This window comes from Actinoplanes subtropicus (assembly GCF_000721705.1).
GTDB classification, from domain to species: Bacteria; Actinomycetota; Actinomycetes; order Mycobacteriales; family Micromonosporaceae; genus Actinoplanes; species Actinoplanes subtropicus.
Genome location: NZ_JOJL01000021.1, coordinates 55,156 through 285,178, shown reverse-complemented (window position 1 = coordinate 285,178; position 230,023 = coordinate 55,156). Strand labels below are relative to the sequence as shown.

At 72.0% G+C, this 230,023-nt stretch carries 203 protein-coding genes and 6 pseudogenes (2 of these 209 running past the window's edge); 106 read left to right on the top strand and 103 right to left on the bottom strand.

The window, feature by feature from the left end:
- A protein-coding gene (locus IH26_RS0128600; protein WP_030439342.1) for a histidine phosphatase family protein crosses the window boundary here: on the bottom strand, positions 1–193 show its start. 503 nt of this gene lie to the left of the window's left edge; only the first 193 of its 696 coding nucleotides appear in the window; it begins with the start codon at positions 191–193; its stop codon lies beyond the left edge, outside the window.
- Positions 190–5,238: a sensor histidine kinase gene (locus IH26_RS0128595; RefSeq protein ID WP_051808609.1), complete on the bottom strand. Its 5,049-nt coding sequence runs from the start codon at positions 5,236–5,238 to the stop codon at positions 190–192. Before IH26_RS0128595 ends, IH26_RS0128600 begins: the two co-directional genes overlap by 4 nt.
- Before the next feature lie 86 nt (positions 5,239–5,324).
- Between IH26_RS0128595 and IH26_RS0128590 the strand changes: the two genes are divergently transcribed.
- Complete coding sequence (locus tag IH26_RS0128590) at positions 5,325–8,801, top strand: NACHT domain-containing protein (RefSeq protein ID WP_157437441.1); 3,477 nt, start codon at positions 5,325–5,327, stop codon at positions 8,799–8,801.
- Positions 8,802–8,945: 144 nt separating this feature from the next.
- On the top strand, positions 8,946–9,539 hold the full coding sequence (locus IH26_RS0128580) for a LysE/ArgO family amino acid transporter (RefSeq protein ID WP_030439339.1): 594 nt from the start codon (positions 8,946–8,948) through the stop codon (positions 9,537–9,539).
- Here the strand turns inward: IH26_RS0128580 and IH26_RS0128575 are convergent.
- The gene (locus tag IH26_RS0128575; protein ID WP_030439338.1) at positions 9,536–10,213 is read right to left on the bottom strand and encodes a DNA alkylation repair protein; all 678 of its coding nucleotides are present in this window, start codon (positions 10,211–10,213) and stop codon (positions 9,536–9,538) included. The two genes, IH26_RS0128580 and IH26_RS0128575, sit on opposite strands and share 4 nt — an antisense overlap.
- Before the next feature lie 32 nt (positions 10,214–10,245).
- Here IH26_RS0128575 and IH26_RS0128570 point away from each other — a divergent pair, with 32 nt between their 5' ends.
- Complete coding sequence (locus tag IH26_RS0128570; protein WP_030439337.1) at positions 10,246–10,878, top strand: acVLRF1 family peptidyl-tRNA hydrolase; 633 nt, start codon at positions 10,246–10,248, stop codon at positions 10,876–10,878.
- Here the strand turns inward: IH26_RS0128570 and ypfJ are convergent.
- Positions 10,875–11,813: a KPN_02809 family neutral zinc metallopeptidase gene (gene ypfJ, locus IH26_RS0128565; RefSeq protein ID WP_030439336.1), complete on the bottom strand. Its 939-nt coding sequence runs from the start codon at positions 11,811–11,813 to the stop codon at positions 10,875–10,877. The two genes, IH26_RS0128570 and ypfJ, sit on opposite strands and share 4 nt — an antisense overlap.
- A 194-nt stretch (positions 11,814–12,007) precedes the next feature.
- Here ypfJ and IH26_RS0128560 point away from each other — a divergent pair, with 194 nt between their 5' ends.
- The 4 genes from IH26_RS0128560 (at position 12,008) to IH26_RS0128550 (ending at position 17,048) form a co-directional block, all read left to right on the top strand.
- Positions 12,008–13,612, top strand: a complete 1,605-nt coding sequence (locus IH26_RS0128560; RefSeq protein WP_030439335.1) for an ABC-F family ATP-binding cassette domain-containing protein — start codon at positions 12,008–12,010, stop codon at positions 13,610–13,612.
- Between the two features lie 393 nt (positions 13,613–14,005).
- Positions 14,006–14,233: a helix-turn-helix domain-containing protein gene (locus tag IH26_RS58420; protein WP_014441759.1), complete on the top strand. Its 228-nt coding sequence runs from the start codon at positions 14,006–14,008 to the stop codon at positions 14,231–14,233.
- Entirely contained in the window at positions 14,230–15,030 is an 801-nt protein-coding gene (locus IH26_RS0128555) for an enoyl-CoA hydratase/isomerase family protein (RefSeq protein WP_030439334.1), read from the top strand. Before IH26_RS58420 ends, IH26_RS0128555 begins: the two co-directional genes overlap by 4 nt.
- Before the next feature lie 98 nt (positions 15,031–15,128).
- Positions 15,129–17,048, top strand: coding sequence for an ABC transporter ATP-binding protein (locus tag IH26_RS0128550; protein WP_030439333.1), 1,920 nt, complete (start codon positions 15,129–15,131; stop codon positions 17,046–17,048).
- Between the two features lie 4 nt (positions 17,049–17,052).
- Here IH26_RS0128550 and IH26_RS0128545 read toward each other — a convergent pair whose 3' ends face one another.
- Genes IH26_RS0128545 through IH26_RS0128530 form a run of 4 tightly spaced genes read right to left on the bottom strand, consistent with a single transcriptional unit; the run spans position 17,053 to position 19,668 of the window.
- Positions 17,053–17,610 carry a TIGR03086 family metal-binding protein gene (locus IH26_RS0128545; RefSeq protein WP_030439332.1) on the bottom strand — a complete coding sequence of 186 codons (558 nt, stop codon included), beginning with the start codon at positions 17,608–17,610 and terminating at the stop codon, positions 17,053–17,055.
- Complete coding sequence (mug, locus tag IH26_RS0128540) at positions 17,607–18,158, bottom strand: G/U mismatch-specific DNA glycosylase (protein WP_211268766.1); 552 nt, start codon at positions 18,156–18,158, stop codon at positions 17,607–17,609. The genes IH26_RS0128545 and mug overlap by 4 nt, the downstream gene beginning before the upstream one ends.
- Positions 18,148–18,903 carry an SDR family oxidoreductase gene (locus IH26_RS0128535; protein ID WP_030439330.1) on the bottom strand — a complete coding sequence of 252 codons (756 nt, stop codon included), beginning with the start codon at positions 18,901–18,903 and terminating at the stop codon, positions 18,148–18,150. Before IH26_RS0128535 ends, mug begins: the two co-directional genes overlap by 11 nt.
- Before the next feature lie 3 nt (positions 18,904–18,906).
- On the bottom strand, positions 18,907–19,668 hold the full coding sequence (locus tag IH26_RS0128530) for a helix-turn-helix domain-containing protein (RefSeq protein WP_030439329.1): 762 nt from the start codon (positions 19,666–19,668) through the stop codon (positions 18,907–18,909).
- A gap of 115 nt (positions 19,669–19,783) precedes the next feature.
- On the opposite strand from IH26_RS0128530, the gene IH26_RS0128525 reads away from it, so the two are divergent.
- Positions 19,784–20,146 (top strand): nuclear transport factor 2 family protein, encoded by a 363-nt coding sequence (locus IH26_RS0128525; RefSeq protein WP_030439328.1) that lies wholly within the window; start codon positions 19,784–19,786, stop codon positions 20,144–20,146.
- Here the strand turns inward: IH26_RS0128525 and IH26_RS0128520 are convergent.
- The 4 genes from IH26_RS0128520 to IH26_RS0128505 form a co-directional block, all read right to left on the bottom strand.
- Positions 20,110–20,571 (bottom strand): SCO6045 C-terminal-like domain-containing protein, encoded by a 462-nt coding sequence (locus tag IH26_RS0128520; RefSeq protein WP_051808683.1) that lies wholly within the window; start codon positions 20,569–20,571, stop codon positions 20,110–20,112. The two genes, IH26_RS0128525 and IH26_RS0128520, sit on opposite strands and share 37 nt — an antisense overlap.
- A gap of 140 nt (positions 20,572–20,711) precedes the next feature.
- Complete coding sequence (locus tag IH26_RS0128515) at positions 20,712–21,536, bottom strand: MbnB/TglH/ChrH family RiPP precursor modification enzyme (protein ID WP_030439326.1); 825 nt, start codon at positions 21,534–21,536, stop codon at positions 20,712–20,714.
- On the bottom strand, positions 21,529–22,431 hold the full coding sequence (locus IH26_RS0128510) for a TIGR04222 domain-containing membrane protein (protein ID WP_030439325.1): 903 nt from the start codon (positions 22,429–22,431) through the stop codon (positions 21,529–21,531). Before IH26_RS0128510 ends, IH26_RS0128515 begins: the two co-directional genes overlap by 8 nt.
- A 32-nt stretch (positions 22,432–22,463) precedes the next feature.
- Positions 22,464–23,042 carry a TetR/AcrR family transcriptional regulator gene (locus IH26_RS0128505; protein WP_030439324.1) on the bottom strand — a complete coding sequence of 193 codons (579 nt, stop codon included), beginning with the start codon at positions 23,040–23,042 and terminating at the stop codon, positions 22,464–22,466.
- 165 nt (positions 23,043–23,207) lie between these two features.
- Here IH26_RS0128505 and IH26_RS0128500 point away from each other — a divergent pair, with 165 nt between their 5' ends.
- Both IH26_RS0128500 and IH26_RS0128495 read left to right on the top strand, forming a co-directional pair.
- The gene (locus IH26_RS0128500; RefSeq protein ID WP_030439323.1) at positions 23,208–23,855 is read left to right on the top strand and encodes an HAD family hydrolase; all 648 of its coding nucleotides are present in this window, start codon (positions 23,208–23,210) and stop codon (positions 23,853–23,855) included.
- 139 nt (positions 23,856–23,994) lie between these two features.
- Entirely contained in the window at positions 23,995–24,879 is an 885-nt protein-coding gene (locus tag IH26_RS0128495; protein ID WP_030439322.1) for a serine protein kinase RIO, read from the top strand.
- Between the two features lie 60 nt (positions 24,880–24,939).
- Here the strand turns inward: IH26_RS0128495 and IH26_RS0128490 are convergent, their stop codons facing one another.
- Together IH26_RS0128490 and acnA are read right to left on the bottom strand one after the other, a co-directional pair.
- The gene (locus IH26_RS0128490) at positions 24,940–25,185 is read right to left on the bottom strand and encodes a DUF2630 family protein (RefSeq protein ID WP_030439321.1); all 246 of its coding nucleotides are present in this window, start codon (positions 25,183–25,185) and stop codon (positions 24,940–24,942) included.
- A gap of 117 nt (positions 25,186–25,302) precedes the next feature.
- Complete coding sequence (gene acnA, locus IH26_RS0128485; RefSeq protein ID WP_030439320.1) at positions 25,303–28,077, bottom strand: aconitate hydratase AcnA; 2,775 nt, start codon at positions 28,075–28,077, stop codon at positions 25,303–25,305.
- Positions 28,078–28,271: 194 nt separating this feature from the next.
- Here acnA and IH26_RS0128480 point away from each other — a divergent pair, with 194 nt between their 5' ends.
- Both IH26_RS0128480 and pulA read left to right on the top strand, forming a co-directional pair.
- Positions 28,272–28,661 (top strand): hypothetical protein, encoded by a 390-nt coding sequence (locus IH26_RS0128480; protein WP_030439319.1) that lies wholly within the window; start codon positions 28,272–28,274, stop codon positions 28,659–28,661.
- Positions 28,662–28,692: 31 nt separating this feature from the next.
- Positions 28,693–31,944: a pullulanase-type alpha-1,6-glucosidase gene (gene pulA / locus IH26_RS0128475; RefSeq protein ID WP_030439318.1), complete on the top strand. Its 3,252-nt coding sequence runs from the start codon at positions 28,693–28,695 to the stop codon at positions 31,942–31,944.
- 18 nt (positions 31,945–31,962) lie between these two features.
- On the opposite strand, the gene IH26_RS0128470 is transcribed toward pulA, so the two are convergent.
- Positions 31,963–32,733 carry a LamG domain-containing protein gene (locus IH26_RS0128470; RefSeq protein ID WP_030439317.1) on the bottom strand — a complete coding sequence of 257 codons (771 nt, stop codon included), beginning with the start codon at positions 32,731–32,733 and terminating at the stop codon, positions 31,963–31,965.
- An 83-nt stretch (positions 32,734–32,816) separates the two neighbouring features.
- On the opposite strand from IH26_RS0128470, the gene IH26_RS0128465 reads away from it, so the two are divergent.
- The gene (locus IH26_RS0128465; RefSeq protein WP_245665583.1) at positions 32,817–33,314 is read left to right on the top strand and encodes a hypothetical protein; all 498 of its coding nucleotides are present in this window, start codon (positions 32,817–32,819) and stop codon (positions 33,312–33,314) included.
- On the opposite strand, the gene IH26_RS0128460 is transcribed toward IH26_RS0128465, so the two are convergent.
- Positions 33,311–34,780, bottom strand: coding sequence for an aminopeptidase P family protein (locus IH26_RS0128460; RefSeq protein WP_030439315.1), 1,470 nt, complete (start codon positions 34,778–34,780; stop codon positions 33,311–33,313). The two genes, IH26_RS0128465 and IH26_RS0128460, sit on opposite strands and share 4 nt — an antisense overlap.
- Positions 34,781–35,164: 384 nt before the next feature.
- Between IH26_RS0128460 and IH26_RS58410 the strand changes: the two are divergent.
- Positions 35,165–36,097: pseudogene (locus IH26_RS58410) on the top strand (carbohydrate kinase family protein); the annotation flags it as partial.
- A gap of 141 nt (positions 36,098–36,238) precedes the next feature.
- Here IH26_RS58410 and IH26_RS0128445 read toward each other — a convergent pair.
- Genes IH26_RS0128445 through IH26_RS0128435 form a run of 3 tightly spaced genes read right to left on the bottom strand, consistent with a single transcriptional unit; the run spans position 36,239 to position 38,526 of the window.
- Complete coding sequence (locus IH26_RS0128445) at positions 36,239–36,628, bottom strand: thioesterase family protein (protein WP_030439313.1); 390 nt, start codon at positions 36,626–36,628, stop codon at positions 36,239–36,241.
- A 9-nt stretch (positions 36,629–36,637) separates the two neighbouring features.
- Positions 36,638–38,023, bottom strand: a complete 1,386-nt coding sequence (locus IH26_RS0128440) for a PH domain-containing protein (protein WP_051808602.1) — start codon at positions 38,021–38,023, stop codon at positions 36,638–36,640.
- The gene (locus IH26_RS0128435) at positions 38,020–38,526 is read right to left on the bottom strand and encodes a PH domain-containing protein (protein ID WP_030439311.1); all 507 of its coding nucleotides are present in this window, start codon (positions 38,524–38,526) and stop codon (positions 38,020–38,022) included. Before IH26_RS0128435 ends, IH26_RS0128440 begins: the two co-directional genes overlap by 4 nt.
- A gap of 586 nt (positions 38,527–39,112) precedes the next feature.
- Here IH26_RS0128435 and IH26_RS0128430 point away from each other — a divergent pair.
- The 3 genes from IH26_RS0128430 to IH26_RS0128420 are packed head-to-tail and all read left to right on the top strand — an operon-like array spanning position 39,113 to position 42,242.
- A complete protein-coding gene (locus IH26_RS0128430; RefSeq protein ID WP_030439310.1) occupies positions 39,113–40,213 on the top strand; it encodes an AAA family ATPase in 1,101 nt (366 codons plus the stop codon).
- Entirely contained in the window at positions 40,195–41,295 is a 1,101-nt protein-coding gene (locus tag IH26_RS0128425; RefSeq protein WP_245665582.1) for a DUF58 domain-containing protein, read from the top strand. The genes IH26_RS0128430 and IH26_RS0128425 overlap by 19 nt, the downstream gene beginning before the upstream one ends.
- Positions 41,292–42,242, top strand: coding sequence for a VWA domain-containing protein (locus IH26_RS0128420; RefSeq protein ID WP_030439308.1), 951 nt, complete (start codon positions 41,292–41,294; stop codon positions 42,240–42,242). Before IH26_RS0128425 ends, IH26_RS0128420 begins: the two co-directional genes overlap by 4 nt.
- Positions 42,243–42,709: 467 nt before the next feature.
- Here IH26_RS0128420 and IH26_RS0128410 read toward each other — a convergent pair whose 3' ends face one another.
- The 3 genes from IH26_RS0128410 to IH26_RS0128400 all read right to left on the bottom strand — a co-directional run bounded on the left by IH26_RS0128410 (position 42,710) and on the right by IH26_RS0128400 (position 45,525).
- The gene (locus IH26_RS0128410; RefSeq protein ID WP_030439307.1) at positions 42,710–43,612 is read right to left on the bottom strand and encodes an alpha/beta hydrolase; all 903 of its coding nucleotides are present in this window, start codon (positions 43,610–43,612) and stop codon (positions 42,710–42,712) included.
- A 63-nt stretch (positions 43,613–43,675) separates the two neighbouring features.
- The gene (locus IH26_RS0128405; RefSeq protein ID WP_030439306.1) at positions 43,676–44,320 is read right to left on the bottom strand and encodes a response regulator; all 645 of its coding nucleotides are present in this window, start codon (positions 44,318–44,320) and stop codon (positions 43,676–43,678) included.
- Positions 44,317–45,525, bottom strand: coding sequence for a sensor histidine kinase (locus IH26_RS0128400; RefSeq protein WP_245665580.1), 1,209 nt, complete (start codon positions 45,523–45,525; stop codon positions 44,317–44,319). Before IH26_RS0128400 ends, IH26_RS0128405 begins: the two co-directional genes overlap by 4 nt.
- Positions 45,526–45,613: 88 nt before the next feature.
- Here IH26_RS0128400 and IH26_RS0128395 point away from each other — a divergent pair, with 88 nt between their 5' ends.
- From IH26_RS0128395 to IH26_RS0128380, 4 genes are all read left to right on the top strand, one after another.
- Entirely contained in the window at positions 45,614–46,318 is a 705-nt protein-coding gene (locus IH26_RS0128395; protein WP_030439304.1) for a beta-ketoacyl-ACP reductase, read from the top strand.
- A gap of 27 nt (positions 46,319–46,345) precedes the next feature.
- Positions 46,346–47,113 carry an enoyl-ACP reductase FabI gene (gene fabI, locus IH26_RS0128390; protein WP_030439303.1) on the top strand — a complete coding sequence of 256 codons (768 nt, stop codon included), beginning with the start codon at positions 46,346–46,348 and terminating at the stop codon, positions 47,111–47,113.
- A 64-nt stretch (positions 47,114–47,177) separates the two neighbouring features.
- Entirely contained in the window at positions 47,178–48,206 is a 1,029-nt protein-coding gene (locus IH26_RS0128385; RefSeq protein WP_030439302.1) for a ferrochelatase, read from the top strand.
- Complete coding sequence (locus tag IH26_RS0128380) at positions 48,149–48,982, top strand: HAD-IIA family hydrolase (RefSeq protein ID WP_425394406.1); 834 nt, start codon at positions 48,149–48,151, stop codon at positions 48,980–48,982. Before IH26_RS0128385 ends, IH26_RS0128380 begins: the two co-directional genes overlap by 58 nt.
- Here IH26_RS0128380 and IH26_RS62285 read toward each other — a convergent pair.
- Positions 48,922–49,200 (bottom strand): ankyrin repeat domain-containing protein, encoded by a 279-nt coding sequence (locus IH26_RS62285; protein WP_211268765.1) that lies wholly within the window; start codon positions 49,198–49,200, stop codon positions 48,922–48,924. The genes IH26_RS0128380 and IH26_RS62285 overlap by 61 nt on opposite strands.
- Before the next feature lie 371 nt (positions 49,201–49,571).
- Here IH26_RS62285 and IH26_RS0128370 point away from each other — a divergent pair, with 371 nt between their 5' ends.
- Together IH26_RS0128370 and IH26_RS0128365 are read left to right on the top strand one after the other, a co-directional pair.
- On the top strand, positions 49,572–50,561 hold the full coding sequence (locus IH26_RS0128370; RefSeq protein ID WP_030439299.1) for an alpha/beta fold hydrolase: 990 nt from the start codon (positions 49,572–49,574) through the stop codon (positions 50,559–50,561).
- 50 nt (positions 50,562–50,611) lie between these two features.
- Positions 50,612–51,451 (top strand): L,D-transpeptidase, encoded by an 840-nt coding sequence (locus IH26_RS0128365; RefSeq protein ID WP_245665578.1) that lies wholly within the window; start codon positions 50,612–50,614, stop codon positions 51,449–51,451.
- Here the strand turns inward: IH26_RS0128365 and IH26_RS0128360 are convergent.
- The gene (locus IH26_RS0128360) at positions 51,448–51,885 is read right to left on the bottom strand and encodes a MarR family winged helix-turn-helix transcriptional regulator (protein WP_030439297.1); all 438 of its coding nucleotides are present in this window, start codon (positions 51,883–51,885) and stop codon (positions 51,448–51,450) included. The two genes, IH26_RS0128365 and IH26_RS0128360, sit on opposite strands and share 4 nt — an antisense overlap.
- A 109-nt stretch (positions 51,886–51,994) precedes the next feature.
- Between IH26_RS0128360 and IH26_RS0128355 the strand changes: the two genes are divergently transcribed.
- On the top strand, positions 51,995–52,483 hold the full coding sequence (locus tag IH26_RS0128355; RefSeq protein ID WP_030439296.1) for a MarR family winged helix-turn-helix transcriptional regulator: 489 nt from the start codon (positions 51,995–51,997) through the stop codon (positions 52,481–52,483).
- Here IH26_RS0128355 and IH26_RS0128350 read toward each other — a convergent pair.
- Entirely contained in the window at positions 52,480–56,415 is a 3,936-nt protein-coding gene (locus IH26_RS0128350) for a trypsin-like peptidase domain-containing protein (protein ID WP_030439295.1), read from the bottom strand. The two genes, IH26_RS0128355 and IH26_RS0128350, sit on opposite strands and share 4 nt — an antisense overlap.
- Positions 56,416–56,468: 53 nt before the next feature.
- Here IH26_RS0128350 and IH26_RS0128345 point away from each other — a divergent pair, with 53 nt between their 5' ends.
- Together IH26_RS0128345 and IH26_RS0128340 are read left to right on the top strand one after the other, a co-directional pair.
- Entirely contained in the window at positions 56,469–56,870 is a 402-nt protein-coding gene (locus tag IH26_RS0128345) for an NUDIX hydrolase (protein ID WP_034216073.1), read from the top strand.
- A 5-nt stretch (positions 56,871–56,875) separates the two neighbouring features.
- A complete protein-coding gene (locus IH26_RS0128340) occupies positions 56,876–57,688 on the top strand; it encodes a class I SAM-dependent methyltransferase (RefSeq protein ID WP_342668311.1) in 813 nt (270 codons plus the stop codon).
- Between the two features lie 60 nt (positions 57,689–57,748).
- Here the strand turns inward: IH26_RS0128340 and IH26_RS0128335 are convergent, their stop codons facing one another.
- Positions 57,749–58,120 carry a DUF4267 domain-containing protein gene (locus IH26_RS0128335; protein ID WP_030439292.1) on the bottom strand — a complete coding sequence of 124 codons (372 nt, stop codon included), beginning with the start codon at positions 58,118–58,120 and terminating at the stop codon, positions 57,749–57,751.
- An 88-nt stretch (positions 58,121–58,208) separates the two neighbouring features.
- On the opposite strand from IH26_RS0128335, the gene IH26_RS0128330 reads away from it, so the two are divergent.
- Positions 58,209–58,781, top strand: coding sequence for a TetR/AcrR family transcriptional regulator (locus tag IH26_RS0128330; protein ID WP_030439291.1), 573 nt, complete (start codon positions 58,209–58,211; stop codon positions 58,779–58,781).
- A gap of 100 nt (positions 58,782–58,881) precedes the next feature.
- Entirely contained in the window at positions 58,882–59,310 is a 429-nt protein-coding gene (locus tag IH26_RS0128325) for a BTAD domain-containing putative transcriptional regulator (RefSeq protein ID WP_030439290.1), read from the top strand.
- On the opposite strand, the gene IH26_RS0128320 is transcribed toward IH26_RS0128325, so the two are convergent.
- Positions 59,301–60,968, bottom strand: a complete 1,668-nt coding sequence (locus IH26_RS0128320; protein WP_084599132.1) for a PQQ-dependent sugar dehydrogenase — start codon at positions 60,966–60,968, stop codon at positions 59,301–59,303. The genes IH26_RS0128325 and IH26_RS0128320 overlap by 10 nt on opposite strands.
- 120 nt (positions 60,969–61,088) lie before the next feature.
- Between IH26_RS0128320 and IH26_RS0128315 the strand changes: the two genes are divergently transcribed.
- Positions 61,089–61,394 carry a DUF1905 domain-containing protein gene (locus tag IH26_RS0128315; protein WP_030439288.1) on the top strand — a complete coding sequence of 102 codons (306 nt, stop codon included), beginning with the start codon at positions 61,089–61,091 and terminating at the stop codon, positions 61,392–61,394.
- On the opposite strand, the gene IH26_RS0128310 is transcribed toward IH26_RS0128315, so the two are convergent.
- Positions 61,369–61,872, bottom strand: coding sequence for an NUDIX domain-containing protein (locus IH26_RS0128310; RefSeq protein WP_030439287.1), 504 nt, complete (start codon positions 61,870–61,872; stop codon positions 61,369–61,371). The genes IH26_RS0128315 and IH26_RS0128310 overlap by 26 nt on opposite strands.
- Positions 61,873–62,655 carry a hypothetical protein gene (locus tag IH26_RS0128305; protein ID WP_030439286.1) on the bottom strand — a complete coding sequence of 261 codons (783 nt, stop codon included), beginning with the start codon at positions 62,653–62,655 and terminating at the stop codon, positions 61,873–61,875. It abuts the gene before it with no gap.
- An 89-nt stretch (positions 62,656–62,744) separates the two neighbouring features.
- Here IH26_RS0128305 and IH26_RS0128300 point away from each other — a divergent pair, with 89 nt between their 5' ends.
- Positions 62,745–63,542 (top strand): DUF3097 domain-containing protein, encoded by a 798-nt coding sequence (locus tag IH26_RS0128300; protein WP_030439285.1) that lies wholly within the window; start codon positions 62,745–62,747, stop codon positions 63,540–63,542.
- On the opposite strand, the gene pdxR is transcribed toward IH26_RS0128300, so the two are convergent.
- Positions 63,499–64,956 carry a MocR-like pyridoxine biosynthesis transcription factor PdxR gene (pdxR, locus tag IH26_RS0128295; protein WP_245665576.1) on the bottom strand — a complete coding sequence of 486 codons (1,458 nt, stop codon included), beginning with the start codon at positions 64,954–64,956 and terminating at the stop codon, positions 63,499–63,501. The two genes, IH26_RS0128300 and pdxR, sit on opposite strands and share 44 nt — an antisense overlap.
- Positions 64,957–64,988: 32 nt before the next feature.
- Between pdxR and IH26_RS0128290 the strand changes: the two genes are divergently transcribed.
- Positions 64,989–65,933 carry a DMT family transporter gene (locus IH26_RS0128290; protein ID WP_063763760.1) on the top strand — a complete coding sequence of 315 codons (945 nt, stop codon included), beginning with the start codon at positions 64,989–64,991 and terminating at the stop codon, positions 65,931–65,933.
- Here IH26_RS0128290 and IH26_RS0128285 read toward each other — a convergent pair.
- On the bottom strand, positions 65,905–67,197 hold the full coding sequence (locus IH26_RS0128285; protein WP_030439282.1) for a serine hydrolase domain-containing protein: 1,293 nt from the start codon (positions 67,195–67,197) through the stop codon (positions 65,905–65,907). The genes IH26_RS0128290 and IH26_RS0128285 overlap by 29 nt on opposite strands.
- A 107-nt stretch (positions 67,198–67,304) precedes the next feature.
- Between IH26_RS0128285 and IH26_RS0128280 the strand changes: the two genes are divergently transcribed.
- Positions 67,305–67,754 (top strand): NfeD family protein, encoded by a 450-nt coding sequence (locus tag IH26_RS0128280; protein ID WP_030439281.1) that lies wholly within the window; start codon positions 67,305–67,307, stop codon positions 67,752–67,754.
- Positions 67,755–67,763: 9 nt separating this feature from the next.
- Entirely contained in the window at positions 67,764–68,885 is a 1,122-nt protein-coding gene (locus IH26_RS0128275) for an SPFH domain-containing protein (RefSeq protein ID WP_030439280.1), read from the top strand.
- A gap of 58 nt (positions 68,886–68,943) precedes the next feature.
- Here IH26_RS0128275 and IH26_RS0128270 read toward each other — a convergent pair whose 3' ends face one another.
- Entirely contained in the window at positions 68,944–69,750 is an 807-nt protein-coding gene (locus IH26_RS0128270; RefSeq protein WP_051808675.1) for a hypothetical protein, read from the bottom strand.
- 290 nt (positions 69,751–70,040) lie between these two features.
- Between IH26_RS0128270 and IH26_RS0128265 the strand changes: the two genes are divergently transcribed.
- Together IH26_RS0128265 and IH26_RS0128260 are read left to right on the top strand one after the other, a co-directional pair.
- On the top strand, positions 70,041–70,718 hold the full coding sequence (locus tag IH26_RS0128265; RefSeq protein WP_030439278.1) for a hypothetical protein: 678 nt from the start codon (positions 70,041–70,043) through the stop codon (positions 70,716–70,718).
- A 762-nt stretch (positions 70,719–71,480) separates the two neighbouring features.
- Positions 71,481–72,068, top strand: a complete 588-nt coding sequence (locus IH26_RS0128260; protein WP_030439277.1) for a dihydrofolate reductase family protein — start codon at positions 71,481–71,483, stop codon at positions 72,066–72,068.
- Here IH26_RS0128260 and IH26_RS0128255 read toward each other — a convergent pair.
- Positions 72,053–72,931, bottom strand: coding sequence for a LysR family transcriptional regulator (locus tag IH26_RS0128255; RefSeq protein WP_030439276.1), 879 nt, complete (start codon positions 72,929–72,931; stop codon positions 72,053–72,055). The genes IH26_RS0128260 and IH26_RS0128255 overlap by 16 nt on opposite strands.
- Before the next feature lie 78 nt (positions 72,932–73,009).
- On the opposite strand from IH26_RS0128255, the gene IH26_RS0128250 reads away from it, so the two are divergent.
- Positions 73,010–73,912 carry an EamA family transporter gene (locus tag IH26_RS0128250; RefSeq protein WP_051808598.1) on the top strand — a complete coding sequence of 301 codons (903 nt, stop codon included), beginning with the start codon at positions 73,010–73,012 and terminating at the stop codon, positions 73,910–73,912.
- A gap of 22 nt (positions 73,913–73,934) precedes the next feature.
- Here the strand turns inward: IH26_RS0128250 and IH26_RS0128245 are convergent, their stop codons facing one another.
- From IH26_RS0128245 to IH26_RS0128235, 3 genes are all read right to left on the bottom strand, one after another.
- Complete coding sequence (locus tag IH26_RS0128245) at positions 73,935–74,981, bottom strand: FAD-dependent oxidoreductase (RefSeq protein WP_034216070.1); 1,047 nt, start codon at positions 74,979–74,981, stop codon at positions 73,935–73,937.
- Positions 74,982–75,008: 27 nt separating this feature from the next.
- Positions 75,009–75,365 (bottom strand): hypothetical protein, encoded by a 357-nt coding sequence (locus IH26_RS0128240; protein WP_030439273.1) that lies wholly within the window; start codon positions 75,363–75,365, stop codon positions 75,009–75,011.
- A 189-nt stretch (positions 75,366–75,554) separates the two neighbouring features.
- Positions 75,555–76,565: a LacI family DNA-binding transcriptional regulator gene (locus tag IH26_RS0128235; protein ID WP_030439272.1), complete on the bottom strand. Its 1,011-nt coding sequence runs from the start codon at positions 76,563–76,565 to the stop codon at positions 75,555–75,557.
- 70 nt (positions 76,566–76,635) lie between these two features.
- Here IH26_RS0128235 and IH26_RS0128230 point away from each other — a divergent pair, with 70 nt between their 5' ends.
- The 4 genes from IH26_RS0128230 to IH26_RS0128215 are packed head-to-tail and all read left to right on the top strand — an operon-like array spanning position 76,636 to position 81,681.
- Positions 76,636–78,633, top strand: coding sequence for a beta-galactosidase (locus tag IH26_RS0128230; protein ID WP_051808596.1), 1,998 nt, complete (start codon positions 76,636–76,638; stop codon positions 78,631–78,633).
- Positions 78,630–79,511, top strand: coding sequence for a carbohydrate ABC transporter permease (locus IH26_RS0128225; RefSeq protein ID WP_030439270.1), 882 nt, complete (start codon positions 78,630–78,632; stop codon positions 79,509–79,511). Before IH26_RS0128230 ends, IH26_RS0128225 begins: the two co-directional genes overlap by 4 nt.
- Positions 79,508–80,335 (top strand): carbohydrate ABC transporter permease, encoded by an 828-nt coding sequence (locus tag IH26_RS0128220; protein WP_030439269.1) that lies wholly within the window; start codon positions 79,508–79,510, stop codon positions 80,333–80,335. The genes IH26_RS0128225 and IH26_RS0128220 overlap by 4 nt, the downstream gene beginning before the upstream one ends.
- A 14-nt stretch (positions 80,336–80,349) precedes the next feature.
- Positions 80,350–81,681: an ABC transporter substrate-binding protein gene (locus IH26_RS0128215; RefSeq protein ID WP_030439268.1), complete on the top strand. Its 1,332-nt coding sequence runs from the start codon at positions 80,350–80,352 to the stop codon at positions 81,679–81,681.
- 44 nt (positions 81,682–81,725) lie between these two features.
- On the opposite strand, the gene IH26_RS0128210 is transcribed toward IH26_RS0128215, so the two are convergent.
- The 3 genes from IH26_RS0128210 to IH26_RS0128200 form a co-directional block, all read right to left on the bottom strand.
- On the bottom strand, positions 81,726–82,406 hold the full coding sequence (locus IH26_RS0128210; protein ID WP_030439267.1) for a cellulose binding domain-containing protein: 681 nt from the start codon (positions 82,404–82,406) through the stop codon (positions 81,726–81,728).
- 124 nt (positions 82,407–82,530) lie between these two features.
- Positions 82,531–83,340 (bottom strand): TrmH family RNA methyltransferase, encoded by an 810-nt coding sequence (locus IH26_RS0128205; RefSeq protein ID WP_030439266.1) that lies wholly within the window; start codon positions 83,338–83,340, stop codon positions 82,531–82,533.
- 220 nt (positions 83,341–83,560) lie between these two features.
- On the bottom strand, positions 83,561–83,749 hold the full coding sequence (locus tag IH26_RS0128200) for a hypothetical protein (RefSeq protein WP_030439265.1): 189 nt from the start codon (positions 83,747–83,749) through the stop codon (positions 83,561–83,563).
- On the opposite strand from IH26_RS0128200, the gene IH26_RS0128195 reads away from it, so the two are divergent.
- Complete coding sequence (locus IH26_RS0128195) at positions 83,748–84,569, top strand: GNAT family N-acetyltransferase (RefSeq protein WP_245665574.1); 822 nt, start codon at positions 83,748–83,750, stop codon at positions 84,567–84,569. The two genes, IH26_RS0128200 and IH26_RS0128195, sit on opposite strands and share 2 nt — an antisense overlap.
- On the opposite strand, the gene IH26_RS0128190 is transcribed toward IH26_RS0128195, so the two are convergent.
- Positions 84,551–85,303, bottom strand: coding sequence for a GNAT family N-acetyltransferase (locus IH26_RS0128190; protein WP_030439263.1), 753 nt, complete (start codon positions 85,301–85,303; stop codon positions 84,551–84,553). The genes IH26_RS0128195 and IH26_RS0128190 overlap by 19 nt on opposite strands.
- Before the next feature lie 97 nt (positions 85,304–85,400).
- Between IH26_RS0128190 and IH26_RS0128185 the strand changes: the two genes are divergently transcribed.
- On the top strand, positions 85,401–86,294 hold the full coding sequence (locus tag IH26_RS0128185) for an LLM class flavin-dependent oxidoreductase (RefSeq protein WP_245665572.1): 894 nt from the start codon (positions 85,401–85,403) through the stop codon (positions 86,292–86,294).
- Positions 86,295–86,894: 600 nt separating this feature from the next.
- Here the strand turns inward: IH26_RS0128185 and IH26_RS63185 are convergent.
- A complete protein-coding gene (locus IH26_RS63185; protein WP_245665570.1) occupies positions 86,895–87,164 on the bottom strand; it encodes a hypothetical protein in 270 nt (89 codons plus the stop codon).
- A gap of 24 nt (positions 87,165–87,188) precedes the next feature.
- Here IH26_RS63185 and IH26_RS63180 point away from each other — a divergent pair, with 24 nt between their 5' ends.
- Positions 87,189–88,352 carry a globin gene (locus IH26_RS63180; RefSeq protein ID WP_063763758.1) on the top strand — a complete coding sequence of 388 codons (1,164 nt, stop codon included), beginning with the start codon at positions 87,189–87,191 and terminating at the stop codon, positions 88,350–88,352.
- Between the two features lie 20 nt (positions 88,353–88,372).
- On the opposite strand, the gene IH26_RS0128175 is transcribed toward IH26_RS63180, so the two are convergent.
- Both IH26_RS0128175 and IH26_RS0128170 read right to left on the bottom strand, forming a co-directional pair.
- Positions 88,373–88,741 carry a cupin domain-containing protein gene (locus IH26_RS0128175; RefSeq protein ID WP_030439260.1) on the bottom strand — a complete coding sequence of 123 codons (369 nt, stop codon included), beginning with the start codon at positions 88,739–88,741 and terminating at the stop codon, positions 88,373–88,375.
- Entirely contained in the window at positions 88,738–90,027 is a 1,290-nt protein-coding gene (locus IH26_RS0128170) for a MurL-like N-terminal domain-containing (protein WP_051808673.1), read from the bottom strand. The genes IH26_RS0128175 and IH26_RS0128170 overlap by 4 nt, the downstream gene beginning before the upstream one ends.
- A gap of 78 nt (positions 90,028–90,105) precedes the next feature.
- Between IH26_RS0128170 and murD the strand changes: the two genes are divergently transcribed.
- The 8 genes from murD to IH26_RS0128130 all read left to right on the top strand — a co-directional run bounded on the left by murD (position 90,106) and on the right by IH26_RS0128130 (position 99,459).
- Positions 90,106–91,455: a UDP-N-acetylmuramoyl-L-alanine--D-glutamate ligase gene (murD, locus tag IH26_RS0128165; RefSeq protein WP_030439258.1), complete on the top strand. Its 1,350-nt coding sequence runs from the start codon at positions 90,106–90,108 to the stop codon at positions 91,453–91,455.
- A gap of 420 nt (positions 91,456–91,875) precedes the next feature.
- On the top strand, positions 91,876–92,832 hold the full coding sequence (locus tag IH26_RS0128160; RefSeq protein ID WP_030439257.1) for a MurR/RpiR family transcriptional regulator: 957 nt from the start codon (positions 91,876–91,878) through the stop codon (positions 92,830–92,832).
- A gap of 44 nt (positions 92,833–92,876) precedes the next feature.
- Positions 92,877–94,190 carry an extracellular solute-binding protein gene (locus IH26_RS0128155; protein ID WP_030439256.1) on the top strand — a complete coding sequence of 438 codons (1,314 nt, stop codon included), beginning with the start codon at positions 92,877–92,879 and terminating at the stop codon, positions 94,188–94,190.
- A gap of 57 nt (positions 94,191–94,247) precedes the next feature.
- Entirely contained in the window at positions 94,248–95,228 is a 981-nt protein-coding gene (locus tag IH26_RS0128150; RefSeq protein ID WP_030439255.1) for a carbohydrate ABC transporter permease, read from the top strand.
- Positions 95,228–96,124 carry a carbohydrate ABC transporter permease gene (locus tag IH26_RS0128145; protein ID WP_030439254.1) on the top strand — a complete coding sequence of 299 codons (897 nt, stop codon included), beginning with the start codon at positions 95,228–95,230 and terminating at the stop codon, positions 96,122–96,124. The genes IH26_RS0128150 and IH26_RS0128145 overlap by 1 nt, the downstream gene beginning before the upstream one ends.
- A gap of 42 nt (positions 96,125–96,166) precedes the next feature.
- Positions 96,167–97,600, top strand: coding sequence for an N-acetylglucosamine/diacetylchitobiose ABC transporter substrate-binding protein (gene ngcE / locus IH26_RS0128140; protein WP_030439253.1), 1,434 nt, complete (start codon positions 96,167–96,169; stop codon positions 97,598–97,600).
- Between the two features lie 20 nt (positions 97,601–97,620).
- Positions 97,621–98,526: a carbohydrate ABC transporter permease gene (locus IH26_RS0128135; RefSeq protein WP_030439252.1), complete on the top strand. Its 906-nt coding sequence runs from the start codon at positions 97,621–97,623 to the stop codon at positions 98,524–98,526.
- Positions 98,527–98,535: 9 nt separating this feature from the next.
- Positions 98,536–99,459, top strand: coding sequence for a carbohydrate ABC transporter permease (locus IH26_RS0128130; protein WP_030439251.1), 924 nt, complete (start codon positions 98,536–98,538; stop codon positions 99,457–99,459).
- Between the two features lie 8 nt (positions 99,460–99,467).
- On the opposite strand, the gene IH26_RS0128125 is transcribed toward IH26_RS0128130, so the two are convergent.
- Positions 99,468–100,334, bottom strand: coding sequence for an NAD(P)-dependent oxidoreductase (locus IH26_RS0128125; protein WP_030439250.1), 867 nt, complete (start codon positions 100,332–100,334; stop codon positions 99,468–99,470).
- An 80-nt stretch (positions 100,335–100,414) separates the two neighbouring features.
- Between IH26_RS0128125 and IH26_RS0128120 the strand changes: the two genes are divergently transcribed.
- Genes IH26_RS0128120 through IH26_RS0128110 form a run of 3 tightly spaced genes read left to right on the top strand, consistent with a single transcriptional unit; the run spans position 100,415 to position 102,842 of the window.
- Positions 100,415–101,260, top strand: a complete 846-nt coding sequence (locus IH26_RS0128120) for an aldo/keto reductase (RefSeq protein ID WP_030439249.1) — start codon at positions 100,415–100,417, stop codon at positions 101,258–101,260.
- Positions 101,261–101,269: 9 nt separating this feature from the next.
- Entirely contained in the window at positions 101,270–102,292 is a 1,023-nt protein-coding gene (gene mgrA, locus IH26_RS0128115) for an L-glyceraldehyde 3-phosphate reductase (protein ID WP_030439248.1), read from the top strand.
- Between the two features lie 19 nt (positions 102,293–102,311).
- The gene (locus tag IH26_RS0128110) at positions 102,312–102,842 is read left to right on the top strand and encodes an alpha/beta hydrolase (RefSeq protein ID WP_030439247.1); all 531 of its coding nucleotides are present in this window, start codon (positions 102,312–102,314) and stop codon (positions 102,840–102,842) included.
- Positions 102,843–102,861: 19 nt separating this feature from the next.
- Here IH26_RS0128110 and metH read toward each other — a convergent pair whose 3' ends face one another.
- The gene (gene metH, locus IH26_RS0128105; RefSeq protein ID WP_084599157.1) at positions 102,862–106,473 is read right to left on the bottom strand and encodes a methionine synthase; all 3,612 of its coding nucleotides are present in this window, start codon (positions 106,471–106,473) and stop codon (positions 102,862–102,864) included.
- A gap of 150 nt (positions 106,474–106,623) precedes the next feature.
- Positions 106,624–108,312 carry a bifunctional 3'-5' exonuclease/DNA polymerase gene (locus IH26_RS0128100; protein ID WP_030439245.1) on the bottom strand — a complete coding sequence of 563 codons (1,689 nt, stop codon included), beginning with the start codon at positions 108,310–108,312 and terminating at the stop codon, positions 106,624–106,626.
- An 89-nt stretch (positions 108,313–108,401) separates the two neighbouring features.
- On the opposite strand from IH26_RS0128100, the gene IH26_RS0128095 reads away from it, so the two are divergent.
- From IH26_RS0128095 to IH26_RS0128080, 4 genes are read left to right on the top strand one after another with little or no spacing between them, the layout of a single operon-like run.
- The gene (locus IH26_RS0128095; RefSeq protein ID WP_030439244.1) at positions 108,402–109,070 is read left to right on the top strand and encodes a response regulator transcription factor; all 669 of its coding nucleotides are present in this window, start codon (positions 108,402–108,404) and stop codon (positions 109,068–109,070) included.
- Complete coding sequence (locus IH26_RS0128090; protein ID WP_030439243.1) at positions 109,067–110,440, top strand: sensor histidine kinase; 1,374 nt, start codon at positions 109,067–109,069, stop codon at positions 110,438–110,440. Before IH26_RS0128095 ends, IH26_RS0128090 begins: the two co-directional genes overlap by 4 nt.
- Before the next feature lie 34 nt (positions 110,441–110,474).
- Entirely contained in the window at positions 110,475–111,380 is a 906-nt protein-coding gene (locus IH26_RS0128085; protein ID WP_030439242.1) for an ABC transporter ATP-binding protein, read from the top strand.
- The gene (locus tag IH26_RS0128080) at positions 111,377–112,147 is read left to right on the top strand and encodes an ABC transporter permease (RefSeq protein WP_030439241.1); all 771 of its coding nucleotides are present in this window, start codon (positions 111,377–111,379) and stop codon (positions 112,145–112,147) included. Before IH26_RS0128085 ends, IH26_RS0128080 begins: the two co-directional genes overlap by 4 nt.
- A gap of 103 nt (positions 112,148–112,250) precedes the next feature.
- Here the strand turns inward: IH26_RS0128080 and IH26_RS0128075 are convergent, their stop codons facing one another.
- Both IH26_RS0128075 and IH26_RS0128070 read right to left on the bottom strand, forming a co-directional pair.
- A complete protein-coding gene (locus IH26_RS0128075; RefSeq protein ID WP_030439240.1) occupies positions 112,251–113,078 on the bottom strand; it encodes a metal-dependent hydrolase in 828 nt (275 codons plus the stop codon).
- A 95-nt stretch (positions 113,079–113,173) separates the two neighbouring features.
- Entirely contained in the window at positions 113,174–113,617 is a 444-nt protein-coding gene (locus IH26_RS0128070) for a DUF1707 domain-containing protein (protein WP_030439239.1), read from the bottom strand.
- A gap of 196 nt (positions 113,618–113,813) precedes the next feature.
- On the opposite strand from IH26_RS0128070, the gene IH26_RS0128065 reads away from it, so the two are divergent.
- The 4 genes from IH26_RS0128065 (at position 113,814) to IH26_RS56205 (ending at position 119,500) form a co-directional block, all read left to right on the top strand.
- Positions 113,814–115,079 (top strand): sensor histidine kinase, encoded by a 1,266-nt coding sequence (locus IH26_RS0128065; RefSeq protein ID WP_051808590.1) that lies wholly within the window; start codon positions 113,814–113,816, stop codon positions 115,077–115,079.
- Positions 115,054–115,728 (top strand): response regulator, encoded by a 675-nt coding sequence (locus tag IH26_RS0128060; RefSeq protein WP_030439237.1) that lies wholly within the window; start codon positions 115,054–115,056, stop codon positions 115,726–115,728. Before IH26_RS0128065 ends, IH26_RS0128060 begins: the two co-directional genes overlap by 26 nt.
- 69 nt (positions 115,729–115,797) lie before the next feature.
- Positions 115,798–117,003 carry an FAD-dependent oxidoreductase gene (locus IH26_RS0128055; RefSeq protein WP_245665569.1) on the top strand — a complete coding sequence of 402 codons (1,206 nt, stop codon included), beginning with the start codon at positions 115,798–115,800 and terminating at the stop codon, positions 117,001–117,003.
- Between the two features lie 40 nt (positions 117,004–117,043).
- Complete coding sequence (locus tag IH26_RS56205) at positions 117,044–119,500, top strand: hsp70 family protein (RefSeq protein ID WP_051808588.1); 2,457 nt, start codon at positions 117,044–117,046, stop codon at positions 119,498–119,500.
- Here the strand turns inward: IH26_RS56205 and IH26_RS0128045 are convergent.
- Complete coding sequence (locus IH26_RS0128045; RefSeq protein ID WP_034216177.1) at positions 119,497–121,401, bottom strand: amylo-alpha-1,6-glucosidase; 1,905 nt, start codon at positions 121,399–121,401, stop codon at positions 119,497–119,499. The genes IH26_RS56205 and IH26_RS0128045 overlap by 4 nt on opposite strands.
- 83 nt (positions 121,402–121,484) lie before the next feature.
- Between IH26_RS0128045 and IH26_RS0128040 the strand changes: the two genes are divergently transcribed.
- The gene (locus IH26_RS0128040; RefSeq protein WP_245665567.1) at positions 121,485–124,091 is read left to right on the top strand and encodes an MGH1-like glycoside hydrolase domain-containing protein; all 2,607 of its coding nucleotides are present in this window, start codon (positions 121,485–121,487) and stop codon (positions 124,089–124,091) included.
- 17 nt (positions 124,092–124,108) lie between these two features.
- On the opposite strand, the gene IH26_RS0128035 is transcribed toward IH26_RS0128040, so the two are convergent.
- From IH26_RS0128035 to IH26_RS0128025, 3 genes are read right to left on the bottom strand one after another with little or no spacing between them, the layout of a single operon-like run.
- Complete coding sequence (locus tag IH26_RS0128035; protein WP_030439232.1) at positions 124,109–125,374, bottom strand: serpin family protein; 1,266 nt, start codon at positions 125,372–125,374, stop codon at positions 124,109–124,111.
- A gap of 4 nt (positions 125,375–125,378) precedes the next feature.
- Positions 125,379–126,677, bottom strand: coding sequence for a vanadium-dependent haloperoxidase (locus IH26_RS0128030; protein WP_030439231.1), 1,299 nt, complete (start codon positions 126,675–126,677; stop codon positions 125,379–125,381).
- 45 nt (positions 126,678–126,722) lie between these two features.
- Positions 126,723–127,364, bottom strand: a complete 642-nt coding sequence (locus IH26_RS0128025; protein WP_051808584.1) for a VC0807 family protein — start codon at positions 127,362–127,364, stop codon at positions 126,723–126,725.
- A 94-nt stretch (positions 127,365–127,458) separates the two neighbouring features.
- Here IH26_RS0128025 and IH26_RS0128020 point away from each other — a divergent pair, with 94 nt between their 5' ends.
- From IH26_RS0128020 to IH26_RS0128000, 5 genes are all read left to right on the top strand, one after another.
- Positions 127,459–127,845 (top strand): VOC family protein, encoded by a 387-nt coding sequence (locus IH26_RS0128020; protein WP_030439229.1) that lies wholly within the window; start codon positions 127,459–127,461, stop codon positions 127,843–127,845.
- A 221-nt stretch (positions 127,846–128,066) separates the two neighbouring features.
- Positions 128,067–128,312: a FitA-like ribbon-helix-helix domain-containing protein gene (locus IH26_RS0128015; protein WP_030439228.1), complete on the top strand. Its 246-nt coding sequence runs from the start codon at positions 128,067–128,069 to the stop codon at positions 128,310–128,312.
- Complete coding sequence (locus IH26_RS0128010) at positions 128,309–128,731, top strand: type II toxin-antitoxin system VapC family toxin (RefSeq protein ID WP_030439227.1); 423 nt, start codon at positions 128,309–128,311, stop codon at positions 128,729–128,731. Before IH26_RS0128015 ends, IH26_RS0128010 begins: the two co-directional genes overlap by 4 nt.
- A 919-nt stretch (positions 128,732–129,650) precedes the next feature.
- Positions 129,651–130,724, top strand: a complete 1,074-nt coding sequence (locus IH26_RS0128005) for a hypothetical protein (protein ID WP_030439226.1) — start codon at positions 129,651–129,653, stop codon at positions 130,722–130,724.
- Positions 130,715–131,926: a hypothetical protein gene (locus IH26_RS0128000; protein ID WP_051808582.1), complete on the top strand. Its 1,212-nt coding sequence runs from the start codon at positions 130,715–130,717 to the stop codon at positions 131,924–131,926. The genes IH26_RS0128005 and IH26_RS0128000 overlap by 10 nt, the downstream gene beginning before the upstream one ends.
- Here the strand turns inward: IH26_RS0128000 and IH26_RS0127995 are convergent.
- Both IH26_RS0127995 and IH26_RS0127990 read right to left on the bottom strand, forming a co-directional pair.
- The gene (locus IH26_RS0127995) at positions 131,836–132,942 is read right to left on the bottom strand and encodes an MFS transporter (protein WP_030439224.1); all 1,107 of its coding nucleotides are present in this window, start codon (positions 132,940–132,942) and stop codon (positions 131,836–131,838) included. The two genes, IH26_RS0128000 and IH26_RS0127995, sit on opposite strands and share 91 nt — an antisense overlap.
- Positions 132,943–133,004: 62 nt before the next feature.
- Positions 133,005–135,392 (bottom strand): ATP-binding cassette domain-containing protein, encoded by a 2,388-nt coding sequence (locus tag IH26_RS0127990; RefSeq protein ID WP_034216066.1) that lies wholly within the window; start codon positions 135,390–135,392, stop codon positions 133,005–133,007.
- A 91-nt stretch (positions 135,393–135,483) separates the two neighbouring features.
- Between IH26_RS0127990 and IH26_RS0127985 the strand changes: the two genes are divergently transcribed.
- Together IH26_RS0127985 and IH26_RS0127980 are read left to right on the top strand one after the other, a co-directional pair.
- Complete coding sequence (locus tag IH26_RS0127985) at positions 135,484–136,329, top strand: hypothetical protein (RefSeq protein WP_030439222.1); 846 nt, start codon at positions 135,484–135,486, stop codon at positions 136,327–136,329.
- A 35-nt stretch (positions 136,330–136,364) separates the two neighbouring features.
- On the top strand, positions 136,365–137,012 hold the full coding sequence (locus tag IH26_RS0127980; RefSeq protein WP_030439221.1) for a DUF4232 domain-containing protein: 648 nt from the start codon (positions 136,365–136,367) through the stop codon (positions 137,010–137,012).
- Between the two features lie 77 nt (positions 137,013–137,089).
- Here the strand turns inward: IH26_RS0127980 and IH26_RS0127975 are convergent, their stop codons facing one another.
- Entirely contained in the window at positions 137,090–138,232 is a 1,143-nt protein-coding gene (locus IH26_RS0127975) for an NAD(P)/FAD-dependent oxidoreductase (protein ID WP_030439220.1), read from the bottom strand.
- A 165-nt stretch (positions 138,233–138,397) separates the two neighbouring features.
- Between IH26_RS0127975 and IH26_RS0127970 the strand changes: the two genes are divergently transcribed.
- The 3 genes from IH26_RS0127970 to IH26_RS0127960 all read left to right on the top strand — a co-directional run bounded on the left by IH26_RS0127970 (position 138,398) and on the right by IH26_RS0127960 (position 141,575).
- Entirely contained in the window at positions 138,398–139,480 is a 1,083-nt protein-coding gene (locus tag IH26_RS0127970; RefSeq protein ID WP_245665565.1) for an efflux RND transporter periplasmic adaptor subunit, read from the top strand.
- 167 nt (positions 139,481–139,647) lie between these two features.
- Entirely contained in the window at positions 139,648–140,301 is a 654-nt protein-coding gene (locus tag IH26_RS0127965; protein ID WP_245665563.1) for an ABC transporter ATP-binding protein, read from the top strand.
- Complete coding sequence (locus IH26_RS0127960; protein ID WP_030439217.1) at positions 140,298–141,575, top strand: ABC transporter permease; 1,278 nt, start codon at positions 140,298–140,300, stop codon at positions 141,573–141,575. Before IH26_RS0127965 ends, IH26_RS0127960 begins: the two co-directional genes overlap by 4 nt.
- Positions 141,576–141,854: 279 nt before the next feature.
- Here the strand turns inward: IH26_RS0127960 and IH26_RS58390 are convergent.
- Positions 141,855–142,826: pseudogene (locus IH26_RS58390) on the bottom strand (S-adenosylmethionine:tRNA ribosyltransferase-isomerase); the annotation flags it as partial.
- Positions 142,823–143,515, bottom strand: a complete 693-nt coding sequence (locus IH26_RS0127950; RefSeq protein WP_030439215.1) for an SDR family NAD(P)-dependent oxidoreductase — start codon at positions 143,513–143,515, stop codon at positions 142,823–142,825. The gene IH26_RS0127950 and the pseudogene IH26_RS58390, both read right to left, overlap by 4 nt.
- A 122-nt stretch (positions 143,516–143,637) precedes the next feature.
- On the opposite strand from IH26_RS0127950, the gene IH26_RS0127945 reads away from it, so the two are divergent.
- Both IH26_RS0127945 and IH26_RS0127940 read left to right on the top strand, forming a co-directional pair.
- Positions 143,638–144,786 (top strand): GAF domain-containing sensor histidine kinase, encoded by a 1,149-nt coding sequence (locus IH26_RS0127945; protein ID WP_030439214.1) that lies wholly within the window; start codon positions 143,638–143,640, stop codon positions 144,784–144,786.
- Entirely contained in the window at positions 144,773–145,402 is a 630-nt protein-coding gene (locus IH26_RS0127940) for a response regulator (RefSeq protein WP_034216064.1), read from the top strand. The genes IH26_RS0127945 and IH26_RS0127940 overlap by 14 nt, the downstream gene beginning before the upstream one ends.
- A 463-nt stretch (positions 145,403–145,865) precedes the next feature.
- Here the strand turns inward: IH26_RS0127940 and IH26_RS0127935 are convergent, their stop codons facing one another.
- Entirely contained in the window at positions 145,866–148,628 is a 2,763-nt protein-coding gene (locus IH26_RS0127935) for a galactose oxidase family protein (protein ID WP_084599126.1), read from the bottom strand.
- A gap of 280 nt (positions 148,629–148,908) precedes the next feature.
- Here IH26_RS0127935 and IH26_RS0127930 point away from each other — a divergent pair, with 280 nt between their 5' ends.
- The 7 genes from IH26_RS0127930 to IH26_RS0127900 all read left to right on the top strand — a co-directional run bounded on the left by IH26_RS0127930 (position 148,909) and on the right by IH26_RS0127900 (position 158,952).
- Positions 148,909–149,739, top strand: coding sequence for an LLM class F420-dependent oxidoreductase (locus IH26_RS0127930; RefSeq protein WP_030439211.1), 831 nt, complete (start codon positions 148,909–148,911; stop codon positions 149,737–149,739).
- A 17-nt stretch (positions 149,740–149,756) separates the two neighbouring features.
- Positions 149,757–150,158, top strand: a complete 402-nt coding sequence (locus tag IH26_RS0127925) for a TIGR03668 family PPOX class F420-dependent oxidoreductase (protein ID WP_030439210.1) — start codon at positions 149,757–149,759, stop codon at positions 150,156–150,158.
- Between the two features lie 57 nt (positions 150,159–150,215).
- The gene (locus tag IH26_RS0127920; protein ID WP_030439209.1) at positions 150,216–152,426 is read left to right on the top strand and encodes an SCO7613 C-terminal domain-containing membrane protein; all 2,211 of its coding nucleotides are present in this window, start codon (positions 150,216–150,218) and stop codon (positions 152,424–152,426) included.
- Positions 152,427–152,580: 154 nt separating this feature from the next.
- Positions 152,581–155,622 (top strand): putative bifunctional diguanylate cyclase/phosphodiesterase, encoded by a 3,042-nt coding sequence (locus tag IH26_RS0127915; protein WP_030439208.1) that lies wholly within the window; start codon positions 152,581–152,583, stop codon positions 155,620–155,622.
- A 14-nt stretch (positions 155,623–155,636) separates the two neighbouring features.
- The gene (locus IH26_RS0127910; protein ID WP_030439207.1) at positions 155,637–156,878 is read left to right on the top strand and encodes an aminotransferase class I/II-fold pyridoxal phosphate-dependent enzyme; all 1,242 of its coding nucleotides are present in this window, start codon (positions 155,637–155,639) and stop codon (positions 156,876–156,878) included.
- Positions 156,878–158,503: an MFS transporter gene (locus tag IH26_RS0127905; protein ID WP_051808580.1), complete on the top strand. Its 1,626-nt coding sequence runs from the start codon at positions 156,878–156,880 to the stop codon at positions 158,501–158,503. The genes IH26_RS0127910 and IH26_RS0127905 overlap by 1 nt, the downstream gene beginning before the upstream one ends.
- Positions 158,500–158,952 (top strand): nuclear transport factor 2 family protein, encoded by a 453-nt coding sequence (locus tag IH26_RS0127900; RefSeq protein ID WP_030439205.1) that lies wholly within the window; start codon positions 158,500–158,502, stop codon positions 158,950–158,952. Before IH26_RS0127905 ends, IH26_RS0127900 begins: the two co-directional genes overlap by 4 nt.
- Here IH26_RS0127900 and IH26_RS0127895 read toward each other — a convergent pair.
- Positions 158,904–159,758, bottom strand: coding sequence for a hypothetical protein (locus IH26_RS0127895; RefSeq protein ID WP_342668310.1), 855 nt, complete (start codon positions 159,756–159,758; stop codon positions 158,904–158,906). The two genes, IH26_RS0127900 and IH26_RS0127895, sit on opposite strands and share 49 nt — an antisense overlap.
- Positions 159,759–160,438: 680 nt before the next feature.
- Between IH26_RS0127895 and IH26_RS60115 the strand changes: the two genes are divergently transcribed.
- From IH26_RS60115 to IH26_RS0127880, 4 genes are all read left to right on the top strand, one after another.
- A complete protein-coding gene (locus IH26_RS60115) occupies positions 160,439–161,089 on the top strand; it encodes a hypothetical protein (protein ID WP_157437439.1) in 651 nt (216 codons plus the stop codon).
- A gap of 615 nt (positions 161,090–161,704) precedes the next feature.
- The gene (locus tag IH26_RS0127890; RefSeq protein ID WP_030439203.1) at positions 161,705–162,286 is read left to right on the top strand and encodes a TetR/AcrR family transcriptional regulator; all 582 of its coding nucleotides are present in this window, start codon (positions 161,705–161,707) and stop codon (positions 162,284–162,286) included.
- An 86-nt stretch (positions 162,287–162,372) separates the two neighbouring features.
- Positions 162,373–163,539 carry a maleylpyruvate isomerase N-terminal domain-containing protein gene (locus IH26_RS0127885; RefSeq protein ID WP_030439202.1) on the top strand — a complete coding sequence of 389 codons (1,167 nt, stop codon included), beginning with the start codon at positions 162,373–162,375 and terminating at the stop codon, positions 163,537–163,539.
- Between the two features lies 1 nt (position 163,540).
- The gene (locus tag IH26_RS0127880; protein ID WP_051808578.1) at positions 163,541–164,107 is read left to right on the top strand and encodes an RNA polymerase sigma factor; all 567 of its coding nucleotides are present in this window, start codon (positions 163,541–163,543) and stop codon (positions 164,105–164,107) included.
- Between the two features lie 10 nt (positions 164,108–164,117).
- On the opposite strand, the gene IH26_RS0127875 is transcribed toward IH26_RS0127880, so the two are convergent.
- The 7 genes from IH26_RS0127875 to IH26_RS0127845 all read right to left on the bottom strand — a co-directional run bounded on the left by IH26_RS0127875 (position 164,118) and on the right by IH26_RS0127845 (position 168,669).
- Positions 164,118–164,558 (bottom strand): nitroreductase family deazaflavin-dependent oxidoreductase, encoded by a 441-nt coding sequence (locus tag IH26_RS0127875; RefSeq protein WP_030439200.1) that lies wholly within the window; start codon positions 164,556–164,558, stop codon positions 164,118–164,120.
- Positions 164,559–164,657: 99 nt separating this feature from the next.
- Entirely contained in the window at positions 164,658–164,795 is a 138-nt protein-coding gene (locus IH26_RS60110; RefSeq protein ID WP_157437438.1) for a hypothetical protein, read from the bottom strand.
- Between the two features lie 154 nt (positions 164,796–164,949).
- A complete protein-coding gene (locus tag IH26_RS0127865) occupies positions 164,950–165,534 on the bottom strand; it encodes a 3'-5' exonuclease family protein (RefSeq protein WP_051808576.1) in 585 nt (194 codons plus the stop codon).
- A gap of 20 nt (positions 165,535–165,554) precedes the next feature.
- Entirely contained in the window at positions 165,555–167,102 is a 1,548-nt protein-coding gene (locus IH26_RS0127860) for a PH domain-containing protein (RefSeq protein ID WP_051808574.1), read from the bottom strand.
- A complete protein-coding gene (locus IH26_RS0127855; protein ID WP_030439197.1) occupies positions 167,099–167,599 on the bottom strand; it encodes a PH domain-containing protein in 501 nt (166 codons plus the stop codon). Before IH26_RS0127855 ends, IH26_RS0127860 begins: the two co-directional genes overlap by 4 nt.
- A gap of 75 nt (positions 167,600–167,674) precedes the next feature.
- Entirely contained in the window at positions 167,675–168,232 is a 558-nt protein-coding gene (locus tag IH26_RS0127850; protein WP_030439196.1) for a DUF4291 domain-containing protein, read from the bottom strand.
- 47 nt (positions 168,233–168,279) lie between these two features.
- Positions 168,280–168,669: a hypothetical protein gene (locus IH26_RS0127845; RefSeq protein WP_030439195.1), complete on the bottom strand. Its 390-nt coding sequence runs from the start codon at positions 168,667–168,669 to the stop codon at positions 168,280–168,282.
- Positions 168,670–168,775: 106 nt separating this feature from the next.
- Between IH26_RS0127845 and IH26_RS0127840 the strand changes: the two genes are divergently transcribed.
- Entirely contained in the window at positions 168,776–170,320 is a 1,545-nt protein-coding gene (locus IH26_RS0127840) for a peptide-N4-asparagine amidase (RefSeq protein WP_030439194.1), read from the top strand.
- Here the strand turns inward: IH26_RS0127840 and IH26_RS0127835 are convergent.
- On the bottom strand, positions 170,304–170,765 hold the full coding sequence (locus IH26_RS0127835) for a hypothetical protein (protein ID WP_030439193.1): 462 nt from the start codon (positions 170,763–170,765) through the stop codon (positions 170,304–170,306). The genes IH26_RS0127840 and IH26_RS0127835 overlap by 17 nt on opposite strands.
- Before the next feature lie 160 nt (positions 170,766–170,925).
- Here IH26_RS0127835 and IH26_RS0127830 point away from each other — a divergent pair, with 160 nt between their 5' ends.
- The 3 genes from IH26_RS0127830 to IH26_RS0127820 are packed head-to-tail and all read left to right on the top strand — an operon-like array spanning position 170,926 to position 173,068.
- Positions 170,926–171,834, top strand: a complete 909-nt coding sequence (locus IH26_RS0127830; RefSeq protein ID WP_084599122.1) for a heavy metal-binding domain-containing protein — start codon at positions 170,926–170,928, stop codon at positions 171,832–171,834.
- A complete protein-coding gene (locus IH26_RS0127825) occupies positions 171,831–172,664 on the top strand; it encodes a heavy metal-binding domain-containing protein (protein ID WP_030439191.1) in 834 nt (277 codons plus the stop codon). The genes IH26_RS0127830 and IH26_RS0127825 overlap by 4 nt, the downstream gene beginning before the upstream one ends.
- Positions 172,661–173,068, top strand: coding sequence for a hypothetical protein (locus tag IH26_RS0127820; protein WP_157437437.1), 408 nt, complete (start codon positions 172,661–172,663; stop codon positions 173,066–173,068). Before IH26_RS0127825 ends, IH26_RS0127820 begins: the two co-directional genes overlap by 4 nt.
- Positions 173,069–173,242: 174 nt before the next feature.
- Here IH26_RS0127820 and IH26_RS0127815 read toward each other — a convergent pair whose 3' ends face one another.
- Together IH26_RS0127815 and IH26_RS0127810 are read right to left on the bottom strand one after the other, a co-directional pair.
- Positions 173,243–175,060: an anthranilate synthase family protein gene (locus tag IH26_RS0127815; RefSeq protein WP_030439189.1), complete on the bottom strand. Its 1,818-nt coding sequence runs from the start codon at positions 175,058–175,060 to the stop codon at positions 173,243–173,245.
- Positions 175,061–175,222: 162 nt separating this feature from the next.
- On the bottom strand, positions 175,223–175,456 hold the full coding sequence (locus IH26_RS0127810; RefSeq protein WP_030439188.1) for a hypothetical protein: 234 nt from the start codon (positions 175,454–175,456) through the stop codon (positions 175,223–175,225).
- Between the two features lie 172 nt (positions 175,457–175,628).
- On the opposite strand from IH26_RS0127810, the gene IH26_RS0127805 reads away from it, so the two are divergent.
- The gene (locus tag IH26_RS0127805) at positions 175,629–176,003 is read left to right on the top strand and encodes a response regulator transcription factor (protein WP_030439187.1); all 375 of its coding nucleotides are present in this window, start codon (positions 175,629–175,631) and stop codon (positions 176,001–176,003) included.
- 4 nt (positions 176,004–176,007) lie between these two features.
- Positions 176,008–176,874: a sensor histidine kinase gene (locus tag IH26_RS0127800; RefSeq protein ID WP_051808572.1), complete on the top strand. Its 867-nt coding sequence runs from the start codon at positions 176,008–176,010 to the stop codon at positions 176,872–176,874.
- Here the strand turns inward: IH26_RS0127800 and IH26_RS0127795 are convergent.
- Positions 176,846–178,396, bottom strand: coding sequence for a sensor histidine kinase (locus IH26_RS0127795; RefSeq protein WP_030439185.1), 1,551 nt, complete (start codon positions 178,394–178,396; stop codon positions 176,846–176,848). The two genes, IH26_RS0127800 and IH26_RS0127795, sit on opposite strands and share 29 nt — an antisense overlap.
- Before the next feature lie 116 nt (positions 178,397–178,512).
- On the opposite strand from IH26_RS0127795, the gene IH26_RS0127790 reads away from it, so the two are divergent.
- Positions 178,513–178,893: a response regulator transcription factor gene (locus IH26_RS0127790; protein WP_030439184.1), complete on the top strand. Its 381-nt coding sequence runs from the start codon at positions 178,513–178,515 to the stop codon at positions 178,891–178,893.
- On the opposite strand, the gene IH26_RS0127785 is transcribed toward IH26_RS0127790, so the two are convergent.
- Positions 178,894–179,466, bottom strand: a complete 573-nt coding sequence (locus tag IH26_RS0127785; protein ID WP_030439183.1) for a hypothetical protein — start codon at positions 179,464–179,466, stop codon at positions 178,894–178,896.
- 157 nt (positions 179,467–179,623) lie between these two features.
- Between IH26_RS0127785 and IH26_RS0127780 the strand changes: the two genes are divergently transcribed.
- Positions 179,624–179,956: a hypothetical protein gene (locus IH26_RS0127780; protein ID WP_030439182.1), complete on the top strand. Its 333-nt coding sequence runs from the start codon at positions 179,624–179,626 to the stop codon at positions 179,954–179,956.
- 250 nt (positions 179,957–180,206) lie between these two features.
- Here the strand turns inward: IH26_RS0127780 and IH26_RS58385 are convergent, their stop codons facing one another.
- The 3 genes and pseudogenes from IH26_RS58385 to IH26_RS64650 form a co-directional block, all read right to left on the bottom strand.
- Positions 180,207–180,956, bottom strand: coding sequence for a hypothetical protein (locus tag IH26_RS58385; RefSeq protein WP_084599121.1), 750 nt, complete (start codon positions 180,954–180,956; stop codon positions 180,207–180,209).
- A 46-nt stretch (positions 180,957–181,002) separates the two neighbouring features.
- Complete coding sequence (locus tag IH26_RS56200; protein ID WP_051808570.1) at positions 181,003–181,740, bottom strand: alpha/beta fold hydrolase; 738 nt, start codon at positions 181,738–181,740, stop codon at positions 181,003–181,005.
- A gap of 64 nt (positions 181,741–181,804) precedes the next feature.
- A pseudogene (locus tag IH26_RS64650) lies at positions 181,805–182,011 on the bottom strand (alpha/beta fold hydrolase); the annotation flags it as partial.
- Positions 182,012–182,246: 235 nt separating this feature from the next.
- Between IH26_RS64650 and IH26_RS0127765 the strand changes: the two are divergent.
- Positions 182,247–187,532 carry a diguanylate cyclase gene (locus IH26_RS0127765; protein WP_030439180.1) on the top strand — a complete coding sequence of 1,762 codons (5,286 nt, stop codon included), beginning with the start codon at positions 182,247–182,249 and terminating at the stop codon, positions 187,530–187,532.
- Positions 187,533–187,642: 110 nt separating this feature from the next.
- Here IH26_RS0127765 and IH26_RS60105 read toward each other — a convergent pair whose 3' ends face one another.
- From IH26_RS60105 to IH26_RS0127755, 3 genes are all read right to left on the bottom strand, one after another.
- On the bottom strand, positions 187,643–188,029 hold the full coding sequence (locus tag IH26_RS60105; RefSeq protein ID WP_157437436.1) for a hypothetical protein: 387 nt from the start codon (positions 188,027–188,029) through the stop codon (positions 187,643–187,645).
- 253 nt (positions 188,030–188,282) lie between these two features.
- Positions 188,283–189,968, bottom strand: a complete 1,686-nt coding sequence (locus IH26_RS0127760) for an acyl-CoA dehydrogenase family protein (protein ID WP_030439179.1) — start codon at positions 189,966–189,968, stop codon at positions 188,283–188,285.
- A 53-nt stretch (positions 189,969–190,021) separates the two neighbouring features.
- On the bottom strand, positions 190,022–190,768 hold the full coding sequence (locus IH26_RS0127755; RefSeq protein ID WP_051808569.1) for a TetR/AcrR family transcriptional regulator: 747 nt from the start codon (positions 190,766–190,768) through the stop codon (positions 190,022–190,024).
- 117 nt (positions 190,769–190,885) lie between these two features.
- On the opposite strand from IH26_RS0127755, the gene IH26_RS62280 reads away from it, so the two are divergent.
- From IH26_RS62280 to IH26_RS0127735, 4 genes are all read left to right on the top strand, one after another.
- Positions 190,886–191,194, top strand: coding sequence for a putative quinol monooxygenase (locus IH26_RS62280; protein ID WP_030439177.1), 309 nt, complete (start codon positions 190,886–190,888; stop codon positions 191,192–191,194).
- A 111-nt stretch (positions 191,195–191,305) separates the two neighbouring features.
- Positions 191,306–191,809 carry a cupredoxin domain-containing protein gene (locus IH26_RS62275; RefSeq protein ID WP_211268762.1) on the top strand — a complete coding sequence of 168 codons (504 nt, stop codon included), beginning with the start codon at positions 191,306–191,308 and terminating at the stop codon, positions 191,807–191,809.
- The gene (locus IH26_RS0127740; protein ID WP_030439175.1) at positions 191,806–192,738 is read left to right on the top strand and encodes a metallophosphoesterase family protein; all 933 of its coding nucleotides are present in this window, start codon (positions 191,806–191,808) and stop codon (positions 192,736–192,738) included. Before IH26_RS62275 ends, IH26_RS0127740 begins: the two co-directional genes overlap by 4 nt.
- Entirely contained in the window at positions 192,735–193,127 is a 393-nt protein-coding gene (locus IH26_RS0127735; protein WP_030439174.1) for a hypothetical protein, read from the top strand. The genes IH26_RS0127740 and IH26_RS0127735 overlap by 4 nt, the downstream gene beginning before the upstream one ends.
- A gap of 701 nt (positions 193,128–193,828) precedes the next feature.
- Here the strand turns inward: IH26_RS0127735 and IH26_RS63170 are convergent.
- The 11 genes and pseudogenes from IH26_RS63170 to IH26_RS0127685 form a co-directional block, all read right to left on the bottom strand.
- Positions 193,829–194,362 (bottom strand): annotated as a pseudogene (locus tag IH26_RS63170) (GNAT family N-acetyltransferase); the annotation flags it as partial.
- 136 nt (positions 194,363–194,498) lie between these two features.
- Positions 194,499–194,564 (bottom strand): annotated as a pseudogene (locus IH26_RS63165) (hypothetical protein); the annotation flags it as partial.
- The gene (locus IH26_RS0127725) at positions 194,561–196,759 is read right to left on the bottom strand and encodes a GNAT family N-acetyltransferase (RefSeq protein ID WP_030439172.1); all 2,199 of its coding nucleotides are present in this window, start codon (positions 196,757–196,759) and stop codon (positions 194,561–194,563) included. The gene IH26_RS0127725 and the pseudogene IH26_RS63165, both read right to left, overlap by 4 nt.
- Positions 196,756–198,036 carry a lysine N(6)-hydroxylase/L-ornithine N(5)-oxygenase family protein gene (locus IH26_RS0127720; RefSeq protein WP_030439171.1) on the bottom strand — a complete coding sequence of 427 codons (1,281 nt, stop codon included), beginning with the start codon at positions 198,034–198,036 and terminating at the stop codon, positions 196,756–196,758. The genes IH26_RS0127725 and IH26_RS0127720 overlap by 4 nt, the downstream gene beginning before the upstream one ends.
- Positions 198,036–199,469, bottom strand: a complete 1,434-nt coding sequence (locus IH26_RS0127715) for a pyridoxal phosphate-dependent decarboxylase family protein (RefSeq protein ID WP_051808568.1) — start codon at positions 199,467–199,469, stop codon at positions 198,036–198,038. The genes IH26_RS0127720 and IH26_RS0127715 overlap by 1 nt, the downstream gene beginning before the upstream one ends.
- Before the next feature lie 168 nt (positions 199,470–199,637).
- On the bottom strand, positions 199,638–200,090 hold the full coding sequence (locus tag IH26_RS0127710) for a hypothetical protein (RefSeq protein WP_245665561.1): 453 nt from the start codon (positions 200,088–200,090) through the stop codon (positions 199,638–199,640).
- A 331-nt stretch (positions 200,091–200,421) separates the two neighbouring features.
- A complete protein-coding gene (locus tag IH26_RS0127705; protein ID WP_051808567.1) occupies positions 200,422–201,120 on the bottom strand; it encodes a TetR/AcrR family transcriptional regulator C-terminal domain-containing protein in 699 nt (232 codons plus the stop codon).
- Between the two features lie 5 nt (positions 201,121–201,125).
- Positions 201,126–204,074 carry an aminotransferase gene (locus IH26_RS0127700; RefSeq protein ID WP_030439167.1) on the bottom strand — a complete coding sequence of 983 codons (2,949 nt, stop codon included), beginning with the start codon at positions 204,072–204,074 and terminating at the stop codon, positions 201,126–201,128.
- Positions 204,071–205,693 (bottom strand): amidohydrolase, encoded by a 1,623-nt coding sequence (locus IH26_RS0127695; RefSeq protein WP_030439166.1) that lies wholly within the window; start codon positions 205,691–205,693, stop codon positions 204,071–204,073. The genes IH26_RS0127700 and IH26_RS0127695 overlap by 4 nt, the downstream gene beginning before the upstream one ends.
- The gene (locus IH26_RS0127690) at positions 205,690–207,150 is read right to left on the bottom strand and encodes an APC family permease (protein ID WP_030439165.1); all 1,461 of its coding nucleotides are present in this window, start codon (positions 207,148–207,150) and stop codon (positions 205,690–205,692) included. The genes IH26_RS0127695 and IH26_RS0127690 overlap by 4 nt, the downstream gene beginning before the upstream one ends.
- Before the next feature lie 279 nt (positions 207,151–207,429).
- Positions 207,430–207,873: a sigma factor-like helix-turn-helix DNA-binding protein gene (locus tag IH26_RS0127685; RefSeq protein ID WP_030439164.1), complete on the bottom strand. Its 444-nt coding sequence runs from the start codon at positions 207,871–207,873 to the stop codon at positions 207,430–207,432.
- 406 nt (positions 207,874–208,279) lie between these two features.
- Here IH26_RS0127685 and IH26_RS0127675 point away from each other — a divergent pair, with 406 nt between their 5' ends.
- On the top strand, positions 208,280–210,610 hold the full coding sequence (locus IH26_RS0127675) for an ATP-binding protein (protein ID WP_030439163.1): 2,331 nt from the start codon (positions 208,280–208,282) through the stop codon (positions 210,608–210,610).
- On the opposite strand, the gene IH26_RS63160 is transcribed toward IH26_RS0127675, so the two are convergent.
- Complete coding sequence (locus IH26_RS63160; RefSeq protein ID WP_030439162.1) at positions 210,558–211,382, bottom strand: HD domain-containing protein; 825 nt, start codon at positions 211,380–211,382, stop codon at positions 210,558–210,560. The genes IH26_RS0127675 and IH26_RS63160 overlap by 53 nt on opposite strands.
- A complete protein-coding gene (locus IH26_RS64280; protein ID WP_342668315.1) occupies positions 211,367–211,528 on the bottom strand; it encodes a GNAT family N-acetyltransferase in 162 nt (53 codons plus the stop codon). Before IH26_RS64280 ends, IH26_RS63160 begins: the two co-directional genes overlap by 16 nt.
- Between IH26_RS64280 and IH26_RS63155 the strand changes: the two genes are divergently transcribed.
- A complete protein-coding gene (locus IH26_RS63155; RefSeq protein WP_245665559.1) occupies positions 211,451–211,618 on the top strand; it encodes a hypothetical protein in 168 nt (55 codons plus the stop codon). The genes IH26_RS64280 and IH26_RS63155 overlap by 78 nt on opposite strands.
- 28 nt (positions 211,619–211,646) lie before the next feature.
- Here IH26_RS63155 and IH26_RS64645 read toward each other — a convergent pair.
- From IH26_RS64645 to trhA, 5 genes and pseudogenes are all read right to left on the bottom strand, one after another.
- Positions 211,647–212,033 (bottom strand): annotated as a pseudogene (locus IH26_RS64645) (outer membrane protein assembly factor BamB family protein); the annotation flags it as partial.
- A gap of 46 nt (positions 212,034–212,079) precedes the next feature.
- Positions 212,080–212,211 (bottom strand): hypothetical protein, encoded by a 132-nt coding sequence (locus IH26_RS63995; protein WP_281179791.1) that lies wholly within the window; start codon positions 212,209–212,211, stop codon positions 212,080–212,082.
- Positions 212,208–212,669, bottom strand: a complete 462-nt coding sequence (locus IH26_RS54095) for a cupin domain-containing protein (protein WP_030439532.1) — start codon at positions 212,667–212,669, stop codon at positions 212,208–212,210. The genes IH26_RS63995 and IH26_RS54095 overlap by 4 nt, the downstream gene beginning before the upstream one ends.
- The gene (locus tag IH26_RS0127650) at positions 212,638–213,636 is read right to left on the bottom strand and encodes a helix-turn-helix domain-containing protein (RefSeq protein WP_245665557.1); all 999 of its coding nucleotides are present in this window, start codon (positions 213,634–213,636) and stop codon (positions 212,638–212,640) included. The genes IH26_RS54095 and IH26_RS0127650 overlap by 32 nt, the downstream gene beginning before the upstream one ends.
- 57 nt (positions 213,637–213,693) lie before the next feature.
- Entirely contained in the window at positions 213,694–214,509 is an 816-nt protein-coding gene (trhA, locus tag IH26_RS58360; RefSeq protein ID WP_051808566.1) for a PAQR family membrane homeostasis protein TrhA, read from the bottom strand.
- A gap of 13 nt (positions 214,510–214,522) precedes the next feature.
- On the opposite strand from trhA, the gene IH26_RS56190 reads away from it, so the two are divergent.
- Positions 214,523–216,997 carry a putative bifunctional diguanylate cyclase/phosphodiesterase gene (locus IH26_RS56190; protein ID WP_169789834.1) on the top strand — a complete coding sequence of 825 codons (2,475 nt, stop codon included), beginning with the start codon at positions 214,523–214,525 and terminating at the stop codon, positions 216,995–216,997.
- Between the two features lie 25 nt (positions 216,998–217,022).
- Here IH26_RS56190 and IH26_RS0127635 read toward each other — a convergent pair whose 3' ends face one another.
- From IH26_RS0127635 to IH26_RS0127625, 3 genes are read right to left on the bottom strand one after another with little or no spacing between them, the layout of a single operon-like run.
- Positions 217,023–217,571 carry a dihydrofolate reductase family protein gene (locus IH26_RS0127635; protein ID WP_030439158.1) on the bottom strand — a complete coding sequence of 183 codons (549 nt, stop codon included), beginning with the start codon at positions 217,569–217,571 and terminating at the stop codon, positions 217,023–217,025.
- 56 nt (positions 217,572–217,627) lie between these two features.
- Positions 217,628–218,554 (bottom strand): RNA polymerase subunit sigma-70, encoded by a 927-nt coding sequence (locus IH26_RS0127630; RefSeq protein WP_030439157.1) that lies wholly within the window; start codon positions 218,552–218,554, stop codon positions 217,628–217,630.
- A 29-nt stretch (positions 218,555–218,583) separates the two neighbouring features.
- A complete protein-coding gene (locus IH26_RS0127625; RefSeq protein WP_034216054.1) occupies positions 218,584–220,038 on the bottom strand; it encodes an NAD(P)/FAD-dependent oxidoreductase in 1,455 nt (484 codons plus the stop codon).
- A gap of 81 nt (positions 220,039–220,119) precedes the next feature.
- On the opposite strand from IH26_RS0127625, the gene IH26_RS0127620 reads away from it, so the two are divergent.
- Entirely contained in the window at positions 220,120–220,827 is a 708-nt protein-coding gene (locus IH26_RS0127620) for a TetR/AcrR family transcriptional regulator (protein ID WP_030439155.1), read from the top strand.
- Positions 220,828–221,095: 268 nt separating this feature from the next.
- Here IH26_RS0127620 and IH26_RS0127615 read toward each other — a convergent pair whose 3' ends face one another.
- Together IH26_RS0127615 and IH26_RS0127610 are read right to left on the bottom strand one after the other, a co-directional pair.
- Positions 221,096–221,560, bottom strand: a complete 465-nt coding sequence (locus IH26_RS0127615) for an alpha/beta fold hydrolase (protein WP_245665556.1) — start codon at positions 221,558–221,560, stop codon at positions 221,096–221,098.
- Between the two features lie 29 nt (positions 221,561–221,589).
- A complete protein-coding gene (locus IH26_RS0127610) occupies positions 221,590–222,069 on the bottom strand; it encodes a MarR family winged helix-turn-helix transcriptional regulator (protein ID WP_051808564.1) in 480 nt (159 codons plus the stop codon).
- Positions 222,070–222,116: 47 nt separating this feature from the next.
- Between IH26_RS0127610 and IH26_RS0127605 the strand changes: the two genes are divergently transcribed.
- Positions 222,117–222,569: a nitroreductase/quinone reductase family protein gene (locus IH26_RS0127605; RefSeq protein ID WP_030439152.1), complete on the top strand. Its 453-nt coding sequence runs from the start codon at positions 222,117–222,119 to the stop codon at positions 222,567–222,569.
- A 247-nt stretch (positions 222,570–222,816) separates the two neighbouring features.
- Here IH26_RS0127605 and IH26_RS0127600 read toward each other — a convergent pair whose 3' ends face one another.
- The 3 genes from IH26_RS0127600 to IH26_RS0127585 are packed head-to-tail and all read right to left on the bottom strand — an operon-like array spanning position 222,817 to position 228,912.
- The gene (locus IH26_RS0127600) at positions 222,817–223,482 is read right to left on the bottom strand and encodes a VC0807 family protein (RefSeq protein ID WP_030439151.1); all 666 of its coding nucleotides are present in this window, start codon (positions 223,480–223,482) and stop codon (positions 222,817–222,819) included.
- Entirely contained in the window at positions 223,479–225,965 is a 2,487-nt protein-coding gene (locus IH26_RS54090; RefSeq protein ID WP_051808563.1) for a PEP/pyruvate-binding domain-containing protein, read from the bottom strand. The genes IH26_RS0127600 and IH26_RS54090 overlap by 4 nt, the downstream gene beginning before the upstream one ends.
- 58 nt (positions 225,966–226,023) lie before the next feature.
- The gene (locus IH26_RS0127585; protein ID WP_051808562.1) at positions 226,024–228,912 is read right to left on the bottom strand and encodes an AfsR/SARP family transcriptional regulator; all 2,889 of its coding nucleotides are present in this window, start codon (positions 228,910–228,912) and stop codon (positions 226,024–226,026) included.
- 138 nt (positions 228,913–229,050) lie between these two features.
- On the opposite strand from IH26_RS0127585, the gene IH26_RS0127580 reads away from it, so the two are divergent.
- Together IH26_RS0127580 and IH26_RS0127575 are read left to right on the top strand one after the other, a co-directional pair.
- Entirely contained in the window at positions 229,051–229,977 is a 927-nt protein-coding gene (locus tag IH26_RS0127580; protein ID WP_030439149.1) for an ABC transporter ATP-binding protein, read from the top strand.
- A protein-coding gene (locus IH26_RS0127575) for an ABC transporter permease (RefSeq protein WP_030439148.1) crosses the window boundary here: on the top strand, positions 229,974–230,023 show its 5' portion. 799 nt of this gene lie beyond the right edge of the window; 50 of the gene's 849 nt are visible here — the first part of the coding sequence; its start codon is at positions 229,974–229,976; the stop codon falls past the right edge of the window. The genes IH26_RS0127580 and IH26_RS0127575 overlap by 4 nt, the downstream gene beginning before the upstream one ends.

Genomic DNA, 230,023 nt, shown 5'->3' with positions numbered 1-230,023 from the left:
GCTCGGCGGGGAGCGAGGCCAGCCAGCCGCCGACCGCCGCCGCCTGCGCCTCGCCGAGCTCGGTCAGCGGCACCTCGGCGTCCCGGCCGCTCACCTCCGCCTCCAGCAGGCCCCGCGCGTCGGCCGCCGGGAAGGCCACGTTGGCGAGGCTCTGCCCGTGCCGTACCAGAATCAGTTCGCTGACGACGTTCACCGGCCCACGGTATCCGGGGCGCCCGCCATGGTCATTTCGGGAGTCTCGCCGTGCGGCCGGGGCAGGGTCAGCACGAAGACCGAGCCCCGGGAGCGGGCCGGCCGGTAGTCGACGTCGCCGCCGTTGGCCCGGGCCAGCTCGCGCACGATGTAGAGGCCCAGCCCCGTCCCGCTGACCGTGCCGGCGGTCCGGGCGGCCCGGGCGAACCGGTCGAACAGGTGCCCGCGGAAGTCCGGCGGCACCCCCGGCCCCTCGTCGCGGACCTCCACCGTGACCGACGCGTCGCCGGTCGGCGCGGCCACGATCGCGGTGGCTCCGCCCGCGTACTTGGCGGCGTTGCTGATCAGGTTGGTCAGGATGTGGTCGAAGTGCCCCGGCTGCATCGCCGCGACCAGCTCGCGCGGGCAGGTGACCGCCACCCCCTGGGTGCCCGTCGCCGCGAGCGCCGCGTCGATGTGGTCGGCCACCCGGATCGGGCGGGGCAGCGCGGTCAGCCGCCCGGCGTCGATGCTGACCAGGGCCAGCACCTCGTGCACGATGGTGTCCAGGCGTTTCGCGCCGCGGTGGATGTTGCCGAGCAGCTCGCCGACCGGGGCCGGCACGTCCTCCTCGGTCAGCGCCAGGTCCACGTACCCGAGGATCATCGCGAGCGGGTTGTTGATCTCGTGGCCGAGCATGCCGATCAGGTCGGACTTCAGCTGGTTCGCCGCCTCCAGCTCCTGATTGCGCTCGCCCAGCTCGAGGTGGGCCTCGGCGAGGCGGCGGTTGCTGGCGGCCAGGTCCGCGGTCCGGGCCTTGACCGCGCTCTCCAGCGAGTCGTGCAGCACCGCGTTGTCCAGCGTCACCGCCAGCTGGCCGGCGATCAGCCGGACGGTCTCCAGCCGGTCGGTGGAGAAGACGTCGCGCTGCCGGCGGTTCTCCAGCACCAGCACCGCCCGCGACACGTTGTGGCTGGGCACCGGCACCACCAGCAGCGCGCACGCGTCCAGCCCGGCCAGGTACGGGTCGCGGGCGAACCGGTCGTCCCGGGTGGCGTCGCCGACCAGCAGCGGCTCGCCGGTGCGCAGCACGTACCGGATGGCGGAGACCGGCAGGTCGCCGGGCGGGTCCGCGGCCTCCGGGCCGGCCTCCGGGTCGGCGACCGGGGCGGTGTGGCCGCCGCGGGCCGCGTACCAGTGCGAGGTTTCCTGGTTCTGCAGCACCAGATGCACGTCGGTGGCCCCGGTCATCGCGCTGAGCAGGTCGCCGACCCGGGCCTGCAGGCCCGCCACGGTGGTCTCCGAGCTGAGCGCCTGGGAGGCCCGCAGGATCGCCATCAGGTCGATCCGGTGCCCGCCCGGGTCGCCGGCCGGCGCCGCCGCGACGGTCGCCCGCAGGAACGGGTGCTCCGCCTCCAGCGCGGTGACCTTGCCGTCCGCGCCCCACGCCCGGTAGGCGTCCCGTGCCTCGGCGAGCAGCCGCCGCCCGGCGTGCTCCAGGCCCTCGGCCAGGTGGAACAGCCCGGCCCGCTCGGCGAGCAGCGCGTGGTGCCAGGGCCGGCCGGCGACCTCGTCCAGGCCGGCGTCGAACTGCCGGGCCGCGGCCGCGGCGTCGCCGAGCGCCCAGGCTCGCTCGGCGTCGACCAGCCGCAGCAGCGGGCGGAGGTTGCGCGGCGCCTCGGCGGCGCGGCGGGCCAGCCAGTCCCGGATGTCGGCCAACTCGCCGGCCACCGCGGGACCGCCGGTCAACTCGCCGGCCGCCGCCGGACCTCCGGCCCATTCGCCGGCCATCGCCGGGCCGCCGGCTCGCGGGCGGCGGGCGAGGCACAGGGCCCGGCAGAGCCGGGCCACCGCCGAGACCGGGAAGCCGCGGATCGACCGGACGCCGTCCATCGCCGCGGCCGAGTGCTCGTCGAGCGCCCGGTCGTCGCCGAGGATCAGCGCGGCGAGCGCCCGGTTGGCGTGATGGGTGGCCAGGCCGGTGGGGGTCGGCCCGATCGCCGCCCGCAGTTCGTCCTCCTCGATCCGCGGCGGGCGGCCGCGCAGCACGTCGATCAGCTGCCGGTAGCTGATCAGCATGACCGTCGAGTACCGGCTCCCGGTGCGTTCGGCGAAGGCGAGATACCCGTCCAGTTCGTCGGCCACCGCCTCCAGCGAGTCCAGGCAGTCCAGCAGCATCCCCACCAACCGCATCGAGAGCAGGCCGACGACCTGCACGTCGCCGGCCGACACCAGGTCGTCGCGGACCTGCTGGGTGGCCTCGGCCACCTCCTCGAGCGGCTCGAACCAGTGCGCACCCAGGCACAGGTGCATGAATTGGGCGACCGCCGTCTCGGCCAGGTAGCCGCGCTCCCGGCCGGCCTCGACCACGCGCCGGGTGAGCAGGTAGCCGGTGCGGTAGTCGTCGCGCTGGTCGATCGTGACGGCCACCGCGCCGGCGACCGTGCCGACGAACGGGGCACAGACGCCGTGGCGCATCCAGAGTTCGCGCGCCTCCAGCACCAGCCAGGCGTGCAGCAGCGCGTCGCGCTGGAACGCGGGCGGCAGCAGCCGGTAGATCAGCCGGCCGGCCGCGACGATCCGCGGATCGGTGACCTCGGCCTCCTCACCGGCCGGAGCGAGGACCCAGCGGTAGAGGCCGTCGAGCCGGGTCGCCACGAACCGGGCCAGGTCGCGCGGCGGGACGAGGCCCAGCCGGCGCAGCACGCCCAGCCCCAGGTCGATGGCGACGGCGTTCGCGCCCCGCTGGGCCAGGCTGTTGATCTGCACGGCGGTCGCGCCGGCCAGCGTGAGCACGTCGGGGGAGCGGCCGATCAGCTCGCGGTACACGTCGTCCGCGTCGGCGAGCCGGCCGAGGCAGTAGAGCGTGGCGTGCCGGTCGACGGCGATCGCGTTGCGGGCCGCGGTGTCCGCGACGCCGGCCGCGGCGAGCCTGTCGGCGCAGCTCATCAGCTCCTCGGCGACCGGGTGGTTGGTCAGCTCGGCGGCCCGGCGGCCGGCCTCGTGCAGCAGCAGCGCGGCGACCCGCTGCTCCCGGGGCTCCTCGAGCTTGTCGGCGACCGCCAGATACTGCTCGGCGGCCTCTTGGCGGCTGTCGTCCCGGGCGGCGAGCCGGCGGGCCAGGTCGAGCTGGAGCCGGTCCCGCTCGTCGGCGGCGCTGTCGCGGGCCGCGCGGAGGATCAGGTCGTGCCGGAAACGTACGGTCCCGGCCGGGTCCATAATGATCATCCGGGCCGCGGCGGCCGGCGCCAGATGTTCGACGACGCTCTGCTCGGGCAGGTGCAGGCCGGTCGCGAGCACGGCGGGCCGGGTGTCGCCGCCGAGGCAGGCCAGCGCGGTCAGGGCCAGCCGGGCCGGCTCGGGCAGCCGGTCGATCCGGGCCGCGAGCAGCTCGGGGACGCCGTGCCGGGCGACGAAGTCGCGGACCGCCTCGTCGTCCCACCGCCAGCCGTCCTCGGCCAGTTCCAGCCGGCCCTCGGCGCGCAGGGCGTTCAACAATTCCATCGACGCGTACGGGTTCCCCGCGCTCGCCGCGCCGATGAACCCGGCCAGCCCGGCGGCCGCCGCCGGCTCGATCCGCAGCACGGTGCCCAGCAGCTCGGCCAACCCGTCCTCGGCGAGGCCGCCGAGCCGGATCGGCGCCTCGATCTCGCCGTCGCGCTCCCAGCGGGCGGCCAGCGGCGCGAGCGGATGACCGGCGTCCACCTCCTGATCCCGATAGATGCCGACGATCAGCAGCCCGGGGGCCGGCCCGGCGGACAGCACCCCGTCCAGGATCCGCAGCGACGCGCTGCTCGCCCACTGCAGGTCGTCCAGGACGACCACCAGCGGGTACCGGGCGGCGACGGCCCGCACCATCGCGGCGATCGCGGCGATGAGCCGGCCGGTCGCCGTGCCCGGGTCGTCCGAGACCGACTCGTCGCGGGGCCCGAGCAGCGTCGCCATCTCCGGGATCGCCGCGGCGATGGTGGCCGCGTTGGGGCCGAGCGCGGCCTCCAGCCGTTGCCGGTGGGCGGCCATCTCCGGCGCGGGCTCGGCGAGCAGTTGACCGGCCAGGTGGGTCAGCGCGCGCCGGATGCCGCCGCTGCCGGTTCCGGTGCGGAACTGGTCGTACTTGCCGGTGACGAACCACCCGCCGCGGGCCGTCACCTCCGCGCGCAGGGCCGTGGCCAGCGCGCTCTTGCCCACGCCGGGCGGCCCCGAGATCAGCACGGCCGGCCCGCCGCCGTCCCGGGCCCGGTCCAGCGCGGCGGTGAGCCGGCGCGTCTCGGCGCCCCGGCCGACCAGTTCGGACGGGCCGGTGAGCACCGCCGGGAAGTCCCGCTCGCCGAGCCGCCACCCCGCCGCGTCCTCGAAGTGGTCCAGGTCGTGCGCGACGGCCTCGGCGCTCTGGTACCGGTGGTCGGGGTCCTTCTCCAGCAGCCGCATGACGATCGCGGCCAGCCCCGGTGGGAGGTCGCCCGGCGCCGGCGGTATCCGCACCAGGGTGTCCCGGATCAGCTCCAGCGGGTCGTCGCCGGGGAACGGTGGATGCCCGGTGGCCAGGGCGTACAGGGTGGCGCCGAGCCCGTACAGGTCGGCCCGGCGGTCGATCGGGAGCCGTAGCCGGCCGGTCTGCTCGGGCGGCAGGTAGCCGAGCGTGCCGATCGGCTCGGCCTCCGGCTGGGCGGCCGGGACGCGCAGCGCCAGGTCGTAGTCGATCAGCAGCGGCGTGCCGTCCGCGGTCAGCAGCACGTTGTCCGGGGTGATGTCGCGGTGCAGGACGCCGGCCCGGTGCACGGCGGCGAGTGTCGTGGTCAGCGCGCGGGCGATGTCGATCAGACGGCGGAGCGGCAGCGGGAAGCCGGTGCTCGGGCGGCCGCCGTCGTCGCGGGTAGTCAGCACCTGGCGCGGCTGCTGGGCGGTGAGAACCGGCACGCCCGGGATGCCGGCCAGGTGGCGCAGGATCGACCGTTCGTGCTCGAGGCGGCGGATCGCGCCCGGGCCGAAGGCGCGCTTGCCGACGACCGCGCCCGGCTGGCGGGAGACCTGTGTCCGCTCGCTGCGGTACAGCAACTCCTCACCCATAAAACGGATAATGCCACTTATACAATGATCATTCCGTGCATGCCGGACATCGGCCACGGTGAATGACGGATGCGACAATCGGTGGCGTGGCTAGGACGATCAGTTACGCGGACGCGGTGCGCATCCTCGGCGGCGGCCCCGAGTCGGCCGTCTACCAGCGGGTCAACACGATGACCGGCGGCCTGCTGGCCGGCGCCGCGATCGCCGCGCCGCAGCTGCTCGCCCTGCTCGACCTGCGCACCGAGCTGGCCCGGGTCTCCGGCGAGCTGGTCACCACGACTGCCCGGGCGATGGCCGGCTCCGGCCGCCGGGACCGCACCGACCGGCTGGCCGCCGCGCACACGATCATCGTGATCGCCGCGTACTTCGACGCCCTCACCGACGTCGACCTGTCCTGGGCTGTGCCTCTACCCAAGCCTGGACTATCAGTCGGCGGAGCCCACCTTCGCCGCGCCGATCAGCTCCGGCTCGCCGGCCAGGGCGCGGAGGGCGCCCGCGACCTCACCTCGGCGGCGCTGCGGGCCGGCGTGCCGACGCCCGAGCCGCACATCCCGAACGAGAGATACCTGGCCGCGCTGGAGATCTTCTACGACCGGCTGACCGCCGACCTCGCCCGCTTCCTCAGCGGGCTGGCCCCGTTCGACGAGCTCAGCGAGGGGGAGCGGACCATCCTGCTGCGCGACCTCGAGGCGGGCGGGCGGCGGGCCCGCAGGCGGTACGAGGAGATGCTGCTCAACCTCATGGCGGACTGCCCCGACATGGCCCTCTGGATCGACCACCGGCACCGCAACGCGATCGAGGGCCGGCTCGACTCGCTCGAGCCCTCGCTGCGCGAGCTGGAGCGGCTGCTGCGCGAGGTCGCCGCCGAGAACACCGCCGAGGGCGTCGCCAAGGCCCTGCAACGGGCGCACGCCGCCCTGCTCGAGCACAAGGTCGTCGAGTCGGTCGACCTGCCGGACGGCATCCGGCTGCCCACCCTGGAGCAGGGGTACATCCCGCCGGCGTTCCAGGTCGCCGAGCGGGTCGAGGGCGTCTCCCCGGCCGACGAGGGGTTCTGGCAGGAGCTCGGCATCCGCCAGGACATCGACCGGTTCCTGGCCGGCTACCTGGGCACGCCGCGGGCCCTCCGGGCGCCGATGCTGGTGCTCGGCCAGGCCGGGGCCGGCAAGTCGGTGCTCACCCGGATCCTCGCCGCCCGCCTCTCCACCACCCGCTTCCTGCCGATCCGGGTGCCGCTGCGCGACGTCGACACCTCGCTGCGGCTGCAGCAGCAGATCGAGCAGGCCGTGCTCGCCGCCACCACCGAGGAGACGACCTGGCCGTCGCTGGCCCGCTCGATCGACGCGGTTCCGGTGATCATCTTCGACGGCTTCGACGAGCTGCTGCCGGCCACCGGGGTCAGCCAGAACGACTTCCTGCAGGTGGCGGCCGAGTTCCAGCAGCGCGAGCGGGAGCAGGGCCGGGCCGCCGCGGTGATCGTGACCAGCCGGACCAGCGTCGCCGACCGGGCCACGCTGCCGCCGGAGACGCTGCTGCTGCGCCTGCAGCCGTTCGACGAGCCGCGCATCCGGGGCTGGGTGGACACCTGGAACCAGGTGAACGAGACCCATCTGTCCGCCGAGGACGTCCTGGCCCATCGCGAGCTGGCCGGTCAGCCGCTGTTGCTGCTGATGCTCGCCCTCCACGACAGCGACGGGAACGCGCTGCGCCGCGGACCGGCCGGCCGGCTCACCACCGCTGAACTCTACGAGCAACTGCTGGTCGGCTTCGCCCGGCGGGAGGTCGGCAAGGCGTACAGCAACATCCCGGCGCGGACCGTGGACGCGCTCGCCGAGCAGGAGCTGAGCCGGCTCGCGGTGGTCGCGTTCGCGATGCTCAACCGCTCCACCCAGTGGGTCACCGAGGAGGCGGTGAGTGCCGATCTGCGCGCCACGCTGGGTGAGCCGCCGGCGGGCCGGTCGCCGTCGGTGAGCGCCGACGCGCTCACCGAGTCCGAGCTGATCTTCGGCCGGTTCTTCTTCGTGCATCGGTCGCAGGCCATCCGGGGCGGAAACACCAGGCGGACGTACGAGTTCCTGCACGCCACCTTCGGGGAGTACCTGGTGGCCCGGTTCACCTGGCAGTTGCTGGCCGAGGCGGTCGCGCGGGACGCGGTGACCCTCGCGGCGCGCCCGATGACCGGCCACGACCTGATCACCGACCTGCTCTCCGAGGCGCCGCTCACCGGCCGGGCGCCGGTGGTGCAGTTCCTCGCCGAGATGGCCGCCCGGCTGCCGGCGGACGGGCGCGCCCGGTACACCGACGTGCTGATCCGGATGTTCCGCCAGGGCTCGCGCAGCGGGGACTGGCCGGCCTCGGCCTACCGCCCCAACCCGGGCCGCAACGTGGCGGCACGCTTCGCGGCGTACACGGCGAATTTGATGCTTCTCGCGGTCGTGACGTCGGGTGGATTGCGCTTCGGCGAGCTGGCCGAACCGGGCCGCTACGAACCGTTCCGGCAGTGGCACGACCACGCGCTCCTCTGGCACGCGCAGCTGGACAGCGAGGGCTGGGGCACGCTCGTGGAGACGTTCGCGGTCGAGCGGTGCGTCGGATCGCGCGGCCGCGACGTGCGGCTTACCCTCGACGACGGCACGTTCATCACGCCCCCGCCCGACCCGCGCTGGCTCTTCCGCCGGCCCGAGGCGGACACCGGCCATGGGCTGACCGACGGCATCGAGGCGGAGGGGCGCCGCCGCCGGATCTTCTTCCAGGGCTGCACGAACCAGGAGCAGTTCTGGCACGCCGTCGCGCCGCTGCTCGACTCGCGGCTCGGGCCGACCGCCACGATGTACGCGTCCTGGTGGGAGAACGCCCCGTCGGCGGCGCAGGCGCTGCTCGCGGTCTGGCTGCTGCCGGCCTCCGGCGAGGACCCGGGCGACGCCTACCGGCGCTGCGTCCGGATCGCCGCCGAGTTCCCGGACTGGGAGCCCGAGCTGCAGGTCGCGTACGCGGATCAGCTGTTGCGCACGCTGACCGGGCACCACGACTGCCCGACCGACGCGGCGGTCGACGTGCTCGGCGGCCTGACCGTGGCCTCGCCGGACGAGTGGCTGCGCGCGGCCACCGCGGTGCTGCGCCGGGCCGAACGCGACGACGCGAACGCCGCCTGGCTGGCCGAGAGCGTGCTCAAGGTGGTCTCCGACGGCTGGCCGTCGCTGACCGACCGGCGCGGCGCGATCACCGCCGCGGCCCGGGCCGTCGCCGTCCTCCAACGCCGGCGCCGGCTGCCGGACGCGGTCGAGAAGCTCGGCCGCACCCGGGCGATGGCCGGCGGCGACGAGATGCGCGGGGAACTGGAGGCCTTCCGGGTACGCCTGGCCAGTCTCCGGACCACCAACGAGCGCTGGCTCGCCGACCTGAACGCGCTCTTCGACGAGTACAGCTGGCTGGCCGCCGGCTCGGACCAGCTGCACTCGTCGCTGGTGGCGCTGGCCCGGATGCCGGACACGGTCGGCGACATCGAGACGGTGCTGGCGTACGTCGACGAGCGGATCACCAACTGGCTGATCGGCAACCCGTAATTCGGTGGCGCGGCCGGCTCGCCGCCCGCATTCTTTCCGCATGACCTCGCTGCTGAAGCCGTATCCCGTCGATGTCGCCGTGGCCGGACGGGCCGCCCGACAGCAGACGGCCGTCGTCGAAGGGTCGGTTCATCAGCAGCTGTCATGAGCGCGCCGTTCCTGGCCGGCGTGGTCGCCGGCTACGGCGTAGCCATGCCCGTCGGCGCCATCGGCGTGCTGATCGCTGGCCTGAGCGCACGCACGTCGCTGCGGGTGGGCGCGGCCGCCGGGATGGGAGCGGCCACCGCCGACGGCATCTACGCGCTGATCGCCGTCGTGGGCGGCGCGGCCGTGGCGAGCCTGGTGGCGCCGGTCGCGACGCCGCTGCGCTGGGCGGCCGCCGTCGTCCTGCTCGGCTTGGCGGTGATGACCGCGCGCAGTGCCTTCCGCCGGCCGGGTGACGCCCGAGCGGAGCGGCCGGCCACGCCGCTGCGCGCCTACACCGGCATCCTGGCCCTGACCCTGCTCAACCCGGCCACGGTCATCTACTTCGCCGCGCTGGTGCTGGGCCGCTCCGGCGAGGGCGGCGGCGTCTGGTTCGTGGCCGGCGCCTTCCTGGCCTCGGCCAGCTGGCAACTGCTGATCGCCGGCGGCGGCTCGGTGATCGGCCGCTTCCTGACCGGCGACCGCGGCCGCATGATCACGGCCCTGGTCTCCAGCGCCGTCATCGCCGTCCTGGCCGTCAAGCTGCTCACCTAGAGGTGTTTCATCGCCTCCTTCCGCGAGAGCGGCGACAACGAAGGGGTCGCCGTCACATACGCCCGCACCGACGATGGGTCGGTGCGGGCGTAGTGGCGTAGGGCCCAGCCGATCGCCTTGCGGACGAAGAAGTCGGGATGGCCCGCCTGGCGGGTGCAGTAGCCGAACAGCCGGTCGGTATCCGTCGCCGTGCCGTAGTGCAGCTGGAACAGCAGCGCGGTGCGGACCAGCCACATGTTTTCGTCGGCCGACCAGGCGTCCATGGTCTCGACCAGCTCGGGGTGGGCCCGGGCCAGGTCGCCGACGAAGCGGGTGGCCAGCGGGTCGACCGTGTCCCACCAGGACTTCGTGGTGAGCAGCGTGCGGGCGATCGGCAGGAAATCGGGGCCCGCGGCGGCGACGTGCCGTCGCAGGTAGTCGCAGGCAACATACTGATACTCGCGCTCGGGCTGCTCCCAGCAGGAGAGGGCGACGACGGTCAGATCCTCGTCGGTGGGCCGCGGTAGCCCGGCGAACGCCGCCCGCTCCATAGCCCGCACCTCGGGCGCCGGCACGCCGAAATAGGGGAACTGATCGCGCATGTACGCCGCCATGGCGACGGCCCGTGCAGGGTCGCGGCGCGCGGCGAAGCTCGCCGAGAGGCGGCTCATCAGGGCGCCTGCCAGGTCTGTCACGACCCGCAGTCTGCCACCGTAGGGTGACAAGAATGGCTGAGCGGGAGGCCGCGGGCGGCGGGAAGTGGGTGGCGGTCGCTCCCGAGCGGCTGCCGCGATGGCTGGAGAACTTCGTGACCCGGCACGGTGCGTACACGGAAAAGGGTCTGCTCTTGATCGCGGAGGACGGGGCCACGGCGGAGTGGCAGCCACCCCCGGGAGCGCCGGCGGTCGCCACGATGACCGATTTGATCCGCGAGGCGCAGGCGCCACGGACGCTCGGGCTGCTGCTGGCGCGCAAGGGCGCCGTCGCGGTGGGGATCGCCGAGGGGCCGGAACTGGTCACGTCCAAGGTGGAGACGCACTACGTGCAGGGGCGCACGGCGGCGGGCGGCTGGTCCCAGCAGCGGTTCGCCCGACGGCGGGACAACCAGGCAAAGGCGGCGGCCGCCGGCGGCGCCGACATCGTGGGGCGTCTGCTTCTTCCGCGCGTACGGGCGATGACCGCGCTCGTGACCGGGGGAGACCGAGCGGCGGTCGACGCCGTCCTCGCCGCGCCGACCCTGGCCCCGGTCGCGGCGCTGCGGTCCGCTCGCTTCCTGGACGTGCCCGAGCCCCGGCACGCGGTGCTGGTCTCCGCGATCGCCGGGGCCCGAGCCGTGTCCGTCCTGGTCAGAGAGCCCTAGTCGCCCTCGTTGACGGCGCCTGCGGCGAAGGTGTCGCAGGCCTGGACCGGGTCGCCGGAGTCGAAGCCGCGCTTGAACCATTTCTGGCGGTCGGCGGAGGTGCCGTGGGTGAACTCGGCCGGGTTGATCTGCTGGCCGGAGCGCTGCTGGAGGGTGTCGTCGCCGATCTGCTTGGCGGTGTCCAGGCCCTGCTGGATGTCCTGGTCGGTGAGGCTCTTGAAGATCGGCTGCCCGCTCGAGGTCTTGGTCTCGGTCGCGTGGTTGGCCCAGACCCCGGCGTAGCAGTCGGCCTGCAGCTCCAGCCTGACCGAGAGCAGGTTCTTCTGGCTGCTCGAGGCGCCGTTCTGCGCGGCCCGCATCTTCGCCTCGGTGCCGACCAGGTCCTGGATGTGGTGGCCGTACTCGTGTGCGAGCACGTACGGCTGGGCGAACTCGCCCGGCGCGCCGAGCTGCTTGGCCAGCAGCTGGTAGAAGGTGAGGTCGATGTACACCCGGTCGTCGGCGGGGCAGTAGAACGGGCCGGTGCCCGAGTCGGCGGCGCCGCAGCCGGTGTTCACCCGGTTGGAGAAGAGCACCGTCTTGGCCGGCTGGTACTGCTTGCCGAAGTACTTGGGCTCGGCCTCCTTCCAGAACGCCTGGATGGAGTTGATGTAGAGGACGTTGCGGCAGTCGAGGCTCTTCAGGCGGGTGCTCTTGTCGGCGCATTCCTTGGTGATGTTGGTGTTGTCGCCGGTCGAGCTCTTGCTGCCGCCGCCGAGCTGGTTGACGCCGAAGTAGCCGCCGGCCACGACCAGGATGATGGTGATGATGATGCCGACGATGCCGCCACCGCCGATCGGGATCGGCAGGCCGCCGAAGCCGCCTCCGCCACCGCCCCCTCCGCGCTGGTCGTCGACCTGACTGGTGTCGATATCAGCGTTCTCGTTGAGTTCCATCTCATCCTCACTGACGGGTTGCGCCACGGATACCCGTTGATCTTGGTCGGTAATCGGGTGGGAGGTGCCACCGGACGCCCGGTAGTATGGCGGAGTGCTGCTCTGCGAAGGCTGACCTGCCCCGCGCCGACCACTAGTGGGCCGGCGCTTTCGTGTGCCCGGAGTCAGCCTTCCTCTCGAGAGCGAGTTTCCACATGATCACCGCCACCGGACTGGAACTTCGTGCCGGCGCCCGGATCCTGCTGTCCCCGACCACGCTACGGGTTCAGCCCGGCGACCGGATCGGCCTGGTCGGCCGGAACGGCGCCGGCAAGACCACCACGCTGAAGGTGCTGGCCGGCGAGGGCAGCCCGTACACCGGCAGTGTCGAGCGCACCAGCGAGGTCGGCTACCTCCCGCAGGACCCGCGGACCGGCGACCTGAATGTCACCGGTCGCGACCGGGTGCTCTCCGCCCGCGGGCTCGACGCGATCCTCGCCGAGATGCAGAAACTCGAGGTCGAGCTGGAGGAGTCGGCCGACGACAAGCTGGTCCGGCGGTATGGCCAGCTGGAAGACCAGTTCTCCGGCCTGGGCGGGTACGCCGCCGAGGCCGAGGCCGCCCGGATCTGCGCGAATCTCGGCCTGCCCGACCGCGCCCTGGCGCAGACCATCGGCACCCTCTCCGGCGGCCAGCGGCGCCGGATCGAGCTGGCCCGCATCCTGTTCGCCGACTCGGGGCAGAACGGCAAGGGCATCCTGCTGCTCGACGAGCCCACCAACCACCTCGATCAGGACTCGATCTCCTGGCTGCGCGGCTACATGGCGCAGCACAAGGGCGGCCTCGTGGTGATCAGCCACGACGTGGAGCTGCTCGACGCCGCGGTCAACAAGGTCTGGTATCTGGATGCCAACCGATCGGTCGTCGACATCTACAACGTCGGCTGGAAGAAGTACCTCGAGCAGCGCGAGACCGACGAGCGGCGGCGCCGCCGGGAGCGGGCGAACGCGGAGAAGAAGGCGGGCGCCCTGATGGCGCAGGCCGACAAGATGCGCGCCAAGGCCACCAAGACGGTCGCCGCGCAGAACATGGCCCGCCGCGCGGAGAAGCTGCTCAGCGGCCTGGAGGAGAACCGGGTCTCGGACAAGGTGGCCAAGGTGCGGTTCCCGCAGCCGGCCCCGTGCGGCAAGACGCCGCTCACCGCGGTCGGGCTGTCGAAGTCGTACGGCAGCCTGGAGATCTTCGCGGATGTGGACGTGGCGGTCGACCGGGGCTCCCGGGTGGCCATCCTCGGCCTCAACGGCGCCGGCAAGACCACCCTGCTGCGTATCCTCGGCGGCCTGCTCGACTCGGACACCGGCGAGGTGCGGCCGGGCCACGGCCTGCGGCTGGGCTACTACGCGCAGGAGCACGAGACGCTCGACGTCGACCGGACGATCCTCGAGCACATGCGCAGCGCCGCCCCCGACCAGACGGACACCGACCTGCGCAAGATCCTCGGGGCGTTCCTGTTCTCCGGCGACGACGTGGACAAGCCGGCCGGCGTGCTCTCCGGCGGGGAGAAGACCCGGCTCGCCCTGGCCACGCTGGTCTGCTCGGGCGCGAACGTGCTGCTGCTGGACGAGCCCACGAACAACCTCGACCCGATCAGCCGGGAGCAGGTGCTGGACGCCATCGCCAACTACCCGGGCGCGATCGTGCTGGTCACCCACGACGCCGGCGCCGTGCAGGCGCTGAAGCCGGACCGCGCCATCCTGCTCCCGGACGGCGACGAGGACGCCTGGAGCGACGATCTCCTGGAGCTCGTGGAGTTGGCCTGAGAGTCGTCAGTTGTCAACTGGTGCCCACACAGACAGTGCGACGTTCGGGTGTCTCTGGCCGCGCCGAAGTTGGCACGCTCGGCGTGGGAGCGGTGCGTGTTCGCGGCATCGACGGTGCGTCATGTCCTCGCGCTGAGTCTCCTCGATCGAGTGTTTCCGCAGGTGATCGATGGTCTTGGGAGCCCTCGCCCGGGTACCTACCGGTCGGTCGGAAAGACACTCCGCCTAACGTCAGTTAACTGTCTGACATTGATGCCGGTGGTAAGCGTCAAGTTCCTGACAGTGCTAAATGGGCACGTTGGCTAAGCCAGGATGGCTGGCGCATGATCGTTGGAGGCGGTCTAATAGGTGGGACCGTATCGAACCGCACAGTCTGGGACGTGAGGATTCAACATGGCAGCCACGGGCACAGCCACCAGCACTGAGAAGGGTCGCCGAATCGTCGGCAGCGAGCGCCAGTCACTAGCGAAGGATCTGGTCAAGCGTTACACCTCTGGCGAGAGCATTCGCGCGCTCGCGGCTTCGACCGGACGTTCCTACGGATTCGTGCACCGCGTGCTCACCGAGTCTGGCGTGCAGCTGCGCCAGCGGGGCGGCGCTCGCCGGCGCAAGAAGGCGTGACGACGGAGAACGCCGAGCCCGGTAACGCCGTTCCTGCCGACGAGGCAGGTGTTCGCTACGACCTGGACGGGCCGGTCGCAACGGTGACGTTGTGCCGGCCCGAGGTGCTCAATGCACAGACTCCCGCGATGTGGGCGGAGCTGGCGAACATTTCACGGAAATTACCGGGTGGCGTACGAGTTGTCATTGTCCGAGGCGAGGGCCGCGCGTTTTCCGCAGGCCTCGATGTGACCGCCGCGCGCGGCGACAGCGATTCTTCTCTGGCCCGACTGGCGCAGTTGTCGCCATCCGAGTGCGCCGATCGGATTGCCGGCTTCCAGTCGGCGTTCACGTGGTTGCGTAACCCGTCGATCGTGACGATCGCGGCCGTACAGGGACATGCCATCGGCGCCGGATTCCAGCTCGCGCTGAACTGCGACATGCGCGTTCTGGCCGAGGACGCACGGTTCTCGATGGCCGAGGTGACGCTGGGCCTGGTACCGGATCTCGGTGGCACCAAACGGCTCAGCGAACTGGTCGGGCCGTCCCGCGCGCTGGAGATCTGCGTGACCGGCCGCCGCATCCCCGCGGACGAGGCCGACCGGATCGGGCTGGCCACCGCGGTGGTCCCGAATTCCGCTCTCGGCGAAGCCGTCAATGATCTCGCGGCGGCCATTCTGGCCGCGCCGGAGGGCGCCGTTCCCGAGATCAAGGGCCTGTTCAGCGGGATCGGCCAGCGATCTTATGCGGATCAGGACCGGACCGAGCGGGAGGCACAGACCCGCCGCATTCGCGACCTGGCCGGCATCGGGGAGTAAATCGCGCTCGTCCCGGGTTGTCGTACCCGCGGTGCAGACTGTCATCTGCCCCCCCCCACGACAGCCCGGGAGGTGAACCGGTGGGCCCGTCCTCGAGCATGTCCAGCTGGATGATGCTTCGCTCGATCCAGAATTCCGATCGGGTCACGCAACACCACCTCACGCGCGGCACCACCCGGCGGATCCTGCGGTTCGCCCGGCCGTACCGTCGCGACATCGTCGTCTTCCTGCTCACCGTCGTGCTCGACGCGGGCATCGGCGTGGCCACCCCGCTGCTGGCCGGCCACGTGGTCAACGCGATCACCGGCGGCGGTTCCGGCGCGGCCGGGGTGGTGATCCGGCTCGCGCTGGCCATCGCCGTGCTGGCCGTCGTCGACGCGTTCCTGTCGCTCGCCCAGCGGTGGTATTCGGCCCGCATCGGCGAGGGCATCATCCTCGACCTGCGCACCCGGGTGTACGACCACGTCCAGCGGATGCCGCTGCAGTTCTTCACGCGTACCCAGACCGGCGCCCTGGTCAGCCGGCTCAACAACGACGTGATGGGCGCCCAGCGGGCGTTCACCTCGACGCTCTCCGGCGTGGTCAGCAACGTCATCCAGCTGGTGCTGACCGCCGCGGTGATGTTCAGCCTGTCCTGGCAGATCACCGTGCTGTCGCTGGCCCTGCTGCCGCTGTTCATCATTCCGGCCCGCCGGGTCGGCAAGCGGCTCGCCGAGATCACCCGCGAGTCGTACAACCTCGACGCGAAGATGAACGCGACGATGACCGAGCGGTTCAACGTCTCCGGCGCGCTGCTGGTCAAGCTGTTCGGCCGGCCCGACGACGAGGCCGCGCGCTTCGGTTCGCGGGCCGCGCGCGTCCGCGACATCGGCGTGCAGCAGGCGATGTTCTCGCGCACCTTCTTCGTGGCGATGCTCCTGGTCGCGTCGCTGGCGCAGGCGCTCACCTACGGCCTCGGCGGCTGGCTGGCGGTCACCGGCGAGGTCACCGCCGGCACGGTGGTCACGCTCGCCCTGCTGCTCACCCGGCTCTACGGGCCCCTCACCGCGCTCAGCAACGTCCGGGTCGACGTGATGAGTGCCCTGGTCTCGTTCGATCGGGTCTTCGAGGTGCTCGACCTCAAACCCGGCATTTCCGAGAAGCCGGATGCGGTCGATATTCCGGCCGGCGCGGGCCGGGTCGAGTTCCGCGACGTGCGGTTCCGGTATCCGAGCGCGAGCGAGGTGTCGCTGGCGACCCTGGAGGACGTGGCGACCCTCGACCGCACCGAGTCCGCGCCGGTGCTCAAGGGCGTCGACTTCGTGGTCGAGCCGGGGCAGATGGTCGCGCTGGTCGGCCCGTCCGGCGCCGGCAAGTCGACCACCTCGATGCTGGTCTCCCGGGTGTATGACGTGACCGAGGGCGCGGTGCTGGTCGGCGGGGTCGACGTGCGCGACGCCACGCTCGACTCGCTGCGCGACACCATCGGCGTGGTCACCCAGGATTCGCACCTGTTCCACGAGACGATCGCCGAGAACCTGAGGTATGCCCATCCGGGCGCGACCGAGGAGGAGATGTGGGCGGCGCTCGACGGCGCACAGGTCGCCGACCTGGTGCGGTCCCTGCCCGAGGGGCTGGAGACGGTGGTCGGCGAGCGCGGCTACCGCTTCTCCGGCGGCGAGAAACAGCGGATCGCGATCGCCCGGCTGCTGCTCAAACACCCGTCGATCGTCATCCTCGACGAGGCCACGGCCCATCTGGACAGCGAGTCGGAGGCGGCCGTCCAGCGGGCGCTCGCCACGGCGCTGCGGGGGCGGACGGCGCTGGTCATCGCCCACCGGCTCTCCACCGTGCGCGATGCCGACCTGATCCTGGTGCTCGACGAGGGCCGGATCGTGGAGCGCGGCCGGCACGAGGAGCTGGTCGCGGCGGGCGGCTTGTACGCCGAGCTGTACCGCACCCAGTTCGCGGTGACCTCGCCCTACCGGCAGGACGACGTGGAGATCATCACAGTTCCGGCCGGGTCGGTCGAGCCCTGACCGGTCAGGTGGCTTGCCGGCCGGTGAGCGCGAGCAGCCGGGCGAAGTCGTCGGCGTCCGGCGGGAAGTCGGTCATCTCGGCGAAGGCGCCCCGCTCGCGGCCCAGCGGCGCCATCTGCTCGGTGAACGGGATGACCGCGGCGACGACCTCCGGACTCGGGGCGTAGGCCTGGCCGGTGCCCTGGGCGAGATCCCACCCGTGCACGGTCAGGTCGACCAGCACCAGGTTGGAGACGGCGGCCTGGGGGAGCCCGAACCGGGGCGAAGTGCCCTCCAGCGCCGCCGGGTCCGACCACGCGTCGACCAGCTTGCGCGCCTCGTCGTCGAACCGGCCGCGCCAGTCGCCGTCGAGGAAGTCGGGCTTCGCGTCGAAGTCGGCCTCCCGCTTGGTCGCGAGCGCCTGGAAGTTCACCACGACCTGGAACAGGTGGTTCATCAGGTCGCGCACCTGGAACCGGGCGCACGGAGTTGGGTCGGAGAGCTGCCCGTCATCGATGCCCCGCACCACCGGAACGGTCCGCGCGGCGGCGGCCGCCATCAACTCGCTGATCCTGGTAGTCACGACCCGACACGGTAGCGGAGCCGGCCGAACTCCTCGGCCAGCCCGTCCAGCTGGAAGTGCGCGTTGAGGCCGCTCGGGTTGGGCAGCACCCAGACCGGTACCCCGCCGACCGTCTCCGCCTGCGGCCCGATCGCCGCCGTGCGCCGCCCGAAGGCCGTCCGGTACGCGGTCACCCCGAGCACGGCCAGGCAGCGGGGACGCCACGTCGCGGCGAGGTCGGCCAGGATCGCGCCGCCCTCGACCAGCTCGGCCGGGGACAGCTCGTCGGCCCGCGCCGTGGCCCGGGCAACCACATTGGTGATGCCCAGGCCCATCGCCGGCAGCTCGAACTGCTCGGACGGGTGCAGCAGCCGCGGCGTGAAGCCGGAGCGGAACAGCGCCGGCCAGAAGCGGTTGCCCGGCCGGGCGAAGTGGTGCCCGGTGGCGGCCGAGTAGAGGCTCGGGTTGATCCCGGAGAACAGCACCCGCAGGTCCGGCCCGATCAGGTCGGGGATGGTGCGCCCGGCGGCCGCGGCCACCTCGGCGGGAGTCGGCTTGTCAAAGGGCACGCAGGTATCCGCCGTCGATCGGGATGGACACGCCGGTCACGTAACCGGCGGCGGGGGAGAGCAGGAACGCCGCGACCTTTCCGAACTCCTCGGGCTCGCCGATCCGGCGCAGCGGGATCTCCGCGGCCGCCTCGGCGGCGGCCGCCGCCGGGTCGCCGCCGGCCGCGAACAGCTCCCGGTTGCGGTCGGTCATCACCCGGCCGGGCAGCAGGCCGACGATCCGGACGCCGCGCGGACCGTACTCGTCGGCCATGTCCTTGGCCGCCATGGCGAGCCCCGGCCGCAGCCCGTTCGACAGGCCCAGCCCGGTCAGCGGGCTCTTCGCCGTCGTGGACAGGACCACGCCGATCGCGCCGCCCTCGGTCAGCGCCGCCGCGATCGCCCGCATGGCCCGTACGGTCCCGAGGAACACCGTCTCGAAGGCCGACCGCCACTGCTCGTCGGTCATCGCGGCGGCGGTGCCCGGCGCCGGGCCGCCGACCGAGATCAACGCGCCGTCCAGCCGGCCGAATCGGCTGGTTGCCGCCTGGATCAGCCGGTCGGGGGTGGCCTGGTCGGCGAGGTCGGCGGCCACCCCGACCGCGAGCGGCCCGAGTGCCGCGGCCGCCGTGGCGACCTGCTGCGGATCGCGCGACGACACCACCACCCGCGCACCGTCGGCGACCAGCGCCTGCGCGGTGGCGTAGCCCAGGCCGCGCGAGCCCCCGGTGATGACGTACACGCGACCGTCGAGCCCGAGATCCATGACCTAGATCCTGCCATCCCGGCGTCGGTGCAGGGCCGCGGCGGTTGCGGCGTCGGCGGGCAGGAACGACTCGATGGCGAGCTCGGCCAGCGTGACGTCGAGCGGCGTGCCCAGCACCGAGGTGATGCTGAAGAACGAGAGGTCGTCGTAGCGCAGCGGCACCACCAGGCCGGTGGGCGTGCCGGCGACCGAACCGCCCGGGTAGCCGGCCAGCTCGGCGTGCAGGTCGCGCAGCACCGGGTCGGCGGTGTGCGCGGCCTGCTGGTCGAGCCGGTGCAGCACGTGCGTGCGCCACTCGGCGAGATTCCGGATCCGTGGCGCCATGCCCTCCGGGTGCAGCGACAGCCGCAGTACGTTCACCGGGGGCTCCAGCAGCCACGCCGCGCAGCCCTCGAGAAGCCGGGCGACCGCGTCGTTCGCGTCGACCATGGTCCAGTGCCGGTCGACCAGCACCGCGGGGTACGGATCGTGGCCGGTCAGGACGTCCCGCAGCGACGACAGTACGTCCGCGAGCGGCGCCTCCCGCAGCCCGGTCTCCGCCCACGCCGGCGCGTACCCGCCCGCCAGCAGCAGCTCGTTCTGCCCGCGCAGCGGCACGTCGAGCCGGGACGCCAGCCGCAGGATCATCTCCCGGGTCGGCCGCGACCGCCCGGTCTCCACGAACGACAGGTGCCGCGCGGACACGCCGGCGGTCGAGGAGAGCTCCAGCTGACTCATCCGCCGGGTGGTCCGCCACTCGCGCAGCAGCGTGCCGACATCGCTCATGCCGGCAGCCTAGGGACCGGGCGGGAGCCGTCGCCATTACCTCCGGGGTAATCGACCGCATGACCCAACCTCGGCGAGGGTTGACCCCGTCATAGTCACGAGGAAGGAACACATGATGAGCGACTTCGACAGTGTGGTCTCGCGCTACCTCGCCGTCTGGAACGAGACCGACGCGGCCGCCCGCCGCAAGCGGATCGACGACCTGTTCGCCGCCGACGTCCGCTATGTGGACCCGATGGCCGCGGTCTCCGGGCGGGCGGAGCTCGACGGCCTGATCGGCGCCGTCCAGCAGCAGTTCCCGGGCCTGACCTTCAGCCTCGGCAAGCCGGTCGACGCCCACCACGACCAGGCCCGCTTCACTTGGCACCTGGGCGCCGTCCCGGGGGAGCCGCTGGTGGAGGGCTTCGACGTGGCCGAGGTGGATGCGGAGGGCCGCATCTATCAGGTGCTCGGCTTCCTCGACCGGGTCCCGGCGTAGGAAAGGCGCACTATCCGCACATGGCCCGCCACCTGCACGGCGAAAGTGCCGGCGGCGGATCGCACGGCCGGGCCACGGCGAGTTCGGGGTGCGGCGGAGCCGTCATAGCTCCACCGCGCCTCGCGCTCGGCGAGTTCCGCGCCGGCGATCGCGGGCAGCTCACCCCGGCCGTCGAGGTCGCGCGCAAAGTCCCAGCCGTCCCGCAACGAGCCCTGTGTCGGCTGCGTGGCCGCCCACGACGAGAAGGAGGCCTTCCATCGATCGCCGAAGCCGGCCGCCAGCATCGGCCACTGCCGCGCGACCTCACCGGCACGCTTACGCAGCAGGGCGACCCGCGCTGCGGCCACTTTGACGGCATCAAAACCTTCGGGTACGGGTTTGGCACGGGTCAACGCTTCGACGAGCTCAGCTTGGCGGGTGGCCAAGCTCCGCGGTGCGCCGCCGGGCTGTCCCGGGTGGTCACCCTCCCGGCCGCGCCCGGCGCCGCCACGCTCGCCGGCGCGACCGTGCTTGCCGGTCGCGTCGGGGCCGCCGCCCGCGCGGGGGTTGCCGCTCGTGGGGGTGGTCATGTGGTGATCGCTGGGTAGCCGGCGGCCGCCGCGATGGCGTCCAGTTCGGCGGTCAGCTCGGGGGCTGGTGGGTAGTCGCCGTCGCGTTCCAGGATCAGGGCCGGCGGGCGGTGGCGGGCGCACAGCTCGGTGACCAGGTCGAGCACCTCCTGGGGGACCGCGTCGGTGTGGGTGTCGTGGTAGAGGCCCTGGTGTTCGGCGCCGCCGGCCACGTGGACGTAGGCGACCCGGTCCAGCGGCAGCTTGTTCAGCAGGTCGAGCGGGTCCTCGCCGCGGTTGCGGGCGTTGGCGTAGACGTTGGCGACGTCGAGGAGGAGCAGGGCGCCGGTCCGGTCGAGGATCTCGGTCAGGAAGTCGGCCTCGGAGAGCTCGTCGTCCGGCCAGTCGAAGAGGGCGGCGATCGGCTCCAGGGCCAGCGGCACCGGCAGCTCGGCGGTGGTGCGGGCCACGTTGGCCACCACCGCGTCGACCGCCTCGAAGCTGCGGGGGATCGGCAGCAGGTGGCCGGCCTCGACGCCGGCCGCCCGGACGAAGGCGATGTGCTCGCTGACCAGCGGGGCCCGCAGCCGAGCGGCCACCGTGGCCAGGTGGGTCACCCGGGCCGGGTCGACCGGCTCGGCGCCGCCCAGGGACAGGCGCACCCCGTGCGGGACCACCGCCACGCCGCGGTCGAGCAGCGCCGGCAGGCCGTCCGGGAGGTCGCCGTGCGCGTGCACCGACTCGGCGACCACCTCGGCGAAGCGCAGGCCGGGCAGCCCGGCCACGAAACCGGAGATCTCGGGGCGCCAGCCGATGCCCACCCCGTACGCCGTCTCAGCCACCGCAACCGCCGCCCCCACCGCAACCGCCGCCCCCGCCGCAGGAGCTTCCGCCCCCGCAGGAGCTGCTGCTCCCGCACGAGCTGCTACTGCCGGAGGAACCGGTGGTGTAACCGTTGGCGACGGCCCGCTGGATCTCCGCCTCGGCGGCGAACCCCGGGTCCATGTCGTAGAGCGCGGCCGCCCCGAAGAGCGCCACCCCGAGCGCCGCACCGGCCGCGCCGTACGTCGCGTAGGCCGGCGACTGGGCCGGTGACAGGTAGCCGTGCTGTTGACGCAGCTCCCGCATCCGGGCGGTGGCCGTGGCGGTGGCGAGCCGCCGGGTACGGGCCAGGCGCCAGGTCACGAACGCGACGACCACGACGGCGGGGACGAGGAAGCCGACCGGCTTGTTGTTCTGGATCCCGGCGACCAGGCGGAAGACGCCGATCGCGGCCAGCGCGCCGACCGCCCACGCCCACAGGCGGGCCTGCTCGAGCGCCTCGGCGCTGACCGCGAGGCCACGCCGTTCCAGGCCGGCCCGCAGGTCGTCGAGGGCGGAGCGGACCCACTGGTCGCCGGTGAGGTCGCGGGTGCGGATCTGTCCGCTCGCCGCGTGGTGGATCGCGGAGTCGAGCGGGGTGACGCCGGCCGGGATCGGGCCGGTCTGCACGAGGGCGCTCCCGGAGGTGCCGAGGGCGCCGGCCGCGCGGAGGCCGCCGATCGAGGAGTAGACGGCGAGCCGGTCGCCGCCGTTGAGGAAGGCGACCTGCTGCGGGCCGAGGTCGTCCACCCGGGCGTTCTTGTCGCCCCGGAAGAGGACCTTGCGGTGAACGGCGGCGAGGATCGCGATGGCGATCAGCGCGACGAGGTACCCGACGATGAAGGTCGGGCCCGGAATCCCCCAGGTGTCCTGCATGGCCTCATTGTGCAGAGGCCCGCAACGGCCTCCTACCTGCGTCTTACCGCTTCCTCCACCACGTCGAGCACCCGGCTCAGCTCGCCGGGCGGGCGGCCGGTGGCGAGATGGAGGACCAATCCGTCGTACGCGAGCTCGAGGAACTGGGTGAGCACCTCGACCGGGACGTCGGCCCGCAGCACGCCCGCCTCGCGCTGGCGCTGCAGGCGGTCGCGGGTGGCGTCGGCGATGGCGGCCGAGCGCTCGGCCCAGCGCTTCGCGAACGCCGGGTCGGTGCGCAGCCGGCGGGACACCTCGAGCTGGGTGCCGAGCCAGCCGGCCGTGTCGCCGTCGCTGTTCCCGGCCCGCGCCAGCAGGTCGCGCATCACCTGGACGAGGCCGTTGCGGGCCACCGTCTCGACCATGGCGGCCGCGTCGTCCTCGGCCACGGCCAGGAACAGCGACTCCTTGTCGCGAAAATGATGGAAAATCGCCCCGCGGGACAGGCCGGTGGCGTCCTCGAGGCGGCGGACCGTGGCGCCCTCGTAGCCGAACCGCGCGAAGCAGTCGCGGGCCGCCGCGAGGATCTCGTGGCGTCTCGCCTCCAGCTGGTCCTGGCTTACTCTGGGCACGCCTTGGATCGTGTCACGCTGGTGGTTCGTTCTGCAATCCGTACGTACGTCTTGTCAACGCCGACGGGTGACCCGGCCGGATGGCGCGAAATCCACCATCCGGTCCAGAAGTTGTTAACAGTCCTGGACTGTTCGCTTCCGCCCCACCTCACGTAAAGTGCGCGGGTGCCACTTGTCCTCATCGCGCTCGACGACACCCTGCTTGACCGCAGCGGTGCCTTCCGGCTGTGGGCCAAGGGTTTTCTCGACGAGATCGGGGCACCACAGGCCGATCTCGAGTGGCTACTCTCCGTCGATGCCGATGGCCTTACTCCCCGTTGGGACCTGGCCGATCTGATTCGCGACCGCTACCGGCTCAACGTTCCCTCGATCGATATCCTCGAGGAGCTGCGCGAGGGGCCGCTGACCTTCGAGCGGCTCGACCCGCTGGTCGGCTGCGCGCTGCGGATCGCCGGCGACGCCGGGCTGGTGCCGGTGGTGGTGACCAACGGGCCGACCGAGATCCAGGACACCCGGATCCGGCGGACCGGCCTCGACCAGTACATCGCCGACTGGGTGATCTCCGAGCGGGCCGGGGTGAGCAAGCCGAACCCGCGGATCTTCGCGCTGGCCGCGCAGCGGGTGCGGATGCGGCTCGGCGGCGCCTGGGTGGTCGGCGACAGCCCCGAGGCGGACATCGGCGGGGCGGCGGCGATGGGCCTGCCCAGCGTGTGGCTGCACCGCGGGCGGGAGTGGGTGGACAACCGGTTCGCGCCGACCCGGGTGGTGGGCAACGTGATCCAGGGCATCTCCGCGATCATGGCCGCCCAATAAATAGGTTGCGGCTGACTCGGCGCCCACGGGAGAGTGGGCGCGTTCCTGCGAGAGAGAAGGAGGTGGGACAGATGGCCGTCGTTGTGATGCCCGCTGCCCGTGTTTACTTCCTTCCTTCTTTCTCCAAGGAGACCCTCCCGTGCGTTCGCACCGGCAAAAGTTCGACGACGACGAATCAACCTTTCTGAAGCGGGGCCGCCTCGAGCCGCGACTGGCCGAGGAGCCCGACCTGCCCGAGACCGGCGACAACTGGTCCAGCTGGGACGGCGCCTTCCACGGCCCCGACCCGCGCCCCGGCTGGGTCCGCACCGAGCACGCCGCGGTCGACGACGAGCTGGGCATGCTCAAGACCGGCAAGGAAGCCGACGTCTACCTGGTCCGCCGGCACATCCCGGAGACCGACAAGGTGAGCATGCTGGCCGCCAAGCGGTACCGCGACGGCGACCACCGGCTGTTCCACCGCGACGCCGGCTATCTCGAGGGCCGGCGGGTCCGCCGCTCCCGGGAGAACCGGGCGATGGCCGGCCGTACCTCGTTCGGCAAGGAGATGATCGCCGGGCAGTGGGCGGTCGCCGAGTTCGGCGCGCTCTCCCGGCTCTGGCAGATCGGGCAGGCCAGCGGCCTGGTCCGGGTGCCCTACCCGGTGCAGTTGATCGGCACCGAGTTGATGATGGAGTTCATCGGTGACTGGGAGACCGGCGAGGCGGCGCCCCGGCTCGCGCAGGTCCGCGCCGGGCAGGACGAGCTGGCCGGCCTCTGGGAGCAGATGACCGACGCGCTGTCCGTGCTGGCCCGCGCGCAGGTGGCGCACGGCGACCTGTCGCCGTACAACACGCTGGTGCACGACGGCAAGCTCGTGCTGATCGACCTGCCGCAGATCGTCGACGTGGTGGCCAACCCGCAGGGCGCCGACTTCATCGCCCGCGACGTGCGCAACGTGGCCGGCTGGTTCACCCAGCGGGGGCTGCGGGTGGACCCGGACGACCTGCTGGACCGCCTGCTGCACGAGGCGGGGCTGCGATGACCCGCCGCATACGTCCCGGCCCGCGGCCGCCCAGCCCGAGGCGGCCGCGGCCGGGTCGCATCACTGCAGGTAGCCCTCGACCTCGGTGACCGCGTGGGCCTGCTCGGCGTTCGGGTCGTTGCCCACCTCGCGGGCGGCCCGGCGCCGGCGCAACAGGTCCCAGCACTGGTCCAGGGCCTCTTCCAGCTCCTTGAGCCGGGCGTGCTCCTCGCTCGCGGAGAGCTTGCCCTGGGCCAGTTGCTGGCGGAGCTCGTGCTCCTCGTCGACCAGACCGTGGATCCGGTCCAGCACATTCTTGTCATCCATGTGCGAAGCCTATTCACCGGCGGCTTCGGGACCAGCCCCGGAGTCTCCTCCGGCGTCGATCGTGTCGAGCGCCACGGTGGAAACCGCCCCGCCGGTGGGCCGGCGGGGCGACCCGGGTCAGCTGTGCAGCATCTTGCGCAGCACGAACTGGAGGATGCCGCCGTGGCGGTAGTAATCCGCCTCGCCGGGGGTGTCGATGCGGACGTCGGCGTCGAACTCGATGCCGGTGTCCGTGCGGACCTTGACGGTGGCCGGGATCTCGCCGTCGTTGAGCGCCGTGACGCCGGTGACGGTGAAGGTCTCGGTGCCGGTCAGGCCCAGCGACTCGGCGTTGGTCTTGGGCGGGAACTGCAGCGGCAGCACGCCCATGCCGATCAGGTTGGAGCGGTGGATCCGCTCGTAGCTCTCGGCGATGACCGCGCGGACGCCGAGCAGCATGGTGCCCTTCGCCGCCCAGTCCCGGGACGAGCCGGAGCCGTACTCCTTGCCGGCCAGGATCACCAGCGGGACGCCGGCCTCCTGATAGGCCACCGAGGCGTCGTAGATCGTGGTCTGGTCGCCGGTCAGGTGGTTGACCGTGAAGCCGCCTTCGATGCCCGGGACCAGCTGGTTGCGCAGCCGGATGTTGGCGAACGTGCCCCGGATCATGACCTCGTGGTTGCCCCGGCGCGAGCCGTAGCTGTTGAACTCGTGCCGCGGCACGCCATGCTCGGCGAGGTACTTGCCGGCCGGGGAGTCCGGCTTGATCGAGCTGGCCGGCGAGATGTGGTCGGTGGTGACCGAGTCGCCGAGCTTCGCGAGGACGCGGGCGCCCGAAATGTCCGACACCGGGGCCGGCGAGGCGGCCATGCCCTCGAAGTACGGGGGCTTCCGGACGTACGTCGACTCGTCCGCCCATTCGAAGGTCTGGCCCTCCGGCGTCGGCAGCGACCGCCACCGCTCGTCGCCGGCGAAGACGTCCGAGTACGCCGAGCTGAAGCCGGACGCGCCGATCGCCGAGGCGATGACGTCGTCGATCTCCTTGGCGCTCGGCCAGATGTCGCTGAGGTAGACCGGCTGGCCGTCCGACCCGGTGCCCAGCGGCTCCGAGGTGATGTCCAGGTCCATCGTGCCGGCCAGCGCGTACGCCACCACCAGCGGCGGCGAGGCCAGGTAGTTCATCTTGACGTCCGGGTTGATCCGGCCCTCGAAGTTCCGGTTGCCGGAGAGCACGCTGACCGCGGTCAGGTCCTCGGCGTTGACCGCCGCGGAGATCGCCTCGGGCAGCGGGCCGGAGTTGCCGATGCACGTCGTGCACCCGTAGCCGACCAGATTGAAACCGAGCTTGTCCAGGTACGGCGTGAGGCCGGCCCGGTCGTAGTAGTCCATGACGACCTTGGAGCCCGGCGCGAGCGTTGTCTTCACCCACGGCTTGCGGCTCAGGCCGCGGTCCACCGCGTTCTTCGCCAGCAGCGCGGCGCCGATCATGACCTGCGGGTTCGAGGTGTTCGTGCAGGAGGTGATCGCCGCGATCACCACGGCGCCGTGGTCGAGCTCGAACTCGACGCCGTTCTCGTCCGTGACCCGGACCGGCTTCGAGGGCCGGCCGTCGGCGCCGGTGGCCGCACTCTCGAACCTGTGCGGTTTATCCGAATCATCGGAAATGCCGTTCGCGGGCGCGTCGGACGCCGGGAACGATTCCTTGCTGGCCTCGTCGGCGTGGCCCTCGGCCTGCACGTAGTTGGCGAGCGCGTCGCGGAACATCGGCTTGGCGCTGTTCAGCGGGACGCGGTCCTGCGGGCGCTTCGGGCCGGCCAGCGACGGTACGATCGTGGAGAGGTCGAGCTCGAGCTTCTCCGAGTAGTCCGGCTCGGCGTTCGGGTCGAGCCACAGGCCCTGCCGCTTCGCGTACGCCTCGACCAGCGCCACCTGCTGCTCGCTGCGGCCGGTCAACTTGAGGTACTTGATGGTCTCGTCGTCGATCGGGAAGATCGCCACGGTCGAGCCGTACTCCGGCGACATGTTGCCGATCGTCGCCCGGTTGGCCAGCGGCACCGCGCTCACGCCAGGCCCGTAGAACTCGACGAACTTCGAGACCACGCCGTGCTCGCGGAGCATCTCGGTGATCGTGAGGACCAGGTCGGTCGCGGTGGTGCCGGCCGGCATCTCGCCGGAGAGCTTGAAGCCGACGACCCGCGGGATCAGCATGCTGACCGGCTGGCCGAGCATCGCGGCCTCGGCCTCGATGCCGCCGACGCCCCAGCCCAGCACGCCCAGGCCGTTGACCATGGTGGTGTGCGAGTCGGTGCCGACCACGGTGTCCGGGTACGCCTGGCCGTTGCGCTCCATGATCGTGCGCGCCAGGTACTCGATGTTGACCTGGTGCACGATGCCGGTGCCGGGCGGGACGACCTTGAACTCGTTGAAGGCGGTCTGGCCCCAGCGCAGGAACTGGTAGCGCTCCCTGTTCCGCTGGTACTCCAGCTCAACATTCCGGGCGAAGGCGTCCTCGCGGCCGAACAGGTCGGCGATGACCGAGTGGTCGATGACCAGCTCGGCCGGGGCGAGCGGGTTGACCTTGGTGGGGTCGCCGCCCAGTTCCTTCACCGCCTCGCGCATGGTGGCCAGGTCGACCACGCAGGGCACGCCGGTGAAGTCCTGCATCAGGACCCGCGCCGGGGTGAACTGGATCTCCACGCTCGGGTCGGCGGTCTGGTCCCACCCGCCCAGCGCCCGGATGTGCTCGGCGGTGATGTTGGCGCCGTCCTCCGTCCGGAGCAGGTTCTCCAGGAGGATCTTCAAGGAGTAGGGCAGGCGGTCGTGCCCCTCGACCTTGTCGATCGTGAAAATCTCGTAGCTCGCGTCTCCGACGCGCAGCTCGCTCTTCGCACCAAAGGTGTCGAGGCTGGCCACGTCATCTCCTTCACCCAGCGACTGGAAGTCAAGTCAGTCTTTCGCACCGGCTCGGGTGCTTCCGGAGTCAGGCGAACCTAACTCTCGGCTCACGTTTCACGTAAACCGTACGTCCGTCTTGTAAGCCCGCGCAAGGCGGGGTCATGCCGACCCTAAGGTTTGCGCCGGTGTCGTCGTTGGGTATCCGGCCCGGCGTGCAGGCACCAGCCGAGATCGCCCTTCTCGCCGACTTCTTCGACCGCTACGGCGCCGCCCTCACCTCGGGCGACGTCGCCGCGGTGGCCGGCTGCTACGCGCTGCCCGGCATGGTGGTCGCGGACTCCTACAGCTTCACCTTCACCTCCCCGGCCGCGGTCGCCCTGTCCTTCCTCGGCGCCGCCCCCGCCTACCGGGAACTGCGGGTCGTCGCGGCCAACGCCCAGTTCCTCGACGTCCGGCGGCTCTCCGAGGCGCTGGTCCTGGTCGAGGTCGAGTGGGAGTACCTGGACGGCGACGGGCAGGCGCTCAGCGGCGACCGCTTCCACTACCTGCTGCGTACGGACTCGGGCGGGCCCCGGATCACCACGGTCGTCGCGACCCACTGAAACTGTCGTACGCCGGTGCGAGGATGATCCGGTGAGCACGATCGAGATCGCCCCTGCCGAGCCCGTCACCCGGAGCCGTCCGCGCTGGCTCGTCGTGCATTACGCGCGCCCCGACGGGGAGTATGCGTCGTGGTGGCTGCACGCCTGGGGCGACATCGCCGCCGGTCAGAGCGATGGCTATCCGGGCGGCGCCCCTTTTGCCGGTGAGGATTCCTACGGCCGGTTCGCCTGGGTGCGGCTCGCGCCCGAGGCGCGAGACGTCGGCTTCCTCCTGGTGGACCATGCGGGCGTCAAGGACGTCGACGAGGACCGGCACGTCGACCCGTCCCTCTCGCCGGAGATCTGGCTCCGCCCCGGCGACCCGGAGATTTACACCGTCCCGCCTTATTTATCCGATACGGATGAGGGCGTCGCGGTGCTGCACTACCGGCGACCCGGCGGCGATTACGCCGGCTGGGGCCTGCACGCCTGGGAGGGGACGCCGAAGAAGCCCGTCTGGGACAGCCCGGTCTACCCCGATTCCTACGACGCCTTCGGCGCCGTTTTTCGTGTCCCGGTCCGGCCCGACGCGGCCGGCCTGCGCTTCGTGCTGCACCGCGGCGACGTCAAGGACCTCCCCGACGACCAGCGGCTCGACCTCACCGTGGCCCGCGAGGCCTGGCTGCTCGCCGAGACCCCGGAACCGCTGAGCCCCGACGTCGGCACCCTCGGCCCCGAGCTCGACCCGGCCCGCCAGCTGGCCGTCTTCCTCGACCGCACGACGATCGCGCTGCCCGAGCAGTTCGCCGCGCGGGCGGCCGGGTTCGCCCTGGTCGCCTCGGCGGGCGGCAGCGCCCGGCGGGTCGGCGACGAGCTGACCGGGGAGTTCACCACGCTGCCGCTCACCCCGCGGCCCGGCGGCCTGTTCCAGGCGCAGAGCCGCCGCTTCCCGCATTTACGGGCGTACCGCGCTTTCTCCGTCCGCGAGCTCGGCGACGCCGAGCTGGGCCATCTGCTGCGCGGCCAGCTGCTGGTGGCCGGGCGGGATGCCGCCGGCCGGGTCACCGCGGTCACCGGCGTGCAGCTGCCCGGCGTGCTCGACGACCTGTATGCCGAGGCCGCCGGCGCCGAGCTCGGCCTGACCAGCACCGACGACCGGCCGCAGCTCGCGGTGTGGGCGCCGACCGCGCGCACGGTCGAGCTGGAGCTCTTCCGCACGCTGCGCGACGAGCCGAGGGTCCTGCCGATGGACCGGGAGGCGACCACCGGGGTCTGGTCGATCGCCGGCAAGCGCAAGTGGATGGGCCGCTATTACCGGTTCCGGGTCGAGGTGTGGCACCCGGCCGCCCAGCGGGTCGTCACCACCAGCGTCACCGACCCGTATTCGCTGGCCCTCGCCGTCGACTCCACGCACAGCCTGCTGGTCGACCTGGCCGACCCGGCGCTCCAGCCGCCCGGCTGGGCGGAACTGGTCAAGCCCCCGGCGATCGCGCCGGCCCGGGCGCAGATCGCCGAGGTGTCGATCCGCGAGTTCTCCATCGCCGACGCGTCGCTGCCGCCGGCCGAGCGGGGGACGTATGCCGCCTTCACCCGCCCCGAGGCGGCCTGCATGCGGCACCTGCGCTCGCTGGCCGACGCCGGGCTGACCCATCTGCACCTGCTGCCCGCGTTCGACTTCGCGACCGTGCCCGACCGCCGCTCCGACCAGGCGCTGCCCGCCTGCGACCTGGCCGCCTTCCCGCCCGACTCGCCCCGCCAGCAGGAGGAGGTGGCGGCGGTCGCCGACCGGGACGGGTTCAACTGGGGGTACGACCCGTGGCACTACACCGCGCCCGAGGGCAGCTTCGCCGTCGAGCCGGCCGGGCCGTATCGGGTGCTCGAGTTCCGCAAGATGGTGGCCGCGCTGAACCAGGCGGGCCTGCGCGTGGTCATGGATGTCGTCTACAACCACGCGATGGAGGACGGGCTGCACAAGTTCGCCGTCCTCGACCGGGTCGTGCCGGGCTACTACCACCGGCAGCTCTTCGACGGCTCGACCGCCGAGTCCACCTGCTGCCCGAATACGGCGACCGAGCACCTGATGATGGGCCGGCTCGTGGTGGATTCGATCGTGACCTGGGCCCAGGCGTACAAAATCGATGGTTTTCGGTTTGATCTGATGGGCCATCACCCGCGGGCCAACATCCTCGCGGTACGGGCCGCGCTCGACCGCCTGCCGACCGGGCCGGAGGTCTACCTGTACGGCGAGGGCTGGAATTTCGGCGAGGTGGCGTATGACGCCCGGTTCGTCCAGGCCACCCAGGTCAACATGGCCGGCACCGGGATCGGCACGTTCAACGACCGGCTGCGCGACGCGGCCCGCGGCGGCGGCTCGTCCGGCGACGACCCGTCGGTGCAAGGCTTCGTGTCGGGGCTCGGCTCGCGCACGCCGCTGTGGCTGCACGACCGGATCAAGGTGGGGCTCGCCGGCGCGCTGTCGACCTACCGGTTCGTCACCCACTCCGGGGCCGAGCAGAGCGGCGCCCAGATCGACTACAACGGCGCGCCCAGCGGCTACGCGCTGGCCCCGGCCGAGACGATCAACTACGTCGACGCCCACGACAACGAGATCCTGTACGACGCGCTCGCCTTCAAGCTGCCCCGCGACATCGCGCCGGTCGACCGCGCCCGCATGCAGGTCCTCGCCCTGTCCCTGGTCGTCCTCGGCCAGGGCGTCGGCTTCATGGCGCTGGGCAGCGAGCGGCTCCGGTCGAAATCGCTGGACCGCAATTCCTTCGACTCCGGCGACTGGTTCAACCAGATCCGCTGGAAACCGGGCCAGGGCAACGGCTTCGGGCTGGGCCTGCCGCCGGCCCGCGACAACGAGGACAAGTGGCCGTGGGCCGGCCCGCTGCTGGCCGACCCGGCGCTGGTCCCGTCGCCCGAGCTGATCGCGATGACCGCCGAGCGCTACCGGGAGCTGCTGCGGGTGCGCCGCTCGTCCCCGGTCTTCGGCCTGCCGACGGCCGAGGAGGTGCAGCGGCGCCTGTCCTTCCCGCTCGGCGGCCCGGGGGAGACGCCCGGCGTGATCGTGATGTGCCTGGACGGGACGGGGCTGGACCAGCGGTGGCGCCGGGTGGTGGTGGTCTTCAACGCCACCGAGGAGGCGACCACCCAGACGGTGCCCGAGCTGGCGCCGTTCGCCCTGCGGCCCCACCCCGACCTGACCGCCTCGGCCGACCCGCAGCTGCGCACGGCCGCGGCCGAGGGCGGCGCGCTGACCGTCCCGGCCCGCTCGGTGGCGGTCTTCGTGGCCGATCTCTGAGGTCAGCCCGCGACGACCTCAGCTCGCGACCACTGAGTGGATCATGGCGGTCTTCGGATAGGCGGCGGCGTCGTCCGCGGGCCCGATCTCGAAGAGGTCCACCATCAGCTGCATCGGGTAGTCCAGGACCTGCGGCGAGGCGAACACCACCTCGCCCCCGCAGGCCACGACCACGCCGCCGGCGTCCCAGCGCGCCGACCATTGCGCCCGGCCGGCGCCGACCGGCACCACGACCTCCGTCATGTCGTCCACCAGGCGCGGATCGTGGTGCGCCTTGATCCCCACCCGAGCCCGCGTGGCCGACGCCGACACCGCGTCCGCGTCGATCTCGAACACGCACACCTCGCCGCACTCGTCCTCGGCCCGATGCTCGGTGCCGACCAGCCAGACCGCGAGCATGCACCCGCGGTCGGTGCCCGCGGTGACGGTGACGTCGACCTGCCCGGAGCGCGGCGCCCACAGCAGCCGGCGTGGCGTCTCGGTGCGCACCTCGAGACCGTCGGGACGGTGACGGTGCGTTCCCCGGCGGGACCCCAGCGGGCCGCCGAACACCGCGGTCTGCAGGTTGGACACCCGCAGCGGCGCGTCCTCGGGCCGCCAGTCGAGCTGGTCGGCGTCGATCCGCAGCCGCAGCCCGCCGCCGGGCGGCCGGTCGTAGCGGGCGCGGGACCGGTCGGGCGTGGTCCACTGCGGCAGGTAGTGGTCCACCCACCGCCCGGCGTCGAGGCCGGGGCCCGCGAAATCCTCGACGAACCCCGCGGCGGTGCGATCCAGCGGTTCCAGTCGCATCCCCGGATGATCGCAGAAGGAGCCCGGGCGCACGTGAGCTACATTCGCGGCCGAGACTTTTTCGGCTTGGGTGGAGGTAACTGGTGCGGCTCGGTGTGGCCCTGGGTGGCGTCGCTCTCCTGGCGATGGCGGGGGGTTGCACGGACCATTCCGGCAGCCCGACCTTCCACGCCGCGGAGTCGCCGTCGCCCGCCACTTCGGCGCCGCCGTTCACCGAGCCGGCCTCGTACACCTTCACGCTGACCCACGGCTGCGACGCCGCCGCCCCGCTCGGCAAGTACAAGGTCTCGGTGCGGCAGGGGGCGGTCACCAACTCGCAGCGCATCGGCGGTTCGGCGGCGCCGTCGGCGACCGCGTCCTCGGATGCCGATCTGGGCCCGGTCAACGGCCAGAACGGCGAGGAGATCGACGTGCCGACCCTCGGCGAGCTGCGCGAGATGGCGCAGACCGCGACGGACGACGGCGGCCAGGTGACCACCACCGCCGACGGCGCGGACGGTCACCCCGTGAAGATCGTCATCAACGTCGGCAGCGGCGACGACTGCTGGGCCGTCGCCGACTACGCGCCGGACAGACCCTAAGCGGGCAGGCGGGGCCCCGCCTCCCGCTGGGACGCCAGCCACGCCTCGACATCCGCCGAGGAGCGGGGCAGGCCGGCCGACAGGTTCCGGCAGCCGTCCGCGGTGACCAGCACGTCGTCCTCGATCCGGACGCCCACGCCGCGCAGCTCGGCCGGCACCAGCTCGTCCTCCGGCTGGAAGTACAGGCCGGGCTCGACGGTCAGCACATAGCCCTCGGCCAGCGCGCCGTCCCGGTAGTTCTTGTTCCGGGCGTTCGCGCAGTCGTGCACGTCGATGCCGAGCATGTGGCCGAAGCCGTGCAGCGTCCAGCGGCGGTAGACCGTGCTCTCCTCGCTCATCGCCTCGTCCACGCTCACCGGCAGCAGGCCCAGGTCGTGCAGGCCCTCGGCCAGCACCCGCATGCAGGTCCGGTGCACGTCGCGGAACTGCACGCCCGGCCGGATCGCCGCCATCCCGGCCTGCTGGGACGCGTGCACGATGTCGTACACCTGGCGTTGCAGCGGGGTGAACGACCCGCTGACCGGCACCGTCCGGGTCACGTCGGCGGTGTAGAAGTTGTCGCCCTCCACGCCCATGTCCATCAGCAGCAGCTCGCCGGGCCTGGTCTCGCCGCTGTTGCGCACCCAGTGCAGGATCGTCGCGTGCGCGCCCGCGCCGACGATCGAGCTGTAGCCCACGTCGTTGCCGTCGTGCCGGGCCCGCAGCCCGAAGACGCCTTCGAGCAGCCGCTCCTTGACCCCGCGGTCGGCCGGCAGCACCCGCGCGACGTCCTCGAAGCCTCGTACGGTCGCATCGATCGCGGCCTGCAGCTGCGCGATCTCCCACTCGTCCTTGACCAGCTTCAGCTCGCTGAGCACCCAGGCCAGCTCGCGGTCGCGCGGTTTCTCCCGATCCGGCTCGTAGGCGAGGATCGCCCGGTCCACGTTCGCGTCGAGGCCGCGCAGCACCCGGGTGCGCCCCGGCGCCGAGCCCGCCAGCACCTCGCCCAGCGCCCCCAGCGGCGCCGTCGACAGCCCCAGCTCGGTCGACTTCTCGGCGAGCGTGTGCGTGCGCCCGATCCACAACTCGCCGTTGCGGCTGCGGAAGAACGCGTCGGTGTCCTTCGAGTTCCGCTGCCGGGTGAACAGGACCGCGTCGTGCCCCGAGCCGCTCGGCCGCAGCACCAGCACGCTGTCCGGGTCGCGGTCGCCGGTCAAGTAGAAGAAGTCGCTCCCCGGCCGGAACGGATAGTCGGTGTCGTTGGCGCGCACCTTCTCGTTCCCGCTCGGGATGATCAGCGTCTCCCCGGGGAACGCCTCGGAGAGCGCGGCCCGCCGCTTCTCGAAGTTCGGCGCCTCCGGCAGCGTCGCGACCTCGAGCGGATCCTCCCGCCACCCACTGCGCATGAACTGCAGAAACGCCTCCGGAAAGTCCGGGTCGTGCGACTCCGTCTTCGGCGCTGCCTGCGTGCCGCCCTGCTCAGCCATGGTGCCTCCGCTCGTAGTTCCGCCACCGACGTTACGCACCCCCAAGATCAAAATCCAACCGAAGCGGACGTACGCCCGACCCCGTCCCCAACCGCATCACCCCCGCCCCCGGTGCGCACCGCGACCTGAGTGCATGGCGAGGCCGCTGCGCGACCGCCGGGCTGATCTGCAACTCGATCTCCCGGCCGCCCCGCCGTGTGAGGCCGCCCCGCCGTGTGAGGCTGCCCCGCCGTGTGAGGCTGCCCCGCCGTGTGAGGCTGCCCCGCCGTGTGAGGCCGCCCCGCCGTGCGAGCATGCTCAAAAAGAGATCTGCACGGCAGCCACTGGCGTGCGAGGCCCGCGGGCGGAAGGCTGAGAATCCGGGACGTGGACGAAGGGAACGGCATGGGATACGCGGTGGTGCTCGGCGAGGCGCTGGTCGACCTGCTGGAGGCGGAGGTCGACGGCGAGCTGATCTACCGGCAGGCGATCGGCGGCGCGCCGCTGAACGTCAGCGTGGCGGTCAGCCGGCTGGGCGGCGACGTGCGGTACGCCGGCTCGCTGAGCAACGACATCCTCGGCGATCGGCTGGCCGCGTTCCTCCGCGACGCCCGGGTCGGCCTCGACGGCGTCCAGCGGGTCTCGGTGCCGACGACCCTGGCCGTGACCACGTTCGAGGGCGCCGAGCCGACCTTCACGTTCTACGGCGAGCCCCCGTCGTACGCCCTGCTCACCCCGGCCGACCTCGACCGCGACGCGATCGCCGGCGCGGACGTGCTCTACGCGGGCTCGATCGCGCTGCTCCGCGAGCCGTTCCGGGCGGCGGCCCGCGAGGCCTGGCAGATCCCCGGCCCGCTGAAGGTCTTCGACCCGAACGCCCGCCCGACCCTGCTGCCCGACGCGCGGGCGGTGGCCGACCTGCGCGACCTGGTCGAGGAGTTCTTCGCCACCGCCGACCTGGTCAAGCTCAGCTCCGCCGACGCGGTCGTCCTCTACGACGGCGCCGAGCCGGCGGCCGCCGCCGAACACATCCGCAAGCTGGGCGCCAAGGCGGTGGTGGTCACCTGCGGCTCGAAGGGCGCCTACATCGCCGCGGCCGACGGCGCCGAGATGCTGCCGGCCCCGGCCGTGGCCGCGATCGACGCGACCGGCGCCGGCGACTCGGTGATGGGCGCGCTGATCCGCCGCCTGCTCGCCGACGGCTTCCCGGCCGACCTGGCCGGCTGGCACCGCAACGTGCGCTTCGCCCTGGCCGTCGCGGGCCTGGTCTGCGAACGCCCGGGCGGCGCCACCGCGATGCCCACCGACGACGAACTGGTCGCCCGCTGGGGCGCCCTGATCGGAACGGCCCGCGATCGCCCCGCTGATGAGGAGAGGCCGGTTTTCGGCACCGCGGGGTTTGCGGTACCGAAAACCGGCCTCTCCTCATCAGCCCCAAAGGGGCGATCGCCCGCGGCGCCGAAGGCGACGCCAGCAAGCTCAGCTCACCGCTTTTTGGATGAAGCGCTGGCGGTCGAGCACGACGCGCTCGACGCGTACCTCGGCGACCAGGGTGTCGCCGTCCTTCACGGCCACGTCGAAGATCAGCTTGCGGCCGTCCACTTTGGCGAGCGTCGCCTGCGCGGTCACGTGCCGGCCGACCGGGGTGGCCGCGCGGTGCTCGACCTCGGCCCGGGTGCCGACCGTGGTCACGCCGCCGGGCAGCTGCCGGGCCGTGCAGGCGACGGTGGCGGCCTCGGCGATCGCGAGCACCCGCGGCGTGGCCAGCACCGGCACGTCGCCCGAGCCGATGGCCTGCGCGGTGTCGGCATCGGTGACGGTCAACTCGACCCGGGCGGTCTGCCCGGGCGCGAACTCCGGAAGCTCCATGGAAGCAGCTTAGGGTCTGTGAGGCCGCTGCCACGTGACCGGCGTGAGCGGCGGTACCGATGCCACGGGCGGCGGGGCTGGCCGCCGAGCGTGCCGGGCCCGGACGGCGAGCTGCTCGGCCAGCGCCCACGCCTCGGCGAGGTCCCGATCGCGGGCCTCGCCGGAGCGGCCGCCGGCCGTGTCGGCGTGCACCGTGGCCAGCCCGAGCAGCCGCTGCACCGGCCCCTGCACCACCCGTACGCTCTGCAGCCGGGCGTAGGGCACCAGGGTCATCTCCCGGGTCAGCAGCCCCCACCGGGAGACGAACACCTCCGGGGTGAGCCCCACGCCCATGTAGCGCAGCGCGAACGGGTGCAGCCAGCGGGCCCGGGCCGGCGGCGGCGAGGTGGCCAGCGTGGTCAGGTCGACGCCCGGCAGCACGTCCCAGACCAGCGCCCGGGCGGTGCCGAAGTCGCCCACCGGCAGCAGCCGGTCCGACTGCTTGCTGTCCGAGCCGTGTTCCCCGGCGTACCCGGCGATGTCCAGCCGCAGGTGCAGCCACTTCTGCGCGCGCCAGAGCAGCGGCCAGGTCAGCCCGATCGACTGCACCCGGTGCGGCGGCACGACCTGGCTGCGGGTCTCCAGCAGCCCGAAGCGCACCACCAGCCGCCCGCCCGGGTCGCGGGCCAGCCGGAAGTCCCAGTCCTGCAGGATCCGCCGGGCCGGGTGCAGCAGCACGCCGGCCATCGCGGTGAACGTGCTGGCGATCCCGATGAAGGTCCACTCGGCCTCCACCACGAACTGGATCACCACGAACGCGACGCCGACCGGCAGGAAGAACGCCTGCGGGGTGAGCAGCTGGCTGGTCACCAGGTCGCGGTTCGAGACGCGGACCAGGGGTTGTTCCAGGGTGGGCGGGGCGACCCGCGGCCCGGCGTCCGGTTGCGCCGTCCCGGTCGTACGCCCGGCCAGCGCCAGCAGGCGCTCCCGGAGGGCGGCCGCGTCCCGGACCGTCAGATACGCCAGCGGCGCCTCGGTCTTGTGCCCGCCGACCACCTCGAGGCGCAGCTCGGCGAGCCCGGTGAGCTGGGCGAGCAGGGGCCGGCGCAGCTCGACGGCCTGCAGGCGTTCCAGCGGGATGGCCCGGTTGCGCCGCCAGAGCAGCCCGTCGGAGATGCGCAGCTCGCGGCCGACCACGTGGTAGCCGGTGGTCAGCCAGTTGACCACCGAGAGGACCACGACGCCGAGCGCCAGCACGGTCACGACCAGCGCGAACCGGCCGAGCCCGACCTCCTGCAGGGTGTTCCAGGACAGTGCTGCGACGACCACCGCGATGCTCTTGGCGCCGTGCAGCAGCGGGCTGAGCGGATGCAGCCGCCGTCTCGGCTCGCCGATGTCCCCGGGGGTGGTGGTCACAGGCCCTCGGCCCGGTCCTCGCCGAGGGCGGTGAGCCGGTCGCGCAGCCGGGCCGCCTCCTCGGGCGGCAGGCCGGGCACCTTGGCGTCGCTGGCCGCCGCGGCGGTGTGCAGCTGCACGGTGGCCAGGCCGAACGCGCGTTCGAGCGGGCCCGCGGTGACGTCGACGAACTGCATCCGCGCGTACGGGACGATGGACAGCCGCCGGATCAGCAGGCCGTGCTTGACCAGCAGGTCCTGGTCGCGCTCGGCGTAGCCCCAGGCGCGCACGGCCCGGAACGTGACGATCGACCGCCAGATCGCGTACACGACGACCAGCGCCATCCCGGCCGGCCACAGCCAGTACGGCGCGAGCGCCCAGCCCACCCCGAGGCCGGCGAGCAGCACCAGCACCACGATGCTCCGGGCGATCAGCTCCACTGTGATCAGCTTCGGCGACACCGGCCGCCAGGCGACCGTCGCGGGCCAGGGCGTGAGAGCGTCGACATGCGGCGGCGGAGTCACAGGTGAAGCCTAAGAGATCCCGGGGAAAGCCGTCACTTCGCGCAGGAAACCCCGCAGCTCGAGAAAACTCCCGAGGGATTCCCGGTGCTCATCGCACGCGAGCCACGTCTTGCGATAGTCGGGAGTGTGCAGCTTCGGGTTGTTCCACCGCAGCGCCCACACAGCGCCCGCACGACACCCCTTGGCGGAACACCGGGGTTCAAGCTCCTCAACCACCCAGCAACGATAGTTCCCCGCTCAGCCCAGCCCGCGCTCGTGGGGTTTCCGGGGGCTCGGCCCCCGGAGCAGATATGCAAAGCGCCCCCTGTCCGCGCTTTTCGCGGACAGGGGGCGCCTGAAGCGTCGCCGCCGGGCGACCACGGGGGAAGTCGCCCGGCGACGGGGACGATGTTACACGGTCTGGCTGAACGCGCATCCTCCCGCCTTGGGTGCCCGTTCCGGCGTATCGCGCAGAAAGATCGACACGACTGGACCATGGCGGTGGCCACCGGCAGCGCGTTAATGCGGGGACACCGAGCGCGCTTTCAGGTGGGTCGTGTAAGTCTTGTTCGTCATAGCCCTGCATGCCGACCGCTGTGGAGGACCGGTGGCCCAGCCGCTCACGCCCGAGAACGAGCCGAGTTCCGGGGGCGCCCCGGTGCCTCCCGCACACGACGCGACCCAGCTCGAGCGGGCCATGTTCGAGGTGAAGCGCGTCATCGTCGGCCAGGACAGGATGGTCGAGCGGATGTTCGTGGCGCTGCTCGCCCGCGGCCACTGCCTGCTTGAGGGCGTCCCCGGCGTCGCGAAGACCTTGGCCGTCGAGACCCTGGCCAAGGTCGTCGGGGGCACGTTCTCGCGCGTCCAGTTCACCCCCGACCTGGTGCCGGCCGACATCGTCGGCACCCGCATCTACCGGCAGACGTCGGAGAAGTTCGACGTCGAGCTCGGCCCGGTGTTCGTCAACTTCCTGCTGGCCGACGAGATCAACCGGGCCCCGGCCAAGGTGCAGTCCGCCCTGCTCGAGGTGATGGCCGAGCACCAGGTGTCGATCGGCGGGCAGACCCACGAGGTGCCCGACCCGTTCCTGGTGATGGCGACGCAGAACCCGATCGAGCAGGAGGGGGTCTACCCGCTCCCCGAGGCCCAGCGCGACCGGTTCCTCATGAAGATCCTCGTCGGGTATCCGACCGACGCCGAGGAACGTGAGATCGTCTACCGGATGGGAGTCAGCGCGCCCGAGCCCAAGCAGGTCTTCACCCCGGAGGACCTGCTCGGCCTGCAGCGCCGGGCCGACCAGGTGTTCGTGCACAACGCGCTGGTCGACTACACGGTCCGGCTGGTGCTGGCCACCCGCGCCCCGGCCCAGCACGGCATGCCCGACGTGGCCCAGCTGATCCAGTACGGCGCCAGCCCTCGCGCCTCGCTCGGCATCGTCCGGGCCACCCGGGCCCTGGCCCTGCTCCGCGGCCGCGACTACGCGCTCCCGCAGGACCTGCAGGACATCGCGCCCGACATCCTGCGCCACCGGCTGGTGCTCAGCTACGACGCGCTGGCCGACGACATCCCGGCCGACCACATCGTCGCCCGGATCATGCAGAGCGTCCCGATGCCGTCGGTGGCGTCCCGCCAGGGCGCCTCGCCGAACGGCGCCCAGCCGGTCGGCGCGGGCCCGCAGACAGGTGCCGCATGGCCGGGCCAGCACTAGAGCCGACCCGCGGGTTCTCCGTGCCGTCCCTGGGGCCGGGCGTGGCCGGGCCGGGGGTGGCCGGGCCGGGGGTGGCCGGGCCGGGGGTGGCCGGGCCGGGGGTGGCCGGGCTGGAGGCCGGGGGCGGCGCGATCGAGGGGGCGGCCCGGGCCGAGGCCGTGCTCGGGCGCCTGCAGTTGCTCGTGACCCGCAAGCTCGACGGCCTGCTCCAGGGTGACTACGTGGGCCTGCTGCCGGGGCCGGGCAGCGAGGCGGGGGAGTCGCGGGAGTACCGCCCCGGCGACGACGTGCGCCGGATGGACTGGCCGGTCACGGCGCGTACCACGCTGCCGCACGTCCGGCAGACCGTCGCCGACCGGGAGCTGGAGACCTGGCTCGCCGTCGACCTGTCGGCCAGCCTCGACTTCGGCACCGCGAACTGGCTCAAACGCGATCTGGTGATCGCCGCCGCCACCGCGATGGCGCACCTGACCGTGCGCGGCGGCAACCGGATCGGCGCCGTGGTCGGCACCGGCTCCGGCGTACCGGCAAGGGGGCGCAAGCGAAACGCCGAACCCGCCACCCCGCCGATGGTCCGGCTGCCGGCCCGCCCGGGCCGGAAGGAGGCGCAGGGACTGCTCCGGTCGATCGCCCGGACCGAGGTCCGGCCCGGCCGCGCCGACCTCGGCGAGCTGATCGACATGCTCAACCGGCCGCCGCGCCGGCGAGGGGTGGCCGCGGTCATCTCCGACTTCCTGGCGCCGGTCGACGGCTGGGCCCGCCCGCTGCGCAAGCTCGGCGTGCGGCACGACGTGCTCGCCATCGAGGTCGTCGACCCCCGGGAGCTGGAGCTTCCGGATGTGGGCGTGCTCGCCCTCGCCGACCCGGAGACCGGCGAGCTGCACGAGGTGCAGACCTCCGACGCCAAGCTGCGCAGCCGCTACGCCGAGGCGGCGGCCGAGCAGCGCGGCGAGATCGCCCGTACCCTGCGCGCGGCCGGCGCCGCGCACCTGCGCCTGCGCACCGACACCGACTGGCTGCTGGACATGGTCCGATTCGTGGCCGCCCAGCGACACGCACGCACCCGGGGGACCACCCGATGATCCGCTTCCTGCAACCGGCCTGGCTGCTTTCCCTGCTGCCGGTCATCGCGCTGGCCGGCGTCTACGTGTGGCGGCAGTTCCGCCGCCGTACGTACGCGATGCGCTTCACCAACGTCAATCTGCTGCGCGCGATCGCGCCGAAGGGGCTGGGCTGGCGCCGGCACGTGTCGGCGACCGCGCTGCTGCTGGCGCTGCTGATCCTGGGCGCGGCGATGGCCCGGCCGTCGGTCGACAAGAAGGAGCCGCTCGAGCGGGCCACCGTCATGCTGGCGATCGACGTGTCGCTGTCGATGGAGGCCGACGATGTGCAGCCGACCCGGATCGAGGCGGCGCAGGAGGCGGCCAAGGCGTTCGTGAACGAGCTGCCCCCGACGTACAACCTGGGTCTGGTCTCGTTCGCGAAATCGGCGAACGTGCTGGTCTCGCCGACCAAGGACCGCAACGCGGTGATCGCCGGCATCGACGGGCTGACGCTGGCCGAGGCGACCGCGACGGGCGAGGCGGTGTTCACGTCGCTGGACGCGATCCGCTCGGTCCCGGCCGACGGCGCGAACGGCGCGCCCCCGGCCCGGATAGTGCTGCTCTCCGACGGCTACCGCACCTCGGGCCGCTCGATCGAGGACGCGGCGACCGCGGCGTCGCAGGCCAACGTGCCGGTGTCGACGATCGCGTTCGGCACCGACACCGGCGTGGTGGACATCCGCGGCAACCTGCAGCGGGTGCCGGTCGACCGGCTGTCGCTGCAGCAGCTCGCCGAGAACACCAAGGGCTACTTCTACGAGGCGGCCTCGGTCAGCGAGCTCAAGAAGGTGTACGAGGACATGGGCAGCTCGATCGGGCACCGGGTCGAGCCGCGCGAGGTGACGCAGTGGTACGCCGGGGCGGCGCTGCTGTTCGGTCTGATGGCGGCGGGCCTCAGTCTGATCTGGACGTCCCGCCTGCCGTGACAGCAGGCCTTAGGTTAGGGCCGTGCGCCCGCGGGCGCACGGTCACGCGTTGCTGTGCACCAACACGAACAGGATGACCACCCAGGCGGCGGCGATCGTGAAGGTCATGGGCGCGACGAAGTTCTTCATTGCGGACTCCGCTCAGGTGAACTGGCCAGGAAAGGCGCTCAGGTTCACGTCGCGGCCGGCGCCGTCGCATCCCGTGGTCGCGGCGCACACGACTCGAGCCGGCCACGCCGACTGCGGCGGCGGGCCGGGGGATGCGAGGCGGGAAGGACGTCAGCGGTCAGGCGCGCTGACGAGGGCCCGGCCACGACTAGGAGGATCGCTATCTCGCACAGCGATCACCTCCGTAGGTCAAAGCCGACATCTCGTCGGCGGCCGATGCCCGGGGGCCCGAATTTCCTTGGCCGACAACGTCATCGGTGGATTTCGAGCCGTCCGAAACTGTACCTCTTAAGCGCCGGTTAAGAAACGCGGGTGGCCGCCTCGTGGCGAGTACCACCCGAGAGGACGACGTCGGTGACCGCGCGGAGGGTGGCGCTGCCCTCGACGAGGTAGTAGTCGTGACCGGCGACACCGTCGGTGGGCAGCGCCGTGGCCCCGAATCCGGCGGAGGAGGGCCGGCGGCCCAGCCCCAGCCCCAGCACCCGCACCTGCGGCAGCCGGCGGATCCAGTCGTGCGGGGCGAGCGCCGACCAGATGTGCGCCCCGCCCAGGTCGGCGGCGTGGCTGACGCCCATGCCGGGGGAGCCGAGTGCGATCACGTCGGGCACCTCGGGCAGGTCGCGGGCGGCCAGCCCGACCACCAGCGAGCCGTAGCTGTGCCCGATCAGCGTGACCGTGGCGTCCGGCCGCTGCCGCAGCACGTCCCGGACGAAGGTGACCAGCCGCCTGGCCCCGGCCTGGGCCCGGCCCTCGGTGGCGGCGGCCAGCCCGAGGCCCTCCGGCGGGTCGTAGCCGAGCCAGGAGATCACCGCCACGTCCCGGTCCCGCTTGCTGAGCTGCTGGTAGAGCGTGCGGCCCTGGACGCCGGGGGCGCGCCGGGCCACCCCGCCCAGCCCGCGGTCGAAGTCGACCAGCGTGGTGGCGACGCCGGGCACCAGGATCGCGATCCGGGAGGCCGTGTTGAGGTCGCCGAACACCTCGGCGGTCTCCCCGTCGCCGTGCGGGTCGAAGAACAGGAAGTGCCGGCCCTGCGCGGCCCACGTCGCGTACGGGCAGCCGATGGCCAGCATCCGCACCGCCGTCTCGCGGTACGCCTCGGTGAACGCGGCGAGATGGGTCACCTTCTCCGGCGCGGAGACCACCGGCGTGGTCGGGACGGGCAGGAGCAGGGCCAGGGCGACGAAGATCGGGAGGATTCGCATGGCCCGAACGCTCCAGCCACGAAATCCCACGGAGCGACACCCTACAGAGCTCAATCCGAGCCCCTACCCCGGTATGACAAGCCCCGTCTCGTACGCGAAAACCACGGCCTGGGCGCGGTCGCGGAGGTCGAACTTGGTGAGGATCCGGCCGACGTGGCTCTTCACCGTCTGCTCGGCCACCACCAGCTCGGCCGCGATCTCCTGATTGGACAGTCCGCGGGCGATCAGCCGCAGCACGTCGGTCTCCCGCGGGGTCAGCGCGTTCAGCGCGGCCGGGCGGGGCCGGTCGCCATGCGTCCGGGTGGCGAACTCGGCGATCAGCCGGCGGGTCACCGAGGGGGCGAGCAGGGCCTCGCCGGCCGCCACCACCCGGACCGCGTTGATCAGGTCGGCGGCCGGGGCGTCCTTGAGCAGGAAGCCGCTCGCCCCGGCCCGCAGCGCCTCGTACACGTAGTCGTCGAGGTCGAAGGTGGTGAGGATGAGGATCTTCGGGCCGCCGGCCAGCCGCCGGGTCGCCTCGAGGCCGTCCATCACCGGCATCCGGATGTCCATCAGCACGATGTCCGGGCCGAGCGAGCGGGACCGGGCCACCGCGGTCGCACCGTCCGGCGCGTCGCCCACCACCAGCATGTCGGGCTGAGCGGCCAGCAGCGCGCCGAACCCCTCGCGGACCATCGCCTGGTCGTCCGCGATCAACACCTTGATCATTCCTTGTCGGCCCCTCCGAACGGCAACGTCGCCCGCACCACGAAGTCGAACCGGTCCGGCCCGGCGGTCAGCGTCCCGCCGAGCAGCGCCGCCCGTTCGCGCATCCCGATCAGACCATGCCCGCCGCCGGGCGTCTCCGCCCCGGTGCGCCGATTGCGTACCTCCAGCTCCAGGCGGTCGGAAAGGCCGCGAGCGTCGATGGTGACCGAGCCGCCGGGCGCGTGCCGCGCGGCGTTGGCGAGGGCTTCCTGCAGGATCCGGTACGCCGCGAGCCCGACCGTCTCCGGTACGGCCCCCAGCCCGCCGGCGGTCAGCGTGACGTCGACGCCCGCGGTCTGCGCGGTCGCCACCAGCCCGTCCAGGTCGGCCAGGCCGGGCTGCGGGGCGGTGGGCGCCTCGCCGTTCTCGGCCCGCAGCACCCCGAGCAGCCGGCGCATGTCGGTCAGCGCGTCGCGGGCCGCCGTCGCGATGCCGGCCAGCTCCTCCCGGGCCGACTCGGGCAGGTCGGTCACCCGGAAGGGTGCGGTCTCCGCGCGTACGGCGATCATCGACATGTGGTGGGCCACCACGTCGTGCATCTCCCGGGCGATCTGCGCCCGTTCCTCCAGGACGGCGCGCTTGGCCCGTTCCAGCTCGGTGAGCTCCTCCTGCTCGGCGACCAGCTCACGGGTGTGCCGGCGGCGGTAGAAGATGTTGCCAAGCGCGGCGATCGCCACCAGCAGCACCGCCGCGCCGCCCGCGTTCGCGCCCTTGGCGAACAGGAAGACCGGCGCCAGGCTGAGAAGGGTCGCCCAGGTGGTGACCGCCGAGTCCTGCGTCACCGCGAACCGGCCCAGGATGACGAGGAAGCCGAAGATCTGCACCGCGTTCCACGGCCAGGCCTCCTTGGGGCCAACGTTGATCACGCCGAGGAACTGCATCAGGAACCCGAGCCGCCAGGCCAGCACCGGCCAGCGGACGCACACCGCGACCGGGAGCACCGAGCCGACCGCGAGGATCCAGATCACGATCAACGGCAGGACGCGGTTGTCCATCAGGTACTCGCCGGCCGCCACACCGAGGCCGACCAACGCCAGCAGCGCGACCGGCGCCGCGTACACCCAGATCCGTCGCCTCGGCGCGGGGCGCGGCCACTCCGCCGTCAGCAGGAGCCGGCGCAGCGGCCCCGTCGCATTGCGCCTAGTCGCGGGGCGGATAGTCTCCACCCGGGCAGGTTACGGCGGTATTGCCGTGCCGTCGTGACCCCACGGTGCCAATTGGCACCCCCTACCTGGGTATGAGGAGCGTTTCGTCGTGGCTCGCACGGTATTGGTGACTGGCGGCAACCGGGGGATCGGCCTGGCGATCGCCCAGGCGTTCGCGAAGAACGGGGACCGGGTCGCGGTGACGCACCGCGGCAGCGGCGCGCCCGAGGGCCTGTACGGCGTCCAGTGCGACATCACCGACCCGGCCGCCGTCGACGCCGCCTTCACGCAGATCGAGCAGGAGCTGGGCCCGGTCGAGGTGCTGGTGGCGAACGCCGGGATCACCGACGACACGCTGCTGCTGCGGATGAGCGAGGAGCAGTTCGAGCGGGTCGTCGACACGAACCTCAAGGGCTCGTTCCGGGTCGCCAAGCGGGCCAGCTCGAAGATGCTGCGCGCGAAGTGGGGCCGCATCATCTTCATCTCGTCCGTCGTCGGCCTGTACGGCGGACCCGGTCAGGTGAACTATGCCGCGAGCAAGGCCGGCCTGGTCGGGATGGCCCGCAGCATTACTCGTGAGCTGGGCAGCCGCAACATCACCGCGAACGTGGTGGCGCCCGGATTCATCGACACGGAGATGACCGCGGTCTTGTCCGACGACCGCCGGGCGGAGATCATCAAGGCCGTCCCCGCCGGCCGGCTGGCCAGCCCGGACGAGGTGGCGGCCACGGTGACGTTCCTGGCGTCCGACGCCGCCGCGTACATCAACGGCGCGGTGATCCCGGTCGACGGCGGCCTCGGCATGGGGCATTGAGCTTTATTTCCATAGGAGCGTAGGTCCGTGTCTGGATTATTGGCCGGTAAGCGGCTGCTGGTCACCGGCGTCATCACCGACGCCTCGATCGCCTTCTCGGTGGCCAAGGTGGCCCAGGAGAACGGCGCCGAGGTCGTGCTGACCGGCTTCGGCCGGATGTCCCTGGTCGAGCGGATCGCCAAGCGGCTGCCGGAGAAGGCGCCGGTGATCGAGCTCGACGTCACCGACGAGGCGCACCTGGCGTCGCTGCCGGACCGGGTCCGCGAGCACGTGGACGGCCTCGAGGGCGTGGTGCACTCGATCGCGTTCGGCCCGCAGGCGGTGCTCGGCGGCGAGTTCCTCAACGCCGGCTGGGCCGACGTGTCCAAGGCGCTGCAGGTCTCCACCTACTCGTACAAGTCGCTGGCCGCCGCCTGCCTGCCGCTGATGCCGAGGGGAGGCAGCATCGTCGGGCTGACCTTCGACGCCACCCTGGCCTGGCCGGTGTACGACTGGATGGGCGTGGCCAAGGCCGGCCTCGAGTCGGCGTCCCGCTATCTGGCGCTGCACCTCGGTCCCAAGGGCATCCGCAGCAACCTGGTCTCGGCCGGCCCGCTGCGCACGATGGCGGCCAAGTCGATCCCCGGCTTCGAGCAGTTCGAGAAGGCGTGGGTCGAGCGGTCCCCGCTGGGCTGGGACCTGGACGACGCCGAGCCGGCCGCGCGGGCCGTGTGTGCTCTGCTCTCCGACTGGTTCCCGGCCACCTCCGGTGAGGTGGTCCACGTCGACGGGGGCTTCCACGCGGTCGGCACGTGAGGGGATGGCCTTCAGCCCGGCCTCGGGTGGCGGGCGGGGTGGTTGGATGGGGAAAGATGGGCGGGTGGTCTACGACGCGTTCGTCCTGCTGTCCTTCGGTGGCCCCGAGAAACCCGACGATGTGATGCCGTTCCTGCGCAACGTGGTGCGCGGGCGCGGCGTCCCCGAGGAGCGGCTGGCCGCGGTCGCCGAGCACTACCTGCACTTCGGGGGCGTGTCGCCGATCAACCAGCAGTGCCGCGACCTGCTGGCCGCGGTGGACGCCGACTTCGCGTCGAACGGCATCGACCTGCCGACGTACTGGGGCAACCGGAACTGGTACCCGATGCTCGAGGACACCGTGGCGCAAATGCGGGACGACGGGGTCACCCGCGCCCTGGGCTTCGCCACCAGCGCGTACGGCGGCTATTCGTCCTGCAGGCAGTACTGGGAGGACATCGCGCGCGCCCGGGCGAAGGTCGGCCCCGGCGCTCCGGTGATCGACAAGCTGCGGCAGTTCCACGACCATCCCGGGTTCGTCGAACCGCATGTCACCGCCGTACGCCATGCTCTCGATGCTCTTGATCGGAGCCGGCGGCGAACCACCCGGCTGGTCTTCACGGCGCATTCCATCCCGGTGACGATGGCCGAGACGGCCGGGCCCGAGGGCGGGCGATACACCGCGCAGCTCACCGAGACGGCCGGCCTGGTCGCCGCCGCGGCCGCCGCCGACCTGCCGTGGGACCTGGTCTGGCAGAGCCGCTCCGGGCCGCCGCAGGTGCCGTGGCTCGAGCCGGACGTCAACGACCATCTGGAGGCGATCGCCAAGGAGGGCGTCACCGATGTGGTGGTCAGCCCGATCGGTTTCGTCTCCGACCACCTCGAGGTGATCTGGGATCTCGACAACGAGGCCGCCGAGACTGCCTCGGGGCTGGGCCTGGCCTACGCCCGCGCGGCGACCCCCGGGACCGACCCCCGCTTCGTCACGATGATCCGCGAACTGGTCCAGGAGCGCACCGCCGGGCAGCCCCGCCGGCGACTCGGTACGCTCCCGATCTGGGACGACTGCCCGAGCGGCTGCTGCCCCGCCCCCCAGCGACGAGGAGTGTCATGACCGAGCGTAAGGCGATCGAGAGCTGGCTCACCGACATGGACGGGGTGCTCGTCCACGAGGGCGAGCCGGTCCCCGGCGCGCCCGAGTTCGTCAACCGGATGAAAGCGTCCGGCAAGCCCTTCCTCGTCCTGACCAACAACTCGATCTACACGCCGCGCGACCTGCAGGCCCGGCTCAACCGGATGGGCTTCGACGTGCCCGAGCAGTCGATCTGGACGGCCGCGCTGGCGACCGCCCAGTTCCTCGCCGACCAGCGGCCGGGCGGCACGGCGTACGTGATCGGCGAAGCTGGTCTGACGACGGCCATGCACGCGGCCGGTTACGTGCTGACCGAGTTCGACCCGGATTACGTGGTCCTCGGCGAGACCCGAACCTACAGCTTCGAGGCGATCACCAAGGCGATCCGCCTGATCGACGGCGGCGCCCGCTTCATCTGCACCAACCCGGACGCGACCGGCCCGTCCAACGAGGGCGCGCTGCCGGCGGCCGGCTCGGTGGCGGCGATGATCTCGAAGGCGACCGGCGTGGACCCGTACTTCGTCGGCAAGCCCAACCCGATGATGATGCGCTCCGCGCTGAACACCATCGAGGCCCACAGCGAGAGCACCGCAATGATCGGCGACCGGATGGACACGGACGTGTTGTGCGGGCTGGAGGCCGGGTTGGAGACGATCCTCGTGCTGACCGGCATCAGCACGCGGGAGGAGGCGGAGCGCTACCCGTTCCGCCCGTCCCGCATCATCAACTCGGTAGCCGACCTGATCGACGAGATCTGACCGCGGTAGCCGAATCGTCGCGCCGCCTGTTCCAGCGGCCTCGGTCGGGTGGCCGGCGCTGGTTTGCCGCGAACCACGCGGGCGTTGTGCAGCGGGGTCCGGCCTTCCCCGTCGCGCGCGTCCAGCGAGGCGCCATAGCTCAGCAGCACCGCGGTGACCTCGCCGACGCGGGCCGCGTGCAGCGGCGTCGCGCCCATGTGGCCGCGGAGTCCGGACACGTCCGCCTGCCTTTGCTCTGCCCACCTATACGCACCGAAATCGAACGCCCGCTCGATTTCGGTGCGTATAGGTGAGCAGAGCAAAGCCGCGGGGAAAGGGAGCTGTGGTCGCGTTCGGCCGGCCAGCCGCGGTAGGCGGCCGGACGCCCGCACATCGGCATGAGCGTGCGCCGTTGCCCCGGCAGCCAACGAGGCGGTCACCCACCGTTGTCTCGTCCACCGGGCCGAGGTTCCGTATTGGGGCAAGGCCGGGTCGATGGGCAGGCCGGGCTTGGCCGCGGTCATCGGCGATGTCCGCTCGGTGTCGCCGGGCAAGTGCGGGTGCCGCCGTCCACAGCCCGGCCACAGGTGATGATCGCTAGCCTCTGGTCGTGACCGAGGCTGTTCGAACGCTTCCGCCGCGGCGGCGGGCGACCGGATTCGCCCGCCGCTGGGCGCGGCGCCTCGCGCTCACGGTGGGGGTGATCTTTCTCGTCACGACCGCGTTCTGCTGGATCTACAACGCCGGCACGGCCGGGCGCCGTGCGCCGCCCGCCGGGCTGGCCTTCGTGCGCACCGGCGACTACCTGACCCGCTCGCGGTCCTGGGGCACCACGGGCAGTGCGATCGTGCTGGTGCACGGCGCCTTCGAGTCCGCCGACACCTGGCAGCCCACGGCCCAGCTCCTCGCGCGCACCCACCGGGTCTACGCACTGGACCTGGCCGGTTTCGGATACACCCAGCGCCACGGCCACTACACCCTCGACGACCAGGTACGCCAACTGCTCGCCTACCTCGAGGCGCTACACCTGACCAGGCCGGTGCTGGTCGCCCACTCCAGCGGTGCCGCCATCGCCGCCGAGGCGACGCTGCGCGCTCCCGATCAGGTCGGCGGTCTGTTACTGCTCGACGGCGACGCGCTGGCCACCGGCGCCGGGGAACGCACCCCGCTGAGCCGCCTGGTCATTCCCCCGTGCCGCGTCACCCTGCTGCGCCTGCTCCTGCGCTCGGACTGGCCGATCCGCACCGTGTACGAGAAGCAGTGCGGCCCGGCCTGCCCCCGGCTGGACGCCGCCGGGGTGGACGCCTGGCGTCGCCCGTTCCAGGTCGCCGGCGCCGAGGCCGCCGTCTGGGCACTGCTCAACCAGGGCGTGCCCGGCCTGCCACCGCAGCGCCTCGCCCAGCTCGGCCGGCTGCCGCTGCCCAAGGCGGTCGTCTTCGGCGCCCAGGACACCGTGTTCAGCGCCGACAGCCCGATGAAGACCGCCCAGACCATCGGCGCCCCGGCACCCACGCTCATCCCCGGCGCCCGGCACCTCGCGATGATCAGTAACCCCGAGGCCGTCGCCGCCGCGGTCGACGCTCTCGCCGCTCGGGCTTAAATCATCGCAAAACGCCCACAACACCCCACACCGCCATCTACTGTGTCCGAGTGAGCCTGGCCCGTACCCGCCGCACAGTGCCGGTGTGCGTGCTGGCGCTGTCGTTCTTCCTGATCCAGGGCCTGAGCGAGGCGATGGCGCAGCCGCCGCCCCCGGCGCCGCCCGCCGTCGCGCAGATGGGGGCGAAGCCCGCTGTCCAGGTCCCGATGGCCAGGCCGGCGTCCAAGGACCTCCCGACGATCAGCTACCGGCGGGTGCCCGGCGGGTTTCCCGTCGACCCCGGCCGGGCCGACATCACGCCGGTCACCGAGGGCCTGCACGCGTCCGGACGGCTGCCGCTCTACGACGCTCCCGGCGGCAACCCGCGGGCCTTCCTCCCGCCGGCCATTCTCGGCGTCCCGGTCACCGTGCCGATCGTCGAGCGGCGACCGGGCTGGGTCGCCGTCCTGCTGCCCTCGGTCAACCGGCGGATCGGCTGGCTGCCGGCCGCCGGGTGGCAGTCGCGGTCGCTGCGCGACCAGCTCGTCGTCCGAATCTCGCGCCACGAGCTGGCCTGGCTGCACGATGGCGTACGCCGGGGAAGCTGGACGGTAGCGACCGGCAGCCCCCGGACACCGACCCCACTGGGGCGCACCTTCGTCCTGGGCCGCACCGCCACCGAGGGCAGCGTCTACGGTGGACTGGACGCGCTGGTCCTCGGCGCGGTGCCGGACGATCGGGCCGCGGTCGCGCCCGGCCTCCGCGACGCGCACACCGGCATCCACAGCTGGCACAGCGCGTCCGCGTTCGGCCGCAGCGTCTCCAACGGCTGTGTCCGGGTGCCGCGCGACGGCCAGCGCACGCTGCTCGACCACATCGGCCCCGGCACCCCGGTCGTCGTGCTGGATTAGGCGACCAGCAGCGCCTGGGCCCGGTCCAGCACGATGCCCAGGACGCGGCCCGCGGTGGCCAGGTCCTCGGCCGGCAGGTCGCCCCACAGTCCCTGGGTGATCGGGCCGATCGCGTTGCGGACCCCCGTCCAGCGAGCCTGCCCCTCGTCGGTGACCCGGACGTGGCCGTCGCCGCCGTCGCGCAGGAATCCCGCGGCGGTCAGCTCGGCGATGCGGCCGGCCACCGCGGCCGGGCTGAGCCGGGTGGCGCCGGCGACCCGGTGGATGAGCTCGGCCCGGTCGACGGCCCCGCCGCCGGCCACGGTCAGCGTGAGGGTCACCCACTGGGGCTCGGTGATGCCGGTTCCGGCCAGTTGCCGGTCCAGGATCGCGTTGAGTGCCTTCTCGGTCTGGCCGATGAGCGCGGTACCGAAGGCATGGGTCGTGGTAATCACGATGACCTCCCAATTCGTTCGTACGTAAAACGTTTATAGCTCGAACGTTTATGACGAGAACGAACGTACATCGTTAGTCCGACTAACGCAACGGGGTATGATCGGCGTCATGACCAGCCGAGCCGAAGCCACGGACATGCCCGACGACGGCGGGATCAAGACGCCGGAGAGGCTGCGCCGGCGCGCCAGCCGTCTGCTGTCGTTCGTGGCCGCGCAGTCGGACCGGCTGATGACCGAGGGGCTGGCCAAGGCCGACGCACGCCGGTGGCACTACGCCGTGCTCGCCTCGTTGCAGGAGTACGGTCCGGCGAGCCAGGCCGCGCTGAGCCGGCGCACCGGCATCTACCGCAGCGACATGGTCGGCGTCCTCAACGAACTGGCCGAGCGCGGCTTCGTGGAGCGGGCATCGGACCCGGAGGACCGCCGGCGCAACGTCGTCACGATCACCGCCCAGGGCCGCCGGCAGCTGCGGCAGCTCGACAAGCTCCTGGACGACCTGCACGACGATCTGCTCGCCCCGCTGCTCCCGGCCGAGCGCGACCAGTTCGTGGAACTACTTTCCCGCATCCTGGAGCACCACCGGCAGCCGGCCCCTTAGGAGAGGTCGAGAACCAGCAGGCCCGCGGTCACCCCGAGGGCGAGCCCGCCGTCGATCGGCGCGCACGAGCCGACCGGGAAGTGGATCGGGATCGTGGTGGCCCGCCCGGTCCGGGTGTCCCAGAGCCGCACCGTGCCGTCGTTGCCGGCCGAGACGAGCCGGCCGTCGAGCGTGCCGAGCGTGTGCACCGGCCCGGTGTGCCCGTCCAGCGTCCCCTCCTGCAGGCCGGTCGCCGGGTTCCACAGCCGTACGGTCAGATCGTCCCCGGCCGAGGCGAGCAACCCGCGGACCGCGCAGACGGCGTGCACCGCGCCGTCGTGGCCGGGCAGCACCCGCGGGCGGCGGCCGGGGGCCAGGTCCCAGAGGTGGACGGTCCGGTCGTCGCCGCCGGAGGCGAGCATCACCCGGCCGGCCACGGTGACCGGGCAGACCGCGTACACCGCGCCGTTGTGGCCCTTGAGGACGCTCTGCTGGTGACCGGTGGCCGGGTCCCACAGCCGTACGGTCCGGTCGTCGCCGGCCGAGGCGAGCAGCACCCGCCCGTTGGTCAGCACCGCGGCCACCGTACGCACCGGGGCGGTGTGCCCGCGCAGCACGGTCAGCTGGCGGCCGGTGAGCGGGTCCCACAGCCGTACGGTGCCGTCGTCCCCGGCCGACGCCAGCCGGGACTGGCCGCGGACCGGGACCGTGCACATCCCGTTCACCCCGCCGGTGTGGTGCCCGCGCAGTTCCCGCTGCCGCCGTCCGTCGCTCATGGCCCACAGCCGCACGGTGCCGTCGTCGCCGGCCGAGGCGACCAGGCCGTCGCCGGCCGCGCAGACGGCCCGCACCCGGTCGCCGTGCGCCTCGGCGTCCGGGTGCCGGTGGCCGGTCGCCGGGTCCCACAGCCGCACCGTACGGTCGCCGCCGGCCGAGGCGAGCATCCCGTCGACCGCACACACGCTGCTCACCCAGTCGGCGTGCCCCTCGAGGATCGCCTCCGGCCGGCCTGCGTTCGGGTCCCACAGCCGTACGGTCGTGTCGTTGGAGGCGGTGGCGATCCGGTCGCCGACCATGCAGACCGCGTTCACCGGGGCGGTGTGCCCGCGCAGGATCGCGTGGTCGCGACCGGTCAGCGGGTCCCACAGCCGCACCGTGCCGTCGATCGTGGAGGCGGCCAGCAGCGAGCGGCCGTCCACCGTCACCGACCGCAGCGTGGTCATCCAGGCCGCGTCCTCCTCGAGGATCGTCTCCAGGGTGCCGGTCTCGGGCTGCCATAGGCGTACGGTCAAGTCTTTGCTTGCGGTCACCAGCAGATCCCGGCCACGCAGCCGGACCGGGCACACCGCCTTCACCCAGTCCGTGTGGCCGGTCAGCGTCGCCACCTCGCGGCCCGTCCCCGGATCCCAGATGCGGACGACGTTGCCGCCCGCCGAGGCGAGCAGCCCCTTGATCGCGCAGACCGTGGTGACCGGGCCGGTGTGCGCGCGCAGCAGCTTCTGCTGGCGGCCGGTCGCCGGGTTCCACAGCCGGACCGTGCCGTCGTTGCCGCCCGAGGCGAGCATGCCGCGGACCGCGCAGATGCTGTTCACCGGTCCGGTGTGGCCGGTCAGCACCGCCTGCTCGTGACCGGTCGCCGGGCTCCACAGCCGGATCGTCCCGTCGTCGCCGGCCGACGCGAGCAGGCCCTTCACCGCGCAGACCGCGTTGACCCAGTCGGTGTGCCCCTCCAGCGCGGCGTGCTCCACCCGTGGCGCGGTGTGCGCCCAGCGGGCCCGGTACGGCATCTGCGGGTCGCTGATCGTCGGCGGCATCAACTGCAGCGCCTGTACGACGTTGAGCAGCGCGGCCCGCTCCGGCGCGGGCGCGGCGACCGCCTGCGGGGTGAGCCGCAGCAGGTGGGCCCGTTCCCGGCCGGCCGGCGAGCCGGCGTCGGCCGCCGCCGGGATGAGCCGCAGCAGGTCGGCGTGCAGCAGGTAGTCGTCGTCGGCCAGCAACTCGTCGATCAGCCCCGCGCGCCCGGCGTGCCCGGCCAGCGACCGCAGCAGGTACGGCGGCGCCGCCTCCCAGCCGTGCTCCCGGCCCAGCGCCAGGAACGCCCCGGCCAGCGCGCGCTCGTCGGCGCGGGCGCCGCCCTGGCCGCGCGGCCGCATCAGGGCGTCGTTGAGCGCCTGGTGGAATAGCCGGAACACCGACTCGTGCCCCTCCTGCGAGGTCTCCACCAGGAAGTTCGCCGCCGCCGAGCGGGCGAACCGGTCGAGCGTCGGCTCGCTGACCCGGCCGCCGAGCGCCTCCGCGGCGACCCGCCACAGCGCGGTGGTCCAGCCGGGCGCCTCGGCGTACGCCAGCGCGGTCAGCACCTCGCGGGCCGGCATCCCGCCGACCGGGGAGAGGCGGGTCAGGAACGCATCCAGCGCCGCGTCGACCGAGGGGGTCAGCACGACGCTCGACGGGGGCGCGGCCTGGACGTCATACATCCCCCGCCGGCGTGCCTCCAGGCCGGCGACCAGGAAATTCCCGTGGGCGAGCTCGGCGATCCGGCGGGCCACCGGGTCGGCTTTCGCTTGCCGGTCGTACGGGTTGCCGGGGCGCTCGTCGCCGATCAGCTGGAGCGTGGCCGACGCGTACGCCTGCAGGTCTTGAAGTTCGAAGTAGCGGCTCTCGTCCAGGTCGATCACCTCGGCGGCGCCACTGAGCAGCGGCAGCAGGCCGCCCCGGGAATCGTTGCGGCGGGTGCCGAGCACCACCTGCGCGCCCAGCGTGCCGCACGTCTGCACGATCGGCAGGACCACCTTGGTGAGGATCAGGCGGGCCTCGTCGGCGGTGTCCGCCTCGTCGAGGGCGTCAACCACGATGTTAAACCTGGTCCGGATTTTTTCGGACAAAGCGGTAGATAGTTCCTCGGGCTCGCTCGGTAGCGGGATCGAGGCCGCGGTGGCGATCTCCTTGGCCACCTCCAGCGCGGTCTTGCCCTTGGCGTGCACCGCGCACGCCACCGAGCCCAGCGACGCGCGCACCGCCAGGTCGTCGGCCGGCAGCCGGGCGCGCAGCTTCTCGTCCGCGGTGGTCACGATCCGGCCCAGCACCGCCGACTTGCCCACGCCCGGCGACCCGGTCACCACCAGTACCCGCCGATCGGGCTCCGGCCGGTCCAGCCACTCCACAATCTGCCGCAGCGCCGCGGTCCGCCCCCGGAACCGGTACCCACGCTCGGCCTCGGTGGTCACCCCGCGCCCGCGCGGCACCCAGTGCCGGCCCGCCTCCCGGTCGGTGGCCAGCTCCCAGCCCCAGGACGCCATCGCCATCGGCCCGGCGTCCGCCGCCCGCCAGTCGACCAGCACCCGCAGCTTCTCGCCCGGCAGGAACACGTCGGCCTGCGCGAGGGTGAGCGCCTGGGCGTCCCCGCGCCGGTCCCCGGTCAGCCGTGCCCGGCCGACGATGCCGACCACGCCGTAGTCCGGCACCCAGAGGCCGCCGCCGCTGAAACCCGGCTCCACCGGGTACGGCGAATCGGTGTCCAGCCGCACCCAGCCGTGCGCGAGCCGCGCCCCGACGATGCCCTGCGCCTCGTTGCCGTGCGGCAGGCTGCTGGCCGGAAACCCGAACGCCCACCAGCGCAGCCCGAGCAGCGCCCCCGGCTCGGGCGCGCGCAGCCGGGCCGGCTCGGCCGCGACCGGCAGATCCTCGGCGAAGTGCAGCACGGCGACGTCCGCGATGGCCGTCTCGTCCGGGTCGTACTCGATCCGCTCGACCCGCTGCCGCACCTTCCACAGCCCGGTGACCCGCGGAAACGAGACCCACACCGACTCCCGCCCGGCCACCACGTGCGCGCAGGTCAACGCCCGCCGCGCCGAGATCACCACGGCCGCGCCGAACGGCTCGAAGCCGCGATCGACGTCTCGCTCGCGGCCGTGCACGGCCAGCGTCCACGGATCCGATACGGGTCCTGTCACCGGCCTCCCTCCCCGAAGTCCACAATGGTAACCGCGCCGCCTACGCTCGTTGCGTGACCAGCACGATCGTCGCGACGGCCTGGGTATGCGTACGCGACCGCCGGGTTCTCGTCGTCCGCCCGCACTACACCGACGCCTTCTACCTGCCCGGCGGCAAGCCCGAGCCCGGCGAGACGCACGCCGAGGCAGCCGCCCGCGAGGTGTGGGAAGAGGTCGGTCTCGTCCTGAACCCGGCCGATCTCACCCTCTACACGGAGATTGTGGCTCCCGCCCACAACCGTCCCCCGGGCACGTCGGTCCAGCTGGTCTGCTTCACCGGCGGAGACAGGGGCGCCGAGCCGTCAGCGGCCGCCGAAATCGGCGAGATCGACTGGTTCACGCCCGCCGACAGCGCCCGCTGTGCCCCGGCGATCCAACTGCTGGTCGCCGAACTGGCCACGGCCGGCCTGATCTGACCGACGTGGGCCGGACCGATAGCGCCGCCGGTCATGCCAGGCTGATCCGTATGCCTGATCGTGCGTTGAGCTTCGGATTGCGGGCGGAAGCCTACGAACGGTTCCGGCCGGGGTACCCGGTGGAGCTTTTCGACACGGTGATGACGTACGCGGGCCGGCCGGTTCGGACCGCTCTCGAGATCGGCGCGGGGACCGGCAAAGCAACCCGCCTGTTCGCTCGGCGAGGGGTCACGGTCACCGCGACCGAGCCCGACGGCGACATGCTCGCCGAGCTCCGGAAGCACGTGCCGGCGACCGTCAGAACCGTGCAAGCCGCGTTCGAGGACCTGGGACCGGAGAAGAGCTACGAACTGGTCTATGCGGCGGCGGCGCTGCATTGGACGAACCCGGAGGGTCGGTGCTCACGCCTTGCCGCGCTGCTGCGGCCAGGCGGCGTGGTCGCCTCGTTCGGTGGACCGGTCCAGTTGACCGACCCGGTCGTGGCGGAAGCCGTGCGCACCGCCCGGGCACCGTTCCTGGAGAGCGACGACGTTCCGTCGCCGGACGCGACACCGCCGGCACCCGAGATGCAATGGCCCGGGACCGAGTTCCAGCGCTCCGAATGGTTCGGTGATGTCCGGCAGTCCGTGATCGAGCGGCGATTGACGATGAGCGCTCGCGACTACGTCGGCCATCTCTCGACCATCTCGGCTTATCTCGAATTGCCGGCCTCGGTGCAAGAGCAGGTGTACGGCCGAATCATGCGGGCCCTACCGGAGACGGTCGAGATCACCGCCGACATCATGGTTCATCTCGCGCGGCGGCGCGGCGACCAATAGGTTCGTACCGCATCGACGGCGCCGTCGACGTAACCGAACCTCTCCGCGCCGCCTCGCCTGTCACGCCGCGAAAAGGAGAGCGGCGCTGATGAGCAGCAGGACGGCGGTGGCGAAGTGGACGCCGAAGGCCACGGCCTTGGCGCCGCCGTGGCGCAGGACGATGAGCGTGTCGCCGAGCGGGATGATCGCGCCGACCAGCATGTACCAGCCGGCGGCGTGCGCGCCGGCGAAAGCGAGCAGGGCCGCGCCGAGGATGCCGAGGGTGAGGTCGCGCAGGCCCTTGATGGTGAGGTACGCGCTGTCGCCGTCGACCTTGGCGGGCACGCCGTAGCCGGCGGCCGCGGGCCGGGGAGCCAGCAGGAAGCGCAGGCCGATGAGGAGGACGAGGGCAACCACGACGATGGCGAGGCCGTAGGCGATGGGGGTGAGCATGAGAGGTCTCCACTTCTAGCGCTGCTAGGAACGAGAACGACGCTAGCAGAGCATCGACATTTTCGCTAGCGATGCTAGGATGGCGGTCATGTCGATCCGGGCGCGCCGTGAGCGCGAGCAGGCAGAGCGGGAGCGGTTGATCGTCACGGCGGCCCGGGAGCTCGCCGAGGCCGAGGGGTGGGACGCGGTGACCACCCGCCGGCTGGCCGCCGAGATCGAGTACAGCCAGCCCGTCCTTTACAGCCACTTCAAGGGCAAGGACGCCATCATGGCCGCGGTCGCGGTCGAGGGCTTCGCCGACCTCGCCGCCGAGCTGGGCGCGGCCCGGGCGACGGCATCCACCCCGCGGGAAGCCCTGGCCGCCGTCGGCGTGGCGTATGCGAGGTTCGCCGAGCAGCGGCCCGCGCTGTACGACGCGATGTTCACGCACGCCGTCGACCTGCCGTTCGCGACGCTCGAGGCGCCGCCCGCCCTGTGGGCGGCCTTCAACGAACTGCAGGATGCGGTCCGCCCGCTCGCCGGCGAGGACGATCTCGGTGCGCTCACCGAGACGTTCTGGAGCGGGCTGCACGGGCTGATGACGCTGATGCGCAACGGCCGGCTCCGCCGCGCGGATCACGACAAGCGCCTGGCCATCCTGATCGGCCGCTTCGCGTTCTGAGCGGGCCGATGTCCACCCCGTACGGGCTCGGCACCAGCTCGGTCCGCCGGTCGCCGGGCTCCTCCGATCAGGGTCGAGGGCCGGGGCGAGCAGGTCCTTCATGCGGGCGAGCGCGGCGTCGTCGAAGGCGGTCACCGGGCGCGGGTCACGGACGACCAGCGCGGCCGGGGCTCCGGGCAGATCCTCCACCGCGAAGCCGCTCGCCGCCCGCCGCAGCGCCTCCGGGCCGGCCAGCTTGGCCAGCTGGCCGGTGGTCAGCAGGTTCCATCGCGTCGTAGGTCAGGCTCTGCTCCAGAGTGGCCGGTCGGCGGAGCGGGCCGGCCGGCTCGCCGCGGCCGTGACCGAGCTGCGCGCGGCGCTCGACCTGTGGCTCGGGCCGGTGCTTTGCGGGATCACCAGCCCCGAGCTGCAGCCGGAGATCGCCGGTTGGGAGGAGCGCCGGCTCGGCCTGGCCGAGGAGGTGTACGACCTCGCTTCGAGGCCGCCGGCCACTGACAGATGGCCGGCGACCGACGTCGGTCAGGCGTGAAGGGCAAGGTGCAGGATCTTTTCCTTGCTGTTGTTCGGGATGCTGTCCTTGTCGCCGACGTTGGTAGTGGTCAGCCACAGGCCGCCGTCGGGGGCCGGCTCGATGGTGCGCAGCCGGCCGTAGGTGCCGTTGAGGTACTGGCGGGCGCCGGTGAGCTTGTCGCCGGTGATCTGCCAGCGGTATATGCGGGTGCCGCGCTGGCAGGCTATGTAGGCCACGTTCTTGACGATCGCGATGCCGGAGCAGGAGCCGGACGCGGTCGGGTAGGTGGCCTTCGGCGCGAGGAAGCCGGGCGTGTTGCACTGGCCGGCCGTGCCCTCGCACTTGGGCCAGCCGTAGTTGCCGCCCTTCACGATCAGGTTGGTCTCGTCCATGATGCTGTTGCCGAACTCCTGCTCCCACAGCCGGCCCTGGGCGTCGAAGGCGAGACCCTGCGGGTTGCGGTGGCCGTAGCTCCACACGTAGTTGTGGAACGGGTTGTCGGCGGGGACGCTGCCGTCCGGGTTGAGCCGCAGCACCTTGCCGTTGAGGCCGTTCTTGTTCTGCGCGTTGTCGCCGTTCTGCGCGTCGCCGGTGGCCGCGTACAGCTTGCCGTCCGGGCCGAAGCGCAGCCGGCCGCCGTCGTGGAACTTGTTCCGCAGGATGCCCTTGAGCAGCACCTGCTCGGTGTCGAGCTGGAGCTTGTCGTCGACCATCTGGATCCGGACGATCCGGTTGTCGGTCGGCGAGGTGTGCATGATGTACAGCCAGTGGTCGGTGGCGAAGGTCGGCGCGACGGCCAGGCCGGTGAGGCCGCCCTCGCCGTCGGTGCTCTGCACATTGGGGACGGTGCCGACCGTGGTCTTGCTGCCGTCGGCCGGGTTCAGCTTGACGATGTCGTGCGCGTCGCGGCGGTTGTAGAGGATGCTGCCGTCCGGCAGGGTGGTCAGGCCCCAGGGGATGTCCGTGTCGGTGGCCACCTGGGTGACCCCACAGACCAGGTTGGTGCAGGCGGCGCCGGTGGTGAACTTGACCGTGTTGCTGCGCGCCGACGTGTTCCCCGCCGCGTCGCGGGCTACCACGGCGTACGCCAAGCTGGTTTTGATCGGCAGTCCGCTGTCGTTGAACGACGTGGTCGTGCCGGAGACGGACGAGGCCAGGGCCGGGCCGCGGTAGATGTCGTAGAACTTCACGCCGACGTTGTCGGTCGCCGCCTTCCAGGTCAGCGACACGGTGGTGCCCGAGACGCTGCCGGCCAGGCTGGTGGGCGCGGTGGGCGGCTTCTTGTCGGCGGAGCAGGGCGGCGGCGTGATGGTCACCGTGGCGCTCGCCTGCGAGACGTTGCCCGCGGCGTCGCGGGCGTTGACGTAGAGCCCCCACACCGCGCCTGGGACCACGGTCAGGCTGGTGGAGAGCGTCCTCCCGTCGACCGACTTCATCAGTTGGCCGTCGTGATAGAGGTCGTAGAACTTGACGCCCTGAGCGGCGGTGGAGGCGTCCCACGCGAAGGTCACGCTCTTGCAGGTCAGGCCGCTGACCCGGGGGTTGCCGGGCGGGGAAGGCGCGGTGGTGGCGCTCGCGGGCGTGCGGGAGGTCACGGCGATGAGGCCGACCGTGACGCCCCCGACGATCACCGTGGCCGCCGCGATCAGCATGGCGGTCGGGGCTAACCGGGGCATGAATCCTCCAAGAGCGTCGAGTCCCGGGTGACCATGAAACCAGTTGGGCGGGGCCTGGAGATCGGCGACCCTAGTTAGTTAATCAGCCGTTAGCCCGATCCGCTGGGTAGCGTGGCCTGCATGATGGTCGATTTCGAGTCCGAGCTGTGGGTCTGGGCGGCCCGCCGCGACGACAGCTGGACGTTCGTGAGCCTGCCGGTCGACGCGTCCGACGAGATTCGGGATCTGACCGGCGGGCGGCGGCGCGGGTTCGGGTCGGTGCGGGTCGAGGCCCGGGTGGGCGCGTCCGTCTGGCGTACGTCGATCTTTCCGGACAGCAAGAAGACCGGGGCGTACGTGTTGCCGATCAAGCAGGCGGTCCGCAAGGCCAACTCACTTGCGCCCGGCGACCGCGTGCAAGTCAGCGTAGAAGTGTTGCTTCACTGAAGAAGCGGTTCGCGGCCGCCGTGTGCAGGCTGAAACCCAGCTCGGTGGGCCCGTAGAGGATCTCCCAGCCGAGCGACTCGTCGTTCGGCGTCGAGGGCGGGATGGTGGCCGCGTCCTTGATGGCCGGGAGCAGGCCGAAGACCAGCAGCGTGCCGTCCGGCGCGCTGGCCGTGTCGAACAGGTGCATCTCGGCGGCGTCGGCGGTGAGGCCGACCTCCTCGAACAACTCCCGCGCGCCGGCCGCCTGCCAGGTCTCGCCGACGTCGATGTAGCCGCCGGGCAGCGCCAGCCGGTCACGGGCGGGCGGGATGCCCCGGCGTACGACCAGGAGGCCCGCACCCACCGGCTGCAGGACCACCGCGACCGGCTTGGGATTCTGATAGCTGGTCTCGCCGCAGGCCGCGCAGCGGCGCGGCCACGCCTGGCCGCGCCGGAATCGCGCTCCGCAGAACGTGCAATGCGCGAAGCGGTCCGGCATCTAGGGTCGCAACGGCGAGTTGCAGGCCGCCACGAGCGCCTGGCGGCACGCCGACATGAGCGGGCGCAGCGCCGCGTCGCGCTGCTGCGCCTCATACCCATTGATGGCGCCGCCCGGCGCGTTGGTCTCGGCCAGCGCGAGCACCTGGTCGAGCACGCCGGCCCGGGCGAACAGCCGCCGGGCCCGCGGGTCGAAGCCGGGTGGCAGGGTGGCGGTCGATTCCGGCCGGCGCAGTGCCTGCAGCGCGCCGGCCAGCTCGGGTTTCCACTGGGCCACGTCGAGCCGGGTGAGCTGGGCGGTGGCCTCGCCGAGCGCGGCGGTCAGCTCGGCCTCGGCCTCGGCCGCGCCCATCTGGAACACGGGTTTGTACTCCGGGGCCGGGAAGACCCGCCAGAGCACGGTCTCGAACTCGACGCCCGAGCCGGAGGTGTGCCGCCGGACCTCGGGGACGACGCCGAACTCGGGGGTCATCACCGCCTCGCCGGCCAGCAGCGCGGCGCCGGTCAGCTCGCCCGGGCCGGGCAGGCCGCGCGGGTCGCCGGGCGCCGGCAGCACCAGGCGGATGTCGTCGGGATGCAGCTTGGCGAACACCGGCAGGCCATGCGGGAGGGGCACATCGGTCCAGGTGCCCGGCGCGTCGGCGACGAGGTGCTCCTCGTCGGCGGCGATCTCGCCGGCCAGCTCGTCGAACGGCACCAAGCCGGCGCGCCAGGCGCGCACCCAGGCCACGAACCGGGTCGAGCGCCGCGCGGTGCGGGTGGCCGCATCAGCAGCGGGGGACATGCGAGCAAGGGTACGTGCCCATCGGGAAGGTTGTCTCGGCCGGAGCGTCAGAAAGCCCGTGTCCCTACCCACGGGTTACCGTGCCTTGCATGTATGGGGAGGACGTGCTCAAGGCGCAGTGGCGCCGCAAAAGGGTCGTGCCCGAGGTGGACGCGGAGATCGATCTGGTGGTCGAGGACGCCGACTCCGGGTTCTGCGGCGCGGTGGTCGGATTCGAGCTGGGCGCGGTCGTTCTGGAGGACCGCTTCGGCAAGCGGCGGAACTTTCCGCTGACGCCGGCCGCGTTCCTCCTCGACGGCAAGGCGGTGACCCTGCGGAAGCCTCCGGTGGAAAAAACGCAGGCGCGGAGGATCACCGCTTCCGGCTCGATCGCGGTGGCGGGCGTGCAGGCGCAGGTCGCCAAGGCGAGCCGGATCTGGGTCGAGGGCATTCACGACGCCGCGTTGGTCGAGCGCATCTGGGGCGACGACCTGCGGATCGAGGGCGTGGTCGTCGAGCCCTTGGACGGCATTGATGATCTTCAGGCCGCGGTGGCGGCGTTCGGGCCGGGAAGAGAGCGCCGGCTCGGCGTTCTCGTCGATCACCTGGTGCCCGGCTCGAAGGAGAGCCGCATCGTCGCCGCGGTCAAGGACCCCAACGTGCTGATCACCGGCCACCCCTACGTGGACATCTGGCAGGCGGTGAGGCCGGACCGGGTCGGCATCAAGAAATGGCCGGTCATCCCGCCCGGCCGCAACTGGAAGGAGGGCGTCTGCGAGGCGTTCGGCGTACGCGAGCCGGCCGACATGTGGCGGCGCATCCTCCGCGAGGTGAGCAGCTACAAGGACGTCGAGACGCCGCTGATCAACTCGATGGAGCGCCTGATCGATTTCGTGACGGTGGGGTGAGGGCGGTGCCGAGCCGCTGCGCGGCCTCGGTCAGCCGATCCGGCGGCTGCGCCGCATAGCCGAGCACGAGGCCGGGCGGGCCGGGTCGCTGTCGGTGCCAGGACAAAGGATGCACGAGTACGCCGTGGGCCGCGGCCCGCGCCGCGAGAGCGGTGTCGTCCTCCCCGGTGTCGAGGATGATCAACAGGTGCAGCCCGGCGGCCACCCCGGTGACCCGGGCCCGTGGCAGGTGCCGCTCGAGCCCGGCCAGCAGCGCGTCCCGCCGGCGCCGCTGCCGGGAGCGCACCAGCCGCAGGTGCCGCTCGTAGTCGCCGGAGGCGAGCAGCCGGGCCAGCACCAGCTGCGGCAGGGCGGGGTTGCCCAGGTCGGAGCCGTGCTTCGCCTCGAGCAGGGCCGGCTGGAGCCGGCGCGGGGCGATCAGCCAGCCGAGCCGCATGCCGGGGGCGAGGGACTTCGAGACACTTCCGGCGTACGCGACCCGCTCCGGCGCCGAACCCTGCAGCGCCGCGACCGGTGCCCGGTCGTAGCGGTGCTCGGCGTCGTAGTCGTCCTCGATGATCAGCCCGCCCCGGTCGAGCAGCGCGCGGCGCCGGGCCGGGCTCAGCACGACGCCGGTCGGGAACTGGTGCGCCGGGGTCAGCAGCGCGGCGTCCTGGGTGATCAGGTCGACCTGGATGCCCTGCTCGTCGACGGGGACCGGCTCCGGGCGTACGCCCCAATGGGCCATTTGATCTGTCGCGCCGCGCGATCCCGGATCCTCGACGGCGGCGGCGGTCACGCCGTCCTGCCGGAGGGTCTGCGCCAGCAGGGCGAGGGCCTGGGCCACGCCGCTGACCACGATGATGTCGTCGGCCTCGGCGCGGACGCCTCTCGTCCGGCGGAGCCAGGCGATCAACTCGGCGCGCAGTTTCGGAGTGCCGCCCGGGTCGCCGTAGCCGAGGTCGCTGCCAGTTATTTCGTCTAAAACCGATTTCTCCGCCTTTAGCCACTGCACACGCGGAAACGCCGACAAGTCCGGTACGCCGGGCGAAAGGTCGATGTCGATCCCCGGCGGCGGCGGAAACGGCAGGCGAAGCTCGTCGAGCGCCCGTCGCCGATCATGCGGCATTTCCGATTTACCCGAGATGTCGGTAACGCGGGTGCCGTCCCCGGTGCGGCCCGTGGCGAGCCCCTCGTCGATCAGCCGCTGATAGGCCTCGACCACCACCCCGCGGGAGATCTTCAGGTCGGCGGCGAGCACCCGGGTGGCGGGCAGCCGCGCCCCGGACGCGAGCCGGCGCCCGGCGATCGCGTCCCGCAGCCCGGCGGTCAGCCACGCGGTCAGGCCCTTCGCCGGGGCGTCCTCGGCCCGCAGCTGAAGAAAGTCCGATCCGGAAATTGGTCCTCCTTCAACGGACCCCGATTGGCCCTTCAACCGGACCATACCCGGCGGCAGCATCCCTATGCGTGAGCCCTTTCCCGCTTCTCGCCGGCGCCGTCGGCATGGTCTTCGTCGGCGGCAGCGTGGCCGTCTCCGGCGTTCTCGCCGACACCCCAATGCTGACCGTCCAATGCCTGCGGTACACGGTCGCCGCCCTCCTGCTCGCCCTCTTCGCCCGGGCGACCGGCCGCCGCCTGGTGCGCCCGCGCGGCACCGAGTGGCTGTGGCTCGGCGGCGTCGTGCTGACCGGCATGTTCCTGTTCAACGTGGCCCTGGTGCTCGGCGCGCGGCACGCCGAGCCGGCCGTGCTCGGCGTGGCGGTGGCCTGCGTGCCGGTGCTGCTCGCGGTGGTCGGGCCGCTGATCGAGGGGCACGCCCCGGCGGTACGGCTGATCGCTGCCGCGCTGGTGGTGACCGCCGGCGCCGGCCTGGTGCAGGGCTTCGGCCGGGCCGACGCGATCGGGCTGCTCTGGGCGCTGGTCACGTTCGCCTGCGAGGCCGGGTTCACGCTGCTGGCGGTGCCGGTGCTCGGGCGGCACGGCCCACTCGGCGTCTCGGTGCACGCGATCTGGATGGCGGCTGTGCTCTTCGGGGCGACCGGGATGGCGTGGGAGGGCCCGGCGGCGGTGCTGCGGCTCACCGGCGCGGACCTGCTGGCCGGGGCGTATCTCGCGGTCGCCGTCACGGCGCTGGCGTTCGTCCTCTGGTACAGCTGCGTCGAGCGGGTCGGCACCGCCCGGGCCGGGCTGCTGACCGGCATCGCCCCGATCGCGGCGGCGGCCACCGGGGTGGTGCTCGGCGGGCCGCGGCCGTCGCTGCTGGTCTGGCTGGGCGTCGCGGTCGTGGCGACCGGGCTGGCGCTGGGGCTGACCGAACGAGATCGCGTACGCCTCGGCGCCGGCCCGCCGGACCATGACTCCGACGGCGACCTCGCGAGTGTGCTCAGGCCAAGTGGTGCGGGTCGCGGCTGAAGACGAAGGTCGCGATGTCCACTTTCAGGATGGCGCCGGAATCGCCGCGGATCACCTGAAGGACCTCGCCCTCGTTCTCGCCGTCGACGCCTCGCCAACGATCCGGGGCCTCGCGGACGAACCGGGAGCCGGACATCTCCAGGGCGTCGCCGTCGGCGTGGATCTCGTACTCCCGGCCCATCCACCACCAGCGGCCGACCAGCTCCGCGGCCTCGCCCGCCGGCGGGGCCGGCGGCTGCCAGGGCGCCGGGGTCACCGGCTCGCCGTCGAGGGCCGCGGTCAGGGCGGCGAGCGCGACCTTGCGGATGTGGGTGCCTTGCAGCCCGTACGAGTTGGCGAAGGCGATCACGCCGAGCCGGCTGCGGCGGTGCACCGCGAGGTGCGCCACGTAGCCGGGCATCGAGCCGCCGTGGCCGACGAAGACGCGCTCGCCGACCCGGAAGAGCTGCAGGCCCAGGCCGTAGCCGCCGGTCCAGGACTCGAGGTCGCTGATCACCACCGGGGCGCACATCTCGTCGACCGTCTCCCGCGGGAGCACCGCGGGGGCCGGGTCGGTGAGGAACGCCGCCCACTTGGCCATGTCGGTGATCGTGGACCAGAGCTGGCCGGCCGGGGCCATCGCGCCGGAGTCGTGACGCGGCTCCTCGTGCAGGCTGTCGTCGAGGGCGTGCACGACATAGCCGCGGGCGAACGGCTCCATCGGGGCGTACGTGGTGCGCTTCATCCCGAGCGGGTCGAGCACCCGCTTGCCGACCAGGCTGGTCCAGGACTCGCCGGTCACCCGCTCGAGGACCGCGCCCAGCACGCCGTACGCCAGGTTCGAGTAGCGGTAGCGGCGGAACGGCGGGCCGGACAGCTTGTCGTAGCCGAGATCGGCCAGCAGCTTGTCGACGTCGCCGCCGGCGGTGCGCTCCCACCACTGGCCATCCGGCTCGCGCTGCAGGCCGGAGACGTGACCGAGCAGCTGGCGCAGGGTCACGCCGCCGATCGAGGTGCCCGGCAGGTGGCGGTAGAGCAGGTCGTCGAGGGCGAAGAAGCCCTCGTCACGCAGCTGCATGACCAGCGTGGCGGTCATCGTCTTGGTGATCGAGCCCAGGCGGTACTGCGTCTTCGCATCCGGCACCGGGCGTACGCCGGCCCCCGCGAAGTGCAGCACCGCGCGGTCCCGGACGATCGCCAGGGCCAGCGAGGGGGTATGTCCCTCGGCCTGCGCCCGGGCGGCGATCTCGTCGACCCGGCGGGCCGTATCCGGCAGCAGCGACACGTGGACCCCCTCGACGAACGATTCTTCTGATTCAACTGCGAACCGCCGATATGGCTACGCCAGAATGACGCATCGCGGTGAGTGCGTCGCCGTGCAACGATCGAAGTGTGGAAGCGATTCTCTGGATCGTGCTCGGCATCGCACTCGCGATCGCCGAAGCTTTCACGGCCACGCTGCTGATCATCTTCTTCGCGGTGGGCGCCTTCGCCGCGGGCGGTGCCGCCGCGCTCGGGGCCCCGTTCCTGGTCCAGGCGATCGTCTTCGCCGTGGCCTCCGGGGTGTCGGTCGCCGCGCTGCGCCCGATCATCCTGCGCCACGCCAAGTCGGCGCTGGAGACCGGGGACACGCCGTTCGGCATCGAGGCGATGCACGGCCGCCACGGCACGGTGGTCGAAGAGGTCGACGGCGACCACGGCATGGTCAAGCTGGAGGGCGAGCTGTGGCAGGCCCGCTCCTTCGACGGCACCGAGAAATACCTCCCGGGCGAGCGGGTCCGGGTGGTCAAGGTCCAGGGCGCCACGGCCATTGTGTGGCGCGACGATTTGCCCGACATTTAGAGAGGCGCCATGGAAGCAGTGATCGGCGTTCTAGTAATCGTGATCGTGGTATTCGCCATCGTCACGCTGCTCCGGTCCATCCGCATCGTCCCGCAGCAGCGCATGGACGTGGTGGAGCGCCTGGGCAAGTACAAGCGCACCCTGAACCCGGGCCTGAACGTGCTCGTCCCGTTCGTCGACGCGGTGCGCAGCAAGGTGGACATGCGCGAGCAGGTGGTCTCGTTCCCGCCGCAGCCCGTGATCACCTCGGACAACCTGGTCGTGTCGATCGACACGGTCCTGTACTTCAAGGTGGTCGACCCGGTCCGGGCGACCTACGAGATCTCCAACTTCCTGCAGGCGATCGAACAGCTGACGGTCACCACGCTGCGTAACGTGATCGGCTCGCTCGACCTGGAGCGGGCGCTGACCAGCCGTGAGGAGATCAACCGCCACCTCTCCACGGTGCTCGACGAGACCACCGGCCGCTGGGGCATCAAGGTGACCCGGGTGGAGATCAAGGCGATCGAGCCCCCGCCGAGCATCCGCGACTCGATGGAGAAGCAGATGCGCGCCGAGCGGGAGCGCCGCGCCACCATCCTCAACGCCGAGGGCCACAAGCAGGCCCAGATCCTCACCGCCGAGGGCGAGAAGCAGGCCGCGGTGCTGCGGGCCGACGGTGACCGGCAGTCCCGGATCCTGCAGGCCGAGGGCCAGGCCAAGGCGATCCGTACGGTGTTCGACGCGATTCACCAGGCGAACCCGTCCCAGAAGGTGCTGGCCTACCAGTACCTGCAAGCCCTGCCGCAGATCGCGAACGGCTCGGCGAACAAGGTGTGGATCGTGCCGACCGAGCTCAGCAAGGCCCTCGAGGGTCTCGGCGGCGCGCTCGGCGGCCTGGCCAACATGGCCGGCGACGTGCCGGCCACGACCGTCAACGCGGCCGAGGTGGAGCGTGAGGCGGCGGCCGCGGCGCAGTCCGCCGCGGATGCCGCGGCCCAGGTGGACGAGCAGGTCCGGGTGGCGGAGGCGCAGGTCTCGGGCGATCCGGATCGTACGGCCGCACTGCCGGCGCCCGATCCGATCCCGCCGTCGGCGGCGCTCGGCGGGGCCGACTACAACGGCTCCCAGGTGCAGCGCGATCACGCCTGATCCATCCCGGCCACAGCGAACGGCCGGCCCGATCCCGGGCCGGCCGTTCCGCGTTTCCTCAGTCGGTCGACGAGCTGGTGGCGCTGGCGCTCGGGTCGGCGCTGGGCTCCTCGCTCGGCGGCGCGGAGGCACCGCCCTGGTCGTTGCCCTGGTTGTTGTCGCCCTGGTTGTTGCCGGCACCGCCGACACCCGCGGCGGCCTTCGCGTCGGCCAGCGCGAGGCAGGCCTGGAGCAGCGTCTTCTGGGCGGAGTCCACGGCGGCCGTGGCGGCGGCGCCGCCCTGGTTGGCGCCGGTCGCGCCGTCTCCGGCCGCGCCGCTGGCGGACGCGCTCGGGGTCGGCTTGGCCTTGCCCTTACCCTTCGCCTTGGCCTTGGCGGCCTTGGCCTTCAGGGCCTTCGCCCACTTGGCGGCGACCTTCGCCCGGAGGGCCCTCGCGGCCGCCGCGCTCTGCGCCTTGCCCTGGTCGGCGTTGCCCTGGTCGGCGTTGCCCTGGTCGGCGCCCTGCTGGGCGGCACCCCCGGCGGCGGCCGCGTCGGCCGCGAACGTGTCGCACGCCGTCTCGAGGGCCTGCGCCGAGGCGAGGGCCGCGTCCCCGGCGCCCTGCGCCTGCACCGGGTCCAGCTTCTTGCCGTCGCAGAGAACATCCTGGCCGGAGATCTCGAGCGCCTTGCACTGCGAGACATCGAACTTCTGGCCCTGAACCGTGATCACGTCGGCGGCCGCGGCGGCTTTCGGGGTGGTGCTGGCGTTTGCGAACTGAACGCCGGCCAGGCCGGCCGCGACCAGTACCCCGCTGACGGCGAAGGCACCGATGGCCTTGCGCCGATTGGGATTCTGGTTCCTTCGGTACGCACGCGATCTCATCATCACTCCTCGTTCGTGGACGTCGATGTGGTCGGTCGGCCCGCAGTACGGACCCCACCGGGCCTTGGGTTCAACACGTTCCGTCGCGAAGGCGTGGTTTTGGGGGGCGTTCTCGTGCGTTTGTGCAGTTCAGCGGCGTACGCAAGAAATTTGAATTTGATCTGGCCGAGTCACCCGTTCGGCTTTTCTGGCAATCCCCTGCGAATCTTCCGGACATTTGGAATGCTCTGCGCAGGATTCCGACGGCTGCCCCCGGGCCGCTCGGTGGGAGCCCACGCTAGGCGGAAGCCATGACCACCAGCCATCACCGCACGGCGAGCGGCCGGCCGTTACGAGTCGCGCCGGCCTGGGTCGGTGGCGCGCGCCCGGCCGACGGCGCGGCAGATCAAGGACATTTGCTGCCCGTACGCGAGGCGGTATGGGTCTGGTCGGTGAGGCGCTACGCCCGGCTGGCGCTGTGGGCCCTGCCCGCCGCGGCGATGCTCGACGGCTGGCTGACCCTGGGCATCGAGACGCCCCCGGGCCCGCTGGTGGTGAGTCTGGCGGCGGACTGGCTGGCGACGATCGCGATGCTCGCGCTGACGGCGCTGCTCGCCGGGACCAGGGCTCGCCGGACGGCCATTGCCGGGCTGCTGATCGGGCTGGGCGGGACGGTGCTCAGCCTGCCGCTGGCGGCGCTGCCCCCGGACTCGCTGGCGGCCGGGGCGTCGCTGACGGTTGCGCAGCTCAGGGTGGCTGTCACGGTCGCGGCCGCGGTCAGCGGGGCGGGGTGGCTGCTGCTGGGGTGGGCGGTGTTCAGGTCCAAACTGGTCAACCCGGCCGACGGGGTGCTGCTGATGCTGGCGGCGGTGGCGATCGGAGCCGGGTCCTACGCGAGGCAGCCCCTACCTACGGTGGGGGCTTTGCTGTTGCTGGCGGCGGGGACGGGGCTGGCCTGGACGGGGTCGCGGTTGATTCCGCGCGCCTGAGCGTCCGTTATCTTGCTGAGCGAGTATCTTGCTGGGCGAGTATCTTGCTGAGCGAGTATCTAGCTCAGCTAGACATCTTTCGGGCTCAAGGTTTGGGTGGGATGCGGCGGCTGGCCGGTGTGCGCTGTTCTGCTCTGGGTGGCCGATCGGGCTGGGTGGGTGGCCGGGGCTTGCCATGGCCCGGGGGTGCGTGGTCGCTGATCGTGCGGCCGGTCGGGCTTGGTGGGTGGTCCGGCCCGGGACGGGGGCGTGGGTGACGCATCCTCGAGCGACGGCCGGGCACAACGGCGATGACTTGCTGTTCGTGGCGAACAGATGCGCTTCAAGGTTCAGCGACGGCCGGCAAGCGATGATGACCTGCTGTTCGTGGCGAACAGCAAACCTTCATCCTTGCCGCGAAGATCGCCCGGCGAGGTCCCTCGGCGCCTTGACGGCCCCGGCATTCGCCGCATATCGGCCACCGTGACCGGCCGCAGCCACCGCCACCACGCAGCCCCCGGGCCATGGCAAGCCCCGGCCATCCGCCACGCCGGCAGCGAACCATCCACCCGGTACGGACCAGCACGCAGGTCTCCAACGCCCACCTCGAGCGCGAAAGGTGTGAGTATCTCGCTCCGTGAGTATCTCGCTCGGCGTGTGAGTCGGCGCGGGCGCGACCGGGCGCGGCCCGGGTTGGCGCTTCGGGCGGCGCGCGTCCGGACCGGGTCGGTGGCATGCTCCGAAGGGTGGGCTTCGACGGGCGGGGCCGCGGAGGGAGCGGTCATGACCAAGGTCGTCGCCGACATCTCGGTGTCGTTGGACGGGTTCGTCACCGGGCCGGAGCCGGGTCCCGCGCAGGGTCTCGGGCGCGGCGGTGAAGCGCTGCACACCTGGGCGCTGCGGCCCGACGCGATCGACCGGGCCGTGCTCGAGGAGTCCGTCGCCGCCACCGGGGTGGTGATCATGGGTCGGCGGCTGTTCGACCAGATCGACGCGCCGGACGGGTGGAACGACGAGATGGGGTACGGCGCGGATCTGGCCGCCGAGCCGCCCGTGCTCGTGGTGACCCGGAACCCGCCGGAGAAGGTGCGGCTCGCCGACCGGATGACCTTCGTGGTGGACGGGATCGCCAGCGCGGTGGCCAAGGGCATCGCGGTGGCCGAGGACCGTGACGTGGTCATCATGGGCGGCGGCGAGACCGTCCGTACGGCGATCGAGGCCGGGCTGGTCGACGAACTGCGCCTGCACCTGTCGCCGGTGCTGCTCGGCGGGGGTGTCCCGCTGTTCGACCGGGCCGCGCCGCGGGCACTGCGGCAGATCCACGTGCGGTCGTCCGGCCACGCCACCCACCTGACCTACCGCGTGGACTGACCGGCCGCCGCCTCGACGAACGCGGCCGCCGCCGGCGTCGGGTTGAAGTCGCTCCAGGCCAGGTACTCGACCCGGGTGGGGCCGTCGGCCAGCGGGACGGTGACCACGTCGGGCAGGCCGGCCACGAAGCGGGACGGCAGCAGCGCCACCGCCAGGCCCTGCCGGATCAGGCCGAGGATCAGGTCGGTCGCCATGGCCTCGAAGGCGACCTCCCGGGACAGGCCGGCGGCGGCGAAGGCCAGGTCGCTCTGCGCCCGGCCGGCCGTGTCCGCGGGGAAGTCCGCGAACGGCTCGCCGGCCAGCGCGGCCAGGTCGAGTCGAGCCCGCGTGGCCAGCCGATGGGTGCGGGCCAGCACCGCCACGTGCCGGTCGTGGTCGAGGGCCCGGTAGCGCACGCCGCGCGGCCGCACCGACTCCGGCAGGCCCAGCAGGGCCACGTCCAGCTCGCCGGCCCGGACGCTCTCCACCATCTCGTCGCTGCCGCCGCCGCGCAGCACGATCCGCACCCGCGGGTGCCGGGTGTGGAAGTCGCGCAGCACGGCCGGCAGGTCGAGGCCGGTCACCGTCGGGATCATGCCGACCGCCAGCCGGCCGCGGATCTCCCCGGTGGCGGCCGCGGCGTCGACGGCGGCCCGGTCGGCGGCCTCCAGGCAGGCCCGCGCGGCCGGCAGGAACGCCTCGCCCGCGGCGGTCAGCGCCACCCGCCGGCTGGTGCGGGCGAACAACCGCACGCCCAGCTCGCGCTCCAGCGCGGCGATCTGGTGGCTCAGCGCGGACTGCACCACCCGGCACTCCCTGGCGGCCCGGGTGAAGTTTCCGGTGCCCGCGACGGCCAGCACGTAACGCATCTGCTGCAGCTCCACGGATCTATCGTGAATCACGATCGCTGCGCTGAGAAGTATGTGTTGGACTCATCGATGCGAGCGGCCGACGCTGGGGGCATGAACGCGAAGACAACCGCCATCACCGCGCTGGCGCCGGCCGTCTGGGGCACCACCTACCTCGTCACCTCGCAGCTGCTGCCGGCCGGGCACCCGATGTTCGCCGGGCTGATGCGGGCGCTGCCGGCCGGGCTGGCCGCGCTGGCGATCACCCGGCAGCTCCCGCGGGGCGTCTGGTGGTGGCGCGCGCTCGTGCTGGGCGCGCTCAACATCGGCGCGTTCTTCCCGCTGCTGTTCCTCGCGGCCGAGCGGCTGCCCGGCGGGGTCGCCGCCACGCTCGGCGCGACCCAGCCGATCATCGTGGCGTTCCTGGCCGTCGCGGTGCTGGGCGAGCGGCTGTCCGGCTGGCGGCTCGCGTGGGGCCTGGTCGGGGTGGCCGGGGTCGGGCTGGTCGTCCTCGGGCCGGCGGCGGCGCTCGACGCGACCGGGATCATGGCGGGGCTGGCCGGTGCGGGGGCGATGGGGCTGGGCGTCACGCTGACCAAGCGCTGGGGGCGACCGGAGGGAATCAAACCGATGGCGTACGCCGGATGGCAGTTGACCGCTGGTGGGCTGGTGCTGCTCGTGCCGACCGCGGTGACCGAGGGCGTGCCGGGCGGGGTGGATGCCGCGGCCGCCGCCGGATACCTCTGGCTGGGCCTGGTCGGCGGGCTCCTCGCGTACACCATCTGGTTTTCCGGTCTTCGGAAGTTGCCGGTCACCGCGACCGCCCTGCTCGGCCTCCTTTCCCCGCTGGTCGCGGCGACGGCCGGCGCGCTGGTTCTCGGTCAGACGCTCAGCACCACCCAGCTCGCCGGTTTCGGCCTGGCCCTGGCCGCGCTGCTGGCCGGCCAGCTCACCCCGCAGCCGCGACGCCAGGGAGAGCCTCGACGGCGTCAGCGACTGGCTCGGCGGACGGCCTGACCTGATTCCGGCGCCGTCCTCTTCAGCCGCGACCCCCGCCGTCTCGGGTAGACCCGGCCACCATACGGGCGCTGGCGGCGACCGTCTCCTCGGTGCGCGGCCGCCGCGCGGCGACATATGCCGCGAACGCGCCGGCCGGGTCGTCGTGCACGCTCAGCGCCCCGGCCAGCGCCACCGCGTCCGCCAGCGCCATCGACGCCCCTTGCGCGGCGGCCGGCGAGGCGGCGTGCGCCGCGTCCCCGACCAGCACCATCCGGTCGTTGTGCCAGTTCGGCGTGGACGGGATGTCGTACGAGTCGCCGCCGACGACGTCGCCGGCGCCGGTGGCCGCGATGATCTCCGCCACCGGCGTCTCGTCCGCACGGGCCGCCGCCAACGCCAGCTCACGCCAGCGATCGGCGCCGGCGCCGGCCACCCAGGCGTCCCCGTTGACCCGCGCGAACCACCACGTGCGCCCGTCGCCCGGCGCGGTGAACCCGAAGAACGCCCGGCTCCCGAACACCATCCGGTACGCCCCCGGCGCCCCGCCGCCCAGCTCGCCGGGCGCGTAGCCGTAGATCACGTGCTGCCCGGTGTAGCGTGGCGCCGGCGCCAGCTCATCGATGAGCCCTCGCACCACGGAGTGCACGCCGTCCGCCCCCACCAGCAGGTCCCCGTCGGCCGTCGACCCGTCCGCGAACGTCAGCTCGACGCCGACCGTGGCCGTGACGAGGCGTTTCCCGTGGACGACCGGAATGCCCCGCTCGACGGCCAGCCCCTGCATGGCCCGGTACAGCGCCGCCCGCGTCAACGTCCGGGCCGACCCCTCGATCGGCCGCTGCCCGACGACCTGCCCCCGCGCGTCGAGCAGTTCGACCGCCCCGGCCGGATAGGACGCCGCCACCACCGCACTCTCGGCGCCGAGCGACGACAGCGCCGCCATCCCGTTCGCCATCACGGTCAGGAACGCTCCCGCGTCCTCCCCGCCCTCGGCATGCGCCTCGTAGACCACCGGCGAGATCCCGGCCCGTTGCAGCGCCAGCGCCGCAGCCGTCCCCGCCACTCCGCCGCCCGCCACCAGAACCCGCACCTTCCCAGCAGACCACACCGGGCCGGGTCATCGATGCCCCGCCCGGTTCATCGGCTTCCTCGCGCCGAGGAAGCCGGCCGCGATGATCGATACGCGCCGGCCCACCGTGAGCCACGCCTGGTGCCCGAGCGGGGTGCCCGTCAGCAAAATGCGCAGGGATTCGACCCCGCCGTCGCCCGGCACTCGCCGGGTCAGCTCGTCGTCGTCGCTGGTTCCGGCGGCGAGGACGCGGGCCGGCCTCGCCAGCTGGCCGGGATCGGTGAAGCGCAGGCGCAGGTGGCCACCCGGGACGAGGCGCTTGCGCTCGGCGGCGGCTGGTCCACGACACGGGGTCGGCGGGCTGTCCCTACGGCGGATCGCGGCGGAGCTGGGTGTCCTGCCCAACGCCCGCTACAGCCACGTCGCGGACAAGCAGGCGCTGCGGTACATCCAGCGGGCCGGTGGGGGACCGAACGCCATCCGGCTCGCCCAGCGCGGCGTGCAGATCTACCGCGACGCCGGGACACGGAGTTCAACCTCGGGCTGGAGTGGCTGCTGGACGGCGTCGCCACCCGGATCGAGGACTGAGCGGGCTCAGGCGGAGGCGCGCCAGACGATGGGGGAGGGCAGCAGCAGTCCACGTTGGCCGATCTCCTCGCCCTGCAGCTGGCGGAGCACCAGATCGGCCGCGTGCTCGCCGATCTCACCGGCCGGCTGGTGCACCGTGGACAGATGCGGGCGGGTGCGCAACGCCCAGGAGCTGTCGTCGAAGCCGACCACGCCCACATCGGACGGGACCGACCGGCCCGCCTCGCGCAGCGCCTCGACCGCGCCGGCCGCCACCGCGTCCGAGCCGGCGAAGACGCCGTCGATGGCCGGGTCGCGGTCGAGCAGCGTACGCATGCCCTTGGCGCCCCAGGCGAAGTCGTAGAGCGGCACCTCGGCCACCAGCGACTCGTCGAACAGCGGGCCCAGCGCGCGTTGGAAGCCGGTCAGCCGGTCGGCGCCCGAGTCCCGGTCCACCGCGGGGGCGATCATGCCGACCCGGCGGCGACCGGTCGCCACCAGGCGACGGGTGATCTCCTCCGCCGAGGTCAGGTTGTCGATCCCGACGTACGGAATCTCGGGGTGCAGGTCGCGCGGATGGCCGACGAAGGCCGACGGGAGCGCCAGCCCGCCGACCACCTGGATGATCGGGTCGTGGCTGCGGGCCGAGACGATGATCGCGCCGTCGACGAAGCCGCCGCTCAGGTAGCGGGTGATCCGGGCGGTGTCCCGCTCCGAGTCGACGACCAGGTTGACCATCTGGTAGTCGGCCGCGGACAGCGTCGCGTTCGCGCCGAGCATGATGCCGCCGATGTTGGGGTCCTCGAGGAACAGCGCGTGCGGCTCGAGCACGATGAAACCGATCGCCTGGGAGCGCTGCATGACCAGGTTGCGGGCGGCCGTGTTGGGCACGTAGCCGACCTCGCGGATGGCCCGTTCGATGGCCGCGCGCGCGGTCGCCGACACGTAGCCGCCGTTGAGCACGCGGCTGACCGTGCCTCGCGAGACCCCCGCGGCGGCGGCGATGTCGTGCACGGTGGCGCGCTTCCCAGGTTTCACAAACAAGGATTCTAGATTTCCGGCTCTTGACGTAGATCACACCCCGCTCTTAGTGTGTGCACGTTCACACATGTGCACGTGCACACACGGCGAGGGAGATCCGTTGATCACGCTGGGCTGCGATTACAACCCGGAGCAGTGGCCGGCCGAGGTGTGGGCCGAGGACGTCGCGCTGATGCGGGAGGCCGGGATCACCCTGGCCGCGATCAACGTGTTCGGCTGGTCCGAGACCGAGCCGCGCCCGGGCGAGTACGACTTCAAGAACCTGGACGCGATCGTCGAGCTGCTGCACGAGAACGGCATCCGGGTCAATCTCGGCACCGGGACCGCCTCGCCGCCGCCGTGGCTGGCCACCCGCCACCCGGAGCTGCTGCCGATGGCCGCCGACGGCACCCGCCGCTACCCGGGCGGCCGGCAGGGCTGGTGCCCGAGCTCGCCGGTCTTCCGTTCGTACGCCCTGCGGCTGGTCGAGCAGGTGGCCCAGCGCTACGGCGCCCACCCGGCGATCGCGCTCTGGCACGTCTCCAACGAGCTGGGCTGCCACAACGCGCTCTGCTACTGCGACGAGTCGGCGAGCGCGTTCCGCCGCTGGCTGCGCGCTCGCTACCAGACCATCGACAATCTCAACACCAGCTGGGGTACGTCGTTCTGGAGTCAGCGCTACGGCGACTGGGACGAGATCCTCCCGCCCCGGGCCGCGCTCTCGCTCCGCAACCCCGCGCAGATGCTCGACTTCCGCCGGTTCTCCTCCGACGAGCTGCTCGGCTGGTACCACGCCGAGGCCGCGGTCCTCCGCGGGCACAGCACCGTGCCGGTCACCACGAACTTCATGGTCACCGCGCACATCCGCGACCTGGACTACTGGCGGTGGGCGCCGGCGATGGACGTGATCGCCAACGACCACTACCTCGACCACCGCCTCGGCGACCCGGCCGCCGAGCTGAGCTTCGCCGCCGACCTGACCCGGGGCCTGGCCGGCGGCAAGCCGTGGATCCTGATGGAGCAGTCCACCGGCGCGGTCAGCTGGCAGCCGCACAACCTGGCGAAACAGCCGGGGGAGATGCTGCGCAACACGCTCACCCACGTGGCCCGCGGCGCCGACACGATCTGCTTCTTCCAGTGGCGCGCCTCGACCCAGGGCAGCGAGAAGTTCCACTCGGCGCTGCTGCCGCACGCCGGCGCCGACACCGAGCAGTGGCGCGAGGTGCTGGAGCTGTCCGGCGCGCTGGGCCGGCTGGCCGAGGTGGCCGGCTCGACGGTCGAGGCCGACGCCGCGGTGCTGTTCAGCTGGGAGTCGTGGTGGGCCGCCGAGCAGGAGGGCCGGCCGTCGACCGCGGTCGACTACCTCGCCCAGGTGCACGCCGCGTACGGGGGACTGCGCGAACTGGGCGTGACCGCCGACGTGGTGAGTCCGGACGGTGACCTCGACCGGTACCGCTTCGTGGTGGTGCCCTGCCTTTACCTGGTGAGCGACGAGCAGGCCGCGCGGATCGAGACGTTCGTCGAGCGGGGCGGGACCGTGCTGGTCACGTTCTTCAGCGGGATCGCCGACCAGGACGACCGGATCCGCCTCGGCGGCTACCCGGGCGCGTTCCGGGAACTGCTCGGGGTCAGCGGCGAGGAGTTCTTCCCGCTGCTGCCGGCGACCACGGTCACCCTCGACGACGGCGGCACGGCCACGCTGTGGACCGAGCGCCTCCGCACGACGACGGCCCAGGCCAAGGCCTCGTACGTGGACGGCCCGCTGCCCGGCGTCCCCGCGATCACCCGCAATCGGTTCGGCGCGGGCACCGCCTGGTATGTCGCAACAAATCTGGACAAAACGGCGCTACAAAGAGTCTTGGGCGAGGCGGCCGGCGTGACCACCGGCCATCCCGGCGGCCTCGAGGTAGTTCGTCGACATAAATCAGGCAAGTCGTATCTGTTCCTGCTCAACCACGGGGCCCACGAGATCGAATACCCGGCCACCGGTACCGACCTGATCAGCGGGGAACGGGCGGACGGCTGCGTGCGGGTGCTGCCGGGAGGCGTACGCGTGCTGGACGAAGAACAAGGGGAACGGCCGTGAGGGGATCACGCAGCGGAAGCCGGCACCTGGCCGCCGTCGGCTTTTTCATCACGCCATTCGCGGCGCTGTTCGCGCTGTTCTACCTCGTGCCCATCGGGTACGCCGTGGTCCAGTCGCTCTACCAGGTCAAACGCACCGGCACCTTCGGCCCGGCGCACGACGTCTTCGGCGGCCTGGTGCAGTACCGCCGGGTCTTCAGCGACTCGCCGTTCTGGCAGTCGGTCGAGCGGGTGCAGCTGTTCGGCATCGTGCAGGTGCCGGTCATGCTCGGGCTGGCGCTGATCCTGGCGCTGCTGCTCGACTCCGGCCTGGTCCGCGGCAAGCGGTTCTTCCGGCTCGCGTTCTTCCTGCCGTACGCGGTGCCGGGCGTGGTCGCCGCGATCATGTGGGGCTACCTGTACTCGCCGAACCTGTCGCCGTTCACCGCGTTCACCGCGCACGTCCACCTGCTCGGCGCCGACCTCGTCCTCTGGTCCATCGCCAACGTCGTGACCTGGGTGTACGTCGGCTACAACATGCTGATCATCTATGCCGCGCTGCTCGCGATCCCGCCGGAGATCTACGAGGCGGCCCGGATCGACGGCGCCGGGTACTTCCGGATCGCCTGGTCCATCAAGATCCCGATGGTGCTGCCGGCGATCGTGCTCACCACCGTCTTCTCGATCATCGGCACCCTGCAGCTGCTGGCCGAACCGCAGGTCTTCCGCAGCTTCTCGTCCGCGGTGTCCAGCACCTACACGCCGAACCTGACCGTCTACGCGACCTCGTCGGTGCCGAACTTCCACCTGGCCGCGGCGTTCTCGGTGGTGCTCGCGCTGGCCACGTTCGTCCTCTCCTTCTCGTTCCTCAAGTTCACCCAGCGCAAAGGCGTCCAATGACCGTGCTTACCCGGCGTGCCGCCGCCATGCTGGTCATGGCCGTCTGCACCGTCTACTTCCTCACCCCGCTCTGGTGGCTGTTCGTGGGCGCCACCAAGCCGGGCGGCCGCGGCGTGGGGCTCTGGTTCGACCACTTCCAGCTCGGCTCGAACCTCCACGCGGTGCTCACCTACCAGGACGGGATCTTCCTGCGCTGGCTGGCGAACAGCATCGCCTACACCGTCGGCGCCGCCGCGATCGGCACGCTGCTGGCCGCCATGTGCGGATACGCGCTGGCCAAATACCGCTTCCCGGGCCGGGAGACGCTCTTCAACATCGTGCTCGGCGGGGTGCTCGTCCCGGCCACCGCGCTCGCGCTGCCGCTGTTCCTGCTGTTCAGCCAGGCGCACGCGGCCAACACGTTCTGGGCGGTCTTCCTGCCCAGCCTGGTCAACCCCTTCGGGGTCTACCTGGCGCGCATCTACGCCACGTCCTCCGTTCCGGACGAACTGCTCGAGGCGGCCCGCATCGACGGCGCCGGCGAGGTGCGCTCATTCTTCACCCTTTCCGTACGCCTGATGGCGCCGGCCCTGGTGACGATTTTCCTCTTCCATTTCGTGGCCGTCTGGAACAACTTCCTGTTGCCGCTGATCATGCTCGGCAACCAGAAGCTGTTCCCGGTCACGCTCGGCCTCTACACCTGGAACTCACAGGTGGACCAGCGCCCGGAACTGCGCGGCCTGGTCCTCGTCGGCGCCTGTTTGTCGCTCGCGCCGATGCTCATCGCTTTCCTTTCCCTCCAGCGTTTCTGGCGCAGTGGCCTGGGCGCGGGTTCCCTCAAGTGAAGTCAGGAGTTGACATGCGGCGTACGCTCGCGGTCCTGCTTTTATCCACCCTCTCGATCACCGCTTGTTCCTCGAATTCCTCCTCCTCTTCCGCCGGCGGTTCCTCGACCACGGCCGCGGCCAGCTGCGCGCCGGCCAGCGGGCCGGTGACGCTGACCTTCACCTCCTGGGTGCCGGACATCCAGAAGGTCGTCGACATCTGGAACCAGGCCAACCCGAACATCCAGGTCAAGGTGCAGACCGGGCCGAACGGCAACGGCGGCACGTACCAGAACTTCTTCAACCAGCTCAAGGCCGGCAACGCGCCCGACCTCGGCCAGATCGAGTACGACGCGCTGCCCAGCTTCCGGGTCCAGGACGGCCTCACCGACCTCGGCTCCTGCTCCGAGGTGACCGCGGCCAAGGACCAGTTCGTGGACTGGACCTGGAACCAGGTCAGCTTCGGCGAGCAGGGGCACGTCTACGCGATCCCGCAGGACGCCGGGCCGATGGCGATGTTCTACCGCAAGGACCTGTTCGAGAAGAACGGCATCAAGGTGCCGACCACCTGGCAGGAGTACGCCGACGCGGCGGTCAAGGTGAAGGCGGCCGGCGGCTACATCACCAACTTCTCCACCGGCGACCCCAACCAGTTCGCCGGGTTCGCCTGGCAGGCCGGCGCGCACTGGTTCACCAACGACGGGACGAACTGGACCGTCAATCTGACCGACCCGGCGAGCAGCAAGGTCGCCGCGTACTGGCAGGACCTGATCGACAAGAAGCTGGTCTCGGCGGTGCCGCCGTGGACCGACGAGTGGAACAACGCGTACAACACGAGCAAGGACTGGACCTGGGTGTCCGCGGTGTGGGGCGCGAACACGATCTCGTCCGGCGCGCCGAAGACCTCGGGCAAGTGGGCGGTCGCGCCGATGCCGCAGTGGACGGCCGGCGAGCAGGCGGCCGGTGACTGGGGCGGCTCGTCGACCGCGGTCTTCAAGGGCAGCAAGCACCCGTACGAGGCGGCGAAGTTCGCGCTGTGGCTGAACACCTCGAGCGAGGCGCTGACGGCGCTGAACAAGGCCGCCGCCCTGTACCCGGCGGCCAAGGCGGGCACTTCCCTGCCGGCGCTGAGCGAGGGCGTCCCGTTCTACGGCAACCAGAAGATCTACGACGTCTTCGCGGCGGCGTCCGCCCAGGTCAAGCCGGACTTCACCTGGGGGCCGACGATGACCCAGACGTACGCCGACGCGGGCGACGGCTTCAAGGCGGCGGCGTCGGGCACCGGGACGCTGCTCAAGGCGCTGACCGACGCGCAGGCGAGCACCATCAAGACCCTGCAGTCGCAGTCCATCCCGGTCAAGGGATAGGGGTTCGGCGGGTGGCCGGCCCACGCCCCCGGCCACCCGCCATCTCACGAGCAGGAGGCTCCGTTGACCGAGCACCCGCTCGGGGTCTCGGAGCCGTTGACCTTGTCGAACTGGAAGCGCATCTGGGCGCTGGAGCCGGGAGCGAGCGGCACCGACGAGGTCCAGGTGTAGGTGTTCCCGCGCCGGACCATGGTGGGCTGCGGCAGCCCCTCCAGCCAGGACGTCCGCAGGTTCCCCGGATACGTCAGCGTGACGGCCCAGTTCTGCCCGGCGCCGGTGAGGTTGGTGAGCCGCACCTCGCCGATGAAGTTGTCGCTGTAGGAATTGACCACGTCGTAGTGCCCGCTGACGGCGACCGGGCGGGGAGGCTCGGTGGTCCGCGGCGGGGTGGTCCGGGGCGGGTTGTTCGGCGGCGGGTCGTTCGGCGGCGGGTCGTTCGGCGGCGCGGTGGTCCGCGGCGGGTTGACCACCACGGGAATGGTCCGGCTGGTCGGCTTCGGGTCCGGGTTCGCCGGGTCGATCGGTGGCGCGCTCGACGGGAGGGTCGGGACCAGACTGACCGGCCCCTGCGGCCCCGAAGTACCACCCGGCAGGGTGAATGCCGGCTCGGGCGGCGGCAAGGTCTGGGTCTGCGCCGGCGTGAGGCGAACAATCGTGACGATGGTGAAAGCCACGAGAGCGGCGACGGCCAGGATCGGGGGAAGCCATGGCAGCACACGCGCCATAGCGGATTTTTCCTGCATTTACCCACATCCCGGGTCACTGTTCGTTTTTCCGGAGACAGGGTATCGATCGCCGGGCCTCGCGAGAAGCCCTGAATTTCGACTTTGAAAGACTAGGCCCTAGTGGTCAGCCGGCCGACGGTGAACGGCAGAGTTCCCAAAAGGCGATGGCCGCGGCCGTGGCCACATTGAGCGAATCGACCCCGCTCTGCATCGGAATCACCACCCGGACGTCGCTGGCCGCCAGCGCCGCCCGGGTCAGCCCCGGCCCCTCGGCCCCCAGCATCAGGGCCGGCCGCGCCCGGTCGGCCGCGGTCAGCTCCGGCAGCGGCACGGCGTCGTCGGCCGGGGTCAGCGCGAGCAGCCGGAACCCGGCCGCCGAGATCGTCTTGAGCGCCCCGGGCCAGTCCTCGACCTTCACGTACGGGATCGCGAACACCGCACCCATGCTCACCCGCACCGCGCGCCGATAGAGCGGGTCCGCGCAGGTGGGCGACAGCACCACCGCGTCGATGCCGAGCGCGGCCGCGCTGCGGAACAGCGCCCCGAGATTGGTGTGCGTATTCAGCCCTTCGAGCACCGCGAGCCGCCGGGCGCCGGCCAGCAACTCCGCGAGCGACGGCAGCTCCCGCCGGTGGAACGAGGCCAGCACCCCGCGATGCACGTGAAACCCGGTGATCGACTCGAGGACCTCGGGCGTGGCGGCGTAGACCACCGCATCCGCCGGCAGGTCGGCGAACTGGTCGGCCCGCTTCTCGTCGACCAGCACCGAGCGCAGCCGGTACCCCGCGCGCAGCGCCCGGCGGATGACCAGCTCACCCTCGGCGATGAACAACCCGTTCGGCGGCTCCCATTTGGTGCGCAGCTCCAGGTCGGTCAGCGCGCGATAATCCCCGATCCGCGGATCATCCGCGCCCTCCACCCGAAGCAGAACCATCCCGCCATTGTGCCGAGCGCAGGGCCTGTGTCGAAGTAGGAGTCGGGCTGCGGCGTGGTCCAGCCGCCGCCTGGGCGCACGCCGCGAACACCCGAATACCACCCCGGTATTCGGGCGCCCGCGGCGCGCACCCGGACGACGCCTGGACCTCGCCGCGCTCCGGCCCCTTCTTCGACACAGGCCCTGGGGCACAACGACGGGCGGCGGGCGATGGGGCCGGTCAGCCCCCGGTGCGGCGATTACCGAACGACTTGCGCGTGGGCACCGCCCCGCGCCCATGCTGCTGGTCGGACGCCTGCGCGGTGGCCACGCCATGCGCGTGCTTCTTGTGTTTGGCCGCCCGGCGAGCGGCCCGGTTGAGAAACTCCTCCGGCTGCTCGGCCTGCTCCTGCTGCTCCTCGTCGGACATGGTGGCAGCCTATATGCGCCCTGCGACAACAATGAGCCGCATCATGACAACAGAGTTGACCACCACACGCCTCCGGCTGCGTCAGTGGCGCGACGCCGACCGTCCCGCCTGGGCCGCGCTCAACGCCGACCCCGAGGTCCGCGAGTTCTTCGACCATCCCCTGACCAGGGCGGAGTCCGACGCTGTTTTGGACCGTTTCCAGTCCGACCTGGCCACCCGGGGCTGGGGCTGGTGGGCCCTCGAACTGGCCGCCACCGGCGAACTCATCGGCATGGCCGGCCTCGACCCGACCGAGGACGACATCCCCGTCTCCGGCGTCGAGATGGGCTGGCGCCTGGCTCGCGCGCATTGGGGCCGAGGCTACGCCACCGAGGCCGCCCGGGCCGTGCTCGACTTCGCCTTCGACACGCTGGCGCTCCCCGAGGTCCTGGCCATCGCCGCGATCGGCAACACCCGCTCGCACGCGGTCATGACCCGCCTCGGCATGACCCGCCTCCGCACCTTCACGAACCCCACCGAGCCGCCCGAACTTGCCGAATCAGTCATTTACCCATCAAAACCACTTGACCGTACGGCGAGGACAAGTCCCGCCTCTTCCGCGCGGCTGGTTGCAGCTCACCCTCCGTGCGTGGCCGCCGGGCTGTCCTGCATGGCTGAGCCCGCCGCCGCCCGCCGAGGCGGCGCCCCCGGCCGGGGCGCCGTCACGGGCTGTCACGGGCTGTCACGGGCTGTCACGGGCTGTCACGGGCTGTCACGGGCTGTCACGGGCTGTCACGGGCTGTCACGGGCTGTCACGGGCCGTCACGGGTGGGAGATGTAGAGGCGGTTGCCGGTCGTGCGGTAGCCGATTCGTTCGTAGATGCGGCGGGAGTCGGTGCCGGACGCCTCCAGCCAGGCGATCTCGGTGCCGGCCTCGAACAGGTGGGTGGTCACCGTGGCCGTCACCGCCGACGCGAGGCCCCGACGGCGGTACTCCGGGCGGATGGCGATGCCGGCCACCTCGCTGACCCCGTCGTGCGGCGGGACCGCCTGGCCGCCGCCGGCGCAGGTGCCGTCGTCGCCGGCCACGGCCATCACCGCAACGCCGCCCCGGGACTGCAGGCGGGACATGCGCTCGACGTCGGCGTCGCGCGGTGCGGGGCCGCCGAAGGCCTCGTGCTGGGCGGTGACCATGGCGAGCCGCTCGGCGTCGTCCGCCGGCTCCCGCAGGGCGAAGCCGGCCGGCGCCGGCGGGGGCGCCAGGGTGTCCGGGCGGCAGGTCAGGTACTCGTGCCGGGCCTCGACGGTGAAGCCGGCCGCCACCAGCAGCGCCTCCAGGCCGGGGGCGCTGCTGGTCACGTACTCGAGACGGGGTTGGCGGTTGGCGATCTCGACGGCGCGCACCAGGGCCGTCACGTCGGCGGCCGAGATCGCCGCGCCCGGACGAGGGGTGGCGTAGTTGATCCCGGGATTCGGGGTGCTCGGATCGAAACCGATCACGAACGGCCCGGACTCGATCGGCGCCGGGCGGCTGGACAGGTTGGACAGGACGGACTGCTGGATGCGGGCATCCACGTTCAAGGTTGACCTCTACGCGTACGAAGGAATGGCGGAAGAAAACGTCGGACCGCCGCGCCATGATCTCGCCGCTGTCAACGTCTAGGGTGAGGGCGTGAGCGAAGATCGCACGGGGCCCCGGATCGGTTTCATGTTCGACCGGGGGCGGCCGCCCGAGGAGTTGCCCGGGTACGCGGCGCTGCTCGACGAGCGGGGCGCGGACGACCTGTGGGTGGTCGAGGACCTCGGCTGGACCGGCTCGATCAGCGCCGCGGCGCTCGCCCTGGCCGGCACCCGGCGGCTGCGGGTCGGGCTGGGCATCGCGCCGGTCGCCCTGCGGAACGCGGCCCTGCTCGCGATGGAGGTGGGCAACCTCGCGCGGGTGCACCCCGGACGGCTGGTGGCGGGCGTCGGCCACGGCGTACCGGAATGGATGCGCCAGGTCGGCGCGGAACACGCCGGCAAGCTGGCGATGCTCGAGGAGACGATCGTCGCGGTGCGCGGCCTGCTCGCCGGCGACGAGGTCGTGCTGCACGGCCGCGAGGTCACGGTCGACGGGCTGCGGCTCGTGCACCCGGCCGCGGTGGTGCCGCCGATCGTCACCGGCGTGGTGCGGCCCCGCTCGCTGGAGCTCTCCGGCCGGGTCGCCGACGGGACGATCCTGGCCGAGGGGGCCGGCCCGGCCCAGGTGGCCGCCGCGCTGACCCACATCGACCGCGGCCGCGCGGCGGGCGACCGCCCCGGCCACGAGCTGATCGTCTTCGCGTTCCTGCGCGTCGACGACGACCGGGACCGGGCGGCCGAGGCGGCGCGCGAGGTGGTCGCGGGCCAGGCGGCGTGGCTGGGCGTCGAGCCGTCCGAGGTGTTCGGCATGTTCGGCCCGGCGTCGGTACTCCCGGCTCAGGTCGAGGCCCTGCACCGGGCGGGCGCCGGGACGGTCGTGCTCCGCCCGCTCGGCGCCGACCCGGACGGCCAGACCCGGGCCGCGCTGGCCGCCCTCGCCCGCTGAATTTCGTGGCGTAGCCCTCGTCGCGGGTAGGGAGACGGAGGGCTCCGGGCGGCAGTACGGTTGTACTGTTCACGTGACCGCCGAGCGGGGGTGTGGCTGTTGTCGTCCGGATCGAGCTCGGGTTCGGGGGCGGACCAGCACCTGTTGGCGCTGCTCCGAGCCATCCGCCTGCGGCAGGCCGCGCCCGACGCGGCGGAGGCCGGCGCCGCCGACACGGCCGCGGCCCTGACCCGCCCGGAGGATCTGGCCGGCCGCGGACCGCGCGCGGAAACGGAGCCTGCCGAGGAGCCGAATCCGGAGTGGGAAGCCGGCTCGGTGCGGCCCGATTGGGCGTCGAGCCGGTTGCCGGAAACGCCGACGGACGACCCAGACGAGACCGACATTTCCGAAATAGGCTCGGCGGGCGAAATTTCCGTCGCGGGCGAGGCGGCTGCCGCTGAGGTGCCTGCCGTCGGGTCGTTCTTCGATCGGGCATCGGTGCTGCGGTCGCCGGATGGGCCACTGCGCGACGAACCAGACGACCGCCACGGCGAGGGTCGGCCCGCCCGGTCCGCCGAGGGTCGGCTCCGTCCAGGTGAGGGCGGCGAGGGTCGGCTCCGTTCAGGCGAGGGCGAGACCGGGCGGCCTGGCGCGGGTGCGGCCGGGCGGCTTGGTGAGGGTGCGGCCGGGCGGCTTGGTGAGGGTGCGGCCGGGCGGCTTGGTGAGGGTGCGGCCGGGCGGCTTGGTGAGGGTGTGGCCGGGCGGGCTGGGGGCGCGTCGGAGGTGAGTGCGGCGGCCGTGGGCGGGCTGATCGGGCGGCCCCGGTGGGCGTCGGGCGATCCCGACGTGGAGGGACAGGCTCCCGGCGTACCGCAAAGGTCTGGCAGTCAACCGCGACCGCCGCGCTTCGAGGGAGTGACGGCGGCGGCGCCCGGGCGGGCGCCCGCGGTCGACGGCATGGACCCGGCCGACGATGCGCTGCTGCGGCAGACTCAGGGGCTGCTGCGGGAGAGCCTGGACTTCGCCGGCGGCGGTACCGCGGTGGCCGGTCGGCTGCGGCTGGCCCTGCACACCGCGCGGCCCGAGGTGGTCGCGGCGCTGCCGGGGGACGCCGCCACGCAGACCGCCAAGCTGGCCGCGGGGTTGGTCTGGCTGGTCGATCACCTTGATCAGCCGCCGCTGCTGGTGGGTGGGAGCGCGCGGCTCGGGGCGGCGCTCGCGGCGTGTGGCGTGCCGCCGCGGGGACTGCAATTCGTCGGGGCGGCGCTGGCCGAGGCCTTGCGGGCCGGGTCGCCGGCGGGGGAGTGGCGGCAGGAGTTCGAGCTGGCCTGGCGGTCGACCTGGCAGCACGTGTACGAGTGGATGCAGGTCACCGACCAGGACGAACCGGTCAGCTGGACCGCCGTGGTCGTCTCGCACGAGCTGCGCCGGCCCGATCTGGCGGTGATCCGGCTGCGGCCGTACCTTCCGATGCCGTTCCGGCCGGGGCAGTACGCGCGGATCGAGGTCAACCGCCTGCCGGGGATCTGGCGGCCGTATTCGCTGGCCGGCGCGCCGCGGCGGGACGACCTGGTCGAGCTGCACGTGCGGGCGAAGACCGAGACCGGGGTGAGCGGCACGCTGGTGCACCACACGGTGGTCGGCGACGAGGTGCGGATCGGGCGCGCCGAGGGGGAGATGGGGCTGCCCGAGGGGCCCGGCCGCAACCTGCTGATGATCGCCGGGGACACCGGGGTGGCGCCGCTCAAGGCGCTGCTGACCGAGCTGGCCGACACCGGGGACGGGCGGTCGGCCGTGCTGTTCTGGGGCGTGCGCGACCTCGCCGAGCTCTACGACATCGACGAGATCGCCGAGATCGCGCGGCTCGCGAAACGGGCCACCGTGGTGCCGGTGGTGTCCGAGGGCGATCCGGGGCCGTACGCGTCCGGCCTGGTCACCGACGCGGTCGCCGCCTACGGCGAGTGGTCCCGGCACGAGGTCTACCTGGCCGGGCCGCCGCTCATGCTGGCCGCCACCAGTGCCGCCCTGCACCTGCTCGGCGTGCACCCGGAGCGCATCCACCACGACGCCCCGGAGTAGGCACGACGCCCCGGAGTAGGTCAGGGGAGCGGCGTGGCGTACCCCGGGAGCGACGGCCACCGGACGGTGAGGACGAGCGACTCCTCCTCGGCGTGCCACGAGTGGTCGACGCCCTTGCCCCAGAGCACGTAATCGCCCGGCCGGGCCAGGGTGACCCGGCGATCCGGGAACTCCAGCGTGAACCGGCCGCTGATCAGGAACAGGATGGCCGTACGGTCCTCGCCGCGCACCCACTCGGCGCGCCGGTCGCCGGCCGGGTGCCGCCCCCACTTGACCTCGACCTCGGGGCTGTGCCGCGGGTCGTCGCCGGGCTGGAAGTAGCCGACCAGCCAGCCGCGCTCCTTCGGCGCGTCCCGATCGGCGCTGCCGACGTAGATCTCGCCGCTCATGCCAGCGCGGCATCCAGGATCTTCGCGTACGCCTCGGGCAGGTACGTCCGCCCGCCCGGCGTCAGCACGTCATCCCGCGACGCCTCGGCCCAGGCCGTTGCCGGCACCGCGGCCCGCAGCGCGACCAGCACCGGCGCGTCGTCGGTCAGCATCGAGAGCGCCACCAGCGACTCCTCGACCTCGCCGACGCACTCGAACGGCTTGTGCGCGTCGATCCCGAGCAGCTCGAGGAAGCCGGGCACCTGGGCCGGGTCGGCGAACAGGTCGTGGCCGAAGATGTGGTTGAGCCGGGCCCGGTCCATCGCCGGCGCCATCGCCAGGTAGACGAACCGGCACTTCGGGCAGTCGCCGCACCACCGGACGGCCGGGTCGTGCAGCTTGAACGCCTTGTTGCAGCTGGTCACCACGTCGTCGTAGGCGTCGTGCCGGGCGAACAGCTGAGCGATGTGCAGCTCCGACAACGACCGCAGGAGCGAGAAGTACGGCTCGGTCAGCCCGCTGTGCGCGATGACCGCCTGCCGGAGCAGGCCCTCGGCGGCCAGCCCCTTCGACCACTGGTGGTTGATCTCGTGGCCGTTCCAGGTCAGGTTGGGGTCGCTCGCCGAGCGCTCGTTGGACATCACGACCGGGCCGAGCCCGTGCCAGGCCGCGGTGGCGATCGCGATCAGCGAGTTGATGGCGGTGACCGGGATGTGGCCGTTGAGCGCGGCGCCCGACCTGTTGAGCTCGAACAGGCTCGGGTCGAGTTGACGCCGGGCGGCCAGTGCGGGCAGGCCGGAGGCCGCGTTCACCGCCTTGATCACCGGGTTCGGGTTGACCGAGAAGGGGACCGGGGCGAGCCCGGCGTCGCGCAGGATCTCCAGCGTGACGATCGAGTCCTTGCCGCCGCCGACCGCGGAGAGCGGACGGCCGTGCGAATTGTCCACCGGGGCGGCGGGCTCGCTCGTGCCGGGCACCTCGACGGTCAGCTCCAGGACGTGCGCGAGGTGGTTGCGGTACGCGTACTCGGCCATTCCGTCCGTGTAGACCGCGGTGAAGAAGTCAGCTGCGGCCCGGGGGACCGCGGCGGGCGCCACCACCCGGGCCGGCGCGCCGACCTTGTAGTAGCTGACCCCGGCCACCACGTGCAGCAGGTCGAGCACCCGGTGAAAGGCCTCCGGCACCGGCCGGTCGGCGACCGGGAAGGTGATCGTCTCGGTGAACGACAGGGGGTCCGGGCCGTCGAGCAGGTAGTCGAACGTGGCGACGCCGGTCTGCGGGTCGAACGCGTACGAGGGAAAGCGCATGACGTCGAACCGCACCCGGAATCTCCTGTCTTTCTGTCGACCGGCAATACTAGTTCGACTCGACGAGGAGGTTGCGACGTGCGCCTGGCAGACCTGAACGGCTGGTCCGTGGCGGTGTGGGGGACCGGGCGGGAGGGCCGGGCCGCGGTCCTGGCGATCGCGCCGCACCGGCCGTCGCGGCTGATCGCGGTCGACGACAGCGCCAACTTCCTCTCCATCCCGTGGGAGGGCGAGCTCGCCGCGAAGGCGCCGCTGGCCGGCGGAGATCACGCCTTCCCCGCTCTGGTGACCGCCGACGTGGTGGTCCGCTCGCCCGGCGTGCCGCAGACGCACCCGTGGATGAAGGAGCTGCGCGAGCGCGGTGTCACGGTCACCGGCGGTAGCGCCCTCTGGATGGCAGATAACGCAGCGCGAACGATCGGCGTCACCGGCAGCAAGGGCAAGAGCACCACCTCGAGCCTGATCAGTCACCTGCTGACCGCGGTCGGCCGGCCCAACGTCTTCGGCGGCAACATCGGCGTACCGCTGCTCGACCTGCCGCCGGCCGCCCAGTATGTGCTGGAGCTGTCCAGCTACCAGTGCGCCGACCTGGCCGACTCGCCGCGGGTCGCGGTGGTGACCGCGCTGTTCCCCGAGCACCTCGACGCGCACGGCGGCGAGCGGGAGTACTACCGGGACAAGCTCAACCTGCTCCGGCACGGCCCCGAGATGATCGTGGTGAACGGCGCCGACCTGCGGCTGCGCGACGAGATCCGGGGCATCTGCGACCTGAACGGGTTCCCGCCGATCCCGGCCGGCGCCGACGACTCCCGGTTCCGGGTCGAGGACGAGTGGGTGCACTGCTCGGACGAGCCGCTGTTCCACCGGGAGGCGCTGCACCTCAAGGGCGCGCACAACGGCCGCAACCTGTGCGTGGCGCTGGCCGTGCTGGACGGCCTGGGCGTGGACGTGCCCGGGATGAAGGACGAGTTGCGGGCCGCCGTCGAGTCGTTCGAGGGGCTGCCGCACCGGCTCGCCGAGATCGCCGACCCGTCCGGGCTGACCTTCGTCGACGATACGCTCTCGACGAGTCCCTACTCGGCGATGCACGCGATCGAGGCGTACGCGGGCCGGCCGCTCACCGTGCTCCTCGGCGGCACCGATCGCGGGCTCGACTACGCTCCGCTACGCGAGTTCCTCGCCGATCGGGAACTCACCGTGATCGGCATCCCCGACTCCGGCCCGCGGATCGTCGAGGAGCTGGCCGGGCTGTCCGGGGTGGTCACGGAGGTCGCCGCGGATCTGCCGGCCGCCGTGCGTCTCGCGCGAAAGATGACCCCGGACGGCGGCGTGGTCCTGCTGTCCCCGGCGGCCCCGAGCTACGGCCGCTACCGCAACTTCGAGCACCGCTCCGAGGCGTTCGCCGCCGCGATCCGCGAATCCGCCTGACCGGGTTTCCGGCGCCCGGGCGGCACGGCCCGGCGGCCGGGTGACCAGCGCGAGGGCACGCCGGGCGGCCCGCTGAACCGGGGACGGACAGCATCGGCGGGGACGTCCCCACGCGTACGGTAAATCTTTTGATCATGTTACGAACCGTTCGGAACTTCACCCGCACGGTCGATTCCGCACGGCCCTGACGCGCACCGGACCATGGGCCGAAAGTGCGATGACAGAGTGGTATAAAACCGCCCATGTGACTGTGGTCACGTCGTAAAGAACATTTCCGGATTGATGGCCGTCAAGCGGCCCGCGTTCATCGGCCCAGGTCAGGTAACGGTTTGAAAACTTCGCCCACGGTCTTGACACGAGGGGCCATTTAGTAAGAACTTTTACCGCGACAGTAAACAGTCCTTCCTGAAAGGGTGGCCGATGAGCGAGCCAGAGATGGACGGCGCCGCGCCGACCGCGGTCGTCGACTCCCTGGTCGCCGATCAGGGTCAGCCGTCGGACGGCGTTCTCCTGCGCGTCCGCTCGCTGCTGCCGGAATTCACCGGCGCGCTCCGGCGAGTGGCCGAGCAGGTCCTCACCGACCCGGCGGCGGCTTCCCGCGCCACCATCGTCGAGCTCGCCGAGCGCAGCGGCACCTCACCGGCGACCGTCACCCGGTTCTGCCGCGCGCTCGGCTTCGACGGATACGCCGACCTGCGGCTCGGGATCGCGGCCGAGACGGGACGGGCGCGCTCGGCCGGCTGGACGGTGGACATCGGCCGCGAGATCCAGCCGAACGATCCGCTCGAGCGGGTCCTCGGCCAGATCATGGCGGCCGACACCCGGGCGATGCACGACACCGCCGCGCTGCTCGACCTCGCCGAGGTGGAGCGGGCCGCGACGGCGATCGCGGCGGCGCGCCGGGTCAACATCTTCGGCGCCAGCGGGAGCGCGCTGGTCGGCGAGGAGATGCAGTTCAGCCTGCATCGGATCGGCGTGCCGGTGTGGGCCTGGACGGACGTGCACAACGGGCTGGCCAGCGCCGCGCTGTCCCGCCCCGGCGACGTCGCGCTCGGCGTCTCGCACTCGGGCGAGACCGGCGAGACCATCGAGCTGCTCGCCGAGGCGAGCAGCCGGGGCGCGACCACTGTCGCCCTGACCAGTTTTCCCCGCTCACCCCTCGCCGAGCTCGCCGACATCGTGTTGCTCACGGCGACCCAGGCGACGACGTTCCGGCCGGATGCGCTCAGTGCTCGGCATCCGCAGCTGGTCGTGCTGGATCTGCTCTACGTCGCGGTCGCGCAGCGAACCCACGAACGTTCGCACGCGGCCTTCCAACGCACCGCTCAAGCCGTCCATGGCCACAAGGCGGCCAAGGACGGAACACGACACGACTGATTCCCACCCCCATAGCGATAGATGACTCCCCCTCTGGAGGAAGCGTGAAGCGCAAGATCGTGGCGGCGGCGGCCATCGCCGCAACGCTGCTGGGCGCCGCTGCCTGCGGCTCCAAGACCGATAACTCCCCCACCACCTCCGCTTCCGGCGCCGTCGACGGCAAGGGCAAGACCCTCAAGGTCTGGCTGATGATCGACGCGCAGAGCGGCTGGAAGGGCGTCGTCGACGACGCGTCCCAGCGGTTCACCGCCGCCACCGGCGCGCAGGTCAACGTCGAGTACCAGGAGTGGGCCAACCACCTCACCAAGCTCGACGCCACGCTGGCCGGCAACGACGTACCGGATGTGATCGAGCTCGGCAACACCGAATTCCCCAAGTACGTGTTCTCCCAGGCGTTCGCGGCCATCAACCCGGCCGACTACGAGAACTCGGGCACCTGGCTGCAGGGCCTCAAGGGCGCGTGTGACTTCGAGGGCAAGACGTACTGCGTGCCCTACTACGCCGGCGCCCGGGTGCTGATCTACCGCACCGACCTGTTCAAGAAGGCCGGCATCGCCGCGGCCCCGAAGACCTACGACGAGTTCCTGTCCGACGCCGACAAGCTGCAGGCCACGCAGAAGTCGGATGCCAAGTTCGGTGCCGTCTACATGCCGGGCCAGTACTGGTACGCGGCGATGTCCTGGGTCAAGGCGTCCGGCGGCGACATCGCCAAGCAGGACGGCCAGAAGTGGGTCGGCCAGCTCTCCCAGCCTTCCTCGGTCGCGGGCCTGCAGAAGTGGGTCGACATGGCCAAGAAGTACTCGAAGGCCGACCCGACCAAGAACGAGAACGACCAGGCCGGCATCTTCGCCCAGGGCGAGGCGGGCATGTTCTACGGCAACGCCTGGGAGCAGGGCGCGGCCGAGCAGGTCAAGAAGGACCCGAACGACCCGAACTCCAAGCTGGTCGACACCAAGGTCAAGGGCAAGCTGGCCGCCGCGCCGATGCCCGAGATCCCGTCCTTCCTCGGCGGCTCGAACCTCGGCGTCACCGCGAAGAGCCAGAACAAGCAGCTGGCCGCTCAGTGGATCAAGTACTTCACGGACAGCACCTCGATGGCCGGCCTGGTTAAGGCGAACGCGCTGCCGAACTCGACCGCGCTGCTGGACAAGGCCGCCGCGGACAACCCGACCATCGCGCCGGCCGCGCTCGCCGCGAAGAGCACCTGGTTCACCCCGAACGCGGAGAAGTGGGCGGACGTCGAGAAGGGCAACATCCTGCAGACGATGCTCAGCGACATCCTGACCGGCAAGAAGTCCGTGGCCGACGGCGCCAAGTGGGCCGACGACCAGATCAACACCACGCTCAACGACAACTGATCCCCATGCTGCCGCCCGCCTGGAGGCGGGCGGCAGCAGAACGGCAAAGGAACGTTGATGTCCGTCGTCGAAACCCCGGCGACCCGCCGGACGGGCGGGTCCACACCGCACCGTGCTTCCGGTCGCGCGACCCGGACGCGCCGCCGCCGTCAGGGGTCGGGCCTGCCCTGGCTCCTCTCCGTCCCCACGCTGCTCCTGCTCGCCGGGCTGCTCGGCTATCCGCTGGTGCGGATGGTCGTGCTGTCCTTCCAGAACATGCGGCTGCGCGAGCTGATCAGCGGCCGTACGCCCCCGTGGGTCGGCCTCGACAACTACACCAGGGTCCTGAGCGACTCGGTCTTCTGGACCGTGGTGGGCCGCACGGTCGCTTTCACGGCCGTCGCGGTGATCATCTCCGTCGTGATCGGGCTCGCGATCGCGCTGCTGATGCGCCGGGTCGCCCACGGCGTACGCATGCTCATGATCGTCGCGATGATGTTCGTCTGGGCGATGCCGCAGCTGGTCGCGGCGCAGGCCTTCCGCTGGATCACCGATTCCGACTTCGGTGTCCTCAACTACCTGCTCGACATGCTGCCCGGCGTGCACTACCAGAACCACAGCTGGTTCGTGAACCCGTGGCAGGGCTGGTCGGTGATCACCACGCTGGTGGTCTGGGCCGGCATCCCGTTCCTCGCGATCACCCTGAACGCCGGGCTCACCCAGGTGCCGAAGGAGCTCATCGAGGCGGCCACGGTGGACGGCGCGACGTTCTGGCAGGCGCTACGCAACATCATCCTGCCGATCCTGAAGCCGCTGCTGACGATCGTGACGACGCTGTCGGTGATCTGGGACTTCGGCCTGTTCACGCAGAACTGGGCGCTGCGCGACGGCCACCCGGAGCCGGAGTACCAGACGCTCGCGACCTACTCGTACACGCAGGCGTTCGGGCAGTCCCGGTACAGCCTGGGCTCGGCCATCTCGGTGATCACCGTGCTGCTGATGCTCGGCGTGATGGCGTTCTACATCCGGCAGATGTTCAAGATCGGGGAGGTGGACTGATGGTCGCCACCACCGCGGCCGCGCCGGCCGCGCGGCCGCGCCGGCGGGTCGACGACGGCGTGATGACGGTCGGCCGCAGCCGGGCCGGCACGATCGCGGCCAACACGATCGGCGTGATCTTCTCGCTGTTCATGCTGTTCCCGGTCTACTGGGTGCTGAACACCGCGTTCAAACCGCCGACCGAGGTGCTGGCGCTGACGCCGACGTTCGTGCCGACCCACCCGACCTTCGACAACTTCCTGTCGGCCTTCAAGGCGCAGTACTTCCTGCAGGACATGCTCAACGGACTGGTCGTCACGCTGATGGCGGTGGCCGGCGCGCTGGTGGTCGGCTTCCTGGCGGCGCTGGCGATCGCCCGGTTCAAGTTCTTCGGCCGGAAGGGGATCATCCTGGTGATCCTCGCCGTGCAGTTGGTGCCGTTCATCGCGCTGCTGATCCCGCTCTTCCTGATGCTGCAGCGGGTGTCCTTGACCGACAGTCTGATCGGTGTGAGTATCACCTACTTGGTCCTGATCTTGCCCTATACGGTGTGGACGCTGCGCGGCTTCATCTCCGGGATTCCCCGCGAGCTGGACGAGGCCGCGCTGATCGACGGCTGCACCCGTGGCCAGGTGTTCTGGCGGATCATCCTGCCGCTGACCGGCCCCGGCCTGGTCGCGACCAGTGTGTACGGATTCATCCAGGCCTGGAACGAATTCATCATCATCAACACCCTGAACAGCCCGGCCAAGCAGAACCTGATGGCCTGGCTGCTGCAGAACCAGACCACCCGCGGTACCGCCTGGGGTCCCCTCATGGCCGGTGCGATCATCACCTCGATCCCGGTGGTGGTCTTCTTCTTGATCATCCAACGCAATATCGCCACCGGTCTCACCGCCGGTGCTGTGAAGGGCTGATCCGCTCCCCCAACAGATGAGCACAAGCACTGAGGAGATGCTGTGACCGAGATATTCAAGGCCGAGGTCGATCGCCGTACGCTGCTGCGTCGGGCGGCAGCCGTCGGTCTGATGGCCACCCCCGCGGTGGGCATGCTGAGCGCCTGCGTCGGCGGTGGCAACGACAACAGCACCAAGCAGTCGACCGGCACCAAGTCCGCGGACAACCCGCTGGGTATCGACCCCAAGGCGGGCGTCGAGATCATCATCTTCAACGGCGGCCTGGGCACGGCGTACGCCACCGACGTTGACATCCCGCTGTTCAACAAGAAGTGGCCGGACGCCAAGATCACCTACTCGAACACCGAGCAGATCTCGACGGTCGTGCAGCCCCGGATCAACGCCGGCAGCCCGCCCGACATGATCAACAACTCGGGCTCGAACCTGATGGACTTCGGTGCGATCGTGAAGGCCGGCCAGGCCGCCGACCTGACCGACCTGTTCGCGGCGCCGTCCTGGGACGTGGCCGGCAAGACCGTGGCCGAGACGCTGGTGCCGGGCGCCGTCGAGCAGGGCACGTACGACGGCAAGCCGTTCGCGATGAACTACTCGTTCACCGTCTTCGGCCTCTGGTACAACAAGAAGCTCTTCGACACCAAGGGCTGGAAGATCCCGACCACCTGGGCCGACTTCACCGCCCTGTGCGACACGATCAAGGGCGCCGGCCTCACGCCGTTCGGTTACGCGGGCGCCAACGCGTCGTACTACATGGTCCGTGCCCTGCTCACCAGCGCCGCCAAGATCGGCACCGAGCAGGCGCTGAAGGACATCGACAACCTGAAGCCCGGCGCGTGGACCGCCGACCCGATCATGAAGGCCGCCCAGGCCTGGGGCGAGATCGGCAACAAGTACATCAACAAGACCTACCTGGGTCTGCGGCACACCGAGGTCCAGCTCCAGCAGGACCAGGACAAGCTGGCGTTCTACCCGTGCGGCTCGTGGCTCGAGAACGAGCAGTCGAAGGACACCCCGCCCACCTTCCAGTACGCGGTGGCCGCGTACCCGAGCGTGACCACCTCGGACCAGCTCCCGGCGACCGCGATCAACGCGGCGGCCGGCGAGATCTACTTCGCGGCGGCCCACGGCAAGAACCCGCAGGGCGGCAAGGAGTTCATCCGCGGCATGCTCTCCAAGGAGGCGGCGCTGGGCTTCACCAAGCTCACCAAGTCGCTTACGGTGGTGGCGGGCGCCGCGGACGGCCAGACCATCTCGCCCGGCCTGACCAGCGCGAACGACCTGCTCGGCAAGGCCGGCAAGGACGTCTTCATGGGCTACCTGTTCGACACCTGGTACAAGAAGCTCGACGACGAGTCGCGCGCCGCCGTCAACGACCTGATGTTCAAGGGCGGCGACGCGGCGAAGTTCTGCCAGCGCATGGAGGCGGCGTCCCAGGCGGTCGCCAAGGACTCCTCGGTCACCAAGTTCACCCGCAGCTGAGTTTAGGTAGGTAGGACGCCATGCGGCACGGCAAGTATCCCTTCATCATCGGCTTCCTTGTCGTGCCGGTGGCGCTCTACTGCACCTTTGTGGTGGCGGCCTACCTCCAGGCCTTCCAGTTGTCCTTCACCGGCTGGTCGGGCTTCGGCCGGATCACGTACATCGGCTTCGAGAACTTCCACAAGCTCTGGAACGACGACCTGTTCTGGCAGTCGTTGCGGCACAACCTGTTCCTGCTGATCCTGCTGCCGGTGGTCACGGTCGCGGTGGCGCTCGTGATCGCGTTCCTGCTCAACGTCGGCGGGAGCAGCCGGGGCGGCCAGACCCGCGGCGTCCGCGGGTCGAAGGCGTACCGGATCATCTTCTTCTTCCCGCAGTTGCTGGCCCTCGCCATCGTCGCGGTGATCTTCCAGCGGGTCTTCGGGCCGGACAAGAGCGGCATGCTCAACGGCCTGTTCCCCGCCTCCTGGAATCCCTGGCTGTTCCTCGCCGACGAGCGCTGGGCGATGACCTGCATCCTGATCGTGCTGATCTGGCAGGCGGTCGGCTTCTACGTGGTGCTGTTCTCGGCCGGCATGGGCTCGATCCCCGCCGAGATCTACGAGGCGGCCGCGCTGGACGGCGCCTCCCGGATCACGCTGTTCTTCCGGGTCACCATCCCGCTGCTCTGGGGCACGATCCAGGTCGCCTGGGTCTACCTGGGCATCGCGGCGTTCGACGCGTTCGCCGTCGTCAACATCATGAGCGTCGACCGGGGTGGACCGAACGGCGCGACCTCGGTGCTGAGCCTGATGATCTGGCGCAACACGTTCGAGTTCTCGCAGGTGGGCTACGCCTCCGCGATCGGCGTCGTGCTGTTCTTCCTGACCCTGACCTTCGCCGCGCTGACCCTCCGGGTCACCCGCCGCGAGTCCCTGGAAGCCTGAGGAGGACCGATGACCAACCTCACCAGCGTCCCGGGCGCCGACGTCGTACCCACCCCCGCCGCCAAGAGCGCGGGCCGCAAGCCCGCCGTGAAGCGCGAGGTCAACGCGCTCACCGGGATGGCCCACATCGGACTGATCCTGTGGGCGATCGCCACCGCCGGCCCGCTGATCTGGGTCGTGCTCGCCTCGTTCAAGAGCAACACCGAGATCTTCCTGGGCAAGCCGTTCGCGCTGCCGGAGCACTGGTCGTTCAAGACGTACGCGGACGCGTGGACCGAGGCGCACGTCGGGCGCTACTTCGTCAACAGCGTCATCGTCGTCATCCTCAGCACCGCCGGGACGATGGTGCTCGGCTCGATGGCGGCCTACGTGCTGGCCCGCTACCGGTTCTGGGGCAACCGGTTCATCTACTACCTGTTCGTGTCGGGTCTCGCGTTCCCGACCTTCATGGCGCTGGGCCCGCTGTTCTACATCCTCAAGGGCATGGGGCTGCTCGGCACGTACACCGGCCTGATTCTGGTCTATATCGCCTACTCGCTGCCGTTCACGGTCTTCTTCCTGGCGGCGTTCTTCAAGACGCTGCCGTACGAGATCGAGGAGGCGGCCACCGTCGACGGCGCCTCGCACACCCGCAAGTTCTTCCAGATCATGATGCCGATGGCGCGCTCCGGCCTGGTCAGCATCACCATTTTCAACATCGTCGGCCAGTGGAACCAGTACCTGCTCCCGCTGGCGATCATCACCGGCCCGGGCACCGACAACAAGCTGCTGCTGACCCAGGGCATCGCCAAGATCAGCGTCTCGGCCGGCTACCACGCCGAGTGGTCCACGCTGTTCGCCGCCCTGACCCTGTCGATCCTCCCGATGATCATCGTCTACGCCATCTTCCAGCGGCAGATCCAGGCCGGCCTGACCGCCGGCGCGGTGAAATAACGACGGGACTAGTCCCAGCTGGCCAGGTAGGAGGCGGCCATGTCCTTGTCGGCGTGGCCCTGTTCGGCGGCGCGGCGGAACCGTTCCGCGCCGGCCTCGGCCACGTCCAGGCGTACGCCATGGTCGCGGCCCGCGTCGACGATCAGCCGGGCGTCCTTCTCGGCCGTGTCCACCGCGAAGCTGGCCGGCGCCAGCCGGTCCTCGAGGATGAGCTGCGCCTTCGCGCGCAGGTAGCCTAGATCCAGCGGGCCGCCGGCGATCAGCTCGAAGAACGCGGCCGGCTCGACGCCCAGCCCCTTGGCCAGCGCCAGCGTCTCGGCGGCGCCGTGCGTCACGGCCAGCACCCAGCTGTTCGCGACCAGCTTGAGCTTGGTGGCGCTGGCGTCGGCCGCGTCGGTGCCGGTCCACGTGGTCCGGGCGCCGACCGCGTCGAAGATCGGCCGCACCGCTTCCCGGTACTCCGCGGGGCCGGCCGCCAGCACGCTCAGCTGCCCGGCCTCGGCCGGCTGGCGGGTGCCCAGCACCGGGGCGTCGAAGAAGATCACGCCGCGTTCGGCGGCCGCGGCGGCGAGCTTGGCCACGTCGGCGGGGGAGGACGTGGTCGACTGGATCCAGTAGGTGCCCGGGCGCAGCGCGTCGGCCGCCTGCTCGATCACCTCGCGCACGGTCGCGCCGTCGAAGAGCATGGTCAGCACGACGTCGGCGTGCCGGACGGCCTCGGCCGGGGTCGCCGCGGTGGGCAGGCCGGTCGCCTCGGCCTTGTCCCGGGTGCGGTTCCACACCGTCACGTCGTGCCCGGCCTTGGCGATGTTGCGGGCCATCGCGGCGCCCATGATCCCGGCGCCGAGGACGGCCACGGACAGTTTCTCGGTCATGTCCTCATCTTGCCTGCTTCGCCTGTTGGACGCCGGGCCCGCGTTACACCAAGGTAGTAAGGGTTGTTTGAGGAGGACCCATGGAGACCCGTCGCATCGGCGACACCACGGTCGGCGCGATCGGGCTCGGCGGGATGCCGATGTCGATCGAGGGCCGGCCGGACGAGGAGCGCTCGGTCCGGACGATCCACGCCGCGCTCGACGCCGGCATCACCCTGATCGACACGGCCGACTCGTACCACATCCACGCCGACGAGGTGGGCCACAACGAGGCGCTGATCGCGCGGGCGCTCGCCACGTACGGCGGGGACAAGTCGTCGGTGCTGGTCGCCACGAAGGCCGGGCACCTGCGCCCGGGCGACGGCAGCTGGACGGTGGACGGCTCGCCGTCGTACATCTTCGAGGCGTGTGAGGAGTCGCTGAAGCGGCTCGGCGTCGACGCGATCGACCTCTACCAGTACCACCGCCCCGACCCGCGGGTGCCCTGGGCCGACTCGATCGGCGCGATCCGCGACCTGCTCGACGCCGGCAAGATCCGGATGGCCGGCGTCTCGAACGCGAACCCGGGGCAGATCCTCGAGGCGCGGGAGATCCTCGGCGGCCGCTTGGTCTCGGTGCAGAACCAGTTCTCCCCGTCGTTCCTCTCCTCGGCGCCCGAGCTCTCCCTCTGCGACGAGCTGGGCATCGCCTTCCTGTCCTGGTCACCGCTGGGCGGCATCCGCCGGGCCGGCTCCCTCGGCGGCGGGTTCGCCACCGTCGCCACGCGGCACGGGGTCAGCCCGCAGCGGGTCTGCCTGGCGTGGCACCTCGCCAAGTCCCCGGTGGTGATCCCGATCCCCGGCGCCAGCCGGCCGGACACCATCGTCGACTCGGCGCTCGCACCGAAGCTGACCCTGACCGCCGACGACCTCGCCCTTCTCCCCTGAGGACCTGCCGTGTTCGAAGCTTCGGAAGACCGTTACGCATCGATGGAGTACCGCCGGACCGGCCGCAGCGGGCTCGAGCTGCCCGCCGTGTCGCTCGGCCTGTGGCACAACTTCGGCGACGACAAGCCGTTCGAGACCCAGCGGGACATCCTGCGGCGCGCCTTCGACCTCGGCATCACCCACTTCGACCTGGCCAACAATTACGGCCCGCCGTACGGCTCGGCGGAGCGGAACTTCGGCCGGCACCTGGCCGCTGATTTCGCTAAGTATCGCGATGAGTTGGTCATCTCTACCAAAGCGGGCTACGACATGTGGCCGGGGCCGTATGGCGAGTGGGGTTCGCGGAAATACCTCACCGCGTCGCTCGACCAGTCGCTGAAGCGGATGGGACTGGACTACGTCGACATCTTCTACTCGCACCGGCTCGACCCGGACACCCCGCTCGAGGAGACGATGGGTGCGCTGGCCTCGGCGGTCCGCGCCGGCAAGGCGCTCTATGTCGGGATTTCTTCGTATTCACCGGCCAAAACGGCCGAAGCGGCGGCCTTGTTGAAGGACCTCGGCACCCCGCTGCTGATCCACCAGCCGTCCTACTCGATGCTGAACCGCTGGATCGAGGACGGCCTGCTCGACGTCCTCGCCGACGTCGGCGCCGGCTGCATCGGCTTCTCGCCGCTGGCCCAGGGCATGCTGACCGACCGCTACCTCGGTGGCGTCCCGCAGGGCTCACGCGCCAGCGAGCAGAAGTCGCTCTCCGCCGACCTGCTCTCCTCGGACAATCTGGACAAAATCCGTGCGCTGAACGATATCGCCCAACACCGCGGCCAGTCGCTGGCCCAGATGGCGATCGCGTGGTCGATCCGAGACCCCCGGATGACGTCGGTGGTGCTGGGCGCGAGCAGCGTGGCCCAGCTGGAGAACAACGTGGCGTCCCTGGCCAACACGTCCTTCTCCGACGAGGAGCTGGCCGAGATCGACAAGTACGCCACCGAGTCCGGCATCAACCTGTGGGCGCGGTCGAGCGAGGTCTGACGGTCGCTATCGTGTGGCGATGACGGGGAAAGCGATCATCTTTCACGGCACCGGGGGTAATCCGGAGGTGGCGTGGTACCCGTGGCTGGCTGGGCGGCTTCGGGCGCGGGGGTTCGAGGTCGAGGTCCCGCACTATCCGGGGCTGAACGTCGAACCGATCGGGGCGTTTCTGCCGCGGGTGTTGGGGGCGCATCGGTTCGACGAGGAGACCGTGCTCGTGGGGCACTCGGGTGGGGCAGCGCTGTTGCTCGCGCTGCTCGAGCGGGTCTCGGTCGACCGGGCGTTCCTGGTCGCGGGGTATTGCACGCGGCCGAACGCGTCGGAGGAGCCGGTCCTGCGGGAGGAGTACGACTGGGACGCGATCCGGGCGCACGTGCGGGACATCTACTTCATCAACTCGGTGGTCGACCCGTACGGCTGCGATGCGGCGCAGGGGCGGGCCATGTTGGACCGGCTCGGCGGGACGCAGATCGTGCGGAACGACGGGCACTTCGGCGACTACGGCCAGCCCTTCGACGAGTTTCCGCTGCTGGAGCGGCTGATCTCGTAGCCGGGCCGGCCGTGGTGTCTCAGCCGATCTCGTACGCCAGGTTGGGGCGCAGCCAGCGCTCGGCCTCCTCGACCGCCATGCCGCGCCGGGCGGCGTAGTCGGTGATCTGGTCCTTGCCCAGGCGGCCGACGGTGAAGTAGCGGGACGCCGGGTTCGCGAAGATCAGGCCGCTGACGGCGGCGGCCGGGGTCATCGCGTACGACTCGGTGAGTCCGATGCCGATCGCCTCCGTGCCGAGCAGGTCGAAGAGGTCCTTCTTCTCGCTGTGGTCGGGGCTCGCGGGATAGCCGAGCGCCGGCCGGATGCCGCGGAACCGCTCGGCGTGCAGGTCCTCCAGCCGGGGCTGGGCGTCCGGCTCGAACCACTCGCGGCGGGCCTGGAGGTGCAGGTACTCGGCGAACGCCTCGGCCAGCCGGTCGGCCAGCGCCTTGACCATGATGGCCCGGTAGTCGTCCTTCTCGTCCTCGTAGCGCTTGGCCAGCTCGTCGGCGCCGTGGATCGCCACCGCGAAGCCACCGAGATGATCGTCCTTCGGCGCGATGTAGTCGGCCAGGCAGCGGTTCGCCCGGCCGGCCGGCTTCTGGGTCTGCTGGCGCAGCATCGGGAACTTCACGCCATTGTCGAGCACGATGTCGTCGCCCTCGGCGTGCGCGCCCCAGAAGCCGTACAGCCCCCGGGCCCGGAACGAGCCCTCCGCGATGATCTTGTCGAGCAGGGTGTTGGCGTCGTCCCACAGCTCGCGGGCGACCGGCTGCTCGAGGATCGCCGGGAACTTGCCCTTGAGCTCCCAGGCCAGGAACAGGAACGTCCAGTCGACCATCTCGCGCAGCTCGGCGATCGACGGCTCGACCACCCGCACCCCGGTGAAGGCCGGCGTCGGCAGCTCGCCGAAGTCGACCACCTCGCGGTTGGCCCGGGCCTGCTCGAGCGTGAGCAGCGGCTGGGCGTGCCGGTTGGCGTGCTGCTTGCGCAGCCGCTCCTGGTCGGCCCGGTTGGCCTGGTCGAGCTTCTCGGCGCGGTTCGGGTCGAGCAGGTCGGAGACCACGCCGACCACCCGGGAGGCGTCGAGCACGTGCACGGTCGAGGCGCCGTACGCCGGCGCGATCCGTACCGCGGTGTGCTGCTTGGAGGTGGTCGCCCCGCCGATCAGCAGCGGCAGCTTGAGGCCGCGCCGCTCCATCTCGGCGCCGACCGACACCATCTCGTCCAGCGACGGGGTGATCAGGCCGGACAGGCCGATCACGTCGGCGCCCTCGGCCACCGCGGTGTCCAGGATCTTCGCGGCCGGCACCATCACGCCGAGGTCGATCACCTCGTAGTTGTTGCAGCCCAGCACTACGCCGACGATGTTCTTGCCGATGTCGTGCACGTCGCCCTTGACCGTGGCCAGCACGACCTTGCCCTGGCCGCGGCCGGGCTGGACGATACCGGCGGCGAGCGCGCGCTCCTTCTCCTCCTCCATGAACGGCTCGAGGTAGGCCACCGAGCGCTTCATCACCCGGGCGCTCTTGACCACCTGCGGCAGGAACATCTTGCCGGAGCCGAACAGGTCGCCGACGATCTTCATGCCGTCCATCAGCGGGCCCTCGATCACCTCGAGCGGCCGGGGGAACTGCTGACGCGCCTCCTCGGTGTCCTCCTCGATGAAATCGACAATGCCATGCACGAGCGCGTACGAGAGGCGCTCGGCCACCGGCGCCTCCCGCCAGGACAGGTCGACCTCGCGCTGCTTGCCCTTGCCGGTGACGGTCGACGCGAACGCGACCAGCCGGTCGGTGGCGTCCTCGCGGCGGTCGAAGAGCACGTCCTCGACGAGCTCCAGCAGGTCGGCCGGGATGTCCTGGTAGACGGCGAGCTGGCCGGCGTTGACGATGCCCATGTCGAGGCCGGCCCGCACCGCGTGGAGCAGGAACGCCGAGTGCATCGCCTCGCGGACCACGTCGTTGCCGCGGAACGAGAACGACAGGTTGGAGATGCCGCCGCTGGTCCGGGCGCCGGGGCAGCGCTCCTTGATCAGCGGGAGCGCCTCGATGAACGCCTTCGCATACCCGTTGTGTTCCGCGATTCCGGTCGCGACCGCGAGGACGTTCGGGTCGAAGATGATGTCGTCGGGGGCGAAGCCCGCGTTGACCAGCAGGTCATAGGCGCGGCCACAGATCTGGACCTTGCGGTCGCGGGTGTCGGCCTGGCCCTGCTCGTCGAAGGCCATCACGACGACGCCGGCACCGAACTCGCGGATGCGGCGGGCGTGGTCGAGGAAGACCTCCTCGCCCTCCTTCAGGCTGATCGAGTTGACCACGCCCTTGCCCTGCACGCACTTGAGGCCCGCCTCGAGCACGCTCCACTTGGAGCTGTCGATCATGACGGGGATCCGGGCGACCTCGGGCTCGGTGGCGATGAGGTTGAGGAAGGTGGTCATCGCCTGCTCGCTGTCGAGCAGGTCGGCGTCCATGTTCACGTCGAGCAGGTTGGCGCCGCCGCGCACCTGGTCGAGGGCCACGTCGACGGCGCCCTGGTAGTTGTCCGCCTCGATCAGCCGGCGGAACCGGGCCGAGCCGGTGACGTTGGTCCGCTCGCCGATCATGACGAAGCCGGTGTCCGGGCCGATCGCGAACGGCTCGAGGCCGCTGAACCGGGTGGTCGGCGCGGGCGGGTCGATCTTCCGCCGCGCGTATTTTTTGACCGAATCGGCAATTTGTCCGATATGTGCGGGGGTGGTTCCGCAGCAGCCGCCGACGATGTTGACCAGGCCGTCCGCCGCGAAGCCGCTGACCAGCGCCGAGGTCTCGGCCGGGGTCTCGTCGTAGCCGCCGAACGCGTTGGGCAGGCCGGCGTTCGGGTGCGCGGCGACGAAGACGTCGGCGAGGCGGGCCAGCTCGGCCACGTGCGGGCGCATCTCGGTCGCGCCCAGCGAGCAGTTCACGCCCACGACCAGCGGGTGCGCCCGCTCGATCGAGCGCCAGAACGCCTCCACGGTCTGGCCGGAGAGCGTACGGCCGGAGAGGTCGACGATGGTTACCGAGATCCACAGCGGCAGCTCGGGGGCGACCTCGTGGGCGGCCGCGATCGCCGCCTTCGCGTTCAGCGTGTCGAAGATCGTCTCGATCAGCAGCAGGTCGACGCCGCCCTCGGCGAGTGCGGTGATCTGCTCCGCATACGCCGCCTTGACCTGGTCGAAGGTGACCGCCCGGTAGGACGGGTCGTCGACCTTGGGGGACAGCGACAGCGTGACGTTCAGCGGGCCGACCGAGCCGGCCACGAACCGGGGCTTGCCGTCGCGGTCCTCGGCCTCGGCGGCGGCCTCCCGGGCCAGCTGCGCGCCGCGGACGTTCATCTGCCGCACCAGCCCCTCGAGGCCGTAGTCGGCCTGGGCGATGCTGGTGGCGGTGAACGTGTTCGTCGTGGTGATGTCGGCGCCGGCCGCCAGGTACTGCCGGTGGACGTCGAGGATCACGTCGGGGCGGGTGAGGATGAGCAGGTCGGGATCGCCGGTCACGTCCTGCTCGTGCTCGGGCGGGATCAGCTCGCCGCGGTAGTCCGCCGGCTCGAGCTTGGCGCCCTGCAGCATCGTGCCCCACGCGCCGTCCAGCACCAGGATGCGCTCGCCCAGCAGGCGCTTCAGCTCAGCAATCCGGACACTGCGCTCAGCGTTTTTCAGCAAACCGACCACCTCCGCGTAGGTGACAACGGAGGCGCCCTTGGTCGGATTCACCGAGCGAGCGTGGCGGGTTTCACCCCGTTGCAGCGCCTCTCGCTTCGGACCATCCAAGGTACCGCACTATCACTTCGCGTCGGCGTACGCGCCAACTACTGAGACGTCGAGCGGGAACCGGACAGCGGTCTCCCCGAAGAGCAGCCGGCCGGCCTGGACGGCGGAGGCGGTCACCGCCTCGGCGACCTGGGCCGCCTCCTCCTCGGGACAGTGCACGACCACCTCGTCGTGCACGAACAGGACGAGCTCGGCCTTACTGCCCTCCAACGCCGTCCGCAAAGTCGCCAGCAGCACCAGCGCCCACTCGGCGGCGGTCGCCTGGACCACGAAGTTGCGGGTGAAGCGGCCCCGGGCCCGGCCGGACGCCCCGCCCTGCGGCGCCTCCGCCGAGCCGGCCTCCTCCGGCGGATCCAGCCCGCCCCCGCCGGCCTGCTCGGCTCGCCAGGCGGCCGCGGCCGGCGGGCAGGTGCGGCCCAGCCAGGAGCGGACCAGGCCGCCTGCCTCGCCGGTCCGGGCGGCGGCCTCGACGAACTCGAACGCCACCGGGTAGTGCCGCCGGAGGACGGCCAGCGCCGGGATCGCGGCGCCGCCAGTCTGCCCGTACATCGCGCCGAGCAGCGCGACCTTCGCCTTGCCGCGGTCGCCCTCGAACGAGTCGGTGGCGAGCGCCGCATACAGGTCGCCGGCCGCCGCCGCGGCGGCCAGGCGCTGGTCGCCGGAGACGGCGGCGAGCACCCGCGGCTCCAGCTGGCCCGCGTCGGCGACCACGAACCGCCAGCCCGGGTCGGCGATGACCGCGCGGCGCACCACCTTCGGCACCTGCAGGGCGCCGCCGCCGCGGGTCGCCCAGCGGCCGGAGACCACGCCGCCCGGAACGTACTCGGGGCGGAAGCGGCCGTCGCGCACCCAGGCGTCGCACCAGGCCCAGCCGTGCGCCGTCCAGATCCGATACAGCTCCTTGTATTCCAGCAACGGCCGCACGGCCGGGTGGTCGACCCGTTTCAGCACCCAGGCCCGGGTGTTCGGGATCTCCACGCCGTTGCGGGCGAAGGCGCGGACCACCTCGGCCGGGGAGTCGGGATGCAGGCCGCGCAGGCCGAGCGCCTCGTTGATCTCGGCGGTCAGCTCGGCGAGCCGGCGTGGCGGGCCGACCGGCTGGGGCGCGCCGAGCAGCTCGCGCAGCACCTCGTCGTGCACGTCGGCGCGCCAGGGCAGGCCGGCGTGGCCCATCTCGGCCCCGACCAGGGCGCCGGCCGACTCGGCGGCGACCAGCAGGCGGAACCGGCCGGGGTGCTCGGCGCCGCCGATGCGGGCGAGCTGATCCGCGTACACCCGCTGGACGGCCGCAAGCACGTCGAAGCCGGTGGCGGCCGGCGGAGCGGAAGTGGTCTCGAAGAGCGCGCCCTGGGCGAAGCCCGGCGGCTCCGGCTGGCGCGGTGGCGGATCGGGCGGCACCGGCAGGCCCAGCAGGCGCGCCCGGGCGGCGGCGAGCGACCGCGGCGCGCCCCAGCGACCGGCGTGGCCGAGCAGCAGCGCCTCGGTCAGCTCGAGATCGTGACAGCGGGCCACCCGCACCCCGGCGCGCAGCAGCGTGGGATAGAGCTCGGCGGTGGACGGCCACACCCAGCGCGGCTGGTCGGCGGCCTCGCGCTCGGCGATCGCGGCGGCGAGATCGGCGACCGGGCGCGGCGGACCGGCGGGCGACCCATCGGCCCGCAGGTCCTGAAGACGCCCATCAGGCGACACCGCTACCAGCACAAGCCCATTCTGCGGCCGGGGTACGACATTTAGCTTCGTCTGGGAAAACTCTCAGGGCCGTCTCAAGCGGTGCTCGATAGCCTCGGTGCATGGCCCGGCTGCTGGTGGTCGACGACGAGGACACCGTGCGCGGCCTGCTCGCCGACGCGCTGCGGTTCGCCGGGTTCGAGGTGGCCACGGCGGCCAGCGGCGACGAGGCGGTGCGCGGCGCGGCCGAGGACCCGCCCGACCTGATCCTGCTCGACGTGATGCTGCCCGGGATGGACGGGTTCGAGGTGGTGCGCCGGCTGCGGGCCGGCCGGCGGGACGTGCCGGTGCTGTTCCTCAGCGCCCGGGACGCGCCGGAGGACAAGGTCAACGGCCTGACGCTGGGTGGGGACGACTACGTGACCAAGCCCTTCCACCTGCCCGAGCTGGTCGCGCGGATCAGGGCGGTGCTGCGCCGGGCCGAGGGCGGCGGGCTCACCGTCGGCGACCTGACGCTCGACCCGCTCGACCAGGTGGTCAGCCGGGGCGGCGAGCGGGTGCGACTGTCGCCGACCGAGTTCCGGCTGCTGCACTGCCTGCTGGCGCACGCCGGGCAGACGGTGCCCAAGCAGCGGATCCTCGAGGAGGTCTGGCGGTACGACTTCGCCGGGGACACCAGCATCGTGGATACGTACATCAGCTATCTGCGCCGCAAGGTGGACACCGCCGAGCCCAAGCTGATCCACACCGTGCACGGCGTCGGCTATGTGCTGCGGGTGCCGCGCCGATGAGGGCCCGGCTGCTGCTGATCACGATGGCGCTGCTGGTGGTGGGGATCGTCGGCAGCGACGCGATCGTGCTCGGCGCGCTCCGGCGGCACCTGGTCGAGCGGGTGGACCGGCAGCTGATGCCGCTCGCCCAGCTGATGGCCCGGCTCGAGCCGTCGACGCTCGGGCCGCCCGGCGCGGATGTCACCCGGCAGCCGGGCGGCGGGCTCGACCTGGTCGCGGAGATGGCGATCGTCTATTTCGACCCGGCCGGCGCGGTGATCACGTCGGTGCACACCGGATCGGCGTTGCCCAGGCTGGCGGCGGCGCCGCGGTCGGCCTTCACCAGCGGGAACTGGCGGGCGGTGGTGGTGGCGCGGCCGGGCGGGGGCTCGGTGGCGGTGGCCGGCTCGTTGTCCGAGGTGAACGGGACCGTGCGGCGGCTGCAGCTGGTCTGCGCGATCACCGGGCTGGCGCTGATCGGGGCGCTGGGGGCGGCCGGGTGGTTCCTCGTACGGGCGGGGCTGCGGCCGCTGCGTACGATCGAGGAAACCGCCACCGCGATCGCCGCCGGCGATCTCACCCACCGGATTCCCGGCGGTGGGCACCCGGGCGCCGAGATCGATCGGCTGACCGCGGCGCTGAACGGGATGCTGGCCCAGCTCGAGCGGGCCTTCGAGGCGCGCGGGCAGTTCGTCGCGGATGTCAGCCACGAGCTGCGGACGCCGCTGTTCGGGATCAAGGGGTCCACCGAGCTGGCGTTGATGGGCGGGGCCTCGTCGCCGGTCGAGGTCGAGCGCACGCTGCGGCGGATCGACACCGAGGCGGGGCGGCTGGCGGCGCTGGTCGAGGATCTGTTGCTGCTGGCGCGGCTGGATGTGCGGGGGCCGGTGCTCGATCTCGCGCCGATGGACCTGCGGACGCTGGCGGCCTCGGCGCTGGGCGATCTGCGGGCGCTCGATCCCGGGCGGCCGGTGCGGATCACCGGGCCGGGCGGGGTGGGGGAGGGTGCGGCGGCGCCGGTGCTGGGGGATGAGGCGCGGTTGCGGCAGGTTGTCGTCAATTTGGTGGGGAATGTCCACGCGCACACGCCGCCGGGTGCGCCGGCTCGGATCGGGGTCGGCCGGGTCGGGTCGCATTCCATCCTGGAGATCGCCGACAGCGGACCCGGGATTTCGGCCGCCGAGGAAGATCGCTTGTTCGACCGCTTCCACCGCGGCGACGCGTCACGTAGCCGACAAAACGTAAATGTCGGTTATGGGCTGGGATTGGCGATCGTGCGGTCGCTGGTCGAGGCGCATGGTGGCCGGGTGGAGCTGGTTCGCGGCGGCGGCGATCCGGGGGCGACATTTCGGATATGTCTGGCGGGGTGGGAGGACTCTCAGAAGCTCTGACCCGGCACGCAGCGGCGCCCGCCACGCTCTCGGCATGATTGAACTGCGCGGACTCACGAAGCGCTTCGGCGACACCACCGCGGTCGACGATCTCACCTGCACGTTCCGGCCGGGCGTGGTCACCGGCTTTCTCGGGCCGAACGGCGCCGGCAAGACCACCACCATGCTGATGACGCTCGGCCTGCAGCGGCCGACCGCCGGGCGCGCACTCCTGGGCGGGCGGCACTACCGGGAGCTGCCCGTGCCGATGCGGGAGGTGGGGGCGCTGCTCGACGCGCGGGCCGTGCACCACTCCCGGTCGGGGCGTAACCACCTGCTGGCGCTGGCGACCAGCAACGGCCTGCCGCACCGCCGGGTCGACGAGGTGCTCGACCAGGTCGGCCTCACCGCGGTCGCGGGCAAGGCGGCCGGAACGTACTCGCTGGGCATGAGCCAGCGGCTCGGCATCGCCGGCGCCCTGCTCGGCGACCCGCCGATCCTGCTCTTCGACGAGCCGGTCAACGGGCTCGACCCGAGCGGGATCGCCTGGGCCCGGACGCTGATGCGCGACCTGGCCGCCGAGGGCCGGACCGTGGTCGTCTCCAGCCACCTGATGAGCGAGATGGAACAGACCGCCGACCATCTCGTGGTGATCGGCAAGGGGCGGCTGATCGCGGACACGTCGCTGCCCGACTTCCTCGCCTCCCAGGCCTCGGCGGGGGTGCTCGTGCGGGCCGCGGATGCCGGCTTCGCCGGGGCGCTGCGCGCGGCCGGAGCCCAGGTGGTCGCTCAGGGCGACGGCGGCTTGCTGGTCGGCGGGCTTGACGCGTACGCGGTGGGAAAGCTCGCCCTGGTGAGCGGAACGGTCCTCACCGAGCTCAGCCCGCGCCGAAGCTCGCTGGAAGAGGTCTTCATGGCGATGACCTCGGAGAGCGTCGAGTTCAGCGGGGGTGCGCGATGAGCGTCGTCCACTCGGAATGGATCAAGTTGCGTTCGCTGCGGTCGGTGGTGTGGACCTCGGCGACCGTCGTGGCCCTGATGGCCGGGCTGGGGGCGCTCTTCAGCCTCGGCAAGGCCCACGAGCTGGCAGTCTCCGGGACCGCGGCCGATCGGGCCGCCTTCGATCCGACCGCGGCCAGCCTGTCCGGCATCCTGCTCGTGCAGATCGCGGTGGGCGTGCTGGGCGTGCTCGTGGTGACCAGCGAGTTCGCGAGCGGCAGCATCCGGCCGAGCCTGGCGGCGGTGCCGGTGCGCGGGCGGTTGCTCGCGGCCAAGGCGGTGGCGGTGACCGCGGTGGCGCTGGTGATCGGGTGGGCCGGCGGGCTGGCGGCGTTCCTGCTGGGGCAGCGGGTCATCGTGGGGCAGGGGCTGGCGGCGGCCTCGCTCGGATCGGGGGCGGTCGATCGGGCGCTGTTCGGGGCGGGGCTGTACCTGGCGGTTACGGCGCTGTTCGGGCTCGCGGTGGGTGCGGTGCTGCGGTCGACCGCGGGCGCGCTGACGATCGTGATCGTGGTGATGCTGCTCGCGCCGATCTTCTCGGCGGCGCTGCCGGCGGCGGTGGCGAACTGGATGGCCAGGTGGTGGCCGTCGATGGCGGGGTTGCGGGTGGCCACCGTGGTGCCGGATCCGGCGGTGTTGGGGCCTTGGGCGGGGTTCGGGGTGCTCGCGGGGTTCGGGGCTTTGGTGCTGGCGGGTGCGTTCGCGGTCTTCGGCCGGCGGGACGTGTAGTTGCCACGCCGAGCGAGATACTAGCTAGGCGAGATACTAGCTGGGCGAGATACTCGCTCGGCTGGTATCTCGCTCAGCGGCCGGTCGCTATGGCAAGGTGACGTCAGTGGCCCCGGTCGGCGAACGCGTCGAATTCGAAGCGGTGCAGCAACTGCGGGGCGAACAGCGCCGCGATCGCCAGCAGCGCCACCAGCGTGAACGCCGTCCGCAGCACGATCGTCTCGGTCTTCCCGCCCACCTTGACCGCTATCCCGTTGGGCACGCCGATCATCCGCCACATGCGACGGCCCGTCGGGATCGGCCACAGGATCGGCACCCCGGCCGTCGTGATGATGTCGCCGAGCAGGTGGACGACACAGCCGAACCCGACCGCGAAGCCGAGCAGCGGATAGCCGCGATCGCCCGGCAGCCGGGCCGCGGTGAACACGGCGATCGCCGCCGCGCACAACGTCACGATCAGCCAGCCCGCGCGCTCGGCCCACTTGTCGAACAGGCCACGCAGCGCCATCCCGGCCATGACGAAGATGATGCCGACGACCGCCCACTTGCCGAAGTGCGCGGCGAGCGCGGTCGTCCCCCACCCGATCAGCGCGGCGAACGGCAGCGTGTGGGCGAAGGTGCGGTGCCCGTTACGCCGGTGCGGGTCGTGGCGCATGCGGGTGGCGCTGTAGATGCCGAGCGACACCTTCTCGATCACCTCGGCCACGAACAGCGAGAACACGCCGAACGTGTGGGCCACGGTGGCGCCGCCCTGGTTGGTGGTGACCCGGCCGGACAGGTCCAGGTCGGGCAGCAGCGCGCCGCCCGCGCATACCGTGGCGCCGAGCCCGATCGCCAGCGGCGACTGGTGGTAGCCCGCGAAGTTGTCCAGCGCCCAACTGCCGGCCAGCCAGGCGGCCGCCCCGGACAGGGCGTGCGACGGACCCATCATCTGTTTGTTGACCCCTCCCCGGCGAAACCAAGCAACTTTCGCAGAGCGGGGAGGGGCGATCAACGACCCGTACGTCCACTATGGAGCGTGCGCGGTCACCGATAATGCGGCGCGTTCCAGGGGGCGACCCGGTACTGATAGCCGTAGCTGCGCCAGCGCGCGTGCCGCGCCAGACCCATGACCAGGAACAGCAGTGGGAAGGCCGGCCAGAAGAAGTGCGCGCCGGAGAGCACCCACAGGCCGGTCAGGAAGAGCGCCGTCAGCACCACGAAGCTGGCGTGCCGGCGCAGGTGTCGGCGTGTCGCGAGACGCGCCTGCGGCGTGTCCGCCAGAGCACGCCGGCCACCATCGGGGAGATCGGCCGTCAGCGGGCCGAGCTCGTCGCGATACTTTGCCGCGTACGCGGAGGCCAGGCGTTCCTCGCCCTCCTCCAGATTCAACCGCCCCTCGGACATCGCCGCCCGCAGGATCTCGGCGATCTGCTCGCGTTCCTGATCGGAGGTGCGCATCCGGGCCGGGCCGTTCCAGTTCTCGCTCATGTCACCAGAGTCCGCTCGTCTCGCCCTCCGGGCGTCGGCTCGCCGTCGCATCTTTGATGCGGCTTTTCGGTGCTTGCGCGGCTTTTCCCGTACGTCCGGGGACCGTCCCGTACGACCTGGGTCGTACGTCGCCCGTCCCCGGGATCAGACCACGCTCCGATGCGGCGCCGTCACGGGTTGCCGTAGGTTCGGCCGCATGGAAGAAACACGCCCCTGGGGGCCACCGTGGCGGCATGATCGCCGCACCGGGCGGTTCCATCCCCGGGTCGGGGCCGGCGCCGCCGTGGTGGCCGGCTTCTTCCAGGTCGCCGGGGCCAACAACGCCGCGGCCGGCGACGGGGTCTATCGGGCGATGACCCCGCTGGTCTACGCGCTGTTGCTGGTCGGCCCGTTCATGCTGCTGTGGCGGTGGCGGTTCCCCGTCGCGGCCTTCGTGGTGTCCGCGGCGGCGTCCCTCGGGTTCGCCACCTTCGCCGCGCCGCGCTGGACGATCGCGGTCGCCCCCGGCGTCGCCCTGTTCAACCTGGCCAAGCGCGGCCACGCCCGGGCCGCGATCGTCTGCGCCGCGGTCGGCTACGGGGCTTATCTTGCCGTCTGCTGGGTCTTCGCCGGCCAGCTCGGCGTGCCCGCCGGCGCCCGGGCCGACCTGCCCTCGGCGGTGGCGCTGGCGGCCGGGTTCGCGTTGCTGATCTTCACCGGCGGGGCGGCCAAGGCCCGCGGGGAGTACATGGCCCAGATGATGAAGGTGCGGGCCGAGCGGGCCCGGGCCAAGGAGGAGCAGGAGCGGCGGCAGGCCTCGGAGGAGCGGCTGCGGATCGCCCGCGAGCTGCACGACGTGCTCGGCCACCACCTGTCGCTGATCAACGTGCAGGCCGGCGTCGGCCTGCACCTGATGGACAGCCGCCCCGAGCAGGCGCGCGAGGCGCTCACGGCGATCAAGACGGCGAGCGCCGAGGCGCTGCGCGAGGTGCGCTCGGTGCTCGACGTGATGCGCGCCGACGACGAGGCGGCCCCGCGCCAGCCGGCCGTCGGCCTGGGCCGCCTGGGCGACCTCACGGCCGACGCGGGCCTGCCGATCACCACCAACGTCACCGGCGACGAGCGCCCGCTGCCCGCCGAGGTCGACCGCGCGGCGTATCGGATCGTGCAGGAGGCGCTGACCAACGTCCGCAAGCACGCCGGCGCCGGGGCGACCGCCTCGATCGCGGTCGACTACCTGCCGACGGCGCTGCACCTGGCGATCCGCAACGAGGGCCCGTCGGTCGAGGCGGCCGACGCCCCCTCGGGCGAGGGCACCGGCATCGCCGGCATGCGCGAGCGGGCGCAGAGCCTGGGCGGCAGCGTCGAGGCCGGCCCGGTCGACGGCGGCTTCCTGGTGTCCGTGCTGCTGCCCACCCCCGACACCATGACCACGATCGCGATGGCGGGAGGGCCGGATGATCTCGGTGTTGCTGGCGGATGACCAGGCGCTGGTGCGGGCGGGCTTCCGGGCCCTGCTCAACGCCGAGCCGGATATCCAGGTGGTGGCCGAGGCGGCCGACGGGCTGGAGGCGGTGAAACAGGCGCAGCAGACCCATCCCGACGTCGTGCTGATGGATATCCGGATGCCGGGGGTGGACGGGCTCGAGGCGACCAAGCGGATCGCCGCCGACCCGGCGCTGGCCGAGACCCGGGTGGTCATCCTCACCACGTTCGAGCTGGATGAGTATGTCTTCGAGGCGTTGCGGACCGGGGCCTCCGGGTTCCTGGTCAAGGACACCGAGCCGGTCGACCTGCTGCGCGGCGTGCGGGCGGTGGCGGCGGGGGACGCGCTGCTGTCGCCGAGCGTGACCCGCCGGGTGATCGGCGAGTTCGCGGGAAAGGGCGCGCAGAGCCGGCCGATCGCGCAGCCGGCCCAGCTCGACCTGTTGACCGACCGCGAGCGGGAGGTGCTGGTGCTGGTCGCGGAGGGCCTTTCCAACGACGAGATCGCCGCCCGCCTGGTGATCAGCCCGGCGACCGCGAAAACCCACGTCAGCCGCACGATGATCAAGCTGGGCGCGCGGGACAGGGCGCAGTTGGTCGTCTACGCCTACGAGGCCGGCCTGATCCGCCCGGGCTGGCTGACCTGAGCTGAGTGAGCCGTCCCCCATGCTGGGTCTGGCGCATCGCGAACGCGTTCGTTACGATCGTGTTTGGCAATGGCGAACGCGTTCGTCAGGAACACGTTCTGGACGGATGGGGAGATCATGGGCAAGCCGGAGATCGCGATCGTCGGGGCCGGGCTGGGTGGGCTGATGCTGGCGCGGACGCTGCATGTGTACGGCATTCGGGCGACCATCTATGAGCTCGACGAGTCGCCGAGTGCGCGCACGCAGGGCGGGATGTTGGACATCCACGAGGAGGACGGGCAGGTCGCGCTGTGGGAGGCGGGGCTGATCGAGCAGTTCCGGGCGGTCATCCACGTCGGCGGGCAGGCCACCCGGGTGCTCGATCGGGAGGGTGCCGTCCACGTCGACGAGCCGGACGATCCGGCACGGGGGCGGCCCGAGGTCGAGCGGGGGCGGCTGCGGCGGATTCTGCTCGAATCGTTGCCGGCCGGGACGATCCGGTGGGGCAGCGGGGTCACGGCGGCGCGCCGGCGGGCGGACGGGCGGGCCGAACTCGTGCTGACCGGCGGCGGGACGGTGACCGCCGACCTGCTCGTCGGGGCCGACGGGGCCTGGTCGCGGGTGCGGGCGCTGCTCACCGACGCGGTGCCGGAGTATCTCGGGGTCTCCTTCGTCGAGTTGGACCACCTCGACGCCGACCGGCGGCACCCGGGGCCGGCCAAGGTGGTCGGTGGCGGGATGCTGTTCGCGCTCGGCGCCGGGCAGGGCTTCCTCGGGCACCGGGAGCCGGACGGCAGCCTGCACGTCGCCGCCGCGCTGCGGAAGCCGGCGGGCTGGCTCGACGGCGTCGACTGGGCCGACCCGCGTACGGGCAAGGCGGTCCTGCTCGACGAGTTCGCCGGGTGGGCGCCCGAGCTGCTCGACCTGATCCGGGAGGCGGACGGCGGGCTGACCCCGCGGGCGATCCACGGGCTGCCGATCGCGCACCGCTGGGCCCTTACGCCGGGCGTGACCCTCGTCGGCGACGCCGCCCACCTGATGTCGCCGTTCGCCGGGGCGGGCGCCAACCTCGCCCTGATGGACGGTGCCGACCTGGGCCGGGCCATCGCCGCGCACCCGGGTGACCTGGCCGCGGCGGTGGCGACCTACGAGGCGCCGATGATCGCCCGGGCCGCCGAGATCGCCACCCAGGCCGTCCGGAGCCTGGAGATGTGCTTCCGCGACGACGCCCCGCAGGGGTTGGTCGAGTTCTTCGGGCAGATGGCCGGGCCGGAGACGGCGGGCCGACAGCTCTGAGGGATTCTCAGGTTCGACCCGCGCTCTTAGCATTTGAGGGGTGGTGGAGTACGGCCTCGGGATCGATCTCGGGACGACTTTCACGGCCGCCGCGGTCAACGTGGACGGTTCGCTGACGGCCGTCCCGCTCGGTTCGCCGGGGCCGGAGATGCTCACCCTGGTCTATCGCCCCGAGGACGGCGAGCCGCTGGTCGGCGAGGCGGCGCAGCGGCGCGGCGACACCGGCCCGGCCCGGCTGGCCCGGGAGTTCAAGCGGCGGATCGGCGACCCGGTGCCGGTCGGCGCCGGCGAGTCGCCGCCGGCCGCTCGGGATCTGGCCGCGCACGAGCTGGCCGCCGTGCTGCTGCGCCAGGTGGCCGCCACCGCCGCCGAGGGGCGGGACGGGCCGCCGAGCCGGGTCGTGCTCACCCACCCGGCCAACTGGGGCTGGTACAAGCGGGACCGGCTGCTCGAGGCGGCCCGGCTGGCCGGCCTGCCGGCGGTGACTCTGTGCTCCGAGCCGGAGGCCGCGGCGGCGAGCTACGCGGAGGGCACCCGGGTCGGGGTGGGCGAGACCATTCTCGTGTACGACCTGGGCGGCGGCACCTTCGACGCGGCCGTGCTGCTCAAGACCCCGGACGGCTTCGAGGTGCTCGGCGAGCCGCAGGGTGTCGAGAAGCTGGGCGGGGCCGACTTCGACGAGGCGGTGCTCGCTCTGGTGCGGTCGACGCTCGGCGACCGGCTGGCCGGGCTCGACCAGGACGATCCGGCCGTGCTCGAGGGGCTGGCCCGGCTGCGGCGCGGCTGCGTGGCGGCCAAGGAGGCGCTGTCCTTCGACACCCGGGCCGAGATCGAGGTGGAGCTGCCGCGGCTGCACACCCGGGTGAGCATCCGGCGGCACAGCCTCGAGGCGATGATCGGGCCGGCGATCCACGAGACCGTCGCGGCCGTCCGGCGGGCGCTGGATTCGGCGTCGGTGCCGGCCGGCGAGCTGCGCTGCGTGGTGCTGGCCGGCGGGTCGTCGCGGATTCCGCTCGTGCAGCAGATGGTGTCGAGCGCGCTCGGCCGCCCGGTCACCCTGCTCGACCATCCGGAGACGGGGGTCGCGATGGGCGCCGCCCTCCTCAGTGGGGCCCGGCCCGGCGAGGCCGCCGAGCCGACGCCGGCCGAGGAGCTTTTCCCGAACGGGCCGCTGCCCCCGGCCACCGTGGTCGGCCGGGCGTCGGTTCCCGGGCACGACCCGGAGTTGTTCCGGTCGCCGCCGGCGCACCGGGAGCCGACCTTGCCGCAGCATCCGGCCTGGCACGTGGAGAAGACGGCGCCGCACCCGGTGCAGCCGCCCCCCAAGGCACCGATCCCGATCCCGGAGCCGGCGAATGCGCGGCGACGGTCGTACCGCCGGCCGGTCGTCGGCGGGATCGCGGCGGTGCTGCTGGCCGCCACCGCGATCACCGCGGCCACGGCCTGGCCCCGGGATCGCGACCACCCGGGTGGCGCGCAGGCCGTGGGGAGCCGGCCGTCCGCGTCGGCGTCGGCCGCGGCGTCCGGGTCCGCGGCCGGGACCGAGGCCGGCCTGCTGTGGCGGGTGCCGACCGGGGTGTCGGCGACCGGGCCGCCGGCGGTCGGCCCCCAACTGGTCGTGGTGAGCGGGCAGGACGGGGTGCTGCGAGCCTTCCGGCGCGGGGACGGAACGCTCGACTGGCGGACCCAACTCGGCGCGGGGCTGCGGGTGTCGACCGGGATCGTCGGGGACGTGGTGGTGGCGAGCACCGGCGGCGGCGACGTGGCCGGGATCGACGCGAACGCCGGCACGGTGCTGTGGCGGCGGAACCTGGGCGCGCCGATCGGGGCGCGGCCGGCCACCAACGCGCAGTTCACCTACGTGGGCGGGCGGGACGGCGCGGTCGAGGCGTACCGGATCGGGGAAGGAAACCGGCGCTGGCGCCTGCGCACCAAGGGTGGGATAACGCAGGCTCCGCTGGTGACCGCCGGAACGGTGGTCGTCGCCGCCGGCGACGGGAAGCTGTACGGCCTGAGCCCGGGCGGCGGGAAGCGGTGGACCACGACGGTCGGCACGGTGACCGACGGGCCGCTCGCGGCCGGGGACGCGGCGTGCGTGGTGATCGACAACCGGAGCGTGCGGTGCGTCCGCGCGGACACCGGCGCCGCCCTGAACGGCATCGCGCAACCGGCCGCGATCGAGCGGATCGCCGGCGGTGGGCTCCTGCTCTACACGGCCGGCGCGGACGGCTCGATCGCCGGCTGGAACCCGGACACGGCGAAGGTGCTGTGGCGGTACCCCCGCTCGGGCAAGGCGGGCTTCCCGGCGCTGGGCAGCTCCGAGGTCGACGTGGCCTATCCCGACGGCACCCTGGCCGGGCTGGACGCGCGCAGCGGCGAGGAGCTCTGGCGCAACGCGACCGGCGACCACTTCGCGGTGGCGCCCAGCCCGGACGGGACCGAGATCTTCGCCGTCGGCGCGAAGGGCACGCTGTACGCGCTGAAACCGCCGGCCTAGAGGCGGCGGGCCCGCAGCGTCTCGGCCACCGACCAGGCCTGGAACGGGCAGCCGGTGGCCTCGTGCGGTGCGTCGCCGTCGGCCGTCTCGGAGACCGAGCCCAGCCCGTACTCGCCGAGGTGGTCGTCGGCGTCCGAGATGGTCTGGTCGGCGGAGACGCCGAGCCGGCGCCACGCGGCCACGAACGGCCCGGTCAGCCAGGGCCAGACCGTGCCGGTGTGGTACGCCGTGTCGCGCGCCGCCGGGCCGCCGCGGTGCACGCCGTGGTAGCCGGGCGCGCCGGGGGCGAGGCTGCGCAGCCCGAGCGGGGTCATCAGCGCCGAGCCGATCGCCTGCAGGGTGGCCGGTTCCGGGCGCAGCGGCGCGTACGGCAGCGACCAGGCCAGCAGCTGGTTGGGCCGCAGCGTGGCGTCGTCGCCCGCCGGGCCGTCCACCACGTCGTACAGCCAGCCGCTCGGGGCGGGGAAGCGCCGGGTGAACCCGGCCAGCGCCTCGGGATGGGCCCGGACCGCCGCGCCGGCCCCGGTCCGCGCCTGCCAGGCCAGCTTGATCACGGTGGCCAGCCCGTTCACCCAGAGCGCGTTGACCTCGACCGGCTTGCCCGTCCGCGGGGTCACCGGCACCCCGTCCACCCGGGCATCCATCCAGGTCAGCGCCTCGCCGGGGACGCCCTGGCGGAGCAGGCCGTCGATCGGGTCGGTGCCGATGCCGTACCGGGTGCCCTTGAGATGGTGGTCGATCACGTCGAGCAGGGCGGGCAGCAGCTGCGCGGCGAGGTCGAAGTCGCCGGTGGTGGCCACGTGCCGGCCGACCGCGTGCAGGAACCACAGGGTGCCGTCCGCGGTGTTGTACTCGACGCTGCCGGTGTCCGCGGTGTTCGCCAGCATTCCCTCGGAGAGCGTTCCGGCGTACGAGATCAGCAGCTCCCGCCCCTCGGCGACCCGGTTGGTGGTCAGGAACAGGCCCTCGTAGCTGAGCATGGTGTCCCGCGACCACGCGCCGAACCACGGGTACCCGGCCACCACGTCGACGCCGGCCCGGGTCCGCACGATGAACGCGTCGGCCGCCAGCGCGAGGGTGGCCTGCGCGTCGTCGGCCGGCTGCGCGGCGAGGACCACCGCGCGGTTGCGCCGCCGGGCCTCGCCGACCACCTGCACCGGGCTCGGCGGCTGGTCGTCCGGGTCGCCGGCCCAGGCGCAGACCTCGGCGGTGGCGCCCGGCTGCCGCAGTTCGGCGTGGAAGCCTCCGGCGTACCACAGGTCCTCTTGGGGTGGAAGGCCGCGCGCCGCCTCCGTGCGGTGCCGCACCCCGCGCCACCAGGCACCCACCGCGCGGAAGTCCGGGCCGCGCAAGCGGTACGCCCGCTCGACCACGCACCCGTTCTCGTCGGACTCGACGGTCGGCGCCGGGCCGGACGCGGTGCGCTCGCCGTGGATGTCCCGCCAGGTGACCAGCGCCTCCAGGGACAGGCTGACCGGGCCGCCGGTGAGCAGCCGGTGCACCACGGCGACCGCGGGCCGGCCGTGCACCATCGCGATCTCCCGCTCGAGCACCACGTCGCCGATCCGCCAGCGCCACCGGGGCAGGCCGTCGACCAGCTCGAAGCCGGCGAGAAGTTCGTGCCCGCGTGGGGCGATCGTCCCGTCCGCCCACTCGTGCGTGGCGAGCCGCACCGACGCGCCCGAGGGCAGGGTGACGATCGGGTCGAGCGCGGCCAGCCCCAGACGGCGGGTGGCCGGTGTGTCCCCGGCCACGATCAGCAGACCGTGGTAGCGGCGCGTGCGCAGCCCGCTTACCGTGCCCATTGCGTAGCCGCCGCGGCCGTCGGTCAGCAGCCACTCCCGGGACGAGCCCTCGTCGACGTTCCCGCACACCTGGGGGCCGAACGCGAGGCGACGCACGGTAGCCACTAGATGACCTCCAGTTCTCGGGCACAATCGATCGGGACGGTAACTATCTCAGCGATGTGGGGGTGAGACACGGCGTGGAGCACTTGCGCTTGGCGCAGGCCGACTCCGGTGAGTTGCCGTGGCGCTCGTGGGGCCCCTACCTGGCCGAGCGTGCCTGGGGCACGGTTCGGGAGGACTACAGCGAGCACGGTACGGCGTGGGACTACTTCCCGCACGATCATGCGCGGTCCCGAGCGTACCGGTGGAACGACGACGGCATGGGCGGCATCTGCGACGAACGGCAGACGTTCTGCTTCGCGCTGGCCCTGTGGAACGGCGAGGACCCGATCCTGAAGGAGCGGATGTTCGGGCTCGGCGGCGACGGCGGCAACCACGGCGAGGACGCCAAGGAATACTGGTGGTACCAGGACTCGACGCCGACCCACTCGTGGATGCGCTGGCGGTACCACTATCCGCAGCAGGAGTTCCCGTACGACGAACTGGTCCGGGTGAACGGCCAGCGGTCCCGCGAGGAGCCCGAGTACGAACTGGTCGACACCGGCGTCTTCGACGAGGACCGGTACTGGGCCGTCACCGTCGATTACGCCAAGGCCACGCCGACCGACATGTGCATCGCCGTCACGGTGGCCAATCGCGGACCGTCCGCCGCCACCCTGCACGTACTGCCGACTTTGTGGTTCCGCAACACCTGGTCGTGGGGCCTGCCCAACCGCCCCAAGCCGTCGCTCGCCGGCCACCCCGGCCGCCTCGCCGGGACGCACCGCACGCTCGGCCACATCACGCTGGCGGGTTCCGGCGAACCGCCCGCGCTCGTCTGCGACAACGAGACGAACGCGCAGCGGCTGTGGGGGCAGCCGGGCACGACCATGTATCCCAAGGACGGCATCAACGACCACCTGATCGCGGACGCCCCGACCGTGAACCCGGCCGGAGTGGGGACCAAGGGCTCGCTGCATTATGTGCTGACCCTCGGGCCGGGCGAGTCTCGTACCCTGCGACTGCGGTTGGCCCAGTCGGACGACGTACTCTCTGATCTTGATCTTGATCTTGATCTTGGTTGGGAGACGGTGATGCGCCACCGGGCGGCCGAGGCGGACGAGTTCTTCGCCGAGATCATCCCGGCGGCGGCGACCCCCGAGGAGGCGGCCGTAGCGCGGCAGGGGATCGCCGGGCTGATGTGGGGCAAGCAGTTCTACCACTTCGACGTGAAGCAGTGGCTGACCGGCGACCCCGGCTCCTCGCCACCCCCGCCGGGCCGCCGCTACGGGCGCAACAACGCGTGGTGGCACATGAACAGCTTCGACGTCGTCTCGATGCCCGACCCCTGGGAGTACCCCTGGTACGCGGCCTGGGACCTGGCGTTCCACTGCGTCTCGATCTCCCGCGTCGACCCCGGCTTCGCCAAGCAGCAGCTTCTGCTGCTGCTGCGGGAGTGGTATATGCACCCCAACGGCCAGATTCCCGCGTACGAGTGGGCCTTCGGCGACGTGAACCCGCCCGTGCACGCCTGGGCCGCGCTGCGGGTCTTCGAGATCGACGGCGGGCGCGACTTCGACTTCCTCGGCCGGGTCATGCACAAGCTGCTGCTGAACTTCACCTGGTGGGTCAACCGCAAAGACATCGGCGGCAACAACGTCTTCGAGGGCGGCTTCCTCGGCCTGGACAACGTCGGCCCGTTCGACCGGTCGGCCGCGCTTCCGGTGGCCGGGGTGCTCGAGCAGTCGGACGGCACCGGCTGGATGGCGATGTACGCGCTGAACCTGCTCGACATGGCAGTATGCCTGGCCCTCAACGACCGTACCTATGTGGACATGGCGACGAAGTTCTTCGAGCACTTCGCCTACATCGCCGAGGCCGCGTATCAACAGGGCCTGTGGGACGAGGAGGACAGCTTCTTCTACGACCAGCTGCGCCTGCCGGACGGGCACAAGCTGCCGCTGAAGGTGCGCTCGATCGTCGGCCTGCTGCCGCTGACCGCCACCACCCGGATCACCGCGGCCACCCTCAACCGGCTGCCCGAGCTGGCGAACCGCTTGCGCTGGCTGCGCTACTCCCAGGAGTACGCGGATGTGATCAGCGCCCGGCGGCTGTCCGCCGAGGGCCGCCAGCAACGCCTGCTGTCCATGGTGGGCCAGGACCAGCTGCTGCGGATTCTCGCGCGCATGCTGGACCCCGAGGAGTTCCTTTCGCCGTACGGGATAAGGACTCTTTCGCGCGCGCACCTGGAGAAACCGTTCACGGTCTCACTAGGAGGCTCCGATTTCACGGTCGGCTACGAGCCGGCGGAAAGCACGAGCGGCCTGTTCGGCGGCAATTCCAACTGGCGCGGCCCGATCTGGATGCCGGTCAACTACCTGCTGATCGAGGCCCTGCGCGAGTACGCGGCCTTCTTCGGCGACGACCTGCTGGCCGAGTATCCGACCGGCGCCCAGAAAAAGGTCCCGCTCTCCGCGATAGCCGACGACCTGTCCCGCCGCCTGATCTCCCTGTTCGTCCCGGACGAGAACGGCCACCGCCCGATCTACGGCGCCAACGAGTTCCTCCAGCGACACCCGGACTGGAAAGACCTGATCGTCTTCCCCGAGTACTTCCACGGCGACAACGGGGCCGGCCTGGGCGCCTGGCACCAGACCGGCTGGACCGCCCTGATCGTCGACCTGATCCTCACCCTGCCCCGCTGACCTCCACGGTGTCTCGCTCACTCGGCGGGCCTGGGGCCGGCATCGGCGGCGGGCACGTCCTCGGGCTCGCTGACCCAGGCGGAGAACACCGGGACGCCATGCCAGGGACCGATCACGACGCGCTGCCGGTCGGTGTCGTAACGGGTGTCGGTGGCGACGGCGATCACCGCGTACGGGTGGCCGAAGCGCAGTTCGGCGATCCGGGCGACCCCCGGCGACGGCGCGCTGTCGATCGTGAAGAACCCGCTGACGGCCGCGGCCTCGAAACCGTACCGGCCGTATCGGGCCATCGCCGTCTGCCTGGCCGCGAAGTCCAGCTTCGTCTCGAGCATCGTCGCCAGGATGCGGGCCGCGGCGGGAAATCCGAGGCCGTCGGCTCTCAGATCGTGGTCGCTGGTCGCGGACCAGCAGGGCAGCACCGCCCGGTGTTGCTCCTCGCGTCCGTCGGCTGCTCGCGTCAGGACGGGCTCCTCGCGAATGGTCCACAGGCGGTCCTCGCCGAGCGGCAGGTCGAACAGCGACCGCCGCCCGGCTGGTCCGCCATCGGTGGCCGCCGGGCCCAGCTGGTAGGCGGCGGCCAGGACGTCGGCGGGCTTGACGTCGGGCGCGGCCGCGATCGAGACAACCGAGAGGCCGGCCTCGTCGAGCCGTGAACGACCCGACTTGGCTCGTGCGACGTGCACGATCACATCGCCGGCCCGTTCGGTCGTCGCGATGTACGAGGTGTGCCCTTGCTCCGGGGTCCGCAGCGCCCGGGTCAGCCGGCCGGCCCAGCTGCTGTGCGGCCCGAGCGCGCCGGCCGGAACGACCTCGAAGGGCTCCTCCCACGACACCCGCGTCGCCAGCGCGCTGGCCAGCGCCAGGACCACCTCCAGCGACATCTGCAGCGGAAACCGCTCGATGAGACCGAGAGTGTGCTCCCGCGCCCAGGCGTCGAGGCTTGCCTGGTCCGGCAGTGGCCCGACCTCGGTCGCCCGCGGCAGCGTGGCCTTCCACCGGCTCAGGCCGCCGATGTCGTACCCCGGCCGGTGCCACATCGCGGTCGCCGACGGCACCAGCGGGTGGGGGTTGTCCAACAGCGCCGCGGCCGCCGTCGCGGCGCGCATCGCGTCCATGCCCAGTATCTCGGCCAGCTCGTCGCGGGACGCGCCGGTGCTCGCCGGCGCGCACAGCGCGAGCAGCAGCCACGCCCCGAGCGGCGACGCGACGTGGTGCTCATCGCCGACAACGGCGTGCAACCTCTGGGCATAACCGGCCAGCGGATCCCACAGCTCGGTCGTCATGGGATCACAGCGGGCAGACGCCGAAGTGCTGAGGCCCGGCGCCGCGCAACAGCCGCGTGGCCAAGGTCTCGCCCGCGACGCCGCGCCCGATGGTCAGGCCGGCCTGGTTGCTGAACTCGAAGTGCTGGCCGCCGAAGATCCGGGAGCGCCCGGCCTCCGCCGCGGCCGCCGAGAAGCCCGGGTAGCTCCGGGCCGCACCGCCCGGCGCCGAATCCGTGGCCAGCGAGAACGGGACCGCGTCGGTGCAGAAGAAGCCCTGTAGGACGGCAGCGCCGGCGCCACTGTACGAACTGTGCCCGGAGACGTACTCGGGCGTGCCGCCGATCGCGCCGGCGCGGGCCGTCCACGCCGGGTCGGCCGTGGTCGACGGGTTGCCGTCGGTGTCGGCCTCGCGGATCGCCGTGGTGGGGCGCCAATGCTGGTACGTGAACTTGGTCGCCACGGTCGCCACCGACGTGTCCGACAGGGCCATCGTCAGCAGCGCGGTCAGCCGGACCTGCTCGGCCAGCGGCAGGTGCCGGCTCGCGGCGACGGTCAGCGCGATCCGCAGCCATTCGCCGGGCGGCTGGTCGGATCCGGCAGGCAGCGACCAGAACTGGAACGTGGCCAGCAGGTCGGGCGCAGGCAGGGCGGCGTTGCCGAGCACCTGCACCTCGGCGAGCGCGCCCGCGTAGGCGACCGAGTCCAGGGCGGGCGGCGGCCCGGGGACGTACCGCAATGGATCCGCCACCGCGAACGGCCGCACGTGGCGATACTGCGTCCCGGCCCACGCGGCCCGGAAGACGCCCGGACCGGCCCCGGCCGGCTGGCTCTCCACCGGCGTCGACCCGTCGTCGGCCCGTGCCGCGACCACCCGCTCGCCGACCTGGCTGCCCCACTTCGCGCCGCTGGTCACGGCATGGCCGGTGCCGAGGCGGGCGAGGTCGGCGGCCAGCGCGGCGTCGTAGTCGGCCGCCCGCGGGGCGTCCAGCCGGGTCAGGACGGCGTGCGCCGCCGACACCGCGGCCGCCTGCTCGTCGCCGTCGCGCGGGCCCGGCCCCGGCACGAGGGCCGGCGCTCGCTGCGGCCGGCTGCGGGCGCCGGCGATGCCGTTGACCGCGTCGTACATCGCGATGTCGACCATCGCGTAGAGCCGGGCGGCGTCCGCGTCGGAGGACCGGGTCACCCGCACCGCGTTCAGGGCGCGCTCGTTCCAGCTTCGTACCGCGTCGAGGTCGACCCGGGCGGACTGCGCGGTGGCGGGCACCCCGAGCCCGGCGGTGACGAGCCCCAGCACGGCGGCGAACACCAGCTTCTTGATCACGGCAACCGCCCCCCTCCACTGAGTACAGTGCGCCCGTACGGCCGCTCAGTGTGCCGCTGTGTAGGAAATCGGACGCCCCTGGGTGCGGCTCGCGATGTACTTCGCCTGCCACCCGATCAGCCCCGCGAAGGTGACCACGGTGAGCGCGGTGGAGACGCCGACCATCACGTCCACCGGCAGCAGGTTGACCAGCACCACCCGGACGGCCGCCTCGGTCAGCAGGCCGAAGCCCCACACCAGCGAGACGATCCGATGGCCCTGCCGGACGGCGGGGTTGTCGGCGTACTCCCCGGCCAGCTCCGCCGCCCGCCCCGGCTGGAAGCTCTGCTGGGCGGCGAGCGTCAACGGCCGTCCCCGGAACGCGGTGACCAGGAACAACGAGCCGATCACCGCGGACAGCACCGAGTGCTTGACCAGCAGCCAGCGCGGGTCACCGGTCAGCAACGTGAACAGCAGCCCGACGCCGAACACCGCGCCCATCAGGGCCGAGAACGGGCTCAGCTTCCGGCTGCGCACGGCCACCCAGGCGATCCGGGCGCCGGCCGCCACGGTGCCGGCCAGCAGCGCCGCGCCGTCGCCGACGCCGAACGCGTGCAGCCCGTAGTAGGCGGCCACCGGCAGCCCCAGATCCCAGGCCATCGAGCGGATCATCGCGGTCATGCCGTTCTTCTGCGTTTCGAAGCTCATGCCTTGATCCTGGCGGCTGCCGGGGTGCCCCCGGGACGACCGAGGTGATGAACGAGGTTGTCAACCGGTCGGTGGACACGGCAGCGTGGAGGCCATGCTGGCTGCCGCGCGCGTCGTCGCCTTCGTGCCCTCCACCGACCTGGGCCGCTCCCGTTCCTTCTACGAGTCGGTCCTCGGCCTGCCGGTCCTCTCGGCCGACGGCTTCGCGGTCGTGGTCGACGGCCCGGGCGGCCACATCCGCATCACCGACGTGGGCTCCGCGCTACGCCCCCAGCAGTTCACCATCCTCGGCTGGGAGGTCCCCGACATCGCGGCCGAGGTCGACGCCCTGACCGCAAGGGGAGTCCACTTCCTCCGCTACCCAGGCATGCCCCAGGACGACCACGGCGTCTGGACCGCCCCGGGCGGCGCGCAGGTCGCCTGGTTCCACGACCCCGACGGCAACACCCTCTCCCTCGACCAGCAGCCGAGCGAGACCTGAGCGTTTCCCTTCCGCACCTTCGACCGTACGGCTCAGACAGGTACCCGCCGTACCAGGGGCCGCCGGCTGCAACACCGGCTCCGACCCCGGCCGCCGGGCGGGCCCGGCCCAAGACGTCCCGGAAGGCCACTACCCAGGACTCATCCCGATACGAAGCGCAATCGGTACGCCGCCCGGGCGGTGCTAGCATTGCTATCACCGCCGAACACCAGGAGTGAGCCGTGGCAGCCCTCAGCATCCGGGATCTGGACGACTCCGTGCGGGAGAAGTTGCGCCGACGCGCGGCGCGCAACGGCCGGTCGATGGAGGCCGAGATCCGCGCCATCCTCACCGACGCCGTCACTGACGACGCGCCCCGATCCGACCTGTTCAGCGCGCTGACCGAACGGTTCGCCCGGCTCGGCGGCGTCGACCTCGAGCCGCCGGCGCGGCACACGCCACCCCGCGCGGCGGACCTGCCGGAATGATCGTTCTCGACACCAACGTTGTTTCCGAGCTCATGCGCGCCGAACCGGCGGCCGCCGTCCGCGCCTGGTTGCAGCGAAACGGCGGCAGCGGCCTGTACACGACCACCGTGACGGTGGCCGAGATCCGCTACGGCATCGCGCGCCTGCCCGAGGGCCGCCGCCGCGAAACACTCCACCAGGCCGCCAACGAGATTTTCGCGGCGTTCCCCCGCCAGGTCCTGCCCTTCGACCTCGCGGCGGCCAACGCCTACGCCGACGTGGTCACCGTCCGGGAAGGACTGGGGACTCCGATCGACGGCTTCGACGCCCAGATCGCCGCAATCTGCCGTTCTCAGGCGGCGATACTCGCCTCTCGCAACTCCAAGGACTTCACCAACACCGGAATCGCCATCGTCGATCCATGGCAGCCGGCCGATTGATTCTCACGGCGAGCGCCGGTTCCGATGCCTTGACCGTACGGTCGACACCAGTCCCCGGTGTGCCCGGCCGCCGATTGCAACACCGGCCCGACCCCGGCCGCCGGGTTGGCCCGCCCCAGTAGCACGACGCCCCCGCTCTGCGCACCACGACGCCCCCGCTCTGCGCACCACGACGCGCCCGCTCTGCGCACCACGACGCCCTGCTACGTACCGCTCGCAGCCGTCCTTGCAGATCTAGGAGGCGCCGCGTTAGCAGCGAACGGAATCTCTTCACCGACGCCCTCGCCCCTCGCCGACGCTGGAGTTTTCCCGTCAGCTGTAAACGCCGCGCCTTCAAGATCCCGGAGTGGGACAGCCCGGCCCCCGGGCGGGGCAGCGGCGGGTGGGGCAGTGGGCAGCGGGCGGCGCGGGAGCAGCGGGCGGCGAGGCAGCGGCGGGCGGGCGGCGAGGCAGCGGGCGGCGAGGCGACGGCGGGCGGGCAGGGGGCCGCGGGGCCCCCTCGATGGCGTGCTGGAAGTCGTTGTCCTCGGCGCGGTGGCGATGGTGGTGACCCTCTTCGCCCCGCGGGGACTGTGGGGCGCGATCGCCGGCCGCTGGAACGTCTCGCTGCTCCGGTGGGCTACCGCTACCGGCGCTTGTGAGGCCGGCTCGCGGCGGCCCGCCCTGACCGCCGCGAGGACCGGCTCGCGCGGCAGCCTTGCCGGTGACTGCCGCGTACCCTACCGGACATATCGGGAGCCCCCTGAACTTCAGGGAACTTCGATGTACTTAAGGTAGCTCCAGTGGCACGTGAATCCGCGGTTCAATCGCATTCACGTGAATACGTGGCGCCATCTGCCACTCGACGCCAATGGGCTGGATCGCTCGTAGGCCGCGGCCTAAACTTCCCTCTCCTGAAGTTTGGTGAAGGGCTTCACTGATGGAACCGGCCGAGTCGCCCGATACCCGCCTCGCGCGACGTCTCCGGGCGCTCCGACTTCAGCACTGGCGCGGCATCAAGGTCACCCAGCAGCAGATCGCCGAGGCGCTGGGCGGCGAGAGCCCGCTGAGCCTCTCGCTGATCTCCTCATGGGAGTCCACCCGTAACCCCGCGCTGCCGCCGGCGACCCGGCTGATCGGTTACGCCACCTTCTTCGCCAGCCGGCGCTCGGTGGCGTCGGAGCCGGCCCGGCTGCTCGCCGAGGCCGAGCTCACCGAGAGCGAGCGCCTGGAGCGGGACGGGCTCTACACCGACCTGCTCAGCCTGCGCTTCCCCGAGGAGGTGCCGCCGGCCGCCGCCGACGCCACCCCCGACGAGCGGGGCCGGAGCACCTGGTTCTTCCCCGATCAGCAGCCGATCATCATGGTCTGCGGGAGCCTGCCCCGGCGTTTCCGCGAGCGCATGCCGTTCACCGACCCCAAAGATCCGGACTACGTACGGTCGTACGGCATGGCCGATCTCGATGCGCTGATCGAGCTGCACGGTCACATCCGGGCGGTCAACCCGGCCGCCGACGTCCGCTTCTGTCTCTCGGCGGAGCTGGAGGAGGACGATTTCACGTCGCACCTGGTGCTGATCGGCGGCGTCGACTGGAACCCCCTCAACCGCGACATCACGCGGCGGCTCGTGCTCCCCGTCCGGCAGCAGATGCGGGTCACCGACGAGGACCCGGCCTATTTCTCGACCGCCGAGGGCGAGCAGTTCAAGCCGGTGCTCGACGAGGGCAACGGCACGCTGCTGGAGGACGTCGCCCACTTCTTTCGAGGGAACAACCCCTACAACACCCGGCGGACCGTTACTTTGTGCAATGGGATGTACGGCCGCGGAACCTATGGCGCCGTCCGGTCGTTGACCGACGCGAAGTTTCGCGATCGTAATGAAGCCTATATCCGAGAGCGCTTTCAGGGAGCGCCGGCATTCAGCATCCTGATGCGGGTCCGGACCAATCCGAATGGAGCCGTGGTGACCCCCGACTGGACGTTGGCCGAGGATCGGCTGCACGAGTGGCCGTGATCGCGGGCGCGCACCACACATCCCACCGAGGTCTCATCGATTTTGCGGCGCCCGCCGGGACCGTCGCCGAGGTCGACGCCATCCTCGTGCCGAGCGCGCGACCGGCCGCCGCGCTGGCCGAGGCCGGCCGCCTGGCCGCCGCGCTGGGCTGCGTCCTGCTGGTGCTCTGCAGCAAGCACTCCGACGCGGCCCGGGCCTTCGCCGTCCTGACGCGCCGGCAGCCGGGGCTCGACGTGGTCGCGGTCGACTACCCCGAGGGCGGCGTGGAGCGGCTGCCGCCGTTGTGGACGTCGACGGTTCTCGGCCGCAGCCGGTTGATGCGGCGCACCGACACCAGCGCCAAGCGCAATCTCGGTCTGGTATTGGCGCGGCTCGCCGGCTGGAAGCGGGTCGTCTTCCTGGACGACGACATCCGGGTCCCGGACCCGCTCGATCTGGGGCGAGCGGCGGCCCTGTTGGACACCCGCGACGGGGTCGGGCTGAACATCGGCGGCTACCCCGACAATTCCGTGGTCTGCCACGCGAACCGGGAGACCGGCGCGCCGCAGGACACGTTCATCGGCGGGGGCGCGCTGGCGGTGCCGGCCGACCGGATCGATTCGTTCTTTCCCGAGATCTACAACGAGGACTGGTTCTTCCTGCTCGGCGAGACGATGCTGCGCCGGGTCGGCCAGATCGGAGTCGCGGTGCAGAAGCCCTACGATCCGTTCGCCGACCCCGATCGTGCCCGGAGCGAGGAGTTCGGCGACGTTCTGGCCGAGGGGCTGTTCGCCCTGTTCGACAACGGCGGCCGGATCGCCGATGCGGATCACGCGTACTGGACGATGTTCCTCTCGGCCCGGCTCGACTTCATCGACGAGATCCAGAAGCGGATCAAGGACAAGGGTGGCCCGGACGCTCCGCGCGAGCGGCACATCCTCGACTCGCTGGCCGCGTCCCGCGGCCGCCTGCAGTTCATCTGGCCGAGGACCTGCGTCGCCTACATCGAGGCGTGGCAGCAGGACCGGGAGCGCTGGCGCCGATTCATGAAGGGCGTCCGCCCGATCAGGAGTACGGCGGGCGGACGGGCCGCGATCGACGTGGCCGCCGACCGGCTCGGCCTGCGGGCGTATCACTCCTCTGGCTCCGGCCCGGTCCGGGCCAGCGCCGGCGCCAGCAGCGCGACCACGGCGACCATCGGCACCAGCGCGAGCAGCGTGTAACCGAGGCCGAAGCTGCGGGCCAGACCGCCGATCGCCAACGGTCCGAAGATGCTGGCGCTGTAGCCGACCGCCGTCATCATCGCCACCGCCGAGGCCGTCGCGACGTTCCCGGCCGCGCTCAACGCGGCCGGGAAGGCCCAGCAGATGCCGATGCCCCAGCCGAACGCGCCGGCGAACGCCCACCAGCCCGCCTTGGTGAGCACCACGAGCCCGACGCTCACCCCGGCCAGGATCGCGCCGGACCGGACCACGCCGACCGCGCCCACGTGCCGGTGCGGTCGCTCCGCGGTCAGCCGGCCGGCCGCCATCGCGGTGACGAACAGCGTGTAGCCGAGCGCGGCGCCGGAGTGCGACAGCCGGCGTACCTCGTTCAGGTAGACGGCGAGCCAGTCGCCGGCCGCGCCCTCGACGAGCGCGCCGCAGAACAGCAGCGCCCCGATCGCGGTCAGCCGCCGGATCGGCAGCCGGCGCCGCGACGTGACCGCGTCCGGCCGGGAGACCTTGCCGTCGTCCAGGTAGCTCAGGGCCAGCACGCCCAGCGCGGCGGCGGTCAGGGCGACCCCGATGAGGTACGGGGCGAGCGGCACGCCGATGCGGGTGGCGGCCAGTCCGAGCCCGGCGCCGGTCATGCTCCCGATGCTCCACCAGCCGTGGAAGCCGCTCATCACGTGCTTCTGCAGGCCGCTCTCGAACGCGTACGCCTGCACGTTCATGCCGGCCTCCCAGACCCCGCCGCCGATGCCCATCGCGAACAGCGCGAAGGCCAGCGCGGCCGGCGACCGGCAGAACGCGACGGCCGCCAGTGCGGGCAGCGTGACGGCGAGCCCCACGGTCAGCACGGGCCGGCCGCCGTAGCGGTCGCTGGCCGGCGCGGTCAGTACCATGGCGGCGAGCGTGCCGACGCCGAGCAGGAAGAACGCGAGGCCGAGGCGAACCAGGTCGCCGTGCGTACGGTCGAGGATCGCGGGCAGGCGCGACAGCCAGGAGGCCTGCGTCGCCCCGCTGATCGCGAACACGAGACTGATCCCTCGAGCGGACCGCACACCTCACCCCCGCGTCACTCTAACGGGGGTATTACTTACCGTCGATTGACAATGAGCGGAGCGTGTGCGCCGTCCACGTAGGAGGCCAGATGGCGGCCGGTCAGGGTGGAGCGGTCGGCCACCAGGTCGGCGGGGGTGCCCTCGAAGACCACGCGGCCGCCGTCGTGGCCGGCGCCCGGGCCCAGGTCGATGATCCAGTCGGCGTGGGCCATGACGGCCTGGTGATGTTCGATCACGATCACGGACTTGCCGGCCTCGACGATGCGGTCCAGCAGGCCCAGCAGATTCTCCACGTCGGCCAGGTGCAGGCCGGTCGTGGGCTCGTCGAGGATGTAGATGCCGCCCTTCTCGCCCAGGTGGGTGGCCAGCTTCAGGCGCTGGCGCTCGCCGCCGGACAGAGTCGTGAGCGGCTGACCCAGGCTCAGGTAGCCCAGCCCCACGTCGGCCAGCCGGGCCAGGATCGCATGGGCCGCCGGGGTTTTCGCGTCGCCGGTGGCGAAGAACTGCTCGGCCTCGGTCACCGGCATGGCCAGGACCTCGCTGATGTCCTTGCCGCCCAGTTTGTACTCCAGGACCGACGCGTCGAACCGCTTGCCCTCGCACACCTCGCAGGTCGTCGTGACGCTGGCCATGATGCCCAGGTCGGTGTAGATGACGCCGGCGCCGTTGCAGTTCGGGCAGGCGCCCTCGGAGTTCGCGCTGAACAGCGCGGGTTTCACCGCATTGACCTTCGCGAACGCTTTGCGGATGGGTTCGAGCAGGCCGGTGTACGTGGCGGGGCTGCTGCGCCGGGAGCCCCGGATCGCGCCCTGGTCGATGGTGACCACACCGTCCCGCCCGGAGACCGAGCCGTGGATGAGCGAGCTCTTGCCCGAGCCGGCCACCCCGGTGACCACCACGAGCACGCCGAGCGGGATGTCGACGTCCACGTTCCGCAGGTTGTGCGTGTCGGCCCCGCGTACGGCCAGACTGCCCTGGGCTTTCCGGACCTCCGGCTTGAGCGCCGCCCGGTCGTCGAGGTGCCGGCCGGTGAGGGTGCCGCTGGCGCGCAGGCCCGCGACGGTGCCCTCGAAGACCACCTCGCCGCCCGCCCCGCCCGCGCCCGGGCCGAGGTCGACCACGTGGTCGGCGATCGCGATCGCCTCCGGCTTGTGCTCGACGACCAGCACCGTGTTGCCCTTGTCGCGCAGCCGGATCAGCAGGTCGTTCATCCGCTGGATGTCGTGCGGGTGCAGGCCGATGGTGGGCTCGTCGAAGACGTACGTGACGTCGGTCAGTGCCGAGCCGAGGTGCCGGATCATCTTGGTGCGCTGCGCCTCGCCGCCGGAGAGCGTGCCGGACGGCCGGTCGAGCGACAGGTAGCCCAGGCCGATCTCGACGAACGAGTCGAGCGTCGCCCCGAGCGCGGTCAGCAGCGGCGCCACCGACGGCTCGCGGAGCCCGCGGACCCACTCGGCCAGGTCGCTGATCTGCATCGCGCAGCAGTCGGCGATGTTCTTGCCGTTGATCTTCGAGGAGCGGGCCTCGGCGGCGAGCCGGGTGCCGCCGCACTCGGGGCAGGCGGTGAAGGTGGCCACCCGCTCGACGAACGCGCGGACGTGCGGCTGGAGCGCGTCGATGTCCTTGCCGAGCATCGACCGCTGGATCGACGGGATCAGCCCCGCGTACGTCAGGTTGATGCCCTCGATCTTGACCTTGGTCGGCTCCTTGTGCAGGAGGTCGTTGAGCTCCTTCTTGGTGAACTTCTTGATCGGCTTGTCCGGGTCGAAGTAGCCGACGCCGCGGAAGATCCGGCCGTGCCAGCCCTCCATGCTGTAGCCGGGGATCTTGATGGCGCCCTCGTTGATCGACTTTTCCTCGTCGTACAGCGCCGCGAGGTTGATGTCGTTGACCGAGCCGCGGCCCTCGCAGCGCGGGCACATGCCGCCTAGGATGCTGAAGCTGCGCCGCTCCTTGGTCTTCTGTCCGCCCTTCTCGAAGGTGACCGCGCCGGCGCCGCTGACCGAGGGGACATTGAACGAGTACGCCTGGGGCGAGCCGATGTGCGGGTCGCCGAGCCGGCTGAACAGGATGCGCAGCATCGCGTTGGCATCGGTCGCGGTGCCCACGGTCGAGCGCACGTCGCCGCCCATCCGCTCCTGGTCGACCAGGATGGCGGTGGTCAGCCCGTCGAGGACGTCGACCTCCGGCCGGGCCTGCGTCGGCATGAAGCCCTGGATGAAGGCGCTGTACGTCTCGTTGATCAGCCGTTGCGACTCGGCCGCGATGGTGCCGAAGACCAGCGAGCTCTTGCCCGAGCCGGAGACGCCGGTGAACACGGTGAGCCGGCGTTTGGGGATCTCGACGCTGACGTCCTTGAGATTGTTGACCCGGGCGCCGTGCACTCGGATCAGATCGTGGCTGTCGGCGGCGGCCTGGGACATCGTCTCTCCTTCGGGCGCGGGCGGCTCGCTCCTAACCTAACCAGTCGTACTCTGGGCGCTTCTCCATTCCTGATCGAAGGGCGGGTCCCGCATGAGGACGGCTACGCGGCGGCTCGCCCTGTGGCGGGCCGATCTGGTGGACGGGGTGTGTGCGGCTCCGGAGGAGTGCGTGCCTTTTTTGCGCGATAAATCGGATATATCGGTTGTTTTGGAGCACCGGGTGCGGGGGATCACCGCGACCCGGGAGGTCTTCCCGGCCGGCCTGCGGGAGGACGTCGAGTGGCAGTTCACCGGCCTGGCCTGGCCGCTCGACCTGCACCCCGGCGTGCTGGTCACGGTGGTCTGGCCGGTCGGCAAGAGCGAGGTCGTGGTGCGGACCACCGCCCTGGACGAGCCGATCAACGTGGACGGGATCAACTACTTCCACGAGTACGATCCGAAGGTCGTCACCCGCGAGTTCGCGGCCGGCTCGTCCAACCGCGGGCGGGTGCTGGCCGCGGTGCGGCAGAAGGGCCGGGTCTTCGAGGACGGCAGCGCGGTGCTCGCCGAGGCCGGGCTGGCCGCGCAGACCGGGCTCGGCCGCGGTGCCAAGGCCGCGTTCCTGCTGCGCAACGCCGTCGACCAGTTGATCCGGGAGGGCTACCTGACCCGGGTCGAGGGCAGCGTCGAGTCCTCCGGCTATCCCTGGTACCCGGCGGTCGCCGGGCAGAAGCCGGCCGACATGCTCTTCTACGCGCCGCTGGTCGAGCCGGCCGACCCGGACGACGACGAGGCGAGCGAGCGCCGAGACCACCTCGTCAACGGGTTCCTGCGGCGGCTCCCGCCCGGGGCGCACGCCTCGGAGAAGCAGGTCACGCTGCACGAACAGGTCGACGGGACGCCGCTCGAGCCGGGCTACACGTACGTCAAGAAACACCATCGCGGCACGAGTTCGTGAGGTAGCGGAGATCCTCGCCGGGTTTCCATGGAGCCATGAAACGACTCCTGGTTCTGCTGGCCGCGCCGCTGCTGCTGGCCGCCGGTTGCTCTTCCGCCTCGAATGGGACACCCGCGGACGGCCCGACCAGCGCGCCGGCCTCCGCGGCGACGAGTGCGCCGGCCACGGCGGCGACGGGCGCGCCGGCCACCGAACCGAGTGGCACGGCCGCGCCGGGCACGGGCGGCGGCGTCTCGTCGACCGGGCAGGCGAGCACGTCGCGGTGCCACACCGGCGACCTCAAGCTCTCGCTGGGCGAGGGAGAGGGCGCGGCCGGCACGGCGTACGTCCCGCTGATCTTCAAGAATGTCTCGGACCGCACCTGCACGCTGTACGGCTTCCCGGGCGTGTCCTGGGTGGCCGGCGACGACGGGCACCAGGTCAACGTGCCGTTCGCCCGCACCGACGCGGCGAAGAGCACGATCACGCTGGCGGCCGGCGCGGTCGCGCACGCCACGCTGGCGACGCACGACGTGGGGTTCTACGACGCCGCGCAGTGCCGGGCGGTCAGCGTCCGCGGCTATCGGGTCTACCCGCCGGACGAGACCACGTCGATCTTCGTCCCGCTGGCCACGAAGGCCTGCTCGGCGAAGGGCATCGACAAGGGCAGGGTCTCGCCGATCGCCAAGGGCGCTACGGCGTAGTCAGCGCCTACTCGCGCGGGTCAGCTCCACTCGCGCGGGTCAGCTCCACTCGCGCGGGTCGGCTCCCCTTCCGCGGGTCAGCTCCACTCGCGGCCGAACCAGCGGCGGATGCGGTCGGCGCCGAAGGCGGTCTTGTCGGCGGCCAGGGCGGTCGAGGGGCCCTCCAGGTCGCCGACCGGCGGTTGCCCGGCGAGGAACGTGACGCCGACCTTGGCCACCTGATCGTGGCCGAACTCCAGGTAGCAGATGCCGTGTCCGTCGTACACCGCGGTCGGGATCTGGCCCTTGATATCGGCGATGATGCGGGCCGCCGCCACGGCCGCCTGGCCCTCGGCGAAGACGCCGGCCTTGGGGGTGCCGACGCTGGTGACGTCGCCGACGGCGTACACCCGCGGGAAGGTGGTTTCCAAGGTCAGCGGATCGACCGGGACCCAGCCGTCGACGGTGAGCCCGGAATCGGCCACGACCTGCGGCACGCGATGCACGGGCACGCCGAGGAACAGGTCGTAGGACAGTTCGCTGCCGTCGGCCAGGACGGCGATCTTGCGGGCCGGGTCGAGCTCGCGGACCAGACGCTCGGGCAGCCAGTCGATGCCGCGCTCGGCGAACGCCGCCAGCACCGCGTCCGAGGCCTTGGGCGACGGCGGGATCGGCTTCCCGAGCGGCATCACCAGGGCGATCTCGGAACGGCCGCGAAGACCACGAGCCTCCAGCATTTCGTGTACGAGGAGAGCCGTCTCGCTCGGGGCGGGCGGGCATTTGAACGGTGTCGAGGTGACGGCCACGACGACCTTGCCGCCGGCGAACTCCCGGAGGACCTCCCGCGCCCGGAACGCGCCCGCGACGGTGTAGAACTCGGTGCCGCCCTCGACCAGGCCGGGTGTCGCCTCGGGGTGCAGGTCGGCGCCGAGCGCGACGACGAGGATGTCGGCGTCGAACCCGCCGGCGGTGGTCTCGACGTGCCGGGTGGTGGGGTCGATGCCGGTGATCGTGGCGCCGACGAACCGCACGCCGGGGTTGACCATGTCGGCGTAGCGGTGCAGCACCTGCTCGGGCCGGCGCCGGCCGAACATGACGTCCAGCTTCGAGAAGCCGAAGACGAAGCCCTCGGCCCGGTCGATCAGGGTCACCTGGGCGTCGTCGCCGCAGCGGGCCGACACCTCCGTCGCCAGCTCGAGCCCGCCGAACCCGGCACCCAGCACCACCACGCGCGTCACCACGGCGCCAGCGTATCGCCAGACAGGCGGTCGCCCGTTCGGTTCCGGTCCACTGCCGTCCGGGTGCGTCTGGTCGCATGCGGAGGGGCTTGCGCGTTGCTTGTATGGTCTCGTCCGCGGAGTCGATTGGCGATCATCGCTGGCTCGCGGGACGGACGGGGGAATCCGTTGGAGAGACGCAGGCTGGCCCGCCTGGGGGTGGTCGCGGCGGCCGGGGCCCTGCTGTGCGGGTGCACGTCGTCGGCTTCCCGGCCGGCGACGCCCGGGCTCGAGCCGCGCGGCACGGTGCTGACCACGGTGAAGCCCACCCGGCAGGACCTGACCAACCAGGTCAGCCTCAACGGCAAGGTCGAGATCGACCCGGTGTTCGGCGTCGTCGCCCCGGTCAGCGGCGAGATCCGGTACGTGAACCGCCAGCCGTCGGCCAAGCCCGCGACCGAGCCGCTGTGGGTGGGCTCGGTGTGGCGGGACGGCGCGCCGAACCGGGTCTACATCCCGGCCGGCTCGATGTTCGCCGGGCGGCTCATGGGCGACCACGCCCCGGTTACCGCGGGCATGCCGGTGGCGTCCGCGAAGCACGCCGGGTACGGCATCGTCGCCGACATCGACAGCTCCCTGGCGTACCGGATCTCCGGCTCGGTCCAGACCGTCCGCGGCCAGATCAAGAACGGGCCGGGCCCCTTCCCGTGCCAGGCAATCGGCACGATCGCCGCGCTGCCGGCCGGGACAATCCCCGAACCGCCGGCGGCCACCAACCCGTCGGCCCCGTCGGCCGGCGGCGCACCCACGGCGGCGGGCGGCACCCGGGTTGGCGGCCCGGGCAACGGCTCGGGCGGCGACTCCGGCGACGCCTCCAGCGGCGGCTCGTCTGATGGCTCGTCTGATGGCTCGTCTGGCGGCTCGTCCGCTGGCTCGGACGCGACCGGCATGCGGCTGGTCTGCACCGCCCCGGGCAGCGTCAAGCTGATCAACGGCGCCGCCGTGACGCTCGACGTGGTCACCGCCAAGGCCGCGCACGCGATGGTGCTGCCGGTCGAGGCCGTCGCCGGCGTACAGGGCAAGGGCAAGGTGGACATCGTCGGCCCGGACCGCACCCGCCGAACCGTCGACGTCACGCTCGGCATCACCGACGGCAAGGTCATCGAGATCCGCAAGGGCCTCACCGGCGACGAGACGATCGCCGTGCCCGGGCCGGACCTGCCGACCGCCACGCCGAACACCGGCCAGGGCGGCCCTGGGGCGCCCGGATGAGCCCGTCCTCCTTCGACGGCACGGCCTCTTTCGATGGCGCGGCCTCTTTCGATGGCGCGGCCTCTTTCGATGGCGCGGCCTCTTTCGATGGCACGGCCTCTTTCGATGGCACGGCCTCTTTCGATGGCGCGGACGGGGCGCTGATCGAGCTGGCCGGGATCACCAAGGTGCTCAAGGGCCAGCAGGAGCCGCGGACGATCCTCGACGGCGTCGACCTCACCGTGCGGCCGGGCGAGAGCGTGGCCATCGTCGGGCGCTCCGGCTCGGGCAAGAGCACGCTGCTGAGCGTGGTCGGGCTGTTCGACCGGCCGGACTCGGGCCGGTACCTGCTGGCCGGCGAGGACATCAGCCGGCTGCCCGAGCGCCGGGCCGCGAAGTTGCGCAGCTCCCACTTCGGCTTCGTCTTCCAGCGGTTCTTCCTCCTCAAGCACCTGACCGCGGCCCAGAACGTGGCGATGGCGCTGGTCAACGGCCAGGGCTGGCTGCCCCGGCGGGAGCGGCGCAAGCGGGTGCTGGCGGCCCTCGACCAGGTCGGCATCGCCCACCTCGCGAAGAACCGGCCGGCGAAGATGTCCGGCGGGGAGCAGCAGCGAGTGGCGATCGCGCGCGCCCTGGTCCGCAACCCGCGGATACTGCTGGCCGACGAGCCGACCGGCGCGCTGGACACCGAGACCGGCTCGCTGGTGATCGATGCCCTGCTCGGGGCGACCGAGCGCGGCTGCGGCCTGATCCTGGTCACCCACGACCGGGACCACGCGGCGCGGATGGGCCGGATCCTCGACCTCGTCGACGGCGTACTCACCGAGCGGGTGCCCACATGATCCGCCTCTCCGGCCGCCTCCGGTCGTCGCTGATCATCGGATTGCAGGGCATCCGGGCCCGCAAGCTGCGCACGCTGCTGTCGATGGTGAGTCTCTTCCTGGGTGTGCTCGCGGTCGTGGTGGTGCAGGCCGGGGCGAGCATCGCCGAGCGGGCGCTGCTGTCCGACCTGGAGCTCACCAACGGCGTCGACGGCACCCGGGTGATGGGTCTGCAGCCGACCCCGCAGGCCGCCGACGTGGTCACCAGCACGCTGCGCGGCCACGCCGACGCGGTGGCGTCGATGGACCTGTCGGCGATCATCGGCGAGCCGGGCGTGACGCCGGTCAACCCCAACGGCTCCCCGATGGACGAGAACTGGGGCGACGCCCAGGTCTGCTACGCCGACGGCCACTGCGACATCCAAGGCGGCCCGAAGGGGGAGGCCGTCGCGCTGCGGCTCACCGCGCTGACCGGCGACATCCGGGTGTTCCGGCCGTTCCACCAGCAGTCGGGACGGTGGCTCGACTTCACCACCGTGCCCGCGCTGGCGCCCCGCCTGGTGCTCAACCAGGAGGCGGCGAAGGGCTTCCGTCAGCATCACGTGCCCGCCGAGATGCGGGTCAACGGTGCGGTCAACGACATCACGCCGCAGTTCATCGGCGTGGTCGACGACGGCGACAAGCAACCACACGCATACGCCCGGGTCGACGAGCTGACCAACTGGCTGCCGACGACCGGGCTGGCCGACCCGAACACCGGCGGCCAGCTGCAGGTCATGTTCCAGCCGTCGACCCCGGCCGAGCGGGTGCTGACGGCCAAGCTGCGCGGGCTCGGCGTCGAGACGCAGATCTCCACCGTGGACTCCCACAAGGAGCGCGGCAAGGAGCTGACGCTGATGCGCCTGATCTTCTTCTCGATGGCCGGGCTCGTGCTGCTCATCGGCGTGGCCGGCATCCTCAACGTCGGCCTGGCCACGGTCGGCGAACGGGTCGAGGAGTTCGCCCTGCGCCGCGCCGTCGGCACGCCCCGCACCCTGCTGGCCGGCATCGTGCTGGCCGAGACGCTGCTGACCGGCCTGCTCACCGCCGCCGCGGCGATCGCGGTGAGCGCGGCGGCACTCAAGGTCGTCTCCACGCTGCTCGGCGACTCACAGCCGCTCCTGCACAACGTCCAGTTCCCCTGGGAGGCCGGCGTGGCCGGCATCATCGCGGGACTCGTGGCCGGCGTCCTGGGCGGCTTCATCCCGGCCCTGCGCGCCGCCGGCATCCCCATCGCGACGGTGATGCGCGCCTGATCCACGCCGGTCCCGCGTCCCCGGCTCGTCCCGGTCGCGGGCGGTCGGCTTGCCCCGGTCGCCCGTGCCCAGCTCGCTTTGGTCCCGCGTGTCCGGCTCGTCCCGGTCGCGGGCGGTCGGCTTGCCCCGGTCGCGGGCGGTCGGCTCGTCCCGGTCGCGGGCGGTCGGCTTGCCCCGGTCGCCCGTGCCCAGCTCGCTTTGGTCCCGCGTGCCCGGCTCGCCCCGGTCGCGGGCGCGCGCAGGCTCGGGCCGGCGTGCGTCGGACAGGATGAGGTGGACGTCGCCGAACTCGTGCCACAGGTAGCGGCCGCGCAGCGCCTCGGCGTAGGCGGCCCGCAGCGCCTCCTCGCCGGCGATCGCGGTGAGCATGCGCAGGTGCGAGGCGCGCGGCTCGTGCAGGCCGGTGAGCAGGCCGTCCACCACCCGGATGCGGTGCTCGGGGCCGATCACGAGGTCGGTCCAGCCGGTGCCGGCCGCGCCGCCGGTCGACTCCAGCGCCCGCACCACGGTGGTGCCGACCGCGATGACCCGGCCCCCGGCCGCGTGCACGTGCCGGATCAGCTCGGCGGTCGACTGCGGGATGTCGAACCACTCCGGATACGGCGGCTCGTCGACCTCGGCCGAGGCGACCCCGGTGTGCAGCGTGATCGGCGCGACCAGCACCCCCCGACCGGCCAGCTCGGCCAGCACCCGGCCGGTCAGCGGCCGCCCGGCACTGGGCATTTCGGCGCTACCCGGGCGTACGGAATAGGAATTTTGGTAGGTTTCCAGCGGCCAGTCCCGGTCGGTGTACGAATACCGGATCGGCCGCCCGTGCCGGGCCAGATAGTCGACCATCGTCCCCGGCACGTCGGCGTCGGCGACCCAGAGCCGATCGGTGAACCGCTCCCGCAGCGTCAGCGTGCCCTCCGGGATCGCTATCACCCGCGGCGCCGGACGGTCGAACGGCGCGGTCGTGCCGCCGGTCGGCCGGCGCGGCTCGACCAGCCAGCTGCCGTCCTCCCGCTCGGTCGACACGTGCACGACCAGGCCCGGGCCGGCGTCGAGCGCGGCCGGCAGCGTCGCCGAGTTGTTCACCACCAGCAGGTCGCCCGGCTCGAGCAGGCGCGGCAACTCCCGGAACCGGTGGTGGCTCACCGCGACGCCGCGGCTCACCAGCAGGCGCACCTCATCCCGCCGTTGGCCGTGGGCCTCGGCCGGCTCGCGTGCCTCCAGATCGCCGGGCAGGAGGAAATCGAGGGTAGCGGTCATCGCAAAGTCCCCGCGACATAGCGACCCGACGCCAACCGGTCGTGCACCAGCCCCAGCAGGCGCGGCACGACCGTCTCGGGCAGCGGCCGGTCGGAGATGTCCTCGCCCGGGAACGCCTCCTGCTGCAGCCGGGTGCGCAGGTCGCCGGGGTCGACCGCCCACACCCGCACGGCCGGCTCCTCCTTGGCCAGGACCGCGCTCGCGTGATCCAGAGCGGCCTTCGCCGCGCCGTAACCACCCCAGCCCTCGTACGCCTCGACCGCGGCGTCGGAGCTCACGTTGAGCACCGCGCCGGCCGGGGAGCGGCGCAGGTGGGGGAGCAGCAGCTGGGTCAGCGCGATCGGGGCCAGCACATTGACCTCGAAGGTGTCCAGCAGCGCGGGCAGCGGGAAGGTGGCCAGCGGCGGCGGTGGGCTGCCGCCGAGCGTGGACGCGTTGTTGACCAGCAGGTCGGCGCCGCCCAGCCGATCGGCGGCGGCCGCGAGCTCGGCGCGGTGATCGTCGTCGACCACGTCGCCCGCGATCGCGGTCACCTTGGTCAGCCGACTCAGGTCGGCCGCGGCTCTTTCCAGGTCGGGACCGGTGCGCGCGTCGATCACGAGCTGCCAGCCGTCGCGGGCGAGCCCCTCGGCCAGGGCACGGCCCAATCCCTGTGAGGCTCCGGTAAGCACTGCCGTCTTCGTCGTCATGTCTCGACCCTCCCGCTTCGGCCCGGCGAACGTATCGGCCTCGGGACGGCTTCCGAATCGGTCGATGGACCTAGGACCGTGGTACGAGGCGCTCCGCGCCGGCCGCGGCTATCGTGGCCCGCGTGACGAACCGCGATGAGCTCCGCACGGCGCGTCGCCTTTCCGAGGCGGTGCTGGCGGTCAGCGACCAGCTGACCGTCCCCGAGGTGCTGCAGACCATCGTGGATACGGCCCGTGAGCTGGTCGGCGCGGAGTATGCGGCGCTCGGCGTCCCCGACGACGACGGGTCGTTCGCCGAGTTCGTGGTGGCCGGGGTCAGCGACGAGATGCGCGCCGCGATCGGCCCACTGCCGCGGCAGCACGGTTTCCTCGCGGTGATGCTGCGCGAGCCGCGGGCCCAGCGCCTCGCCGACATCCGGGCCGACCCGCGGTTCGGCTGGTGGCCGTCGGCCCACCCGGTGCTGGTCGCGTTCCTGGGCGTGCCGGTCCTCAGCGGCGAGGAGATCCTCGGCGCGCTGTATCTGGCGAACAAGTCCGGCGGCTTCACCGACGCCGACGAGGAGCTGGTCGGGGTGCTCGCCGCGCATGCCGCGATCGCGCTCACCCACGCCCGGCTGTATGCGCGGAATCGTGAGCTGACCATCGCCGAGGAGCGCGCCCGGATAGCGCACGACCTGCACGACGCCGTGGCCCAGCGCCTGTTCGGGCTGCGGCTCACCGTGCAGGCCGCCGAGCTGCTGCTCGACCGCGACCCGGCGGCGGTCCGCGAGCGGCTGGCCGAGGTGTCCACGCTGGCCCGGGAGGCGGCCGAGGAGCTGCACGCGGCGGTGCTGGAGCTGCGCCCGGCCCAGCTGGCCGAGGACGGTCTGCCGTCCGTCCTCCGCAAACAGGTGCAGGTGCTGGACAGGGCGTATGGCGGGGCCGGCGGCCCGAGGCTGTGCTACCAAGAGGCCGACCCACCGGTGCTGCCGACCGGCCAGCAGACGGTGGTGCTGCGGGTGGCGCAGGAGGCGCTGCACAACGCGGTCCGGCATGCCTGCGCCCGCAGCATCTCGGTGAGCCTGACCCGGCACGGCGAGACCGGGGCCGCGCTGGAGGTGGCCGACGACGGGGCGGGTTTCGACGTCGCGGCCGTGGTGCGCGCGGGCCGCAGCCTGGGGCTGAGGTCCCTGCGCGAGCGCGCCCATTCGGTCCGCGGGGTGGCGACCATCCGCTCCACGCCCGGCGCGGGCACCGTCGTGCGGTTGGAGGTGCCCGGTGGCACGGGGTGAGGTCCGGGTGCGGGTGCTGATCGTCGACGACCATCCGGCGGTACGCCGAGGGCTGCGCACCTTTCTGGAGCTGGCCGACGGCCTCGAGGTGGTCGGCGAGGCCGCGAACGGGCCCGCCGCGCTCGACCTGATCGCGGCGACCGAGCCCGACGTGGTGCTGCTCGACATGGCGCTGCCCGGGATGGACGGCGTGGAGGTGCTGCACGAGCTGCAGCGGCGGGAGTTGTCGTGCCGGGCGCTCGTGGTCACCAGCTACACCGACCGGATGCCGGCCGCGATCCGGGCGGGGGCGCGAGGCTACCTGTCGAAGGATGTGGACCCGGTGGCGCTGGTGGCGGCGGTGCGCTCGGTGGCGGCCGGGCACCTGCTGCTGGAACCGGCCGCGGTGGCGGCGTTGATCGCGACGCCCACTGAGGGTTCCACGTTGACGGCGCGTGAGCGGGACGTGCTGCTGTTGCTGGCCGAGGGCCGGTCGAACCGGGAGATCGCGCGGGCACTGGCCGTCGCGGAGAAGACGGTCAAGACCCACGTGTCGAGCATCCTGCTCAAGCTCGGCCTGGCCGACCGCACTCAGGCCGCGGTCTACGCGGTCCGCAGCGGGCTGACCGACCACTGAGGACGGAGGAGCGATCGGGCGGTAAGTGCGCGCTGGGGGTTGGGCGGGACGGGACGCGGACTTCCCGGCGAGCCGGGCGTCGACGGCCCGGCCGGGGCGGCGGGCGAGGGCCGGGGTGGCGGGCGAGGGCCGGGGCGGCGGGCGAGGGCCGGGGCGGCGGGCGAGGGCCGGGGCGGCGGGCGAGGGCCGGGGTGGCGGGCCGCGCGAGCGTGGGCGGGCGCGGCTCGGCGCGCGGGCCGGGTGGCGCGCTCGGCGGACGGGCTGGGTGGCGGGCTCGGCGGACGGGCCGGGTGGCGCGCTCGGCGGACGGAGAGCCCCGCGACCCGGCCCGCGCGCAAGACCTGCACATGGTCGGCGACCAAGCCACGCGAGCAGCCACGCGAGCCAGCCACGCGAGCCAGCCACGCGAGCCAGCCACGCGAGCCAGCCACGCGAGCCAGCCACGCGAGCCAGGCCGGCCAGCTCAGCCGATCTTGATGACCTTGGCGATGCTGGGGACGCCCTTGGCGTTGAGGGCGAACAGCATCCAGTAGCCGGGCAGGGCGATTCCGGGGTCGGCGGGGATGGTCAGCTGGTAGCCGGCCGCCACCGTGGTCGACGGGAGCGAGAGGCGGCGCTGGTCGGTGTCGACGCTGTGGGTGGCGGTGCCCATCCGGATGATCGCGAACTTGGTGACCGTACTGTTGGTCTTGACCGTGATTGTGGCGCCGTTGTCGGCTGTCGACGGGGCCGACGTGATGACCGGGCGGGTGGCGGCCGAGCCGTCCGTGTTCAGCAGGTACGGCGGGGTGAAGGTCTGGCCGTCGAAGTGGTTCGTGACGCAGCCGGTGCCGCACAGGCCCCCGCCGCCGGTGAAGACGCGGCCGTCCGGCATCAGCAGCGCCACGCTGTGGTAGTTGCGCGGCACCGACGCCGCGGCCATCGTGGTGAACTTGCCGGTGGCCGAGTCCCACAGTTCGGTGCTGTAGACCGAGTTGTTGTCCGAGAACGGCACCGCGTAGGTCTGGCCGCCGAATACCGCCACCTTGCCGTCCGGCAGCACGACGCTGTTCGCGAACGAGCGGGCGTTCGCCATCGAGCCGACCCGCTTCGTGGTCACCTCGTTGTTCACGCCGTTGATGGTCAGCACGTACGCGTCGGCCGTCGCCGAGCTGTTCTGGTAGCTCGGCGAGCCGCCCAGCGCCAGGATCTTGCCGGTGTCGTACATGACCGCGTTGCCGTTCATCTGGTCGGCCGCGTCGCCCCGGGTGCCGGCCGGCGTGGTGCTACCGTCCCCGGACGTGCCGTACCAGTTCATCGCGCGGGACGGGCCGGCCTGCAGCACCGAGCCGCCGGACCAGGCGAACAGCCACGCATGGTTGTCCTTGCGATAGTCGCCGTTCGGGTCGGCGTCGTCGGTCAGCATCGGCACGACATCCGTCCCGGGCAGCGCCGTCCAGCCGGTGTCCGACGACCACACCTCGCCGTTCTTGTGCGGGGTGCCGTCCTGCCCGCCGTGCCCGCCGTTCCACGAGCCGCCGATCGTGAAGACCCGGCCGTCGGAGAGCGTCGCGCTGGCCTGGTACCCGCGCGGCGTGGTCATCTCCGGCCCCGCCGTCCACGCGTCGGTGGCCGGGTCGTAGATGCTGGTCTTCGAGCTGTCGCTGCCGCCGGTCACGATGATCCGGCCGTCGGGGAGCGCCGAGATGCCGGGGCAGAACATGTCGTGCCCGGTGTCGGTGACGGTCCGCTGGGTGACCACGCCGGTCTTCGGGTCGTACGTGGCGGTGACCGTCTGGCCGTACCCGCCGTTGAAGGTGTCCGGCTGGAACGCCGACCAGGTCAGGATCTTGCCGTTGGGCAGTTGGGCGGCGGCCACCGGCACCAGCGGGAAGCCGACCGGCGCGCTGAAGCTGCCGCGGCCGGGGACGATCGAGCCGCTCGGGCCGAGGATGTTGAGCTCGGCGGCGCTGCTCCAGGGGCCGCGGCCGCCGGCCTCGGAAAGAGCTTTCACGCGTACGTATCGAGCGGTCACCGCCGGAAAGACGACCGTCTGCAGCGCGCTGTCGTCCGGGAAGCCCGCCTCGGCGATCCGGGTCGTCCAGCTGGTCCCGTTCGTCGACGTGAGGATCTGGTAGCGCCCGATCCGCCCGTTGGCCGAGCCGTCCTGCCGGGGCAGGTAGGTGAGCCCGCCGATCGACCGTGCCGTCCGCATGTCGATGGTCAACGCGTGCGGAAGCGCGGCCGTCCATTCGCTGTGCCAAATCGAAGAAACGTTGCCGTCGAGCACGTTCTGCGCCCGGCCGTTCTCGTTCGCGGTCTCCTGGCTGTCGGCCGTCGCCACCCAGCCGGTACGCGCCAGCGACGGGTCGGTGCGGCCCAACATGTTGATCTCGGCGGCGCTGCTCCACGGCCCGCGGTCGCCGGCCTCGCTGAGCGCGGTCAGCCGCACGTACCGGGCGATCCGCGGGGCGAACGTCCGGGACTGCACGACCGCGCTGTCCTCGAACGTCCCGGACGACACCGGGTCGCCCCAGTCGACGCCGTTCGTGCTGGTCTCGATGGTGAACTTGCCGATCCGCCCGTTCGCGGAGGCGGCCGGCCGCGGCAGGTAGGCGAGACCGGAGACCAGGTAGCGGGTCTTCATGTCGATGGTCAACGCGTGTGGGAGCGAGCCGGTCCACGCGCTGTGCCAGATCGTGGAGGTGTTGCCGTCGAGCACGTTCTGCGCGCGGCCGTCCTCGGCGGCGGTCTCCTCGCTGTCCGCCGACGCGGTCCAGCCCGTACGCGGCAGCGCCGGGTCGGTCCCGCCGAGCAGGCTGATCTCGGCCGCCGCCGAGCGGGTGCCGCGACCGCCCGCCTCGGTGAGCGCCCGCAGCCGGACGAAGCGGGCGAACCGGGTGCCGATGGTGACGGTCTTGAGCGTCTTGTCGTCGGCCCAGGTGCCGGTGGCGACCGGCTTGCTCCAGGCCGTGCCGTTGTCGCTGATCGTGATCTCGTAGCGGCCGATCCGGCCGCTGGCCGAGTCGGCGGCCGGCAGGTAGGTCAGCCCGCTGAACGCGATCCGGTTGTGGGTGTCGATGGTGATCATGTGCGGCAGCTTGGTGGGGCCGGTGCGCCACACGGTGCCGGCGTTGCCGTCGAGCACCTTGCCGGCGAGCGCCGCGGAACTGTCCGCGGTGGCGGTCCAGCCCCGGGTCGGCAGCGGCGCGGCCTGGGTCACCGCGACCGGCACCGCCGAGGGCATGACATGGATGGCGTGCTGATCGGCGGAAGAATTTTCCGAGTTCGGCTCATGCAACGCGTACGCGCTGCCGATGAGGACGCATAGAACCGCCGTAGCCGCAGCCCGCGGCCGCCAAGTCCGTACCCGCACAATGCCCCCAAGATCTGGTCAGGCCGGGAATTCAACCGGGGACCAGAGCGCACGAATAGGTCCGACCGGACATATCCGGATCGGCCGGGCGGACGCGTATATCGACGACCTGTGACGGGTGTAGACGCGCGGGGAAATTAGGATCGTGTGTATGGAATTTGGCGTCGGATATTTCCCCACGCACGACGGATTGCGTCCCGGTGAGATCGCCCGGAAAGTCGAGGAACGCGGTCAGACCGCGCTGTACTTCGCCGAGCACACGCACATCCCGGCCAGCCGGGAGACGCCCTGGGGCGGCGGGCGCGACCTGCCGCGGAAGTACTGGCACACGTACGACCTGTTCGTGGCCCTGACCGCGGCGGCCGAGGCGACCACCCGGCTGCGCATCGGCAGCGGCGTCTGCCTGGTCGTCGAGCGCGACCCGATCACCACGGCCAAGGAGGTGGCGAGCGTCGACCACCTCAGCGGGGGCCGGTTCGAGTTCGGGATCGGCTCGGGGTGGAACCGGGAGGAGATGCGCCACCACGGCACCGACCCGCGCACCCGGCTGGCGCTGCTCGGCGAGCGGGTCCGGGCGATGCGCGAGATCTGGACCCGGGACGAGGCGACCTTCCACGGCAAGTACGTGAACTTCGACCGGATCTGGTCGTGGCCCAAGCCGGCCCAGCAGCCGTGGCCGCCGATCCTGGTGGGTGGCGGCGGGCCGACCGCCGAGCAGCGGGTTCTCGAGTACGGCGACGGCTGGTTCCCGCAGTGGCACGACCCCGAGGTGCTGGCCCGGATCCCGGCCCTGCGCGCCCGCGCCGACCGGCACCTCGACATCCAGGTGCTCAGCGTGCCGGCCGACCCGAAGGCGCTCGAGCAGCTGGAGGCGGTGGGCGTGCACCGCGCGTCGTGCTGGCTGCCGTCCGGCCCGTCGAGCGTGGTCGAGCCCGCACTGGAGAAGTGGGAACGGGCGATCGCCGACCTGACCGGCAAGTGAGCCGACCTGACCGGCAAGTGAGCCGGCCTCAGACCCCGGCCGAGCGGTTCGCCACCGTCCGGGTCGCCCGCCTCGCCACGGCCGGCCCGGACGGCGCGCCGCACCTCGTGCCGATCGTGTTCGCGCTGGTCGGCGACGTGATCCACACGGCGGTCGACGGCAAGCCCAAGCGCACCCGGCGCCTCCGGCGGCTCGCCAACATCGCCGCGAACCCGCGGGTGAGCGTGCTGGCCGACCACTACGAGGACGACTGGTCGCGGCTGTGGTGGGTGCGGGCCGATGGCGTGGCCCGCATCCTGGACGACTCGCCGGCCGGGCTGGCGGCGCTGGCCGAGCGCTATCCGCAGTACCGGGAGACGCCGCCGCCCGGCCCGTTCCTGGAGATCACCGTCGACCGCTGGACGGGGTGGCAGCCCTAGGCCGGTTGAGTACTCGTGCTCAGTCGCCGCGCCCGGCCGGTGGCGAGGATCAGGGACGTGACGTACCCGTGCCCGAACTGCGGTTCCCCGGCGAATCTGGAGACCGGCTGCCCCTCGTGCGGCCGCGGCCCCGACCCGGACGCCGCCGAGGTGATCCGCACCGATGCCGAGATCACCACCCTCATCGCCGACCTCGCCACCGCCCGCGCGACGGTGACCGACATCGAGAACCGGATCGGCCAGGCCTGGCACCGGCGCGACGCCGCCGCGGCCCGGGTCCGCTCCGCCGCCGGTCCTGAGTCACCGCCGCGGCCGGAGACTTCCTCCCGCGCCGTGCAGAACCTGCTCTTCACCCTCGGCGGCCTGCTCCTGGGCGTGGCCGCGATCGTCTTCACCGCCGTGGCCTGGTCCCAGTTCGGCGTCACCGGCCGTGCCACCCTGCTCACCGGGGTCACCGTCGTCGCGCTCGCGGTGCCGCCGCTCGCGCTGCGTCGTGGCCTGCGCGCCACCGCGGAGACCATGGCCGCGGTGGGCGTTCTGCTCACGCTGCTTTGCGGGTACGCGGCCCGATCGGTCGACCTGTTCGGCGTCGCCGGCGTCTCCCCGGCCCGCTATGCGGGCGCGGTCTGCCTGCTGACCGCCGCGATCGCCGTCGGGTACGCCCTGCTCACCGGCCTGCGCGGCCCGCGCTGGGCGGCCCTGCTGATCTTCCAGCCGGCCCTGCCGCTGCTGGTCTACCCGTCCCATCCGGGCCTGGCCGGCTGGTCGCTGACCTTCGGCGCGATCGCCGCCGTGGACCTGGCCGTCCGGCGCGCCCTCGCTCCGCCGGCCTACGCGTGCGCCGTCCTGGCCACGCTGGTTGCCGCCCTCCCGGCCGTCATTTCCGGATTGCGTACGCTCGGCGCGTCCCAGCCGTTCTTCCACGCGGCCTGGCTCGCGGCCGTGCCGTATGCGGGCTGGCGGCTGCCGCTCGCGCTCGGCCTGGTCACCGCGGCCCTGTTCGGCACGGTCCCGCCCCGCCTGCGCCCGGCCTCCCTGGTCGCCGGCGCCGCCGCGGTCGCCCTGGCGCTCCCGGCCGGCCTGCACCTGCCCTGGTGGAACGCCCCGATCATCGACCTGGTGGTCATCGCCGGCGCGCTGGCCATGGCCGTCCGGTTCACCGCGCCGGCGCTGCACACTCCCGCCGCCCGGGTCGCGGCCCTGCCCGGCGCTGCCTCGCCGTCCACCCCGTCGGCCGCGGCGTCGGCGGTCACGCTCGGCACCCGCGCCGCCACCTCCGCCACGGTCATCACCTTCGTGACCCAGCTGGTCGCGGCCGCGCTGCTGGCCGCCCACGCCCTGGCCGCCGCCTTCGGCCGCCCCGCCGTGGCCGCCGGCACCCTGATCGCCCTCGCCCTGCTCGGCGCCGCGCTCGCGATCCGCGCCCAGCTCCCCGCGCTGGCCGGCGCGGGCCTGTTCACCGCACTGGTGGCCCTGCCCCCGATCGCCTGGACCGGCACGGCCGCCGTCGGCCTCACCCCGGCCGCTCAGGCCCTGTCCGTCACCGCCGCCGCGGCAGCCACTCTCCTGCTGATCGCCCTCGCCGACAGATCGACCGCGCCCGCGGCCTTCGCCAGGGCCGCGTCCCGTGCCCGACGAGCGGCCGTTGTACCGCTGGGGCTTGTTCTGCTGGCCGTTTTGCCGGGTTTGACGCCGGGGATCGGGACGACGGTCGTGCTGGCCGTGATCCTCGTGGCGGCGGCCGCGGTGGGGGCGGCCGGACGGACGCGAGTGGCCCGGGGCCTGGGGTTGACCGTGGCGGTAGCCGTGGGTCTGGACGCGACCCTCACTAGGCCCGCGGGAACGGTGCTCGAGGCGTACGCCCTGGTCGCAAGCGGCCTGGCACTCGCCGCAGCCCTTCTCGCCAAGCGCGACCACTCTTCCAGCTGGACCAGCTACGGCCCGGCGCTGATCATCGGGTTGGTGCCCAGCCTCGCCTCGGTGCTGACCGACCAGGAGGGACAGGACCTGCGCCGGCTGCTGCTGGGGATCGGCGCGCTCGCGATTCTGCTGGCCGGGGCGAAGGCGCGGCTGCGCGCGCCGGTGATCGCCGGCGGCACGACGCTGGCCGTGGTGGCCCTGGACGAGCTGGGGCTGGTGTGGGATCTGATCCCGCGCTGGATCCCGCTCGCGGCCGGCGGACTGCTGCTGGTGCTGCTCGCGGCCACGCTCGAGGCGCGCCGCCGCGACCTGGCCCGCTTCCGCCACGCGATGGGCCGCATGAGCTGAATCGGGGGACGGGCGTGGGTTCGGCCGACTGAGCCGACCCGCGCCTCGTCCGTTCGGCCGAATTCGTGTTCCGTCCGTAAACCGACTGCCGGGGCTTGCCGATGCGAAGGGCCACTACCCCCCCGTCGGCCATGCTGGGCAGAACGGAGCACGGATGTCGCCCGTACGCATGCAGTCGTGCTTTGCCGCCTGGATCGTCTTCCTGACGATCCTGTTCTACTCGATCCCCGCGGCCAGCATGTACACCTGGGCGGCCATCGGTCTGTCCGCGGCGGGCGCCGTCCTGATGGGCGTGCGGCGGCATCGCCCGGCCAAACGGCTGCCGTGGTACCTGCTGTCCGCGGTGCTGGTCAGCTTCACGCTCGGGGACACCACCTACAACGTGCTCACCGACTATCTCGGCCAGGTGAACCCGTTCCCGTCCGCCGCGGACGTGTTCTACCTGCTGGTCTACCCGGTGCTGGCGGCCGCGCTGCTGTTCTTCATCCGGGCCCGGGCCGGCGCCGACAACCGGGCCGCGCTGCTCGACGCGCTGGTGCCGACGGCCGGCCTGGGCCTGCTCTCCTGGGTCTTCCTGATCTCGCCGTACGTGCGCAACGAGGACCTGGGCGTGCTGGAGAAGCTCACCTCGATCGCGTACCCGCTCGGCGACGTGCTCGCGCTGGCCATGCTGCTACGCCTGCTCACCGCCGCGGCCCGCAAGCCGGTCGCGCTGATCACGCTGGCCACCGGCGTGACCGGGCTGCTGATCACGGACGTCCTCTACGGCCTGCGCCAGCTCGACGGCACCTGGCAGGTGGGCGGCCCGACCGACTCCGGCTGGATCTTCTTCTACACCGCGGTGGCGCTGGCCGCGCTGCACCCGTCGATGCGCCGGCTCACCTCGGGCGGCGACGCCGTCACCCAGCAGGTGGCGGGTGGCCGCCGGATCGCGGTCATGGTGATCGCCGCGCTGATCGCCCCGGCCGTGCTGATCGTCGAGGACGTGACCGGCGGCGTCGAGGACGCCATCATGATCGCCACCGCGTCCGGCCTGATGTTCCTGCTGGTCATGGCCCGGGTGGCCGGGCTGATCCAGGCCCAGCGGGACAACACCGCCCGGGAGCGGACCCTGCGCATGTCGGCGGCCGACCTGGTCGCCGCCAGCAGCGAGGACGAGGCCGGCCGGGCGGTGATGCAGGCCGTCGCGGCGATCGTGCCGGAGGGGGAGGACTACCGGCTGCTGTGCTTCCGGGGCGAGATCCAGGCTCCCGAGGAGCCGACCGGCGTGCTGCGGACCGGCTGGGTCGCGGTCGCCGACCTGCCCGGCGAGATCGGCGCCCAGCTGGGCCCCTTCGAGTCCGCGCTGTTCGCCGAGTCCGTCTCGCTGTGGGCCACCAGCGGCGAACTGCACCGCAACTACGGCTATCTGGCCGCCGACGACCAGGTGCTGACCGAGCTGCAGGCCTCGTTCGAGGCGATCACGGCGCAGGGCACGATGGCGATCGAGCGGATCACGCTGACCGAGGAGATCAAGCGGCGCAGCAGCGAGGACTACTTCCGCGCGCTGATCCAGAGCGCGTCCGACGTGATCCTCATCGTCGGCGACGACCAGCTGATCCGGTACGCGAGCCCGTCCGCGCTGCCCGTCTTCGGCCGCACCGACCTGGTCGGCACGTCGCTGTTCCGGCTGTTCGCCCGGACCGACCACGCCGAGCTGCGGGCGCTGCTCGAACAGCACGGCTCGCGGGACGGCGTCGACCTCACCGCGATCTCCGGCGACGACCTGTTGCTGCAGGTCGAGTGCACCTGCCGGGACCTGCGCAACGACCCCGCCGTCGGCGGCCTGGTGATCACCATCCGGGATGTCACCGAGCGTCGCCGGCTGGAGAACGACCTGGCCCACCAGGCGTACCACGACTCGCTCACCGGGCTCGCGAACCGGCTGCGGTTCCAGAACCGGCTCGAGCAGGCCGCGCTGAGCGCCGAGGCGACCCGCAGTCTCGTCGGGGTCCTGTTCGTCGACCTCGACGACTTCAAGGAGGTCAACGACACGCTCGGGCACGGCGCCGGCGACCAGTTGCTGATCGCGGTGGGCCGGCGGATCGCCGAGGTGGCCGGGCCGGCGAACATGGCCGCCCGGACCGGCGGCGACGAGTTCGCGGTGCTCATCGAGCACATCACCGAGCCGGACGAGGTCGAGCGGGTCGCCGAGGGCATCGTGGCGGCGCTCGCCATCCCGATCGAGGTCAGCGACGGCGCCGGCGGCCAGCACCTGGTCAGCGGCGCGGCCAGTGTGGGCGTCGCGACCAGCGGCGACAGCTCCGGCATCACCGAGCTGCTGCGCCGGGCCGACGTGGCGATGTACGTGGCCAAGACCGACGGCAAGCGCACCTGGCGGCTGTACCGCGACGAGCTGCACCAGGAGATGATCCGTCGGCTCGAGATGCGGGCCGCGCTGATCGAGGCGGTGCCCGGCGACCAGATGCGGCTGCGCTACCAGCCGATCGTGGACCTGCCCACCGGCGAGGTGGTCGGCCTCGAGGCGCTGGTGCGCTGGCAGCACCCGGCGCGCGGCCTGCTCGGCTCGAACGAGTTCATCGAGCTCTCCGAGGAGAACGGCTCGGTGGTCGCGATCGGCGGGTGGGTGCTGCGCGAGGCGCTGCGGACCTTCACGACTTGGCTCTCCACCGACGCGGGCGCCACGCTGAAGTACCTGAGCGTGAACGTGTCGGCCCGGCAGTTCCGTACGCCCGGCTTCGTGGACCAGGTGCGCGACGTGCTCGCCGAGACCGGCGCCCGCCCCGAGTGGCTGCTGCTGGAGATCACCGAGAGCCTGGTGCTGCACGACGCCGAGCAGGTCTGGGCCGATCTGCGGGAGCTGCGCCGGATGGGCATCCGGATCGCGATCGACGACTTCGGCACCGGCTACTCGTCGCTCAGCTACCTGAGCCAGATGCCGGTCGACGTACTCAAGATCGACAAGTCCTTCATCGACGACATCCTGCAGTCCAAGCAGCAGATGGCGCTCGTGCAGACCATCGTCAGCCTCGCCCGCACGCTCGACCTGCTGGTCGTCGCCGAGGGCATCGAGCTCGACGGGCACCGCCAGGCGCTCGTCGACATGGGTTGCCCGTACGGCCAGGGCTTCCTGTTCTCCAAGCCGGTCACCGCCGACGAGATCGGCGAGCGACTGGTCACCCCCACCCCCCGCTAATCGGAAGGAACTGCATGTCCCTCACCGGTCTCGAGTATGTCCAGCGCGAAGGCCGCTGGGCCGACCTCGAACGGCTGCGCAGCGGCAACCCGATGTACGACGCGACGATCGAGGAGATCAAGGGCCGGCGCATCCGGGTCGGCGACCACTGGCTGGCCGACTTCGCCTCCTGCAACTACCTCGGCTTCGACCTGGAGCCGGAGATCATGGAGGCGATCGCCCCCGAGGTCGCCCGCTGGGGCACCCACCCGAGCTGGTCCCGGCTGCTCGGCAACCCGGCGATCTACCCGCAGATCGAGGAGAAGCTGACGGCGCTGCTCGACGCGCCCGACACCCTGGTGCTGCCCACGATCACCCACATCCACATGTCGGTGCTGCCGATCCTGGCCGGCAAGGACGGCTACGTCTTCCTCGACTCGCAGGCCCACAAGACCATCTACGACGGCAGCATGTACGCCCGGGGCCTCGGCGCCACCGTGCAGCGGTTCCGCGCCAACGACCACGAGCACCTGCGCGAGCTGCTGAAGGCGGCCCCGGCCGGCGTGCAGAAGGTCGTCGCCATGGACGGCGTCAACTCGATGACCGGCAACGCGCCCGACATCAAGGCGTTCGCGGCGGTCGCCCGCGAGTTCGGTGCGCTGCTCTACGTCGACGACGCGCACGGGTTCGGCGTCATCGGGGAGCGGGCCGCCAACGAGACGTCCCCGTACGGCGTCAAGGGCAACGCGATCGTCAAGTACTGCGGCGAGACGTACGACAACATCGTGCTGGTCGGCGGCTTCTCCAAGTCGTACTCGTCGCTGCTGGCCTTCCTGGCGCTGCCGACCTGGCTGAAGAACCACCTGAAGGTCTCGGCGCCGCCGTACCTGTACTCGGGCCCGGCCCCGACCGCGTCGCTGGCCACGGTGAACGCCGGTCTCGACCTGAACGAGAAGCGCGGCGACGCCATCCGGGCCGACCTGTACCGCAAGAGCATGAAGGTGCTCGACCACGTGCGGGGGCTGGGCGTGTTCACCCCGAACACCGGGGACACGCCGGTGATCGAGCTGCCGCTGGCCGCCGGCGAGGACATCGACGCGGTCGGCAAGCTGCTGTGGGAGCGCGGCATCTACGTGACGCTGGCCGCGTACCCGCTGGTGCCGCGGGACCAGGTCGGCTTCCGCGCCCAGGTCACGGCGGCCAACACGGACGAGGAGATCGACCAGCTGAACGCGGTGATCACCGAGCTCGCCGAGGCCGGGAAGCTCCGCCGCTGATGCGCGCCGTCGGTCCGCTCGCACCGTTGCGCCATCGGCAGTTCCGGCTGCTGTGGACCGGCATGAGCGCCTCGCTGATCGGCGACGGGATGCTGCTCGTCGCCCTGGCCTGGCAGGTGTACGACCTGTTCGGGGTGCCGGCCGCGATGTCCGCGGTCGGCGTCGCCCTGTCCCTCCCGCAGGTCGTCACGCTGCTGCTGGGCGGGGTGGTGAGCGACCGGTTCGACCCGCGCCGGGTGATGCTCGCGTCCGACGTGGTGCGCGGGGCGGTCATGGCCGGGGTCGCGGCGCTCACCCTGACCGGGGCGCTCACGTCGCTGTGGATGCTGCTCGGGCTGATTGCGCTGTACGGCTCGGCGGCCGGGTTCTTCGGGCCGGCGTTCGACGCGCTGGTGCCGCAGTTGGTGCCGGCGGATGACCTGGTCGCGGCGAACTCGCTGGACCAGTTCGTACGGCCGGCCGGTTTGCAGATTTTCGGCCCGATGCTCGGTGGTTTCCTGATCGGATTGGTCGGGGCGGGGTGGGTCTTCGCCGCCGATGCCGCGACATTTGCGGCGTCGGTGGCCTGCCTGCTGGCGATGCAACGGGTCTCTCCGGATACTCCGGATGAATCGGACGCTGAGTCGCTGTGGTCCGAAATGCGCGAGGGCATCGGATACGTCCGCAAGCACATCTGGCTCTGGGGCACCTTCCTCTCGGCGACGTTCACCTACCTGCTCTTCGTGGGCCCGACCGAGGTCCTTCTGCCGTACGTGGTGAAGACTTCGCTCGGGGGAAGCGCCACCGCGCTCAGCCTGGTGCTCACCTCGGGCGGGCTGGGCGCGATCGCCGCGGCGCTGGCGGTCGGCTGGATCGGCGTGCCCCGCCGGTTCATCTCGTACATGTACGCGACCTGGGCGATCGCGACGCTGGCGGTGGCCGGCTACGGGGCCGCCACCGCGACGTGGCAGCTGGCCGCGGCGTGCGTGCTGGTCAACGGCCTGGAGGCGGCCGGAACGGTGGCCTGGGCGACGACCAAGCAGCGGTTCGTGCCGGGCGACATGCTCGGCCGGGTGTCCAGCGTGGACTGGTTCGTCTCGACGGCGCTGCTGCCGCTGTCGTACGCGCTGGCCTCGCCGGTCGCGTCCTGGATCGGCGTCCGTCAGACGCTGCTCGGGGCGGGCCTGCTCGGCGCGGCGGTGACCTTCGGCTTCCTGTTCCTGCCCGGGATGCGCGCCCTCGAACGGCTACCGGAGTACCGCCCACGGCATGCGGCGTGGCTGCCGCGGTCCGCGTCCGTGCTAGCGCCTGCGCCCGCTGTGCCCGCGTCAGCGCCCGCGCGCGCCGCGTCAGCGCCTGCGCCTGCCGCGCCTGCCGTGCCTGCCGTGCCTGCGCCTGCCGCGTCTGCGCCTGCCGCGCCCGCGCCCGCTGCACCTGCGCCCGCTGCACCTGCGCCCGCTGCACCTGCGCCCGCCGCGTCTGCGCCCGCCGCGCCCGCGCCTGCCGTTCCCGCTGCGCCTGCGCCCGGCGTGCCCGCTGCGCCCGGCGTGCCCGCCGCGCCCCCGGCTCCGCCCGCCGCCCCCGTGCCCGCGGCCTCCGCAGCGCGTCGCCCCGCCCGTGATCAACAGGAGGTTCTGGTCGGATGAGTGAGCCCCTGGACGCCGTGCGCGACCTGAGCGACGCTTTCGCCGCCCGCGACTTGGACGCGGCGCTGGCCTGCTTCGTCCCCGGCGACGACATCGGTTACGCCGGCTCCGAGCGGGACGAGACGGCGACCGGCCGGGACGCGCTGACCGCACTGCTCGGCCGGGTCTTCCTGCGCGCCGAGGCATACGCGTGGACGGTGACCGGCGCGACCGTGCACCGGTACGGCACCCACGCGTACGTCCTAGCCGAAGCCGACGGCCTGGTGCGAGCCGACGCGGGCGACCACGCGCGTCGGCTGGCTCGTGCGCGTCGGCTGGCTCGTGCGCGTCGGCTGGCTCGTGCGCGTCGGCTGGCTCGTGCGCGTCGGCTGGCTCGTGCCCGTCAGCTGACCTCCGCCGGTCAGCTCACCTTGGAGCCCGAGATCGACGGGTTCCCGTTGCCCAGGTAGAAGACGCCCTTGAAGGTCTCGAACCCGTCGCTCGGGTTCTTGCGCAGCGTCGAGTTCCGGATGGTCAGCGTGCCGGTGCGGTCGTTGCTGACGAAGAAGATCGCACCCCCGCCCTCGTTGGCGTGGTTCCTCTCCATCAGGGTGCCGTCGAGCACCAGCTTGAAGTTGTCCCCGTCGAGATAGATCGCCCCGCCGTTGCCCCCGCCCGGCGTGCCCGCGCGGGCCGGGTTGGCCCCCCGCCCGATCGCGGTATTGCCGGAGAACACGCTGTTCAGCACTGTCCACGAGACCTGGATGCTGCTGAGCGCCGAGCCGTTCGTGCAGGACCCACCGGTGAACGTGCTCCCCACGATGTACACCGGCTGGTCGCCGCCCTGCTCCAGCACCCGCATGGCCGCGCCGCCCAGGTCCGGCCCCGTACTATCGCAGCGGTTGTCGGTGAACCGTGAGTTGATCACCTTGATGTGCCCACCACGCGCGAAGATCGCCCCGCCCCCACCCGGGTAGGTGTCGTCGTTCGGCTGCCCGATGCTGTTGCCCTTGGTGAAGGCCATGTTCTGAATGGTCAGCCGCGGCCAGTCCTGATCGACGCAGCGCGAGGTGCTAGGCCCGAGGCTCGGATCGCACCCGTCCATGTAGATGATCCGCCGCTTGCCGCCCCCGCTGAGCGTGACCCGCCCACCACCGTCGAGCACAACCGGCGTGGTGCGATTGTGCACCTTGGCGGTGGCCGACATCGTGATCGTGACCGGCGCCGGCCCACAGTCGAAGGTGATGATGCCCCCCGCGGCAACCGCCTTGACCACGGCCGCCGAGGTGCAACTGGAAGCAGTGCCATTCCCGACCGTACGGGTGGGATGACTGGTGTCCACCGCCCGCGCGGCGCTAGGAATCGAAGCATGCCCCGCCGGATTGCCCGGCTTGGGCAGAAGCTGCGGCGCCACCGACTTGGACGGCGTCGGCGCAGCACTGGCCGACCCGGACGGCGCAACCGACGGCGCCACCGACCCATCGGGCAACACGTCTGAATCAGACGAGACGGGCGCAGCCGCAGCCGCCTGCGGGTCATCGTGGCCCCCGGACTGACATCCGCCGAGCACCCCGACCCCGAGCAGGCCAACCGCCACGACGGCAAGGACCGGTCGATTTCGCACCGAGCGATGGTACGGCCCGAGCCCTGCCCCCGGTATGGGCCGAGTCGCCGATGCGCCCGCCCACCTGCCGTGACACCCGCGCCCATCCACCCTGGCGACATTCGGCGTGCCCACCACCCCGAGAGCCCAGGCGCGACCGCACCACCCGCCCGCAATACCACCAAATTAACCGTGCACCGATTCGGCCCGGCCGCTATCCTTGCCGGAGGTTCGGTAAAATGTGTGGGAGACGCACTCAACCGCACCGCCCCGGAATGGCTGCCCTCCCTACGAAATGCGAACCCGGAAATGCGCCGCGCCGAGTAAGGCAGACGCACGTCCGAGCCCGGGGAATGGCCTATCGCGTTGAGCGTCTGCTCTTCCGTGATGGTCGACGCCCGCGCGGTGGCAGTCTTGCCCTCAGCGGCGGCTCGCGCTTCAGCGGCGCCCGTGACCCGGGCGGCGTCGTCCTGGACTCGGGTGGTGGACCGGGCCCGAGCGTCCGCCCTTGCCTCAGCGGCGCCCGTGACCCGGGCGGCGGCCTCGACCTGGGTGGTGGCCCGGGCCCGAGCGTCCGCCCTTGCCTCAGCGGCGCCCGTGACCCGGGCGGCGGCCTCGACTCGGGAGGCCTGCGCTTCAGCGGCGGCCCGCGCCTCGCCAGCGGCCCGCGCTTCAGTAGCGGCCTCGGCTTCGGCGGCCGCTCGCGCCTCGCCAGCGGCCCGCGCTTCAGCGGCGGCCCGCGCTTCAGCGGCGGCCCGCGCTTCAGCGGCGGCCTGCGCTTCAGCGGCGGCCTGCGCTTCAGCGGCGGCCCGCGCCTCGGCGGCGGCCCGCGCCTCGGCGGCCGACCGCTTGCGGCGAAGACGCCAGAGCTTCAAGCCATGCCGTTGCGCGAGACCCCAGTCGCGACGAGCGGCCTGCTCCCGACGAAACTGCTCAGCGGCCGGAGAATAACGGCGCGACTTGGTGCGGTCACGCATCCCCGCCAATTGATCCCGGGGAAATAGCTCCAGCTGCTTCATCTCAATATTGTCGCACCTCCGGGAATGTGGCAGTAAGCCCGAACAAGCGTTCGATCATGCCAATCTTTCCCTGGCTCAAGAATTAGATCTTGGAGAACTAGCGAAGATTTCTCGCACATATTCCGCTGATTATTCGCCCAGGGGATGCGAGGAGGAGGGGCGGTCAGCGAAAGGGGCGGTACCCACAGCGACCAGGCAGCTGTCGGGCCATGGCAAGCAGGCGGCGCCCCACCACCATGCCGTGACCGGCGGCACCCACGGCGACCAGGCAGCTGTCGGGCCATGGCAAGCAGGCGGCGCCCCACCACCATGCCATGACCGGCGGCACCCACGGCGACCATGCAGCTGTCGGGCCATGGCAAGCAAGCCACGCACCACCATGCCGTGACGGGCGGCCCCCACGGCGACCAGCCAGCTGTCGGGCCGTGGCAAGCAAGCGGCACCCACAGCAACCAGGCAGCTGTCGGGCCATGGCAAGCCAAGCGGCACCCGTGACCGGCTGTAGGGCCCCTCACAGACGGCCGATTCCTTGGCGGAAACCCCCACCCCCATATGGGAAGATCGGCCCATCCTTTTGTCCCGATCCAAGGAAGAGACCGCGTGCAGCTTCGTCGCACCGACATCCTGGATGCCGCCCGCGAGCTGATCGATGCCGACGGGCTGGACGAGTTCAGCGCGCGCAAGCTCGCCGCCGCCCTCAAGGTCACGCCCGGCGACCTGCAGTGGCACTTCCCCGATCGGCAGTCCCTGCTCGAAGCCCTCGCCGAGGACCTCATGGCCGGCGTAGGCGAGCCACCCCCGGCCGGCCCCTGGGACCGGCGCCTCATCACCCTCGCGCACCGCCTGCGCCGCGCCCTGCTCGGCTTGCGGGACGGTGCCCGCCTGCTCTCCGGCACGTTCGTGACCGAGCCCAACACGCTGCGCGCCGCCCGCACCGGCACGCGCGTGCTGATCGAGGCGGGCCTGCCGCCCGACCAGGCCGCCTGGACGGTCCTGGCGATCACCCACTACATCGTCGGCCACGTGATCGAGGAGCAGTCGGTCCGCCCCAAGCTGCCGGCCGACCTGAGCGGCGTGGACGATCTGAACCGCGAACTGGCCGCCACGGTCACCGCCGATCCGGCCCGGCGCTTCGAGTTCGGCCTGGGTCTCCTGATCGACGGGATTCGACGTCTCTTTTAGACGGTTTCTGTCCGGAATCCGAAAGCGAAGCCGGCCGCCCAGCGCGTAGGGTGCATCGACGACCGGCGCCGGAGGGGGTGCGCGCGATGGTCCACCCGGACGACCTTCTGGAGTCCTTCGCGTTCGGCGAGGCTCCCGAGGCCGGCCCGCATGTCGCCGCCTGTCCGCCGTGCTCCGCGCAAGTCGAGCTGGCCCGGGCCGCCGCCGGCTGGCTCGCCACGTCGCATCTGGCCACCCCGCCGCCCGGCCTGCGTTCCCGGGTTCTGGCCGCCGCCGTCGCGGTGCGGCCTTCGTCGTCGGCCCCCTTCTCTTCGGCGTACGTCGCGGAGGTCGCCGACCTGGGAGTGCTGCTCGATTCGCTGTCCCCCGCGCAGTGGTCGGCGCCCACCGCGGACGGCCGCTCGGTCCGCGACCTGGTCCGGCACCTGACCGGCAACGACGGCAACGTGCTGGCCGACCTCGGCGTCGCCCAGCCCTCGGGCCACCTTTGGAAAGACCGATCAGACCTTCTCTTGCGTACGGTGGGGCAAGGCGACGAAACACTGCTGGCCCGTCCGGTAAGGCTGGCCGGCAAGGTCCCCATCCGCCGCCCGCTCCGCGACGCCCTGACCCAGCGCGCCTTCGAAACGTGGATCCACCGCGACGACATCCGGCTCGCGATCGCGCTGCCACCCATCCCGCCCGCCTCCGCCCACCTGGCCCGCATCCTCGCCTTCGGCCTGGCCCTGCTCCCCGGCGCGATCCAAGCCGCCGGCCGCGCCCGCCCTGGCAGCGTCCTCCTGACCCTCACCGGCCCCGGCGGCGGCGACCACCTCGTGCCCATGGGCACTCCCGCCTCCTCAGCGCATCCGGCCCAGCCCCGGCCCGGCCAGCCCCGGCCCGGCCAGCCGCGGCCGTCCCAGCCGGGGCCCTCCCAAGCGGGGCCGTCCCAGGTGGGGCCGTCCCAGGTGGGGCCGTCCCAGGTGGGGCCGTCCCAGGTGGGGCCGTCCCAGGCGGGGCCGGGCCGGGCGCACCCGCAAGCGGCACCGCTGGATGCGGCGACGGCGGAAGCGGCGCGGCAGGACGAACCACGGGCGGAAGCGGCGCCGGCGGGCGATGGCCTCTGGATCGCCGAGGTGCGGATGCCGGCCGAGCGGTTCGGCCGGTTGATGGCCGGCCGGGTGCCGGTCACGCCCACCATCGCGGTGGTGCAGGGCGATCGGTCGGCGGCGCTGGACCTGCTCGCCGTCGCGGCCACGCTGGGGTGTGAGTGACGTGCGGTCTCTCGCGGACGACGTGCGGCTCCGCGCCCAGCTCGTCGCGGCCGACGAGAGCGCGCTGACCGAGGCGTACGACCTGCACGCGCCCTCGGCGTATGCGCTGGCGCTCCGGATCACCGGCGATCCGAGCTGGTCCGAGGACGCCGTGCAGGAGGCGTTCGTCGAGTTGTGGCGGCATCCCGAGCGCTTCGATCCGACGACCGGCTCGCTGCGCACCTGGCTGTGCATGCTGGCCCGGCGCCGGGCGATCGACCTGTTGCGCCGGCAGTCGGCGCAGCGCGATCACCTGACCAGGCTGGCCGGGCAGGCGCCGGTGGAGCCCACGGTCGAGGACGATGTGGTGGGCGCCGCCCAGGCGAAGGCCGTGCGTGAGTGCGTACGCGATCTGCCGGTCTTGTATCGGGACGCCATCGCGCTCGCCTACTACTACGGGTTGTCCTATCGGCAGGTGGCCGTCGAGCTCGGGGTCCCCGAGGGCACCGCCAAGTCGCGCCTGCGCAGCGGGTTGCGCCTGCTCGCCGAGCGCATGTCGGCGGCCGGCTACCCGATGGACGCCGCCTGACCGACCGTCGTCAGCCGGCCGGGACGATGCGGAAGACCGGGAAACCCGGCGCCGCCGCCTCGATGTCCGCTTCCGGTGAGTCGGCCTTCAGGCCGTCGAAGAACGCGCCCGTCTCCCACGCCCACTTGCGCAGGTAGAGGCGGATCAGCGGAGCCTTCTCCGCGTCGGCGATCTCGACCGGGGTGAAGCGTTCGCTGCGCCGGCCCAGGCGGAGCTCGCCCTCGCCGACCGCCCGCAGGTTGCGCACCCACTGGGTGTGGCCGCGGGGCGCGAGCAGATAACGGCTTCCCTCGTACGTGAACAGGTTGACCACCGTGGTGCGCACCTCGCCGCTCTTGCGGCCGCGGACGGCGAGCACCCGGCTGCCCATCAGGCTGATGCCGCGGGTGGTGAGCCACTTGGTCAGGGTGTTGAAGATTTCGGCGGCGCGGTTCGGGGCCAGGTAACGCATGGTTCCTCCTCAATCAGAGAGCAGTGCTCTCTCTTGAGTACAGTGAACCCCGGGCGCCCGCACTCTGTCAAGAGCAGTGCTCTCGAATTCACCCGCCGGTCAGTATTTGAACTCGTTGACCAGCGCGGTCAGCTCGGCGGCCGGCCGGGAGAGGTTGCTCGCGGCCTGCTGGGTGGTCCCGGCCACGTCGGCCGTGGACGAGGCGACGTCGGCGACCCCGGTGACGGTGCCGGCCACCTCGCCGCTGTTCGAGGCCGCGTCGGCATCACCACCGTCGAGGCGATGACCCGCACCTTGATCGTGAAGGTGAAACGGCGTACCGGAACCCCCTGATCGACAGATCGGCGAACCTTGGCCCGATCCGAGGAAAAGGAGGATGCGGCGTACGCCGTCAGCGCCTACGGCTCGGGCCGGGAGCCGAACCGGGGCGGGCGGCGAGCATGTTGCAGAAGAGGGCGCCCTGCTCGATCGCGTCGTCCAGGGCGACGTGGCTGTGCGGCACGTCGTCGAACCAGGCGCGGGGCATGGCTCGCTTGGACGTCGCGCGGTATTCGGTGCCGAGCAGGGCCATCGCGTACGTCTTGAGGTCCAGCGCCGAATGCGAGAACGGGCTCGAGCCGGCGAACCGGATCAGGTACCAGTACACGAACATGAAGTCGAACGCCGCCGGGTAGCCGACGAAGACCGGGCGGCCGGGCAGTTGCTCGAGCCACTCCCGGTATCGCGGCAGCGCGGCGGCGGGCTCCTCCGGCTCGGCCCGGCAGGCGGCCCAGGCCTCGGGCTGCGTCTCCCACCAGGCCATCGTGCCGGGGTGGCCCTGCGCGCCGGGCAGCGTGACCAGGTTGGCGGTGAACGTGCCGACCAGCTCCTTCCCGGCGGTGTAGGCGGCCGAGCCGAAACTCAGCATCGAGTGCGGCCCGGGGATCGGGCCGTCGGTCTCGACGTCGGTGCTCACATAGATCTCGGGTCGGGCCACGACCGAACGGTAGGCGACGGTCAGTCGGCGAGGAACTGATTTAGCAGGCCGGGAACGGCGGCGCGGGCCACCCGCAGCGCCTCGGCGTCGGGGACGTCGGGCAGGGCGTAGCGCTGGTGGCCGCCGGCCGTCGTGGCGACCAGGGTGGTCAGGCCCGCCCGGCGCTGGAAGAACGAGGTGCGCATGTTCCAGCCGATCACCGCGTCGGTACGCAGCACGTAGCGGCGCCGCACCACGCTGCCGAACCGGCTGACCAGCCAGCCCTCGTCAAGGGCGTGGCCCAGCGACGCGGCCCGGTCGAACGCCAGCAGCGCGCCGAGCGGCAACAGCACCAGCGCCGACCAGAACGCCGGCCAGGGTGCGCCGCCGAGGAGCACGACCGCCAGCACGATCAGGATCAGGACGCCGCTGACCGTGGCGGCCCGGGTGAAACGGCGTCGGCGGGCCCGGGGGCCGTGCGGGGTCAGCGCCACGGTCAGCGGGCCGGCGTCGCCGATCACCGTGCCGGCCACCTCCGCCGCGATCGCGCGGGGCGCGGGCGGCAGCAGGACCGAGCCACCCCGGTCGCCGCCGCGCCCGACCCGCAGGCCGGTGGCGATGGCCAGCACCCGGGCGCCGCGCACCGAGCGCAGCAGCAGCGGTTCGCTCAGCTCCACGCCGCGCAGCCGGCGCTCCTCGATCGTCGTGTCGCGGGTGGTGAGCAGGCCGCGCCGCACGTGCAGGGTGCCGCTGTCGTGCCGGCTCAGCCGGAAGTTCCAGAAGGTCAGGACGTACCCGATGGTCGACGCGATCACGGTGAACACGACCACCACCGCGGCGACCAGCAGGATCGCAACCGGGAGCGCCTGCCGGCCCAGGTAGTCGAGGGTGTCGTGGACGTAGCCGATCTTCCCGAGGTCGACGTGGCCCTCGTTGACCAGGCGGGAGCCGAGGCCGAACAGCACGCCGATGGCGACCAGGCCGGACAGCGTGAACGGGCCGTATTTGATCCAGGCCGGGTCGAGCTTGGCGAGCATGGTCTCGGCGGGGGCTTCGGCGGGCTTCGGGCGTACGGCCGCATCGGTCTGGAGGTTTTGCTTTGCCGCCGGTCGATGAAGCAGTTCGCGGTGCAGGTTCTCGGCCGCGGCGGCGCTCAGGCCGTCCAGCTTCACGCCGTCGTTCTTCTTGTCGGTCTGGCCGGTGCCGACGGTGACCCGGGCCAGGCCGAAGATCCGGTGCAGGAGGTTGGACGTGACGTCGACGGTGCGGATCCGGTCGCGCGGCACGGTCAGCACCCGCCGGCGCAACAGGCCCCGCTTGACCTGCACGTGGGTCGGGGTGATCCGGAATGACGTGGTGAAGTAGCGCAGGAAGCCGAGCCCGATGCCGAGCACGCCGATGCCGAGCGCCCACCAGCCGCCCTCGCCGCTGTTGCCGTTCTGCGCGCCGACCAGCAGCGCGAGCAGCGGGACGATCAGCCGGCGCAGCTCCAGCACCGGGTGCACGGCCAGCATCCGCGGGCTCAGCCGCCGCCAGGGGGCCTCGGTGTCGAGCACGGCCTCGTCGGCGGGGCCGATCGCGGTGGTCACGTGGCATCCCCGGTGGTCTCGCCGACCCGGGTGGTCAGGTCGGCGACCAGCCGGTCGGCGTCCGCCGCGGCCAGGCCGTCAATCTTGATCGGGCCGGCCGCCGACGCGGTCGTCACGGTCACGTTCGCCAGCTTGAACAGCTGCTCGATCGGGCCGCGCTCGCTGTCCACGGTCTGCACCCGGGAGATCGGCGCGATCCGCCGTTCCTGGCTGAGCCAGCCGGTCTGGGTGTACACGGCCGTCTCGGTGGCCTCCCAGCGGTGCACCCGGTAGCGCCACTGCGGCATCACCACCAGGTGCACGGCGGCCAGCACCAGCCAGACCGCGCCCACGATCAGGTGGGGCAACGCGCTGCCGTCGCTGTCCGCCAGCCACCAGATCACCTGGGGCGCGATCAGCACGATCCACAGGATTGCCGCCCGGGCCGTCCAGTACCACACGGCGCGGGGGCTGACTCGGTGCATCGGGGGCCGTAGCCGCACCGCATCTGCCGTCATACTCACGCCTATCACGATCGCACCCGCGGGCCAGTTCCCGTCGTCCCGTTCGTCGTGCGGTGGGCGGGACAAATGTCACGGGGCGCCGACGACCGCCCCGACGTGCGGCGGCAACGGGTAGACGGCCTCGGCCGGGGGCCGCTCGGCGCCCGCGTGGATGCTGCGTACCAGATCGGTGATGTCGGTGATGGTCTCCACCCACTCGTCGACGTAGCGGTCGACCGCGACGCCGCCCAACCCCACCTGCAGCGACCGGTACGGCAGCGGCTGCCCGTCCCGGCCGCGCTCCGGATCCCACTGCACCCGCACCGGGCAGGTCCGGACCTTCCGGGCCCAGGTCGGCCGGTCCGGGTAGAGATCCCGGTCGAAGTCGCTCAGGGCCGCGTTGGCCAGCGCCCACTCGAACCCGTCCCGCCGGATGTCGATGGCCAGCACGCGTTCCTGGCCGGGCTTCGTCGCCCACCCGCAGCGGTACATCATCCAGAGGAAGGACGGCTTGATCCAGGTCATCCGGTCGCGCTTGAACGGCGCGACGAACCGCCCGGCCGCCGTCGCCGCCCCGGCGATCTCGGCCGGGTAGGCCTGGTAGACGGTGATGGTGCGGTCCGTGTAGCGGGCGCGTACCTGTCGCATCTCCACGCTTGCATGATCGCCGCCCGGGGCGTTCCGCGCACCCCCGGTCAGCCGAGGATGGTGAAATGCCCGGAGTACGCGAATCCGTACCCGTAGTCCTGGTCGTAGCTGGACAGGTGATACCAGATGTTGCCGTACTTGTTCTTGCACCAGTAGTTGGACCAGTGATCCGTCCCGCGCACCAGCAGCATGATCTTTGTGGCGGTGGCGTAGGGCCGCGCCCGGCTGTAGCCACCGTCGTTGATCACCCGGACCAGGCGGATGTAGCCGTAGTCGCCGTCCGACCACTCGTGGCAGTTGTAGTCGGGCGTGGTGGACGAACTGCCGGTGTCCACACTGCCGTCGTCGTCGGTGGTCGCGAAGGCGGGCGACACGTTGAGCCCGAAGGCGACCACGGCGAAGATGGCCGGCGGCGCGAGGATGCGATGGAGTTTCACGAGCGCACCGTAGCGACGAGCGCTGAATGCGCACGGAAATTCCACTGAAATGCCGCGCCTCGTCCATGCATCGACATGGGTCGCTGGGCGTGACATGGTGATCGGCATGCGCAGATTGATCGCTGTCGTTGCTGGTGTTCTCCTGGCGCTGGCCGGGCCCGCCGTGGCTCGCGCGGCTACCGCGCCGGCTCAGTTCGGCACCGACTGGGACGATCCGCGTACCGCGGCGCCGGCCGTTGCCACGCCGGGGACCGCGTCGTGCTCGACGACGATTCTCGAGCATGCCTTCGACAACTACGACGTCTATCAGAACGCGTACCGGCCGGTCTGCCGGGGGCCGTGGGCCAAGGTCGTGCTGCGGCTCGACGGGTCGGTGGCCGGACGACAGTACGACCGCCTCGGCTGGCTCACGCTCGGCGGGGTCGAGATCTTCAAGACGTCCACGCCGGAGCCCTCGCCCGACGGCATCGCGTGGTCGGTGGAGAAGGACGTCACCGGGTACTCCGCGCTGTTGGCCGAGCCGCAAACCGTGAACATGTATCTCGGCAACACGGTCGACGACACGTACACCGGCGTGCTGAACGTCAAGGTGAGCCTGACTTTCTACGCGGCCGACCGGGCGCACCCGGCCCCGCGCTCCGCGAGCGACGTGCTGCCGCTGGCCGGCGCCCACGCCGATGGGCAGGACCTGGCCGGCACGCTGACCGTGCCGCGCAACACCGAGCGGCTGCTCGCCGAGGTCTACGCCACCGGATCCGGCGGCGGCTGCGAGGAATTCTGGTATCTCACCGCGCCCAGCGCCACCGGCTACTCCTGCCCGGCCGACCCGGGGCCCTACCGCGAGGTGCAGGTGCTGCTCGACGGCAAGGTGGCCGGCATCGCGGCGCCGTTCCCGCACGTCTACACCGGTGGCTGGTCGAACCCCTACCTCTGGTACGTGCTGCCCGCGCCGCGCGCCTTCGACATCAAACCCCTCACGTACGACCTCACGCCGTTCCTCGGGTCGCTCACCGACGGGGCCGCGCACACCGTCGCCGTGCACGTCGTGGGGGTACCCGCCGGGCAGGGCGGCTGGGACACGCCGATCAACTTCCTCGGCTGGCGGGATCCGGGCGTACGGCGGGAGACCGGCGGCCTGCTCGGCTCGCGCCTGGGCACCCTCACGAACGAGGTCACCACCGGGAGCCGCAACGTCGTCCTGCACGCCGCGCACACCTTCACGGCCACCGGCTACCTCCGTACGTCACACGGCCTGGTCACCACCTCGGTGCGCGAGCGGGTCGGCAACGACAGCACGCACACCTGGGGCGACGGGGAGAACCCCGACGCGCTGACGGCGACCTGGACCGACGACGTGACCGGCGTGGTGACCGGACCGTCAGGCTTCGCCGGCGTGACCCGCGCCGCCGACCGGTACGCCATCGACGGCAGCCTCACGGTGGGCGCCGACAACCGCCTGACCACGACGATCACCATGACCGACGCGGGCCTCGGCCGGGACGACACCTACCGGGGACAGGCCAGCTATCTCCAGGGTGTGCCGCGCGACCAGCGGCAGGCGGTCGGCACCTCGCAGGAGCGCTACCGGCAGGGCCGGTACGACCGCACCATCAGAACCGTCAACGGCTTCGTGGTCAGTGCTCCTTCTTGATGACGAAGTAGGAGCCGCGGATGGTGCCGGCCAGCCGTGATTTCTGGCGGGCGAACTTGAACGCGCCGAGCTCCTCCGGCGCCTCCATGCCGTCGGAGAGTTTGAAGCCGACCGCCCGTTTCCCGCCGTCGTCGAGGGTGTACATCACGTTGATGGACAGGCCGTTCTCGTAGAACACGTACGCCATCCGGATGTTCTCGACCTGGAACTCGGTCGCCTCGAGCGGGCGGGACGCGATGACGAGGCCGCGTTCCTCCTCGAGGATCTCGTTCACCCAGTCGAGGGTCGCCTTGGCGTCGCTCGCCGGCTCGGTCGTGAAGACGTGGTCGTACTTGTTCTTGAAGTACCGGGCCTCGTTCGCCCGCAGGCCGGCGAGCGCGGGCGCGACCGGTGACGATTCCAGGCCGACGGTCGAGACCGTCTCGAAGTCCACCGCATAGGACATAGCGCATTCCTCCTTGTCGTCCCAAATTATCGTCGCTTCCCAGGAGAGCGGTCGTGTACGACCGAAACGGCCCGCCGGACGGGGCCCTGGGCAAGGTTGTGGTCAGCACGACTGCGGACCGGTACCCCGCCACTGGCGCGGCAGGGGTATGACTGGAGACGTGACGGTTGACGGTTGGGACGGGCGCGGCCTGCCGCCCGTGGCCAAGGCGCGCATCGAGCGGGCCTCGGCGGACGGCGTCCGCACGTCGCTGCTGTCGGCCGACGGCCTGGCCGGGCTCGAGGTGGCCGGCTTCGAGGCGGTCGGCGAGGTGCTCGGCACGACGGTGATGCAGATCGGCTGGAGCGGCTGGGGCGGCTGCGGCTGGCAGCCCGGCTGGGGCGGCGGTCCCCGTTCCGGCTTCTACGGCGGCCCCCGCCTGGGCGAGCCGACCAGCATGGTGCGGCAGACGCGCTTCTCCGGCTACGAGCCATGGGCGAGGGCGATCCGCCACGGCCGGGATACGGCGCTCGGCCGGATGCGGCAGGAGGCGACCGCGCTCGGCGCCGACGGCGTGGTCGGCGTGCGGCTCACCGAGGAGCGGATGGAGGGGCAGAAACACGAGTTCATGGCGCTCGGCACGGCGGTCCGCTCGCGCGGGCGGCAGCGGCCGGAGCGGACCTTCACCACCGATCTGGCCGCGCAGGACCTCGCCAAGCTGCTCGGCGCGGGCTGGGTCCCGGCCGGGATCGTCTACGGGCTGTCGGTCGCCGTGCGCCACGACGATTGGCGTACGAACACGGCGCTCAGCCCGTTCGCCGGCAACATCGAGGTCACCGGCTACACCGAGCTGATCACCCACGTCCGGGCCGCCGCCCGCGACGACTTCGCCCGGCAGGCGGCCGCCCTCGGCGCGGACGCGGCGCTGATGTCCGCCCTCCGCTCGAGGATGTGGAAGGTGGAAGCCGGCGAGAACCACACCGACCACGCCGCGGAGTGCATCGTCACCGGCAACGCGATCGCCAAGTTCAAGACCGGACGCAAGTCCACCCCCAGTCTCACCATCCTGCCGCTGCGGAGCATGCGATGACCGTGCAAACTCAGCCCTCGGGCGTACCCGACGATGCCATGCGCCGCCTGGCGCAGATGCGGCCCGGCCAGCCGACCAGCCTGTTCACCTCCGACCTGAGCGTGAACGAGTTCCTCCTCGTACGGGAAGCCGGTTTTCGCCCGTTGGGTTTGGTTCTCGGTTCGAGCATCTACCACGTCGGCATCCAGTTCGGCCGGTGGAGCCAGAACCGCGAGCTCGACCAGCTCTCCCAGGCGATGTACCACGCCCGGGAGCTGGCGATGACCCGGATGGAGGCGGAGGCGGACGCGCTCGGCGCCGACGGCATCGTGGGCGTACGGCTGGATATCGAGTTCAAGGAGTTCGGCTCCGAACTGGCCGAGTTCATCGCGATCGGCACCGCGGTCAAGGCCGACGCCCCGCCCGACAACGACGGCGGCACCTGGCGCAACCGGCACAACCAGCCGTTCACCAGCGACCTCTCCGGGCAGGATTTCTGGACGCTGATCCAGGCCGGCTACGCCCCGCTCGGCATGACCATGGGCACCTGCGTCTACCACATCGCCCACCAGCGGTTCTGGCAGGCGATGGGCAACATCGGGCAGAATGTCGAGATCCCGCAGTACACCGAGGCGCTGTACGACGCCCGCGAGCTGGCGATGAGCCGCATGCAGGCGGAAGCGGAAGAGCTCCACGCGGAGGGGATCGTCGGCGTGCAGATGCTGTCCAACACGCACCGCTGGGGCGGGCACACCACGGAGTTCTTCGCGATCGGCACGGCCGTGCGCCCGCTGCGCGCCGACCACGTGATCGCCAAGCCGCAGCTGGTGCTGCCCCTGACCGACCGATGACCGCCGGCCTGGGCCCGATGGGCGACCTGCACCTGATCGCCGCGGCGCTGCGAGCCGACCGGGCGGACGTCGAGTCGTACACCCGCGTCCTGACGACGGTCCTCGGCGACGCGCTCCCGGCGGGCATGGTCGAGGTGGAGCGCAAGCGCTCGCTGGCCGACCGGATGAACGGGCGGGAGGGCACGCCGGTGGCGCTGACCATCCGGACGCCGGACGAGGTGCTGCGGCTGAGGCAGGAGTCGCACGGGGTGCACGCCGAGATACACCAGATCGTCCGCGGCGTGACCATCAAGCGCAGCACGGTCGGGGTGGAGGAGTGGCTGGTCGCGCTGGCCGGGCTGCTGGCGAAGCTGGCGGGGAGTTCGGCGACGGCCCGGGACGCTCTCACCAAACTGCTGGGCTGAGCGGGATGGTCGCTACCACGTCCCTGGAGCCGCCGCGGCTGGTGTTGCGACGGTGGCGAAGCGATGATCTGGGGATGTCGCGGTGTCGGCCTCCCGACGCGGTCCATGGTGGACAGGGGCCGGTGGTCCAAGCGGAGGCTCTCGATCCTCTTGAACCACCGGTTGCCCTTCTCGCTACCCGTTCGCGGCCGGGCTAACCGCGCTCGCCAGCAACGCCGGCAGCAACTCCGCGAGGATCTCCACGCCGTCGCGGCTCAGCACCGACTCCGGGTGGAACTGCACCCCGGCGAAGCCCGCCCCGCGCAGCGCGTGCACCGCACCGTCGGCCGCGTCCCGGGCGATCTCCACCGGACCGCAGGGCGACGCGATCCGGTCGGCGCCGGCGACCGCGGCGAAGCTGGAGTAGAAGCCGACCCGGCGCTCCCGGCCGAAGATCTCGACGTCCCGGGCCAGCCCCTGGTAGGGCGAGGCGCGCCGGTGCAGCCGCAGCCCCAGCAGCACCGCCAGGATCTCGTGGCCCAGGCAGACGCCGAGCAGCGGTCGCCGGGCGGCCAGCAGGTCGGCGACCAGGTCGCGCATGGCCGCCATCTTCGGGTCGGCCAGGTCGTCCGGGTCGCCCGGCCCCGGGCCGACCACCACCAGGTCGGGCTCGGTGGGGGTGCGGCCGACGGCCGACTGCCACGGGACCACCGTCACGAGCAGGCCGAGCGCCTTCAGTTGGTGGGCGAGCATCGCGGTGAAGGTGTCCTCGCCGTCGACGATCAGGGCGGTCCGGCCGGCCAGGGCGGGCACGGTGAGCGCACCGGGCTCGCGCGAGTCGAGCCAGAACCGCGCGAGCTGATCGTTGCGTGCGGCCAGTGCCGCGCGGATCTCCGGCGTCTCGGTTTCCGGCCGTACGGGCAACGCAGCGTGCTCCGAAGCACCCAGCGCGAGCAGGAGTCCGGCCGCCTTGGTGTAGGTCTCCTCGATCTCGCCCGCCGCCGTGGAATGCCGCACCAGCGTGGCGCCCACCGGGATCCGCAGCGTGCCGTCCGGGGTGATCTCGGCGGTGCGGATCAGGATCGGCGCGTCCAGCGACTGCCGCCCCTGGTCGTCGTGGCCGAGCAGGGCCAGCACCCCGGCGTAGTAGCGGCGGCCCCGGCGCTCGTGGCGGGCGATCACCCGGCAGGCGTTCTCGATCGGGCTGCCGGTCACGGTCGGCGCGAACATCGTCTCGCGCAGCACCTCGCGCACGTCCAGCGAGCCCCGGCCGGCCAGCAGGTACTCGGTGTGGGTCAGGTGCGCCATCTGCTTGAGGTAGGGGCCGGCGACCTGGCCGCCGTGCTCGGCGACGGTCGCCATCATCTTCAGCTCCTCGTCGAGCACCATGTAGAGCTCCTCGACCTCCTTGGGGTCGGCGAGGAAGTCGAGCAGGGGGCCGGAGCCGTGCCGGAAGGTGCCGCTGATCGGGTTCATCATGGTGATCCCGTCGGCGACGCTGACGTGCCGCTCGGGGGTGGCGCCGACCAGCGTACGGGCGCCGGTGTGCACCAGGAACGTCCAGTAGGTGCCCTGCTCGGTGGCGAGCAGCCGGCCGAACGCGGCCCGGGCGGCGGCCACCGGATCGCCCTCGACCGAGGCCTGGTAGACGCGGTGGATCACGAAGTTGGCGCCCTCGCCGTGGCCGATCTCGTCGCGCAGGACGGTCTCCACGATCTCGCCGTACTCGTCGTCGGCGAGGTCGAAACCGCCCGGACCGAGCCGCAGCGGGCCGGCCGGGAAGTTGTCGAGCGGCTCGGCGTGCCGCTCGGTGATGAGCAGGCATTCGAGCGGGGCGCCGTCGTCGACGCAGTCGAAGCCGCGCTCGGCGATCTGCCGATAGGGGATCACGGCGAGGGTCTGGCGGTCCCGGCTCAGCGGGATCTCGTCGAGCGTACGGACGGTGATCACGTCCCCGGTGAGCACCTCGACGTGGTCGGCGCCGTCCCGGTGGAGCAGGGCGAAAGGCTGCATGGTCGTCCTCTTCCTCGGCTGGGCGGCTGCCGGCCGAGGCGGAGGACCATCGCAAGGGAACGGCCGCCTCGGGGAGGCGGCCGCGGTGGTTACGCGCGGGGGAGTGTGGCCGCCGGTGAGGCGGGCCACCACATGCTCAATCGCGCGTGCATGCGGAGGAGCCTAACAGGCGAAGGCCAGCCGTACGGCGGAGCGGGCCCAGCGCATCCGGTAGGGCGCGCAGTCGGGGTGCTCGCCGTACTCCTGGGCCACCAGCTCGGCGCAGCGGGCCTCGCCGAGCCGGTCCACCATCGCGCTCACCGCGGCGCGGATCAGCTCGGCCGTCGGGTGCTGGGAAGACTGCAGGTCCGACACGAAGAGCGCTTCGGTGCGGACGTCGTCGAGCATCGCGGTCATCGGATCCTCCAACCGGGCGGGTCGCTGTTCTGGTGTCCTGTGACCAGAACACCGGGCCTGGGATGCAACTGCGATGCGGCCGGGTTGCAGCTGGGTTGCGCCGAGCAGCCGCCTTATACGGAAATAAGGGGATATGGTGCCAACGAGTGGTGCCATCGACCGAGGAGTAACCGTGACCGTGGTGCTGGTCGCCGACGACGACGCCGACATCCGTGACCTCGTGGCGTTCAAGCTCGAGCAGGCCGGGTTCGAGGTGATCGCGGTCGAGGACGGCCAGACGGCCCTGGACCAGGCCCGCAGCCGCCAGCCCACGCTCGCCGTGCTGGACGTCTCGATGCCCGGGCTCTCCGGCATCGACGTGTGCCGGATGCTGCGCTCCGACCCGGCCACGGCCGGCATGCTGATCATCATGCTCACCGCCCGGGTGCAGGAGCAGGACGTCGAGGGTGGGTTCAGCGCCGGCGCCGACGACTACGTGACCAAGCCGTTCAGCCCGCGCGAGCTCGTCTCCCGCATCCAGTCGCTGCTGAGCAGGGCTCGGGCTTAGCACGGTGCGGGCGGTCGCTCGCGGCGCGGCGTTCGTCGCCGGGCTGCTCACCGGGGGCGTGGTCGCGGGGGTGGCGCTCGCCCGCGTGACGGCCCGGACCCGGGTCGAGTGCCGCGCCCAGGCCGCCGAGGCCGACCGGTCGCATCGCAGCGAGCAGGAGCTGCTGACCAAGCTGCGGGCGCTGGACGCCGCCAAGACCGACTTCATGGCCACCGTGTCGCACGAGCTACGCACGCCGCTGACCAGCATCTCCGGCTACGTCGAGCTGCTGCGCGACGCCGAGCACGACGAGTTGAGCGACGCGCAGCAACGGATGCTCGAGGTGATCGCCCGCAACGCCCGGCGGCTGCGTGAGCTGATCGAGGACATCCTCACCCTGTCCCGGATCGAGAACGGCGGCTTCCGCAGCCAGCCCGGCGAGGTGGACTTCGCCGAGGTGGTCGAGCGGGCGCTGGCCGAGATCGGCCCGGCGGCCACCAAGGCGTCGGTGGGCGTGCACGCCGAGGTGCGCGGGCCGCTGCCGTTGCGCGGGGACGGCGTGCAGCTCGACCGGGTGCTGGCCAACCTGCTGAGCAACGCGGTCAAGTTCACGCCGGCCGAGGGGACCGTGACGGTACGCGCCCGGCACGACAACGGCGAGGCGGTGCTGGAGGTCGCGGACACCGGGATGGGCATCCCGGAGGACGAGCAGAACGCGCTGTTCCTCCGCTTCTTCCGGGCCACCAACGCGATCCGGCGAGCGGTCCCGGGGACCGGCCTGGGCCTGGCGATCTGCCACAAGATCGTGGACAACCACGGCGGGACGATCCTGGTCGACTCGATCGAGAACGTGGGGACGACGGTTACCGTACGGATTCCAGCGGTCTGGTAGCCAGTTCGGCGCCGGCCACGGTGAACCAGAAGACGCTGCCGCCGCCCGGGTTCGTGGCCACGCCGATCTCGCCGCCGTGCAGCGCGATGATCTGGGCGCAGACCGCCAGGCCGAGCCCGGTGCCGGGGTATCCCTCGGCGGCCGGCGCCCGGTGGAACGGCGTGAAGATGCGTTCCCGCTGCTCCTCGGGGACGCCGATGCCGCGGTCGGCCACCTCGATCCGCCACCAGCCGCCGTCCAGCGCGTGCCCGCGCACCTCGACCAGGGCCGGGGCGCCGTGCCGGACGAACCGGACCGCGTTGCCGATCAGCTGGTCGAGGACCCGGCGCAGCAGGGCGGCGTCGCCGGCGATGGCGGGCAGTTCGCCGATCTCGATGCTCGGGCCGGGCAGGTGCGCGGCGGCCACGTCGAGGGCGAGCAGGCTGGCCTCGACCGGTTCCGGCTTGAGTGCGGAGTCGCCCGCCGCCGCGTACGTGACCAGCTCGTCGACGACCGCGAGCATCCGCCGGGTGGCGCCGTCGATCCGCCGGAGGAACCCGCGGGACTCCTCGTCGAGCCCGGTCGCGTCCTCGAGCAGGATCTCGGTGAACCCGGCGATCGTGTGCAGCGGGGCGTGCAGGTGCTCGGAGGCGGTGGCCGCGAACCCGGCCAGCTCGGTCTCCCGGCGGCGGTTCCCGCCCGCCGGGGCCGAAGCCGGGGCGTCCGCCGGCGCGAGCCGCAGGACCAGCGCGGCCAGGGCGAGGCTCAGCAGCGTCGCCCCGATCATGGCGGCCGGCGCGGCGGCGGCCAGCCCGGCGCCGACCAGCGGAGTGGTCGGCCGGACCCGGGCCTGCCAGGCGCTGCCGGCCACCGGCAGGTCCACCAGGACCGCGCTGTCGCCCGCCGCGGCCGTCGTTTTCTGCGTCATTTCCACCTGTACGCCGGTGACGCCGGCCGAGCGCAGGGTGGCCTCCAGGAAGTCGCCGGCCCGAACGCTGACGATCACCCAGCCGGCCGCGCCGGGCAGCGGTGCGACCAGGTCGAACGCCTGCTGGCGCTGCTCGCCGGGCAACCCGGCGTCGGCCGGGAGGACGTGCGCGGCGCTGGCCACCAGCCGGCCGTGCTGGCCGGCCAGGGTCATCGCCCGGGACAGCTCGGGCTCGGGGACGAGGGTGGTGGCGGTCGCCGGGGTGCTCCCGTCGGCGGCGTGCTCGGCCAGGATCCGCCGGTCGGCGCCGATCACCAGGACCTGGTGGGCGCCGGGGAGGCGCTCGCCGGCGATCCGGGCGACCGTGTCCGGCAGGGCCGGGGTCGACGCGACGGTGGCGATGTCGTGCAGCGTGTCGGCGTACCGGAAAAGCGCGGAACCCAGCGCGGAGCGGACGTTCGCCGCACGCAGGGTGAGCTCCGCCGCGCCGGCGTCGTCCGCGGCCAGGGCCAGGCCGGTCGTCGCCGCCGCACCCCCGGCCAGGCCGAGGGCGAGCACGGCGGCGGCCAGGCCGACGGCACGCCGGCTCCGGGTTCGCCACGCTCCGCTGTTCACGCTGGGTTCTATCGGAGCCGGATCGGGGCGGTTGAGCGGCGAACCGCATTGCACCCCACCCCGATGCGCAAAACGGATATATTGCTCCCGGCGAGCCGGCCGGGGCGGAGGCGGAGATGAGCACGATCGTCCTGGCGGAGGATGATCCGGACATCCTGCACATGGTCTCGTACAAGCTCCGCCGGGCCGGTTTCGAGGTCGTGGAGACCACCGACGGCCTCGCCGCCCTGGACGCCTGCCGGCGCCGGCCGCCCGACCTGGTGCTGCTGGACGTGCGGATGCCGCGGATGGACGGGATCGCGGTCTGCCGGGAGCTGCGGACCGGCCCGCGGACCGGGGACCTGCCGATCATCATGCTCACCGCGCGCGCCCGCGATCAGGACCGCGAACTGGCCCTCGCGGCCGGCGCCACCGACTACGTGGTGAAGCCGTTCAGCCCGCGCGCGCTGGTCGAGCGGATCGAGGCGGTACTGGCCCGCGCGGGACAACGCGGCTAGTCAGGCCGGCTCCGCGGTGGGCGTATCGGCGAGCCGCGCCTCGGCCAGCACCCGCTCGCGCTCGAGGTCCCGGTCGCGCCGGCGCAGCCGCAGGTTCTGCAACCAGGTGACCTCGGCCGCCAGGCCCGCGTCGGCCAGCTCGGCCCGGGCCGCGTAGGCGGTGAGCGCCGCGCCGGGCGGCCCCGGGTCGGCACGCAGGCGGGTCAGCTCGAGCTGGGCCAGGCAGACCGACAGGACCATCTCGAAGGTGGGCCGGTCGGTCGCCTCGATCGCCAGCAGCACCCGGGTGCGGACGTCCTCGGCGCTGAAGTCGGACGGCATCCGCAACATCCACATGCGCTGCCGGCGGCTGCCCTCCTCGGTCAGCTCCCAATGGCGCTGCCGGGCGTGCGTGGGGGAGGCCGCCGAGCGGACGAAACCGAGCCGCTCCTGCCGGCCGAGGGTCCAGGTCACCCGGGCGATGTCGACGCTGTGCTCGGCGCCGAAGGTGGCGGCGTGCCGGCGCTGGATGTCATGCGCCGTGCCACCGCTGTCGGCAAGCAGCACCAGCAGCACATCCCCGAGCGCCGTCACGACCCCTCCCGACTCCTACAAGATGTAGAAGTTAGTCGACGGTCGGCGGGCTCGCTATCGGCGACGCTACCGACCCGGGGTGGCCAACCGGTTGAGGGCGAGCGCTGCGTACGGCTGCTCCCGGAAAATGTCGGGGGGTCGCAGTAGCTTGCCTGTCATGACGGTGGAGGAGCGGTTCGAGCGGCTGGTCGACGAGCTCGTCGGGATCGAGGGCGTCAGCCCGCCGTCGCCCGGGCGCGGGTTCGGGTCGTCGGCGCTGAAATACCACGGCAAGATCTTTGCGATGCTGGTTCGGGGGCATTTGGTGGTGAAACTAGGGAAAGGCCGGGTTGCCGAGTTGGTCGCAACGGGCGCGGGGCGACATTTCGACGCCAATAAGGGCACCCCGATGAAGGAGTGGTTCGCGCTCGACGAGCCGGCCGATCTTTCCTGGCCGGCGCTGGCCCGGGAGGCCCTCGATCATGCCAGAGATGCGAAGACGAACGTCTAAACAGAATGCTCAGGGGGGAGCGGGCATTTTGGCGCTTGTCAATTCAACAGAGCGTTGAACTCATTGGAGTTCCACATCCGTAATCCGTGGCGCCAAGGAGTTCCCCGAAGGAGGGGTTTGACGCCATGAAGAGGAAGTACCGCCGGGGCGGTCCCCCGCGCACGGGGCGGAAGATGTCCGGCAAGGCCGTGCTGATCTCGGCAACAGTAGGCGTGCTCGCGGCCGGCACCGGCATCAGCCTGGCGGCGACTCAGGGCGGCGGCAACTCGTCGGTGACCTGCATCGTGGTCCAGGACGCGGCCGCTGCGGCCGACGCGAACTCGGCGCTGTCCGATGTTTTCCCAGTCGGCACGAATCTGCACCTGACCAGCGCCGGCCGGGCGATCGACGTGACGGTCAGCGGCCCGATCACCGCCGCCGCGGCCACCACACCGCCCGCTACCACCGCGCCCGCCACCAACCCGCCGGCCGGCGGGGGAGCGACGGGCGGCGGAGCGACGGCCAGCCCGACCACCTCGGCCCCGGCCGGCGGCGGTAAGGGCACCAAGCACCGTCGCCACCACAAGCCGGCTCCCAAGCCGGCCAAGACCACGGCCGCCGGCAAGGGCGCGGCAGGCAACGGCGCGGCCGGCAACGGCGCGGCGGGCAAGGGCGCGGCGGGCAACGGCGCGGCCACGACCACCAACCAGGCCACGTCCGTGGCCCAGGTCAACGCCAAGGCGGCGGCCGCACCGAGTGTCGACCCGAACTCGGTCTGCGTGAAGCCAACAACGGCGGTGCCAACAACGGCGGTGCCAACAACGGCGGTGCCAACAACGGCGGTGCCAACAACGGCGGTGCCAACAACGGCGGTGCCAACAACGGTGGCGCTGCCAACAACGGCGGTGCCAACAACGGTGGCGCTGCCAACAACGGTGGCGCCGCGAACAACGGTGGCGCGGCCGCGACCCCGTCGGCGAGCGCTTCCAAGGCGGCCGGCAACGGCGGCCGGAAGCACCACAACGGCCAGGGTTAGAAGTCGCGTGAGCGGCGTGACGGCCAGCCCGTCACGCCGCTTCGGCGATCGGCACCAACCGGTCGGCGCCGAAAGTGGCGACGGCCGGTTCGCCGTTGCCGGGCACGATCACCGCAGCGGCAGCGTGCTCGGGGCGGCCCGACGCGATCACTGCGGGCTCCGCGCTGCCAGGCGCGCTCAGTGCAGTCGCAGCGTGCTCGGCGCGGTCTGGCGCGATCACCGCAGCCGCAGCCGCAGCGGGCTGGGGGCTGCCGGGCGCGGTCTGCACGGCCGCAGCGGGCTGGGGGCTGCCGGGCGCGGTCTGCACGGCCGCAGCGGGCTGGGGGCTGCCGGGCGCGGTCTGCACAGCCGCAGCGGGCTGGGGGGCGCCGGGCGCGAACACCGGAGCCGCAGCCACGGCCGGCTCCGTGAGGAAAGGCAGCACCTCGTCGGCGAACTCGGCCGGGGCGAGGCTGTGCACCCGATGCCCGACCGGGATCGTCGCGAGCCGGGCGCCCGGGATCGCCGCCGTCACCTCGGCCAGCCGGTGCGGCGGAATGCAACTCGTCGGCCCGCCCGACAGGATCAGGGTCGGCTGCGAAACCTCGCCGAGCCGCGCCCACCACTCCGGGTCCGGACGGGCCAGTTGGCGCAGGATCGCCGCGACCGCCCGCAACTGATAGTCGCGCCCGCGCCCCAGAATGCTCGCCACCGCGCCGATCGCCTGCATCGGGTTGATCCGGGTCGCCGAGCCGGGCCTCTTCGGCGGGGCCGCCAGATCTTCCAGCACCAGCCGGCCGACCCGCTCCGGCGCCGCCAGCGCGGCGGCCAGCGCCGCGTACCCCCCCGACCGAGTGCCCGATCAGGACAGCGTCCCGCAGATCCAGGGTCTCGAGCAGTCCTACGACGTCCCCGGCGATGCCGGCCAGCGGGTACCGCTTGGTCCGGGAGCTGCTCGCGTGCCCGCGCAGGTCGACCGCGATCGCCCGGCAGCCGGTCAGCCGGGCGGCGAACCGCTCCCAGGTGCCCGCGCTGCTGCCGCTGCCGTGCAGCAGAACCACCGGCGTGCCATTCCGGTCACCGGTCTCTCGGCAGCCGAGGCGCACTCCGTTAACCTCGACGGTGCCGACCGCCGACCAGTCACATGTCACCCTTGTTGTTTACCAGAAGTTCGGTCGATGACCGACCGCGATGAACCTCGTAGTAACCAGCGACACGGCCCGCCGCAACGGGCGGTGGCATCACCCGGCAACGCGGCGTAGCTTCCGATTAGCCCGCGCAGAGGGAAAGGACACGTTGACCGCGATCTTCGGGACGGCGCCGGGATCACTCTCCGACCTCGAGGTGATCTCGCAGCTCGGGCGCGGCGCCGACACGGTCGTCTACCGGGTCCGCCGACGCGGCGCCGAGTACACCCTCAAGGTCCTCACCTCGGCCGATGCCGCCTCCCTCACCGCCGTACGCCGGGAGGCCGCGCTGCTCGGCTCGGTCGGCCACCCGCTGCTCCCGCGGATCTTCGAGGTAGGCCTGACCACCAACGGGCCGTATCTGATCCTGGAGTACATCGACGGCCACCCGCTGTCGCAGAGCCTGCGGCACGGCCGGCTGGACGAGCCGACCGCCGTACGGCTGGCGATGGATCTCACCGAGCCGCTCGCCGCCGCGCACCGGTCCGGCCTCGTGCATCGGGACGTCAAGCCGGACAATGTGATCGTCGAGCCGACCGGCGTCGGCCGCCTGATCGACTTTGGACTGGCGGCGCGCGGCGGGGCGCACGACGACCGCGTCGCCGGGACGCTGCTGTACAGCGCGCCCGAGCAGACCGGCATGCTCAAGCGCCCGATCGACGGCCGCTCCGACCTGTACGCGCTGGGCGTCCTGCTCTACGAGTGCCTCACCGGCCAGGTCCCGTACTTCTCCAAGGACGCCGGCGAGCTGATCCGGCTGCATGCCACCGCGCCGATCCCCGACCCGCGGGCGCACGCGCCGGAGTTGTCCGGCACGATGGCCGCGATCGTCGGCACGCTGCTGGCCAAGGACCCGGACGACCGGTACCAGAGCGGCGAGAGCCTGCTCGGCGACCTGCGCCGGCTGGCCGAGCAGCCGCGCGCCACCTTCCCGATCGACTCCGGCCGGCGCGGCACCCAGCCGACCGGCGAGGCGCGCCTGGTCGGCCGGGACGACGAGGTGGTCAAGCTCGCCCACCGCTGGCTGCGGGCCCGCGACGGCGGCGGGGGCGCGGTGATCGTCGAGGGCCCGGCCGGCGCCGGCAAGACCCGGCTGGTCCGGGAGCTGACCAACGCGGTGGCCTCGGACGGCGACCTCATCCTGTACGGCAAGTGCGTCGCCGACGACCCGGTCCCGCTGGCGCCGCTGCGCGGAGCGGTCGAGCGGCACCTGCGTACGGTCGAAAGATTGCCGGCCGGACGGCGCGAGGTCGCCGTCGAGCAGGTCCGCCGGGCGGCCGGCCGCGGCGGACCGCTGCTGCGCACGCTCTCCCCGCTGCTGGCCGACCTGGTGCCGGCCCCCGAGATCGGCGAGCAGAACCGGCACGAGCAGTTCGTCAACGCGGTCGCCGCATTCCTTATCGGACTGGCCGAGGAGTACCAGGGCGCGGTCCTGCACATCGACGACGTGCAGTGGCTGGACGAGCCGACCCGGCGGGTGCTGCAGCGGGTGACCGGCCGGCTGCCGGTCACCCCGCTGCTGGTGATCGCGACCAGCCGGGACGACGTCGGCAGCATCGCCGCGCTCGACCGGTTCTGCGGCGACATGGATGCCGCCCTCGACACCCGCGTCCCGCTGGGCCCGCTCGAGCAGGACGCGGTGGAGCAGCTCGTCCGCGAGCACCTGGGCGCCATCGGGCTGCCCGACGAGCACATCGCCGAGCTGGCCGCGCGGGCCGGCGGCAACCCGTTCACGGTCGGCGAGTATTCCCGGGCGGTCCTCGACGCGGGCCTGGTCACCCCCACGTGGAGCGGCTGGCGGCTGGACCGGGCCGGCCTCGACCGGCTGGAGCTGTCCGGCGACGCGGTCGACCTGGTGCTGCAGCGCATCGACGGCCTCGGTGAGGACAGTCGCCGGCTGCTGGCCGCCGGCGCCGCGGGCGGCCGCTGGTTCCCGGCCGAACTGGTCGCCGCGGTCTCCGACATCGACCCCCGCCGGGCCCGGATGCTGCTGGCCGAGGCCGAGTCGCGCCGGTTGGTGACCGCGACCGGCACCGACGGGTACCGCTTCCTGCACGACCGGATCCGCGAGGCGCTGCTGGTCGGCCTGGACGCGGCCGCCCTGCGCGGTCTGCACCAGCGGATCGCCGAGGTGCTGGACGCGGCCGCCCCCGGCGACCCCCGCTACGTGTACGCGGTCGCCCGGCACTACGCGCTCGGCGAGACCAGCCGGCGCCCGCAGCGGGTGTATTTCAGCGGCTTCGCGGCCGGCCGGCTGGCCCTGGCCGAGCACGCGCCGGCCGAGGCCCGCGAGTTCCTCGAGGTGGCCGCGCGGGCGGCGGCCTCCGCGGGCGTCACCCCGCCGGCCGATTTCTTCCTCACGCTCGGCATCAGCTGCGGCCGCTCGGGGCGGTTCGAGGAGGCGCACGAGCACCTCGACCAGGCGCTGCGGGCGGAGCCTGACCGGCTCAGCCGGGCCGGCATCCTGGCCCAGGAGGCGATGGTCCACTGCGGCGCGTGGAACCCGGACCAGGCGTTCGACGCGGTCCGCCGGGGCCTCGCCGAGCTGGGGCGCCCGCTGCCCAAGGGCAGGTTCGCGCTCGGCCTGACCACGCTCTGGTCGGTGCTGCTCGGACTTTTCGTCGGCCGTACGAAATTAGGTTTCGGCGGCGCGGGCGGCCGCGACCGCGAGCGGTACCGGCTCGAGGCGGTCCTCTCCGACGTCGGCACCCTGGCGCTGTCCATGCGGATGCGCCGGGCGATGCGCGCGATCATGAGCCTGCGCATGCTGTACCCGATCAACCGGCTCGGCCCGGGCCGGGAGTACGCCCAGCACATGGCCGGTCTCGGGGTGATCGCCGACGTGGCCGGCCGGCGGAAGCTGGCGACCAGCCTCTACGACAAGGCCGCCGAGGTCGCGGCCGGGATAGGCGACCCGGAACTGGTCGGCTTCGTCGAGTGGAAACGCGGCGCGGGCGCCTACATGGGCGGCCACGACGAGCAGACCCAGGTCTGGAGCCGGGTACTGATCGACCACGAGCGCTGGTTCGAGCTGGGCGACTACCTGACCGGCGTGTCGACCGTCTGCATGCAGTATTTCAAGCGCGGCTGCACCGCCGAGGCCGAGGAGTGGTACCGCCGCGGCCGGTCCCGGCTCGGGCCGGGCGCCGAGGCCGAGGGCGCGGCGATCGGGGCGGTGGCCGCGGTCATCGCCGCGATGCGGGGCCACGCCGACGAGGCGGAATCCCGGATCGACGCGCTGCGCCGCTTCCTGAAGGCCAACCCCGACAACCCCATGCAACTGATCAATCTGTACGGGGCGCAGATGATCGCCCTGGTCGAGCGGGGCCGGACCGACGAGCCGTTCGAGCAGCTGACCGCCGAGTTCGCGGCGCGCGGGCTGAAGGCGAAGTCGATGGTCCCCGAGCAGCGCGTCTACTACGTCTTCGAGACGTTCGGCCGGCTCGCCCGGCTGCGGGTCGCGAGCGAGCAGCGCCGCCCGGCCGAGCGGGCCGCCGCCGAGGCCGCGGTGGCCGGGCTGGGGAAGGTGGCCGACACCAAGGTGCTGCGGGGCTTCCACCTGGTCGCCCGGGCCGACCTGGAGCTGCTTGCCGGCCGGCCGGCCGACGCGCAGCGCACCCTGGCCGGGGTCGAGGCCGAGCTGGTCCCGCTGGACGCGCCGTTGGTCGCGTACGAGGCGGCCCGGGTCCGCGCCCGCGCGCTGGCCGCCCTCGACCAGGCGACCGCGGCGGTGCAGCAGGCCAAGCTCGCCCAAATGATCGCGATCGAGCAGGAGTGGCCGCACCGGGCGCGCTGGGTCGCCGATGAGTTCCGGGTCGGCCGGCACGCCTCCACCCAGCCCGGCGGGATCACGATCAGCAGCGCCGAGCCGGAGGAGCAGGGCTCGCCCGGCCTCGACCCGGGTCGCTACCAGCGCCGCCTCGAGGCGCTCCAGCAGGTCAGCCTGGCGTCGGCGACCGTGCTGGACCCGAGCGCGCTGGCCCGGGTGGCCCTCGACGAGACGCTGCGGATCCTGGGCGCCGAGCGGGCGTACCTCTTCCTGCTCGATCTGGAAAGGCAGGAGCTGGTCCCGCACGTGGGCCGGGACGCCCAGGGCAACGACATCCACCAGTTGACCGGTTACAGCACCACGCTGGTCGACCGGGTGCGGCACACCGGCGAGCCGCTGGTGGTGACCGGTAGCGAGGAGGGTGTGGCGCTCGGCTCGCACAGTGTCCAGGTGCATGGCCTGCGCAGCATCATGATCGCCCCGCTGCGCTTCAACGGCCAGCTTCGCGGCGTGGTCTATCTGGACAGCCGGATCGCCAAGGGTGTGTTCACCAGCGACGACGCCGACATCCTCATGTCGATCACCAACCATGTCGCGGTGTCGTTGGAGACCGTGCGCGCCGCCCAGTTGGAGGTCGCGGTGCAGGCCGCCCGGCGTCAGCGGGACGTGGCCGAAACGCTGCGCGCGGCGATGGCCGACCAGAGCTCGTCGCTGGACCCGGACGAGGTGATCCGCCGCCTGCTGGCCAGCCTGGTCCGCACCCTCGGCGGCGACACGGCCGTGCTGCTCAGCCGGGTCGGCACGCACGGCCTGGTGGTCGCGGCCACGCACGGCCTCACCGCGCCGGTCGGCACCCCGCTGCCGTCGGTGCCGACCGACCTGCTCGACCTGGTCGGGCCGCGCGCCCGATCGGTGTTCCCCGGCGACCGGCCCCCGTTCGGCGGCCTGCTCGGCACGCCGCGCCTGTGGTGGGCCACCCAGGTCGCCCTGCGCGGCGGCCTGTTCGGCATCCTGCTGGTCGGCGCCACCGACGAGGGCGTGATGACCGAGGCGCAGATCCAGATGGCCGCCGCGATCGCCGGGCAGGGCATGACGGCGTACGAAAATGCCATGCTCTTCAGCCAGGTGCGCCGGATGGCCACCGTGGACGGCCTGACCGGCCTGTTCAACCGCAACCACTTCTTCGCCGAGGCCGAGCGCCGGGTGGCCACGGCCCGCGAGCGGGGCCGCCCGGCCGCCGCCATCATGGTCGATATAGATCACTTCAAACGCATCAACGACACGTACGGGCATCCGGTCGGCGACGAGGTGATCCGCGTGGTGGCCCAACGCCTGCGCGACAGGCTGGGCGACGGCGACGTGCTGGGCCGCTACGGCGGCGAGGAGTTCGCGGTGGTCACCCCGCAGACCACGATGCCCGCCACCGACCTGGCCGGCCGCCTGCACCTGTCCGTCTCCAGCCACCCGATCCCGACCGAGGCCGGCCAGCTGCCGGTGACCATCAGCGTCGGACTGGCCTGCCCGGACGGTGACCCGCAGGACCTGCAGAAGCTGCTGGCCCGCGCGGACGCCGCCCTGTACCAGTCCAAACAGGCCGGCCGGGACCGCGTCTCCGTCGCGCCCTGACCACCGCGCCAGTTCCCTGATCCGGCAGATCGGCGTAGCCGTCGTGCCGCCCGCGGAACGGGTACTCGGATCGGTCATTCGGCGCGTGGTCCTGCGCTGCATCGTACTGGCTAGAAATTCTTCGTTATCACGTCGCCCCACGAAGGGCGATACATCTCAACCCACGACTGGTGGTATCCGCCCATGCTGCAACTGACCGTGATCCAGGCCCACCCTCCGCCGCTCGGCACTCGTCCAGAACGGACATTGGTGAACTTGATCTGGTATTGATTCCCGTTGACCAGCGAACTCGACGTAAACGTCTGCCCGTCCAGACTGCCGCGAGATTCGATGGTTTGAATCCCGCCCGTATTGGTGCAGCCCGCGGAGCCTTTTACGTAGACCGTGCCACTCCAGGGCCAGGCATTTGCCGGCGCGGCGGCCACCAGGTTCGCTCCGGTGGAAATCGCCGCCGCACCGAGCGACACAGCCGTCAGACGAAATAGTCGTTTCCGCATCTTGTTGATCCTCGTGTTCGGTTGTGCATCGCCAGCTCCCCGACATATGCGTCGGAGGAGAGGTCGAAAGATTACCGATACACCCTCAACGAAACCGGCTCGTCCTGTACAGACTGAACCCGGGCGTTCAGCCGGGCGGGGTCGTCCGTTTCGGCGGGCCGAGAATAGCCATTACGCCCGCCAAGCCCTCATCGAACCCTCGTCACGATTCCCGGGTTGAGGCACGCAGTCCGGATCTTCCGGGGGTGGAGTGCTAAGGCCTCATCTCGTACGCGCCGACCAGCCCCACCACCTGCTGCCACACCTCCGCCGTCCGGGAGCCGTCGGCGACCGGGCGGCGGACATGTGCCAACGCCCAAGCCGCCTGCGCGTCGGTGGTCGCCGTCTTGCCGTGCAGGTCCGTCGCGTACGCGGAGAAGTCCCGGATCAGCACCGCGAAGATCTCGTCGAGGAGAGCGGGACCGAGATCGGTCAGTTCGGCCTGCTCGAGGATCAGCTGGCCGTACACGATCAGCGCGAACAGGTGGCCCACCGCCAGCAGGAAGTCGAGGTCCTTCTGCTGCTCCGCGGTCGGTGCGTGGTCGCGAAGCAGAATGGTGAAGCCGTCCGCCTGCTCGCGGAAGCGCGCCACGTTCGGCAAGTGGGCGTATTTGTCGTAGGCGATCCGCCAGTCGTGGAAGCGGATCGCGCCGAGGCCGCGGGCCGGGCCCTGCCGGAACAGGAACTCGTCGTCGGCCGCGTCGTGCCGGGTGGGGACCGGCGGCAATGCGATCGGGTCGAAGAGATAGTTCGGCATGAATTTGAGGATCAGCGCCAGATTGACGTGCACCGTGCCCTCGAGCTTCGGCAGGCCGCGGATGTCCATGGCGGCCTTGTCGAAGTACGTGTCCTTCTCGAAGCCCTTGGCCGCGATCACGTCCCACATCAGGTCGATGACCCGCTCGCCCTCGGTGGTGACCTTCATCTTGGTCATCGGGTTGAACAGCAGATAGCGGCGATCGTCGGGACCGGCCGAGCGGAAATAGTCCACGGCCCGGTCGCTGAAAAGCTTCATGCCGATCAAGCGGACGTACGCGTCGGAAAGCTCCCGCCGGACATGGGCGAAGTCGGTGACCGGCTTGCCGTACAGCATCCGCCGGTGGGCGTGCGTGACCGCCTCGTACATGGCGTGCTCGCAGATGCCGATCGCGGCCGTGCACAGGTTGAACTTGCCGACGTTGACGGTGTTGAGCGCCGCGTCGAAGGCGGCCTGCCCGGAATGCAGGACATCCTCTTCCCGTACGGGATAATCGCGCAGCTCGAACGTGCTCACGTACATCTGCTTGGCGACGACGTTCCCGATCAGGTGGTACGCCGGATGCCGGCTGTCGGCGGCGAAGAAGACGTAGCCGTCCGGGGTGCGCCCGAACACCGAGACGAGGCCCGCGACATTGCCGTTGCCGATGTAGTACTTGGTGCCGTTGGCGAGGTAGCCGCCCTCGGGCGCGGGCGTGAGCACCATGTCGGTGGCGTAGATGTCGGCTCCGTGGCCACGCTCGGACAACCCGAACGCCATCACGTGCCCGTCGGCGAGCAGCCGGGCGGCGTGCGCGCGGGCCGCCGAGTTGGCGCTCTGCCACACCGGGCCGAGGCCGAGCACCGTGACCTGCCAGGTGTACCAGTAGTCGAGCCCGTAGAAGCCGAGAATCTCGCTGAGCGCCGCGTTGCGCGCGGTGTCCCAGCGCGTCTGCGGGTCGTCGGCCGCCGGCGTCAGGAACGTCGCGAACAGCCCCTCCTTCGCCGCGAAGTCGAGAAAGTCGGAGTACCAGCCCCGCTCGAGGTAGCCGGCCATGAGCGCCTTCTTGCCGCGCTCCTCGAAGAAGTCGACGGTCGCCCGCAGCAGCCGCCGCGACTCGGCGTCCAGGTGCGTGGGGTCGTACGTGCGCGGATTGAAGAGCATGGCCACCAAGTTACCGCCCGGTAATGCCGAAACGCGACCGGGTCGGCGGTCGCTCAATCGGTGTTTTCCGTTCGGCGGCGCGTGACGGGCTGGGTGGGCTCGGGTAGGAGGCTGTCCAGGATGCGGCCGAGCCCGGTTGCGAACACCAGTTCCTGGCGGTTCTCGGCGTGGGGAACGCGCGCGTCCTGCACGATGCGTGTGAACCACGGGTACCGGCCGCTCTTCTCCACCGACTTCAGGTAGGGGCCGAGCGTCCGGCCCCACTCGCCGGCGGTGAGGCCGGTTCGCCGGAGCGCCTGCTGCTCGGCTAGTTCCCGCAGGGCGAAACCGCGGACGAACGCCTGCAGAACGTCGCTGGCGATCAGCATCTCGTCGAGGGTCAGGCCCAGCCCGTCCATGGCCGCCAGGCCGAACTCGACCCAGGCCAGCGAGTTCGGTCCGAAGTTGGGTCGTCCCGCGGTGACGCCGGCCATCCAGGGGTGCCGGAGGATCGACCCCCGGATCCGGTTGGCCAGCCGGGTGAGGTCGGCGCGAGAGTCGCCGCTGGGCGGGGGCGGCGGGCCGTCCTCGGCCTCGACCCAGTCCACCATGAGGTCGTAGAGCTCGTCCTTGCTGTCGACGTAGCCGTACAGCGACGTCGTGCCGACCCCCAGTGCCGCGGCGACTTTGCGCATCGAGACCGCCTCGATGCCCTCCGCGTCCGCGAGGGTGACCGCGACCGCGGCGATCTGCTGGCGGCTCCTCGACGGGGCCGGGCCTTTCGCGGCGCGTTCCGGACGGTCCCAGATGACGTCACGCACCCGTGAGCTTTTTCCGCGGTCGGTCGGCAATCTCACTCCTGCCCTCACGGATCTGGTCGAGGTGTACCGTAGCAGAGCTACTGCGAACACTGTACGGAGAAGAGTTGGGAGACCGACATGGCACTTCAGGACCAGCCCGCGTACATCATCAAGATGCGCGCCAAGCCGGGGCTCGGCGACAAGTTGTTCGAGCTGGCCACCGTGGGCATGGAGAAGTCCGGCTCGTCCGACCGGTTCATCATTGCCCGGGAGGACGACGACCCGGACGTGCTCTGGAACATGGAGGTGTTCACGTCCGACGAGGCCAAGGACGCCTACGAGAACAGCGCGCTGGCCGACGAACTGCGCGACGAGATCATCGGGCTGCTGGCCGAACCGCCGATGCGGGTCGCGGTCCACCCGTACGCCGCCCAGCCGGCGAGCTGAGGCCTCAGCCGGCACGCGGTGGGTGTAACTCCCGCTCGTACTCCTCTGCGGACGTCGCCGCGGTCCTTGCCGCGGCGGCCACAGGTCGGTCGAGCAGGAGGAACATCAGTCATGCGATCCTATGCCCGCAAGACGCGTAGTGGCGCGGTCGCGCTCGCGCTCGCCGGTGCGTTCGGGCTGCTCTCGGCGTGCGGTGGCGCCGGCGGGGGCAAGGCGGGCGGCGGGCTGCAGGCGCCGCCGGGCGGCAGCCTGGCCGGTATGCCGGGCGCCACCGGCTCGGCGTCGCCCTCGATGCCGGGCATGGACATGCCCACGCCGTCCGGGCGGGCCGGCGGGGGCACGCAGGCGCCGCCCGTTGCCGGCAACGCCGTCGTCATCAAGGGTTTCGCCTTTGCGCCGGCCGCGTTGACGGTCAAGGCCGGCGCCAAGGTGACCTGGACGAACAAGGACTCCGACGCGCACACGGTGACCAGTCAGGGATCCGGCGGCCCGCTGAACTCCGCGGCCATGAACACCGGCGACACCTTCAGCTACACCTTCGCCAAGCCCGGCACCTACCGCTACCTGTGCACGATTCACCCGTTCATGACGGCGACCGTGACGGTGACCCCATGAGCGAGGCGGGCATGACGCGGCGGCAATTGATGCGCCACGCCGGCTGGTTCGGCGGCGCGGTGGTGCTGAGCGTGGCCGGCGGGGAGGTGATCAGCCACATCGCCGACCATCATGACCAGGTGGCGGCGGCCGCGGCGAGCGACCCGAACGCCCTGCGGTTCGTGCAGGTGTCCGACAGCCACATCGGATTCGACGGGCCGGCCAACACCGATGTCACCGGCTCCTTCGAGCACGCGCTGGACCGGATCAACTCGCTGGGTTTCCGGCCGGATTTCGTGATGCACACCGGGGACCTGACCCACCTGTCGACGCCGGCGCAGTTCGACCAGGTCAAGCAGATGCTTTCCACGGCGCGTACCGAACGGGTCTTCGTCGTGCCGGGCGAGCACGATGCGGTGGGCGACGGCGGCCGGGCGTACCTGCGCACCTTCGGCGCGAACACCTCCGGCGACGGCTGGTACAGCTTCGACACCCACGGCGTCCACTTCCTGGCCCTGGTCAACACCCTCAGCCTGGAAAAGGCCGGTCATCTCGGCCCGGAGCAGATCGATTTCGTACGCAAGGACCTGGCCGCGGTCAAGCCGGACACCCCGGTCGTGGTGTTCAGCCACATCCCGCTGTTCGCGATGTATCCGCAGTGGGGATGGAGCACCGACGACGCCCTGCAGGTGATCGCCATGCTGCGGCGCTTCTCGTCGGTGACCTGCCTCAACGGCCACGTCCACCAGTTGTTCACCAAGACCGAGGGCAACATCACCTTTCACTCGGCCACGACCACGGCCTACCCGCTGCCGGCGCCGGGACACGCGCCCGCCCCCACCCCGCAGGTCCTGCCGGCCCGGCAGCTCGAGGACGCCCTGGGCATCCGCACGGTCGCCTATCGCGAGGGCGATCAAGCGCTGGCCCTGAAGGAGGAGCGACTCACATGAACGTCGCGCTCGCGATCCGGCTCGCCGTCGTCGCCACCGTCGCCGAGAGCGGGTACGTGCACGCCAAGCTCTACGTCGACGGCTACCGCTCCATCCCGCACATCGGGCCGCTGTTTCTCCTGCAGGCGGCGGTTTCCTTCGCGCTGGCCGCGCTGCTGCTGTTCGGCGCCCCGCCGATCCTGCAACTGGCGGCGGCCGGCACCGCCCTCGGCGCCCTGGGCGGCTTCCTGCTCTCCCGCACCGTGGGGGTCTGGGGCTTCACCGAGCGCGGCTTCCAGCCACATCCCGACGCGCTGCTCAGCGTGCTGTCCGAGATCGCGACGCTGGTGCTGATCGCGACCCTGTGGACATACCTGCGACGGAGGAGGCCGCCATCCCGGGCCGCATGACTAGCACGACGGGTCGATACTGCAGTGGTGCGTCGGTGGATCGAGTTCTGGTTGAGCGGGTGGCGATCGGAACCAGTGGTGTTGCTGTCGCCGCTGTCCGTGTCGGCAGTCCGGGCCGCGTTGATCGAAGGCAGCACGTCCTATCTGCGGACCGCGTTCACGTTCGGCGGCGGTGAGGGCGGATACCGCGTCGTCGGCTGGGTCGGTGAGCGCCGGATCAGGCTGGAGGCGGGCCGGGTCGGAGTGCGCAACTCCTGGCGGCCGGTGCTGCACGGCCGGCTCGAATCGGACGGAAGCGGCTGCCGGCTGGTCGGGACGATGGGCTGGTCCTATCTCATCATGGCGTTCAGCGCCCTGTGGCTCACCATGGTTTGCTGCGCCTTCCTGGGCCTCGTCATCCGAGCCGTCGTGGTGGCCGGCCGCGGCGAGGCCACCGGCGCGGACTTCCTCGTCTGCCTCGGCCCGCTCGGCTTCATGCTGTTCTTCTTCGGCCTGACTACGTGGGGCGTGCACCTCGGCCGAGGTGATGCGCGGTACTTGCGGTCCTGGCTGGCCGAGCGGCTGCGGACGGCGGGCTCCGGCATCCCCGGGTACCAGCCGTGGCCGGGCATTACGCCCTGACGGATCAAGGAAGGCCGGCCTAGCGGAGGCCGCCCGACGGCGCCTGCGCCTGGGCGACGAAGTCGCGCATCCGGCGGCCAGAAGCGCGACCGGGTCAGGAAGGTCAGGCGGGCCCGCTTGCGGCCGAGGTCGATCTCCGGTCCGAGTTCGAAGCCGTGCCGTTCGAAGCGGCGGATCGCCTTGGAGTTGCGGATGTCCGGCTCGGCGATCAGCCGGCGGTGGACCGGGTCGGCGAACGCGTACCGGAGCAGGGCCGGGATGACGAGCGTGCTGAGGTGGGGGAGGACCAGGTCGCCGCCGTCCAGCAGCAGGTGCAGGCCGAAGTCGCCCGGCTGGACCGGGTAGCACTCGGCGATCGGGTCGTGCTCCGGCTCGTACGTCTGGAAGATGCCGATCGGGGCCTCGTCGATCCGGATCAGGTACGCGTGATGCGTCGACAGTCCGGCCACGAACTCGTAGATCTCCCTTACCTGGTCGACGGTGTGGCCGCCCATGCCCCAGAACCGGTTGCGGGGCCGCACCACCCAGCCGTGCACCAGCGATGCGTGCGCCGCCGGGTCGAGCGGGATCAGGGTCAGCTCGCCCAGCCCGGGGAGCTTCTCGGCGTACGCGATCATGGTTTGCTCCACGGGGAAGACGGGGATCAGCGAGCCGGCCGACCAGTGCGGGAGCTGGTCGAGGAAGTGCGGGGAATCGGGGGAGCCGGATCTGCTGTCCCCGGCCCTCGGCGGTGACCCGCCCCTGCAGGTAGGCCAGCTCGTCGACCGACCCGGCCCGTAGGTGCGGGATCCCGTACGCGTCCCGAAGAACCCTCATCGGGCGATCGGGTTGTCCAGCTCACCGGCGAAGATGAGCGAGCCGGCCTGGTCGATGAGGTCCACCATCTGCAGCGTGTTGCGCAGCTGCAGCCGATTCAGGCAGGAGTGCCGGAAGGTCGGCCGGAACAGGTCGAGCCGCCCGGCCAGCGCCGGATGGTCCGCGGCGTGCCCGCGCACGCAGTCGCCGACCAGCCCCCAGAATTCCCGCGAAGGCAGCACCCCGTCGATGTCCAGGATCCCGGCGAGGTGCCGCAGGAACCCGTCGAACACGTCGGTGAACAGCGCCAGCTCCTTGATCTCGTCGCTGACCTCGATCCGGATCCGCTCCACCTCCGGCGGCAGCGGCTGGTCGTTCATCACCGCCACCTCCTCGCCGATGTCCTTCATGAACACCCGGCGCGGCACGTGGTTCTCGAGCACCAGGATCAGGTTCTCGCCGTGCGGCATGAACGCGACGTCGTGCGCGAGCAGGCAGTGCACGATCGGCCGCAGATACGCGCGCAGGTAGGCGGCAATCCACTCGGCCGGCGCCACCCCGGCCGCCTTGATCAGGGCGGTGACCAGCGCGTCCCCGTGCCGGTCCCGGTGCAGCAGGCTCGCCATGGTGGCCAGGCGCTCGCCGTCGTCAAGGCGAGGGATCGGGCTTTCGCGCCAAAGAGCGGCAAGCATTTTCGTGTACGCCGAGGGAGCCCCGCCCCGGTGGTACGCGTCGCCGGTGTACCCGATCGCGGCCAGCTCCCGCAGCACCCCGAAGCCGCACGCCCGCAGCTCCGCGTCGCCGGCCACCAGCCCGGCCACCCACTCGTTGATCGGCGGCGTGGCCCGCATGTACTTCGGCGACAGGCCGCGCAGGAACCCCATGTTCTGCACGGCGATCGCCGTCTTCACGTAGTGCCGGTCGGGTCGGTCCACATTGAAGAAGGTCCGGATCGACTGCTGCGCCCGGTACCGGTCGGGCCCGTCGCCGAGCGGCACGATCGCCCGGCGCGCCACGTCGGCCGCGAAGGTGACCGTGACCTTGTGCTCCCACTGCCACGGGTGCACCGGCAAATAACGGTAATTATCCGGATTTAACCCTAGATCCCGCAACCGCTGGTCGAACCGGCCGACCGTCTCGGCGCCTAGTTCGGCCCAGTAATGCGCACGCTCATCACCAGAAGACGCAAAATGGCTCGAACTCTTCAAGATCGCCACCCAGCGCAGCCGCACCGGCCGAGCGGCCTCCGGCGCGTACGTCTCGTGGTCGCTCAGCCCGAACCCGATCCGCCCGTTGTTCGCGACGAAACCGGGGTGGCCCTCGGTCATCGCCGCCTCGATCGTCTGGAAGTCGGCGTGCACCAACTCCTCGGCCGTCTCCCGCCGGTGATGGTGCTTCCAGGCGGTGCCGGCGAGCGTCGCCGAGATCTCCTCAAGATAGGTGCCGAGCAGTTCATCGGGAATGCCCAGTTTGTCCGGTAATCCCGTGATGAAGTCGAGGGCGTCGATCGGGCCGCGCAGCGAGTCGGGGTCCACGACCCAGTGCTCCATCGCGAACCGCCGGGCGCGGAATGTCAGCTCACCCCATCGGTATCCGTCGTTCTCCGTAACCGGATAAATCAGGCGCTCGTGGCTGAACTCCGCCAGCGCCTTGGCGATCAACTTCCGGTGGGCATACTCCATTGCGGCCGGATTCAGGTGCGGCGTGCTCATCTCGTACGAGGATCGGGTGCAGAAACTCAGCCGGGCCACCTTGTCGTGCAGCGTGATCCGCCGCTCCTCGACGAAGCCCACCTCGGCGTTCTTCCGGGCGATCGCCTCGTTGCGCACGTCCGGCTCGACCACCACCCGGTCGACGCGCGGGTCGGCGAAGCAGAAGTCCATGACCGCGCGCATCACCGCCGAGGTCACCCCGGACCGCCGCGTGGTGGGCGGCGCCACCAGCAGATGCATGCCGAGGTCGCCGGGTCGCACCGGGTAGTGCGCGGCCAGCTCGCTGTGCGCGGGGTCGTAGGTCTCGGCCAGGAACAGGGGAGTGCCATCGGCGTCTCGGCCGAGCCACGCGTGATGATGCGGGTTCGCCGCGATCCGGGCGTACTCCTCCCGTACGCGATCGAGGTTTGCTCCTTGCAGGCCCCAGAAATGCGAGCGCGGGTGGGTCACCCAGGCGTGCAGCAGCTCAAGATCAAGATCGAGGTTCAGCGGCACGAGTTTCACGAGGCCACCAGCGCCCGGGGTAGGTCGGCGGTCGGCGCGCCGAACTGCTGGAACGCGATCCGGTCCTCGATCGGATACACCTCGCGGCCGGTCAGCGCCTTGATGATCACGGAGTTCCGGTACGCGCCCATGCCCAGGTCGGGCGCGGTCAGGCTGTGCGTGTGCTCCTCCGCGTTCTGCACGAAGATCTCGCTGCCTTTCTCATCGACCGAGTAGTCCACGGCGACGTCGAAGCGGCCGCGCTCGTCCCAGCGGATCCGGTCGCGCACCGGGTCCAGGAAGGCCGGGACCCGCGGCGCATATCCCGTCGCGAGAATCAGCCCCTCGGTGCCGGCGGTGAACGAACGGCCCTGCTCGGCGTGCTGCAAGGCAAGCGTGTACCGCTGCCCGTCCCAGATCGCGCCTTCCAGCTCGACACCGGTCACCAGGGTCGTCGGGACCGGCCCGGCCAGGCTCTTGGTGTAGAGCGTCTCGTAGATGGCGTCGACCAGCTCGCCGCTGATCCCCTTGTAGAGGTTGCGCTGCTCGCGACCCAGCCGGTCCCGGCTGCGCAGCGGCAGCCCGTGGTGGTAGCGGATGTACTCCGGCGAGGTCATCTCCAGGGTCAGCTTGGTGTACTCCATCGGGAAGAACCGCGGCGACCGGGTCAGCCAGGAGAGGTGGTACCCGTACGTCTCGATCTCGCCGAGCAGGTCGTGGTAGATCTCCGCCGCGCTCTGCCCGCTGCCGACCACCGTGATCGAGTCGAGCGCCTGCAGCCGTCGCTTGTTCGGCAGGTAGTCGGCGCTGTGCACATACGGCCCGTGAGCCACCACCGCCGGCACTCTCGGCTCGGTGCCAATTCCCAGAACCAGCTTGCGTACGCGGAAAGTCTCGCCCGCCGTGTGCACCTCATAGTGGTCGCCGTCGTGGGTGACCGTCTCCACCAGGGTGTTCCACCGGATCGAGGGCAGTTGGGCCGCGACCCACTGGCAGTAGGCGTTGTACTCGGCGCGCAGCGGGTAGAAGCTCTCCCGGATGTAGAACGGGTACAGCCGCCCGGCCCGCTTGAGGTAGTTGAGGAACGAGAACCGCGAGGTCGGGTCGGCCATCGTGACCAGGTCGGCGAGGAACGGCACCTGGATGGTCACCCCCTCGAGCATCAGCCCCGGGTGCCAGTCGAAGCCGGCGCGCTGGTCGAGGAAGACACCGTCCAGGCCGGGAAGGTCGGCGGTCAGCGCGGCGAGCCCGAGGTTGAAGGGGCCGACGCCGATCGCGGCGAAGTCGTGCGTACGCATCAGGCCATCACCGCCTTCTTGGTGACGGGCCCGGTCATGTCCCGGCCGATCTCCCGGATCAGATCCAGCACGTCGCGCAGGTCGTCCCGGGTGGTGTTGGGATTGAGCAGGGTGAACTTCAGCCAGTAGTGGCGGCCGACCTTGGTGCCGGCCACGATCGCCCGCCCGTCGTGGAACAGCCGCTGCCGCAGCCGGGGCATCAGGTCGTCGCACTCGGCCACGCTCAGCCCGGCCGGCCGGAAACGGAACAGCAGGGTGCTCAGCGTCGGCGAGGTCAGCGCCTCGAAGTCCGGGTCGTCGAGCAGCTGCAGGTACGCCTCGTGGGCCCGGTCCACCACCGCGTCGAACATCTCGCCGATCCGGTCCGAACCCATCGTGCGCAGCGTCATCCAGAGCTTGAGCGCGTCCAGCCGGCGGGTGGTCTGCAGGCTCTTGTCCACCTGGTTCGGCACGGTCGCGGCGCGCGGGTTGAGGTAGTCGGCGTGCACCGCGATCCGGCGCAGCGTCTCGCCCCGGCGTACCACGATCGCGCTCGAGCTGACCGGCTGGAAGAAGCTCTTGTGGAAGTCCACGGTCACCGAGTCGGCGCGCTCGATGCCGTCGAGCAGGTGCCGGCGGCGCGTCGAGGCCAGCAGACCGCAGCCGTACGCGGCATCCACGTGCAGCCAGACGTTGTGCCGTTCGCAGACGTCGGCGATCGCGGCGATCGGGTCGATCCGGCCGAGGTCCGTGGTGCCGGCGGTGGCGACGACGGCCATCGTTCCTTTCTTGTCGCGGCGTGCGTTCTCGATCGCGGCGGCCAGCGCGGCCGGGTCCATCCGGCCCGAGCCGTCGGTGGCGACGCTCACGACGGCATCGGCGCCCAGCCCAAGGATGCCGGCCGACTTGCCGACGCTGAAGTGGCTCCCGGCGGTCGCGAAGATCTTCCCCCCGCCGCTCACCTCGCGGGCCAGCAGCAGCCCCTGGAGGTTCGATTGGGTGCCGCCGCTGGTGAAGACGCCGTCCGCGTCGGGACCGAAGCCGATCCGCCCGGCCGTCCAGTCGATCAGGCGCCGCTCGATCAGCGTGCCGGCCGTGCTCTGGTCCCATGTGTCCACCGAGGAGTTGACCGCGGCGATCAGCACCTCGGCGCTCAGGGCCGGGATGGCGACCGGGCAGTTCAGGTGCGCCACGTACGCCGGCTCGTGGAACCAGACGGCATTGTCCAGATACAGCCGGGCGACCTCGTGCAGCGCGGCTCCCGTGTCGCCCAGCGGGCGATCGAGGTCCACGGCGTCGACCTGTTCCCGCAGGTCCGCGACGGACGCGCCGGAATACGGCCGCCGCACCGCCTTGACCCGATCGGCGAGCAGCGCCGACGCGTGCCAGACCGCCGACGTGTACGCGTCCAGGGTGGACCCCGAGAACAGATGCGGGGACGCGGATCCCTCCAAGGCGGCCTCCTAAGGTTAGCCTCACCTAATTTCGAGCAGGCTAGCGGCCGCCCCCGGCCATACGGAACCCGGCCCGCGGATCTCGTTCGCTTCGGCGCCGCGCCGCATCCGGCGCGACCAGCGATTCCGTCCCCGCGAAGCCGGGCGTGCTCAATCCCATAATGCGGGTTACTCCGCGGCCGGCAGGACCTCGAACGTCCGGGCCATCTCCTCGAACATCGGCTCGGCCTCCTCGGGCGCCGCCGACCCGCAGCCCAGGCAGAACCCGACCCCGTCGCTGACCGCGAAGTACTCCCGGACCGCCCAGACCCGGCCGGCATCCCGCTTCGCACAATCCAGCCGGACCCCGGCCCGGCCGCCCCACTCGGCATCGGAAATCGCCGACTCGCCGAACCCGGTCGCCTCCAGCGCGGCCCGCGCCCGCAGGGCCACCTCGGCCGCGGTGCTCCGCGGCCCCACCGGATTCCGGAACACGATCACACTGTGCCGGCGGTCGGCCGGGTCCACGAACCGAGCCGTCTCCCACGGGCTGTTGCGCAGGTCGACCTCCCGCTCGACCCACCCCTCCGGCACGAAGATCGCAAAGCCGTACGTCGTCTTCTCCACGCGCTGCCAGTTCATGGCGGACACCTCCACGGTCTGCTCGCTGGGCCGAAGGTGTCGAAGGGCAGCGGTATACGACTCGCCGGTCCGGCGGGCGCGCTCGCGGACGCGGCGCTTGAAATTCTTCCCTGCGGTCATCGAAACCCTCGGCCACACGGGACAACACCCCCGGCGGCGCGCCCGTGGCAGGCTGATGACAAACGACCCGAGGAGCTTTCCCCTTTGCCCCCGCGAAGCGGCCTGCCGGGACGGCCGGTGGAGGTGAGGCGGTGGATCGACGCCCGGCGCCAGTGTAGCCCCTGTCATCACCTCGCCGCCCGCCGTGGCCACGACGCCCCGTCGTCGGGGTTCACCCGGCTCCCGCGGGGCCGGGTGGCCCGGTCGGCGGTGGCCTCCCCGCACTTGCCGGCCGGCCTTCGATCGGGTCCTGGCGTACGGCTGAGGCGATCGCGCCGAGACCGTCGAGGATGATCCGCAGGCCGATCTCGAAGGAGCGCTCGGAGCTTCTCGCCGGTTCGTTGCGGGCCGCCCGGATCGCGCTGCCCAGCGCCGAGCCGGGGTCGGGCGAGTCGGCCCACACGCCCAGCGGCGCGCTCGCGTCCAGCGCCGAACCGATGATGAAGGAGTCGAGGATGGTGACGGCGTGCAGCAGGGTCTCGTCGCGGAACCCGGCGTCGCGCAGCACCCGCGCCACCGCCTCGTACCCGGCCAGTGTCTCCGGGTCGGTGACCACCTGGCCGGTGAGCAACGGAACGGCCCTGGGGTGGCGGGCGAACTCCTCCCGGTACGCGCGCGACCAGTCCTCGACGAACCGGCGCCAGTCGCGCCCGCCCGGCTCGGTCTCGATGCCCTCGGCGGCGAGCAGCCCGCGGATCGCCTCCACGATGGACTCCCGGCCGCCGGGGAAGTGGTGGTAGATCGAGGAGGGGCTGACCGACAGGGCCTTGGCGAGGCCGGGCAGAGTGAAGGTGCCGGCCTCGTCGATCAGGGCCAGGGCGGCCGTGGCGATCTGGGCGCGGGACAGCAGCGGTGTGCTGGGGCGGGGCAAGGCGATCACCTGCCGCCGCGGTGGCCGAGTTCGGTGAGGGCGCGGTCGAGCATGCCGGCGAAGAAGTCGGCGCCGGCGGGGTCGATGCACAGCGGTGGCTTGATCTTGAGGATGTTGAGGTGGTCGCCGGTGGGCTGGACGATGACGCCGAGGTCGAGCATGCGCTCGCAGAGCTCGGCCGTCTCCTCGGTGGCGGGCTCCAGGGTGTGGCGGTCACGCACCAGTTCGAGGCCGAGGTAGAGGCCGTCGCCGTGCACGGCGCCGACGATGGGGTGGTGGTCGGCGAGGGCCAGGAGCTTCGCCTTGAGGTGTGCGCCGGTGCGCGCGGCGTTGCCTTGCAGGTCCTCGTCGCGGAGCGTGTCGAGGACCGTGAGGCCGGCCACGCTGGAGACCGGACTGCCGCCGGTGGAGGAGAAGAAGTAGCCCTGGTCGCGGTAGCGGTCGGCGACGGCCCGGGTGGTGATCACGGCGCCGAGCGGGTGGCCGTTGCCCATGGCCTTGGCGACACAGACGATGTCCGGGACGACCTGTTGTTGCTCGAAGCCCCAGAACCAGTTGCCCAGCCGGCCGTAGCCGACCTGGATCTCATCGGCGATGGCCAGGCCGCCGTGCCGGCGCACCGTCGCGTACACCTGCCGGAGGTAGCCGTCCGGCAGGGCGACGCCGCCCGCGTTGCCGTAGTACGGCTCGCTGAGGAAGGCGCCCGCCGGGCGGCCGGAGGCGGCCAGCTCATCGATGAACCGGACGGCTTCGGGAGCGTAGTTGGCGGCCTGCTCGCCGCGCCAGCGCCCCCGGTAGGAGTTGGGTGAGTCGACCGTGTGGACCCAGCTCGGGCGGGTGGTCAGGGCGTTGGGGTTGTCCTGCAACGAGGTGGACACGGCGTCGGAGGCGTACGTCCAGCCGTGGTACGCCTCGCGCAGGGCGACGACGTCCGGCTGTCCGGTGGCGCCGATCGCGAGCCGGATCGCCAGGTCGACGGCCTCCGAGCCGGAGTTGACCAGGAAGACGGTGTCCAGGGGATCCGGCAGCAGAGCGGTGAGGCGTTCGGTGAACCGTACGACGGCGGCGTAGTGGAACCGGGAGTTGGTGTTGAGCCGGCGCAGCTGCCGCGAGATCGCCTGCTCGACGCGGGGGTGGGCGTGACCGAGCGGGGTGACGTTGTTGACCATGTCCAGATAGCAGCGGCCCTCGACGGAAACCAGATGGTGACGCCAGCCGCGTTCGATGCGGGGTGGATTCTCGTAGTAGTGCTCCTGGACCGGGGCGAATGCCACGTCGCGCCGGGCGAGGAGGTCGTCCCGCGCGGGGGCGCCGCCGGCGGCGGGCAGCCCCAGCAGGGGAGCGGGATCGGCGGTGAGCGCGAGCCAGCCGGCGGCGTACTCGGGCCGCACCAACGCCGGGATCGCCGGCGCCCCGGGCCGCCGGAGCGAGAGGTGGACGCGAGTGGCGGCGGGCAGGATGACCAGCGGGTCGCCCGCCCGCACGGGGCTGCCGGCCGGCACGCTCGGGCGAACGCCGCCGGGAAAGACCAGATGCAGCTCGTACGGGCCGAACGTCACCGCCACGTGGCCGGGCACAGCCGTCAGAATCTCGCCGTCACCCGGGGCCCGCAGGCCGGCGGCCTCCGCGAGCCACAGGTCGATGCCCGTGGCGATGGTGGCGGGCGAGGTGGCCGACAGCGCGGTGCTGGCGGTGAGCTGCACCCGGCCGTACCGGGTGACGGCGATGCCGGCCCGGGCGGCGAGACGATCCGCGGCCCTCTCCTCCAGCCAGACGCCGCGGTCCATGGCGTCGGACTCGACGGTCAGGTCGAGCACGGCGATGTCGGCCGGGTCGGTTTCCGCCAGCACGGGCACCGCGGCCACCGGAGGCGTGACCGGTTGGCGGGTCAGGCCGAGCTTCTCGGTGATCAGTTCGGTCATCACGGCGGCCGGCACGGCGACGGCCTGCTCGAAGATGCGCCACTCGCGCTCGAGGGCGGCGTTCACGTACGGGTTGTCGCCGTCGATGGCGGCTTGGTGCCGTCCGCTGACCACCAGGACGGCGGCCCGCAGCACCACCAGCGGCCACACGGCCGTCGCCTCGGCCGCGGACAGCGGCCTGATCTCGTGGAACGCACGCACGGCGGGCAGGACGTGGTGCGGTTCCAGGCCGTCGTGGTGCAGGATCGAGGAGAGCGTCACGGCGATCTCGCACACCGCCCAGCTGTCCGTCAGGTCGCCGAAGTCGATGATCCCGTCGGGCATCGGCGCCCGGCTGTCCGGCGTGACGACGAGGTTGTCGTCGGTCAGGTCCAGATGCACGGCCTGGTGCGGCAACCCGTCGGCGACCGCTGAGACGGCGGCCCAGGCCTCCTCGGTCGCGGCCAGCACGGCGGATCTGCGTTCCGCCTCGACGTGTTCCGAAAGCCGGGCGACCACGCGGTCGGCGTAGCGGGGATCCCACTGCAGAAGCCGCCGCAGCCCCGGATGACGAAACGGCCGCAGGGTCGTGCTGACCTGACCGGCGACACGGCCCATGGCGGCAACCGTCCGGGGTGCCAGATGTCGGGGGCCGGAGAGCGTCCCACCGCGCAGGTGCCGCAGCAGGCGGGCGGTGACCGGGCCGTCGCCGGTGGGGATGGTGGCAGTCCGGCGCTCGCCATCGTCGTCGCGCAGCACGGTCGCGACCCGCAAGCCGGGCAGTGCGCCGGCGATCAGGTCCGCGGCGGTGTCCTGCGCGTCGATCTCGGTCGCGGTGAACGCCGGGTTGGCGATCTTGAGGACGGCCACGGGTGCTCCGTCGTCGCTGGTCAGCAGGAAGTTGGCGTCCTGCTGGCTGCCCAACGACTCGGCGCGGACCGCGAGCCCGAAATGCGCCGCGGCGGCCCTGCGGGCCTCGTCGGCGGTCAGCCGGGGGGCCGGCAGGTCGCGGTGCGTGAAGAAGTCGATCGCGGGGGGCTCGTGGTGGATCATGCTGCTGTCCTTCCTCGGTGCGACACCGTGCCGTCGACCACGGTGAGCTCCACCGGCGACTCGGCGAACTCGTCGGGGTCGGCGGCGAGCGGGTCGAGCGCGAACGCGGTCAGATCGGCCCGGAAGCCCGGCCGCAGCTGTCCCGTCCGGTCGCCGAGGCCGGCCGCCGTGGCCGCCTCGGTCGTGTAACCCTCCAAGGCCATCCGGGCGGTCAGCGCCTGCCCGGGCAGCACCGGCTCGACGCCGGGTTCGCCGGCCGGGCGCCGCAGCCGGGCGGCGGCGATGACGGCCCGCGGGTCGAACCCGGCGACCGGCCAGTCCGAGCCGAGCGCCACCCGGGCGCCGTGCTCGCGCAGGTCGCGGGCCCGGAAGGCGCGGTCGGCGCGCTTCTTGCCGAGCCGCTGCGACCAGTTGTCGCTCCGGTCGGCCCGCGTGTAGTGGGCGCAGTGCGTCGGCTGCATGCTGACGGTCACGTCGAGCGCGGCGAACCGGCCGATCAGCGCCGACGGCAGCGTCTCAACATGCTCGACGCGGTACGGGACCGGCGGCCGGCGAGGAAGGGCGGCGACCGTGTCGAGCACGTAGCGGATGCCGGCGTCGCCGATCGCGTGCGTCACGATCGGCACCCCGTGGGCGGCCAGGACCCGCACCGCGGCCGCGTACTCCGCCGGATCCGGCCACAAGCAGGCGGTGGATTCGCCGTGCGTGTCGGGCTCCTCCAGCCAGGCCGTCCCGCCGTCGATCGTCCCGTCGATCATGAACTTGGCACCGTCGACCCGCCAGCGGCGGCCCGTCCTCCGCTGCTGCCGAATCACCGCGTCGAGCTGGTTCGGCCCGTCGCCCGGCAGCACGAACGGCGCGCACCGCCACCGTACCGGCAACTCCCCGTCCGCCTCGAGCGCGGGGAACAGGTCGGCCGAGTCGTCGCCGAAGTCCATCGCGTTCGCGGCCGTCAGGCCGGCGGCGGCCATCCGCCGCATCAGATCGAGCAGCCGCTGCCGCCGGGCGGCCGGCTCGTCGGCCGGCAGCAGCCGGCGCACCAGGTCGATGGCGTCCCATTCGAGCAGGTGGCCGGTGGGCCGCCCGGCCGGGTCGCAGGCGATGCTCGCACCGGACGCGAACGCGCGCGGCCCGCCGACGCCGGCCAGTTCCAGCGCCCGCTCGCTGACCAGGGCGGAGTGCACGTCGAAGAACAGCAGGAACGCGGGCACGTCCGGGCCGAGCGCCTCGGCGAGCGGGCGGTGGGTGATCGGCGCGCCGGCGAAGACGTTCGGATCGAGACCCCAGCCCTGCACCCAGCCGCCGCGCGGCACACTCGACGCCGCGGCCCGCAGCGCCGCGATCAGGTCGTCGGTCGTCCGCGCGCCGGACAGGTCGGCGCCGCGGGTCAGGGCGATGCCGGTCACCGGGTGGAAGTGCCCGTCGACCAGTCCCGGCGTGACGGTCGCCGGACCGAGGTCGATCACCTGGGTGCCCGGTCCCCGCCAGCCGCGGGCGTCCGCCCGGTCACCGATTGCGGTGATCACTCCCCCGGCCATCGCGATCGCGGTCACCTCCGGTGCGGCCGCCGCCATGGTGTACACGCGATCCGCCAGCACGATCAGGTCGGCGACGGTCACGCGGTCACCTCCAGGGCAGCGGCCGGCGCCACGGCCGCGCCCATCCGGCCGGCCTCCTCGCCGCCGATGCGGGCGTAGGCCCGCGGGTTGCCCGCCTTGCGGATCAGGGCCCAGACCAGGCCGGCGGCGAGAACCATCGGCACGACGGCGACCAGGGCGACGTCGACATCCGGTGCGGCGTTGGTCAGCAGCCCGACCTTGTCGATGATCACCCCGAAGACGAGCGTGAGCAGGACGGCGCCGAGCGCGCTGGACGCCGTCGCGACGCGGGCACCGGGCACGCCCCGGCGGCGCAGGAAGTACGCGAGGACCGCGACGGAGGTCAGCGCCAGCAGCATCAGGACGCCGAGCACGCCCGGAGTGTTGACCAGGATCAGGAGTTGCCGGATCGGGTCGGCGCCGGCCAGCGCGAAGCAGGCCACCACGACGACAGCCAGGACGCTCTGCGTGGCGCCGGCCACGGCAGGCGAGCGGAACCGGGGGTGGCTGTGGCCGAGCGCGGCCGGGAGCAGCCCGTCGTGGGCGAGATTGAAGGCGTACCGGTTGATCGCGTTGTGGAAGGAAAGCTGGGCGGCCAAGATGCTGGTCAGCACCAGCACGTACATGATGTCAGCGGCCCACCCGCCAGCATACTTCTCCATCGCGGTGAACAGCAGCGCGGTCGGGTTCGCGGCGGCCGCCGCGACCACCTCGGCGTCACCGAAGGCCTGCACGACCGCCCAGGCCACCACGCCGTAGAAGACGGCGAGAAAGGCGACCGCGGCGTACGTGGCGCGCGGGATCGTCCGGTCCGGCTGACGCGCCTCGGCCCGGTAGAGCGCGGTCGACTCGAAGCCCATGAAGGCGGCGAAGCAGAAGCCGAGGATGGCCGGCATGCCCGGCCCGGACAGGGCGTCCGCGGTGAAGGTGCCGCCGGTCAGCCGCGCTCGGGTCAGCACGGCGACGACGAGCAGCAGCAGGATCGCGCTCTCCGCGACGAGCAGCACGCCCACCACCCAGGCCCCGACGTCGATGCCGCGGCGGCCGAGCGCCCAGACGAGCGCGACGGTCGCCACCGCGAACACCCACCACGGCACCTCGGCACCGGTGAACCGGGCGCACGCCGCGGCGAACTGGACACCGAGCAGGCCGTAGACCCCGATCTGCAGGGCGTTGTAGGAGAACACGGCGAGCATGCCGGACGCGGCGCCCAGCGGCCGGCCGAGCCCGAGCGTGATGTACGAGTAGAAGGCGCCGGCCCCACGCGTGTGCCGGGTCATCGCCGTGTACCCGACCGCGAAGACGGCCAGCACCACGCCGGCGGCCAGATAGCCGAGCGGCGCACCGACCCCGCCGATCGCGATGGCCAGCGGGGTGACCCCGGTCATCACCGTCAGCGGCGCCGCGGCACCCACCACCAGGAACGAGATCCCCGCGGCGCCGAGCGCTCCGGTCTTGAGTCGTGTCTGCTCGGACATTGCCGGCCTCCTCAGCACAGGTGCCGACACGTTAACCGAATGACATTCGATTAGTCGAGACCCCGCGGCCGATCGCCAGGCCCGTCCGCGACGCCGGCCGCGTCCGGCTACCGCCGTGAGCGGCCGCTCGCAGGGAGCCGGCCCGGTCGGCCCGGTGGCGCGAGAGTCGCGCTGCGGCCCGGTGTTGCAGGTGGTCGCGGGGAGCAAGCGGGACGGCCCCGATCGGCGGGTAGCCGTGACCCGTACTCCCGGATGGGTTTGATCTTTGGCGGGTCGGCCTCACCGAGGGCCGTGCCGGTCGGCCACCTGCTGGTCGAGTGCCGCGCGCAGCGACCGCATCGCGTGGTACAGCCGCGATTTGAGCGTCTCGACCGACACGTCCCGGTCGGCCGCCGCCGATTCGAGGGATGCCCCCTGGTAGAACAGCTCGACGATCAGGTTGCGCTGCTGGGACGGAAGCTCCCGCAGCGCCGCGGCGACCGTGGTGGCGGGCACGGCCGCGGCCGGCTCGGGAGTGGGCCACTCCTGGGCCGGCGGGCGGTCGTCGTGGCCGGCCGGGGCGTGGCGTTCGCCGTCGTGCAGCACGCTGAGCGCGGAGAGGACCAGCCAGGGGCGGACCGCCGCCGGGCTCTGCGGGTAGCGGCGCGGCGGCTGAGCGGCCCGGTACAGCGTTTCCTTGAGAACCGAATCGGCGAGCGCCTCATCACCCTGAGTAACTTGCAATATGTACGCTCGCAGACCATCCCGGTGCGGCTCGACCAGCTGCTCGAAGGTCTGCGCGGTGTGTTCCGCACGGACTCGCGCGGCGCGGCTGCCGGGGCTCGGAGCGAACAGGTCGGCATGGCGAGGACGCCCCTCACCTGCGAATTTACCCCTGTCCTCCGGATCTTGTGAGCCGGGCGCCGTCCGGTCGGCGGCGTGGCGGCCCATGCCGTACCCCTCTCGTCTCGCTCGTTCTGGTGTACCTCCAATCCTTCGCCAATGAACACGCTGCGAAACACGGGGAAAGTACCTGGATTACGCGGGGTGTCTTGTTACTCTCCAGTAGGCTGGCGTCCCCGCTGAAGTGGACCGAGAACGAGGCCGATCCGCGGGCCCATCGGGCAACGTCACCCACTACCGTGCCCCTATGAGCACCGCCACGACCACGCGCGGCACCCTCGGGAACCTCCCCGCCGAGGTCACCACCTTCGTCGGGCGCCGGCAGGAAATCGCCGGGATCCGGCGGATGCTCACCACCAGCCGCCTGGTCACGCTCACCGGCCCGGGCGGGGTCGGCAAGACCCGGCTGGCCCAGCGCGCCGGCGCCGGGGTGCGCCGGGGCTTCCCGGACGGGGTGTGGTTCGTCGAGCTGGCCGACCTGCGCGACCCCGACCTGGTCGCGGTGACCGTCGGCGAGACGCTGGGGCTGCGGGACGGCGAGGTCGGCCCGGACGCGACGGCGCTGGCCGGCTTCCTCGCCGACCGGCAGGCGCTGCTCATCCTGGACAACTGCGAGCACCTGATCGCCGCCTGCGCCGACCTCGCCGAGATCCTGCTGCGCTCCTGCCCGGAGCTGCGCATCCTCACCACCAGCCGGCAGGCGCTGCGGCTCGACGGCGAGGCCAACCTGACCGTCCAACCGCTCTCGGTGCCCGGTCAAGGCGCCGCGTGCGACCCCGCCGACCTGGGGAAGTACGAGTCGGCCGGGCTGCTGGTCGAGCGGGCGACGGCGGTGTTGCCCAAATTCCGGGTCACCGAGGAGAACTGCACCACGATCGTACGGCTCTGCCAGGTCCTCGAAGGCATCCCGCTGGCGATCGAGCTGGCCATGGCCCGGCTGCGGGTGCTCTCCCTCGACCAGATCCTGGAGCGGCTGACCGACCGGTACAGCCTGCTCACCTCCGGCGCCCGCAACGCGCCGGCCCGGCAGCAGACGCTCCGCGCGCTGATCGACTGGAGCTGGGACCTCTGCTCGGACGCCGAACGTACCTTGTGGTCACGCCTCTCGGTCTTCTCCGGCGGCCTCGAACTGGACGCGGCCGAGGCGGTCTGCGCCGACGACGAGCTGCCCACCGGCCGGATCCTCGACCTGATCTCGTCGCTGGTGGAGAAGTCGGTGCTGATCCGGGCCGGCAACGGCAACGCGCGCTACCACCTGCTCGAAGTCATCCGCGAGTACGGCGCGGCCGAACTGCTCGCCGCCGGGGACGAGGCGGGCTTCGCCGACCGGCACTGCCAGTGGTTCGCCGAGCTGGCCGCGCACGCCGACGAGAACTGGTTCGGCCCCCAGCAGGCGTCGGTCATGCACCGGCTCCGGAACGAACGGTCCAACCTGCGGGTGGCGCTGGAGTACGCGATCACCAACGGGCCGCCGGAGAGGGCCCTGCAATTCGCGGCCGACCTGCAGAACCACTGGGTGATCCGGGGCTCGCTCTCCGAGGGACGGCACTGGCTCGACGGCGCCCTCGCGCTGCCGCCGCCCCGGCATTGGTCCCGGGTCAAGGCGCTGCGCGTCGCGGCGTGGATCGACGGCGTGCAGGGCCACACCGACCGGGCCGCCGCGCTGCTGGCCGATGCCTCCGCGCTGGCCGAGGTGCTGCCACCGTCGCCCGAACGGGCCTACCTGCCGCTGGTGCGGGGCAGCTTCCGGATGTGGGCGGACGACTACGTGCACGCCCAGCCGCTGTTCAAGGAGGCGCTCACCGCGTTCCGGGTGCTGAACAACCGCAACGGCGAGGTGTGGACGCTGGTCCTGCTCGGGCTGTGCCGCGGCCTCGCCGGGCCGCCGTCCAGCGGCTATCCGGATCTGGAGACCGCGAAGAACCTCGGTGCGGCCAGCGGAGAAGCCTGGTGGCAGTCGTTCGCGCTGTGGGCGCTCAGCGTGTTGCGCTGGCGGGCCGGCGACCCGGCCGGCGCCACCGCGGCGGCCAAGGAGAGCCTGATGATCCGCAAGGTCGTGGAGGACGAGCGGTTCGCCGCCGGCCTCGCGGTGGAGTCGCTCGCCTGGGCCGCCGCGACGGAGCTACGGGACCACCGTGCGGCCACCCTGCTCGGCGCCTCCGGCCGGATGTGGCAGGCGATGCACACGTCCCTGGCCCCCTTTCGCGCCCTGCGGGACTGGCATCACGAGGTCGTGCAGCAGGTACGGTCGCGGCTCGGCCCGGCCGCCTTCCTGGCCGCCGCCCGGCGCGGGGCGGAACTGTCCACCGCCGACGCGATCGCGGTGGCGCTCGAACGGCAGCCCCGCGTCCGAGTGCCCGAACCGCGCGCCGACGCGGCCGAGGGCCTCGGACTGACCAAGCGGGAGCGGGAGGTGGCGGCGCTGATCGCCCAGGGCCTGAGCAACCGCGAGATCGCGGCCCGGCTGGTGGTGGCGCAGCGCACCGCCGAGGGCCACGTGGAGAACATCCTGAGCAAGCTCGGCTTCACCTCCCGCACCCAGGTGGCGGGCTGGCTGGCGGCTCAGAACCATTCGTGACGGCCTGGAGCAGGGCCGCCAGCCGCTCGGCCGCTTTCGGGTCGCGCCCGAACAGCACGGCGGTCAGCAGCGCGAGCGCGCCGGCTCCGCCGGTCACCAGGGCCCATTCCGGCACGGGAGCGCTGCCCAGAAGGGCGGCGCCCCCGCCGAACGCGGCCGCCGCCTCGGCGACCGCTCGGGGGTGAGCTCGACGTATCGCCTGTGTCATCCGGCGGCGGCGTTCCCGGACGTCCGGGCCGTCCAACGCGTCGAGGCTGGCGCAGGCGAGTTCCGTCAACTCCCGCGCGAGCCCCGGTGCGCGCAGATGGTGGGCCAACGGGACATGGAACACCAGGGTGTCCAACGACGCCCGTTTGCGGCTGGCCGCCGGCAAGGGACTGATCGTACGCAGGTTGTGCAGCCGGTCGGCGAGGGCGATCAGCATCAGATCGGGGTCGGCCGGGCCGCCGGCCCGAACCACGCTGAGGGTCAGGTCCTCGACCAGGCCGGCGATGCCGGAACCGAACTCGGCGTGCAGCTGGTTCGAGGTGACACGGGTGTCCTCGATGACGTCATGCAGCAGGGCGGCGCAGATGGCCGGGGTGGCGCCGCCAGCGGACGCCACGATCCCGGCGACGGCAACCGGATGGGTGATGTAGCGGTCGCCGGTCTTCCGGCGCTGGCGGCCGTGCGCCCGTTTCGCCATTTCGTAGGCGTTCCAGACCAGGGGGATGTCGCTGTGGCGGCCGGAGTCGCTGAGCGTGGCAATGAGTTCACCTATCGTGTAACCCATGCCGCGAGTGTACTGACCGCGTAATAGTCCTCGGTGATCACCGGTTCGAAGCCGAGCGACGTGTACAGATGCAACGCCCGGTCGTTGTCGGTGGCTACTTCCAGGTGGACCGTGCCCGCGCCGCCGTCCCGCGCGCTGCGGCACAGGCGGTGCAGCACGTCGCGCCCGGGTCGATCGTGGCGCCGTCGAACGAGGCCACCCGCACCATGACGATGTCGCCGATGATGCTCGGGTGACCACTGGGCACGACGCCGGGAAGGTGCCACTTGATCGCGCCACTCGCCAGACCTGGTGTCCGTCGCCAGCCGCGAAGGCGTACAGGAGCCCGCCCGCGTCCACGGTATACGCCTGGCCGCCGACGACCGCGACGGGCCCACCGCCACCGTTGGTCATCCTCACCGTCCAGGCGATTGTGCCGCCGGTGGAGTCGATCCGTATGACCTCGCCCTCGGAGGTCGTGCCGAAAACCGACTTTGCGGTGGCGTTGAGGGGTTCCAAGGCGGGCGTCGGGCCGGGTCCACGCCGACTCCATTGGCTCTGTTCGAGCACAGTCGCAGAAAGGCACGACGGCTGGTATGGGTCCTCCACCCGGCGAGGCGAACCGAACGGCCCAGCCTTTCCGGGATCGACGGCGCGGCACTCTCGGAGCATGGAGCGACCACCCGAATCGGTATCCGCTCATGCCACGGACAGTGAGCTACCGCTTCTGCGTCAGGTAGTGGCGGAGCAACGTTGTGATCCTCGTGTAGCCGCCGGGGCCGACCGCCTCGAACTCGGCGAGCCGCACTACTTCCGGGCCGGCGCAGCGGTCGTACCGAAGGAGCTTCACGAGGCGTATTCGTTGGAGATCTCGGTGGCGTAGTTCTTCCACAGCGGTTTCATGGTCTCGGCGTTGACCGGCTGCCCGGAGTCGATCATGGCCTTGAAGTCGCGGAAGTACTGCACGTACAGGTCCGGCGTGAACGTGTTCAGCATGACCGCGGTCTCGTCGCCGACGTTGGCGAACGTGTGCGGCGCCCCGGTCGGCACGATGACCCAGGTGCCCGGTCCGGCGTCGTACTGGTCCTCGCCGACGGTGAACCGGAACGTTCCCGCCAGCACGTAGAAGCCCTCGTCGTGCTGGGCGTGGCGGTGCTGCAACGGGCTCGGTGTGCCCGGCGGAATGGTGACCTCGGCGAACCCCAGCCGGTGGTCGGTGTGCTCGCCGTTCTCCAGGATCCGGATCCGCTGCGCCCCGCTGCCGAGGATCTCGCCCTCACCGGGGCGGACGATGTTCACCTTCGCCACGACTTCCTCCTTGCTGTTGCCGGACTTGGTGACCACCATCCTGTTCTGGTCCGGCCGTGCGCGTCTTGGTCGTCTGTGCACGGTTGCTGGTTATCAGTGCGCGGGCGTTGTAGCCGTACGTCGTCTTGAAGAGCTTGCTGAAATGGGCGGGATCGGAGAACCCCCACCGGGCGGCCACGGCGGTGACCGTACGTCCGCCTCCGGCCAGCTCGGCCCGGCAGCGCTCCAGGCGGCGCCGGCGGATCAGGGCCGCGACGGTGAACGGCTGGTCCTCGAACAGCTTGTGCAGCCGGCGTACGGAGATGTGGTGGGCGGCGGCGATGCCGGGCGGCGACAGACCGGGATCGGCCAGCCGGGCCTCGATGTAGCCGGCGATCCGGTTCCGCAGCCACTCGTCCGGGGCCGGTTGCTCGTCGCCCAGCCGGGCCTCCAGCGCGACCGCGATCAGCTCGATGACGGCCGCCGCCGACCGCAGCGCCTCCGCCACGCGGAACTCGGTCGCCGACCGCGCCGACTCCCGGGCCAGCACGGAGACGAGAGCGCCCGGACCGTGGCTGCCGTCGATGCGTTCGCCGATGAGCCGGTCGAGCTGCGCGGGCCGCATCCGAAGCTCCCGGCGCGGAACCAGGATGGTGACGTGCGCCGCGGCGGTGCTCTCGAACCGGAGAGTACGCGTGGGATCGAGCAGCACCAGGTCGGCCGGCCCGAGTTCGGCTTCGCCGCGCCCCTGCTCGATCCGCGTCCGGCCCCGGACCATCACCTTGACCGCCAGCTTCTCGCCGTCGGAGGCGTCGCGCTCCCGCCCGATGCAGGCGCTCTCGGGCGTGTCGAGGGAGACCAACCGCAGCGGCCCCAGGTCACGGGTGGCGATCCGGCCCCGGAAGCCGGCCCCGGCCAGCTTGTTGACCAGCGGCGGAAACCCGCAGGCGGCCAACTCGTCCTGAAACATCTCGAGACTGCCGGTCACCGGTCAACGATAACGGCGGCGCGAACACGACAACCAGCATCGGCGCCGTGGCCGGGGCTAGGTCAGGAAGATGAAGACGGCGGCATAGTGGCAGGTGGCGGCGGCGCAGACGAGGGCATGAAAGACCTCGTGATAGCCGAACACCGACGGCGACGGGTCGGGCCTGCGGTAGTGGTAGGCGAGGGCCCCGGCGACGTACAGCAGGACACCGGCGACGGCGAGGGCGCCGGCGACCGGCCCGGCGTGGATCCAGACCAGCGGCAGAGCCAGAGCCGCGGCGGCGGCGAGGGTGATGTACGTGCCGCCGATCACCCGCTCGGGTGCTTGCATCCGTGCCAGGTGCAGGCCGGCCGCGGCAGCCGCGAGCGCCCACGTCAGGGTCAAGCCGATGCGGCCGTAGCGGGGGGAATCGGCCAGCCGATACATCGGTGTGGCGGTTCCGGCGATCAGCACGAAGATCATCAGGTGGTCGCATCGCTGCAGGAGCCGCTTCGTCGCGAACCGCCAGTCGACCCGGTGGTACAGGGCACTGGTACCGAACATCGCGCTCACGGCGACCGCGTAGACCCCGGCCGCGGCGGCCGCGGCGCCGCCGCGCGCGGCGGCGACCAGGAACGTGCCGGCGATCAGGGAGAGCGGAAACCAGATGAGGTGCAACCAGCCGCGCCAGATCGGCCGGGGAAGCTTCGCCGGCCGGTCGTCGCGGGCCGACTGTTGAGAGGTTCGGCCGGCCACCGGCTCATCGTGCACGAAGAACCGGCCGGGGGTCGAGGCCTGCGACGACGCCGGGTCGTGGTTCTCCTCAGCGCGGCGGGATTGCGGCCGATGGCAGGACGTATCGTCGAGCGGCGCGGTGAGGGGACCGAAGCTCATGACCGGTGTTGTCGTGAGGTACCTGTTCGGTCCCGGTGCGGCGCTCGTCGGACGGTTGCGGTACGCGCACAAGTTCATCGTGGTGGGCCTGATCCTGTTGGTGCCCTTGGGCTGCGTGGCGGGGGCGTACGTGCAACTGCAACGTGCGCAGAGCGCGTTCAGTGCCAAGGAATGCCTCGGTGTCCAGTACATGGCGCCGTTGGTGGAGTTGACCGCGCGGGTGGTGGAGGCGCGTCGGCTGTCGGTCGCCCGAAGCGACGGAAGCGGCGCCGCCCTGGACCGGCAGACGGCTCAGGTCGACGAGATCGACCGGCGGATCGGGCCGGAGCTCGACGCCGTGCGTGGTTGGGCGTCCGCTCGGGGGCTGCTGGTGGCCGCGCAACGCGCCACCGGACCGGCCATGGACCGGTACGCGGCGTACAACGCCTCGATCGACGCGCTGCTGGCCCTGATCGTGCACGTCGGGGACGAGTCGAACCTGACTCTGGACCCGGACCTGGACACCTATTACCTGATGGATACGCTGCAGTTCCGCCTGCCCGTGCTGCTGGACGCGGCCGGGCGCGGCGTGGACATGGCGACGCTGGTCAACGACCAGCGGGCGAGCACCGCCACCGACGCGTTGATCGAGCTGGGGCTCGCCAACGGCGTGCTGGCCTCGACCCAGGCCATCGTCAGTCACGCCGTGACCACGATCGCGGCCAACACGGCCGACCGTGACGCCCGGCGCGAGACCGTCGCCAACGCCGCCCGGCTGACCGCCGCGACCTCCGCCCTGACCCGCACGCTGACCACGGTCGTCAAGGATCGCCGGGTCAGCGCCGTGCGCGCGGACGCCGCGGATGCGGTACGTATGGCGGCGGCCGCGTTCGCCGGGCAGGCCGCGGCCTCCCTGGACCGGCTGCTGCGTGCCCGGATCGACGGCCTCTCGGCTCGCGCGCAGCGTGTCGAGCTCATCGCTGGGCTGGCGGGGCTGCTCGCGGCGTACCTGTTCGCGGGCTTCTACCGGTCGGTCACCCAGCCGATCAAGCGGATCGTGGCGACCCTGCACGCCGTCGCGGACGGCGACCTGACCCGGCGGGTCTCGGTCGACACCCACGACGAGCTGAGCTTCGTCGCCCGGGCGCTCAACGACACCGTGGCCACCACGGAGATCGCCACCAACCGGCTGGCCCGGCAGGCCACCTACGATCCGCTGACCGGGCTACCGAACCGGGCGCTGGTCCTGGACCGGCTCGGCCTGGCGCTGGCCCGCACCGCCCGCGGCGGCGATCCGATGTCCGTGCTCTTCATCGACCTGGACCGATTCAAGCCGATCAACGACTCGCTGGGCCATGCCACCGGCGACGAGGTGCTCCGGGCGATCGCCGACCGGCTCGGCAAGCTGGTGTGCGGCGAAGACACGGTTGCGCGCCTCGCCGGCGACGAGTTCGTGGTGATCGGTGAGAGCATGGCCAAACCGTCGGACGCGGTGCGGTTCGCCGAACGCGTGGTGACCGCGCTCGGCCGCCCGATCCGAACGGAGATCGGCGGCACCGTCCACGAGGTCAGCGTCGGCGCCAGCGTCGGCGTGGCCTTCGCCGACCGCGGCGCGCAGCTGAGCGCGGAGGACCTGCTGCGCGACGCCGATGTCGCCATGTACCGCGCCAAGCAGCGGGGCCGTGGCCGGGTCGAGGTCTTCGACGAGGCGCTGCGGATCGCCGTCGAGTCCCGGCTGGACAACCAGAACGACCTGCGGCGCGCCATCGAGCACGACGAGATCCGCGCGTTCTATCAGCCCATCGTCGACATCGACGGCGGCGAGGTCGTCGGCTTCGAGGCGCTGGCTCGCTGGGAGCACCCGGTCCGCGGCCTGCTGGCGCCGAGCGTCTTCATCGACGTCGCCGAGGAGACCGGCCTGATCGTCCCGCTCGGCGCCCGGATGCTGTCCCTGGCCTGCGCCCAGACGGCTCGCTGGCGGCGCGAGCGACCGGACTTCGCCGGCATACACGTGGCGGTCAACGTGTCGGGCACCCAGTTCGGCCACCCCTCGTTCGTCCCGACCGTCACGGCGGTGCTGGCCGATACCGGGCTGGACCCCGGCGCGCTCTGGTTGGAGATCACCGAGACCAGCATCATGGCCGATGCCGAAGCCGCCGCGGAGACCCTCGGCGCGATCCGCGCTCTCGGCGTCCACCTGGCCATCGACGACTTCGGCACGGGCTATTCCTCGTTGACCTACCTACGCCGGTTCCCGGTGGAGACGTTGAAGATCGACCGGTCTTTCGTGGCCGGTGTCGGGCGAGACCGCGAGGACGAGGCGATCGTCGACATGATCCTCGGCCTCGCCCGCGCGCTCGGCTTGGACGTCGTCGCCGAGGGCGTGGAGACGACCGCCCAACTCGCCTACCTTCGACGGCTGGGCTGCGCGTTCGGGCAGGGATACCACTTCGGCCGGCCGACGGCGGCGGACGAGATCGGCAAACCCGCGGTCGGTGCGGTGCGATGACCGTACACAGCAAGGAATTTCGCCGTCATCGCCGGTATCGGGCGTAGACCGCCGGCCCGACCTGCTCGATCTCCATCGGTTTGAGGGTGATGGGCTTCTCGGACGGCGGGAACAGGTGCTTGCCGGCGCCCAGCACGAGCGGGAAGGTGGTCAGGCGGTACTCGTCGATCAGGTCGTTGGCCATCAGCAGGCGGGCCAGGCTGAGGCTGCCGGTGACGATGACGTCCCGGGTCTCCCGCCGGACGGTGTCGAGGACGTCGCCCTCGACCAGGGTCGAGTTCGCCCACGCCGACGCGTCGGTCAGGGTGCGGGAGGCGACCAGCTTCGGGATCGCGTTCATCCGCCGGGAGAAGTCGTCGTCGCGGGTCGGCCAGAGCCGGCCGAACGCCTCCCACGTGGTGCGGCCCAGCAGCATGACCCCGGTGTCGAAGAGCGGGCCGAGGCGGAACTTGTCGCCGGTGACCGCCTCCGGGCCGAACTGGAACATCCAGCCGCCGGCCGGGGTGCCCTCCCGCCCGTCCGGGTCGCTGACGATGCCGTCGAGGGTGGTGAAGGCGAGGTAGATGACGCTCACGATGGTGGTCCTTTCGCTCGATGCTCACCGGTACGTACCGGCGGCACCGGGCGAACTCATCGCCGCCGGCGAGGAATTTCGGTCGGCAGGTCGAAGGTGGCGAAGACGGCCGGGTCGGCGAAGACCGCGTTGCGCGCGACCAGGCCGCCGGTCACGGTGAGAACCTGCAGCGTGTGCAGCCGATGCCCGCCGCCGGGCTGTGGTGCGTACGCGGCGAGCGCCGGCTGCCCGTTGGCGGTGAGCCGGGTCATCAGCCAGCCCGGCCCGCGCATCTCGAAGACCCGCGCCATGAACTCGCCGTACCGGGCACTGCCCCGGTACCAGAGCGGGACCGGCGGCATCTCCAGGACGGCCTGGTCGGTCAGCAGCCGGACCAGGCCCGGCACGTCGGCCGCCTCGAACGCCTCGAGGTAGCGGTCGACGGTCGCCCGTACCGAGGGATCGTCCGGCTCGGGGATCTCGTCGATCGCGTCGGCCTCGGCGAGGGCGGCCCGGGCCCGCTGCAGCGAGCTGTTCACCGCCGGCACCGTGGTCTCCAGCTGGGCGGCGACCTCGGCCGCGCTGAACTCGAGCACCTCGCGCAGCACCAGCACGGCCCGCTGCCGGGCGGGCAGCGACTGCATCGCCGCGATCAGGGCGAGCCGCAGGTCGGCGCGGGCCTCGGCGTCGACCCGGGCGTCCGGGAACGGCTGCAGCCAGGGGATCTCCAGCGCCGGGGTGAGCGGCGCGTGGACGTCGTCGCTCTCCGCGACGAGGCCCGACGGCAGCGGCCGCCGGGCCCCGCCCTGAAGCGCGGTCAGGCACACGTTGGTGGCGATCCGGTACAGCCAGGTCCGCACCGAGGCGCGGGCCGGGTCGTACCGGTCGCGGGCCTTCCACGCCCGCAGCATCGTCTCCTGCACCAGGTCCTCGGCCTCGTGGAACGAGCCCAGCATCCGGTAGCAGTAGGCGACCAGCTCACCTCGATATGCCTCGAAGTCCACCCCGACAATCCTGCCGTACGGTGTGGGCGTCAGGAATCGAAGGAGAAGCCGAGCCGATTGGCCGTTTTGAGGATTATGCCGTCCCGCCCGCCGTTGCGGTCGGCGCGCGCGATCGCCCGGCGGATCAGCTGCACGGCCGGGTACCGAAGAGGCTCCGGTGGGATCGGCAGCGGGCGCTTGGTGGCCATCCGCAGCCGGGTCCGGGGCGTGTCCCGGCCGGCCAGCAGGTCGAGCATCACCGCGCCGGCGAAGCGGGTGGCCGCCACGCCGAGGCCGGTGAAGCCGCTGCTGTACGCGACCTTGCCGCCCATCGCCACGCCCTGGAACGCGGCCAGCCGGGTGGACATGTCGATCATCCCGCCCCAGGCGTGCGTGAACCGGACGTCGCCGAGCTGCGGGAAGGTCCGCAGGAAGTGGTCGGCGAGCCGGGCCCAGGTCTCGGGCCGCTGGTCGTTCTCCGGGTTGATGGTGCCGCCGCGGTGGTAGACCGCGTCGTAGCCGCCCCACAGGATCCGGTTGTCGGCGGTCTTGCGGTAGTAGTGGAACTGCCGCGAGGTGTCCGAGATGCCGAACGGCCGCTGCCAGCCGATCTCCGCCAGCTGCCCGTCGGTGAGCGGCTCGGTCATCAGCACGTAGTCGTAGACCGGCAGGGTCAGCATCCGGTTGCGCTTGAGCAGCGACGGGAAGCCGTTGGTGGCCAGCGCGACCCGCCGGGCGCGGATGATGCCGTTGTCGGTGCGGGCCCGCACGGTCGCGCCCTGCTCGGTGAGCGCGGTGACCGGCGTGTGCTCGAAGACGCGTACACCCCATTGTTTGCAGGCGGCCTTGAGGCCCCAGACCAGCTTGGCCGGATGCACCAGCGCGATCCCGTCCTGGCGGAAGAGGCCGGCCCGGTAGAGCGGGGAGCGGACCAGCTCGGTCAGCTCATCGCGGTCGTAGAAAATGCCGGCTCCGCCGACTGATAGTCCAGGCTTGGGTAGAGGCACAGCGGCGCGACGCAGCGCCTCGACCTGGTGCGGCTCGGTGGCCACCGACAGGCCACCGCCCTGCTGGTACTCGGCGTCGATGCCGTGCCGCACCAGCGAGTCGTGGAAGTCGCGGAAGTTCGCAGCGGCCAGGCCGCCCAGCACGTCGAGGTCCTCGGCGAAGTAGCGGCGGCCGTTCTCCGGGCCGTGGGTCAGGCTCGCCTCGACGAAACCGCCGTTGCGGCCGCTCGCGGCCCAGCCGATCTCGGCGCTCTCCACCAGCACGACGTCGCGGTCCGGATTCTGCTCCTTTGCCTGAAGTGCGGTCCAGAGCCCGCAGTAGCCGCCGCCGATCACCAGCAGGTCGGTCTCGGTGCTGCCGGTGAACCACGGCTCGGTCGCCGGCCGGCCCGGGTCCTCGAGCCAGAACGGGGTGTGCGCCGCGTCGGCCAGTGCCGCGCGGATGCGCTTCTCGTCGGTCCGGACATCGAGATCGTAGGCCGGTGTTTCCGCCCGCATGCTGATCCTCCCTGGTCAGGGCTCCAGGAAAACGCCGCGCTACAGTTAAGTCAACCCGTTGACATAAGGACCTGCGGAGCGATGGCGACCACGAGAGCAACCTCACCCCGGGTCCGGCGACGGCCCACCCGGACCGGCGTGGTGCTGGATCCCGACATGATCATCGACGCCGCGCTGCGGCTGATCGAGGCGCCCGGCGGCAACGCGCTGACCGTCCGCCGGCTCGGCGTCGAGCTGGGCGCCGACCCATCGACCATCTACCGATATTTCCGAAATATCGATGCATTGCTGATCGGAGTCTCCGACCGGCTGCTCAGCGAGACCCTCGACGAGTTCGTGCCGAGGCCGTACTGGGCGGACTCGCTACGGGCGCTCGCCGAAGGCATCTACCGGACGATGCTGCGGCACCCGCGGCTGGCCCTGCTGGGCGCCGTCCGCTTCACCGCCGGGCCGTATGAGCTGCGCGCCGCCGAGATCGGGATCGGCCTGCTGATCGGCGCGGGCTTCCCGGGATCGGCCGCGGTCCGGCATTACCGCGACCTGATCGAGGCGGTCTGGGCGCTGGCCGCGATCGCCGCCAGCGAGATGACCCCGGAGCAGGAACGAGCCGAGGAGGTGGCGCTCGCCCAGGCCTACGCCACGCTGTCGGAGTCGGAATATCCCAACCTTGCTTGCGTACGGGACGAGCTGCCCGCGATGTCCGAACCCGCCTTCCCCGGAGTCCTCGACAAGCTGATCGCGGCGCTCGAACTCAGCCGGGCTGCTGCGGGCCGTTCTGTCCAGCGGTGACGGGGTGTGCCTCCTACGGCAGCGATGCCGCGTACCACGCGCCGGACCGCACGGTTCGCCACCCTGCACGCCATAGCGGCGGCAGGAGCCGTCGCGTGTCGGCCCAGCGCCGGTCCTGTTCGAGCGACCGGGCGCGGCCGGCCCAGCGGGTTGCCGGAGCGGTGAGCCGGGGCGCGTGGTCGTGGGCGCCGGCCCAGCGCATGAAGTTCGTGGATCTGGTCGCGGGGGCAGGCTTGCTGGCCAGCCACTGGTCGAGATCGGCTTGCCGCTACGGCTGGAGGAAGCTCAGAAGCGCCTCCGTGAGCTCGGCCGGGGTGTCCTCCTGGACGAGGTGGCCGGCTCCGGGAAACAGGCGTAGCTGGGCCGATGAAATGCACGAGGCCAACTCGTGCGCCTTGGCCACCGGAATCCAGGTGTCGTCCTCGCCCCAGCACACGAGCACGGGCAAGGTGATCTCGCCGTACCTCCCTTGGATCTCGTCGGTGAAGCGCTGGTCGGCCTGCGCGATCTGGCGGTAGAACGCGGGCTGGCCGTCCTTGCCCAGCCACGGCTCGACCAAGCGATCGAGGGTCGCCGGATGTAGGCCGGGGCCACTGGCCGAGGTGACGTATTCGCGTACGAGGGCCTCGTGCGAGTTGGGTGGAAGCGAGGATCGGTACCACTTGTAGATCTCTACCGCGGGCACCGCCGGCGGCAGCTCAGGAGCCCATTCACCCTCCGTGCAGACGATCACGATGCGACCTGACCAGGAGCGCGCGGATCTCATGAGCGGATCGAGCGGATCCGTTCGGCTTCCTCTAGTTGTAGACGCCGGCCGGCATGCATGAACTCGGTGATGAGCCGGAGTTCGCGTGCGGAGTAGCGAGCAAGCAGTCGCTCACCCGCTTTCCCGATCGGTCCATAGATGCGGTCGAGAAGGTCGCCCGTGGCCGTGACGACCGTCAGGATGACCCGGCGGCGATCTTGTGGGTCTATTGCCCGGTGCAGGTGGCCGGCCGCGACCAGACGCTGGATCGCCGTGGTGGTGGCGCCGGGGCTCAACCCGGCTGCCTCGGACAACGCCGTCGCGGCCATCGAACCGGCGTCTTTGATCAGTCCGATGATGCGCAGGTCGGTGCGGTTGACGCCGAGTGTGGCGGCGGCGGCCTGGTCCACGGTGTCGGCGGCCGCGCCGAAATCTGCGGCAGCGCGGGCCGCGCCGGCTAGTAGCTCGGCGGTGGCGGGGACGGATTGCTTCGGCACTCGAACTAATATACCCTCGGGAAAACTTCGACTATCAAAGGAATGTCGTGTCTCCCGTCATCGGACAGTTGCCGTCGTGGCTGCCGCTCATGAACCGCCTCGTCCGCGGCCTGACTCGCCTTGGGCTGCGGATGGGCCCCGTCCATGTGCTCAAGGTCGCCGACCGCCGATCCGGGGCACCCCGGTCGACGCCGGTCTCGCCCCTGACCGTCGGCGGACGCCGTTACATCGTCGCCGCTCTGCCGCAAGGTGACTGGGCTCGCAACGTCCGATCTGCCGGCCGCGGAGAGCTCGCGTCGGGGCGGCATCGCACGCCGGTAGCCCTGGTCGAAGTCGCCGACCCGGAGATCCGCGAAGCGGTGATGCGGGCCTTCCCGGTCGAAGTTCCCGGCGGTGTCCCGTTCTTCGTGCGGCTAGGCCTGGTCTCGGGAGCCGATCCGGACCAGTTCGTAGCCGCTGCCGACCGAGTCGCGGTCTTTGAGATCACCGAGCTGTCCTGATTTGCCGGGACCCCGGCCGCTACGCAGGGCCTCCGATACTTCGGGCCCGGCTCGGCGCGCCGGCGGGAGCGCGCTGGTCGTCTTGGGCCGGGCCCGCCCGGCGGCCGGAGTCGGAGCCGGTGTTGCAGCCAGCGACCCTGGCACATCGGGGACTCGTCTGACTCGTACGGTCAACGGCGCGGAAGGGTAATCACGCAGAGCTTGGGCCGCCAAGAGGGGCGCCGCGGGATAGGCGACAGGCAACGGGTCAGGCCGGAATTGGGGAATTTTGTACTGATATACGCTGCTGGATGTTGTCGACGATGTTGGTGATGGTGGGGACCTGGAGGCGGACGAACGCCAGCACCGCACCCAGCAGCAAGAATGCCGGCAGCTGCGAGATGACGAAGGACTCGTCGAGTTTGGCCGGGGACCAGTGGTAGACGATCCATACGCGCAGGACCGACTCCGCCAGGAGGGCAGCCGCGAAGGCCGCCGTCATCAGGCGCTCGCGGGAGCGGAAGGTGGGCGACTCGTCCCAGGCGCGGCGGTAAGCGTCGGCGCGGAGTGGGTCGCCGCCGGTGGCTATCGGGGCGGCTGCCAGGTAGACGACCGGCTTGCCGACCACGCAGGTGAAGAGGAAGTAGCAGCCGGCGAGGGCGGTGTAGAAGGCCGGCTTGATCGCGACCACGCGCGGGTCGTTCGTGGTGAACAGCAGCGCGGCGGAGAGGGCGACCTCGAGCAGCACCAGCATGCCGATCCCGTCGAGCTTGCGCCGGCGGACGGTGTTGACCAGGGCGGAGAGGCCGGTGCCGACGCCGGCCAGGGTGAGCGCCCAGAACTGGTTGGCGCCGAGCGCGCGCAGGGCGAAGTAGGCGACGACCGGGATGACCACGTCGAGGGCCATGGGCAGGAAGAGCCGAAGGCGGTTCATGCGGAGATTCCTTCCGGGAGATCGGCGCGGCGGACCACTCCGGTGGTGCCGTCCACGGTGAGCAGTTGACCGTCGGTGAAGGTGCTGGTGGCGGTGCCGGTGGCGAGGACGGCGGGCACGCCGTACTCGCGGGCGATGATCGCGGGGTGGGAGAGCACGCTGCCCTTGTCGGTGACGAGCGCGCCGACGCTGGGGAAGAGCACCGCCCACTGGGCCGTGGTCTCGGGGCAGACCAGCACGTCGCCCCGGCGGAGCCGGCCGAATTCGGTGATGTCGCGGATGACCCGGGCCGGGCCGGTGTAGCGGCCGGCCGAGGCGGCGAGCCCGTGCAGGGCGCCGTCGTCGGCCGGGGAAGCCGGGGAAGAGGGACCGCCGGCGCGCAGGGACATCGACCACTGGGCCAGGTCGGCGACGTGCCGGGCGCCGGGCGAGAGGTCGCCGAGGTCGCCGGGGTCGCTGGGTGGCGGGCCGTAGAACGGCGGGCCGGGGTGCGCGACCGCCCAGGCGTGCCGGCCGCGGCCGAGGCGTACCTCCTCGTGCAGGGGCGTGCCCCGGTCGAGGGCGGCGAGCGCGGTGGTCAGGTGCAGGTGCCAGACGTCATCGGGGCGGTCGACCAGGCTCGCGTCGGCGAGCCGGCGGCCGAGGTCGAGCAGCGCGTAGCGCAGCAGCGCCCAGAGCGAGACGGCGTAGTAGACCTTCTCGTCGCGGACGGGGGTGCCGAGGTCGCTGCCGGCCAGCGCTTCGGCCAGCTGGTGCCGGGCGTCGTCGGGGATTTCGGCGAGCGCGGCCTCCCGGCGGGCCTGCAGGGCCGCCCGCTCACGGGTCAGGTCCAGCGGGTCGTCCAGCTGGGCACGGAGCAGGTTCAGCAGGACGCCGGGCTGCTCCGCGAGCGTGGGCTGGGTGAGGTCGAAGCCGGCGGTCCGGTGCCCGTGCGCCGCCCGGTACCGGCGGAACGCGGCGGCGAACTCGGGGTCGGTCGCCGCCAGGCGCTGCTCGGCGCCCGGCGACGACTCGGCGAGGGCGTCCGGCGAGGACTCGGCGAGTGCGTCCGGCGAGGACTCGGCGAGTGCGTCCGGCGAGGACTCGGCGAGTGCGTCCGGCGAGGACTCGGCGAGTGCGTCCGGCGGGTACTCGGCGATCAGGGCGCGGACGGCGGGCCGGGCGGCGGCCAGGCGGGCCAGCTCGGCCAGTTCCGCGGTGACCGCCATGTGGTCGCCGCGCAGGCCGCTGCGCAGCCGCAGGGTCTGCGCCGGGGTCCAGCCGAGCAGGTCGCGGCAGGCCACGCCGAGCTCGGCGAGCAGCACGATGGCGGCGCCGGTGAGCCGGAAGTAGACGTCGTGCAGCCGGCCGAACAGGACGATCAGCTCGCCGAGGTGGACACGCAGGGCGGCGTCGTCGAGCTCCGCCGGCGTTACCGCCCGCAGGGTGGCCAGCCGGTCGCGGAAGGCCGGCTTCCACTCGGCGTTCCAGCGCTCGACCAGCGCGCGGGGCTCGCCGGCCGCGAGCCGGGCGGCGTTGCGCTCCAGGCGGCGCAGCTGCTCGGCCGGGGCGACCGGCGGGTTGGTGAGGTAGGTCCAGCCGCCGATCGAGGACGCGTACGGGGTGCCGCCGGTGGTGAAGCGGAAGACGTGCCGCGCCGCGTCGCTGAAGACGGGCAGGAACAGCGAGGTCTGCAGCCGGGTCCACGGCCGTACGGTGTTGGCGTCCCGCACCGAGAAGTACTCGGGCTGTTCGATCGGGATCGGGATCGGCGCGACGGCGTCCAGGGTGGTGATCGGTCGCGCCTGGAGCAGGAACAGCTTGCCCTCGGCGTACGCCCACTCGATGTCCTGCGGCGTGCCGTAGTGCGCGGCAACCGCGCGAGCCAGCGCGGCGATCGCGACGACCTGCGCGGCGTCGACGGCCGATCCGGCGCCGGCGACCAGGATGGCCCGCCCGTCGCGGACCCGCCACTCGTCGCCGCTGCGCGAACCGCCGACCAGCCCGTCGGCGAGGCCCTTGACGGCGCTGACCAGCACCTCGTCCGGATCGCTGGTGACCGGGTCGGCGCTGAACGCGACGCCCGCCGCGTCGGCCGCGACCATCCGCTGGATCAGCACACCCATCTCGCCGCGCTCGCCGTTGCCCCGGTAGGCGGCCACCCGGTCGGCGTCGGCGGAGGCCCAGCAGGTGCGGATCGCGTCGAGCACGGCATCGAGGCCGCGCACGTCGAGCACCGATTCGTACTGGCCGGCGAAGGAGCGGCTGGCCAGGTCCTCGTCCACGCCGGAGGAGCGGACGGCGACCGGGCCGTCGCCGAGCTCACGCAGCGCGGTGCCGATTTCCTCCCGCAAGACGCCCAGATCCGGCCGGCGGCTCTCGACGGCGAAGCCCGCGGGAACCGGGAAACCCGCGCCGGTCAGGTCGGCGAGGACCGCGGCCTTGCGGCCGATGACGGCGGCGTCGGCGAGGCCGGTCGCCGCCAAGCGGCGGATGTATCGCACGGCAGTGTCCCTCTCGGTCGGCGTCCTTCGTGGTGCCTCCCGATAGTGCGACGGGCCGTCATCGCCGCGTCATCGCTGCCTCATCGAGCAGCCCCAGCGCGCGGGCCTCGTCGGCCGGCGCGCGCAGTTCCCGGAACGCCGCGGCCGCCGCACGCAGGGCTTCCCCGGCCGTCGCCGGATCCTGCCGGGCCAGCGCCAGCTCGCCGATCGCGGTCCGCACCCGCGCCTCGGCCATCCGGTCGCCGGTGCCGCGCACCAGCCGGTCCGCCTCGTCGAGCGCCTCCGCCGCCGCGTCCAGGTCCTCGGTGCGCAGGTGCACGAGCCCGATGCCGAGCAGCGTGTAGGCCTGCCCGATCGGGTCTTTCACCTCCTTGGTCAGGTCGTACGCCTGTCGCATCGCCTCAATCGCCGCGTCCCATCGGCCCTCCTGGCGGTGGACGTCGCCGAGCAGCCGCAGCACCTGGGCCTCGACGTGCCGCGAGCCGGCCCGCCGGCTGGTCTCGAGCGCCTCGGCGAGCAGCGCCCGGGTGCCGGCCACGTCCCCCTCGGCCAGCCGGGCGTGCCCCAGTTGCAGCAGCGCGTTCCCGACGCTCGCCTGGTCGCCGGCCTCGCGCAGCACGGCCAGCGCCCGCCGGTACACCTCCTCGGCCTCGGCGAGCCGCCCGGTGGTCCGCAGGAACACACCGATCTGGACGTCCGCCCGGGCCGCGCGCACCGTGTGACCCAACTTCAAGAACAAGACCGAGGCTTGCTCGTACGCCCGGATGGCCCGGTCGAACTCGCCGGCGTCGGCGCTCCGGTTGCCGTCGCCCAGCAGCAGCACGGCCTGCCCGAGGTCGTCGCCGTCCCGCACGGTGGCCGCGAAGGCGGTCTCGTGCGCCGCCCGCCAGTCGGCGCGGCGCGACTCCAGCCCGTACAGGGTCTCGGCGGAACTGGCCAGGTTCCAGCACTGCTCGGTCAGCCGGGCGCCGGCGGCCAGCCGGACGGTGACGGCGAGGTTGGTGCGTTCCCGCTCGAACCACGGGATCGGGTCGTCGACGATCTGGTCGGCCTGCCGGTCCGGCAGCGGGTACAGCACACCCGGCGGGAGCGTGCGGCGGCCGACCGGCCAGCCGGCCCGCCGCCGGGCCTTGATCGCGAGGTGCAGCAGCGCGCCGGCGGCCCGGCCGAGGGCGGCCCGGCGCTCCTCGCCGGTCTCCTCCTCGGCCAGCCGTTCCCGGGCGAAGATCCGGATCAGGTCGTGCATCCGGTAGCGGGCGTGCACGCCCCGCCCGATCCCGTCGATCTCGACGAGGTGCGCGTCGGCCAGCTCGTCCAGCACGTCCTGCGCCGCGAAGAACGGTTCGTCCAGCAGGGCGGCCGCGAGCCAGCCGGCGAAGTCCGGGAAGTCGGGCACGCCCAGCAGCCGGAACAGCCGGCGGGCGGCCGGGCCGGCCTGCTCGTACGCGAGCGCGAGGCCGGCCCGCACGCCGATCCCGCTGTGGTGCAGCTCGTCCAGCCGGCTCGCCTCGTCGGTGAGCCGGTCGACCAGTTGCCGCACGCTCCAATGCGGACGGGCGGCGAGCCGGGTGCCGGCCACCCGCATGGCCAGCGGCAGGTAGCCGCAGAGCGCGGCCAGCTCGGTGGTCGCCTCCGGCTCGGCGCCGGCCCGCTCCTCGCCGGCGATCCGGGCCAGCAGCACGGCGGCCTGCTCGGGGCCGAGCACCCCGGGTTCGGCGTGGACGGCGCCGGCCAGCCCGGCGAGCCGCGCCCGGCTGGTGATCAGCACGGCCGAGCGGGCGCTGCCCGGCAGCAGCGGCCGCACCTGCTCCTCGTCGGCGACATTGTCCAGCACCACCAGCACGCGGCGGCCGGCCAGCAGGTCGCGGTAGCGCTCGGCGCGCTCGTCGAGGCCCTCCGGGCGGGTGCCGGGCGGATCGCCGAGGGCCCGCAGGAAGCGGTCGAGGACCTCCTCGGCGCCGACCCGGCGGCCGTGCAGGTCGGCGAAGAGCTGCCCGTCCGGGTAGCGGGCGGCCAGCCGGTGCCCGAGGTGGACGGCGAGTGTGGTCTTGCCGATGCCGGGCGCGCCGGCGAGGACGGTCACCGGGACGGCGCCCCGGTCGGGGTCGCTCTCCGCGAAGCGGCGCTCGATCGAGTCGATCAGGTCGGCCCGGCCGGTGAAGTCGGAAATGTCGGTCGGAAGCAGTCGTGGGGCATTTGCCGGTGCCCTCGAAACGGGCATTTCGCCGGTCAGGATGTCTCGTTCTATCCGCCGCAGCTCCTCGCCCGGTTCGAGACCGAGCTCGTCCACCAGCACCTGGCGGCCGCGCCGGAAGACTTCGAGGGCGTCGGCCTGCCGCCCGGACCGGTAGAGGGCGAGCATCAACTGGCCGCGCAGCCGCTCGCGCAGCGGATGTTCGGCAACGGCCGCGGTGAGCTCGCCGACCAGTTCGCGATGCCGGCCGAGGCTCAGTTCGACGTCGAGGCACTCCTCCAGGGCGGCCATCCGGTGCTCGGCGAGCCGGTCGGCGGCCGCCCGGACGACCTCGCTGTCTATTCCTGCCAGGGCCGGGCCGCGCCACAGCGCCAGCGCGGCCCGATAGTGCTCGGCCGCCTCGCCGGGCCCCTGGGCCTCGCGGGCGGCCCGCACCTCGCTTTCGTAGCGGTGCAGGTCGAGCCGGTCCGGCGGGATGCGCAGCAGGTATCCCGGCGGCCGGGTCTCGATCGCCTCCGGCAGGCCGTGCTCGCCGAGCAGCTTGCGCAGCGCGGAGACGGCATTCTGGATCTGCGTACGGCCGGTGGCCGGCGGTTCCTCGCCGTAGACGGCCTCCGCCAGCCGGCTCAGCGGCACCACCCGGCCCGCCTCCAGCAGCAGGGTCGCCAGCACGATGGTCGGCCGCATCCCGCCGATATCCATCCGCCGCCCGGCCGAGCGAGCCTCGAGCACGCCCAGAATCGCGAAATCCAACCCCGCCTCCCCCGGCGCCATCGTAGACAACATCCCGTAGTACCGCGGTACCACTCGACCCGCCGAAGATCCGACCGCGGTACGACGGAACGCCGCCTCCCCGCCCCTAGCTTTTGAAGCACAAGCCAAGGGGGAACGATGATCGAGGCAAGACAGCTGACCAAGCGGTACGGCGACAAGACCGCCGTCGACGGGGTGGACTTCACGGTCCGGCCGGGCGCGGTGACCGGCTTCCTGGGGCCGAACGGCGCCGGCAAGTCCACGACCATGCGGATGATCATCGGCTTGGACGCGCCCACGTCCGGCACGGTCACCGTGAACGGCCGCCGCTACGCCCGGCACGCCGCCCCGCTGCACGAGGTCGGCGCGCTGCTCGAGGCCCGGTCGATCCACCCGGGGCGCTCGGCGTTCGACCACCTGATGGCCCTCGCCTACACGCACGGCATCACCCGGGCCCGGGTGACCGAGGTGATCGCGCTGACCGGGCTGGAATCGGTGGCCCGCAAGCGCGCGGGCGCCTTCTCGCTCGGCATGGGCCAGCGCCTGGGCATCGCCGCGGCGCTGCTCGGCGACCCGCAGACGATCATGCTGGACGAGCCGGTCAACGGGCTCGACCCGGAGGGCGTGCGGTGGATCCGCAACCTGCTCACCGGCCTGGCCGCCGAGGGCCGCACGGTCTTCGTCTCGTCGCACCTGATGAGCGAGATGGCGCTGGTCGCCGACCATCTGATCATCGTGGGCCGGGGCCGGGTGCTGGCCGACACCACCGTGGGCGAACTCGTCCGGCAGGCCGGCGGCGACACCGTCGTGGTCGCCGCCGCCGACCCCGCCGCACTGCGCCGGGTGCTGGCCGGCCCGGGCGTGACGATCACCGGGCAGCCCGGCTCGGAGCAGCTGAGCGTGACCGGGCTCTCCGCCCGCGCGATCGGGCTCACCGCGGCCGAGCACGGTCTCGCCCTGTTCGAGCTGACCCCCAAGTCCGTCTCTCTCGAGGAGGCCTTCATGGATCTCACCAAGGAATCCGTCGAGTACCACTCCGCGACGACCACTGCGAGGGCAGCATGAGCATCATCGCCGACACCCGGCCCGCGGAGACCGCGCCGGCTCGAGC

Coding starts and splice junctions, on each gene's coding strand:
- IH26_RS0127710 (WP_245665561.1), bottom strand. CDS start 200,090: ATGAACTGGCAGCGCGTGGAGAAGACGACGTACGGCTTTGCGATCTTC.
- IH26_RS0127700 (WP_030439167.1), bottom strand. CDS start 204,074: ATGATCCACCACGAGCCCCCCGCGATCGACTTCTTCACGCACCGCGAC.
- IH26_RS0128405 (WP_030439306.1), bottom strand. CDS start 44,320: ATGATCAAGGTGTTGATCGCGGACGACCAGGCGATGGTCCGCGAGGGG.
- IH26_RS58420 (WP_014441759.1), top strand. CDS start 14,006: ATGGCAGCCACGGGCACAGCCACCAGCACTGAGAAGGGTCGCCGAATC.
- IH26_RS63155 (WP_245665559.1), top strand. CDS start 211,451: ATGCAACGCCCGGTCGTTGTCGGTGGCTACTTCCAGGTGGACCGTGCC.
- IH26_RS0128070 (WP_030439239.1), bottom strand. CDS start 113,617: ATGAGCGAGAACTGGAACGGCCCGGCCCGGATGCGCACCTCCGATCAG.
- IH26_RS0128260 (WP_030439277.1), top strand. CDS start 71,481: ATGACCAAGGTCGTCGCCGACATCTCGGTGTCGTTGGACGGGTTCGTC.
- IH26_RS0128460 (WP_030439315.1), bottom strand. CDS start 34,780: ATGGCTGAGCAGGGCGGCACGCAGGCAGCGCCGAAGACGGAGTCGCAC.
- IH26_RS0128195 (WP_245665574.1), top strand. CDS start 83,748: ATGGTGGCAGCCTATATGCGCCCTGCGACAACAATGAGCCGCATCATG.
- IH26_RS0127885 (WP_030439202.1), top strand. CDS start 162,373: ATGGTCCACCCGGACGACCTTCTGGAGTCCTTCGCGTTCGGCGAGGCT.
- trhA (WP_051808566.1), bottom strand. CDS start 214,509: ATGAGCTTCGGTCCCCTCACCGCGCCGCTCGACGATACGTCCTGCCAT.
- IH26_RS0128090 (WP_030439243.1), top strand. CDS start 109,067: ATGAGGGCCCGGCTGCTGCTGATCACGATGGCGCTGCTGGTGGTGGGG.
- IH26_RS0128085 (WP_030439242.1), top strand. CDS start 110,475: ATGATTGAACTGCGCGGACTCACGAAGCGCTTCGGCGACACCACCGCG.
- IH26_RS0127930 (WP_030439211.1), top strand. CDS start 148,909: ATGGAATTTGGCGTCGGATATTTCCCCACGCACGACGGATTGCGTCCC.
- IH26_RS0128275 (WP_030439280.1), top strand. CDS start 67,764: ATGGAAGCAGTGATCGGCGTTCTAGTAATCGTGATCGTGGTATTCGCC.
- IH26_RS0128305 (WP_030439286.1), bottom strand. CDS start 62,655: ATGTCCCCCGCTGCTGATGCGGCCACCCGCACCGCGCGGCGCTCGACC.
- IH26_RS60105 (WP_157437436.1), bottom strand. CDS start 188,029: ATGCGGAAACGACTATTTCGTCTGACGGCTGTGTCGCTCGGTGCGGCG.
- IH26_RS0127790 (WP_030439184.1), top strand. CDS start 178,513: ATGAGCACGATCGTCCTGGCGGAGGATGATCCGGACATCCTGCACATG.
- IH26_RS63160 (WP_030439162.1), bottom strand. CDS start 211,382: ATGGGTTACACGATAGGTGAACTCATTGCCACGCTCAGCGACTCCGGC.
- IH26_RS0128075 (WP_030439240.1), bottom strand. CDS start 113,078: ATGATGGGTCCGTCGCACGCCCTGTCCGGGGCGGCCGCCTGGCTGGCC.
- IH26_RS0127625 (WP_034216054.1), bottom strand. CDS start 220,038: ATGCGGGCGGAAACACCGGCCTACGATCTCGATGTCCGGACCGACGAG.
- IH26_RS0128470 (WP_030439317.1), bottom strand. CDS start 32,733: ATGCGACTGGAACCGCTGGATCGCACCGCCGCGGGGTTCGTCGAGGAT.
- IH26_RS0128265 (WP_030439278.1), top strand. CDS start 70,041: ATGACCACCAGCCATCACCGCACGGCGAGCGGCCGGCCGTTACGAGTC.
- IH26_RS0128175 (WP_030439260.1), bottom strand. CDS start 88,741: ATGAGCGGCGAGATCTACGTCGGCAGCGCCGATCGGGACGCGCCGAAG.
- IH26_RS0127825 (WP_030439191.1), top strand. CDS start 171,831: ATGACCGTGCAAACTCAGCCCTCGGGCGTACCCGACGATGCCATGCGC.
- IH26_RS0127600 (WP_030439151.1), bottom strand. CDS start 223,482: ATGAACCGCCTTCGGCTCTTCCTGCCCATGGCCCTCGACGTGGTCATC.
- IH26_RS0127810 (WP_030439188.1), bottom strand. CDS start 175,456: ATGACCGCGATGCTCGACGACGTCCGCACCGAAGCGCTCTTCGTGTCG.
- IH26_RS0127835 (WP_030439193.1), bottom strand. CDS start 170,765: ATGTCCTATGCGGTGGACTTCGAGACGGTCTCGACCGTCGGCCTGGAA.
- IH26_RS0128135 (WP_030439252.1), top strand. CDS start 97,621: ATGCGGCACGGCAAGTATCCCTTCATCATCGGCTTCCTTGTCGTGCCG.
- IH26_RS0127910 (WP_030439207.1), top strand. CDS start 155,637: ATGTCCCTCACCGGTCTCGAGTATGTCCAGCGCGAAGGCCGCTGGGCC.
- IH26_RS0128150 (WP_030439255.1), top strand. CDS start 94,248: ATGTCCGTCGTCGAAACCCCGGCGACCCGCCGGACGGGCGGGTCCACA.
- IH26_RS0128550 (WP_030439333.1), top strand. CDS start 15,129: ATGTCCAGCTGGATGATGCTTCGCTCGATCCAGAATTCCGATCGGGTC.
- IH26_RS0127840 (WP_030439194.1), top strand. CDS start 168,776: ATGCGCAGATTGATCGCTGTCGTTGCTGGTGTTCTCCTGGCGCTGGCC.
- IH26_RS0128570 (WP_030439337.1), top strand. CDS start 10,246: ATGGCTGAGCGGGAGGCCGCGGGCGGCGGGAAGTGGGTGGCGGTCGCT.
- IH26_RS0127580 (WP_030439149.1), top strand. CDS start 229,051: ATGATCGAGGCAAGACAGCTGACCAAGCGGTACGGCGACAAGACCGCC.
- IH26_RS0127935 (WP_084599126.1), bottom strand. CDS start 148,628: ATGCCCTCGGCGGTGCCGGTCGCGGTGACCCAGGCCGCGCCGCTGCCG.
- IH26_RS0128230 (WP_051808596.1), top strand. CDS start 76,636: ATGTGCACGTGCACACACGGCGAGGGAGATCCGTTGATCACGCTGGGC.
- IH26_RS0128320 (WP_084599132.1), bottom strand. CDS start 60,968: ATGCCCCGGTTAGCCCCGACCGCCATGCTGATCGCGGCGGCCACGGTG.
- IH26_RS0128325 (WP_030439290.1), top strand. CDS start 58,882: ATGCGGGCGAGCGCGGCGTCGTCGAAGGCGGTCACCGGGCGCGGGTCA.
- IH26_RS0128560 (WP_030439335.1), top strand. CDS start 12,008: ATGATCACCGCCACCGGACTGGAACTTCGTGCCGGCGCCCGGATCCTG.
- IH26_RS0128315 (WP_030439288.1), top strand. CDS start 61,089: ATGATGGTCGATTTCGAGTCCGAGCTGTGGGTCTGGGCGGCCCGCCGC.
- IH26_RS0128425 (WP_245665582.1), top strand. CDS start 40,195: ATGGCCGGGCCAGCACTAGAGCCGACCCGCGGGTTCTCCGTGCCGTCC.
- IH26_RS0127960 (WP_030439217.1), top strand. CDS start 140,298: ATGATCCGCCTCTCCGGCCGCCTCCGGTCGTCGCTGATCATCGGATTG.
- IH26_RS0128490 (WP_030439321.1), bottom strand. CDS start 25,185: ATGGATGACAAGAATGTGCTGGACCGGATCCACGGTCTGGTCGACGAG.
- ypfJ (WP_030439336.1), bottom strand. CDS start 11,813: ATGGAACTCAACGAGAACGCTGATATCGACACCAGTCAGGTCGACGAC.
- IH26_RS0127820 (WP_157437437.1), top strand. CDS start 172,661: ATGACCGCCGGCCTGGGCCCGATGGGCGACCTGCACCTGATCGCCGCG.
- IH26_RS0128210 (WP_030439267.1), bottom strand. CDS start 82,406: ATGGCGCGTGTGCTGCCATGGCTTCCCCCGATCCTGGCCGTCGCCGCT.
- IH26_RS0127855 (WP_030439197.1), bottom strand. CDS start 167,599: ATGACGGCAGATGCGGTGCGGCTACGGCCCCCGATGCACCGAGTCAGC.
- IH26_RS0128595 (WP_051808609.1), bottom strand. CDS start 5,238: ATGGGTGAGGAGTTGCTGTACCGCAGCGAGCGGACACAGGTCTCCCGC.
- IH26_RS0128110 (WP_030439247.1), top strand. CDS start 102,312: ATGACGGGGAAAGCGATCATCTTTCACGGCACCGGGGGTAATCCGGAG.
- IH26_RS0127740 (WP_030439175.1), top strand. CDS start 191,806: ATGAGCGAGGCGGGCATGACGCGGCGGCAATTGATGCGCCACGCCGGC.
- IH26_RS0128410 (WP_030439307.1), bottom strand. CDS start 43,612: ATGCGAATCCTCCCGATCTTCGTCGCCCTGGCCCTGCTCCTGCCCGTC.
- IH26_RS0128250 (WP_051808598.1), top strand. CDS start 73,010: ATGAACGCGAAGACAACCGCCATCACCGCGCTGGCGCCGGCCGTCTGG.
- IH26_RS0127815 (WP_030439189.1), bottom strand. CDS start 175,060: ATGCAGCCTTTCGCCCTGCTCCACCGGGACGGCGCCGACCACGTCGAG.
- IH26_RS0127985 (WP_030439222.1), top strand. CDS start 135,484: ATGAGGACGGCTACGCGGCGGCTCGCCCTGTGGCGGGCCGATCTGGTG.
- IH26_RS62280 (WP_030439177.1), top strand. CDS start 190,886: ATGGCACTTCAGGACCAGCCCGCGTACATCATCAAGATGCGCGCCAAG.
- IH26_RS0127760 (WP_030439179.1), bottom strand. CDS start 189,968: ATGCTCTTCAATCCGCGCACGTACGACCCCACGCACCTGGACGCCGAG.
- IH26_RS0128530 (WP_030439329.1), bottom strand. CDS start 19,668: ATGAGCGATGTCGGCACGCTGCTGCGCGAGTGGCGGACCACCCGGCGG.
- IH26_RS0128215 (WP_030439268.1), top strand. CDS start 80,350: ATGCGGCGTACGCTCGCGGTCCTGCTTTTATCCACCCTCTCGATCACC.
- IH26_RS0128020 (WP_030439229.1), top strand. CDS start 127,459: ATGCTGGCTGCCGCGCGCGTCGTCGCCTTCGTGCCCTCCACCGACCTG.
- IH26_RS0128005 (WP_030439226.1), top strand. CDS start 129,651: ATGGAACCGGCCGAGTCGCCCGATACCCGCCTCGCGCGACGTCTCCGG.
- IH26_RS0127675 (WP_030439163.1), top strand. CDS start 208,280: ATGAGCACCGCCACGACCACGCGCGGCACCCTCGGGAACCTCCCCGCC.
- IH26_RS0127735 (WP_030439174.1), top strand. CDS start 192,735: ATGAACGTCGCGCTCGCGATCCGGCTCGCCGTCGTCGCCACCGTCGCC.
- IH26_RS0128170 (WP_051808673.1), bottom strand. CDS start 90,027: ATGCGCTTTCCCTCGTACGCGTTCGACCCGCAGACCGGCGTCGCCACG.
- IH26_RS0128065 (WP_051808590.1), top strand. CDS start 113,814: ATGGAAGAAACACGCCCCTGGGGGCCACCGTGGCGGCATGATCGCCGC.
- IH26_RS0127905 (WP_051808580.1), top strand. CDS start 156,878: ATGCGCGCCGTCGGTCCGCTCGCACCGTTGCGCCATCGGCAGTTCCGG.
- IH26_RS0128310 (WP_030439287.1), bottom strand. CDS start 61,872: ATGCCGGACCGCTTCGCGCATTGCACGTTCTGCGGAGCGCGATTCCGG.
- IH26_RS0128120 (WP_030439249.1), top strand. CDS start 100,415: ATGGAGACCCGTCGCATCGGCGACACCACGGTCGGCGCGATCGGGCTC.
- IH26_RS0128535 (WP_030439330.1), bottom strand. CDS start 18,903: ATGGATCTCGGGCTCGACGGTCGCGTGTACGTCATCACCGGGGGCTCG.
- IH26_RS0128080 (WP_030439241.1), top strand. CDS start 111,377: ATGAGCGTCGTCCACTCGGAATGGATCAAGTTGCGTTCGCTGCGGTCG.
- IH26_RS0128010 (WP_030439227.1), top strand. CDS start 128,309: ATGATCGTTCTCGACACCAACGTTGTTTCCGAGCTCATGCGCGCCGAA.
- IH26_RS0128205 (WP_030439266.1), bottom strand. CDS start 83,340: ATGGTTCTGCTTCGGGTGGAGGGCGCGGATGATCCGCGGATCGGGGAT.
- IH26_RS0127980 (WP_030439221.1), top strand. CDS start 136,365: ATGAAACGACTCCTGGTTCTGCTGGCCGCGCCGCTGCTGCTGGCCGCC.
- IH26_RS0128445 (WP_030439313.1), bottom strand. CDS start 36,628: ATGGAGCTTCCGGAGTTCGCGCCCGGGCAGACCGCCCGGGTCGAGTTG.
- IH26_RS0127875 (WP_030439200.1), bottom strand. CDS start 164,558: ATGCGTTACCTGGCCCCGAACCGCGCCGCCGAAATCTTCAACACCCTG.
- IH26_RS0128580 (WP_030439339.1), top strand. CDS start 8,946: ATGAGCGCGCCGTTCCTGGCCGGCGTGGTCGCCGGCTACGGCGTAGCC.
- IH26_RS0128220 (WP_030439269.1), top strand. CDS start 79,508: ATGACCGTGCTTACCCGGCGTGCCGCCGCCATGCTGGTCATGGCCGTC.
- IH26_RS0127990 (WP_034216066.1), bottom strand. CDS start 135,392: ATGTCCCAGGCCGCCGCCGACAGCCACGATCTGATCCGAGTGCACGGC.
- IH26_RS0128060 (WP_030439237.1), top strand. CDS start 115,054: ATGATCTCGGTGTTGCTGGCGGATGACCAGGCGCTGGTGCGGGCGGGC.
- IH26_RS0128270 (WP_051808675.1), bottom strand. CDS start 69,750: ATGAGATCGCGTGCGTACCGAAGGAACCAGAATCCCAATCGGCGCAAG.
- IH26_RS0128525 (WP_030439328.1), top strand. CDS start 19,784: ATGAGCGACTTCGACAGTGTGGTCTCGCGCTACCTCGCCGTCTGGAAC.
- IH26_RS0127950 (WP_030439215.1), bottom strand. CDS start 143,515: ATGACGACGAAGACGGCAGTGCTTACCGGAGCCTCACAGGGATTGGGC.
- IH26_RS0127690 (WP_030439165.1), bottom strand. CDS start 207,150: ATGTCCGAGCAGACACGACTCAAGACCGGAGCGCTCGGCGCCGCGGGG.
- IH26_RS0128335 (WP_030439292.1), bottom strand. CDS start 58,120: ATGCTCACCCCCATCGCCTACGGCCTCGCCATCGTCGTGGTTGCCCTC.
- IH26_RS0128095 (WP_030439244.1), top strand. CDS start 108,402: ATGGCCCGGCTGCTGGTGGTCGACGACGAGGACACCGTGCGCGGCCTG.
- IH26_RS62275 (WP_211268762.1), top strand. CDS start 191,306: ATGCGATCCTATGCCCGCAAGACGCGTAGTGGCGCGGTCGCGCTCGCG.
- IH26_RS0128300 (WP_030439285.1), top strand. CDS start 62,745: ATGTATGGGGAGGACGTGCTCAAGGCGCAGTGGCGCCGCAAAAGGGTC.
- IH26_RS0128025 (WP_051808584.1), bottom strand. CDS start 127,364: ATGAGCTTCGAAACGCAGAAGAACGGCATGACCGCGATGATCCGCTCG.
- IH26_RS60115 (WP_157437439.1), top strand. CDS start 160,439: ATGGCCTATCGCGTTGAGCGTCTGCTCTTCCGTGATGGTCGACGCCCG.
- IH26_RS0128330 (WP_030439291.1), top strand. CDS start 58,209: ATGTCGATCCGGGCGCGCCGTGAGCGCGAGCAGGCAGAGCGGGAGCGG.
- IH26_RS0128035 (WP_030439232.1), bottom strand. CDS start 125,374: ATGACGACCGAGCTGTGGGATCCGCTGGCCGGTTATGCCCAGAGGTTG.
- IH26_RS0128160 (WP_030439257.1), top strand. CDS start 91,876: ATGAGCGAGCCAGAGATGGACGGCGCCGCGCCGACCGCGGTCGTCGAC.
- IH26_RS0127915 (WP_030439208.1), top strand. CDS start 152,581: ATGTCGCCCGTACGCATGCAGTCGTGCTTTGCCGCCTGGATCGTCTTC.
- IH26_RS0128420 (WP_030439308.1), top strand. CDS start 41,292: ATGATCCGCTTCCTGCAACCGGCCTGGCTGCTTTCCCTGCTGCCGGTC.
- IH26_RS0127720 (WP_030439171.1), bottom strand. CDS start 198,036: ATGCGTACGCACGACTTCGCCGCGATCGGCGTCGGCCCCTTCAACCTC.
- IH26_RS0127900 (WP_030439205.1), top strand. CDS start 158,500: ATGAGTGAGCCCCTGGACGCCGTGCGCGACCTGAGCGACGCTTTCGCC.
- IH26_RS0128055 (WP_245665569.1), top strand. CDS start 115,798: ATGGCGAACGCGTTCGTCAGGAACACGTTCTGGACGGATGGGGAGATC.
- IH26_RS0128125 (WP_030439250.1), bottom strand. CDS start 100,334: ATGACCGAGAAACTGTCCGTGGCCGTCCTCGGCGCCGGGATCATGGGC.
- IH26_RS0128510 (WP_030439325.1), bottom strand. CDS start 22,431: ATGCAGGACACCTGGGGGATTCCGGGCCCGACCTTCATCGTCGGGTAC.
- IH26_RS0127850 (WP_030439196.1), bottom strand. CDS start 168,232: ATGCGACAGGTACGCGCCCGCTACACGGACCGCACCATCACCGTCTAC.
- IH26_RS0128130 (WP_030439251.1), top strand. CDS start 98,536: ATGACCAACCTCACCAGCGTCCCGGGCGCCGACGTCGTACCCACCCCC.
- IH26_RS0127780 (WP_030439182.1), top strand. CDS start 179,624: ATGACGGTGGAGGAGCGGTTCGAGCGGCTGGTCGACGAGCTCGTCGGG.
- IH26_RS0127620 (WP_030439155.1), top strand. CDS start 220,120: ATGGCGACCACGAGAGCAACCTCACCCCGGGTCCGGCGACGGCCCACC.
- IH26_RS0128145 (WP_030439254.1), top strand. CDS start 95,228: ATGGTCGCCACCACCGCGGCCGCGCCGGCCGCGCGGCCGCGCCGGCGG.
- IH26_RS0128355 (WP_030439296.1), top strand. CDS start 51,995: ATGACCAGCCGAGCCGAAGCCACGGACATGCCCGACGACGGCGGGATC.
- IH26_RS0128200 (WP_030439265.1), bottom strand. CDS start 83,749: ATGTCCGACGAGGAGCAGCAGGAGCAGGCCGAGCAGCCGGAGGAGTTT.